Below are 230,686 nucleotides of genomic sequence, written 5' to 3'. Positions count from 1 at the left end.
AAAATGGGTGACCGAGCAGGGGCGCCTCTTACGCGGCGCCGGCTCAAAATAGACGAAAATCGCTGACGGGAGACTTGCAGCCAAAGCAATTTTCTCCCGCGAACCGGTGGTCATTCTCATGCACCACGTGGTGCCAAACTAGAGGCTTCCTACAACCGCTTCGTTCATAACTATTGCGCCGCAATCTTTGTTGGCTGCGTGCAATGGGACGGAAGCAATGCCTGAATTCGACTGGCGATCGCCAGATTCGTTTAAGAGCCTGGAGAATGCTGAGATCACTCACATCGCCTGGGAAGGCCTTCGTATGAACGTGGACTATCAACGCGACTACGAAGCGATGATTGCGAATAGCCCAGATGGCGAAGTGACCGAGGAATTCAGGAGGAGGTGGGGTATCTGCTTTCGCCCATGACCCGCAAAAGTCCTCCAAAGAGCAGGTCATCTTTTGGACACCTGAGGTTCTTGCGTCCGTTGTCCCCGTGACAACCGCGCCGCCAGTTTCTCACGAATCAGCATCTCAGCCACTGATCGACTTTGCTGCCGCCCGGGTGTGCCGCGCCCCCGACGGTTGGCACGCGGTGCTGCACATCGGCTCGGTGGAGCATCGCATCTGGTCAAAACAGCCGCTGACCGCAGGCACTTACTATGCGGCTGAGTTGCCGCTTGACCGCGATTTCGAAGCGCGCGCACACGCTGCTACGCGGCTATGGCGCGCGATGAATGGACGCGCGCCAGGACCTGCCTTCCACCGCTTGTCAAAACAGCGGCGCGAAAGATTATGCGCAGCCCTTCGCGCAGTCGCCGCGTATTTCGCCGGCGCGACCTATCGCAGCATCGCAGATGCTCTGTTCGGCGAAAAGCGCATCCCCGATCGTGCCTGGAAAACGCACGATTTGCGCAGCCGAACAATCCGCCTCGTACAAAGCGGCCTTGCGCTCGTGCGCGGAGGCTATCGCAAACTTCTGCGGCCCGGGCGCAGGGACGAGTAGCGCTGCCCTCCAGGGGGTGCCGAAAATCCGCCCCCCGATATTCGGCATCCTCCCCCGAGAACTTGCTTCTCCATGATGACCGCACACACGCCGATGCCGCCATCCGCAGTTCGCTGTCCTCTTGGAGTTCTCAAATGCCCGATCCGATGGCCGGTCTACCCCCGCGCTTCCTGCGTACATCGGAGGCCGCGCGTTATCTTGGCCTTTCCGGTCGCACGCTGGAGAAGCACCGCACATACGGCACCGGGCCGACGTATCGGAAGATTGGCGGGCGTGTCGTCTACGCCGTAGATGACCTGAAAGCATGGGCTGATCTCGGCGCCAAAACCTCGACCTCCGATCCCGGCAAAGGGACTGTGCTGCCCGCAAAGAAGCACCCGACGCTGCGCCCCTATGCGGGCCAGGAACGTCGCTGATCCCTGTTTGAGAGCGATGGCCATGCGACGCAAACACCGTTCCGAGCGCGACCAGCTTGAGCTCTTTCGCGCACTGCCCGGCGATCTCGCGCCCCGCGACGCGCAGGATCTGATGGCTTATCCATTCTTCTCGCTCGCGAAAACAAAGCGCATTGTGCCGATCGATTTTCGTACCGGTGCGATCGCAATTCGGGTCGAAGCGGTGCCGGAACACGGCATGGCGACCATTTGGGATGCGGACGTTTTGATCTGGGCCGCTTCCCAGATCGTCGAAGCCCGTGACGCCGGCTTGAAGACGTCGCGCCTGATGGCTGCAACGCCTTACGAGATTCTGACGTTCGCCGGCCGTGGCACCAGCTCGCGCGACTACGACCGCCTGAAGGCGGGGCTCGACAGGTTGCAATCGACGACCGTCTTGACGTCAATTCGCCAGATTGCGGAACGACGACGGCATCGTTTCTCCTGGATCAATGAATGGAAGGAGACGGCTGACGCAAACGGACGCCCGTTCGGGCTCGAACTGATCTTGCCCGATTGGTTCTATTCCGGCGTGATCGATGACGCGCTCGTGCTCACGATTGATCGCGCGTATTTCGATCTGATGGGCGGACTTGAGCGCTGGCTCTACCGGCTCGTGCGCAAGCATGGCGGCCGGCAGCAGGGCGGCTGGAGTTTCGATCTTGTGCATCTCCATGCCAAGTCGGGCAGTCTCTCGCCACTCAAGCATTTTGCATACGACGTGCGTCAGATTGTCCAGCGTCAGGCATTGCCTGGCTACCAACTCGTGCTCACGCGCGATCGCGACGGCGCCGAACGATTGAAGTTCGCGCCCGCGCTCATCAATCCATTCACCGAGAGACTTCGCAGGCGCGGTCTCCTTCCGAAATCGGGAGGCAACCTGTGAATCAGCTCGTGCTATCGGGGACCGCAACCCTCGTGTCATCAGGGACCCGACCCTCGTGCTATCGGGGACCGGAATCGGATCCAAGTCCTTGTCCTTTAGCGCTTTCCAGCCGCCGTAACTCTTCTAACCAGAAATCCTTCGGATTTCTTCTAACGGACCGCGCCTTCGGGCCTGACGAGGATAACCACCACGGTCCGCCTGTTCTGCCTCGCCACAGTGGGGCGAGGGCGCGCAGTCGCACTTCCGCTCCCGCTAGGCAACCAGAAACTTTCTGTACTCGGAGTGTACCGTGAACAATTTCACCGAAGTCGAACTCCTTTGGCTCGAGAAGCGCATTGAGAACCGCATCCGGTTCGGCCACTCCGTCGAGGAGAGAATCCTCGATCGCCGCCGACGCGTGCTGTCCTTTGCGCCCGGTAGCATCTTCGCGTTCGTACGCTGGACATCAAACGACTTCGGAACGGCAATCTCACGGATCGATATTCTGCGCGCGGTGGCACCGGGACAACGATGCTCCACGGTGCCCTATGTGAAGCCCGGCGGGGACATTCTCCTGCGCCTGTCCGGCTGGCCCAAGGTGGAACGGGTGCTTCAGTTGATCGACGCTGTCGAGGCGCTTGACATCGATCCCGCGGATGCTGCGCCCGACTACTGGCATCACGTTCATAACCGCATGTCGGTCAATGAAAACCCTCGCCCCTACACGAAAGCGAGACACCAGGCGTGGCTTCAACGGCAGAGGACCATGCGATGACAAGTCCGTGGAAGATCTTGATCACGACGTTCGCCAGCGCTGCTGCCCTTCTCGCTCCGATGGTTCTCGACCTGACCCCACTCTACGTCTGGAATGCATCTGAGAGCGTGCCGATCGGCCTGTATCGTTTGCAGCCTGTGGAAAAGCTGTTCGTGACCGAGCTTCTCGCGGTTCAGCCACCGGAGCCGCTTGCAACCTTCCTCGACGTGGGCGGCTATCTGCCGACCGGGATACCGATGCTCAAACGCGTGCTGGCGCTTCCGGGGCAGACCGTCTGCAGAACCGGGCTCGCGGTTACCGTCGACGCGATCGAAATGGGCGAGGCACGAGATCGCGATGGCCGCGGCCGTCCGCTTCCGAACTGGCAGGGTTGCCGCGTCGTTGGCGAGGGCGAACTCTTTGTCATGAACTGGCAATCCGCCGACTCGCTGGACGGAAGATACTTCGGCTTTCTGCCGGCATCCGCCGTCCTTGGGCGTGCGCTCCCCGTGTGGACCTGGGAGGACTGAGCGTGCGCGTGTTGGGAGTCCGATCTGCTATTCCGCTGTTCGGCCGAATGCTCCACCGTTCTCCCGTCCCGGCCAACGATCGCGGATCTGTCGCGCGCACGGCCAGTGCAGACTCTGCCCCGGAATTTGTTCGCAGGCGGCCGATAAGCCGGCGCCACGCGACGTTACCCCGGAGGAGCACGAACACGAGGGCATGCTGGCGTTCAGTCGAAACAAGCCTTCGCTCCGTCGTGCCGTTGTTCCTTGCGCTGACGATCAGTGATGCTGCGGCTTTCGCCGAGAAACGATCGGCAGAGCATACAGCGAGCTCTCAAACCAGCGAAGCGTTTGCGCCGATCATTGACGAGGCCTCGCGCCGCTTCGGCTTACCCATGTACTGGATACGCGCCGTCTTGGAAGTCGAGAGCGCTGGAGACGTGTGCGCCAAATCTCCGAACGGTGCCATGGGGCTGATGCAGATCATGCCGCCGACTTGGGCCGAGCTGCGCCTGCGATACCAGCTTGGCAACGATCCCTACGATCCCCACGACAACATCCTTGCCGGTGCGGCCTATCTCCGGCAACTGCAGGACCGATACGGTTCGCCGGGCTTCCTCGCGGCCTACAATGCGGGACCTGGTCGCTACGAAGAACATCTCGCTGGTCGAGCATTGCCAGCTGAAACCCGAGCTTATTTGCAGAAGCTTGCACCAACGATCGGCAGCGATATTTCCGTTCCTGGGGCGGTCGCCAGGTTGCAGCCGTCGGGAGCGACGCTATTCGCTGTGCGATTCGAAAGCCTCAAGAGCACCACGTCGGCGCAGCGCGGCCTCATGCTGGATCACACTCCGATCGCGGGCGTTGCACACGACATTTCAGCCATCGTACCCCAAGCAACCGGGCTTTTTTCCGCGAGCTTCGTTGCGGGAGGTCGGCGATGAGCGAATGCATAAGCGCGCATGCATTAGCGTGCCGTAGAGAGAAATGGGCGGAAGGGAGAGGACAGTCGAAAGACACGACAGCAGGACGGCTCTTCAAATCGGGCTTCGAGAAAGCGGCGCACGGGGATAGCCCCCTGCTGGCCGAATCCAGAGCCTGGTGCAACGAATTAGGTGGTCGTTGCCACAAAGGAGAGCTCCGATGACACTTTACGTTGGATTGGACGTCGGTCTTGAGGAAACCAATGTTTGCATCGTGGACAGCGCGGGTGCCACGGTTCGCGAGGTCAAGGTTAGCACGGAGCCGGAGGCGATCCGCTGCGCTCTTGAGGGCTCCGCGGATCGCCTCGATCGCGTAGGCGTTGAGGCGTCGTCGCTGGGCATCTGGTTGTACCGCGAACTGCAGCCGCTTGGGGTACCGATCATCGTTGTTGAGGCCCGCCATATGCGCGTTTCGCTCTCCACGATGCGTAACAAAACCGACCGCAATGATGCACGTGGCATCGCGCAGATGATGCGATTGGGCTGGTACCGCGCGGTCCATGTCAAGAATATCGACATGCAGAAGATGCGCTCGCTGCTGGCCAACAGGAAGCTCCTCAAGCGCAAATTGATCGATATCGAGAACCACGTTCGTGGCACGCTCAGGGCCTACGGCTTGCTGATGGGAGCCGTCGGCCGCGGGGGCTACGAAGCACGGGTCCGCGAGTTACTCGAGCACAGCGATCCGGTTTTTTCCATGATGATTGAAGCCATGCTGGACGTGCGGCGAGCAGTCTTCGAGGGCTACGAAAGATTGCATAAAGTGCTCCTGCAGGTGGTCCAGCATGATGCGGTTTGTCGTCGTTTGATGACCGTACCCGGCGTCGGTCCCGTTGCTGCGCTTTCGTTCAAGGTCGGTGTCGATGACCCTCGGCGGTTCGCGCGATCTCGAACGGTTGGAGCGCATTTTGGTCTGACGCCGAGGCGACACCAGTCGGGAACATCCATCGATTATGAAGGTCGCATCAGCAAGCACGGCGACGTCGCCGTTCGGGAGGCGTTGTGCGAGGCTGCCGCAAGCCTGCTGCTGCGGGTCAGGAAATGGTCCGCATTGCGTGCATGGGGCCTGCGGATAGCCAAACGGTCGAGCATGTTGTGCGCGATCGTCGCGGTCGCGCGCAAGCTCGCCGGTATCCTGCATCGGATGTGGGTCAACGAGACCGACTTCCATGTCGGATTCGGCGCCAAGGTGACGCAGCGACTGCGATTGAAGTCGGCGCAGTAATTGCTGCGGGCATTACGAGGGATTGGCGCTGGTGCTGCATCCAGCATGTTGAAGAGGAGCAAAGATTAGAGATCCGCGCGCGCGGTGAGCGTCCCCTGGCGGGGCCGCGAAACGGGGAATGTCCGCTATCTCTTGCCTGCCACCGCCCTTCGGGGATGAGAGCGCCGGACTGCTTGGACAGCCCTGTTTACGAACCTGATGAAGAGCATGCGACAGCCCGGTGCTGAACGCGAAGGAACGCATGGACCCCGCCTGGAGAGTGCAAGTCGTGACCGTGCTGATGGCGAACGCTGCTCGCAATCGAAGCAGCGAGAAAGGAGCGCTGCTTGTTTGGAGAAATCGCAAAAAAGCGTAGGAGAGAGTTGACTTTGCACGCCCGATTAGGAAGGCGAGATAAAAGGGGCTCGCCGGTCGAACCGCAAGCCATTGGCATGGCTTGGGTTCTGGCGTGCCGGTCGGTCGGGGCGCGTGCCGCGCCGTATATTTTGAACAGCGCAATCAAGGAAATATTCGGCACTGTAGCTTCCTTGGCGCCTTTCGAGGTCCGGCAATGACCCTGCGCGACAGCGATCTGCGCATTCGGCCCGGGCGCATCCGAAGCACCCGCGCGCCCAAGCCGAAGAGCTTCATCAACCAGGTGCTACGTGCCGCGAAGAAAGCCGGACATACGTCGGGTCAGGTTGGGCTTGGCAGGCGTTCCGCGGCCTATGGGCGCTCGACGTTTGGCCGCGGCCGGCTGTCCTTTAGCCGCAACCGGTTGTTCAGCCCGACACGGCGCGTTGTGGTGAAGGCGCGCATCGTGCGCCACAAGGGACGTTCGCTCCGCTCGGCGCCGCTGACGGCTCATCTTTCATACCTCAAGCGCGACGGCGTAACCCGGAACGGCGAGCGGGCCGAGATGTTCGATGCTGGCAGCGATCGAGCTGACGGCGCGGCCTTCGCAGAACGATGCCAGGGCGACCGCCATCATTTTCGATTCATTGTCTCGCCCGAGGATGCCGCCGACATGACTGACCTCAGGGCCTTCACCCGTGATCTGGCCAAGCAGATGGAGATCGATCTTGGAACGCGGCTCGAATGGGTGGCCGTCGATCACTGGAACACGGACAACCCTCACGTCCATCTTCTCGTTCGGGGTGTCGATGAGACAGGCGCAGACCTCGTGATCTCCCGCGACTACATCAGCCGCGGCCTGCGCTCACGCGCCGAGGAGTTGGTCGCCATCGAACTCGGTCCAAGACCGGAGCATGAAATCCGCAACTCGCTGGAGAGGGAAGTCACGGCAGAGCGATGGACGCGGCTCGATCGGGAGATTCGGCTGTCAGCCGACGAAACCGGCTATATCGACCTTCGCCCAGAGAATCCCGGCAGCTCCGATCCCGAAATCCGGCGCCTGGTGGTCGGCCGCCTTCAGCACCTGGAGAAGATGGGCCTTGCTGCGTCAGCTGCCCCAGGGGAGTGGATGGTCGGGCTCGAGGCTGAACGTAGTCTCCGCGATCTCGGCATGCGCGGGGACATCATCAAAACTATGCATCGCGCCTTCAGCGAGCGTGGGGAAGCGCGTGGCGTGTCCGACTACGTCATCGAAGCTGGACAGCCAAGCTCCCAGATTATCGGGCGCTTGCTCGATCGAGGATTGCATGACGAGCTCACCGGCGAGGCCTACGCCCTGATCGACGGAACAGACGGGCGCGCGCACCACGTCCGGTTCCGAGGAATCGAAGCTTTCGAACATGCGCCATCCGTCGGTGGTATCGTCGAGGTCCGGCGCTTCGGTCCGGCCGATGATCCGCGCCCCACATTGGTGCTTGCCACCCGTTCTGATCTCGATCTTGGTGAGCAGGTCACCGCGAAAGGCGCCACCTGGCTCGACCACCGGCTGGTTGAATCCAACCCCATGCCTCTCGCCATGGGCGGCTTCGGTCGTGAGATGCACGACGCCCTCGAAGCTCGCACCGAGCATCTGGTTCGGGAAGGTCTGGCGCGGCGGCAGGGCCAGCGCATCACCTTCCAGCGTGATCTCCTGAACACGTTGCGTCGACGCGAGCTGGACGAGGTGACAGCAAGAATCTCGGCGGCGACCGGCCTGCCTCACGTGAGGGGCGCCTCCGGCGAGCACGTGGCGGGCATGTATCGTCAGCGGTTGACGCTCGCCTCGGGGCGTTTCGCCATGATCGACGACGGGCTCGGATTTCAGCTGGTGCCCTGGTCGCGCGAGCTCGAGAAAAGGTTGGGCCAGCACGTTGCGGGCACCACGAAGGAGGGCGGCGGGATCGAATGGAGCTTCGGCCGGAAGCGCGACCTCAGCCTGTAGCTATCGTTGTCAATTATTGGAAAGGTGTTCGGGATGTCCGGAACCAAAATCCTGTGGGGACAGGTGATTGTCGTCGGCCTGATCGTCTTGCTCGCCATCTGGGGAGCGACCGAGTGGACGGCTTGGCGGCTCGCCTATCAGCCGGAGCTAGGGCGGCCGTGGTTCGCGTTGTCGGGCTTCAAGATCTATTACCCGCCCGTCTTCTTCTGGTGGTGGTTCGTCTACGACGCCTATGCCCCTCAGGTCTTTGTCGAGGGTGCATTCATCGTGGCCGCAGGGACCTTCGTTTCGATCGCGGTCGCGATCGGCATGTCGGTGTGGCGGGCGCGCGAGGCCAAGAATGTCCAGACCTACGGCTCGGCGCGGTGGGCCGATCCGCGGGAGGTGCAGGCGGCCGGACTTTTGGGTGGGGACGGGGTCGTGCTTGGCAGATTGGCGGAGGATTACCTCCGCCACAACGGGCCGGAGCATGTGCTCTGCTTTGCGCCGACCCGGTCCGGCAAGGGCGTTGGCCTTGTTGTTCCTTCCCTTCTCACGTGGCCAGACTCGGCCATCGTGCACGACATCAAGGGCGAGAACTGGCAGCTCACGGCCGGCTTTCGGTCCCGATATGGCCGGGTGTTGCTGTTCGATCCGACCAATCCAAAATCGTCTGCCTACAACCCACTTCTCGAAGTACGCCGCGGCGAATGGGAGGTTCGGGACGTCCAGAATGTTGCGGACGTGCTGGTCGACCCGGAAGGGTCGCTCGACAAGCGGAATCACTGGGAGAAGACCAGCCACTCGCTGCTCGTCGGTGCCATCCTGCACGTCCTCTATGCAGAACCCGACAAGACGCTTGCCGGGGTTGCGGCCTTTTTGTCAGACCCGAAGCGCCCAATCGAGGTCACGTTGAAAGCGATGATGACAAGCTCGCACCTTGGCGAGCAGGGTCCACATCCGGTTGTCGCCTCAACCGCGCGAGAACTGCTGAACAAGTCCGAAAACGAACGTTCTGGCGTGCTCTCGACCGCGATGTCGTTTCTTGGACTCTATCGGGACCCGGTGGTGGCGCAGGTCACGAGCCGATGCGATTGGCGGATCGCGGACTTGATTGCCGATGCTCGTCCGACGACGCTCTACCTTGTCGTGCCTCCGTCCGACATCTCCCGGACAAAGCCGCTCATACGTCTCGTGCTCAATCAGATTGGCCGTCGCATCACCGAAGATCTGCAAGCCAAGAACCGCCGCCACCGCGTCCTGATGATGCTGGACGAGTTCCCGGCACTGGGGCGTCTCGATTTTTTCGAGTCGGCGCTCGCGTTCATGGCCGGATACGGGATCAAGGCCTTCCTGATTTCGCAGTCGTTGAACCAGATCGAGAAGGCCTACGGCCCCAACAATGCGATTTTGGACAATTGCCATGTCCGCGTGAGCTTCGCAACAAACGACGAGCGGACCGCAAGACGCGTTTCGGACGCACTTGGGACTGCGACCGAGATGCGAGCCATGAAGAATTATGCCGGCCATCGGCTGAACCCGTGGCTTGGCCATCTGATGGTCTCGCGGCAGGAGACCGCACGCGCCTTGCTCACGCCCGGCGAGGTGATGCAGCTTCCTCCCACCGACGAAATCGTAATGGTGGCCGGGACGGCGCCGATCCGAGCCAGGAAGGTGCGCTACTACGAAGATAGGCGCTTTACCGAGCGCATTCTCTCACCGCCAGAGCCGGCCAGGCTGGGGCGGTCTTCCCGGGAAGATAGTTGGTCCAGCCTCAAGCTCCCCGCGCGAAATGGCGCAACTGTCCAGACCGAAGAGTCCGAAACCGATACCGCCAACAGCGGTCTGCGCCGGGAGCCCGAGCTTCCTGACCACGTCGCTATCGTCAAAGAGACAACCGATGTGACGCCGACAGAAGAGTTTGCCGTCCTGGACGACGACGATGAGGCCGTGCGTCAAGCCCGGCTTCTTCGCCAGCAGATGCGGGGCGTGGCCCGCCAGGCGGCGCTTGACCCGAACGATGGCATTGATCTCTGAGGTCCCATGCGCAACCGCATGAACGTGTATTTCCCGCCGGAGCTTCTAAAGCAGATCTCTGACCTTGCCGATCGCAAGAATCTCTCGCGATCGGCCATCGTCGAGGCGGCCGTCGTCTCGTTTCTGTCACCCGATGGAGTGGATCGCAAAGAGGCGGCGTTCGCCCGCCGTCTCGACCGGTTGTCCCGGCAAGTGCAGCGACTTGAGCGGGATGTCGGGCTGACAGCCGAGACCTTGGCTCTGTTTGTTCGGTTTTGGCTTACGATCACGCCTCCCTTGCCGAACGACGCCCAGGCTGCCGCTCAGATCAAGGGACGTGAGCGCTTTGAAGGCTTCGTCGAGACATTGGGCCGGCGCCTGCAAAAGGGCCAAAGCTTCTTGCGGGAGATTCCGGACGATATCGTTCATGGAGCGCCCGAGGATTCCACCAACTGAGATTGCGCCCGCGTTGTTGGCTGCTCCGGCCTTTCTATTTCTACGCCAGACTACGACGGAGATCATCCCCTTGTTGCAGGAAGGTCGTTGGTGGTTTTTCTAATCATCCCCATCCGAGGGCGCTGTTTTAGCCCTCGATCGATGGGGGCAGGCAGTGGCGATCCATTCTCTTCAGTCGGAGGCGATCTCGCGTGGCGCGCGGATGCTCCGCAGCGCGCTGGGGCCCGCCATCGCGCGCTATCTCGAAGACGATGCGATCGTCGAGGTGATGCTGAACCCTGACGGCCGGTTGTGGATCGACCGGCTATCCAGCGGACTGACTGACACGGGTGAACAACTCTCCGCCGCCGATGGCGAGCGCATCATTCGCCTGGTGGCGCATCATGTGGGGGCCGAGGTCCATGCCGCCGCGCCCCGTGTTTCTGCTGAACTCCCCGAGACCGGAGAGCGGTTCGAAGGCCTGTTGCCTCCCGTCGTCGCGGCACCAGCGTTCGCCATTCGCAAGCCCGCCGTCGCGGTCTTCACGCTCGACGACTATGCCAAGGCCGGCATCATGACATCCGATCACGCCACGGCACTGCGCCAGGCCGTCGCTTCGCGCAAAAACATCCTTGTCGCTGGCGGCACATCAACGGGCAAGACCACGCTCACAAATGCATTGCTTGCCGAGGTCGCGAAGACCAGTGACCGGGTCGTGCTGATCGAGGACACCCGCGAGCTGCAATGCAAAGCACCGAATCTGGTCGCGTTGCGCACTAAGGATGGCGTGGTCTCGCTCTCGGATCTCGTGCGCTCCTCGCTTCGACTGCGTCCAGACCGCATTCCCATTGGCGAGGTGCGAGGCGCTGAAGCGCTCGATCTGCTCAAGGCCTGGGGAACCGGTCATCCCGGCGGTGTCGGCACCATCCATGCGGGCACTGCGCTCGGCGCCTTACGCCGGCTGGAGCAGCTCATCCAGGAAGCCGTGATGACCGTGCCGCGCGCCCTGATCGCCGAAACCATCAACGTCGTTGCGGTCCTGTCCGGGCGCGGTGCCGAGCGCCGGCTTGCCGAACTCGCGCGCGTCAATGGCCTCGGAGCCGCCGGGGATTACAGCCTTTCACCAGCAGGAGAGTTCACATGAGCAATCGAAACATGAGCAATCGAAACCGAGTTCCGCATTGGAGCGTTTCCATCGCCGCACTGGGTGCGGTCCTGTTCATGAGTCCGCCCGCCTGGGCCGCGGGCTCCAACATGCCTTGGGAGCAGCCGCTCAATCAGATCCTGCAGTCGGTTGAAGGACCGGTCGCCAAAATCATCGCCGTCATCATCATCGTCGTCACGGGCCTGACGCTTGCCTTTGGCGATTCCTCGGGCGGCTTCCGCAGGCTGATCCAGATCGTGTTCGGGCTTTCGATTGCGTTTGCAGCCTCGAGCTTCTTCCTGTCGTTCTTTTCGTTCGGCGGCGGCGTGTTGGTGTGATGGACGAGCCCGTCGCAGGATTTATCGCGCCGGTCCATCGGGCGCTGACGGAGCCGATCCTGATGGGCGGAGCCCCCCGGTCGGTCGCCATCGTTAACGGGACGCTCGCCGCGGCCCTTGGGCTCGGATTGCGCTTGTGGATCGCCGGTCTCCTGCTCTGGGCCATCGGGCACGCGGCGGCTGCATGGGCTGCCAAGCGAGACCCGGCCTTCGTCGAAGTGGTGCGCCGTCACCTGCGCGTCCCAGCCCATCTCAACATTTAGAGTTCTCGCATGATAAATCTCGCGGAATACCGCCGATCGAGCACGCGGCTTGCCGATTTCCTGCCTTGGGTGGCCCTGGTCGACGCGGGCATCGTCCTGAACAAGGACGGCTCATTCCAGCGAACGGCCAGATTCCGCGGACCGGACCTCGACAGTGCCGTTCCGGCCGAACTCGTGGCGGTGGCCGGTCGTCTCAACAACGCTTTGCGTCGCCTCGGATCCGGCTGGGCCGTCTTCGTGGAGGCGCAGCGGCATTCCGCCGGAGCGTATCCGCCCAACACATTTCCGGACGTCGCATCCGCGCTGGTTGATGCCGAGCGCCGGGCGCAGTTCGAGGAAGAGGGCGCCCATTACGACTCGAGCTATTATCTGACTTTCGTTTACCTGCCGCCGGCGGAAGATGCGGCCAAGGCGGAGCGGCTTCTTTATGAAGGCAGCAGCCGCACGCCAAGTGCTGACGCGCGCGAGGTGCTCAGCGGCTTTGTCGACCGAACCGACCGCGTGCTGCAGCTTGTCGAGGGCTTCATGCCCGAATGCGCCTGGCTCGACGACGAGGAGACGCTGACTTACCTGCATTCGACGATCTCGATCAAACGGCATCGGGTTCGTGTGCCCGAGATCCCCATGTATCTCGACGCGCTGCTCGCTGACCAACCCTTGACCGGTGGTCTCGAGCCGATGTTGGGCACAGCGTACCTGCGCGTTCTGACCGTCGTCGGATTTCCGACAGCGACAACGCCCGGAATTCTCGACGACCTCAATCGTCTCGCCTTCCCGTACCGCTGGTCGACCCGGGCGATCATGCTCGACAAAACGGATGCCACAAAGCTCCTGACGAAAATCCGGCGCCAGTGGTTCGCCAAGCGGAAGTCAATCGCCGCGATCCTGAAGGAGGTGATGACCAACGAGGCCTCCACGCTTCTCGATACCGACGCTCACAACAAGGCGATGGATGCGGACGCGGCGCTTCAGGAGCTTGGTTCGGACCAGATCGGAGAGGCCTTCGTGACGGCGAGCGTTACCGTTTGGGGCCGGGATGCGCGCTCGGCCGACGAGAGATTGCGACTGGTCGAGAAGGTTATTCAGGGACGCGACTTCACCTGCATGATCGAGACGGTGAATGCAGTCGAAGCGTGGCTCGGCAGCCTGCCTGGACATGTGTATGCCAACATCCGGCAACCGCCCCTCTCGACCCTCAACCTTGCTCACATGATTCCGCTGTCGGCCGTGTGGTCCGGAGAGGCGCGTGATCATCATTTCAACGCTCCGCCCCTGTTCTTTGGCAAGACGGAAGGGTCAACTCCCTTCCGTTTCGCGCTTCACGTCGGCGACGTCGGACACACGCTTGTGGTTGGCCCGACCGGTGCCGGCAAGTCGGTCCTGCTGGCGCTGATGGCGCTCCAGTTCCGCCGCTATCCCCGGTCTCAGGTCTTCGCCTTTGATTTTGGAGGCTCAATCCGGGCGGCAGCCCTCGCTATGGGCGGGGATTGGCACGATCTTGGCGGCGCGCTGTCGCAAGATGCGTCCGAGCCGGTCGCGTTGCAGCCATTGGCCTGGATCGACGACACGGCGGAACGCGCCTGGGCCACGGACTGGGTTGCCTCGATCCTTGCCCGCGAGAAGATCGAGATCACGCCGGAGGCAAAGGATCATTTATGGTCCGCGCTGACCTCCCTTGCGTCAGCGCGCCTCCCGGAGCGGACCCTGACAGGGCTGTCCGTTCTGCTCCAGTCGACAACCCTGAAACGCGCTTTGCAACCCTATTGCCTCGGTGGGCCCTATGGGCGGCTGCTCGATGCAGAATTCGAGCGAATTGGCGCGGGGGCGGTCCAGGCGTTCGAGACCGAAGGACTGATTGGAACGGACGCGGCGCCCGCGGTGCTGGCCTATCTGTTCCACCGCATTGGCGACCGCCTCGATGGCAGGCCGACGCTCATGATCGTCGACGAAGGCTGGCTTGCGCTTGATGACGCGGATTTTGCCGGCCAGCTCCGCGAATGGTTGAAGACGCTGCGCAAGAAGAACGCGTCTGTGGTGTTCGCCACACAGTCTTTGTCGGACATCGATGGATCTGACATCGCTCCTGCCATCATAGAGAGCTGCGCGACTCGATTGCTTCTGCCGAACGAGCGTGCGATCGAGCCTCAGATCACCGCGATCTATCGCCGTTTTGGGCTCAACGATCGCCAGATCGAGCTCTTGAGCCGCGCGACGCCGAAACGGGACTACTACTGCCAATCCCGGCGCGGCAACCGCATGTTCGAGCTCGGGCTCGGTGAAGTCGCACTCGCCTTTGCGGCTGCATCATCCAAGACAGACCAGGCCGCAATCGACCGATTGGTCACGGAGCACGGCCGCGAGGCCTTTGTGCCTGCTTGGCTCCAGCACCGCGGAGCCGGTTGGGCCGTGGATCTCATTCCCAATCTTAGCAATCTGGAGAAGTCGCAATGAGCCGTCGTCGTCTCGGTCTGGCGATCAGCATCGTTGCTGCCTCGCTTCTGGCAACCGCGCCTAGCAGGGCGCAATGGCTCGTCTTTGATCCCAACAACTACGTCCAGAATGTCCTGACCGCAGCACGAGAGCTGCAGCAGATCAACAATCAGATCACCTCGTTGCAGAACGAGGCGCAAATGTTGATCAACCAGGCGAAGAACCTGGCAAGCCTGCCATATTCCTCGCTGCAGCAGCTCCAGACCTCAATTCAACGCACCCAGCAGCTTCTCAGCCAGGCCCAGCGCATCGGCTATGACGTGCAGCAGATCGATCGGGCCTTTGCCACCAGCTACGGACCGGCAACCGCCAGCCAATCCGATTCCGCGTTGATCGCAGGTGCGCAATCGCGCTGGCAGGACTCGGTCGCGGCGTTTCAGGACGCACTTCGTGTGCAAGCCGGCGTTGTCGGAAATCTCGACACAAACCGCATTCAGACCTCAGCACTGGTGAGCTCAAGCCAGGGTGCAAGCGGGGCCCTCCAGGCCACGCAAGCCGGGAACCAGATCCTCGCACTCCAGGCGCAGCAGCTTGCCGACTTGACGGCTGCCGTGGCGGCGCAGGGGAGGGCTCAATCTCTGGATTCAGCCCGACGCGCCGCTGCTCAGGACCAAGCTCGCGAGCAGCTTCGGCGCTTTCTGACGAGCGGTCAGGGTTATCAATCCTCCAACGTGCAGATGTTTCATTGATGAACGATCAAAAGGCATTCCAAGCATTGTCGCTCGCCATCACGGTGGTTGGCGGAGCGGCACTCATCGTCGCATGCACGATCCAGCTACGCGGTCCGGACAAAGTCATGGGTCCGAAGCCATCGAGCGCAACAGCCACCAGCCCAATGGAATCCGATCTCACCCGCTGCCGCACCGTGACGTCAGAGCATTCTGAGGCATATCAGGATTGCCAAAGGATCTGGGCCGAGAACCGGCGCCGATTCTTCGGCCAAGGGGTGAGCTCGACCGGTCCCGCTGTCAACGATCGAGCCAGCTCGCCGTTGCTGTCAGCGCCGAAAGATCAGAGCCGAATGCCTCAAGGCGATCCCTCCGTCGCGTCACCCGAGGGAGGTAGTCAATGACGGGCACAGGAATTATCGATCAGTTCCTCGAGACCTTCACCCGCTACATCGACAATGGCTTTGGGCTTCTTGGCGGCGAGGTGGGTTATCTTGCGACAACGCTGGCTGCGATCGATATCACCCTGGCCGCCCTGTTCTGGAGCTGGGGCACGGATGAGGACATCGTCGCGCGGCTCGTCAAGAAAACCCTGTTCGTCGGTGTATTCGCCTACCTGATCGGCAATTGGAATAATCTCGCCCGTATCGTCTTCGAAAGCTTCGCCGGTCTCGGATTGAAGGCCTCAGGTACGGGCCTTTCGGCAGGCGATTTCGTTCACCCTGGAAAAATTGCTCAAGTCGGGCTCGATGCCGGCCGGCCGATCCTGGATTCGATCTCAAACCTGATGGGCTACATCAGCTTTTTTGAGAACTTTGTCCAGATCGTGGTCCTGCTGTTCGCCTGGGCCGTCGTCCTGCTCGCCTTCTTCATTCTGGCGATCCAGCTCTTCGTCACACTGATCGAGTTCAAGCTGACGACGCTGGCAGGGTTCGTGCTGCTTCCGTTCGGCCTGTTCGGCAAGACGGCGTTTGCGGCCGAACGCGTCCTTGGCAATGTCGTGTCGTCCGGCATCAAGGTGCTGGTGCTGGCCGTGATCGTCGGTATCGGCTCGACCTTGTTTTCCCAGTTCACCGCCGGCTTCAACGGCGGCCAGCCGACGATCGAAGATGCCATGACTCTGGTCTTGGCCGCGTTGTCGCTTCTGGGCCTTGGAATCTTTGGACCCGGAATCGCGAACGGACTGGTATCCGGTGGTCCCCAACTCGGTGCGGGCAGCGCGGTCGGTACGGGACTTGCGGCCGGCGGGATGGCTGCAGCAGGAGCCGGTCTGGCTGCCGGCGGCGTCGGCCTCGCCGGCGGAGCGATCGCAGGTGCGGCGCGGGGCGGCAGCGCGATCGCAAGCGGCGCGGCGGCCGCGTACCGGAGCGGCGGCATAGGCGGTGTTGCCGAGGCTGCTGCTTCAGCTTCTGTCAGTCCTCTCCGCAGAGCCTCCGCGGCGATCCATAGCGGCAGCCGGTCCACCAGCACGACCTCTGCCAGCTCGGGCGAAGGCCCGCCGGATTGGGCGCAGCGCATGAAGCGCGCGCAGACAATCAGCCATGGAGTTTCGGCGGCAACTCATGCCGTTCGGTCGGGAGACCATGGTGGAAGTGGCAGTTCGATCGATCTGTCTGACGGAGGGCGCTAGATGTCAAAGTGCCCGTTTGCTGAGAAGCCGCGCGAATACGCCCACAGGACTGACCAGCCAAATTCAAGCGCGCGCCCTGGTCGGCGCACCTGGCATGGTCCGGCTTGGCAAGCTCTGGTGCTGGTTTCTCAAGCACTCTCGTTGAGCCTTACGCCCGCGCTTCTCTGGCAGGCCATGCATGACCAGACAGCGTCCGTGAGAGCGCAACTGCACGAGAGGCAACAAGTGTTCGAGATGTCGGCGATGCAAGATCGGCCGGACGCTTTCCTTACGCTGCCTCTCGTGCATTTGCTGCCTGACCTCCGGGGTTTGAGCTCAAGCGTTCGCAGACGGCAATGCAGGGCCTGCCGTGTCTCGCGTTGCCTTTGCGTGTTCAGACACCTCGTGCGCGTCGAGCAAGCGACGTGATTGCGACCCTCCGCACGCGCCGCCTGGCGATCGAGCAAAATGTAAATCTCAATTCCGTTTCTTGGGGAAATGACTGATGTTCAAGAGGTCTTCGGTTCACTACGGGCGAACGCCCGCGCCGGTGACGCCCTACCAGAAGGCGGCGCAAGCGTGGGACGAGCGCATCGGCTCGGCACGTGTGCAGGCCAGAAATTGGCGGCTGATGGCATTCAGCTGTCTGACGCTCTCGTGCGGCCTCGCAGGAGGGCTGGTCTGGCAATCAACGCAAGGAACAATCACACCGTGGGTCGTCGAAGTCGATCGTCTCGGCCAGGCGCAAAGAATAGCTCCCGCGACCTCCGATTTCGAACCCAGCGATGCTCAGATTGCCTATCACTTGGCTCGCTTTATCGAGGACGTCCGCGGTCTGCCGGCAGACGGCATTGTCCTGCGCCAGAACTGGCTCAGGGCGTACGACTTCACCACCGACCGCGGGGCCGCCGCCCTGAACGAATACGCCAGGAGCAATGATCCATTCTCAAGGCTCGGAAAGACGCAAGTCTCAGTCGAAGTCTCGAGCGTGATCCGCGCCTCAACGGAAAGCTTCCGCGTCGCCTGGGTTGAGCGCGGCTACGAGAACGGATCGCTTGGTTCAACGGAGCGCTGGACCGCCATTCTGACGATCGTCATTCAGGCCCCTCGCGATGCCGATCGGTTGCGCAAGAATCCTCTCGGCATCTACGTCAATGCAATCAGCTGGTCGAAGGAGCTCGGGCAATGAAGCCGCAATCCTCTCAAGTCCCGACTGGCGTCTCTCCAGGATTATCCGGCAGGGCGGCCGTTTCAGTGCTCGCGGTCCTCGCGTGCATGCTTGGCGCCTGCTCGACCTATATTCCGCCCCAAATCACCTATGACTCCGACGTGCCGCCACTGCCGCCGCTACCGGCCGATGTCGATGATCGGAGCCGTCCACTTCACGTCCCGCCCGCCTGGAAACCGGCGCTCGGCGGCAAATCGGGGGCAAAGGAGGAGGCCGAGCCGGTGGACAGGGTCGAAGCGGCCAATAGCGCCGCTCGCGTCCAGCCACGCAAACGCGGGTATTTCAACGCCGCGCAGATCTACAGCTTCAGTCCCGGTGCCCTGTATCAGGTCTACGCAGCGCCGGGTCAAATCACGGATATCGCGCTGGAGGAGGGCGAACAGCTGGTCGGGTCCGGCCCGATCGCGGCCGGTGACACGGTGCGTTGGGTCGTCGGGGATACCGAAAACGGAAGCGGGGACACCCGCCGCGTCCATGTCCTGGTGAAGCCGACGCGCGCGTCGATCGAGACGAACCTCGTCATCAACACGGATCGGCGCACCTATCTGATCGAGCTTCGCTCGCGCGAAAAGCCCTTCATGCCGTTGGTTGCGTGGTACTACCCGCAAGATCGGCAGGGGAAAAGACCATCGGCACCTTTGACACCTGCTTTGCCGGACATCACGCAGCGCAGGTTCCGTTACCGAATCGAAGGTGACAACGCTCCCTGGCGTCCCATTGCGGCCTACGATGATGGTCGCAAGGTCTACATCGAATTCCCGCAAGGCATCGTACAGGGCGAAATGCCGCCCCTGTTTGCCCTCGGTCCTGACGGCAAGACCGAGATCGTCAACTATCGGGCCTATGGCAATCTGCTGATTGTCGATCGGCTGTTCGCAGCCGCCGAACTCCGCCTGGGCGGAGAGCACCAGCAGAAGGTCAGAATTATCCGGACCGACGGGAGCTCGACATGACCGACCGTCAGGATGAAGAACAACCGGCCGGCACGCAGCGGCCGTCTCAGGAGCAGACAGAGCCGTTTCGGCTCCGGCCAGAATACCCGCGCGTGACTCGCCTTTCGCGCAAGGTCCTGTTGACCGGAAGCTCCCTCGCAGTACTCCTTGTTGCTGGTGCGACCTTCTGGGCGCTGCAGAAAAATCAGGCACGCGGTCCCAGGCCAGAAGAGCTCTACAGCACTGATCATCACAACGTTGCGGAGAGTATCACTGCGCTTCCGCAGGATTACACGATGGTGCCACGCCAGGTGCCGCAGTTGGGCCCGCCGCTTCCAGGCGATCTTGGCCGCCCGATCCTCGCTGCTCAGGGGCAGCCGGCTGGTACCGCGGCAGGTTCGGCCGATCAGGAGCGGCAGCGGGAGAACCAGGAGGCAGAGGCGGCGCGCATCAGCCGTCTCTTTGCTTCCACGAATACGCGAGAGGCCTCAAATTCGATAGGCGTCGGGCAAGCAGTTGATCGCGCGAACATGGCTGCACCGACGCTCAACAACGAGGAGGGATCTGCGCAGAATGCGCAGGACCGGAAGCTTGCGTTCGTGAATGCTGCCGTGGACAGGCGTACCACGAGTCCGGATCGAATCACGAAAGCTGCTTCACCTTATGTGGTGCAGGCAGGAACGGTCATTCCCGGAGCTCTGATCACGGGCATCCGCTCCGACCTGCCGGGACAGATCACGGCACAGGTCACCGCGCACGTGTATGACACGCCGACGGGTCGGTTTCTGCTGATCCCGCAGGGAGCGCGTCTCATAGGGGTCTATGACAGCCAGATCAGCTTCGGCCAGTCACGTGTGTTGCTTGTCTGGACGCGGCTGATCATGCCCAACGGGCGTTCCATTGTCCTCGAGCGTCAGCCCGGTGCGGATCCATCGGGGTTTGCTGGGCTTGAAGACGAGGTCGACAACCACTGGGGCGAACTATTCAAGGCAGCCGCACTTTCGACCTTCCTGGCCGTCGGCACAGAACTGGGAGCTGGCTCCGATACAAACAGCAACGATAGTGCGATCATTCAGGCGTTGCGACATGGCGCATCGGATTCGCTCAACCAAACTGGACAGCAAGTGGTTCGGCGCAGTCTCAACATCCAGCCCACACTCACTGTCCGACCCGGGTTTCCGATCCGCGTCAACATCAATCGTGACCTCGTTCTGGAGCCATATAAAGGGTGATTGCACATGCCAAAACTCAAAATCGGAGCGATACCAGATGAAAAACCCGTCAAGATCAATCTTGATCTGCCGGCGTCCGTGCATCGAGAGCTTGTTGCCTATGCCGAGGCCCTTTCGCGTGAATCGAGCCAATCAGTAGAGCCGGCCAAGCTGATTGCGCCGATGCTGGCACGGTTTATGGCCACCGATCGCGGTTTCAGAAAGCTTAGGCGTTCAAGTCACCCCTCTGCCGTTGAAGGCGGTGAAGGATAACGTTCGGCCAAGAGATCCAGGAAGCGCGTAAGCGCCGGGTTCTCATTGTCCTTACGCCAGTACGCGTTAAAGCCCATACGGCTTGGTCCAGAACCGTCCTGGATTTCCCGATAGACCACGCCGGTGAAGTTGGCTCCCACGTCAGCTTCAAGGACCAGACTTATTCCAAGCCCCAGGCTGACGAGGCTCTTGATGACGCCTCGGCTGACATCATGCCGCTCGATCTTTGGACGCCTCTCATTGGCAACCAGCTTTGAAACCAGCAGCTCCTTTAAATCGCTTCCCGGATCACGTTGGCTTAGAATAACTGTCTCGTTGTGAAGGTCGGTCCAGTGGATAACGTTGCGGGAGAGCAGAGGATGATCCTTTGGAAGCACAATGAGAATGCGTTCGCTCCAAACCGGCAGACTCTTCTGACCGGATAGCGTACGTCCTCCAGGCACGACGGCGACATCGGTCGTGCCACTGCGAACAGAATCCATCAGACGTGTGCGCGACTGTTCGGCTGTGGTGAGTGCGACCATGGGAGTTCGCTTCCTGAACTCCGCGAGGGTGGCACGTAGATTGCCTGCAGATATTGAGGTGCAGAAGCCCACGGAAAGGTGGCCTGCCTCGCCGCGGCCGCTGGAGCGGCCCGTTGCGACCAGTGTGTCGACCTGCTCAAGGATCATTCGCGACATTTGCAGGATCGTTCGTCCTGCGGGCGTTGGCGCGACTCCGCCGGTCGAACGGTCAAAGAGAGCCACTCCGACCAGGTGCTCAAACTGACTGATCGAGCGACTGAGCACCGAATGCTGCACAGCCAGGCATTCGGCCGCCTGTCGAAAGCTTCCGCAGTCCGCCGCAGCGACCGCCGATCGCAAATGACGAAGACTGATATTTGTTGATTGAACAGGGTGAGACATGTCTCTTGAGATCGCGATCGCTAACGGTTGGGAGGTTGAGCGGCTGAAAATGCGGCACCTCTACGCAGCTTTCAGCGCCGGCTCCCAGAGCACAGGTGAGCGAAGTGTTCCGGTGTCGCGGACCCGGGATAGTGCGGCCGCCGAAATCTCGAGATAGCCAGCGACTGCTTGGGTGTTTCCCAATGTCCTTGCCTGGCCTGCCCGCCGCAGGGGCCACCCGGCGCGTCGCAAGATGCGCTCCATCCGCGCGTCGGTCACCGTTATAATTTCTGTGAGCCGCCTCGAAAGGCCGAATTCGATCATGCCAGCGAAGAGCTCGTACGTCGCGCTGGTCAGCCCCCGCATCGTTGCGCGCGTTCCAGCGTCAACATCCAGCGCAAAACGGCTGCTTTCCCAGACCGAAGGAGCCGCTTTAAAGGGCTGTCCATCGAGCAGCAGAGGGAAGGTATCGCGCAACATCGTCGGTCCAGTAGATGGAAGCAGTCGTACGCAGCCCTGAACGCTATAGTTGCTCGATCGTTGAATCAGGTAGACGGGACCGAGTGCATCGAATTCATCGATTTCCATGTCCCCGCTGGTCTGAACGTCCCATGCGAGTCGTTCCTTGAAAACCCGATATCTAAGTCGGTGCATCTCACAAAGGTCTTCAGCAAAGGCTCCATAGAACTCCTGTGTGATGATCTGCATCATTGATTGTGCCTCCAAAGCCGCAGGGCGGGTATTGAAGGGGAATTGCTGGGGATGTGCAGCCTCCTCAGTTAAGGAGGGTGTGATACCGAAATCCGACGCACGCATCCGGCGCCCCCGGAATAGCAGGACCGTGCCGCGCAAGCATATTTGGTCGGTCGTCGCCCGTAGCGTCGCCGAACATCCTCAGAGCACTATCGACGAGTTTTTCCTGTCGGCCGATATGGAGTGGCTAGAACTCGGGAACGAGACCTAGAGTTTGAAGGTACATTCTATCGAGGATGACACACACCATGTCAGAAATCTCATGGCGGCAGGACGGGGTCGATCCTGGCTGGTTTATCGCTGAGGGCATCGGATCAATCCGAAGCACGGCCAGCTACGGACGTCCAGGAGGCTGGTGGTTCCTTCCTGCCTGGTTGCCTGACACCGAAGCGAACGACATCGGACCATCATGACAAAAGCTGCAGCATTAAAGGAAGCCGAACGTCTGGCTGCCGCCCAGGATCAAATCGCCGGGAATTAATCGCGGTTTGGCAGCTCGGGGGTGATGCCGGAACATCGTTTACCCTCGTTAGCTCATCGCTCTGAGGGCGCCAATTCCAAGGTCGAAGTGCTAGATGCGCTTGGCGGGATGACCCGGCAGACGGGCCAGTATGTCTGCGAGCGGGGCCTGGGGATCGATGTCGTTGAGCTTGGCGGAAGCGATGACGGTGTAGATGGCCGCGGCGCGCCGGCCGGCCGCACCTAGGTCTTTCGGCCAGCGGCAACAAAACGCGCGACTGCTTGGATGGTCGATCGAACGCCCAGCTTGGCCTTGGCGTTGTCCAGGTGAAATGCGACCGTATGGTGAGAGATGCCCATGATGCGGCCAATCTCCCAGGAAGACTTGCCCTGAGCGGCCCAATTTAGACATTGGATTTCTCGCCGAGAAAGCGTGACACCATCAATCTGATCGCGGGCACGCAGCTTACGTTGTGCATGTGCATGGAAAGTCGTTGCTAAAAATGGAAGTATACGAGCATGCCGGCGTACGGAACGTCCGAAGGACGCACCTCGCTCGCTGGCAGCAAATGTGACCGCGGCAACAGCGACGCCGCTCTCGTGAATCGGAACGGTGAAGCCGCAGCGAATGCCAAATCGGGCGGCCTCTTCGAAAAGCTGGCGGGCAGGCTCCGAATGTACTTCTGGCCCGAGACCAAGACCCCACTCAAAGGCCTTGTCCCGGCGAAGTGATTGGATAATCACGGGGTCGAACCGATGATACTGTTGCTGGACGTAATGCGAAGTCCAACTTGATGGATAGGTCGAAATCAGAAGCGGCTGCGCGCCTGGTCTGGAAGGTAAAGCGAGGTAGGCGAAACAACACAGATCGAGCGCGGCAGCAGTTTCGGCCATCCCCAGCCTAAGGTCGTCGACGTCAGTACTTTCGATGAGTTGATCGATGAAAGCTTGGAAAACGTAACGCATTGTCCTTCTCGCTGCAGGCACTCGAAAAATCACACGTTTGACTTTCGCCTCAATCGGTAAACTCAGATATCGGGCTCTTACGCCTTATCACTTCATGCCGCGCGGACAACGCCTGGATGCAACCCGGATAATGCGCGATTGCGGTGAAATCTGAGCGCTTGCCTCCAATGGTGAGATCAAGTCGTACAAGGTCAAGTCGTGCTTGATATCTTGTGATTGTTTTGATGCGGCGTCCCATAGCCGCGCGATCGCAGTGGCAAACAGTTTCCGCTCGACACGAGAATTCGGTCCGGTAATTCGCCACTTACGGCTGCTCATCGACGAATGCCATGTCGGTCTCGTGCGCTTCTTTGAAATCCTGCGTGATTGCACAGAGAATCGCGGAATTTCAGCGCGAGTTGGCTCCAATTTCGCAAGTTTGCCCCGCGATTCCCACTAGAAGGGGGCCGTCCAAGAGGAGATTCCAAATGAAGGTCGGTGTTCCCAAGGAGATCAAGACGCACGAATACCGCGTGGGCCTGACTCCTGGGGCTGTCCGCGAATATGTGGCCGCAGGCCACAGCGTGCTGATCGAGACCACGGCTGGCGCTGGCATCGGCGCAACAGACGACCAGTACCGCAAGGCTGGCGCGACGATTCTGGGGTCCGCTCACGATGTATTCGCATCGAGCGAGATGATCGTAAAGGTCAAGGAGCCCCAGCCTTCGGAATGGACCCAGCTGCGAGAGAACCAGATCCTCTTCACATATCTGCATCTGGCGCCGGACCCGGAGCAGGCTAAGGGCCTCATAAAGTCCGGATGTACCGCCATTGCCTACGAGACCGTGACTGGTCCGGCTGGCGGGCTTCCGCTGCTTGCGCCAATGAGCGAGGTTGCGGGCAGGCTTGCGATCGAAGCGGCCGGCGCGGCGCTGAGGCGCTCCTCAGGTGGGCGGGGGCTATTGATCGGCGGCGTGCCCGGCGTGCAGCCGGCCCGTATCGTTGTGATCGGAGGCGGGGTTGTTGGTGCGCATGCCGCACGGATGGCGGCGGGACTGGGTGCCGAGGTCACGATCCTCGATCGTTCGATTCCCCGGCTTCGCGAACTGGACGAACTATTCGAGGGGCGCGTTCGCACCAGGTTCTCGACCATAGAAGCCGTTGAGGAGGAAGTATTTGCAGCGGACGTTGTCATTGGGGCGGTGCTCGTTCCCGGCGCCAGCGCGCCGAAGCTGGTCAGCCGCGGCATGTTGGGTTCGATGCGCAAGGGTTCCGTCATCGTGGACGTAGCTATCGATCAGGGCGGATGCTTCGAGACCTCGCGTCCGACGACGCATGCGGATCCAACCTACGAGATGGACGGCGTCATTCACTACTGCGTCGCCAATATGCCCGGAGCTGTCCCGCTCACCTCAAGCCAGGCATTAAACAATGCCACGCTGCCCTTTGGTTTGGCTCTTGCCAACAAGGGATTTGCAGCCGTGCTCGAGAATCCGCATCTGCGCGCAGGCCTCAATGTCTATCGGGGCCGGCTAACTTATAAGGCGGTGGCCGAGAGTCTCGGCCTACCGTTCTCACCGATCGAACAGGCCGCGGCCTGATCCCCAGAGGCTCCTTAGGGGGCGTTTTCCTCCCTGACTTGGGCCACTCCTTCCTCCGGAGTGGCCCTTTTTTTGGAAGAGAGCCAGCGCAACTCCGCGCAAGACAGCGTGACTTGCCCTCAGGCTGCGATTTCGCACGACCATCATCGCTGATGGGGGCGCCGGGCGTCGGCATCGGGCCAGAAGCGGTGGACCCGTTCGCGCGCGAGCGTCGTTGCTTGCGACGAGATCGAACCGCTGCCGAGCCAGTCACAGCGATCCGGTAGGTGGCTCGATCTTGGCCCAGGAAGCCTCCGTCAGGCGCAAGAAGTTCATAAGCAGCACGTCCCCTTGTTCCGTGAGTATCGATTCCGGATGAAACTGCACGCCAAATGTCGGTTGGAAACGATGTGCGAGCGCCATGACCTCGCCTTCGTCCGAACGCGCTGTCACCGTAAGATGCGGGGCGCGAGCCTCATCGAGCTCAACAACAAGAGAATGGTAGCGCCCGACGCGAAGTGGGGATGGGAGCTCCTTGAACAGCCCTCGACCATCATGCGTTACATACGAGGACCGACCGTGCATAGGGCGACGTGCAAGCGCCACGCCTCCGCCGAAAGCGCTTCCGATACACTGATGTCCGAGGCAAATGCCGAGAAGTGGTACGCGACCTGAAAGCCCGCGAACGACGGCCGTGGATATTCCGGCCTCAAGTGGAGTGCAGGGACCCGGTGAGATGACCACTGCGCGCGGCTTCAAGCCAACAAGGTCCCTGACGCTGATCTCGTCGTTCCGGACCACCTCCGTTGCCTCACCAAGGTTGCGGAAATAGCGGGCAATGTTGAAGACGAAGGAATCGTAGTTGTCGATGATGACAATCAAACTGCACCGGATCGTTCAGCACGAAACGCATCGAAGATGCGCTTCGCCTTGGCCAGCGTCTCCTCGTATTCGGCCTCTGGGTCCGACATCGCCGTTATCCCGCTGCCTGCATGAAAGACAGCCACATCGCCGTCGATCGTTACAGTGCGAATCGCAATGTTTGTGTCCATGTGCCTATTAAAGCCAATGAAGCCGATCGCCCCGCAATAGAGCTCGCGTGCTACACGCTCGATTTCCGATATGATTTCCATCGAGCGCACCTTTGGCGCTCCGGTAATGGAGCCGCCGGGAAAGCAAGCGCGAAGTAAGGTAACGGCGTCCTGGTCTCCTGCAAGTTCACCCGTAACGACCGACACGAGGTGGTGCACCGAGGCATAGGATTCGAGGTCGCACAGCGCTGGAACTTCGATCGAACGCGCAGTGCAGACACGTGACAGATCGTTGCGTAGGAGGTCGACGATCATGACGTTCTCGGCGCGGTCCTTTTCAGACGCAACGAGGATTTCAGCTCGGCGTTGGTCTTCCTTCCAATCAGCGGAACGCGCGATCGTCCCCTTGATGGGGCGTGTTTCGACCCGGCCTCCACCAAGCTTCAGGAAACGCTCCGGCGAGCTCGATGCGACGGTCAGCTTGCCATAGCGCAGGAGCGCCCCAAACGGTGCGGGGTTCGATGATCGTAGCTGGCTGTAGAAGGTGAGGGGGTCGAAGGAAGTCGGCACCCTGGCGCTGAAGCGCTGCGCAATGTTGGCTTGGAAGACGTCTCCGGCCAGAATCAAGCCGACGACGCGCTTGACCGCCGCAACATAGTCCTCGCGGCTGAAGTTCGAATGCCAGGCGCCCACGCAGCCGGAGGATGTATCCCGCGGCGTCTCTGGGTTGGCAAGCAGTGCTGCAAATTCGTCGGCTCGACGGCGTGCACGCTCTACGTGACGTACAGGATCCTGCTCCGGCCATCCTGTGGAAATGATCCAGCATTTGTTGTGCCGGTGATCGTAGCTCACGACTACGTCATAGAAATGCAGGAGCGATTGGGGCAATCCCTGCCCGGGAATTGCGGGCGTCGGCAAGTGCTCTAACGTCCTGTTTAAATCGTAAGCAAGGAAGCCGGCTGCGCCTCCCTGGAACGGGGGGAGATCGGAGCGATGCTCTTGCGAATAGTTGGCGAGAAGGGCGCGAAGAGCTTCCCAAGGGTCGCCTTCAAGAGGCTCTCCGTTCCAACTCGCCTGTCCGTCCGCGACCATAAAGGTACTGAACGGATCGCAGCTCAAATATGAATAGCGGCCGAGCAATTCATGCCTGGCCGCGCTATCGAGAAACGTAAGCTGCGGTCGATGAGCCAGACGTCGCATCGCCATGACGGGCTCGATCCACGGCAGCTCGCGGACGTGCATTGGGCTGTCAGTCACTGATGACTTGCGAGCTGTGAGATGTGCTCAGATTGTGATCCCGAGCCCACTGAGAGCGCTGGTCTGGGACCCGGGGACCGTTGAGGCCGATTGTCAGCTTAGCCCCCGCCAGTCGGCTCGAGGCGCCGAGCAACTTGACCTGTTGCTGCCGTCGAGGCCAAGCGCGCATCCGTTGATACGGTGTAATCGGCCGCAAACCGCAGCTCGCGGAGCGGTCGCACCCGGCTAATCGATTCCTGGTATAGGTCGTGAGCTCTGTAGGCTGCGAGTTCCCTCTCGTTGTCGAACTCACCGTAGACCACTACGTCGATATCGTTGCCGAACTGGTCGGTCTTGCGATTGCGACCAACCTCGAGCAGGCGTGCATGTGGGATTGTGGTGAGAACTGACAGGCCTTCGATCATTTCGTCGATCTGGGCCTTATCCTTGGCGGTAAACAAAACGATGTGACGAATCATGATGGGCCTGGGGTGATAGGGGAAGTAGGCGCATAACTATCTTGGCCTTGAGCGCGCTGCAACATTACCCCAGCGGGTCGCAATCGCCGCAACGGCCTTGCTGCTGGAGCTTCTGCCCGCGGTCAAGCGGGGCGCCATTTGAGGAACGTGGCTGCGGTCCAGGCCCAGTGCAAGCTAGATCCCGCGACGTGAGCCGCCGGCACTCGGGCGGTCATCGTTGCCTCGGTGTCAGGGTGAAACCGCCCTCAAACCCAGCCACATGCCATCGGTCTTGCAGCTCTTCTTGTTGGGATCTGAATAGACGAAGGTGCCGCGTGAATTCGTCGTTCGTCCATGCGCGTAGCGGTGGTGAACAGCACAACCCGGCTCTCCTGTGGCGCAGTAGGTGCAACCCACATCGGCTTTTTGAGGCGGTTGACGGTCGCGGCACGTGAGCGCTCCAGCTTTGTCGAGACGGCGTCGCGATCGGGCGGGCCACGACCTGGGCGACACGCTCGAGACGTCGTCCTCGATAGGCCCGTCGCGCGCAGCCACTCTAGGGGCTGCAGAAGCACCTTTGGGCGACCGATTTACGATCGGGCTGAGCTGGCCGGATGTCAGCCGATCGTCCCTTTGCGGTGAGCCCGCTATGCCGGACCAATAGTCGATTTCTACGATGAACTTCTGCGCCAAATAGGGAAACGTCGCGTGAAGTATGCGCTGGCAGGAAGGAGATCGGCGATTTTCTTCTAGAACAAAGTGATAAACTTTGCGCTTATCGACGGTGCCCGATCGAAAGGTGTCCAGGTCAAGGTCAAAGCAACGAGTGCAGGCGGAAATGGATGCGGAAGCGCGAACGCGGATTGAGCTACGTCGCGCCCCGCCACGCGTCGCAAGCCTGAGCCCTCCAACGAGCAATGGGAGATGCAGGAATTGGAGACGGACATGTCCAAAGACCATCAAAAACTTCAGCGCAACACCGTCAAACGGTGCGCCATTTGCACCGGAAAGTTTGGCCTTATTCGTTACTACTCTTCGCGAACCGCCCTCTGCTCAAAGAGGTGCGTTGAGCACTTCAAGTCCCGTTGCGAAGCGGACAGCAATTGGTTGCGGCGATTACCTGCCGCCTGAGCGGTCATCGGCGGCTGAGATGGCGCCCGCCCCGGGGGACGCGCCTCCTACTGCGGTCCGGAGTGCCGCACGTTTACTGCGGGGCCGAAAACGTTGACGTCGAACAGCGCGCGACAATCTCGCGAACTGCGTACCGACCGCAGGGAAGGCGTGGATCTCCATCATGAAGTTCGTATTGGTCAATCATAGGGCCCCGCTCAACAGGGCGGTCTGCACCGCATGCGCGGAAGTTCTCGGCACCGGATACCTGCGGGACGTGTCGACGCAGAGGCCGTACTGTGGTTACGATTGCTACCTTCGCTACGAAGCCAGGAGCCTGTTGATGCCCTGGCTGAAAACGTCATGTGCCGAAGCGGATGCCTTGAAGCTTCACGCCTCGCTGCTCGAACTCATGACGTCGTTTGCCGCAGCATCCTGCTGGTATTCGATGTCACTTGCAGCCTTGCGGGTTGGGGAGCTCATGGCCGTAGAACTGTCCAACACTGTGCGCGAGGGAACATGGACGTTTGGCTCGCCCCCGTGGCGCGGCTACGGAGGTAGCCCCTGCCCACCGCAATGAGGACCGCTGAGCTTGATGCGTCGATACAGATACCAAGAAGCAGCTCCGTTATTGCAAGCTGGTTTCAGGAATACCCAAAATGGCGGAGCATAGCTTCTGGCGCTTCTCGCGAACGCTGCATCGCGCGATCAATGACCGGCATTTTGAGGACATCGAGGCCCTCCTCGACGAGGAGGTCGACTGGGCGCTCTATGGTCCGATCGACATGTTTCCATTTCTCGGCGCTCGGCATGGCAAGCACGCCGTGCTCGACGTCATCCGGGAGATCTCTGACAATGTCCAGATTCGCCGTTTCGACCGCGAGAGGACAACGCTCGACGTCGATGCCGCAGCCTCCATGCTGCGCTGTTCCCTGGCGGCGCGCAAATCCGACAAGTCCATCTCGCTGCGCGCGGCGCAATTCGCTCAGTTCAAGGCCGGCCGGCTCATCAGCATGCGTGTGCTCGTCGACACCTTTGATCTCGTCGAGCAGGCACTCGGCCGGCAAATTCATCTCCCGAAGATGACAAACTGAGATGAGCGGCGCCAGCGGGTCTCTCCCTGTCTTGGGGTCGACGATGGCGCGTGCGCGATGCTTACGCCGGACGCGATCGCGTCTTCAGGGTGATGATGGCGATCGGCGTCAACGTAGACAACTTCGTAAACGGACCGGAAGCCTTTTCCAGTCAGGAGGCGGGAAGGGCAAGGCGCTCAATGGTTTGAATGTGACGCGCGAGCAGGGTGCAGGCTTGATCGACGTTGCGGGCTCGCAGTGCCTGCAGAATCAGCCGGTGATCCTGATTGGACCGCGGTCGCCAGCCGGCACTTCGCGCCATTGCAAACACCAGCCGCGAATTTGCAAGCTGCAGTCCATCGAGACTAGCGAGCAGGCGCGGCATTGCGCAGGGTGCCACCAGCGCGTGGTGAAAGGCGCGGTTGGCCATTTCAAAATCCTCAATTGTCTCGGCATTATCTCCTTCAATGAGAGCGAGCTCGATCCGTGCCAAGTGAGCCGATGTAAGCTTTGGAGCCGCATTGCGCAATGCGACCACTTCGAGCGCGGCCCGCATCTCGGCGATCTCCTTCATCGACTTGGTGTCGAGAGGAGCAACCCGCACACCGCGACGGGGCCGAGCTACGACAAGGTGTTGGGCTTCCAGCTGCCGAAAGGCCTCGCGGACCGGAACGTGGCTGGAATGGAACTGCCGCGCGACATGATCCTGCCGGAGTGGAGCGTCTGGCTGCAGCGCGCCGCTGATAATGCGCTCACCGATCGAGTCAGCGATGCGGCCGGCAACCGTCGTGTTCTCGTCCATCGCCATAGATTATCTACCAGAAAAACGAATGCGCTCACTTAGGACATCCTCTAGCATTGGTCGAGGCACGTTATCATAGATAATCACTCGCATTATCTATGATTGATCGCAAAGGGGCGCGGCTCTTATGGTTGCTGCTGTGGACGTGAAGCGAAGCGACGAAGGCAACAGCGTGCAGCTTCGTAGAAACTGGAAGCGCGCCGAGGTGGAAGTACTCTATAGCCTGCCGTTTGCCGAGTTGATGTTTCAGGCGCAGAGCGTTCATCGGGCCAACTTCAATCCAAACCACGTCGAAACCGCAAGCCTGCTCAGCATCAAGACCGGCGGCTGTCCGGAGGACTGCGGCTACTGCTCGCAGAGCGCGCATTACGATACCGGGCTGAAAGCCACCCGCCTGATGAATCGCGCCGATGTGGTCGCGACCGCGCAGCGTGCCAAGAACGCCGGAGCGACCCGCTTCTGCATGGCCGCGGCCTGGCGCAGTCCAAAAGACCGCGATCTCGATCAGGTCTGCGGCATGGTCGGTGCGGTCAAGGGTCTCGGCATGAAGACCTGCGTCACGCTCGGTATGCTGACGCGGAAGCAGGCTGCGCGGCTCTCAGAGGCCGATCTCGACTTCTATAACCACAACGTCGATACCTCGGCGCAGTTCTACGGCAAGATCATCAGCACGCGCACCTTACAGGACCGGATCGACACGCTTGCACATGTGCGCGCGGCGGGCATCAAGGTCTGCTGCGGCGGCATTATCGGCATGGGTGAGCTCGTCGAGGATCGCCTCGCCATGCTCGTCCTGCTTGCCAACCTACCCTGTCATCCGGAAAGCGTTCCGATCAACCTGTGGAACGAGGTCAAGGGCGTGCCGGTGAATGACACCGCAGAGCGCCCCGATCCCATCGCGCTGGCGCGCCTGGTCGCGACGACCCGCATCATGATGCCCAAGAGCGTCGTGCGGTTGTCCGCTGGACGTCAATACATGAGCGATGAACTGCAGGCGATGTGCTTCCTAGCGGGCGCAAATTCGATCTTCATCGGCGACGTGCTGTTGACCACCAATAACCCGAAAGCCGACCGCGACACGAATTTGCTGGCCCGGCTCGGCATCACGTCCCGACTTACTGAACACAGCAGCGCGCATGCTGCGCGCCAATTCCATCGAAGGTGACCAATGCAGATTACGGTGATGAAGGGCAAAATCCACAGCGCCTCCGTGACTGAAGCCGATCTGCACTATGAAGGCTCGATTTCGATTGACCAGACCTTGCTGGACGCTGCGGGGCTCTTGATCAACGAACGCGTCGAAATCTACAACATCGACACCGGAGGGCGCTTTGCCACCTATGTGATCGAGGCGCCACGGGGGTCCGGCATAATTGGGCTGAATGGTGCGGCCGCGCGACTTGCGATGCCTGGAGATAAGGTCATCATTGTTGCATATGCCTCCTTCGATGAGGCGGAAGCAAAATCGTTCAAGCCGCGCGTCGTGCTGGTCGACCGAGAAAACCGCATCCGGTCAGGTTGAAAACCAAAAGATCGGTCTTGGAGCCATTGTCCTTGGCGGCCAATGGAAGGTCTGCGCGATGATCGTAACAGCGAAGAATGAACTCAATCCATATGACTAAAGTTGTCGACTATGCCGCGGCCTTGCATGCGCTGAAAGAAGACGATCAGTTGCGCAGCCTTAAGCCGCGCGCAGGCGTGGATTTCGTATCGAACGACTATCTCGCGCTCGCGTGCGCGCCGCGCATGAAAAAGGCTGTTTTGGCGGCGCTCGACGCTGACACACCGATCGGAGCGGGAGGGTCGCGGCTTCTGCGCGGCAATTGCGAGGAGCACGAAGTTCTTGAAGCAGAGGCGGCACAGTTCTTTGGAGCCGAGACGGCGCTCTTCTTCAGCGGCGGGTATGTCGCAAATTTTGCTGTTTTGACAACGTTGCCGCAGCGCGGCGATCTCCTCGTTCTGGATGCTCTCGTGCACGCGAGCGTCCACGAAGGCGCGCGGGCTGGCCGGGCCGACTTTCGCATAAGCGCCCATAACGAGCCTCAGTCGGTCGAAAACACAATCCGCGACTGGCGCGCCCAGGGCGGAATGGGCCGGGTCTGGATCGTGGTTGAAAGTCTCTACAGCATGGATGGCGACTTCGCGCCGCTCGAAGACCTCGTCGCTATCGCGGACCGGCACGACGGGTTCCTGATGGTCGATGAGGCCCATGCCACAGGCGTCTACGGGGAGCTGGGACGAGGACTCGCCGCCTCCTATGAGGGGCGAGGAAATCTGCTGGTCGTTCATACCTGCGGCAAGGCGCTGGGCGCTGCAGGCGCGCTCGTCACTGCCTCGACGGCCATGCGCGACTTCATGGTCAATCGCTGCCGCCCGTTTATCTTCGCCACAGCGCCCTCACCATTGATGGCCGTTGCCGTGCGGGAGGCCCTGTTAATCCTGCAGCAGGAACCCGAGCGGCAGCAGCGTCTGGCCAAGCTTGTCGCGTTCACGCATCGGGAGATCGGCGTGCGCGGCGGCCAAATTCCTTCGGCCTCGCAGATCGTGCCCTATATCGTTGGCGACAACGCGCGGGCGATGCAGCTCGCATCGAGACTGCAGGCTCGCGGGTTCGATATCCGCGGAATTCGGCCGCCGACCGTGCCCGCCGGCACGGCCCGTTTGCGAATCTCACTGACACTCAACGTCGTGGAGGATGACGTGCTTGCAATGCTCGATGCGCTGTTCGAGGAGACGAGAGGTGAAGCCCGATGAGCCAGCAGATCGTCGTGACAGGCACAGATACCGGGATCGGAAAGACGGTCTTTTCCGCGGGCCTCGCGAATCTCCTCGGCGCAAACTATTGGAAGCCGATTCAGGCCGGCCTCGAGGGAGAGACCGATACTGAGGTCGTTACGCGGCTGGGCAGTATCTCAGCCGATCGCATTGTGCCGGAGGTATACCGCCTTCGGACGCCGGCTTCTCCGCACTATTCCGCCGAAATCGACGGAGTTCGCATCGACGCGGATTCGCTCCATGTGCCGCAGACCGGCGAGCGACCGCTCGTGATCGAGGGTGCTGGCGGGCTCATGGTACCACTGAACGGCAGCACGTTTTATATTGACGTCTTCGAGCGTTGGCGGCTCCCCGTCGTGCTTTGCGCCAGCACGCGACTAGGGACGATCAATCACTCGCTGCTGTCGATAGAGGCGCTCCGAAAGCGCCAGATCCATATTCTTGGGATAGCATTCATTGGCGAAAGAAATGCAGAAACTCAGAGCGCAATTCGCGAGATGGGTCGGGTGCGTTGGTTGGGGCGACTGCCTTGGCTTTCGCCTCTCACACCAGAGACGCTGCAGGACGCGTTCAAGAGTTCATTCCGTGTCGAGGATTTCAAGCCATGATGCCAATCAACCTGACCTCAACCCAAGAAGTCGTCGATCTGGCATCGGGTCACGCAGTTCTGGATGGCAGCTTGGCTTCAAGAAAGCTGGTCTGAGTCTCGGCTCATGGTCATAGACTCTGCAAATGGTGAACCTCGTCGCGTCCCCTTCAAGCCACCGCTCGAAGCAAGATACATGTCGGTTGACGGCTGCTTCGCAGGCAACTGCCTCGTTCTGAACACGGGCGAGGATGGCGCTCTCCTTGAGAATATTCCGCCAACGCTGGATGAGTTCTTTTTGATCTTCACTTCAGCGGCAAGGCCGGTTTTCCGACGATGCAAGAGAGCATGGGTTCGGGGCAGCAAGATGAATGTCGATTATCAGCGCTAGCTTCGCAAGGCATATGTAGGAAGCAAGTAGAGGAGCAACAATGCGCCGCTGCCACGACGACCAGATCAATGCCTTCATTGCGGAAGCAATGAATGAGCACGATTTGCGAGAGCGATCGGGTGTGCGTTGGCGAGGGCGAGTGCCCGGGCTGTCTCCTCTCATTGCAAACGCACCAAGGCCCGCGTTCGAGGCCTCATTCCGTGCTGATGATTTCAAGCCATGACGCCAAAGAAGAGGTCGGCGATCTGGCATCCGTTCACGCAACACGCGCTTCAGGGCGAGATGACAAAGGTTCTGCGTGGCGACGGTACTTATCTCTACACCGCGGATGATCGCAGTATCATCGATGCTATCTCATCCTGGTGGGTCGTGACCCACGGTCATTGCCAACCGTACATTGTCAGTGCGATTCAGGAACAGGCGGGCAAGCTCAACCAGATCATCTTTGCCGGCTATACCCACGATCCGGCTGAGGAGGTTGCGGCGCTACTCTTGAAGCTCGCACCCCGTGGGCTCGACCATGTCTTCTTCTCCGACAGCGGCTCCACGAGCGTGGAAGTCGCCTTGAAAATGGCGATCGGCTATTGGAACAATATCGGCGAGCCGCGGACACGCATTGTCGTGATGCAACATTCCTATCACGGCGATACAATTGGGGCGATGTCGGTGGGAGCCCGGGGCGTGTTCAATGACGCATACGGGCCCTTGCTGTTCGATGTTACCGCAATTCCGTTCCCTGCGGTGGGCCGTGAGCAGGCGACCCTCGATGCGCTCGAGTCCGCATGCCGAAACGAAAGTCCCGCAGCCTTTATTGTGGAGCCGTTGATTTTAGGGGCAGGCGGGATGCTGATGTACCCCGCTTGGGTGCTAAGGGAAATGAAGCGGATCTGCGAGGCCTCTGACGTCCTGTTCGTTGCCGACGAGGTCATGACGGGCTGGGGCCGTACCGGAACACTATTCGCCTGCGAGCAGGCCAATGTCACGCCCGATATCGCCTGCTATTCGAAAGGCCTCACCGGAGGGGCGCTCCCACTGGCAGTGACGCTCTGCCGCGCGGATATATTCGATGCGCATTACTCAAAAGATCGTACGCGTACGTTCTTTCATTCGAGTTCATATACAGCGAATCCGGTGGCCTGCGCCGCCGCAAAAGCGAATCTGGATCTGTGGCAAGATCAGGAATCTCGCCGGCGCGTCGCGTCCGTCGCCACGATGCAAGAGCATGCAATCGAGCCATTCCGCGCGGACCCGCGCTTTGCAAACGTCCGTCGGACCGGCACCATCACAGCGCTCGATCTGAAAACGAGCGATCCGGGGTATCTAGCAAACATCGGTCCGAAGCTTCAGGCCTTCTTCGAAGGCCGAAATCTCCTGCTGCGACCACTTGGCAACACGATCTACGTGATGCCGCCTTATTGCGTCACGGCGGTCGATCTTGATCAGATCTACGCCGGTATCAGGGATGCTGCCGATGCGCTGGCCTGAAGGTGCGGCTCGAGCGCGAGCTAACGGAACCCAGCTGCTGCCGCAAGATGAATATGCTGGCCGAACCTGAACCTGCCGGTGGCTTTGGCAAAGCATCCGGGGCGCTGTCGCAGATATGCCCGATGCCGGGCCCGGCGCAAACTCGCCAAATGTGGGAAGAGCGGTACCGCGCTGTCGCGGTGGTGGCCGGCGCGATGCAAAGTCGCTCCGCAGAAATGTGGTGGTTGGAAAGCCTCCGCTTCTGATGATTGCGCAATCATTAGACGTTTCTATCTGCCCGCCGCTGGCTTTGGAAACGTGCCTCTCTGTTTCGCCTCCACCATTGACAGTCTTCTCTCACCTTCCGTAGGAAGCCTCGAGTCCGGGGATGCGGGCAGTGGAGCGATCGGGATATTAGATGAGCCACATTCCAGAGCAGCCTGTTGAACGTGTCACGATTCCAGTTCTGCAGCGATGCAAGGAGGAGGGGCGCCGTATCGTCATGACCACCGCTTACGACGCGGTTACGGCGCGCATCGCCGATCCCATCGTCGATGTCATCCTCATCGGGGACAGTGTTGGCAACGTCTGCCTCGGATTTGACAACACGCTGCCGGTCAGTATGGCCATGATGAACCATCACCTGGATGCTGTTGCGCGCACGAGAGCTCGTGCCTTGCTTGTTGCCGATATGCCCTTTCTCAGTTTTCACCTCAGCATTGAGGAGACGATACGCAACGCCGGGGGCTTTCTGCAGCGAGGCGCGGCAGCGGTTAAGCTCGAAGGCGGAGCGAAGCGCATCGAAATGGTCCATGCCCTGGTCGATTGCGAAATTCCTGTGATGGGGCATCTGGGCCTCACTCCGCAGAGCGTCAATGTCATGGGTGGTTTCAAGGTGCAGGGCCGGAAGGCCGACGACGCTCTGCGCCTGCTCGACGACGCCCACCGTCTGCAAGAGGCCGGATGCTTCGCTCTGGTCCTGGAGGGCGTCCCGGCGGAGCTCGCCGCGCGCGCGACGGAATTCCTGACGATACCGACCATTGGAATTGGCGCGGGTCCCAGTTGCTCGGGCCAGGTGCTCGTATTCCATGATGTGCTCGGATTGACTGAAGGTCATCGGCCTAAATTCGTTCGCGCCTATGCAGAGGGTTTTCAGCTGTTGCAGAAGGCGCTGTCGCGCTGGGCCGCAGATGTCCGCAGCGGTGCGTTCCCGGGATCGCAGGAGTCCTACGGGCTTCCCCAAGGTGTTGGCGAAACGATCGCAAACTGGGCTCCCACCTAACCTGAGGTACAGCAAAGCAATGCAGACACTCACGACAGTCGCCGAACTTCGTCGCGCTCTTTCAAACGCCCGCAGGGCCGGTAAACGCGTCGGATTCGTGCCGACCATGGGCTATCTGCACGACGGCCATCTGGCGCTGGTCGAGGCAAGCCGGGCGCAATCTGACGTCACCGTTCTCAGCATCTTCGTGAATCCCACTCAATTCGGACCGAACGAGGATCTCAGCACCTATCCACGTGACTTCACGCGCGATGAGAGGCTATGCCGCGATGCCAATGTTGCCATCGTCTTTGCGCCGGCTGCCAGCGAAGTCTATCCGGCTCAATTTGAGACCTTCGTCGAGCCGGGCGACCTGGCAAAACCACTCTGCGGAGCGTTCAGGCCGGGGCACTTTCGGGGTGTCGCGACGGTCGTCTGCAAACTGTTCAACATGGTGCAGCCGGACGTCGCGTTTTTCGGACAGAAAGATTTTCAGCAATGCGCGGTCGTGCGTCACATGGCACTTGATCTCGATCTTCCGATCGAGATCGTTACCGTGCCGACGGTCCGGGAAGCGGATGGGCTCGCGATGAGCAGTCGCAACCGCTATCTCAGCGAGGAAGAACGTCGGCGGGCCCGTGCCATCAGCCGCGGACTGTTCGCCGCGGCGGACAAGTGTCGCTCAGGAGAACGCGACGTCGAAAAGCTGCTTGCAATCGCAAAAGGGCATTTGAACGAGGTCGATCGGCTGCAATACCTTGAGCTTGTCGACCATGACACGCTCAAGGCCGCCGAAAGTCCGCTACGCCGCCCGGCGGCACTGTGCGCCGCCGCCTATGTAGGCTCGACGCGGCTGATCGACAATGTGATACTGGCGTGACCGACTTCCTAGCACCAGCAAAACAGGTGCGGTGAAATCCGTCGGTAAATTCGCGCGAACGCGGAATTTAAGCGCCGCGCCGAGATAAATGGCATTAATCAGCAGCCAGATGCCCTTACCATGCAGGGTAGGCGCAACCCCGTTATGCGAGTCGACGTTTGGCGGGCCGACAACAATGACTCGGTCAAATCCCTCTCAATTCCGGTGACGCGGCATAGGAGCAGGACATGGCAAGCCATTTCTACCGGTTCCGCATGGGCGCGTATGCCGAGACATTGTTTCAGCGCAGCAAGCGCGAGAAGCAGCAAATGATTTGGCTGCAGTACAACTTGATGCGGCTCGGGGGTGAAGTCGTGCGATCCGAGCGCTGGTCTATCGCGGCGGAGCAGCCAGTCCGGCTTGAACGCGGCGCGGCCCAAATCGCCCGGAGAGGTGAGACGAGCCTCGACGACCTCAAACAAATCGGCCGCGAAGCGTTTCCCGAAGTCGCCGACCATGTGGCGGCAGGCGTGAACGATAGCAAGTTGTCGTTCTCTGAACATCCTGGTGAGCTGTCCACTGGGCCAAACCCCTGCGTCTTCATGTTCTCCGACGCAAACCGATCATGCAGAGAGTTGTAACGCAACCGGCTGCGTCGCGCCTGTGCTCCTGGAAGAAAAGTGTGTGCCTATAAACGCGAATTCAGAATTCCGAAATCAATCTAAATTAGCAAGCCACTCATCGACGAGCAGAGCAGGCCAGCTCCAGTTTGCTCGATACTGAATAATCGCTCGTCGGATCAGGGGCAACCAGCACCCTACCGGGCGAATAAAACTTATCACGGGGTACAATGACCGGAGTAGCGAGCAGACTTATCGGGCAGTTGAGGAGTTGGCGGGGCTTCCGCATTGGATTGCGCGGCCAAATGGCACTGCTCCGGATTTCGGGAGTTGTTGTCACAGGTGCACTCTGCGCCGCCGCCCTGAACTACGCGAGCCTGGTCCAGAGCGAGGCGAACGACAGCAGCAAGTTCAAAGCTCATGTCGCATCGTTGTCACAAAGCTTCCTGGAGTCGCGACAAATCACGAGCGACTTCCTGCGCAAGCCCAGCGAAATGTCGATCACGAAGTATGCGAAGAGCCATGAGGAGCAGTTCGCAGACCTGAGCCGGGTCGAAGCATTTGTGTCGGCTCTGCCCGACGACGACCCACGGAAGGAAGCGACCGCGTTGCGATCTGTGATCAGTCTCTACGCGACGCGCTTTCAAAACGTCGTCTCAGCGCAGCGCAACCTCGGCTTCAATGAAGATGATGGATTTCAGGGCAAGCTGCGCAAGGCCGTGCACGCTATCGAGGAACGTCTAGCCGCCGAGCTGAACCAGCCACGACTCACGATCTTGATGCTGACGATGCGTCGGCACGAGAAAGACTTCATTCTCCGTGGCGAAGACAAATATGGCGATCAACTGGCCGACCGGGAGGCGGAGTTCGAGACCGCGCTTGCTCAGGCGAGCCTGCCCGCGGAGATGAAATCCCAGCTCCTCGAACTGATCCGCGCATATAGGTCGAGCTTTTTGTCCTTTATGGTGACACAGCAGGCGCTGAGCGATCAGGCCGACGATCTCGGACAAATTTACGACCGCATCAGCCCGGCGCTTGAAAAAATCATGGCCGCCGCTGACATGCGCTCGCGGGCTGCCGAAATGCAAGCAGAACAAATTCAGCGGAAGCTGATTTGGCTGATCGGATTTGCAACGTTGCTCGTTGGCCTGCTCGCGTTGCTGTTCGGCCGGCGCGTCGCAAAGACGGTCGCTTCGATGACGGCGGCCATGCGCCAGCTCGGCGACGGTCGGTTCGACGTCGTTCTGCCAGGTCTTGGCCGTAAGGATGAACTTGGCGAGATGGCCGAAGCGGTCGAACTGTTCAAGCTGAAAGCGCGCGAGAGGGCGCAAGCCGAAATCGATGCAAAGGCCGAACAGGATCGTACCGCCGCCGAGCAGCGGAAGGCCGATATCGCTCGGCTCGCCGGCGAATTCGAAACCGCTGTGGGTAAGGTTATCGATACGGTCTCGTCTGCCTCCTCAAACCTTGAAGCCTCCGCCCGCAGCCTTACCTGCACGGCTGATCACAGCCGGCAGCTCTCGGTCGAGGTCGCGAGCTCATCGGAGCAAGCGTCTGGCAATGTTCAGCTTGTCGCGACAGCGACGGACAAAATGGCGGCAACGATCGCCAACATCGGCCGGCAGGTCGAAGAGGCCGCCGATATCGCGCGCGAAGCGGTTCGCTGGGCCGAACTCAGCGACCAGCGCATGGTCGGTCTGGCGGCTGCGGCGGAGCGGATCGGCAGCGTGGTCCAGCTGATCGCCACGATTGCGCGGCAGACCAATTTGCTCGCGCTGAACGCGACAATTGAAGCGGCGCGCGCCGGCGATCTCGGCAAAGGTTTCGCGGTTGTCGCTGATGAAGTGAAGTCTCTCGCAACACAAACGGCGCACGCAACCGTCGAGATCACGGAGCACATTCACGGCATTCAGACGGCGACGACTGACTCGGTCAGCGCGATTGCCGACATCGGCGTCATTATCGGCCGCATCTCGGAGATCGCCGTGACGGTGGTCAACTCCATTGCAGAACAGGGGGCAACGAGCAAGAACATCGCGTCCAATCTGCAGGAAGCGGCGGCCAGAACCAGCCAGGTGGCGGCGAGCGCCATTGAAGTGACCAACGGCGCAAAGGAGACAGGAGGGGCGTCGATGCAGGTGCTGATGTCTGCCGAACTGTTGTCTGGGGAAAGCGCGCGGCTGAGGCGCGAGCTCGGCAGCTTCATCGGGAGGGTCCAGGCGGCTTAAGCCGGCACCTCAACGTCACGAGCCGCCGGAGCCGGAACATCGATGCGTTTTCGAAGATTGCTCCAGTTTGCCTTAAGGCGAGGGTGCGGGCGAAAGCGTCTTCACGTGCGCGATCAAAGCCCTCGCACGTCCTGTCCTTCGAGCAACCGCCTGCACGTGAGATGACCCTAGCTCCTCTCATCGCCGTCCATGCTCCACGTTTGATCGCTCCTGCTCCAGAGCTTCCATACCGTTTCGATGCAGCCAAAGAAGCGCCCTTGCGAGCTGACGAAGATCGTTTCGGCTCGTACCAACGGGCAGTCGTCGTGCACGACGGAGAGCATCCGCAACTTGCTTCTCCAATCGCGATAATTCCCGCTCTGTCATCGTCACTTAACCAATCTACACTCAGTCATACAGTACGTTGCTGAGTTGGCCCAAAGGCACTCGTGCCCGGACTCGGAAAGACAGCAGCCGCAGATCTCAAGCATGCTGGCAACGCAATCTGCGCCCCGCGCCATTTCGCTCGCTAGGGCACGTTGACGGGTGGCATGGGCGCGGTCGGTCCCGGCACGAAACCATCCTGGTGTCGGCCATGGACCGCCAGCGCAATTGCAAAGGTCACAAGGAGAATGATGAGTCCACGCATGGCAAAAAGCTTACTCCGGTAGCAGTATCGGATTTATGAAACACCTCGCACTCCGGAGCGTTTGAGAATCGGCGTGCAAAGACGGCGACCTCTAAATCAGACGAGCATGTTGGGCCGCAGAGACAGCCCGGATTAGGCTCGTCCTTCTAGATCCTCAACGCCCTGTTCGTTGCAAAACGGCGCGCGGTCAACTGAGCGCGCTGGAAAAAGTCATGTCTTGCTGACAACAGCAGGAATAGTGCACGTGATTCGAATAATCATTTATGCGTTCGTCGATCAAACCGCGAAGGCAGCAATGGGGCTCATGGTCTTCGCCGCAACTGAAAGCGATGTATGCCCAATCACGACTTCGTCTCGGGTAGCCTCCTGGCACTGACCGCGGCCGGCGTTGCGCTGCTCTGCTCGAGCCTCCTTGCCTTGGTCTTGATCTAAAGCCAGTGCGCCCGCTTTGGTTTCGTGCCTTTGCGCATGCGGCGGCGCGATCGGACGTCTTTCGATGCGAATCTGTCGATGAACCTCGGCAGGTCAGCTGCGAATGGCCAAGGTTATAACGAGACAACAAGTTCGTTGAATGTATCCGGCGGAGGGAAAATGATCAGATCAATATTCGCTGCGTGTTTGTTGACGCGGTCCGTTGGCCGCGGCGCAATCCCCATCGGTCCGCGATAATCGCCAGTCGCATAGGGCAGACGGCGTCCTCAATTAGGACACTCGCAATTCAGAGTGGGACAGAGCCATTTGCCTAGCTGAGCATTTTCCAACGCTTTGATGCAACGACCAGAAGAGGGGGCTTTCCCCGGGCTGCTTCGGGCAGTTGAGCCCTCAGGAAACAACGACGCCGCTCGCTTGAAATGAGTGCGAGCGGCGTCTCCAGCCCCGGGTGGACGATGCAAAATCCCGGTAGCCGCTAAGCTAGCATAACCTGTGCCAAAATACACGTTCCAAGGCGGGACACGCGCGGCGGCTGATGAGAACGCAGTATAACAATCCGCGACCATAACCCGCGCTGCGCCCCCAGTTGTCCTCGCGTGACAGGGAACGTTTGGAGCGGCATGGGCCTGATGCGGAAGTGCTATCGTGCTCTCAGTGCACTGGCGAGGCTTGCAACACCGTGCCGGATCTCTCTTGCTTCAAGTGCAGCGTAGCCGAAAACAAACCCAGCTCGCCGTTTCGCGCTTCCCCGCCCATTCTCGTACAGTCCGGAAACAGGATAAATGCCGACGCCTCTGTGCCGGGCGTTTCGTGCGATTGCGTCCTCCTGCGCCGCATCGAGTTTCTTGAACCAGGCCACCACATGGAGCCCGGCCTCGGAACCCTGCACTTCGATAGCGTCACCAAAATGTTCAGCGAATGCTTCAAGCAAGGCTGAGCGGCGCTGCGCGTTCTTTCGCCGCAGCTTTCTCACGTGCCGCTCGTAGGCGCCCGAGTGTAGGAAGTTAGCCAGCGCCGCTTGCTCAAGCGTCGGCGAGTGCCGATCGGTAAGGCGCTTGGCCGTGCGGAAAGCGTGGATGAGCTCTGGCGGAACTACGACATACCCCAGACGCAGCAAGGGCGAGAGCGTCTTTGAGAGCGTTCCGAGATAGATAACGTGAGCCGCCTCAGCGAAGACATGCAAGGGCTGAATGGGAGCAATATCGTATCGGTACTCGCCGTCGTAGTCGTCCTCGATGACATAAGCTCCCTCCTTGTCGGCCCACTCCAGCAGTTGAGCACGACGCTGTGCTGAGAGAACGTGACCCAACGGAAATTGATGCGAAGGCGTCACGTAGCAAAGCCGAGCCTTTTCGACATCTTTAAGGGCCTGTGTCTGCAAGCCTTCTTCATCGACCGGGACGAATTGAGGCGTAGCCCCCGCACTCTCAAAAACATGCCGGGCGGCCCAATAGCACGGCGTCTCGATCACGAAGCGATCGCCGGGATCGAGCAATATCCGCGAGCACAGATCGAGACCCTGCTGTGATCCGTTGACGATAATGATCTGGTCGACGCCGCAGCGCAGGCTGCGCGCACGCCACAGATAAGCCTGCAGCGCTGTTCGCAACTCCATTGATCCCTGCGGGTCCTGATAGCGCAGACTGCGCGCACCCGACGTCGTCAGGACTTTCGTCAGAGCGCGCCGCCAGGCCAGGTTCGGGAAATCGGCAGTTGCAACATCGCCGTAGCGAAAGTCGATCCGCAGGGGCTCGGTCGCGATCGGCGGGCCGGACAATTCGAAGAGTCGTCGCCCGAACGCCGACAGACAAGCGGTTCTTGGCGCCTGCTTGCCGCTTGCCTGCGACAGGCTCCCTGATCGAAGCGCAGGCGCAACGCAGGCCCGGCGACCCTGCCGCGTCTCGATGAAGCCTTCCGCGAGAAGCTGCTCGTAGGCCGCCGTAATCGTGGTTCGAGAGGCTCCAAATTCGGCCGCGAGGGCGCGGGTCGAAGGAAGCTGGTCGCGCGGTCTGTAGACGCCATCCTCGATCTGTGCCTTCAATGCTTCATAAATTTGCCGCGCACCATTTGGCTTACGGCACCGCTTTCCTGTCTCGGACTGGCCCACCAATATCGCTCCAAACTGGCCCTTCAAAGCGGCCCGTGTGCGGCCTAGATCATCAGGCATCAAGATCCGATCGACGTGTTCGGATGCGGAGGAGCTCTAGCAATGTATGTGCCGCCAGCCTTTCGCGTCGAGGACATCGCCGAGATTCATCGGACCATGCGTGAGGCCCGCTCGGCGACCCTTATCACTGCAACCGAAGAGGGGCTGATCGGAACGCTAGTTCCGATGCTTCTCGACGAGACGGAGGGTCCGAATGGCACGCTTTACGCGCACGTGGCAAGGTCTAATTCACAGTGGAAGCTGCAGCCTTCCTGCGCGGCGATGGCCATCTTTGCGGGGCCAGAAGCCTATGTCACTCCGTCCTGGTACGTGACGAAGCAGGAGACGCACAAAGTCGTGCCGACGTGGAACTACGTTGCGGTACATGCCTACGGCGCGATCGAGTTTTTCGACGATGCGGACCGGCTACTCGATCTCGTGAGACGACTGACGGACCTGCACGAGCAATCGCAAAAGGACCGCTGGGCAGTCGCGGACGCTCCGGCCGATTTCATCCAAGCGCAACTCAAGGCGATCGTCGGCCTACGCATGCCGATCACAAGGTGCGACGCCAAGCGGAAGATGAATCAAAACCGCAACGCAGCCGATCGCGCCGGCGTCATCGATGGATTATCGAGGAGCGATCGCCCTGAAGACCATATTGTAGCCGCTCTGATACCCAGAGGATGACGCTGGACCCTGCCGGGATGAGGTGAATGATGGTCGATTTTCAGGCGTTCCTGCTGTTCTTGGGAGCTGCGCTCCTGGTGGCGGTCACACCAGGACCCGGGATTTTCTACGTTGCGGCACGAACGTTCGCAGGCGGCCGTCCGCATGGTCTGGCATCGAGCTTTGGTACCGGTGTTGGCGGTCTTGTGCATGTTATTGCCGGGGCGATCGGGATCTCTGGGCTCGTGATGGCGAGTGCGGAAGCCTTCACTATGCTCAAGTTCGCCGGAGCCTTCTATCTGATCTGGCTTGGCTTCAAGACATGGAACGAAGCCGATATCGTCGACCCGACCGGGGTGAAGATAGTCGGTGTCGGACGGGCATTTCGGCAAGGCATTATTGTCGAGGCGCTGAATCCGAAGACGGCGACATTTTTTCTCGCCTTCATCCCGCAATTTATCGACCCAGCCGCCGAGGTCGCCCGGCAGTTCGTCATTCTTGGGACCATTTCGGTTGCGTTCAACACTGCTGCCGATGTGGTCGTGACCCATTGGGCCGCCAAGGCAAGAGCAGGCCTGGCCAAGCGACCATCGACCTTCGCCAAAATGCGACAGGTATCTGGTGCCGCTATGTGCACGCTGGGAGCTTCACTCCTTATTGCGCGGCGGGCTGGTTGATCACTGGGCATCCATTCTGCCAGCTACGGCCTGTCTCCGACGTTGCAGCGTAGTCTTTCGGCTTCCTGCTCTGGAAAGACGACCCCATCTATCAAGACCACAGCGTGCATACGTCGTTCGCCTCGGGTCGTGCTAGTCTGACGAGAGTGGATGTGCGGCATGTGGGTGATCGGTTCGCTCCGTCGCCGTAACGGCCGGTCGCCAACCTTCACATCCCGAACAGCTCGGACATGAGTCATGAATCAACTGAACGGCAAGCCGCGTTAGAGTTTTTGGATTTGTTTCGCCGCCCGCGGCTAGATTTAAAATCTTTTCGGCAAGGCATGCTTTTAAGGAAGACGTCCGCGCCGGTTCCGGCATCATTTGGACAGCATCGTCCAGGACACGTCTCAACACGGCACGCAAGTGAGCATCTGAATTCGCAGCTGTCATGGGGCTAATCCAACGGATAAAATCTGTGCGCGTTGGCTTCGGCTATCAGCCAGTGTTCCTGATAAGATCCGTCGAAGCCCACCGTTCGATAGTCCCGTGTCGTCTAGTGACTGGCGCAGTCGGCTTGGTCGCCGTCGCACCCGACACATACAGGAAACATGTTTAGCGGAGGTGACACTGAAGCTTGGAATGCGATTTCTTTGCTGGGTTTGCGTTGTCCAGAACGAAGTCGAGAGTTGTGTAACGACCGACCGAATCCCAGCAGATCGTTCGGCCTGCAGCTCCGTTCAAGAGCACGTGGTCGACGTGATCAATAATTCTCCCTGCGGCGACATTTTTCTGCGTAAATTATCCGAACGGGCCGAGTAACGTCGAATGCAAGCAGCTCGTTTGGGTAAGGGCGACATCACGCGGACGCTTATTCGGCAGCAGAGTCGTTTCCCAAGAACTGCTCAGAACCTTGTCGCGCTGGAGCAGCAAAGGCCAGGGCGTACCTATCCCACGTGGCGTGATGCGGCGAGCCGGGCTGGCGGGCCGCCCGTTTTTCGACAACGCCGTCTGAACCGGATACACGAGCCTGTGTGGGGAAAGGTAATGCCGGAGACGAGCTCTAACACACCACAATGGCATCCTTCACAAGAGTGACGTAGTCAGCTGTTCGTCGATGCCCCGACTGACGCAGGAACGCGTGACATTACCCACAGAAGCCAAACCAAGCGCGCCGCGTTCGACCGAGCCTTTCATGATGGAGAACGTCCGGCCAGTCTAGACCGATCCAAGCTCGCCGATCCAAGCTCGCTGCGATGTAAGGCCCGCAAAGCTGGACGTCGCCGGATGGTGCAGGAGTTTGGCATCATGTGACGGCGTGGTATTTGGTCCGATCAGCCAGATAGGGTGGAGGTGAGAAATGTCAGTAAACAGCTCTGACAGCCGCGCCGGCTAGTTCTCCGTCCGGTTGGCCGCCACGATAATCCCTCGTGTGGCCAGGCAGTTTAGCACCGTATCGGCCAAGCGCTCCGGCTGCTGGTTCAGGGTTGTCAAATGGATCTCCGGCGCGCTCGGCGCCTCGTACGGCGCATCGATGCCGGTAAAATTCTTGATCGCGCCTGATTCCGCCTTGGCGTAAAGCCCCTTCGGATCGCGCCGCACGCATTCGCCGATCGGCGTGTCAACAAAGACCTCGATGAATTCGCCGTCGCCCACGAGATCGCGGACCATGTCTCGCTCGGCCTTGTAGGGCGAGATGAACGAGCAGATCACGAGCAAGCCGCTATCGACCATCAGTTTGGCCACCTCGCCGGTGCGGCGGATGTTTTCAACCCGATCGGATTCGGTGAAGCCGAGATCTCGATTGAGACCGTGCCTGAGATTGTCGCCGTCCAAGAGCATGGTGTGATACGACATCGCAAACAGCTTCTGGTCGACGAGGTTGGCGATGGTCGATTTGCCGGCGCCGGAAAACCCGGTAAACCAGATGATGCAGGGTCTTTGGTGCTTGAGAGCGGCGCGCTCCTTCTTGCCTAGTGAGAGCGGCTGCCGGGCTATGTTGGCGGCACGCCGCAAGGGGAAGGCAATCATGCCTGCGCCGACGGTCCTGTTGGTGTCACGGTCGATCACGATGAAGGAACCGGTGCGCCGATTCGCTTCGTAGGCATCGAAGACTGCCGGCAGTGCGGTTGCAATATTGCAGAAGCCGATTTCATTGAGGCTCAAAGTGCGGGCTGCCACGTGCGCGCCGGTGTTGACGTCGATCCGGTATTTCATCGCGGTGATGCTGCCGGACGCAATCGATTGCGTGCCGATCCGGAAGGCATAGGACCGGCCCGGGACCATGGACTCCTGGTCCATCCAGATCAGGTGGGCGGCAAACTGATCAGCGACCTCCGGTCGCTCCGTCGGCTTAGCGAAGATATCTCCGCGGCCGATGTCAATCTCGTCAGTCAGCGTAATGGTCACCGCATCGCCGGCTGCGGCGCGCACAAGGTCGCCATCGTACGTCACAATCTGCTTGACGCGCGAATTGCGTCCCGATGCCGGAATAACGATTTCGTCGCCGACGGCAATGCTTCCGGAGACCACCGTTCCAGCGTAGCCGCGGAAATCCAAGTGCGGCCGATTCACCCATTGGACCGGGAAACGGAAGGGCAAGCCGGCCGTCTCGGACTGGATGTCGATATTTTCGAGATAGTCCAACAGGCAAGGGCCATGATACCAATCGGTATTGCGGGACAGGCTGATGATGTTGTCGCCGTATCGTGCGGAGATCGGGACAGCCGCGATCGACGTGAAGCCGAGGTTCGAAGCGAAATCGACATAATCGTCCAGGATGCGATCGAACACTTCCTTGCGGTAATCGACCAGATCCATCTTGTTCAGGGCCACGATCACGTGCCGGATGCCCAAGAGCGAGCAAATGTAGGAGTGGCGCTTGGTCTGCACCAGGACGCCTTTGCGCGCATCGATCAAGATGACCGCGAGCTGGGCGTTGGAGGCGCCGGTCGCCATGTTACGCGTATACTGTTCATGACCGGGCGTATCGGCCACCATGAACGATCGGCGCGGCGTGGCGAAGAAGCGATAGGCGACATCGATGGTGATACCCTGTTCGCGTTCGGCCTCAAGTCCATCGACCAGCAGGGCAAAGTCGATAGCATCTCCGGTTGTGCCGTGCTTGACGCTGTCGCGCGCAAGTGCCTGCAGCTGATCCTCATAGATCGCCTTGCTGTCGTGCAGAAACCGGCCGATTAGCGTCGACTTTCCATCGTCCACCGAGCCGCAGGTGATGAAGCGCAGCTGATCCTTGGTGTTGGTGAAGGTGAGCTCTCGCAGCGCATCAGTATCCATTCAGAAGTAGCCTTCCCGCTTCTTTTTCTCCATCGATGCCACTTCGTCGGTATCGATCAGCCGTCCCTGGCGCTCGGAGAGTGTCGCAACCTGCATTTCCGCGACGATGTCCTTGATGGTGGCGGCGTCAGACTCGATGGCGCCGCTCAGCGGATAGCAACCAAGCGTGCGGAAACGAATCATCTTAAGCTCGGGCGTCTCATTCGGAACCAAGGGCATGCGCTCGTCATCCACCATGATCAGCGTGCTATTGCGATGGACCACCAACCGCTTTTTCGCGAAGTAAAGCGGAACGACCGGAATGTGTTCCAGCATAATGTATTCCCAGACGTCGAGCTCCGTCCAATTCGAAATGGCAAACACGCGCATTGTCTCGCCTTTCCGGCTGCGAGTGTTGAAGAGATTCCACAGCTCCGGCCGCTGGTTGCGCGGGTCCCAGACATGTCCGTGCGAACGGAAGGAGAAGATGCGCTCCTTCGCCCGGCTTTTTTCCTCATCGCGCCGGGCGCCCCCGAACGCCGCGTCAAAGCCGTAATGGTCGAGCGCCTGCTTTAGCGCGTCTGTCTTCATCACCTGTGTGTGCAGCGTCGATCCGGAATCTATCGGATTGATGCCGCGCTCGATCCCCTCCTGGTTCACATGAACGATCAGGTTGATGCCGAGACGCTCGGCCGTCTCGTCGCGAAAGCTGATCATCTCGCGAAACTTCCAGGTCGTGTCGACATGCAACAGCGGAAACGGGACCTTCGCCGGATAGAAAGCCTTCTGCGCCAAGTGTAGCATAACGCTCGAATCCTTGCCGATCGAATAGAGCATTACGGGCTTGCTGAATTCGGCAACGACTTCGCGCATGATCTCGATGGACTCGGCCTCCAACCGCCGCAGATGCCGCGGCAGCGTGCGCGTCTGTGGTTTAGTGATATTTTGTGCGTTCATTCTGAACATCTGCGGTTCTCCGCGCGGCAAGTCGCCGTTTCGATAATCTAACTTGCCATAGCTCATGGGGCCGCTCTCAGGGTCCGTAACGTTGAACAGCAATCACGCCGATTATCCGCGCGAGCTTTCGAAACTCATTCAGATCAAGTGTCTTGTTTACGTGTAGCTTTCGTTTCCGTGCCATGCCGAACGATCGAGAACGGAAAAGTAGAAACGGTTGCACCAGGAACGAAGCATCTGACCCGGGGCTCGAAGTCATTGGTTATGAGATGAGGAGATCAAGATCAACACCTGAAGCGGTTGTCTCGATTTAAATTCTGGATGTGCTCCATCCACACAATCGATTTTACCAGTTGTACGAAATGGCGGATAACAAACGCTCAGTTGAAATAGACCATCAGGCCGGTTTGCCTCGTATTCATGTGAGCGCCGTCTCGGAGAGCGGTCGTCGTTCTTGACGCGCCTGTCATCGCGCAGCTTTTCGACGAACGTCATCCGGCGAACGGCATTCATTTGACGTTTTGCAAAAGGCTTCGTGAAGAAATACTGACGCCGCTGTCGACTTGCCTACGCGCAAATGTTGGGCCCAATTGCTTGAAGCGCAATTTCTATAGAGCGGTCAGCCGCGACAGCACGCTGTGTTCGTCATGGACATCAGCCTGCTCGTGGCCAAGGTTAACGGCGAATGCCCTCGCCGTAAATGAACCGCCGGCAGCCCTCCTTCTGCTGACGGAAGCTGGTGCGATGTCTTGTAGCATCGCTCCTCCCAGACTGAACTTCGCCCGGCCCCAAAAGGGTCGGGTTCTTTTTTTGCGACCGGATCCATTCGGCGTTTGCGCACCACGGCTCGCAAGCGAGCTCAACGTGTTTCAGCGTACCCTTGGGACGCGTCTGTCCATTCTGCCCGAGCCTGCCCGTTGACACGGGTCGAGTCCGGCGGCCCAGGATGCTGTTGGTACTGCTCAAATCGGTCCAGCAGATGATGTCTTGCAAAGCCAAAAGCTGATCGCCCGGAAGGACCACCAAATCAACTCGCTCAAGCGCGAGGTGTCCCGGCATGAGTGACGTTTCACGTCGTGTCGTGCTGTAGAACCGTCAATCGGACCGTCCGAGGATGGCGGCCACTGGCCGTCCTCAAAATCACCCGAACCGGCTGTCGCGCGGTCATGTTCGTCAGCGATAAGCATCATTGACAAAGAGAGCCAGCGCACTAGCCTGCCTCCGCACTCGCGCTTTGATCAGGCTTCGTGGTCCGATGTACCGCGCGGAGTAAGCCTCCTTGTGGAGGACCTCTCATAATCGCTGGGCGGGCAAGCAATGGTGCGCCGCCGATGAAGAGAGTCAAAGTAACACCGTCTACGGCTGGAATCGTATAACGGTCCGCCTTTGCATCCAGGCTGTGGATATATTCGATCATAACAATCGATTTTACCGATCGACCTGAACGCTGATAGTCAAGCGCCGGCTGAAATGGAATTGAGGCACCGCAGGTCGTCAAGATCGATTGTCGATCGGTGAGGCAGTCGGGCAGCCCGACGCAATCTGCGGGCCGGCAGGTCTCAGTCTTTAAATTCGCGTGCCAGAAGGGTGCATGAGGCAGTCATGACTATGAGCGTGGACGGGTCTGGAGAAGGGACTAATAGAGCGCCTGAAATGAGCGTATCGAGTGACGGCGTTTTGGGCGCTGCCACTTCGACTATTCGCATTTCACCTGCACAGGCGCGTCAAGCGTTTTTCGTAGTCCCAGTGAGGACACGTCAACAGCCGAGCTTAGCTGAACATCACTCTGTAGAGCGCATCGCGCAGTTTCATCGCTGCAGTTCGGGTGTCCAGCGCATCAAGCAGAAGATTGGGCAGCAAATTGAAGAGATTAGGAGGTTGATCGACGATGGCAAGAACGAGCGTGAACCGACGCAATTGCTGAATGAACTCACAATCGAGCTGATATCCGCAGGGCTCGGGCCGGAACGAGAGGAGCTGTCCGACAAGACAGTCATAGGTGGTGGGACAGGGGGATTCTTACAGGACCACTGCAGCGTATGCGATCCAGAACAGCTGTCGGCTCTGGGACGTATCTTTGACGATGCAGTTGCGGCTTTACCGGAAGAGATGCGAACTCCTTTTTATCGAACAGAGGTCGCCAAACTCATTCTAGGACGAGCTGTAATAAATCAGCTTGAGCCGGGGGCACTCATCAGAATTGTAATAGCCGTTGCCTCTGCCGTTTGATCGTTTCATCACCTATTGCGTCGCCCGGGATGTCGTTGGGTTAGGCTCGGTATCTTTGCTTACAACATGAAATACCTACTGATAGGTCCCCACAAGATGTCGTGGGCGGCGCGTCGGGGACGTGAGTCCTGCACGAGTGTGGACGACATAGAGAGCTAGGTGTGATGGGCAGGTACTCGCGGGGAGAGTTGATCGTGCTCGTTGCGAGTATCGTCGATCGTCGCCGGAATGATTGTCACAACCGATGTTCAAGGAAGCCCCTGCTTTTCTGGTCCGTCTCATGGCGCGACGGATGCCGCGCCATTCAACTCAAGAGAGTAGCCGATACCGCGCGCGTTCCTGATCCGTAGCGTCGCAACGGACTTCCTCAAATGTCCACGCAAGCGATAGATTGCGACCTCAAGCGCATTGGTCGAGACCTCGTTGTCGAATGAATAGATGCTATCCTCCAGTGACGCGCGCGGCACCGTGCGGCCTGCATGACTGAGCAGATGCTCCAGAATGCACAGTTCACGGCGTGCGATCCTTAGCGGCCGGCCATCAACCCAAGCTTGTCGGCCGATTGGATCGAACTCGACATTCCCTAGTCCGATAAGTGGGGCCGTCATTTGCTTTGATCGCCGCAACATGGCTCGCATCCGGGCGATGAGTTCATCAGTGGACACGGGCTTGGACATGAAATCGTCCGCACCACCGTTGAAACTTGCAATCCGGCGATCGAGATCGTTGAGATCGCTTATCACCATCGCGGGCATCGAATTTCCGTTCCGCCTCAATTGCCTCAGCCAATCCAAGCCGTCTCCATCGGGTAGAGCCAACTCGAGAAGAAGAATGTCGTACCGCGCGCAACCAACAGCGGCAGCCGCTTCGTCCAGAGTGTGTGTCACGTCGACGGCGAACCCGCAGTTCAAGAGAGCTCCTTGGACGGAACGCGCAAAGTCGGCTTGATGATCAACCAAGAGTGTTCGCATTTCATCTTCTTTCGTCAACCTGCGACGAATTCAGGTCGGTCACCCATCCGACAAGAGCCGCGCCAACAGAGCAATCTTTGATCTCCAACTGACCGTCCTGGTCCTGGCGCAAGTGGGTCGGCGGCGGTTCTCCCGCGTTCCCACCGGCCATGTTGACAACCTGCAACCGCGAGGAGCGTGACGAGGTTGCGGTGCAACCTTAAGGATTCGAGACATTCGCAAGTCTGCTACCTGTCAGGATGTTCTGACGCCACCGAGCGTCTCGCAGTCCGTGTCGGAAAACCTACAATCTGACGCTACGTGCGATTCAAGCCCATTCGTGGACACCTTTCGAGATTATCCAGACATACGCAGGACTTAGGCAGCGAGAACGAAATGTTGACGGGCGCAAGGCGTCGAGCGTCGGCGCAATGGGCTTGGATGGCCGGGATAGCGCCCCCTGCGTCGATTGTCAGGATAACGGGCGTCCAGCTCGAGGCTGCGCTCAGCGAGAGCAAGTCGAGAGACTAAAGGTATCTCGGTTAGGGCGGCCTTTCCCAAGGGGTGGAGCGTGCTGCCGTTCGGGATCAAGCCCCGTGCCCCGAGGATCAAGGTTGGGACACACTACTCGACCCCATACACCTGCAAGATCCAAAGATATGCAAAACAAATGGAGCGTCAGCGTTGGCACGAGCCTTGAAGGGGAGAAGCCGTCCCGCATCGCATTCCCAGGAAGTCATCACTATGGTCTACAAGATAGTCGCGTCCCAGTGCACCGCCTGTGGCGCATGTGAGTTTGAATGCCCCAACGCGGCAGTCAGCCTCAAGCGCGACTTATATGTGATCGATCCGAAGACGTGCACGGAATGTGAGGGGCATTTTGACGCGCCACAATGCGCCGCTGTCTGCCCGGTTCCCAACACGTGTGTCCCGGCTTAGCGGAGCGGCGATGAGCATGGCCAGCTCGAGCAGCACGCTCGAGACACGATCGAACGCTGCAGCCTTGCCTGTCGGTGATCCACGGAGCATGCCGAGCTGGTGCAGAAGTACCTGGGCTCGGTCATGCCGACGTCCGACAATTTCTACGCGACGCTGAACTCGGCGGTGTTCTCCGACGCCTCGTTCGTCTACGTGCCGCCATGCGTGCGCTGCCCAATGGAGCTGTCGACCTATTTCCGCATCAACGAGCGCAACACCGGCAAGTTCGAGCGCACGCTGATCATCGCCGACAAGGGCTCCTACGTCTCCTATCTCGAAGAGTGCACTGCGTCGCAGCGTGACGAGAACCAGCTGCATGCCGCTGTGATCGAGCGCGTCGCGCACGACGATGCCGAGACCAAATATTCGACCGTGCAGAACTGGTATCCCGGTAATTCGGAAGGCAAGGGCGGTATCTACAATTCCGTCACCAAGCGTGACGACTGCCGTGGCAACACTCCAAGATTCCTGGACCCAGGTCGAGACCGGTTCGGCCATTACTTCGAAATATTCGATCTGCACTCGCCGCGGCGATAACTCTCGCGGCGAGTTAGATTCGATCGCCCGCCCGTATATCGCGGCGAAGAACCTTCGAGCACGAGACGACGGCCTCGAGGATCTCCGAGGAGGTGCCGTTCTATTGCATCCAGGGCGGCCTGAACCAGGAGGAGGCCTTGGGCCTCGTCGTCAACGGCTTCGTCAAGGACGTGCTCCAGCAAGCTCCAGATGGAATAGTCTTTCGAGACGCGCCTGAAGGCGCTCCACAGGACGACATGTTCGATCTTGGCGCGACAATGGAGCTTTCGGGCTATCGGCTCTCTGGCACAGCCCGCTTCAAAGCATGCGCTGGCGGCCGGTTAGAGCCCCGGCTGGCAATGACCGGCCCGCGCCAAGCCCCCTCACGGCTACCGCTTCGTCTTGGAATCTCCGCGGTGCAATGGCACGCGCGCTGATCGTTGTTTTCTATCCAACAGGTGCAAGCGTGTCTGTCTATCGAGCAGCTTCCGATGTCGGGTTTGCAACACAGTCCGGCCAGGCCTGCCAAATACGCTATGTACTTCCAACTCCATTGGTTTTTTTCGCTTGCCCGCAGCTGGCACGGTCGTTGCTAAATTCCTGGCTGAGCGCCGTCTCGCTAACTCTCAAAGGATATCAGCATGAGCTTCGCCACGACCCAAAGCATCGAGGAGATCAAGGCCCGCAACAAGGAACTCATCCAGGAGGTGTTGACGGTCTATCCTGACAAGACGGCGAAACGGCGCGCCAAGCACCTGAACGTTCATGAGGCCGGGAAGGCGGATTGCGGAGTTAAGTCGAATCTCAAATCCATTCCCGGCGTGATGACGATCCGCGGCTGCGCCTATGCGGGCTCCAAGGGCGTGGTCTGGGGGCCGATCAAGGACATGATCCATATCAGCCATGGCCCGGTGGGGTGTGGCCAGTACTCCTGGGGGTCGCGGCGCAACTACTACGCCGGCACGACCGGTATCGATACGTTCGTGACCTTGCAGTTCACGTCCGACTTCCAGGAAAAGGATATCGTGTTCGGGGGCGACAAGAAACTCGTCAAACTCATTGACGAGCTGCAGGAGCTGTTCCCGCTCAACAACGGCATCACCATCCAGTCGGAATGCCCGATCGGCCTGATCGGCGACGACATCGAGGCGGTATCTAAAGCCAAGTCGAAGGAATATGGCGGCAAGACGATCGTGCCGGTCCGCTGCGAGGGCTTCCGTGGCGTCTCGCAGTCGCTCGGGCACCATATCGCCAACGATGCCGTGCGCGATTGGGTCTTTGACAGGCTCACGCCGGAGAAGTCCGACTTCGAGTCGACGCCCTACGACGTTGCGATCATCGGAGACTACAATATCGGCGGTGATGCCTGGTCGTCCCGAATCCTGCTGGAGGAAATGGGGCTGCGCGTCATCGCCCAGTGGTCCGGAGACGGGTCGCTGGCCGAGCTCGAGGCCACACCCAAGGCGAAGCTCAACATCCTGCATTGCTACCGCTCGATGAACTACATCTCCCGTCACATGGAGGAGAAGTTCGGGATTCCGTGGTGCGAATACAACTTCTTCGGTCCCTCAAAAATCGCGGAATCACTGCGCAAGATAGCGGGCTACTTCGACGACGGGATCAAGGAAGGGGCCGAGCGGGTGATTGCAAAATATCAGCCGCTTGTTGATGCGGTGGTCGCAAAATATCGCCCCCGCCTGGAAGGCAAGACCGTGATGCTGTTCGTCGGCGGATTGCGTCCACGCCATGTGATCGGTGCCTACGAGGACCTCGGCATGGAAGTCATCGGCACCGGCTATGAGTTCGGCCACAACGATGACTATCAGCGAACCGCCCAGCATTACGTCAAGGACGGCACGCTCATCTACGATGATGTCAATGGCTATGAGTTCGAGCGCTTCGTTGAGAAGATGCAGCCTGACCTGGTCGGCTCCGGCATCAAGGAAAAATACGTGTTCCAGAAGATGGGTGTGCCATTCCGGCAGATGCACTCCTGGGACTATTCCGGTCCATACCACGGATATGACGGGTTTCCGATCTTCGCGCGTGACATGGACATGGCTATCAACTCGCCGGTCTGGAGGAAGACCAAGGCGCCCTGGAAGGCTGTCGCAGAACCGAGGCTCCTGGCTGCGGAATAATCGGCCTCTCCGCCTCTCTTCAGAGACGTCGAGCCGACATTGACCACGATTTTCAAGAGGATTCCTACGAAATGGCGCAGAATGCAGAACACGTGCTCGATCATGTCGAGCTGTTCCGCGGTCCGGAATACCAGCAGATGCTGGCCAACAAGAGGAAGATGTTCGAGAATGCTCGCGATCCCGCGGAGGTCGAACGCATCAGGGAATGGTCGAAGACGCCCGAATACCGCGAAAAGAACTTTGCGCGGGAAGCGCTGACGATAAACCCTGCCAAGGCTTGCCAGCCGCTCGGTGCGGTCTTCGCCTCCGTTGGATTCGAGGGCACGCTGCCCTTCGTGCACGGTTCCCAGGGCTGCGTCGCCTATTACCGCAGCCATCTGTCGCGGCACTTCAAGGAGCCGAGTTCCTGCGTCTCCTCGTCGATGACGGAAGACGCGGCAGTCTTCGGCGGCCTGAACAACATGGCCGATGGGCTCGCCAACAGCTATAACATGTACAAGCCCAAGATGATCGCGGTCTCCACGACCTGTATGGCGGAGGTGATCGGGGATGACCTCAACGCCTTTATCAAGACCTCGAAGGAGAGAGGGTCTGTCCCAGCGCATTTCGATGTGCCGTTCGCGCACACGCCGGCCTTCGTCGGCAGCCACATTACCGGCTATGACAATGCGTTGAAGGGTATCCTAGAGCATTTCTGGGACGGTAAAGCCGGAACGGCGGCCAAGCTCGAGCGCACCCCCAACGAGAAGATCAACTTTATCGGCGGCTTTGACGGCTACACTGTTGGCAATACCCGTGAAATCAAGCGCATCTTCGACCTGATGGACGTCCAGTACACCATCCTCGCCGATAATTCCGATGTGTTCGATACCCCGACCGACGGCGAGTTCAGGATGTATGACGGCGGCACCACCTTGGAAGACGCCGCAAACGCTGTTCACGCCAAGGCGACGATATCCGCGCAGCAATGGTGCACGGAAAAGACGCTTGCGTTGATCGCCGGCCATGGCCAGGAGGTCCTTGCTTTCAACCATCCGGTCGGCGTCTCCGCGACCGACGAGCTGCTCATGGCGTTATCGCGCATCAGCGGCAAGGAAATCCCCGAAGCGCTGGCGCGAGAGCGCGGCCGCCTGGTCGACGCGATGGCTGACTCCAGCGCGCATATCCATGGCAAGAAATTTGCGATCTACGGCGACCCAGACCTATGTTATGGGCTGACTGACTTCCTGCTCGAATTGGGCGCCGAACCGGTCCATGTGCTGTCCACGAATGGCAACAAGGTCTGGCACGATAAAATGCGGGCCTTGTTTGCGAGCTCGCCGTTCGGCCAGAACTGCAAAGCCTATCCAGGGCGAGACCTCTGGCACATGCGCTCGCTGCTCTTCACGGAGCCGGTCGACTTCCTGATCGGCAACACGCATGGCAAATATCTGGAGCGCGATACCGGCACCCCGCTGATCCGCATCGGTTTCCCCATTTTTGATCGGCATCACCATCACCGCTCTCCGGTGTGGGGCTATCAAGGCGGCATGAACGTTCTGGTGAAGATCCTCGACAAGATCTTTGACGAGATCGACAGGAAGACCAGCGTGGCAGGTACCGACTATAGCTTTGACATCATTCGTTGATGACGAAAGACGCTTAAGTCATCGCCGGCAAACATCGGCGGTGGCTTAAGCGCGGGACGGCTGATCCCACATAATCGCGATTGAGAGGAGAAACCGATGAGTTCGCTTTCGGCCAGAATCCTGGATGTTTTCAACGAGCCGGGCTGCGCCAAAAACGCCGACAAGTCGGAGGCTGACCGCAAAAAGGGCTGCACCAAGCAACCTAAGCCGGGCAGTGCGGCGGGCGGGTGCGCCTTCGACGGCGCCAAGATCGCGCTGCAGCCCTTCACCGATGTGGCCCACCTGGTGCATGGCCCGATCGCCTGTGAGGGCAATTCCTGGGACAACCGCGGTGCAGCGTCATCCGGTGCAAGCATCTGGCGCACCGGTTTCACGACTGACATGAACGAAACCGACATCGTGTTCGGCGGCGAGAAGCGTCTTTACAGGGCGATCAGGGAGATCTTGGCGAAATACAATCCGGCGGCGATCTTTGTCTATCAGACCTGCATTCCGGCCATGATTGGCGACGACATCAATGCCGTCTGCAAGGCGGCTTCTCAGAAATTCGGCAAGCCCGTGATTCCGGTCAATTCGCCCGGCTTCGTGGGTTCGAAAAACCTCGGCAACAAGCTGGCCGGGCAAGCGTTGCTGGATCATGTCATCGGCACCGAAGAGCCAGACCGCACCACGCCCTGCGACATCAACCTGATCGGCGAATACAACCTGTCGGGCGAATTGTGGCAAGTCAAGCCGCTGTTTGACGAGCTCGGAATCCACATCCTCTCCTGCATTTCCGGAGACGGGAAATATCGTGAAGTGGCCTCATCGCATCGGGCGCGCGCCGCCATGCTGGTGTGTTCGAAATCGATGATCAATGTGGCGCGCAAAATGCAAGAGCGCTACGGCATCCCGTTCTTCGAAGGCTCGTTCTACGGCATCCAGGACTCCAGCGATGCACTGCGCAACGTTGCACGCATTTTGGTCGAGCGCGGGGCCCCGGCAGATCTGATCGGCCGTACCGAGGCGGTCATAGCGCGGGAGGAGGCGCGCGCGTGGGCGGAAATCGGATCCTACAGGCCCCGCCTGGCCGGGAAGAGGGCACTCCTCATCACAGGGGGCGTGAAATCCTGGTCCGTGCTGGCCGCCTTGCAGGAGGCCGGCCTTGAGCTGGTCGGCACCAGCGTCAAAAAATCCACGGACAAAGACAAGGAGCGCATCAAGCAGCGGATGGGGCAGGAGGCCCATATGATCGACGACATGGCGCCTCGCGACATGTACAAGATGCTGAAGGGCGCAAAAGCGGACATCATGCTCTCCGGCGGCAAGTCGCAATTCGTCGCGCTGAAGGCGGCGATGCCCTGGCTCGACGTCAACCAGGAGCGCTCTCATGCCTATATGGGCTATTTGGGGATCGTGAAGCTGGTCGAGGAGATCGACAAGGCGCTGTACAACCCGATGTGGGAGCAGCTGCGCCGGCCGGCCCCATGGGACGATACCGCCAGGAATGGCCACCCGATCCCCATGGCCCTTGCGCGGACGGACGGGCAGGGCGCCGAGACCCCTGCGCTTTTGGAGACGAGTCGCCGCGCGACAAAGGTTTGCTTCTGTAAGAGCGTGGATCGCGGCACGATCGAGGATGCGATCCGCTTGCACGGTCTGACCAGCGTCGAAGCTCTCAGAGAGCACACCGACGCATACGGCGGTTGCTGCAGAAGTCGGATCGAGGACATCCTGAGGTTGATGTCGGTCTCCCAGCCGCCTGCCATGCGGCAGGCCGCGGAATAGGACGGCGCCAATGGCTATTGTCAGCACGCCATGCAAGGCCTGCACGGTCAACCCGCTGAAGATGAGCCAGCCCATCGGCGGCGCATTCGCGTTCATGGGCCTGCGCGGAGCGATGCCGGTTCTCCACGGCTCGCAAGGCTGCACATCCTTTGGCCTCACGTTGTTCGTCCGGCATTTCAAGGAGGCGGTCCCGCTGCAGACCACCGCGATGAGCGAGGTGACAACCGTGCTCGGCGGCTATGAAAATATCGAGCAAGCCATCCTCAACATCCACAATCGATCCAAGCCGGAGATCATCGGGATCTGCTCGACCGGGGTAACGGAAACGAACGGCGACGACATCGACGGCTACATCAAGCTGATCCGCAAGAAGCATCCGCAACTCGCCACATTTCCTTTGGTCCATGTCTCAACGCCTGATTTCAAGGATGCGTTTCAGGACGGCTGGGAAAAGACAGTGGCGCGCATGGTCGAGGTGCTCGTAAGGGCGCCGACGATCGAGGCAGAGCGCGATCCCGCGCGGGTGAATGTCCTTCCCGGATGTCACCTGACGCCCGCCGACCTCGATGAGGTCAGGACGATTCTGGAGGATTTCGGTCTAAAGCCAAGCTTCCTGCCTGACCTTGCGGGATCGCTGGACGGGCATATCCCTAAGGAGTTTACGTCAACGACCATCGGCGGAATCGGCATTGAGGAAATTGCCAGCATGGGCCAGTCCGGCTGGACCATTGCCATCGGTGCGCAGATGCGGCGGGCGGCAGAAGCCATGCAGACCAGGGCCGGGGTGCCGTTTCGCCTGTTTGAGCGATTGTGCGGCCTCATCCCCAACGATGAATTCATCGCTTTCCTGACCGAGATCAGCGGCCGCCCAGTACCAACCAAATACCGGCGCCAGCGCGGTCAACTCGCCGATGCGATGCTGGACGCCCATTTCCATATCGGCGGCCGTAAGCTCGCGATCGGTGCAGAGCCTGACCTCCTGTTCGACCTGTCCAGCATGCTGCACGACATGGGCGCGCAGGTCACGGCGGCCGTCACGACCACCCAGTCGTCGGTGCTGGAGCGGATAAGAACCAAGGAGGTGCTGATCGGCGATCTCGAGGATCTGGAAGAGCGAGCTCGGAGACAGAACTGCGATCTGCTGATCACGCATTCGCACGGCCGCCAAGCGGCGGCACGGCTGAAGATTCCGTTTCATCGCGCGGGATTTCCGATGTTTGACCGGGTTGGCGCAGGACACCAGCTGTCCGTTGGCTATCGCGGCACGCGCGATCTGATCTTCCATATCGCCAACCTCCTCATCGCTGACCGCGAGGAAAATCATCAGCCTCAGCCCGATAGCTGGCGGACCTCGATGCCGCCTCTCAGGTCCGGCCGCAGCTTCGTCGACGCAACAGAGAGTTCGGTTGCATGAAAGTCGCATTCGCTACCCAGGATTTGAGGCGCGTCGATGCCCATTTCGGCTGGGCCAAATACATTGTCATCTATGACGTCGGGCCGGACGGGCACGTCTTTCTGAAGGCGGTGCAGTTCGACGGCGATCTCAGGGAAGACGGCAACGAGGATAAGCTCGCGCCTAAGATCGAGGCGATCAGGGATTGCGCCATCCTCTACGTCGTTGCCATCGGCGGCTCCGGTGCGGCGCGGGTGGTGGCGAACAAAATACACCCCATCAAGGTGGGCAAGCCCGAGAACATCCTGGCGCTGCTCGAAAAGCTCCAACGGATGCTGAAGGGCACGCCGCCCCCCTGGATCCGGAAGGCCCTGGCGAAGGCCAAGGAGCGCACGTTCGATTTCGAGGAATGAGGATCACATGACTGAGGCCGCCGAAGTGGGGCAACCCGATACTGCTCTTGATGCCCCGTTCGTCAAGCAGCTGATCAAGATCTGGCGCGCTGAGGACAGCCATGGGGCTTGGGAGGGCAAAAGCGATCTCAACTTGCTCGAACCCTATGTCTTGGACAAGGAGAAACGGCACGCGCTGCCGATCGTAGGCGATCCAGATCCAGACACGGTGTGGCGCCTGGAGCTGTTCTTCAACGCGGTCGCGCTCTCGATCGAGAAGGCGACCGGCGTGATGATCCAGCCGATGCTGAAGATGCATCATGAAGGCTTTGGCCGCATGGTGCTGATCGCAGGCCGCCTGATCGTCGTCAATAAGCAGCTGCGCGATGTGCATCGCTTCGGGTTCGAAAATCTTGCGAAGCTCGCCGCCGAGGGCGAAAAGTATGTCGCAGACGGGATCGGCATGATCCGGAAATTTCCGGACGCGGCGAATTATTGAGGGCGGGACATGAGCGAACTTGAAACGCTGAAGGCAGACATCAAGAAGCTGTCGGCCAAGGCGACGCAGGCCAAGATGGATCTGCACGACCTGTCAGAGGAGCTGCCGCTCAACTGGACCTCGATCATGGCGGTGGCGCAAAGAACACATGATGCGTTTGCCGAACTCGAGAAAAAGCGCGAGGATCTCAAGGCGCAGGAAAGGGCGTAAGGGTATCAAGCATGTCATTTGCAACACGCGACGGCCGCGATTGGATGCCCGATTATCTCGTAGCGATCGATCCCGGCAAATGCATCGGATGCGGACGCTGCTTCAAGGTCTGTGGTCGCCATGTCATTACATTAAAGGGGATCAACGAGGAGGGCGATCTTGTCGACCTTGGCAGCGACGAGGACGATGAGATCGAGAAAAAGATCATGGTGATGAATGATGAGGGCGCCTGCATCGGTTGCGGCGCCTGCGCCCGGGTCTGTCCGGCCAACTGCCAGACTCACGTGCCCGCCGCGGCAGAAGGGGCTTGACGGCCGCCTCCGTCGGCTGTGCAGCAAGGAGACTTGGTGCGAAGGTGCGGTTGAGAGAATTCCGGCGACCGCAGCTTCACGCTGCGTGTTCGGTGGCGCAACTTGGCGCCGGCCTCGGACAATAGCTGGGCCGCGTCGACGAGCATGTGAACACAGGAACATGCCCGTCTCCTCTGACGGAGACCTGATGCCCGGTCCGTAAAGGTGCGCTCACTCCAGGTTGGAGTGATCAACGGGCGGGCGAAAGGACCGGCGAGGACTTACCTCAACGAAGCGCTTGCTAAGCGAATGGGACAATGGAGATCTCCGCGCGCGGCGTGAACGGCATTGCCGCCGTGGTCCTCGTCTCGCCTCATAGAGTAGCGGATCCCCCCGATGTTCGGACCGAACCTCGCGGTGCCCGGGCAACGGCAGAGTTCTTGCGCCGTCGCGCTTAGAACTCGGCGGCTGCTTCCGGCGTGGTACTCGCGGCAGAATCCAGCAACGGATTTAGAAGAATACTGATGTCGACACCAAGACGTTCAGGGCATGTCCGGTTTGGCGTGTGTATGTAATGGTTGTCGGATGATTAATGTATAGCAGGCCCAGGGTTGCATAAACGCCTGGCGCCAGCCGCGCAGTGTATCTTCCCCAGATCGCCGTACTATCGCGATGGACGAGATCGCCTTTAGCCAGGGCCGCATCGACTGCAAAGTGGCTCCAAGCGATATTGGCGGCAGCAATGGCAATCTGATCACCTGGCCGGCTGCTGAATAGTCCTTTCGCATAAAGACGAAGCTCGAGATAGCGGCTGACCTTATTGACGTCAGACGGAGCGTACATGGCGGAGAACCCACCATAGATCCCCCGAGCTGGCGAACCTTGGGCATCAGATTGCCAGAACTGCCGGTCCGCGGCCATGTAGTAGGCGCTGTTCGCGTTGGCTCTCGGTTGGAGCGGATATGCCAAGTGCAGATAGCGGCTGTCATTGAAACCGATTCCAGCCCGCAACCAGGTCTCGGGCGATCCCGGAGCCGCCTTGTTCTTAAATCCAGTTTCATCAAGCAATAGAATGCCGGCGTTGGCCGTGCGCCAGTCCAAGCCGGTGGGATTTTCGGTCATCTGCGCCAATTGACCATCCGGACTGACCGAGCGCTGGATCGAAAACTTGGTGTAGAGGCGATCATCAAAATTGTACTTCACGTTGAGAGCCGGCGTCGGTGCGGAATCGTTGCTCATTCCGGCTTGGGATAAGATGATCGGCGTAGGGCCAAACGGATTCATTCCCAAGAACTCGTCATGATTTCTGAGGTAACCCATTTTGAGTTCGAACTTCCTGTCGAAAAACGTCTGGTAATAGGCAATTGTATTGATCCCTACTCTATCGGGCCCGGCGGGCTTCCAGGTCCAATGTTGTTGCTCGGCTCCCACGGTCATCTGACCATCGGGAATTCCAAATCGGGTGAGATCGTAGGTCACGATCATGAAATTGACCGTACCGAATGTCGGACTCTCGCCAACATACCGCTGATTGAAGATGGTGCTTTTAGATGCATTTGGCAGGCGATTGTCTATCAAGCTGTTTTGTGTCCAGCCTACATAGCCGATCCCGATGTCTGCCAGCGCAGATCTAACCCCGCCCTTGTCCTGATCGATCGTATCCGAAGGACCAGGTATATTGAGCCAAATGCCTTTTTCACGCAGGTTATCGAACTTCGCGAACGGGTCGATCTTCTTTGGGGTCCTGGCCTCAGCAACTTTGTCTGGACGATCGTGCCTTGAGTCAGGGATATTGGTCGGTTGTGCCGGCGCCGGGCTGCCATCGAGATGCCTTGTTCGCTTGAGCTGACGGCTTCGGGTGGCCGCGCCCCTCTGATTTTGAAGGTGTTTTCCAGGAGCCTCATCCGGCATCTCGTTCCTGGTGTCTGATGCATTCTCAACTCCAGCCAACGCCGAACTGCAGAGACTCGCCGCAAAGGATACGGCGATGGCAAGCCCGGTTTGCGTCAGAGTAGATCGAGCGCTGAAGACCGGAGCCGCAGTCGAGCGAGTTCGAACCGACATAGCCACGCCCGCATGCGACGTGAGTTTCCCCTCCTCGTTGCTAGCCTTGATAGATTGTGCGCCGACCAGATCGGCCCGGAGCTTACTCGCAACGTCCGGAAGCTGCTGCGCCGGTAAGCCCGTCATGGACGTCCATGAGCAAGGGGAGATCGCGGTCGGAGGAGATATCATCGCTCAAGGCGCCGGAACTGGACATTGTTCAATACCGACAGCGGACCACGCTCGTGGATGCTGTAAGAGCAAACGAGCGGAAGAGGCTGCGTCGGCGGGATCTTTTGACGTCTCTGGGGAGCCTTAAGCGACCTACGCGGTCGGCTCCTTGGCGGCCTTTATGCGCGTCGAGCTCAATCGACCATCGGTGCTGACGGGCACCTCGCCAGCGACGGTGGCACGGCGAACGACACGACGCTGGTCGCCGTAATCCCTGACCGCATAATGTTGCGTGGCGCGGTTGTCCCAGATCGCCACATCGCCCACCTTCCAACTCCACCGCACGGTGTTTTCGGGCGCGGTGATATGGGATTGGAAAAGGGTGAATAGCCTCTGGCCGTCATATTTCGGGATGCCAACCAAGCGTTGCACCACGTCGCCGAGCACCAGCGCGCGTTCTCCGGTTTCGGGATGGACACGCACGACGGGATGCTCGGTCTCATAGACCGTCCTGGTGAACACCTCGTCGAGATGCTTTTTGTCGGCCTCGCTGTTGGCCATGACGGAGAAGTCGAACGCATTGCTGTGAACCGCCCAGAGTTCGTCGGCAAGCCGTTGCAGCGGCGCGGAGAGGTCCAGATAGGCGGTCGCGGTGTTTGACCAGATCGTATCGCCGCCAAATTGTGGGATCACAACGCCTCGCAGGACCGCGATTTTAGGATAAGCCTCGAAGAAGGTCCCGTCGCTGTGCCAGAGGTCGGCTCGGCGAGGGGGGCGCGCGGAATCAAGCTCGATCATCGATACCGTTCCCTCGATGACAGCGAGTATCGGATACGCCATAAGCGTTCCGAAGCGAAGGGCAACGCGCTCCTGCTCTGCGTTGTCGAGATGGCCCTGATCGCGAAAGAAGAGAACCTTGTGCTCGAGCAGCAGGCTGTTGATCGCGGTAATCGTCTCCGCCGGCAAATCGCCCGACAGCTTGATGTTCCTGATTTCAGCGCCGATCCGCGCCGCGCGCTTTGCGATATCGGCTTGCGGAATGATACTGTCGATCGAGGATATCTTGGTCATGCTGTCATTCTCCTGAAAACGCATCTGTTCGAAAAACCAGCCTTTTGGGCTGGGACGCGAATGAGTAAGTCGCAGAATCGGACGGCACATGCAGCGTTATCAAGTGCCGCTGCGAATGGACCCGTTGCTGCGCGTTTCACGCGAAAACAACGAGATCACGTTTGACCTGCACGACGTCTCATTTTCCGGTCGTTTGACATGCCCGATCAGCTCGAACAATTGCGAAGATTGGTAGTTGACCGAAACGCAGGCCTATCCACGTTCTTGCGAGATCGACGACGGAATGCTGCCGTCAGGTTCCTGGTATCCCCATGGCGCAGGACTCAGCAGACGAGCGGTAGAAGAGCTGAGGATCTCATTGTATCGCGTGGCCGCTGGATGTGCCATTGGCGCAAGCGACGATGCAGCGCGCCATTCGTAGCGACTATGGGTCTTCATTGCGCACGTGTGGCGCGAGTGACCCGCACAAGCATTGCCGACACCAGGTTGCCTCTCGATCGTGTGCTATTCGTGAGCGAGAAGGTCAAATGCAAGCGGCGGTGAGCCGAATCTTGGAGCCGCCGCAAAGGAGCGGCCGATCCAGCCCTTGACGGTCCGAATGTCCTTCTGGCCCTTGCGTTGGATGATGTTCAACACTAGCCAAAGTTACGTCGGTTCGGAACGTAACGGGCGACTTGCGACGGCGCCGGCTGTTGGCACGCCGCAACCGGCCGCTTGGGTGTGCGAATTCGAATTGGGAGGTCATTCTTTTCGGCGACGTGGCCATACCGCCGCTCGCGAACGACGCCGGCTACAGTTGAGAACGAAAAGGCCCGCACGGCGGAGCCCCGTGCGGGCCTTCCTGGAATCGGTCAATCTGGTTACCTCCGCCAGTCTAGACCGATCCAAGCTCGCTGCCATGTTAGTCCCGCAAAGCTGGAAGTTGCAGGACGGCTTAGGAGTTCGGCATCCTCCTATGCTCGAATCCGAGAGGATAGCTCAGGACGGGCGGCGATTTAGCTGGCCGCCTGACGATGCGCTTTAGAGTATGAGATGGAGAGGATGAATTGGCTCCCATGACAGGCATAGATCGGCGAGACGCCTGAGAAGGGACCACGCCAGCAACGCAAATGGGGTGCGCTGGCGACCGTCGCTGTTCGCGTCTTGGCTGAATAGTCCAGTGACCGTGTCTCGTTCGTGATGGAAAGTCGAATTCAACGCGCCGTGAACTTCGAAGTCGCGCGGCGTTGCGGTCGCACCTTCGCATCGAGTGATGAGGAGGAGCGCCTCGATCTCCAGCGGCTTGGTGGCGTCGTGCTTGGCTGCAGTCATGAGAATGGTCCCTCTAGCTAAGACAAATGCCTGCCATTTCGGTGGCGCGATATGCGATGCAAATTGCTTGCCGAATGGAATGTGCCGCTTGACCGGGAAATCCAAAAAGGCGCGCAAGGTATCGCAACGCCTCGCAAGCCCTCCGTCAGGAATCCGACATCGTACCCTGATGCAATCGATGCGAGAATGAGAAGCGCACGCATTGTGACATGCGAGGAGAATTTGCACGGTCGCCTCTTGTCTGAGAGGGTTGAGGACTTTCAGGCTGTAACCCTCAGAAGAGGTGTTTCGATGGCGCAGGTCAGTTCTGTCCGTCGACGCATGATCGAGCACATGACTGTCCGCAAACTTGCCGCCGACGAGGCGGCGCCAATCAGGATGCCCAAGGTTCGTCTCGACGCCAGGACGTGCTCAGAGCTCGTAACAAGCGCGTTACGTGCACCCGCAGCAACGCATTGCGCACCGGTCAACTACCAACCTTAGCAATTGATGGATACGGCGGACACATGGCAATCGTATGGTCATGACGCTGCGCATGTCATGCGCCTGGGAAATCGTAATGCAATTGAGATCTGTGCGCGCGAACGAACCTGATGGACATGTTGACTGGCCGTCTGCAACGACGAGGTTTACTCCAAGCGGGATCTCTTCATCACGGAAAGCCATGATGGATGGTCGGTTGCGATCGCCGAGCAGGCGCGCGACGCCCTGCTTTCCGATGACTGCGATCCCTCGAAGGAAAGGTCTTCCCGCGAGCATGACGCTATGCATGAGAAAAGGCCGAAGCCGTATGGTGGAAGAGGCGGGGTGTTCCCGGTCGTCTGGGAATACCGGGCTTCCAGGTCCAACCAACTGCTGCTGTCGGCGTCTAGCGCTTCGCTCGGCGAAGGGTCGCCAGCCGAGGACAGGTGATCCGTCGCGCCTTTGCGACGCTGCGGATAATTCAGATAGAGCAGGCTTGCGCGGTGAGATTGGCCAGATTGCGCTATGACCGCTCCAGCTGATAAACCTCCTACCGCGATGCGGGTCGTGTTGCCCTTCGTGTTCCGGCACTGGCTGAAGCAGCCGGGGTGTACCCTTGTCGTGGGCGGCGGACTACTAGGTGCGACCCTCGCCGATCTTTTCATGCCGGTGTTCTCGGGGCACCTGATCGATGGGCTGACGCGCGGCCCGTCCGATCCCGACGCGCGCCATGCGACATTGGTCGCATTCGGCGCCATCGTTGCGCTGGGCGCAGCGTCGATGGTGCTGCGATTGATCGGCCTGCAGGCGATCGTGACGTTCACGCTGAAGATCATGTCTGACGTGGCGCAGGATGCGTTCACCCGCGTGCAGCGCTTCTCGACCGATTGGCACGCCAACTCCTTTGCGGGCTCCACGGTGCGCAAGATCACCCGCGGCATGTGGGCGCTCGACCTGTTGAACAATACCATCCTGACGGCGCTGGCGCCTTCAGCGCTGGTGCTGATCGGATCGACAATCCTGCTCGGCGTGCATTGGGCCTCGCTCGGCCTCGTGATCGCGCTCGGCACGCTCGCCTATGTCACGATGACGGTGCTGTTCTCGATGCGCTACATCGCGCCGGCCGCGCGCATCTCCAATGCTTGGGACACCAAGGTCGGAGGCACGCTGGCAGATGCGCTGACTTGCAACGCGGTGGTGAAGTCGTTCGGCGCGGAAGCGCGTGAGGATGCGCGGCTCGCCCGCGTCATCAACCGCTGGCGCGTGCGCGTGCGGCGGGCCTGGCTACGCCACAATTGCACTGCCCTGTTGCAACTCTCGCTGCTGTTGTGCCTGCGCGGCTCGGTGATCGGCGGCTCGGTCCTGCTGTGGATGGCGGGGAACGCCTCGCCCGGCGACGTCACCTATGTGCTGACCAGCTACTACGTCATCCACGGATATTTGCGTGACGTGGGCATGCACATCAACAACCTCCAGCGCTCGGTCAACGACATGGAGGAGCTGGTGGCGGTCCACGACGAGCCGATCGGCATCGCCGATGCTGCAGGCGCGCGACCCATCGCGATCGAGGGCGGCGAGATCGTGTTCGACGACGTCACGTTCCACTATGGCGGCCATATCGCGCCGCTCTATGACAGGCTGTCGGTGACGATCCGCGCCGGCGAGCGGGTCGGTCTCGTCGGCCGCTCCGGCGCTGGCAAGACGACCTTCGTCAAGCTGGTGCAGCGGCTCTACGAAGTCTCCGATGGTCGCGTTCTGATCGACGGCCAGGACATCGCGCTGGCCACGCAGCAATCGCTGCGCAGCCAGATCGCCATCGTGCAGCAGGACCCGATCCTGTTTCACCGCTCGCTCGCCGAGAACATCGCCTATGGCCAGCCTGGCGCCAGCCTCGAGGCGATCGAGCAGGCGGCGCGGCTCGCAAACGCGCACGAATTCATCCTGCGGCTGCCGAGGGGCTACGGCACGCTGGTTGGCGAGCGGGGCGTCAAGCTCTCGGGCGGCGAGCGGCAGCGCGTGGCGCTGGCGCGAGCCTTCCTGGCGGACGCACCGGTGCTGATCTTGGACGAGGCGACCTCGAGCCTAGATTCGGAATCGGAGGCGCTAATCCAGCAGGCGATGGAGCGGCTGATGAAGGGCCGCACCTCGATCGTGATCGCACACCGCCTGTCGACGGTGCGCAGCCTCGATCGCATCCTGGTGTTTGATCGCGGCGATATCGTCGAGCAGGGCACGCATGTTGCCCTGACCAAGCGGCCCGGCGGCATCTATCGTGGGCTGTTCGAGAGGCAGGCCACCGAGTTCGGCCATATTTCGGCGGCAGGCTAGCCGTCGGCATCATTGCATTTGAGATCTCGGTCGTTTGAGACGAGATCGCTGGGTTCGCTCAGCGGAACCACAAACGCCGTGCTGCTATGCTGTCGGATCGTCTGTTCAAACTGAGCTTCGCGTACCTGCGCATCTCACCAGAGGGACAGCTTTTGCGCTGGTTGTGAGCGCTAGAGCAGATTCTGATCAGGCGCGATCATAACCGGCTGCGGCGAAGAAGTTTAGACACTGTTGGGCGGTGAAGGCGGCAACGGCTGCGGCGATAGCGTGGAACAAGGTCTCGATTGATCTGGCCGCCGCCTTTCGAAGGGCTGCTTTGAGCTTGGCGAAGGCCATTTCGATCGGATTGAGGTCGGGGGAATAAGGCGGCAGATAGAGGAGCCGGGCACCAGCCGCCTCGATTGCGATGCCGACCTCGGCCCGCTTGTGTGATGCGAGATTGTCCATCACCACGATGTCGCCCGGCTTTAGCGTCGGTACGAGAACTTGGTTCAAGTAAGCCTCGAACGCCAAACCATTCATGGGACCGTCGAGGACCATTGGCGCAGTCATGCCGGTCGTCCTGAGCGCGCCGACGAAGGTCGTCGTCTTCCAATGGCCGTGTGGGATCGCTGCGACACAGCGCTGGCCGTAGGGTGAACGGCCATAAAGCCGCGCCATCTTGGTCGAGGCTCCCGTCTCGTCGATGAACACCAGCCGGTGGATGTCGATCTCAGGCTGAGATGCCTTCCATGCCGCGCGTTCAGCGGCCACTTCGGGCCGATCCTGCTCGCTGGCGTGCGATGTTTTTTTGAAGGTGATGTTGCGGCGATCGAAGAACCGCCAGACCACGCTCGGCACGAAACGCTCGCCGTGGACTTTGAAGAGATGGTCGGCGATCTCGGCCAGCGTCATGTCAGGCGAGGCCCCGACCAGGGAGAGGATCTCTGCAGCATGACGCTCGATCCGGGCCGAACGCCGGTCTCCGCCTTGTGCTCCCGCCTCACAGCTGCCGGTGCTTCGCCACTCGCTGACCAGTTCGATCGCTGTTGACGGCGCCACGCCGAACCGGCCGGCAGCGCCCCGACAGCTCATGCCCTCATCTTCCACGGCCCGAATAATGCGAAGGCGAAGGTCTGGCGAAAGGGGTTTAGCCATGGGGGCTGGCCTCCATCACCAGCCCTCAGGGAAGAATCACGATTTGCCCCAGAAGGGAATCCCTCCGATTCCGCCGGATCGAAAAATGCTCTAGTCCATCTGGCTGAGTTGCTGGGGATGTCCGGATCGGCGGTTTGATGATGAAGGCTCGCCGCCGGGGTGGGAAGCCCGCGGGCATAGCGAAAGTGTTGTCGATGGATCTTCGCGAACGGGTGCTTGTCTGAATTGGGAGCGGTGTTTCAGGTCGGCACGCGGCGGAGCGATTTGGCGTCAGCGCGGCGCGTGTAAGTCACCGGCGAACGCGTAAGCGGGAGCAAGGCGAAGTCGAGCCGCCAGAGCGCAGGGCGATGATCGCTAGTCTCGCCGGATTGATGACACAGCCGAATTTCAAGGCAGCCCACTTGCATCAGGCAACCCTTCCCGCCGACCCTTCCCGGTGGTTGCCTTCCACCAACGTCATCCGCATTGGATTAGTAGGGTGAGCGGTCGAGATATGCGTCGAATGCGGCAGCGACAGTGCGGAGCAAGAAGCGGTACTCCTGCCTCACGCGGATGAAGCCCCTTTCGATATCCACGACCCCGTCCTCGGCGAGCATTTGCAAGCGTTCAGCTGAACCGAGCAGGGGGATAGGATCAAATCCAACGGCCGCACAGATTGCCGGAACATCAGCCTCCAGGTCGCACATCAGCCGCTCGATGATCGCGGCCCGGACGCGGTCTTCCTTGCAGAGAGGATAGCCCTTTGACGTCGCCAGACGGCCAGCGCGGATGTGCCGCGTGTAGGAAGCCGTTGCAACCTCGTTCAGGACATAGCCGTGGCCGACACGGCCGATGGCCGAGGCGCCGAGGCCGATAACGGTTTGACACGTATCAGCCGAGTACCCCAACGAGTTGCGTCGCAAGCGACCGGTTTTCTGCGCCAGCGCGAGTTCGTCGTCCGGCAAGGCGAAATGGTCCAGCCCGATTTGGCGGTAGCCGGCAGCAACTAGCGTGTCGGCCACTGCCGCAGCCTGCTCGGCACGGGCAATCGTGTCCGGCAGCAGGGCCTCCTCTATCAGGCGCTGATTTTTCTTGTAGGAGGGAACATGCGCGTAACCGAACACTGCAAGGCGGTCGGGGCGCATCGCCACCACCGTCTCCGCGGTCCGGACGCAGGACTGCACTGTCTGATTTGGCAGACCATAAATAAGGTCGAAGTTGATGTGGGTTATTCCATTCCCGCGAAGATTTTCGACGGCACCAGCCGTCTCTGCTTCACTCTGAACCCGGTTGATGGCCCTTTGAACGACGGGGTCGAAGCTCTGCACACCCAGGCTTGCGCGGTTGACGCCGGCGGCTCCAAGCGTTTCAGCCATTTCGATCGTGAAGGTGCGCGGGTCGATCTCGACAGCGACCGTAGCCCCATCCCTGAAGGTGAAGCGGCGGCGCAGGACTTCGATCAGGGCCAGGAACTCGGATGGCGGGATGAGGGTCGGGGTTCCGCCGCCGAAATGCACGTCGCTCACGGGCAGCGCAGGCGGCGCTTGCGCCGCGACCAGACGGGTTTCATCATGCAGGACCGCCAGATAATTGAGGATCGGCGCATCCCGGCCAGTCCTGGTCCTCGGAAAGCCGCAATACCAGCAGATCGACCGGCAAAACGGAACGTTGATGTAGAGCGACACGGCGTCGTCGGTCGGCAGGCGCCGCAACCATTCCTCACAATCCTTGGGGCCGACCGCCGCGGAGAACTCCGGTACCGTTGGATAGATGGTGTACCAAGGCAGGCGGGCATCGTAATGCCTTCTGAGGATTGAGGTCTGCAATGTTACTGTCCCATGTTAGCTCAGCCTGCCCGCTGCGGGGGCGACATTGTCCAAAAGGCAAAGTGACGCGTTCCAGGCGACTGTTGCGGCGGCGCGTCACGCGTGTCCCGACATCTCCGGTTCAACGACCAGGCCAAACCGTTGCGCCGCACCTCGAAGGACCGCACTTAACGTCGCGTTGGCGATTGCCCGGCCGCGGTCGTCGATACCAGTCCATTGCGCCAGCACACCGCGCGGGTCGATCTCGAGCAGCTTGACGCCGCAAGGAACCTCGGTCCCGTCACGGATGATGCCGCGCAATACGCCATCGCGCGGCGCCATGACGGGCACGCCGGAAAGATGGCCGAGCACGAGATCCTTCTCGACATGCGTTCCAATTGCGACTGAAGTTCGCCAGGTACCAACAAAGCTGGAATAAACAAAACGTTCGGCGCCGAGATCACCGAGCCGGCTCGCAATTCCGTCAGCCGCATCCGTCCAGCCGTCTCGCTGGACCAGGCCGATCCTGCCGGGCCGGGTTTCGATCGCGACATCGCAATTTGACCTCGTGGAGAAGCCTGGGCCCAGACCTATGGTCAGTCCCGCGAGCCGCCGCAGGTCGGGCCTGATCTGGCGCTTCTGCAGACGCGCGTCGATCAGCACATCAATGCGGCGGATCGGAAGGAGATCGACAAGGCCGAGACGGGAGAGGATGACCCGTCTTCGCCTGCTGTCGTCCCCGCGGATCGCCCTGAGCACCTGCATGGCGTCGTCGAGGCGTTCACCCACAATATCTTCGACCTGTGCCGTCCCGGCGAACAGCGCGTCATGGAACGCCATCCTGCGCCGGATCACAGGCGGATCTGGATCGTGCGATAGCAGGACGCAAGTCCCGCCGCGCGATAGCTGAACGGCGATTGCGGACGCAATCTCATTGGTGCCGAGGATGATCGCGAACAGTCGACCCTGGTGATCAGTTCCTAAAGACATTCAGACCTCGAAGAGAAGTGTCCTCGCTTCTGCAAACGCTGCCGACAAAGCAGTTGCGCTGGATGATTGCGTTGACCGCCTGAGCAAGAGCCGCGCCAATTGACAGATGCCTTCGCTCTCTTGCTGCCAACGATCGTAGGACCGTTCAGCGTGAGTTCTGTCCCAAAGCAACGAACGGCTTGTTGCAGAGTCGCGAACCTGTTTGGAAACCCACATCGCGCAGAAAGCCAGAAGCATCCACGTCGGTTCTTGCTCCGAAAGCGCTCAGTGCGCTAGGCGCATGGGTTTCATCTCGTGATCGTTGACGAGGACCACAGCCGCGGGACCTCGGTCGTCCTTGTGGTGTAATGGGGGAAGCTGTTTGTTGCACCACAAGGGTGGGGTCGCCGTCAATTTGAATTCCAACGCAAGAAGTTCCTGGTCGCAACGGCATCTGCCGGATCGAATCGCCGCGGATCGGCTTCGGGCGTCGCGCGGCCGCCGCGTTGATCGCGTCGTAACGCAAGCGGCTCGCGCTCATCACTCCGATGGAAATGGACGGCGACATCTGCTGACAGCGCGACTTGTCGAGGAGGCCGCTTTGACGAGACCCAAGGTCAGCGTTCAGACCGGTCGGTTCTGATTGCGGTTCTTCACGGGCCCCATCCGCTTCAGCCCGTCTTCGTAAGGGATCTCCTCATAGGAGGCATCGAGAGCCACGGCTGCGTCGAGGAGATAGTCCAGCTTGCCGCCCGCATCGAACTTCTTGAAGTCGATCTTATCGAGGCCAGCCAGGTCCATCATCTCTTTCCAGACGGTCGATTCATCGCACGGGAGGATGTGAAAGGTGATGTCGCCGACCTTGGTCCGGTATTTCGCCAACAGATCTATATTGTTGCAGAAGATGAAGTAGCGCCCATCGGGCCTCAGCGCGCCGTCCAGAACGCTGCCGACTTCGGTGAGATAGGCCAATGAATGCAGATAGCCGGCCAGCACCGGGATTGTGCTTTCGCCCTCCTGCACGACCGTCAGCACCTGCTCGATTGAATAGTCCGGCGGCCGCTTCTCGTCGGCGAGCTGGGCCTGGAACTTCAACGCGATATCGCCACGAAAACCGAATCGGCCCGGCTTGGTCGTATTCCCCTTGAGAACGGCGTTGAGAAGTCGCCCCTCCTTGTCCAGTCGGCCGAGCGCGGTGCTCTCGATTGCAGTCATGAAAATTGTCCTCGATCCAAGCTCATCACCGGTCCTCGACCGGCGCAACACGGACTGCAAATTGCTTGCCGAGCCCCGCACTGCGTTTCATCTGCGTAAACACCTGAAAGAAACGAAACGAGCGCGATTCGATCCCGAAAACGGCATCGTCAGGAAGACGACACGGGTCGCAAAGCCAACAGGCGGGAACTGAAAAACTGAAGCCCTATCAGGCGCGTGTGCGCTGGCATGCGAATTGCCAACTTACAGTCAGCCGAGCCACGCGGGTGAAAGGGTGAACCATGATCAACTTGACAGATAACGCACTGAATGCAGTCAGGGGCGTGATTTCAACATCGGGAGCAAGCGGTTTGCGCATTACGGTCGAGTCCGGCGGCTGTGCCGGGTTCAAATACATCATGGGCTTGGCCAATGAGACGACGTCCGACGATACCGTGATCGAGCGCGACGGGGTCAAGTTGTTCGTCGACAACGACAGCCACAAATATCTCGCCGGCACCACCATCGATTTCGTGCTGGCGCAGGAGGGCTCCGGCTTCACCTTCGACAACCCGAACGCCAACGCGAACTGCTCGTGCGGCAAATCTTTCAGCTGATGACAGGGTCCCAAGCATGCTGGCCGAATCCAAGCAACTGAAGCAAACGACGGCCGCCGAGGTGGACCGGGAGCAAGTGATTCGCGCTGTGATCGAGGAGATCCGCCCCAATCTGAAACGCGACGGTGGTGACTGTCAGCTGGTTGCGATCGACGGCACCAAGATCATGGTGAAGCTGACCGGGGCCTGTGTGCTCTGCAAGTTGTCAAGCGCGACCCTGGAGGGCATTCAGACGCGGCTGATCGAAAAGCTCGGCGAATTCGTTCGCCTGATCCCGGTTGCCGGCGCGCCCACGGCGCCATATTGAGCAAAGTTTCAGTGGCGGTTTATCTCGACAACAATGCGACGACCCGCACGGACCCGTCGGTCGTGCAAGCCATGTTGCCGTTTTTCGCCGAGCACTTCGGCAATGCCTCCTCAGCCCATGCCTTTGGCAAGCAGGTCGCGGGCGCCATGCGGCAGGCCCGCCGCAGCGTCCAGGCGCTAGTAGGGGCTGCCCATGATGATGAGATCGTCTTTACTTCTGGCGCGACGGAGTCCAACAACGCCGCCATTGTCTCGGCGCTTGCGACACAGGAGGGCCGGGACGAGATCGTCACCACCTCGGTCGAGCATCAGGCGATCCTGGCGCTGGTCGAACAGTTAGCCAGAAGCGGTGTCAAGGTTCATCTGATCGCGGTGGACTCGCGCGGCCGGCTCGATCTTGAGGCGTTTCGCTCGGCGCTTGGACCACGTACGGCGATTGCATCGGTGATGTGGGCCAACAACGAGACTGGCACCATCTTCCCGGTGGAACGTCTGGCCGGATGGACGCGCGCCTCCGGCGCGCTGTTTCATAGCGATGCCGTGCAGGCCGTCGGCAGGGTACCTATCGACCTGAAGGTCAGCGACATCGACATGCTGTCGATGTCGGGGCACAAGCTGCACGGACCCAAGGGGATCGGCGCGCTTTATTTGCGCAAAGGCACGACATTCCGGCCGCTGATCTGGGGCGGAAGACAAGAACGCCGGCGCCGCGGCGGAACCGAGAACATCCCAGGCATCGTCGGCCTCGGAAAAGCGGCAGAGCTTGCTGCAGAGCGGCTCGACCGAGCGCACGCTCGTGTTGTTGCGCTGCGCGATCGTCTGGAGCAGTCGATCTTACAGAGCGGTCACTGCGCGGTTCTTGGCGACCACTGTAACCGGCTGTCGAACACAACTAATATCGCCTTCGAGGGTCTCGAAGGCGAAGCGATCGTCCATCACCTCAATCGCGCCGGCATTGCCGCGTCACTCGGGTCGGCCTGTAGCTCAGGCGCGATGGAGCCATCGCATGTACTTCGCGCCATGCATGTGCCGGCGAGCAGCCTGCGCGGCGCGGTTCGCTTTTCGCTGTCCCATGAAACCACCGCTGAAGAGATCAACCGGGTCGTGTGTGTGCTGTCCGACATCCTGGCTCGTCTGCGTGGCATGTCCCGAGAGCTCGCCAATCCCGGTAGCAATCCGTAATTTCTGGAGTTGATCTCATGAAAATCATGATCCGCCGCTCTCCCGATGCGGGCTTGTCGATATACGTGCCGAAGAAAGATATTGAAGAGCGGATCGTCGAATCCGAGCACGAGACGCTGTGGGGCGGTTGGATCAGATTAACGAATGGATGGGTGCTCTATTTGCCCGAACTGGCGAGCGATACGCCGCTGCCGATCACGATCAATGCCAAAAGGCTTGGCAGGGACGGCGATGAACGATGAACGTAATGCGCAAATCAACTTCCTCAAGGGGACGGACGCTGAGGCTCGGCTCGCCGATGTTGCGGCCAGACTGCGTGCCGGCAGCATTGTTCCCTATCTCGGTCCCGGCCTTGCCGAGTTGTCCAAGCCTGACGTGCCACTGACACCTGATGCGCTGGCGATCTTCTTCGGCACCAAGGTCGCGCTGCCGCGCCGGGCCCGCGGCAATGCCTGGGCTGCAGCACAGCATATCGAGAGCAACAAGCATCGATCCACGGTGACGGGATTGATGGCCCAGGCGTTTTCCGCACCGGTCGAGCCGACGGCCCTGCATCGTCATCTCGCTGCCCTACGCTTACCGATGATCGTCGATAGTTGGTATGACAGCGCAATGCGCGCAGCACTTGGCAAGCGCGACGGATGGGGTGAAGTCCAGGGCATCACCCGCGCTGGGGTCGGCGAGGTCCGCTGGTATCGTTTCTATGATGCCGATGGCAAAGAGGTCGATTCCCTCGCCGCCGGCGCCTGGACCACGGTTCTCTACAAGCCGCATGGCGGCGTGCTGCCGGCAAGAAACTTCCTGATCTCTGACGCTGACTATGTCGAGGTTCTGACCGAGATCGATATCCAGACGCCGATTCCGGAGATCGTGAGGGAGCGGCGGATTGGACGGAGCTTTCTTTTCATCGGCTGTCGGTTCGACGATCAGCTGCTGCGCATTTATGCGCGGCAGATCACGAAGCGCTCGGCAGACGTTCATTATGCCATTGTCGAGCCGGATGCGCTCTCGCGAAACGAGCTGAGATTCCTGCTCGACCAGGGCTTGACCCCGCTTGCGATTGCGATCCCGCGCGCCGTGGAGATCTTGCTGGCCAATTAGAGACGCTGGCAAAGCGAAGCCCACACGCTCGGTCCAGCCGCGGCGGCCGTCCGATCACGGTGAAAGGTGCCGGTGCCGCTGAGGAGGAGCGTCGATGGACAGGTGCCGTGATCGCTCCCGGGATCCCAACGTCTGTCGCATTTCGAACACGCCGTATGCTCGCTGTCGGCTGCGCAACAGCGCAGATCGCTCTGACTAACTGATTGGCGGAGATCAGAAAATCCGTCGCCTGCCGCGATGGCATGTGAGTTGCTAACCCACCTTCAAAGGCTCGCTCAGGAGTGGCTCCGGGAAGCCTGTTTGGCTTGGAGAAAGAACTGGACATGGACGCAGTGGAGCGCGGCAACAGCGCTGGAAATGCACGAAATGGCGGCGAGACCATGCTGGCCGCCAAGCCCAAGAGCTGCGGCAACTCGGTCGGCGGTGGCAAAGCGAGCTGCGGGGCACACGGGGGCCAAGGCGATCTGCCGCCGGCGATCTGGGAAAAGGTGAAAAAGCATCCCTGCTACAGCGTAGAGGCGCATCACCACTACGCGCGCATGCACGTTGCGGTCGCGCCGGCTTGCAACATGCAGTGCAACTACTGCAATCGCAAATATGACTGTGCCAATGAATCGCGCCCGGGCGTGACGAGCGAGAAGCTCACGCCCAAGCAGGCGGCCAAAAAGGTGCTCGCGGTCGCCTCCAGCATTCCGCAGATGACCGTGCTTGGCATTGCCGGTCCCGGCGATCCCCTGGCCAATCCAGACAAGACCTTCAGGACTTTCGAGCTCGTGGCCAAAGCCGCGCCCGACATCAAACTGTGTCTATCGACCAACGGGCTCGCCTTGCCCGATCACGTCGACACCATCGCCCGATTGAACATCGAGCACGTCACCATCACGATCAATATGATCGATCCCAAGATCGGCGCCAAGATCTATCCGTGGATCTTCTATAATCACAAACGTTACAGCGGGATTGAGGCGGCGAAAATCCTGACCAGGCGTCAGCTCAAAGGCCTCGAAATGCTCTCCGCGCGAGGCATTCTTTGCAAGGTCAATTCAGTGATGATCCCGGGCATCAACGAGCGGCACCTGGTTGAGGTCAACAAAGCCGTGAAGTCGCGCGGCGCGTTCCTGCACAACATTACGCCGCTGATCGCAGCCCCCGAGCACGGCACCGTGTTCGGCCTCAAGGGCCAGCGCGTGCCGAGGACAAGCGAATTGAAGGCGCTGCAGGACGCATGCGAAGGCGAAATGAACATGATGCGCCATTGCCGCCAATGCCGCGCCGACGCGGTCGGACTGCTCGGCGAGGATCGAAGCGCGGAGTTTACGAAGGAGAAGATTGTGACCATGACCGTCAACTACGACCTCGAGGCGCGCAAGGCCTACCAGGCCAGGATCGAGGACGAACGCCGCGCCAGAATAGTGCCCAGGCAGGAGGAAGCGGGAGAGCATGCAGGCGGGACAAGCGACATCAAAGTCCTGGTCGCGGTCGCAACCAAGGGCGCTGGGCTCATCAATGAGCATTTTGGGCACGCCAAGGAGTTCCAGGTGTATGAAGTTTCGAGATCCGGCGCCAAATTCGTCGGTCACCGCCGCGTCGATCACTACTGCCAGGGCGGTTATGGCGCGCGAGATGACCTTGCGGCCATCATCCGCTCCATCAATGACTGCCATGCCGTGTTCGTCGCCAGGATCGGTGGTCGGCCGACGAGCGAACTCCACAGGGCCGGCATCGAGCCGGTCGATCAATACGCGCACGAGTTCATCGAGGCGTCCGCGATCGCATGGTTCAGCTCTTATCTAGAGAAGGTGAAAAGCGGCGAGATCCAGCATGTCGAACGGGGTGACGGAGCGATCCGGCAGGACCCGATGATTTCGGTGGCGTGAAGAGGACATCGGATGCCGCTCAAGATCATTTCTTCGCAATGCACGGGCTGCTCCGCTTGCGAGACCGAATGTCCCAACGTGGCAATCTTCGAGAAGGGCGGAACGTTTGTGATTGACCCGAAGAAATGTACCGAATGCATCGGTCACTTCGAGGAGCCGCAATGCGTCGCGGTCTGCCCGGTCGACAAGACCTGCGTCATCGACACCTCATTGCCGCGCTATCAGCCGCCGGCCTGAACGAGCGTAAGCTTCATGGAGTTCACGTTGACGGTAGCTGAAGAGAAATCGCCCGCTTCATCCCGGCAATCGCGGCCACGGCGGCCAGAGCGCTCGCAGAATGCGGCCCGGTCAAGCTTACGACGGAGTGATGCATGAGCAACATCGTCCGCGACAGTGACGTCATAGAGCTGGATGGACCGCCGGTCTTCAACCTTGGTGAAAAGGTGAAGGCCAACCGCACCGTCCGCAATGACGGGACCTATGCCGGCAAGGAGATCGGGGACGTTCTGGCCAAGAAAGACGAGGTCGGTTACGTCGTTTCCATCGGGACGTTCCTGCAGCAATTCTACGTCTACGGTGTCGAGTTTCTTCAAACCAGCAACCGCGTCGGAATGAAATGCAAGGAACTTGAGTCGGTGGACGCGGACACCGATTTCGGCAGTCGGCCATTGCGGGAAGGGCCCCCATCGTGATCGAGACCCTTCATTCGACATTCGAATGGCGCCCGCTCAAATCCGCCGGCGGCCCCATAAACGGCGCCTTGTTTCACGCCTGGGCGCCCTTGACGGTCCTTTGGTAGGCACTGCGCCGCATCGGCGAGATCGTACGCTTGAGAGCGCACACGCAAGTGAACATTGGGACCTAACTTCTAGAGTTTTTGCCGGGCGGCCGGTCGGCTGTTCTGAAGCGCAAAGAACGCGGCTTTAAGGGGGCTTTCACAATGAATGCTGCGGTCATGAAAAGGGCGGTCGTCGGCTTGAAGGCTCACCCGAACGAGGTCGATCGCAAGCGGATCGAATGCGCATTAGGCTCCCGCAGACGCTATCGTTATGTCTCACCCAGCGTGAAGCCGGTTAAGGGGGGCTATCTCATCGAGAGCCCCTCCTGCTCACGCGACATCGACAAGGATGGCGGCGTGATCGATGTCGCGTTGATCCATCATGACGCCGTGTGCGGACTGTGGAAGCTGTTCTGGAAAGACCATGCGCGAGGAATTTGGCAATTCCACAGCGTCCATCAGCGGCTGAGCGCAGCGACAGATGAGCTAAATGCCGATCTCGACCGGGTGTTCTGGCGATAACGCTACTGTTTACGCACACAAGCGATAAAGGCGGTCATGGCACTGGACGAAAATGAACTGATCGAACTTGAACAAGTGATCACGGCGGCAGAAGGCCGCGGGAGCCCCTTTACCAAGCTGCGGCGGCGTTTTCCCCATCTCGCCCTGGTGCGATGCGATGCGTCTGACGTCACCGAGCCGCCTTTTCGCAGCTTTCCGCAACTCGACCTGCACTTGATCGAAGGGTCCGATCACTGCGTCCAGATCACAGCCGATCCGGCGCTGGCGTTTGGCATTATCCTGGCGGCAAGGAGCCCTTCGCGGTGACTGGGGTCGCATTCGCAGACCTTCTTGGTCCTTTCGCGGTGCGGTCATAGCGCATCACCGTTGCCGCCGTGACGAGTTCCCGGACGTGGAAAAGACCGCCGATGGCGGGATGCGCTGCCGCTTTCGCACCGATGAGGATCGAATTCCTGGTAACGATGACGGGCGCGTCCATCAAAAGGGGCATGCGCGCAGTTCTCTACGAGGAGCCCCTGGAACGAGATCGGGGCAGCCGGTCCGGGAGCGGCCATGTGGGTCAGCCATTAATGTCTCGATCGCGATCTCCCCCTCGATGTCGTGAAGAAGCCGCACGCGAACGCCCGAGTCAGGCTCTCGATGACCGATCAGTGCCCGCTCATGCGTCGCTCTCGTGAGGATCGTAGTCAGCACCAGGTGGAATTCGAGCCAATCGACATCCCTGCGCGCGGACATCGGAAACGTCTCGGTTTCGATGTCGTGCTGCAGCGCGACCGGTAAGACCAACCGGTCATCACATCTTCATCAAGCGCGAACACCTGTCTTTGGTGTACGAGGCCGCTCGAACTTCGTTGCTGATCGGAACATCGCTTCTGAAAATCGTGCCGAGAGGCTCGGCTGCAGTCGCATTTCAAACCATCCGGCAGGGGAATTCCTTCTGGCGCACGAATACGCCGCAATCGGACCTATGTTTCCTAAAAAATTGTGAGCGCTGTCAGATTGCACACAGCCGCGCAGCTGCTGTCAGGTTCGAAACATCCAGCGCGATCGGCGAGCTGGCATATTTTGCAGTGCATCATCAGAAGCTTAAACAGCGGGGCCGGCGTTGGCACGGCCGTTGCTACTAGGATGCAGCAACACTGAGTAAGGGCTGAGTGCACGCCGACGCGCAAGACGAGCGATGCTCTCCTACCCTTGGACCCGTGTGCCCCGTTTCTGAAAGAGAAACAAGCTCGCGTGCAAACAGCACGCAATCTTTGGCAAATCGGTTGATGGAGAGAGCAACATGGCTTCACTGAGACAAATCGCGTTCTATGGCAAGGGTGGTATCGGAAAGTCGACCACGTCCCAGAACACGCTGGCGGCGCTGGCGGAGATGGGTCACAAGATCCTGATCGTGGGCTGCGATCCGAAGGCGGACTCGACTCGCCTTATTCTGCACGCCAAGGCGCAGGATACGATCCTGAGCCTGGCCGCCAGTGCCGGCAGCGTCGAGGACCTCGAACTCGAGGACGTGATGAAGATCGGCTACAAGGACATCCGCTGCGTCGAGTCGGGTGGTCCGGAGCCCGGCGTCGGCTGCGCAGGCCGCGGCGTCATCACCTCGATCAACTTCCTGGAGGAGAACGGCGCCTATGAGGACCGCGACTACGTCTCCTATGACGTGCTCGGCGACGTCGTCTGCGGCGGCTTTGCGATGCCGATCCGCGAGAACAAGGCGCAGGAAATCTACATCGTGATGTCCGGCGAGATGATGGCCATGTATGCCGCCAACAACATCTCAAAGGGCATTCTGAAATATGCGAGCTCCGGCGGCGTACGGCTGGGTGGCCTCGTCTGCAACGAGCGGCAGACCGACAAGGAGCTGGAGCTCGCCGAAGCTCTCGCCAAGAAGCTCGGCACTGAGCTGATCTATTTCGTGCCGCGCGACAACATCGTGCAGCATGCGGAGCTGCGGCGCATGACCGTGTTGGAATACGCGCCGGACTCCAAGCAGGCCGATCACTATCGCAACCTCGCGGCAAAGGTCCACAACAATGGCGGCAAAGGCATCATCCCGACTCCGATCACCATGGACGAGCTCGAGGACATGCTGATGGAGCACGGCATCATGAAGGCCGTTGATGAGTCCATCGTTGGGAAAAGCGCTGCCGAACTTGCGGCATCGTAAAAGGGCGCAACGCCGCAGCCCGGCCCTCCCAATACCCAAAAAGGAGGGCCGGCAGTTGGGCGAAAGGGTGTCTCCCGAGTGCCGACGCGGTGATGCAGACTTTGACCAATGTGGAAAGAGTAGCGAACGCCCATGTTCGAAGAGCAGTTCTATCCTGTTATGGTTGTCGAGACGAACGATGGGAGCGTCCAGACAGGTGCAGGAATTGCCAGCTATCGCCTCCTCACCGGGAGGCACCCCGCAGATGCCGACATCAGCAATGACAACGGTTTCGACCGCCACGTGCTGGCGTCCATTCTGGCGGCCGGCGCGATGGATGGTGGTCTTTTGTCCGAGAAGGTCGGCCTGTCCAGTGATGAGCTGGCGGCGTTGCTCAAGCAACGCTTTCCGTCGGTTCGGATCAAAGAGGAGGAGTTGCCGCGGGATTTCGAGCAGAACGACAACGACGAGGTCATAATGGTGCGTGATCTCTTGCGCGCGCGACGATCGACGGAAGGGGACACCGGCCATTGGCTGGCCGCGATGATCGCGCGCCGCGTCATGGAGCCGAATCATCTGTGGGCAGATCTCGGATTGCGCAATCGTGATGAACTGTCCCGTCTCCTCAGCCGCCATTTCGGGCCGCTCGCCGGGCGCAACGTCAACAACATGCGCTGGAAGCGCTTCTTTTATCGCACGCTATGCGAGGACGAGGGCCTTATCTTGTGCACGACGCCGGTGTGCACAGAGTGCAAGGACTTCAATCACTGCTTTGGCGATGAAAGCGGTGAGAGCCGTATGGCCGAGCGTCGGCGTCACGTTCTGTTGGCGCCGGCCGCTCCGGTCGCGGGCGGCAGCTGACCCGTATTCCCGCCGCCCGATAGATGGTTCTTTGGCGCAACTGCCGGCCGACGGCCGCGCAGTTGGTCGAGGACGTGCAGGTGATGCGGCCAAATCTGGCGCAGCGGATTACGGGCGAACCAGCGGGACGCTCTTCTGCTCAAGGGCAGCTTGCGCCCAAGCCGCAAGCCTTGGGGTCTGAAGGGACCTGTGCCTTGCCGGCGCTGACAGGGGAGGTCGCTGCGGCTTGTGTTGGGGCGAGATTGCTCAACTCCAGGTCCCGGTGCCGGGAGGCCGGCGTCCATAAGATTGTGGATCAGTCGTGCAAGCGGTCCTGTTGCGTTTGGATGAAGCCTGATGTCTCACAACCGATTTCGACACCAACCACCCCGCATCCGGCACGTTGTTTACGGCGACGGCGTCCTTGTCACTATGACCGAAGCCAATCTCCTGACGCGATGTGCCTAGGTTTAGCGAACCGATGAACCCTGACGCGTCGGCCTGACAGTCGATCCTCGCCGTAACCCGAGCTGATCCAGGACGCACAATGGTGAGAGCTAAACTGGCGCGTCCGTTTTGCGACACTGTCGTCCTGGCGACATCCGACGGCGGGCGAGAAATGATGGATCTTCAATAGTTTGGATCCTGCGGGCGTGGCATGCGGTTTGCCAAAGCAGTCCGTGCCAAGCACAATCAGGAGGCTTCGTTGATCGACGCCAAAGCCATCGCTGCCAAGCCATCATGGCCCGAGTTGGTCAGGAACCAGCGGACCGTGCTCAATGACACCACGCTGCGCGATGGCGAGCAGGCGCCTGGTGTTGCGTTCACCGCAGCGGAAAAGGTGGCCATCGCGCATGCGCTGGCGCGGGCCGGCATCACGGAAATTGAGGCCGGAACCCCCGCCATGGGCCCTGACGAGATCGCGGCCATCCGCGCCATTGTCGAGGAGGGGCTGCCGCTCACTCCTATTGCGTGGTGCCGCATGCGTGAGGCCGATGTTGACGCGGCCATCGAGGCCAAGGTGTCGATGGTCAATGTTTCTATCCCTGCTTCAGACGTACAGATCGCGGCCAAACTTGGCGGGAATCGCGACCAGGCTTTGCAGCAGGTGAAGCGGGTGGTGGGTTACGCCCGCGAGCGAGGGCTTGATGTCGCCGTCGGAGGCGAGGACTCCTCCCGCGCCGATGTCGACTTTCTCATCAGTCTCATCGCAACCGCGAAAGCTGCGGGCGCGCGGCGGTTTCGGATCGCCGATACGCTCAGCGTGCTCGACCCGGATTCGGCCTATGCGCTGATCGCGCGCTTGCGCGCGACAACCGATCTCGAGCTCGAATTTCACGGCCATGACGACCTTGGGCTCGCGACCGCCAACACGCTCGCTGCCATCAGGGGCGGCGCGAGCCACGCGTCCGTCACGGTCATCGGCCTTGGCGAACGGGCCGGCAATGCGCCACTCGAGGAAGTTGCGGTCGCACTCAAACAGCTCTACGGGCGTGACACCGGCATCGTGCTGCCGGAGCTCATAGACGTCGCCGCGCTGGTCGCGGCCGCGGCCACACGTGCGATTCCTCTCAACAAGGCAATCGTCGGGGAGCACGTGTTCACGCACGAATCCGGCATTCATGTCGATGGGCTGTTGAAGGACGAACGCACCTATCAAGCGCTCGATCCGCATTTGCTTGGTCGCTCCAACCGGATCGTGATTGGCAAGCATTCCGGGCTCTCGGCCATCACCAGGCTGCTCGGGGAATTGCAACTCGCCGCCACCACTGAGCAGAGCAGACATATCCTGTCACGGGTGCGAAAATACGCCATCGAGCACAAGCGGCTGGTCGCGCGCGAGACGGTGGCAGCGATCTGGCGCGATGTTTGCCAATGCTATTCCGATCGCACGTGAGTGAACTCTCGGGTTTCACTTGGCCCGCCACCAAATCAACCGGAGCGCGGCCGAAGCTCTCGGAGATCGCGTTGAAGTCCGAGGACATAAGCTGTCTGGCCATCTCTCCAGCAGGGCCGCGTGAAACGGCCGTTTCCACGAACCAACCAGGCGCTGCCGGATCTCGACCGAGACGGACGCGCCAATCCAGGGACTATGACGATGAGCAATATACCCCGGAGGGCTAGCATCCTCGACCGGCTCAACAAGGCCTCCTCGGCTGAGGAGATCTTTGCGCTGCTTGGCGTCGACTACGATCCCAGGATCGTCAATGTCGCGCGCCTGCATATCCTAAAACGCATGGGGCAACATCTCGCCAAGGAGGAATTCGCCGGTTCAGCGGAAGCGGAGGTCGCTGCGCGCTGCAAGGCGATGCTGGAGCAGGCCTATGCAGATTTCGTGGCGTCTTCGCCGATCGACCAGCGGCTCTTCAAGGTCCTGAAAGATGCGGTCGCGGAGCCCAAGAAGCCGGCCGCTTTCGTGCCGCTAAGTACGTTGAAATAGCCTTCTCTTGAATGCCGTCCGCCTCAGAGCAAATAGCTGCGGCGCGCCTCGGCGTGTGCCTCTTCGTCCAGTCGAGTCTGTGGACGGACGCGGGAGACGGCCCTGTCGCGTTTCCGACGTATGTCGCGGCCCTGTTGTCCCCGATGCCAAGAACCAAGTTGGCAACTGCGCCCAATTCATTCCTTTGGTCCATGACCTCGCGGTGTTCTCAGTTGGTATGACACTTGCTGCTCTGCACCTAAGTCCGCTCAACAACGAATCGAGCTTGTCCGGGAGAAGCGCATGCATAGCGTCGTCTGCATCAAACAGGTCCCCGACCTAGCGAAAATCCGCGCGCGGTTCCTGTTAAACACGATTGTGCAGCGGGGTGTGCCGACAAACCGCCGCGAAGCCGTAGCCGCAGAGGCGTCCCCCAGTTCAGTGACGAGCCCGCCGGCGAGATCACCGTGCACGCTATGGGACCGTATTCACCTGAGCCCTGACTGCGGAAGGTGCTCACTTTGGGTGCCGAAGCTGCGGTGCTGTTTACCGAATGCTCCTTTGTCGATGGCTCGACGCTACCCACGACGTACGCGCGCACGACTGCGATCTCGAAGACCGGGGAGCTATCTGGTGGGACCGCAGTCGTCTTCATTGGCAAGTCGGCCATTGACGGCGACATGGCCCAGGTCGGCCCCTGGATCGCAACGTAGTTCTGTTTATTGCAGCTCAACCACCTCGCCAGAACCGTCGGTCTCGATCTCCGCGTCCGCAGCTTCTGATGCGGAACGCCGAGAATACCGTCCTCCGCAAAGAAGGCCTTGGGTGTGAACCGCGAGCAACCGGCGAACGCGCCCATCAGGGCCACGTTCAACCGACAGTCAAAGCCAGAGCCCAATCGTATCGCGCAGGCGCGTGGATCGGAAGGAGAATGCAAAACCATGAGCAACGTCATCAAGGCTCCCACATCAGCCGCAGCGGGCCGCGCAGCAACGAAGAAGCAGTTGCCGGACCGGTTCAAAGCCTACAAACATGTCTGGGTGTTCGTCGAGCAGGAGCGCGGGCAGGTCCATCCCGTCTCATGGGAGCTTATGGGGGCGGGCCGCAAACTTGCCGACAGGCTGAAGGTCAAGCTTGCGGCTGTTGTCGTCGGCCCTGAGGGCGAGGCCACACGCAACGCCGCGCTCGAAGCCTTCTGCTACGGCGCCGACTTGACTTATCTCGTGGCCGACAATGTGCTCGGAGATTATCGTAACGAGTCCTACACCAAAGCGTTGTCCGATCTCGTGGAGATCTACAAGCCAGAGATTCTGCTGTTAGGGGCAACAACGCTCGGCCGCGATCTTGCCGGCTCCGTCGCCACTACCGTCCTGACAGGGCTCACCGCCGATTGCACCGACCTTGACGTTGACGCGGATGGATCGCTTGCAGCCACCCGTCCGACCTTTGGCGGGTCGCTGCTCTGCACGATCTATACGCTGAATTACCGGCCACAGATGGCAACCGTCCGCCCGCGCGTGATGCCGATGCCGGAGCGTGTCGCGCGCGATCCCGGCCGCATCATCCTGCATCCGCTCGGCCTGGTGGAAGACGATATCGTGACCAAAGTGCTGTCGTTCATCCCCGACCGCGATTCGGCCAAATCCAATCTTGCGTACGCCGACGTCGTGGTCGCCGGTGGGCTTGGGCTCGGTTCTCAGGAAAACTTTCAGCTTGTGCGCCAGCTCGCCGGCGTGCTCGGTGCCGAGTACGGTTGTTCCCGGCCCCTCGTGCAAAAGGGATGGGTCACCTATGACCGACAGATCGGCCAGACGGGCAAGACGATCAGGCCAAAGCTCTATATCGCCGCAGGCGTTTCCGGCGCGATCCAGCATCGGGTTGGGGTGGAGGGCGCCGATCTGATCGTCGCCATCAATACTGACAAGAACGCGCCGATCTTCGACTTTGCCCACATCGCCATCGTCAGTGACGCCATGCATCTGTTGCCGGCGCTGACGGACGCGTTTCGTGCGCGGCTCTCGCCACATTCGCGCGACCGGATTGCGAGCTAAAGGAGGCTATCATGATCGAGGAAAGGTTCGATGCAATTGTTGTCGGCGCCGGCATGGCGGGCAACGCGGCCGCACTGACTATGGCCAAGAAGGGCATGAAGGTGCTGCAGCTCGAGCGCGGCGAATATGCCGGATCGAAGAACGTTCAGGGCGCAATACTCTATGCCGACATGCTGGAAAAGCTGATCCCGGAGTTCCGGGAGGACGCACCGCTTGAGCGACATCTGGTCGAACAACGGTTCTGGATCATGGATGATCGCTCTCATGTCGGGCTGCATTACCGCTCAGAGGATTTCAATGAGGAGCGGGCTAACCGGTACACGATTATCCGGGCCCAGTTCGATCGATGGTTCTCCTCAAAAGTGCGCGAGGCAGGCGCGACCGTGCTGTGCGAGACCACCGTCACCGATCTTGCGCAGGATGCCTATGGCCGAGTCATCGGTGTTCGCACAGATCGCCAGGACGGTGAGATCCACGCAGATGTCGTGGTGCTGGCCGAGGGCGTGAACGGCCTGCTCGGCACGCGTGCGCGCCTGCGGGAGCGACCGAAACCTAACAAGGTGGCCCTCGCGGTGAAGGAAATGCACTTTTTGCCGCGCGAGACTATCGAAGCGCGCTTCAATCTGAACGGCGACGAAGGCGTTGTGATCGAAGCTGCGGGCACCATTTCCGGCGGCATGACGGGAATGGGCTTCATCTACGCCAATAATGAATGCATTTCGCTCGGTATCGGGTGTCTTGTCGCAGACTTTCAGCGCACCGGAAAGACGCCCTACGAGCTGCTCGATCGTTTCAAGCGCCACCCGTCGGTCGCGCCCCTGATCGAGGGGTCGGAGGTCAAGGAATATTCCGCGCACCTCATTCCTGAGGGCGGCTACAAGGCCATTCCGCAGCTCTATGGAGACGGTTGGGTCGTTGTCGGGGATGCGGCGCAGCTCAACAACGCCATTCATCGCGAGGGATCCAATCTTGCGATGACGTCTGGCCGGATCGCGGCCGAAGCGATCTTCCAGGTGAAGTCACGCCGGCTTGGCATGACCGCGGAAAATCTCGCGCTCTACAAGCGGATGCTGGATCGCTCCTTCGTCTTGAAGGACATGAAGAAGTACAAGGACATGCCGAGGCTGATGCATACCAACTCGCAAAACTTCTTTCTGACCTACCCCCAACTCATCTCCAAGGCGATGCAGACTTACCTTCGGGTTGACGGTACGCCAAAGTCGGAGAAACAGAAGTCGACGCTGAAATCCTTCGTCAATGCGCGATCCTGGATAGGGTTGTTCGGCGATGCATTCCGCTTCGCCCGCGCTTGGCGCTAATTGTTCGAAAAGCGAACCCGAAACCAACGAGGCTGACTATGAAGGCCGAGCGATCAGTGCGTGTCGAAGACAAATTGTTTTGCAACCGCTATCTTGTGGACGCCGGACGGCCCCACATCAAGGTGCGCGCACATACCAAGCCCTCGCCGCAGCTCCTTGCGCTTTTGAAAGCCTGCCCCGCGCGCTGCTATGACCTCAATGACAAGGGCCAAGTCGAGGTCACCGTCGACGGCTGCATGGAGTGCGGTACCTGCCGCGTCATCGGCGAGCCGACCGGCGACATCGAATGGGGCTATCCGCGTGGCGGATATGGGGTGTTATTCAAATTCGGGTGAGGGGTCTACGGTTGCCTCCGCGTTATCGGTAAGGCGGAGAAGATCTCACGGCGGAGTCATTTCGCCACACCTTGCGTGCGCGCCAGACGCCGAAATTCGACTGACGCTCAAATATTCGGATGCAAGGGCACACTCGGCGAACTCAGCTCGTGAATATGGGCGCCCACCCCGAGCCTGCCCCGGGAGGGTGAGGCGAAGGGGGCGGGGAGGGTGGATTACTCCGCCGCTTGCGGCGTGCCACGCCCTGCCGCCTCGATCGCAACCGCGACTGACTGCACGATCGCGGCAAAGCGCACGGCCGTTTGAATTGTGTCCGAGCTGATGCCGGATTGCCGCAGCGTCTTCTCGTGGGCGTCCATGCAGGCGCCGCACCCATTAATCGCGCTCACTGCCAGTGCCCACAGCTCAAAATCGGCTCTGTCCACGCGGGGATTGCCAAGCCAATTCATGCGCAGCCGAGCGGGCATCGTCTTGTATTCCGGGTTGGAGACGAGATAAACGAAGCGGTAGTAGACGTTGTTCATCGCCATGACGGATGCTGCGGATTTCGCCGCTTCGACCGCCGCCGGCGTCATCACCACGCCCGCGGCGGATTCCATTGCGGCCGTCACGACCGGATTGCGGGCCGCGATTCGCGCTCGACAGCAACAGGCCGAATTTGCTCTGCGGTGACAATGTTTCATCCGCCATCATGGACGCCAGGTTGAGCCTGACGTCCTTAGCGAAATCCGGAACCCGGTCTTTCAACTGGTCGATCATCATATCACCTCAAGCGACTTTCAGTGTCTCGCCGCCGATCTCGCGGTTGCAGGGGCAGAGCTCGTCAGTTTGCAGGGCGTCCAAGACGCGCAACGTGTCCTTCGGGCTGCGACCGACATTGGGATTGGTGGCATAAACATGCTGGATTGTATTCTCAGGATCGACAATGAAGGTCGTCCGATGGGCAACGCCATCGGCCGAGCGGCCGCCAAGACCGTCGACGAGCGCGCCGTCAGTGTCGGCAAACTGCCAAATCGGCAGATGGTGCAGGTCCTTGTGCTCGCGCCGCCAGGCAAGCTTGCAGAACTCGTTGTCAGTCGAGCCGCCCAGCACGACCGCATCGCGGTCGGCGAAGTCCTTGGACAGGCGGGCGAACTCCGCGATCTCGGTCGGGCAGACAAAGGTGAAATCCTTAGGGTAAAAGAAGATGATTTTCCATTTCCCAGGAAAGCTCCTTTCGGTCAGCGTCTCGAAGGCGCTCTGTCCCTTCTCTTCGTGCAAGTGAAAGCCGGGCTTTACCCCGGTGATTTCGAACGACGGCAACTTACTTCCAATTCCAAGCATTTTATCCCCACTCGTGTGCTTAGGGCGACCCCGGTGAACTGCATGGGCGAAGCAAGCGATGTGCCATGGGATCTTCGGCTTAGCTGTCGCTACTACAACATTTCCCTTCGTGGCTATCACGGGTTCAAGCCATGCAGTGACATCAAAGACTGTGGCTCCTGAATTCTAATTGTCTTGGACCAGGAGATCCGGAGAACGAAGATCTATCGCAAGCTCGGTCGACAGCACGCGACCAACAGGACAGGTGCGCGGCCCCGATCCGTGAGCAGGCCCGCGCCGATGTCTACGGCGAGAAACTGAATGAGGCTGCAAGCAAGGTCCTGAGCTTGTCCACAGCAAGGACTAGGGCTGGAGTTGCAGCCCCGGGGCAGGGAGTTGTGACCGCAAATAGTCCTCGGCGCGATCGAGGTCTCTTGGACGCCGGGCATCTGGGGTTTTCGCTGCAATCCCGCGCTCAAGTTGCGCGGTTGCCATCGTCGTCTGCTTGGCCTGCAAACCACTACCAAGCGATTTTTCGATGAGCTTTTCCTCCGGAGTGTGTGGGCGGAACCCTGAGCATACCGGAGGGGATGATTCTGTTCCTGTGGGATATGAAGTTCTAACGACTACGCTCAGGCCAATAGGCATACCCTTTGCTATTGACGATGAGCGATACACGTCGAGTCCACTGGGATGAGGGTGCATTGTATCTCATTCATCATTCTCGCTGGGCAATGCACTTGGCCTGGACCGGAATGAGCCTGCCCATACCCCAGCCAAACAGGATGCCGCGTAGTGAGCGCTATCAGCATAGGAATCAAGAGACCAGATGATCAAGGCCAGGAAGGAAAGAGTCGGCGAACTAATTCGGTCACTCGAATCGGTCCAGGTGCGGAATCAGGCTCTCGGCAAAGAAGAGAGTACGCTCGAAGGCAACTTGTCTTCCTTGACCGAGTCCGGGGCTGGTAAGAGAACGCAGCGCATTCCCGGCGCGAAGCTAGCGACGACATCCAGAGCGCCATCGATCACATGAGGTCCCTGTCGGTGATGACAGCCATGTCGGAACCTAAAGGCAGCACCCAAGCCGTCCCCATCATTACAGCCCTGTCAGGCTCACGCCCAGGCGCTCCTCATGGAACGCTGGTGAGCAGCCGCGGCTAGATCGGCACGCTCCGGCGCCCCGCGCGGCTGGCGATTGACGCTACGGGCAACGGGCGCTTGATCGGCCGCCAGGTTGTTGCCCGTGCGATGCACACTGCCAGAGAACGACAGTGAACGACGTATTGACCTACCTGTCGACAGCGGTTCCCTTTGAGACGCGACAAGTTCTTCAGCGGGAGAAGCGATCGACGACAGCCCAGTTGATGTGGGAAAATCACTCTTTATGGCCGCGCGATAGTCCGCGAGTTCCACGGCAATCGAACGGCAGCGGCACGCGCAGTACTAGGCCGATCGAGCTGAGATCACACTGGTTATCATTTGGCTATCAACGATGTGGCCGACCCGCTACTCACCGTGTTCGGAGCCGCAACAAAGACCTGGCCGCAAGGGAGTAGAGCCTTCCGCTGCGAGACGGCTGACAACGCTCGACGGATACCGGCGCTCGCGCGGCGATTGTGGAGCACCGTTGGGGAAGCGAGGTTAGACGCGGGAGCCGCTATGACGCCAACGACTAGGCGTTCCTGTTCTCGTCGCCGTACTCACCGGCGTACCTTTAGGCGGAGCGACCTCGTGATGAGCCGCCAGAATCCCGCAAGTCCACCGGCTAACCTTTTCTTGAGAACGGTCCAGATCTTGCGAACCCGTGAATGGCCGCGCTCGTCAGTGTCTTCCAGAACCTCGGGTGACGTCGACGACCTGAAGCGATCTCGCCGAAACGAAAATATATATGAGTCGTGAGACCTCGCATTTCCGGTTCGACGATGAAGTCTCCGGATTAAGGTGCGTGCGTGACCAGTCTGATATGTTCGCGACTCTTGATCCGCAGGCGCGGCAGGAGCCGATGGGATCCGACAGCGCTGTGCCCGCAATGCGTATTAGGCGTGCGACGGCGCCCATACGAGGCTCAGTGCGTCGATAATAGCCGTGGCGGTGTTCGGAGTCTCGAAGCAACTACAATGCTGGCCTCAATCCGGGTGGGCCTTTATTGCAGAGCGGCCTCGCCCCCACACAGAATACGGGTTGGCCGCCTGTCCTCCGGTCTGGTTGTCGGGGGCGCGACCAGTGGAAATCACAAGTCTGGCTCAAAGCTTGCAATAGGCGAGACGAAGCAGGAGACATGGTTGGGGCGCTCGGCGCTAAGCTCCGCCGGTCACGGCGGCGGCCGTCTGCGCTCATAGAAGCTCGAGTCTGAGCATTGTTGGAGATTGTGAAAGTGGCGATAGGCTTTGTGAAGTGGTTTAATCCTGAAAAGGGGTACGGATTCATCAGGCCTGAGGACGGCAGTGCTGACGTCTTCGTTCATATATCGGCGGTTGAAAAAGCGGGGTATAAAACGTTAGCTGAGGGCTCGCGCGTGAACTACGAGCTCGCCCCTGGCCGCTCTGGTAAGATGTCGGCTGAAAACCTTAGTGTTGGCTGAAGCCAGACCTCTGCCGTTGTTAGGCCAGCTGATCGAAAGGAGAGCCTGGTGTGCCACCGTTTCAGTTCAACTGACGTGTACGTCAGGCCGCTTGGACCATCTGAAACTGCTCGATGATCCATTCTCCTTCATGAAATTCCCGGAGCCTCAGCTCGTCCTGACATTCGCGTTGACCGCTTGACCAACGCGGCAAAAAGCCGCCTTCGATGGTATGCGGCATGCGCCGGTGTCGAGCGCACCCGGAAAGTGATCGTGATGCGCGCTTCGGCATGCCTTTGAAGCAGCATCCAGCTTCCATCGCGTTGGTCGAAGTGCAGCTTGAACAAGCAGCGTTGAGTGCTGATCCGTAAGCAGGTTAGCTTGACCGCTCCAGATAAGGCGACCGGAGAGGTCCGCCGACGGTCGCAGGTAAAGCTTCGGGATTATAGATAAGACTCGAACGAGTGTGCTCTTGAAGACGGGGAACGCCATTGCATCGTCTCCTCTTGGAGATTGGGCCGATCAGAGCGACACCCGATCGATCGCGCGAGGGTCTGAGCTAAGTCCGTAGGCAATCGAGATCATGTTCCAGACGGCCGAGAATTTCCTCGACGGAATTGGGGGCGGTGCACGCGAGGTTGGCCATCAAGATCTTGATTCCCTTACTGGCTAATTTTAAGCAGCGACGCTTGCCTGTCCGGCATCTCCTGCTGACATGGGGAACTCTGGGGCTTGCGATGGCGCTTCAGACGCCGAGACCAGCGAGACGTGTTTGAGCTGGGCGAATACGTCCATTCCGTCCTTGAGCCGTAGCGCATCAAACGCGTAACGCGTGATGCGCGCCAAAATGCTCGTACCTGAGCCACCGGTGCCAAGCGCAAGAACCAGAGTGATCTCGGACGCGCCGAGCGGAAAATAAGCTTTAATCCGCGCCGGAAAGACATTCAGGATGGTGCTTGAGCGCGGCGCTTCGCGCGAGACGCTGACGTCGCTCGCTGCGATGCGCAGCCGCTGGTGCACGCCGGGTGCAAGCGGCGCTGCCGGCACCAAAAGGCGTGCACCTTTGAGACGGAGGATGAGTAGCCCGTAGCGCCCGTCATAGCCGCCGACCACGGCATCAAGGCTGACGGCGGCTTCGTGACCCGCCGCAAGGGGCAGCGCCGGATCACTCTGCAAGATATGCAATGGCCCGGTCGCGGTGATCGTGCCACGCTCCATCATCACGAGGTGATCGGCGAGATGTTCGATTTCGGCCATGTCATGGCTGATGTAGATCGTCGGCACGGCGAGCTTTTCATTCAGGCGCTTAAGACATGGCAAAATCTCACGCTTAGCGCAGCCATTCAACGTGGCAAGCGGTTCGTCCATCAGAAGAACTCTTGGCTGGGATAATAGCGCGCGACCGATGGCGACGCTCTGCCGCTCGCGGGCGGAGAGATGCGCTGGCGAGCGGTCGAGCAGGGACACTATGCCGAGCAATTGGGTCACCTCATCAAAGGCAATGGGCTTTGGTTTGCGTTTGGGCAGGGCATAAAGCAAGTTGCGCCTGACCGACAAATGCGGAAAGAGGCTCGGCTCCTTAAAGACATAGCCAATCGGACGAAGATGGGGCGCGCGGAACGTCGTTTCGTCCTGCCACACCTCGCCATCGATGACGCAAAAACCGGTCGACAACCGCTCGAGCCCTGCGATGCAGCGCGCCACAGTGGTCTTGCCGCAACCTGGTGGCCCAAAAATTCCGGTCACGCCTTTGGCCGGTACGCTGAAACGCGTATTCAGCGGGAAGCGAGCGCGCTTCTCGCTGAACGCGACTTCGATCCGGCCCGGTGTGGCTGTCCTCACGTGCTCCTCCGGCCGAGGTATTTATCGATTAAGGTCAAGATCAGGATGACGGCAAAGGCAAACACCAACATGCCACCGGAAACCCAGCTTGCCTCGTGCCAGCGCGATGCTTTGATATAGTCGAAGAGAAAGGCGGACAGTACTTTGGTACGGCCAGGAATGCTCCCGCCAATCATCAGCACGACTCCGAATGCGGCGATCGTATGCGCAAAGCCAAGCACGGCGGCGGTAAAAAAAGCCGGTCGTGCCAAAGGTACTGCGACCGTAAGGAAGGCATATGACGGAGAGGCGCGCAGAGTGGCAGCAACTTCCATCGGTCGGTCGCCCATGGTAGTGAAGGCGTTGCGGATAGGCTGCACGACAACAGGCAGCGCGCTCAAAACCGATCCGATAACGAGCCCTGCGAAGGTGAAGGCAAGCGTGCGCTCGCCCCAGAGAGAGGCAAGCAGGCCGCCCGGGCCGGTCGGGCCGAGCAAGGCCAGCAGATAGAAGCCGAGCACCGGTTGCGGCAGCATTGGTGGCAGTATGATGATCGTCGCCACTGCCTCGCTCCACATGCTCTTCGAACGCGCTAGCCACCACGCGAGCGGCGTACCAAGTATCAAAAGGATCACGGTCGTGATGCTCGCGAGCTCGATTGTTAGTCTGACCGACACCCAGATCTCTGAAACGTTCTCCATGCGTCAATTCCAGGCTTGCCACGCACAGCCACGCCGCGCGATCCCTCCGTGGGGTTCCGGTCCCGTGAGAAAATCGACCAAGGTGCGTTTACCCGTTGAGCCAGCCTCCAACGCGTGCTGCCGGAGGGGATCAAAAGTCTCCTGCGGCACTAGCCGCCGCGATGCGGTCCCGCAATGCGTGAGCCTCGGCAGCGTGACGAAATCTAGCTCAGCCTTGGCGGTTTTGGCGAATTGATAGGCCTGCGCAATGCTCGCCCATTTGAACAGCTTCTGCTGCATCGTTTCACGGATGCCGAGCGTGGTCATTGCGCGCGCCGCGGCTAAGCCACAAGGAGGCGAGAGTCTAATGAAGGTCGGCAATCTTGCGAAAAATGGCATCTCGAACGTCTCTGGACTATTTGCGGATTTAGCACTCGATCTCCACAGCACGACCCTGCATGTGGCATGGATGAAGTCGCGTTCGAGCGCGAGGCCGTTCTCGCCAAGTTTGCTCGGGCGAAAGCGGTCGGCCGAACAAAACAGCTGACATGACACGGATTGTTGTTCTGTCCGAAAGGCGCTCCCCTCGCGCCAAAGCTCAAGATTGTGTCGTGCCGGTCTTCTGCCTGACCAGCGCTGCAATCCCTTTGCCTGGCATGAGGAAGTTCGTGGCGCCGGCCACAGTGATGCTCGTCGCTTGCGGAGTACCACGCATAATCAGCGTCAGAACTGAATTGATCAGGATCATACGGCCAATCATCATCGGAAACTCCTGACATGGGACGGCTACGACCACTTCGTCTGCCGCGACTCCTCCTCATCCAGCAAGCCGCGTGCCGCCTGCGGAGTATGGCCGCGCACTGCTTGACGAGGCTGAATCAATTACTCGGATGAGCTTGGCCACTGGAATGGATGAGCACTCTTGTCGGATTTCCGACATCGGCGGCTTTAACTAAACATCGATGGCAGACAAGATGGAGGCTGAAGATGATAAAGCCCCCTCTGTTGTTATTGTGTGAACGTCTGCTTGAAGGTGATGTGCCTTAAGAGATCCTTATGACCAAGGCGCTTGGCATCGCCGCATGGTGACGAGCGCCCAGTTTGTCATTCGGCCCTTTAATTGCGGTTTGTTGTCAAGCTTCCATTTCTGAACTCGCCAACGGCAAGGTGGCAGCGCTCGCGCCGTCGGAGCTGGTCAGGGTTGCGGAGACGGCGCGAGCGCGGCTGATACATGATTTGTCAGCCAGGCATGGGATCGCCCGGGCCGGTTGACGTCTTCGCTGGGGTCATGGTCCTTTCCGAGGTCGCGCAGCGCCTCATGATGATGTTCGGGTTGGGCGCCTCAACGTCTGCAGCGGAGTACGGTCAAGCCGCCGCCAGCCGAATGAACGAGGTCGCCACAACACCGTCCCAGCGGGACATCGCCAGCCCGGCGGACCGGACCAGGAGCTTTACAAAATCGGATCAGGCCTCTTTCGCCTGCCCCCAATCGAACGATGTGCCGTCGACCCAGATACAGTGAAGAACGATGGCGATTTTGCGCGCGATGGCGACCTTTGCCTTTCGCATGCCAATCCGCTTGGCGAGCTTCATGCCCCATGCCTTGAGAGAGGACCATTTCTTCGTCCGATAGAGCAGGACCGTCGCGGCCTCGTACAGGTAAGTTCGAAGAAGGCGGTCGCCCCATCGTGATATCTTGCCATTAATGTCAGTTTCGCCGGACTGGTTGCGTCGAGGCGTAAGACCCAGATAGGCTCCGACGCTGGATGCCGATCGGAAGCGCGATGGGTCGTCGATCGTATGGCGGAAGGTCAAGGCGGTCACCACGCCGACACCTGGGACTGTCATCAGACGGCGCGTCGTCTCGTCCGACTTCGCCAACTGGCGGACTTCGTCGTCGAACTTGCTTTGCTGCTTGCAGATCTGCTCATGGATCGACAGAAGCGGCGTGATCACCCCGAGGAGCTGATGATCTTCGCCCAATAGCTCGCGGACCCGATTGCGAAACTGCAGTCCGATCGCGCGTGGGAACAGCAAGCCGTATTCTTTGATTAGACTGCGGATCTGGTTCTCGATATCTCGACGAATGGCCACGAGCCGAGATCTTGCGACGAGTACCGCCCGTATCTTCTGACTCTCCTCGCTCTTGACTTTGACTTCTCGATACCAGCCGACCCGTACCAGTTCCGCCAAACCTCGAGCATCATTCTGATCGCTCTTGTTCATGCGTACGGACAAAGCCGCGTGGGCATGACGCGCGTCGATGCAGACCACCGGAAGATCAAGCCTACGAAGTTCATGCCATAGCCAACTCGCCATCGCCCCGGTCTCAAATCCGATGCGCTCCGCCTGTGGCGCCCGCTTACGAAGCAGTGCCGTCAATGCTCCCGGGTCGGACTTGGCCTTTCCCTCGAACAAGACCTGACCCACTTCGTTGACCACGCATACTGACGTTTCTTTTTGCGAGACGTCCAGCCCAACATTGCTTCATAGTCCCCTCCGATTCGCGAGATTGCGGAGGCTTGAAGATAGCGGACCTTTCGAGCCGCGGGCGCCGACCGCAATTACGTCATCGTCTGCAATATTGGCTCTGACTCATTTCTGATGAAGTTCGCCGGCGTCTGTGGTTCTTCAAACGGAGAATCGGCGCCATGCAGACGGGCTTTCGAATTTCATCGCTTGTACCAAGTGGTTTTGTGTTTGATGGCGTAAGTGATTCAGCGGATTCGGGTATTCTGGCTGTTCGGTCGGAGGCTGCGGAGGCACCAGTGCCCTTTGTGCGCGACAGCATCGCGCCGAATCCATAGCCGTTACATCCGGCATGTGACCGATTTGCCATCAAGGGGCAGAAAGGTGCGCCTCCGATTGTTCACGCGGCGCTTCACATGTGAGGTGCCGCATTGCCGCCGGCGGATCTTCGCGGAGCGGTTCGGAGAGGACATCGTCCCGCTTCGACGGCGCCGGACGGCACGGCTTGAATACATTGTCCATCACCTGGGGTTGGCCGCTCGGCGGCCGGCGGCAAGCTTAGCCACGCGGCTCATGCTGCCCGTCAGCAACGATACCTTCCTGCGGGTGGTCCGCCGTCGGACGGCGATGCCGACAGATCCATTGCTTGTTGTGGGCAGCGACGACTGGGCGTCGCGCAGAAACTATTGGTACCGGGGCTATCGTGTGCGATTTGGAGCGTCGGCGGATCGTTACCCTACTGCCCGACCGGGAAACTGCGACCGTTCAGGCGTGGCTATCGAGGCACCCAGGGATCAACATTGTGTCGCGAGATCGCGGTGGTGGATACGGTGAGGCACCAGCCAAGGCGCTACCAAACGCCATCCAAGTCGCCGACCGCTGGCATCTGATGGAGAATGCGAGCGCGGCCTTCCTTGATGCGGTGCGCCACTCCATGAGCACAATCCGAACCGCAATCGAAGCGACGACGATCAATCCGGATCTGCTGACCTGTGCGAAAACGTCGCGCCATCAGGGCTATCTGCGGCGCCAGGCAGTCATGCCGCAATTTCGGCTCACGTCAGCGATGGTGTGCCGCTCAAGGAGATCGTCCGCCCCAAAGGGACATAGTCGCAATCTGGTTCGCCAAATTAGCCGCGGTGGCGGTGCGGATATGTTCCGCACCCGTCAAAGCACTCTGGATGGGCACCTCCCGTTCCTGGACGCGCAGTGGTAAGGCGGCTGTCGCAACGGCGCCGAACTCTGGCGCCGTTTGCAAGGGCAAGGCTTCAAGGGATCGCCGCGTGTGGTGGCGAATGGGCGACGCGACTGCGGCGCGCCGAGACTATCAGCCGTCAACAATTGCAGAAGGCCCCCGCCGCCAGGACGATAGCGCAGCTGATGACGACGAAGCGCGACCACCTGACCAAGGCCGCGACCGTCACGGTCGCCGTTATTGAACAGAACGTTCCTATGCTGGCCGATGCCAAAGCTCTCGTCGGCCGCTTCCACGCGATGATTCGAAAGAAGGCCGAGATTGAGCTCGAACCTTGGATAGATGACTCCAAGCGGAGCCTCATTGCCTCGTTCGCGAATGGCACTGCCAACGATAAGGGCGCTGCACGCAGCTTTCACGCAACCGTGGTCCAACGGCCAAGTGGAAGCTCAGATCACCAAGCTCAAGCTCGGCAGATCTACCGGCGCGCTAAGCTCGATCTCCTTCAGGCTAGCCTGATTGGCGCGCCATAAAAATAAACACAATCATCAAATATGCGTCAGAGCCCAATATTGCCGCCTGAGCCGGGGGATCGGCGTCCAAAAAGTTGCAAACGATGTCGTAATTTCGATCGGCGCTCGTGGCAGGCAAGCTCCGTTATCGTCGAGCCCTCGCAATCAAATGAGTCGAAGGAGCTCCCATGAAGCAGTACGTCGGGCTGGACGTCTCACAGAGAGAAACCGCTGTGTGCGTTGTCAACGAGACTGGTCAAGTAATCTTCGAAGCAAAAGCCAAGTCTAATCCTGGTGCCTTGACGGACCTGCTTCGCAAACATGCGCCTCATGCCGAGCGTATCGGCTTCGAGACCCGTGCGATGGCGAGTTGGCTATGGCATGAACTCCGCAGGGTTGAGCTTCCGGTGGTCTGCATCGACGATCGGCATGCGCACGAAGCTTTGTCGGTCTGAATGAAAAAGAGCGATCAGAATGATGCGCGAGGCCTTGCCGAACTGGTGCGGGTTGGATGGTATCGAGAGGTCAAAGTCAAAAGTGAGTAAAGCCAGAAGATCCGAGCGATCCTTGTCGCCAGATCTCGGCTAGTGTCCATGCGCCGAGACATCGAGAACCAGGTTCGCAGCTTGATCAAGGAATGTGGATTACTATTGCCTCGCGCGATCGGCCAACAGTTCCGCAACCAGGTCAGCGAACTCTTGGGCGTTGATCATTTGCTTCTCAGCGTGATATCGCCGCTGCTCTCGATCCATGAGAACGTTTGTCAACAACGAGGTAAGTTCGACAACGAGGTCCGCCGATTGGCACGGCTGGACGAGACGACGCGTCGCCTGATGACGTTCCCGGGGGTCGGCGTCGCGACGGCCCTAACGTTCCGCCACACGATCGATGACCCCTCGCGCTTTCGATCGGCTTCGACGGTCGGCGCCTACCTCGGCCTTACGTCGAGGTGCAGCCAATCCGGCGAAACCGACACCCACGGAAAGATATCTCGATGGGGCGACCGGCTTCTCCGAATTTACTTGTTCGAGGCCGCCACTGTCCTTCTTTATCGAACCAAAAAGTGGTCTTCCCTAAAGGCCTGGGGCATGAAGCTCGCCAAGTGGATCGGCATGAAGAAGGCAAAGGTCGCCATCGCCCGAAAGATCGCCGTGAGTCTCCACTGCATCTGGGTCGATGGCACATCGTTCGACTGGGGCCAGCCGAAGCCAATCTGATATTTGCTCGCAAGTTCCTGGTCCGGTCCGCCGGTCTGGCGATGTCCCGCTGGGACGGTGGTCGTGGTGACCTCGGTCAATCGGCTGGTGGCGGTTCGCCCGCACTCCGGTGCAAACGTTGAGGCGCCCGATCCGGACATCATCATGAGCGCTCGCGACCTCGGAAAGGACCATGACCCCAGCTACGACATCCACCCAACCCCGCTCAAGCCGCCAACGACATCGATTGCCAATCCCGCTAGGCAATCGTCTCGCCATCCGCGATCGCTCCGTCTCCGCAAACCTGACCAGCTCCGACGGAGCAATCGCTACCACCTTGTCACTGGAAAGAGAGAAAGAATGGTAGCTTGACAACAAACCGCAATTAAAGGGCCGATTGACAGGTGGGAATGGCCATGCGCGACGCGTGCGAGGCGGCGGCGTGCCAACGGTGCATCAAAGCGTGTTTCTAAGTCCGAAAATGATAGGCAGCTACGCTGAGATGGTGGCGCATTACGGCACGTCGAGGCTGCCGGTGCTACCGCGTCACCCGCGGGGCGAAGCGCAGGTCGAGCAGGGGGCTGATCATCGAGCGCTGGCTTCTCGGCTCCCTGCGCTACCGCGTCCGCTACAGCCTCGCCGACATTTACAGCAGCGCTCGGCCGCCTGCTCTGGACGCCGAACGAGGAGCGGCCGACCAGGCGGGTGACGCGCCGGCACCTGGCTCAGGAGATCGCCGGCCGGCGCTCAGGGCCTTGCCCAGTGCACTCTTACGTCTTCGCTGGTTGGCGCGTCCGATGGGGCAGCATCGATCATCAGGTCGATGTCGAGGCCGCTATTACAGCGTCCCGCATCGCTTCGTGACGCTGGGCGGATACCATGGTCTGGTCTCACCGCATTCGGCCGACGCAATCTTCGTCTACGAGAACTGCATCCCCTCAAAACTCTCAAGTACACCACGGCGGCCCCAGTAAACCGCGTCGACCAATCCAAGGTGACGCGCACAGCTCCTTCACACAGTTCCGCCACACAATTGCGGATAACCTCCGGTGAAGCAGGTCCTGAGCAGGTCAACTGAATATCCGGGGGCATACCTGCCGACGCACCGATCACCGCGGCAAGCCGCTCACGCTTCGCATTGGACAGCCGCGCACCAGAGATCGCGGCTGAACATTTCCGCCAGGTCGCATGCTGCAAGCTAAACGCTATCGAACTTATCCAATTGGCCTTCGGCAGATACGGCACTATCCCCAACGGCTGGCGAATTGAGACTCGACGTATCCAGGTCATGCAGCGGCTCCAGCTCAAGCATTTCGTCTCATCGAGGCATAATCGTTCCGATGTTAGAAGCGCGAGCTTTTCGGATCGCCAATTCCGCTAACGCCAAATCTGCAATCACGAAACCTCGGAAGCCAAACAAGGCCCTGATTGGCGCACGAGGCCGCGAGGAACTGGCAGCAAGATGCACCAGGTCATCCTGATATCTTACGGCTTCGACGGGTCGTTCTGATGCGTCCACCGGCGATTTGGACTGCTGCAAACTGTCTGTGACAAGTCTGTCGAAAGCATTGAGCGTTTCTGGCCGCCAACTCCTGCCCCCATCCACAGCCGCGGCGAATGAGGAAGGCGGCAGCGATCGAGCGTTCAGAAACGATTTCAGTTCGGGCGACCGCGGAACGGTGGAGACTACGATCTCGCTTTTACTCAACAGCGCATCAGAATCGTTCATTATGCTCGGATCGAGCGTTTTTTCCGCGGCGGCAATCGCAACTCTCTCAGCGGAGCGGACGCTCCGACTCAAAAGATAGATTCTGCGTAGCGACGGAAACAGATCGACGAAGGCGTCGAGATGGCTAACCGCCTGCAAGCCGCACCCTACGAAGCCAATGGTTGCGGGCGCCTCAGGCGCAAGATAAGCAGCTGCCGCCGCTGACATCGCCGCAGTCCTTATCAAGGTGATGGAATTCCCATCGAGAACTGCCAACGGTACCCCCGTTTTGTAATCGCTCACACAGACCAAGCCGTTAACTCTCGACCTGTCTTGATTTCCTTCGAGTGGAACGACCGCGACCATTTTCATTGTCGCGATAGCTTTGGCTTGGGATGCCGAACTCAACGATAGGAACCACGAGTCCGGACCGATGTTGATGCCTGATTTTGGCAAGCCGATGTTACGGCCAGCCGCATTGTCACGAAAGGCGTCAAGAACTGCGTCGCGCGCCTCTCGTGGCGAAATCTGCAAGGCTTGGACATCGGCATTCGATAGGTAAAGCAGCTCGGGGGACATCGCTGGTCCTTTCATAATTGAAACTATCTGGTGCCATCTCGGGCAAAACAGTCCGCAATCGTCGACTCAAATCCAGAGCGCCGCCATTGCCACGAGACGTCCCATTGAGGCTGCGGTGCAGCGCAACTCAGCCTGCAGCATCCTAGCAGCAACGATCGTGCCAGCGTTGTCCTCGCTCGCTAAGTTGCTGACGCTCCGAACGAGTCGCGCCTGCATCCGCTGCAGGTCCGTGTTTGAACGCGACAAGCTTTGAGCCATTGTCAGGAACTGGACAACGGCTACGAGCCTCGAACGGGCTTGTTTGACCCATGCGCTTCTTCAAACGCACTCATTCGCGGAATTACCCCTACTGTAACTTAAGCGGTGGTTTTGGCCGAGCACCCTTCCATTTCGTTGGCACATATGCGCCCACGATTGCTGTTACGGCTGATGAGAACCGCCATTTGGTACGGGTAGAGGGCTGAAACAACGAGCCGTGCCATCCCAGCTGCGCCGGAATAACCCGGGTGTTTGGTAACCCGCGGGACAATCTCGCTGTTCGATCATTCGTAACAGAAACTCAACGAAGCGCATACGTTACCCAGTGACGTTGTACTCGACCTGGGATGCGAATAGTGGAATAGAACCTTCATCTGCGCTGGCGGCTGCCGGAGAGCGGATCTGTGCCATACGCGAAAGCTACTGATAGGAGCCAGCTTTGACACGTGGACGATCATTTGCTGCGGCTCTAGTGAATGCGGCGGCCGCCGCGAGCGAGTTGCGCCGTACAACGGTCAGTGCGAGCGCGCAAGAGCATGGCCCGTGCTCGGGGATTCAGCAGTAGTACAGAACGCCAAAATGCGCCGGTGTGCACGGGATCGTTCGGTTCATCCCGAACCAGAAGCAGGGCTCCTGCTCGGGACCGCCTCTGCGGTTGCCTCGGCATCCCCTTGCGAAAGGCTCGTTTTGTCCCATTCAACTCAAGCCGCTAAGATTGTGAAACATCGACATGGCCGATCCCTTCGCGGCAGGTATGTCACGAGGGCTTTCTCAGAGATTGCCCGCTCCCAAAAGCGCGAATCATCGCCGTGCTGCGTCGATCTGGAACCAAAAACGGTTTAAGCTCGCCGCCATTCCTTGATCGGGAGCTACCTGTTTTTACAGGGCCAAAGCTCGTTGACAGCCAGCGGAAAGCGGCATCTTTGAAGCGGCGTGAAACTGCGTCGAATTTACATGCAGGAGGCCGGCATTATGAACAATGGACGTGAAGACGTCGGCGTGGGTCTTGATAGATTCATTATCGAGACCAAGGGCGAGTTCTCCGGCTGGCGTACCTGGCCGCGAGATATGCTTGATTTCCGCTGTGGACCGTTCTACTTCCGTGGCGAGGTAGACGGACGCGTGCGATGTGCATTCAGAGTTAAAAGAGAACACCTGAACGGGATGGACAGCGCGGACAGCGGGTGTCTTATGAAGCTTGCTGAATTCTCGTTGTTCGCATTCGCATCAACAGATCTTGGCGCCGCGCCCGCGAGCACAGTCTCGTTCTATGCCGAATTCATCGAGCAGGCGCGGCAGGGTGACTTGGTCGAAGCTGAGGCTTATATCGCTGGAAGCGGTCGCTCATTGACCTTCCTGAAGGGCGTTTTGCGCTGCAATGGCCGGCCGTTGATAAGCTATTCAGGATTGATCAAGCGAATGCCAAGCTCGGAATCATCAGCTCAATAGCCGTCCATAAAAAAGACCCCGAGCGGTTGACCGAGACTCAAGAGCCGAGGTCTCGAAAGTTGCAAATTCATCTTAGATTCCCTCGAATCGGCGGTGGTGCTTCCGTGATCGCAGCGGAAGGGAGCGATGCGACCGAACAAACCAGGGACGAGGGGGAAGACGATCTATTCCGCGCCGGCCTGGATCAAGTCATCAAATTTAAAGCACGGGCTGGTGCAGCTCGGTGCTTCCAGCTCCCATCTTCAACACAGCTCCGCGTGCAGATACGCGCACCAGCTATGAGGCACACGGAAATAGGGGCCATAGACCCACCGCTCGCAGACGCCCGCGTCGGACAAGCCGTTAGACGTGGTTGAGCAACCTTACCAGTTCGGCGTCAAAGTCTTCGTCGCAACCACGCTCAGCCACGCCAGGGCGGCCAGTTCGTCACCTGTGTAAAGTCGCTGCCCGGCGATCCCTATGATGGCCATACGCTGGCGCGTGTGATCCCGGACATCGAGGCACTCGTCGGCAACATCATCGCGCGCCTCGCCGACACGGGCCACGCGGCCACAATGCGCAGACTACAAGTCCAGGGTCTTGATCTCCGGCCAGAAGCGAGGGGTGACGCCTCATTTGGGAATAGTCCGGTTAGCCGCGTAGCCAGCCAGGGAGCACGTTTCAAATGCTCGGTGTCGAGCCGGTCGGTTTTAGCCCGCCGGTGCTCGCGGGGGACGGCGACGCTCGTTGCGTGGATAACGAAGGCCTCGACGCCACGCGCCCGCAGCCAGCGCGGCAGCCAAAAACCATCGTGCCCGGCCTCAAAGGCGACCGCTACGCCCGTGATTGCGTGCCCGAACTCTGCCGCCTCGTCGCGTCACCCGTGCGGCAACCGGAGCAGCGCGTCTCGTCGGCGCCAAGCTTTTTCAACGGGTGACGATCCAGGCCGGGGACGATTCCAACGACAAGCCAATTCGAGAGGTTTATCTCAATGACCGCGATCAGCGTGCTATTCTGCTCCAGGGTGGTGGAAGGCCGGCCGAGATCGTTTTGCCTTTTGCATGGGGTGCTCCATTGCTCATGACCAGCCTCAAGGGTCTCATGCACTTGGCGGTCACCCCCATAGTACCTTCCGCCGTCTCATTCGCTGGCTAGCGCTTTTGTTGTGGCGGATCCTTGTCACCCTCTTCCCGACCCTTTGATCGAACCAGTCTGAGATCAGGGTTCTTCACAGTCGACGATGCACACATACCCACGCCGAGCGGGTCCTATGTGAGAATGCAGCACGTCGCGTCATCCAGAGAGGTTCGGCCTCGAACGAAGCCACAGGCATGTTAGATTAGAGACGCCGGTGTTGGAAAACTAGCAAAGAGCGACACGACTCTACACTCGGATCTAGTGGGCGGGCCTTCTTTCTTCAGACGAGGCAATGCATCATATGTAGGGAGTGGCACGTTGGTTGCTGCAATGACAATGAGCACTGCCAAGCCGCAGGTTCGTTCCTGGAGTGTGGAGTCCCGTTCTCAGATTGATCGTAATAAATGCGCTCACGATGCTTGGCATGAACGCCGAAACCGCAACTCCTGGTCAATGCAATCTTCACCACATGAAAGGAGGGATCATGAAAACGAAGCTCGCACAAGCTCTTGCGGTTAGCCCCGCAGTGTCCACCGTTCTCGTAGGCAGGAATCGCAGTGGCAACTGGGTTGCGCGCGAGCAGAGCGGCGCTTTCGGCGGCCTATTCGTTAACCGAGCGCAGGCGCTTAAATATGCTCGGTCGCAGAATGGTTATTATCTGGAGGCCATCATTGAGGTCGCGCATATCGAGCTCAATATTCCTGCTCATCCACAGTGAGCCTGTCGGGCTCGGGAGGTCCAATACGTCGGCGCGAGCGATGTTGGGAGGGTGGCAAACGTTTGCTCCACGAGAGCAGATCGTCACGACCACGATCATGTCCCCGTCGAACCGAGCACTTGTCCTCAGCAGCGATGAGAAAAGCCAGATCCAGGCGCTCGATCGCGAGCAGCCAGTCTTGTTGATGGTCCCTGGAGTGGCGGAACCTCGCACGCACAGCTTTGTGCGGCATGGTACGACCACGCTGTTTGCAGCACTTGATGTTGCGTCTGGGTCGTTATCCGCAAATACTAGCGAGCGCCATCGGGCAGTCGAGTTCTTGAAATACCTCGAAAGGATCAATGGTCGGGTCCCTGAAGGACTTGATGTTCATATCGTCATGGACAACTACGCGACCCAGAAGGCCCCCAAAATCAAGGCGTAGCTCGCTCGACGCCCGCACTATCATGCCTCCTCGACGCCGACTTCCGCGTCATGGATCATAAGGTCGAGCGTTGGTTCGCTGAACTCACCAGAAGGCAGATCCAGCGAGGTGTCCACACTTCCGTCAGGCAGCTCCAAGCCGATGTCCGTGCCTTCACCGACCTGCACAATAAAAATCCGAAGCACTTCAAATGGACCAAGTCCGCAGACCGGATTTTCGGCGCCCATCCCCGCAAGAAGGCGATCTCGCCGGCCAGCGTCGGCAGCGTAAAGACGACGTGGAAGTACGGCACCGGCAACAGTTCGGCCTGTCGATGCGCGGGCCATTCGGCGCGCGCCAGCCGCTGGCATTTTAGGCAATGGCGGTTGCGGCAGGGGTTGTAGGTGATGCGCGTCGTGCCGCAATCATCGCACTGCTCGACGTGACCGCCGAGCACCGCGGTCCGGCACGCCGTGATGGCGCCCATGACGCGTCGCTCGACGCGGCCGAGATGCCCGGTGCGGGCCTGCCGAAACGCTTCGCCGTGCGGCGGAAGACATCCGCCACCTCCAGAACCGGAGCCATGGTGTCCGTTCAGCCGGGCGGCACGACCTCGAGACGGAGCGGACTTGGCGTGGTGCTGATGGTCTTGGTGGCGACCTGGGTGTAGCGCGCGGTGCTGGCCAGGCTGGCGTGGCCGAGCAGCACCTGGATGATGTGCACATCGGCCGCGTTCTCCAGCAGATGCGTCGCGAAGCTGTATCGCAGCGTGTGGACCGTCACCTGTTTGCTCAGGCCGGCCGCCGAGCGGGCCGAACGGCAGGCGGCGTGCAATACGGTCGGATCGAGCGGCCGGTCCCTCGTCACGGCTGGGAAACAGCCAGCGCTGCGGCCGGGCCAGCCGCCGATAGCCGCGCAGAATCCTCAGGATCTGCGGAGAGAGCATGACGTAACGGTCCTTGCCGCCCTTGCCCTGCTCGACCCGGATCACCATCCGCTGGCTATCTATATCGGCGATCTTCAGCAGAACCACCTCGGAGACACGCAGTCCGGCGGCATAGACCGTCGTCAGCGCGGTGCGGCTCTTGAGGCTTGGAATGGCCTCCAGGAAGCGCACGACTTCGTCGGCGCCGAGCACCACCGGCAGCTTGCGCGGCTCGCGGGCATAGGCGATGCGCTCCGGAATGGCGTCATGGCCGAGCGTCACACCGTAGAAAAAGCGCAGCGCACACACGATCTGGTTCAGCGCCGGCCCGGATATCCCGGTCGCCACCAAGTGGACCTGGAAGGCGCGGATATCCTCCAGTTCGAGACAATCAGGGGATCGGCCGAAATACCGGCTCAACTTCGATACCGCGGCAAGGTCGGATCGTTGCGTCGCCGGCGACAGATTGCGGACCGTCATGTCCTCGATCATGCGGCGGCGAAGAGGGCTGATCGCCGCCATCGGAAAACTCCTGTCTGAAGGGTTGGGCTTCAAAAACTCGCGATCCTCTCAGACAGGAGGCTGCTATTGCGATTCCTCCTCAATTGCCGCGCCAGCGACTTCGTTCAATTCAAAATCGGCTCAACTTAACCCCATCCCGCTTTAGCGGTAGTATCGCGAGAATCGATCTGAAAGGCTGTTTCCTATGGCGCTCGATCATCACGACGCCGACATGACGATTGTATGGTCGAGCGCCGTCACATCAAGACGGCGAGGGTGCCATAATCGGCGCTCGTCGGTACTGTCTTGTTCAGATCATGCACTACACCGGCGGCGACGTGCACGCATGTTGTGGTGAACTCGTCGCCGATGGGTTCGTAGTCTATGAATGTTATCCGTCTTTCTTGCTGCTTGATGAAAAGCAGAGGATCAGGTGACTAGGTGACTGCACGGCACCCCTGTTTCAGAGTTTCGGTCAATGACTGCTCAAATATCTCAAGGCCACGATTCATCGTCTCGTGTTCGATCGTGAGTGCAGGCATGAATTTTACGACCTGATCAACGGATCCGCATCGTTCGAGAACCAGCCCCTTCTCGAAGGCTTTGTGCGTCGTAGTCTCTGCGAGTTCTGCCATTTGACAGTCAAACCCTAACGCCATACCCCGGCCTCGAACCTCAAAACTGCTTCCATGCTCTGAGGCAATCGACTCCAGTCGGCGTCGTAGAAGTTCCCCCAGACGGTGAACTCCTTGCGAGAAGGCGTGGCAGCGCCAATAGATGTTTATAGCCGCGGTCGCAGATACAAGTGCTAGGTTGTTCCCTCGGAACGTTCCCGTGTGTTCTCCTGGCTGCCAAGCGTCGAATTCCTCTTTGATCAGCAACATTGATAGTGGCAGGCCGTATCCACTTAGCGATTTCGACAGGACGACAATGTCGGGCGACAACGAAGCAAACTCGAAGCTGAAGAATTCGCCAGTGCGGCCGCATCCCATCTGGATATCATCGACTATGAAAAGGGCGCCAACACATTTTGCTATGGCCTGAATTGATTGCAGCCACTCTTTGCGAGCGACGTTTATGCCACCCTCCCCCTGAACGGTTTCAACGAGAATAGCAGCTGGACGATCGATGCCGCTGCTCTCGTCCGACAACACCTTTCGTAGGTAGTCAGACGTATCAGCGTTTGGCCCAAAGTAGCCATCATAGGGAATGAAAGTTACACCAGACAAGGAAACACCACTGGCATTGCGATAGTAGCGATTTCCGCTCGCTGCGATTGCTCCTAAACTTAGGCCATGATATCCATTGGTGAATGAAATGATATTTTGACGTCCTGTGACTTTGCGGGAAAGCTTTAGAGCGGCTTCAATTGCATTAGCGCCAGTTGGTCCCGTGAATTGGAATCGGTATTGCAGATTCCGTTCCCGAAGAATCACGGAGGAGAACGTCTCCAAGAACTCGAGTTTTGTAGGAGTAGCCATGTCAAGCCCGTGGACGATGGCATCGGAGGCTAGATGTTCGGTGATAGCAGTTCTAATCCGATGATTATTGTGGCCGTAGTTAAGCGCTCCAGCACCGGATAAGAAGTCAATAATCGTTTGACCGTCGTCCGTCAGCATAGTCGACCCGCTAGCTCGGCTGAAGATAGCAGGAAACGAACGTGAGTATAAACGGACGTTTGACTCGAGCGCATCGAGGATCTGCATTTTGCATGACCCGCCAATTACTTCATCCATGACCGCCCCCTCTGGAAGCACGTGCTTTGCTGAACAGTCGGCCCTTTCTCGAATTCGACGAGGTCTCGATAAGACGGAACACGACGCCCACGCGTTTTCGTCCCCGCTTATGTTGCACGACGCCGTTTCCTAGAATGGCCTCACTCACCCTCCTTACCTGAGAGGCGCGAATAACGAACCTGCCAATGCTGGCAGTTTATCGTGACCAGAGGATCGTATATCCTTGCTAGGTTGGGCGTGGTGCCGACTTCAAAGTTTTGATGCTGAGCCGTTGCCGAACCCAGGTGACGAAAGGTTCAAGCGGCAGCGGCTTGCGTGGTGCGCGAGGCTGCAACGTGGCCCCGTGCGCCGCTGCTAAGGACCGAGCGAGTGGGTCGATCAGCGAACTTTCCTCTGGCTTCGGAAAAAACGATACGTCGCGTAGCGCTCGTTCAGTGGCCTGCGCTCAGAGCGCCAGCCAGGCGGCGTCATATCTTGGCCCGCAAAAGCGATAGAATGGGGCTCCATCGTATTGAAGATCCGCCATGCTAAATTAGAACCGCACCGGCGACGAGATAAGCTGCGCCCGATCGGCAGATACGTGAGGTCTGGCGCCCACACTTTGGTTGGGCCGGTCGATCGTCATGCTGCGCAACAGATTGTGAGCCGGCGGTGCCGGCCGCGATGCCCATCTTGCGCATCAACCGCTGTACGCGCTTCCGATTGACCTGAAGCCCTTTGACTTTCAGCATCGCGCGGCCAGGCGGTGAACGGCTCGTCGATGGGCCGCGCATCACGGCAAGGTCGTTGTCGTTGGCGGGCCGGTCGACTCCAGAACGCGCGATGCCAAGGAATACGCATTGTCGGCGGATCGATAGCGCCTGGTCGGCGCGATCGAGCATCGTCGAAGGTCCGGCGTACTCATCTCCGGAGCTGCGCGCTAAAAAATCGCACTGGACCTTCAGTTGGCCGAATTGGCGTACAGGTTGTCGGTCTCGCGTTCGCGCGTTTCCTCGCTCTCCCGCCCGACACCCGCACGAAAGGCTCGCGCCGCCTGTTCCAGCACTTGCTTCTTCGAGGCATAGATCTGGTTCGAGTGAACCTCATACGCTGGGCCAGATCGGCCACCCGCTCAGGAGCCGTCATCGCCGCTATCGGCTCAATACACTTCCGATCGCCACGGCATCATCGGTCCAGTGCAGTGATCGTGAACCGGTAAGGGCAGTCCCGCATGTCCGATCACGCCTGCAAGACCATCAATGTACGCCGAAAACCGCGACGCTACGACTTCTGATCTTATCAGACCCTTCTCAGCCTTCCTATGTTGAAAAATGAGTCGTCTCAAATATGTGAATCCTGTCGACAAAGGAGGCGACACTGTGACTCAGTAAGGCTAGGTCATACGAAACCGTAGCCGGCCAGTTGCGTGATCCGGTTATCAAGCATTGTCCGCCACGCGCGCTCGCGATAATTGCGGAAGTCTGGTGAACGCGCAAATGGCAGATTCCCATTCCTCCGTGTCGAGCGCGTATTGCTCAACGAATTATCGCCTCGGTGACTGTCACGCGTCAGGCGACTGTGACCGGTAGCAGAATGCCGCTCCGCCCGACGTTCATCACGGCATCGAAGCTTGCCCGAGAGTTAAAACCTGCCAGGCGACCGCCGAATACATAACAATCGATTCCATACACCATTTTCTTGATCGATCGGGTTGGCAAGTGCAGAGCTGTCAGCTGTCCGGGCCTGATGTACTCCTGAACAACGTGGGGCTTCGCGCCGGCTCGTTCGATCTGTTTTTCCCATACGTCTGAGGATGTGAGATGTCCAATCAGGACATGCTCGCCTCGCGTGGCGTTCGAAGGCTTCAAGACAAGATAAGCCTTGTTTTCACGGATGTAATCGATGAGTTCAATTCGACGCTTTTGGGGGTCGGTTGTTACACCCGCTCTGACAAGGCGAGTCCATGGAATATGGCGCAAAATAAACTGCATCTGCTCGGCGTCAAAGCTCGAACTGAACCGATCATCAGTGAGTACAGCCAGAATTGCCTTGTCGGACAGTATCCACTGGGAGATCCATGGGTTTATCGAAACCACATCTTGAGCCGCACATGACTCTAGGTAGTCCCTACATTCTACAGCATCTATCATGTCTCTGACGTCGAGTTTATTGTAAACAAGTTCGATGCGTTGCCCATCCGGCCCGACCAGTCCATGAGGCGTTCGCTTCATTGCACTAATGTCTAGCAACGCTGATTTGACGCCTACGTCGCTCAGAGCTTTCACGATCCAATCCACTTCATTTGTGAAGCGACCACGAAAGTTAGCTACCGCGGCAGTTCTGAGCTCCGATCCAGTCGCAGCCTGATAAGCCGATCTCAGCTCCTGTACAAAGCACTGCGGATCTTTGACGAAAGGCTGCTTGCTTAAGTCAAGTGACAGGCCCTTGGTCAACGGGTTCGAGATGCGCCCCCACACGTTTGCGATAAGGCCGGTCTGTATTACACCTCCAGGTCCTTCGGTATTTGTTTCGATGATTTTGTAACTTCCATCGCTGCCGAGCAAGCCATCAAGTCGACATATCCTTACAATCGGACGATGCTTTGGCAGACGAGTGATCCAATGCCGCAGATGTTTATAGGCTGGAAATAGGTCTTGCACGTCTTCATTCGAGCAATACAGTTCAGCAGCAACATCGAGGAGCTTGATCATACCCTCAGCGGTGGCGACGAGGTGATTTGACAGCCTAGAATCGATAGCAAGGGGCCGGATGCATATGGGACAAGCTTCCCCCTCAAAGTGTATGCCCGCCTCTGCAATCGCGCCAGACAGCTCGTCTTGAGCCTTCCAGATCGAGGTTGAACCGCAAGTCGCGAGCTTGCAGAGTCGGCGCTCAATTTGTGCATCAGCCTCGCTGATTGCGGGCAGTAGCGCAGTTGCTGTTCCAGATTCCACCTGAGTTGACATGGGAGCTTCCATCTAGTGACATTGGATTTTGCGCGAGCCTATCGTTTTCTGCGCAGTGCGCGAATTTGGCTTTATGTCCGAGTCCATTTATTGCCGGTGTGTTCCGGATTACCACGTAGTTCGCGCGGGCGTCCGCCAAGCGCGCCATTAGCTGTAGTTCATGATCCTTCAAAGATCAGAAGTATTCCGCCCGGTGAGGGCGTTACTGGTGGTCTCCTGCCCGCGCGGTCTACCTAGCCCTAGCTAATGGGCAACCGCACACTAAACCAGGCGCATAGATGCTCGCACCTACCAGTTCTGAGCCTACGATCTGCAGCGGGTTAACACTGCCGTCATCTGCGGTGACATGGTGGCCCGAAATCTGCTGCGCCGGCAGGCGTAGAACTTGACGTGCGCCTTCAACGCAGTAGATGAACCGATCAAGGAGTAAGTTTGAGGCGTGACTTGCCTTTGCGCTGCGTAATAGATGATGCTGTATATTTTCCGGCTAGGGTGGAGCGCGCCGATGAAGAGTGTGGGAATCCGCATCATATCGGTCACCCCTCGCGATTTTTATTATTGGACGATTATCAGGTGCGCGCCGTCCAGATACGACGTTGATGTACACTGCGTGGTTAAAGTATGGGTTGGCAACGAGTGCAGGCGTCAACCTTTAGTAGCAAAGAGCCGCTATGGAGAAATCTATGGAAAAACATTCAAAGGAGGGCGGGGCTTGTCCGGCCCAGCAAGGGGATGGCTATGATCTGGCCGGCTCGATCGCAACAAGCGTTGCAGACGGCTTCACGATGGTAGCAGTCGGCGATCTCATCGTCTCGCGGCCACTGACGAAGTACCAGGGCTCTGACTTCGACGCGGTGGTCAAGATCCTTCGTGATGCCGATGTCACGTTCGGCAACCTGGAAACTAACATCTTCGATGCTCGCTCGTTCAAGGGAAGTCCCCAGGCGGAGTACGGCGGAGCCTACCACGTCAGCCTCCCAACGACCGGGCCTGATTTGAAGGCGATGGGTTTCAACGTGATGAGTTACGCCAACAACCATTCGCTTGACTGGGGTCTGGAAGGCATGCGCGAGACGTGCCGAGTGCTCGATCAGAACGGTGTCATCCACGCAGGCGTGGGTGAGAATCTCGCACAAGCTGGCGCCGCTCGCTTTCTTGAGACCGCCCGCGGTCGCGTGGGGCTGTTGTCATTTGCTGCATCGTTCACGCCCATGTCTCGTGCGGGAGATCCCGCCGGTGAGGCGCCAGGCAGAGCAGGTGTCAATCCCCTTAGGCTGGCGCGGAGCGTCTTGGTTCCCCCCGAGATGCTGGATGAGCTAAGACGAGTACGTGACGTATTGCCCGGCTACAAGGCTGGTCGTGGTGATCCAAACCGCGTCGTCATTGCCGGAGTGACATTCAAGACAGGAAACGTGGCCGCTTACAGTTATGAACCCGAGTCGCGCGACGTAGATAATATTTTACGAAACCTTCGCAGGGGCAAGCAGTTCTCGGATTTCTGCATCGTCACCAACCACGGTCACGAGCCGGGAAACTGGAGCCAGGAGCCGCCGGATTACGAAAGAGAATTCGCGCATAGACTCATCGATGCCGGTGCCGACGCATATATCGTGCATGGACCGCATCAATTGCGAGGCATCGAGATCTACAAGGGCCGCCCGATCTTTTATAGTCTCGGGAATTTCATCTTTGACGACCTCCGAACCCCCGTAGGTGCTGAGATGTTTGCCGCTTACGAGAGGGACCCACGAGTCGATACCGATGCCGAGGTGACGGCCGGCGAGATGAGTAGGGGGTATGAAACGAATCCGGCATTTTCAGATCCAGTTTTTTATGAGAGCCTTGTGACCGTCAGCCGATTTGAACAGAACCGGCTCTCTGAATTGCGGCTCTATCCGGTCGAGCTTGGTCACTCGAAAAGACTTGCCGATCGAGGCGTCCCGCGTCTCGCCCAACCGCCGCAGGGAAGAGCCATTCTCGAGCGTATGCAGAAGCTCTCCAAGCCATTTGACACCGAGATCGCCATCGCAGATGGCGTGGGAGTTATCAGACTGCGGCCAACCTCGCTGCCATGACGTGAGGTCGCGTACTCGAATTAACCGAGCATTTAAATAAAGCTGCCGCGATTTGCCGGATTGAGCTGCAATTGGCCGAAAGTCGGGTAATCTCGCGTCGGCCTTCAAGGGGCAGCTGCTTGGAAGTCTGCCCCATAGCAACACCTCCGGTTGCAAGCGTTGCACTTCGTCTGTGAACTCAGGTAGTCCAAAGAAATCGCGTAGCGATCTGACTAAGCGCTGGTCTAATGTTCAGACCAGGTCGCGTCGTCACTACGCCGGCTCTGTTGCTGCAGCCATCACCTAAGCCGAGGTATAAGCGCCTGAAATAAGCTTATAGCAGCTACATGCTTGTGCTCGAGGCACTGACGTGCATCGATCTGCAAGACGCCGCGCGACTTGCGAATAAACCTTTGCTCTTCGAAATGGATCAACGTGTCCGTTACGCCAGCGCGGCGCAATCCCAATCAAGATAGGTAACCGAAGTCGCTCGACCGCAAGGGCCGTGGACGCTCGTACATTGCTGGAGCCATTTGCGCCGGCGCTCCATCAAATTGGCCCGTAACAGCAAATCACTGATCGCTGAGGCCCCATTCGGCACATCGCACAGCTTTACACCATCGAAGCCATGGTACGCGGCTCATCGCCGGACATCCGGCTGGCCGCGCGCAGGCAGCACTCGCTGCTCATCGTCGCCGCGTTAAAGCCTTAGTTCGAGAAACAGCTGTCGATGATCTCCAGCGGTTCGATGCTTGCCGAGGACATCCGCTACGCGCTCAATCACCGGTAGGGGCCGACCCGCTTCCTCGACGATGGGCGTCTCGAGCTCGATACGAACCCGGTCGAGAACGCCATCCGGCCAGTCTGCCTGACCAGAAAAAATGCTCTCTTCGCCCGACATGAGGTCGGGGCTGCAAATTGGGCCTTGGTTGCGTCGCTCGTCGCCACCTGCAAGCTCAACGACGTCAACCCGGCCGCCCTACATCGCCGAAACACTCGAGGCCATTATCGACGCCATCCCCATAGCAGAATCGAAGACCTCATGCCGTGGCGATTCCGCAAAGCGTCAAGCCTGTGTCTATACGGTGGCGGCTAACTTCCAATTGCCCACAATTTTCGGTTGATTGAGACGACGCGTCCGAGGAGAAAACTTGAATCGGCAGAATCTGTTGTGATTCGTTGTCGAGCACCTGATTCGAAATTTGATGGTGCTCGGTGGATTTGGTACTGAAGTATCCTGCGAAAGCGCGTGCTCAACGATTGACGACCGGGTGCCGAGACGTGGGTTGATCGGGAAGTTGCGGGATGCGAGTTTAAGGATGAGCGGCTCGGCCGCCGATTTTGCAAAATTGCTCGGGCAGATCGGGAGCGACATGGGTCAGAGCATCCCGCTGGTTTGTCAGGACTGGGCGAACACGAAGGCCGCGTATCGCTTCTTCTCCAACGAACGGGTCAACGAGGCGGATAATCTTGGCGGCCACTTTGAGGCGACGCACGGGCGCGCGACGACAACGGAGGGACCGATCCTTGTCCTCCATGACACGACGGAATTCAGCTTCAAGCGCGAGAAGCCGGATCTGATTGGCTTTACAGGTAAGACGGCAGGCCGCACGCAGTGTGGCATCCTGATGCATTCGAGCCTCGCCGTGACGACCGAGGGGCTTCCGCTCGGACTGGCGGCAATCAAGTTCTGGACACGCAAGAAGTTCAAGAGGACAACGGCGCTGAAGCGAAAGATCAATCCGACACGGGTTCCGATCGAGCAGAAGGAGAGCATTCGCTGGCTGGAGAATTTACGGCAATCGACAGACCCTCTCGCTGCCCCCGGACGATGCGTTCATATTGGTGATCGCGAGAGCGACATCTATGAGTTGTTTTGCCTGGCCGACGAGGCTGGAACGCACTTTCTGGAACCTGTGTTGATCGGCTTGCCGGGGACGGCAATCATACAATTGCCGACGAAATGGACGAGGTTGTGGTCAAAGGCTTACACCGGATCAAGGTCAAGGACGACAAAGGCGATCCGGATGAAGCGCTCCTCAAAATTCGTTTCCGCAAGCTTCGAGTTCTGCCGCCGATCGGCAAGCAGAAGAAATATCCCGCACTCACTCTGACCGTAATCCACGCTCAAGAGCGGGGAAGGCCGAAGCGACGAAAGAGGATCGAGTGGAAGCTCCTCATCGATCTCCCGGTCCAATCGCGAAAGGACGCCATCGAGAAGATCGAATGGTACGCGTTGAGGTGGAAGATCGAAGTCTTCCATAAGATCCTCAAATCGGGCTGCAAGGCGGAGGATTCGAAATTGCGAACCGCTGAGCGTCTGGTCAATCTGATCGCGGTCTTCTGCATTGTGAGCTGGCGCGTCTTCTGGATGACGATGCTCAATCGTTCCTCGCCGAATGCGTTACCGCAAACAGCGCTGACAGATCCCGAAATCAGACTTCTTGATCATTTGGTGAAAGGCCGGAGCGGCGATCGCTCTCGACGAAGCACACTCTCGCACTATGTCATCAAGATCGCGCGGCTCGGAGGATACTTGGCTCGAGCCAACGATCCGCCACCAAGAAATACCGTGATCTGGCGCGGACTATCGCAACTGACCGACATCGAACTGGGAGCCGCTATCGAGGCAAAAATTTATGGGTAATTAAAGGGCGGCTAAGCGCTTACAGAAATCCGTCACATCGCTATCAAGCTCGCTCAACGGCGCATCTCGATCGACCGCGTTCTCGCATGGTCGCTCTGCAGGGCGAGCTCACCAAGCCGGCGCTCGCCGCGCTCCGCGCTCACCTCAGATGAAAATGCCACTGTAATGCTAGAAAGGCGGCTTCCAACGCCGCTCGAGTTCGCCAGTGACAAACCGGTTGTCAGGATCGGCGCGATTGAACTGGCGTTGGGCAAGAGTTGCTTGGTAGCCAAGCCGCTCAATCTCCTGTGCCTCAGACTTCTCGCCGGGCTCTCGGATTCGAGATGGGCCTTGCGCGCCTTGGACATGGCATCGGTCTCGCCAACGCCGCCACCGCTTCCAGGAACCCCGCTGCAACCTGTGCGTCGATCGGTGCAGCACGCAGGTTTTGACATTCCGGCGTGCCATGCCGAATTTTGAGATGATTGCAGACTTACAGACCACCGCCCTTGTAACGCACAGCCATCTTGTGTCCGCATTCGCCGCAATAGGTGATACCGTGGAACAGGGTTGCCCCATCACCCGGCCCGAGCAGCAGACTTGCCCTTGAACAAGGGGCCATCGAGCTTGGGGCATTCTAACCGATCTGTTAGTTCTTCGTGGACGACTGCTCTCGCCTTGCGCCTCGTTTCCAATCAACAGGAAGGACTTCGTTCGCGGCGCGGTCGGGCACGTCAATCTTCCAACGCACCGATCCGAAAGGGCGCTGCAGCATGCGGCGGACACGGATCGGCTCCGGTCCAATGTGGAAAGTCGCCGCTTGCCGGTCCAGGGCGCGCTCCGGCTGGGTCGAGCGGTTGCGTTGGCGCAAATAATCGAGCCAAGTCGGGCAGTGATAACGCTCGGTCCACAGTTCGGGATTGGCAATATCGCGCGCGATCGACCAGCCATAAGCCCCGTTGCGCTGGCGCGCCAACTGCACGTCCTGCATGACGGTATGAAATGCACGCGCGTTCTCCTGCGCTACGCGATATTCGACCTCTACCACCAGGGGGCCGCTGCGCGCCGTCAGCGCGAGCCGGACTTCGGGATCATCGAGCATCTCGGCCTCTTCACCGCGCGCGCCGATCCGTGGCATGCGTAGCCAAAGTCCGATGAGCGGTGAGGCCAGCATTAGGGTTGCTGAGACGAGAAGCGCCGCCTCAACCCCGGCGGCATCAGTCAGATGGCCCCAGCCCCAGCTGCCGATAGCAATCCCGCCCGAACTTGCTGCCTGATAGGCCGCGAGCGAGCGTCCCGCAACCCAGCGTGGCGTCGATAGCTGCACACCGATGTTGAAAAGCGCCCACGCCATCATCCATGCGGCCCCCGCGAGAACCAGCGCGGCGGCCGTCAACACTGGCTCGCGGCTCAGCCCCACGGCTACGATCGCGCCGCCCATCGATAGTGCGCAGGCGCGGATCGCGGCCTCTGCGCTCATGCGCTTGCGTATCTCTGATATGTTAAGCGCACCAATCACTGCACCGAGACCAAAGGCTCCTAGCATGATCCCATAGGTCTGGGCCCCCCCATGCAGGAGGTCGCGCGTCACCAATGGCATCAGCGCAATGATCGCCCCGCCGATGAGGCCGGTCACCATGGAGCGGATCAACACGATCTTGATTGCTGGCGAATTGGTGATGTAGCGCACGCCCGACACGATGGCTCGGCTGAGCCTTTCAGGCGGCAGACGTGACGGTTCCGCAGCCCGCTTCCAGAGAAACAGCGCGACGATCAGCGGCAGATATGATAGCGCGTTCGCTGCAAATCCGGCCGCCGGGCCAGCGCTTGCCACGACCACGCCGCCAATGGCCGGACCCACGCTCCGCGCGACGTTGTAGCTGATGCCGTTCAGCGCGACTGCCGCTGGCAGCGTTTCCTCGGGCACCTGCTCGCTGACCGAGGATTGCCACGCCGGTCCCATCAGCGCTACCCCGCTACCGGCCACAAAGCAGAGCGCCAGCAAGAGATTGGGCGTGACGAGGTTAAGCCAGGTGAGCGTCATTAGCACGGTCGCACCGGCGAAGGCGATGCCGAGTGACACCAGCGACACCATGCGACGGTCATGCATGTCCGCAATGGCGCCCGCGGGCATCGAAATCAGCATTACCGGCAGCATAAGCGCGGTCTGGACCAGCGCGACTTTGTCGGCTGAAGATGTCATCTGAGTCATCGCCCAGGCCGCGCCGACCCCCTGGATCAGGCTGCCGAGATTCGAGAGTAGGCTCGCGAGCCAGATGCGCCGGAAGGTGGTGTGCCGCAGAGGCGCGGTAATGCCGTCGACGCTGAACGCTTGAGGCTTGGGCACCTCGGTTATCATCTCCGCTCCAAATTGTCCTGAGGCTCGGATCTGGACCAGATCAGTAATTGCCCTCGAACGCTGACGGCTGATAAAGCGAGAGCTCTCATAGGCGCGTCCAGCGTTCGCCGTTCATACGCGAAAGCGTCATGAGGCCCGTTGCCTCCTGACGCATCCCTCGTAACGGGCCCTCTCCACCACCAGCGCGAGATTTCGCCTCTCCGTCTTCGGTAAAAGCTCAAGCACCCCACGCGTCGCTTCGTCGGTTTCGTCGACATAGGGGCGCTACGGTACGGATGGGAAGAGATCGGGCCCCGGTTCTGGGCAGGGATTACGGCGCTCATTTCTGGCAGTTCTGTTTTGCCGCGGTCTCGATGGTGCCGCTCGCGTAACCGACGAACACAAGGACGCCTGAGATTCCGAACTCTGCAAAAACCGTCCCCGGCTCAAGTGCTGGCTGCGGTAAAGTTAGACGAGCGACTGTGCGGGTTTTTTGCTTTCTATGCGACGGGGCGATGAAAAATGGCGCAATTGCCTGGATCTGAGGGGCAAGACACCGATATCGATGTTGGTCAATCCTCGGGCGGAATGTCGATTGGAACCGCAAAACCAGCCTTTACGCGATCCATTATAACCATCGTTTTAAAGCCCTTAATGTCCGAGTTTTCATAAAAGAATCGTCGGGTAAACTGCTCATAGTCTTCCATCGTGCATGCCGAAATGTATAGGACAAAATCAGCGTCGCCAGTAACGTAAAATCCATTGACGACCTCGGCTGACGATTTGATCGCCTTCTTGAACTTGTCGATTATATCGGAACGCTCTCTCTCTAGAGTAACAAGCACTAGCATTTGAATAGGTCGGCCCACCGCCTTCGCAGAAACGATCGAAACATCGGCCTCGATGATACCTTCCGAGCGGAGCCTTTTCAGTCGTCGTTGACACGCCGTAGCAGAGAGTCCGGCCATTTCGCCAATTACCTCTGAAGTCAAACGGTTGTTCTTTTGCACGATTTCGAGAATGCGGGCGTCTATTCGATCGTATTTCATATCGGCTCCAGCCATCAGGTGAACTTCATCGCAACATGCCTCTATCGCGCAGAAAAGATTCGAGCGAGCGGGGAAATGCGACGCAAATATCTTTGCGGCTACCAGTATCGTGATGCTCTCGCAATTTCAACATCTGGTCGAATGGGGCGTTCTATGGGCTTTCAAACTATTCGGCGGGACGGTTCGCAATTCTTCGGTCTTGCTATCGGGCACCTGCAGAACTTGCTTCGTCGCGATTTTGTTGCGGGGAGCGCGCTCATCGATGGTCGCTGGATTGCGGGCGAGCAAAGAGACGTTGTGGTCGATCCGGCCACTGGGGAAGAGATCGCGAATGTTGCTCGTTGCGATGCTGGGCACATGAACATGGCAATCGCGGCAGCTGAACGAGCCTTTGTCGAATGGCGAAAGCTCTTACCAGCGAAGCGCTGTGCGATACTTAGATCTTGGGCATCATTGATGCTCGATCATTCGGAAGAGCTTGCTATTCTGGTCACGAGCGAGCAGGGCAAGCCACTCCCCGAGGCCCGCGACGAAATTGCGTACGGTGCGGGATTTCTCGAATGGTTTGCTGCAGAGGGGGAGCGCGCATACGGGGAGACAATTCCTAGCCACAAACCAGGAAGTCTGCTGCATGTCCGAATGCAGCCGGTCGGTGTCGCGGCAGCGATCACGCCATGGAATTTTCCTGTCGCCATGATTGCGCGAAAGGCTGCGGCCGCCCTTGCGGCCGGCTGTCCGATCATTGTCAAGCCTGCCCCCGAAACCCCGCTCTGTGCCCTTGCTCTAGCTCGGTTGGGCGAAGAGGCTGGTATCCCGCGCGGCGTGTTTCAGGTGCTCGTGGGCGATCCGATCGAACTTTCAGCCCCTCTATTGCGCGACACTAGAGTGCGCGCTCTTTCGTTCACGGGTTCTACGCAAATTGGCCGATTGCTTCTGAGGGAGACAGCCGCGACGGTAAAGAAAGTGTCGCTTGAGTTGGGAGGACATGCTCCCTTTTTGATTTTTGAGGATGTCGACCTTGCCAAGGCTGTCAAAGGTGCGGTGGCCGCGAAATTTGCTACTTCGGGTCAGGACTGTCTGGCGGCCAACCGCATCTTCGTACAAAGGAGCATCTATAGTGCCTTCGTCGATGCGTTTGGTGCGGCGATAGCGCAGCTCAAAGTCGGTCACGGTCTGGAGCCTGCGACAAACATCGGGCCGATGACTAAGTTATCGGTGGCCAACAAGTGTAGGATGCATATTGATGACGCGATCGCAAAGGGGGCGCGAGTTATTTGCCAAGATCGAGGTGCTGGCCTAAGTCAGAACTTTGTTCTTCCTGCGCTGCTTAGTGACGTCACGGAAGATATGTTAGTTGCTCGTGAGGAAACATTTGGGCCGGTGGCTGCTGTGCTGCCCTTCGATTCCGAAGAAGAAGTTGTCGCCAGAGCCAATGCCAGCGAGATGGGACTTGCTGCATATGTCTACACGGACAGCTTACGACGAGCGCTCCGAGTCTCGGAGCAACTCGAGTACGGCATGGTTGGGGTCAATACCGCTTCATTTACAGGCCCCCCTATTCCGTTCGGGGGTTGGAAGCAATCTGGGCTCGGTCGCGAAGGGTCCAAGCGCGGCCTCGAGGAATATATGGAATTGAAATACGTCTGCATTGGCGATTTGGTAGTTTAGGAGATCTATATGACTGACGTCAAAACGATCGGCAAGAAAGACCGCGCCACTGTTCTGCATCCCTTCACTCAGCTCAAGGAGTTCGCCACAGGTAAAATTGGGGATCCCACGATCATCGTCGGCGGCAAGGGTATCCGCATTGAAGACGCGCAGGGACATAGTTACATCGACGGCTTTGCCGGGCTCTATTGTGTAAACATTGGCTATGGTCGCACCGAAGTGGCTGAGGCCATCGCGCGGCAGGCTTACAAATTGGCATACTACCATACGTATGCTGCCCACACGAGTGAAGAGCTGGCGATTCTCTCTGATCGCCTCGTGCGAATGGCGCCCGGCAGGCCAAGCAAGGTATTTTTTGGGATGTCCGGCTCAGACGCGAACGAGACACAAGCCAAGCTCGTCTGGTATTATAACAATCTACGTGGTCACCCGAAGAAGAAGAAGATCATCTCGCGAGACCGCGGCTATCACGGCTGCTCAATAATTTCCGGTTCGATGACAGGGATGTCTTTCTATCACGAACACATGGATCTGCCCTTTCCCGGCATTTTGCACACGGGCGCACCACATTATTATTGGGGTGCTGAGGTTGGCGAGACTGAGGAGTCGTTTTCCAGCCGGCGTGCGGCCGAACTTGAGGCGCTGATCGTGCGAGAGGGGCCGGAGACAATCGGAGCGTTTATTGCAGAGCCGGTGCTAGGCACGGGCGGGATCACACCACCTCCGACCGGCTATTGGCGTGAGATCCAGGCGGTACTCCGGCGGTACGACGTGCTTCTGATCGTAGACGAGGTGATTTGCGGTTTCGGTCGAACCGGCGCTGACTTCGGTAGCACCCTATACGGGATTGAGCCGGATCTGGTCACCGTTGCTAAAGGTTTGACGTCCGGCTATGTGCCGATGTCAGGAGCCATTGTCGGCGAGAAAGTTTATGCTGTAATGGAGGAAGCGGCGGATCGAGTCGGCGCATTCTCGCATGGATATACCTATTCCGGGCATCCGATTGCGGCTGCCGCGGCCAACGCAGTCCTCGATATCGTTGAGAAGGAGCGATTAAGCGATCGTGCGCGGATCGTGGGCTCGTATTTTCACAAGCTGCTCAAAGAGCGCTTTGCGCAGCTGGAAATCGTTGGAGAAGTACGAGGCGTGGGTTTGCTCGGTGCCATTGAGTTCGTTGCCGATCGGCAGACGAAACGCCGATTTGATCCGCAGCTTAAGGTAGGAGCTCGCGTGTCGAAAGCTGCTCGTGATCGAGGGCTGATCGTGCGAGCAATGCCGCACGGCGACATCCTTGGCTTTGCTCCCCCCCTTGTTGTATCTGAAAATGAGATCGACGAGATCGTTGATCTGGCCTATCGAGCGACTAGACAAGTAATGGACGACCTCGCGATAGAGTCAGCAATTGCTTGAGTGTGAGTCTAGCGCGCCGCTCGGTAGACCCGAACTTCTTCGATCTGGAGGTGTTGCCTTTCGAACCGGGGCGCCTGCACCTCGCATCTGTGCCTCTCTGAAGCATACCGTGCTATACTTGAGGCCATCCAGACCGCAATCTCATTTGAGCCCTTGTCCCACAGCAGCGAGAACGAGGTGCGATGCTCGAGTCTAGCCGGTTTCAAAGGTTGTTTCGAGGTCGGGCCCGCGCGCCGCGTAACCGGACTCGACAAACTGCCGCCGGCCGAACTAGCGCGGTTGACTGTCTAGTCGCCCGATTCGGTCAGATTTGAAGAATATCAGTGCTGAGTTTGACGCAGCTCTAGACGTTGTGAAGTGACAGTCGGCCTTGGTGTGATTGGCATTTCGCTCCTGCTCCCAGGCAGCAAGTTCGTCGATGAGGGCTTGCTTGTCGGGGATGCGGCGATCCAGGCACTAAGACGCCCGGCACCAGAAGGGCGAATGGCGCAACGTCGAAGACATCATTGCTCCAGATTTGCTCACGACCCGTTCTAACGGGTGAATCCACCCCTCTTCAAGTCAGATTTTAAGGAGCCGCTGCGAGGCGACTGCTATGTCCGACCGTTCCATGATCTTCACCTTGTCTTGCCCGGATCGAAAGGCATCGTATCCGCAGTCTTCAATCTGTTGTTCGAAGCTGGTTGCAGCATCCTCGATGCTCAGCAGTTCGATGACAGCGAAACTGGTCGCTTCTCTATGCGTGCGTCTTCAATGTATCGCTCCGGCGAACGACGCCTTGTGCAGTTTGACGGAGGGTGAAGACATAGGCGTATGACTGAGAAATCAAAGAATTCGCTTTTGCGCTGCCGGCCTGCAACTTCAGCTTCGCCGGGACGATTGTGGGCTAGACCGAATCTGCAACCGCCAGTTCGAAAGGAGAGTCGCGAGGTAGAGTTCAATTTTGTGTTGCGAAGACAGAAATGTGCAGCAGCTCGGTCACTAGGAACTGCTGCTTGCAAAAGACGACAGTCTGATCGGGCAATGCCTCAACTCTTCCGAGCGATCCAAGGGCCAAACAGAATCAGGCGGGGCCCGGCAAGCACATCAACTCTCCGCCGGAGGTTCAATCGGAACGGCGAAGCCTGTTTTGACGCGGTCGATTATGACCATTGTCTTGAAGCTTTTAATTTCCAGATTCTCATAAAAAAATCGCCGGGTGAATTGCTCATACTCCTCCATGCTACGCGCAGTAATGTAGAGGACGAAGTCAGCGTCGCCGGTGATATAAAACCCATTGACGACTTCAGCCGAGGACCTGATAGCCTTCTTGAACCTGTCGATTATATCTGAACGCTCCCGCTCCAGACTAACTAGCACAAGCATTTGGATGGGGTTCCCTACAGCCTTCGGCGAAACGATCGAGACGTCGGCCTCGATGATGCCTTCCGAACGGAGCCTCTTCAGTCGCCGTTGACAGGCGGTGGCCGAGAGGCCGACCATCTCGCCAAGGACGTCCGAAGTAAGACGATTGTTCTTCTGGACGATCTCGAGGATGCGAGCGTCTATTCGATCATATTGCATAATCGGCGCTAGCCTTGAGGTGAATTTCGCCGCAAAAAGCCTAAGTGATGCAGAAAATAATCCAATCGGCCGGAAAGTGCGACGCAAATAAGCTTTCGATAGCATTATACGAAGGCAATTTTCAACGGACAGCGTGGTTTCCAAAGGGTGGTTTCCAGTCCAATCAGGCACTTACCATCTGAAGAAGCATGGGAGGTTGCGGTGCAGCGTGGCAATCGCCAGCGACAAAATCACCGCGGGAAAGGCATCGAGACAGCCCGCCGTTGCTGGTGAAGGCGTAACAACCTCAACGACGCCTAGGCATTCGGAACAACGTACCCACACCTCACCTCTAGCTAGCCGACGGGAAGGGGCTTGCGACGGAGGGCGAGGGACTTCGCGCCTCGGCCTGGGGTTCGACTCGACCCGGCTGCTCCGTGACGTAACTCAAGCCAGCAGTGGTCGGTTAATAGAGGCGGCTGCATACCGGCTCCCGTATGACCAACTGACACGGAAGCTCGAAGGCCGCAGGGATCGTGTCCCGATATAACTGGCGGTGGAACACCGCGTTCGCCGGCACGGGCCGGATCGTTGGCGATTGCCGGGAAGCTGACGGTAGGATCATGCTCAACGGGGCGATGGATTCAAGTGTCATGTAGTAGGTGCGCTGGACGGCCCAACGAGGATCACCGCGACCGACACGATGCGGCCATTCTAGCGCACCTTCAGCTAGTGGCATCGATCTTACAAATACGGCCAAGCCCTCGATCGTCCGGTCCGGAACGCCTTCACGCGGTCGTCGATGCCCATCGCCTGCACCAGATCGTCCACCGAGCGGATCGAGACGCCCTGCACGTCGACCTCCTGCACACGGCCGTGAGCGGCCTTCTCGGCCATTCGGCGCGGCTCCCAAGGCGGAAAGTACGAGCCTTTGCGTACCCTGGGGATGCGCAGAGCGATTGACGTCAAGTCTTGGTTGATAGTCGCCCAAGGTATCTTCTCGTCTTCCCGGACTGGCTTGGTCGCGTTCGATATTCCCATAACGATGCGAGAGCTAATTCTTGCTGGTTCACGGGACGCGGGCTGAGCTCCGAGAGATGGGGATATCAATCTTGTCGGCGTCCTCCGATCTGGAAATTTTGGGTAAGAGTATCAAAATTTGCAAAATTTCTACGCCATTTGGCGTCATCTTCGTCAATTTGCAGAAAAACAAACTGCTCTCTCGATTACAATGGCTTACTCAAGTAGGGAGATTACAAACCCCATGACCGTTCGCGCCGGCCGAGAGTTTCTGGCCACTCCTGGGCCTACCACCATGCCCGACGAAGTCCTACGCGCCATGCATAGGCCCGCTCTCGACATTTATTCAGAGCAGATGGTCAACTTGACCGACGGTCTGTTGTGCGACTTGTCAAAACTCTTCGCGACTAAGAGCAGGCCCTATATCTATATTGCGAACGGCCATGGCGCCTGGGAAGCAGTGCTGTCGAACGTGCTGTCGCGCGGCGACAAGGTGCTGGTGCTGGAAAGCGGGCTATTCGCGCGCGCATGGGGCAATGCCGCGAGCGCCATGGGCGCCGAAGTCGAGGTGCTCAAGGGCGATTCGCGGCGCGCGGTACAGCCCGAGGAAGTCGAGACGCGACTGCGCGCCGACACGCCCCATACCATCAAGGCCATCCTAGTCGCACAGGTCGACACTGCCTCCGGCGTGGTCAACGACATCGAGGCAATCGGGAAAGCGGTTCGTGCAGCCGGCCACCCCGCACTATACATGGTGGACACCGTGGCCTCGCTCGGCTGCATGCCGTTCGAGATGGACAGGTGGGGTGTTGATGTCGCCATGTCCGGCTCGCAGAAGGGCATGATGACGCCGCCAGGCCTCAGCTTCGTCGCCGCCAACGAGCGCGCTCGAGCCGCGCACAGAAGCGCCGGCATGCGCACGCCCTATTGGGATTGGACCGAGCGCGACGGTGCCGAGCACTACCACCGCTATGCCGGCACTGCCCCAGTGCATCTATTGTTCGCGCTGCGCCAGGCCATCGATACGCTTTTCGAGGAGGGCCTTACGAACGCGTTCCGTCGACATCAACTGCTCGCGGAAGCTGTGCGACGAGCGGTTACGACCTGGGGTGAGGGTGGCGTCCTGGGCTTAAACATCGCGGAGCCCTGTCAGCGCTCTAATACAGTTACCGCCGTGCTGGTGGGTAGCGGGTATGACCCGGCAAAGCTCCAGCAGTACTGCAACGAAAAATGCGGGTTAGTGCTCGGCATCGGCATCGGCGACCTGCAGGGCCTTTCATTCCGCATTGCTCATATGGGGCACGTCAACGCACCGATGATTTTAGGCACCCTTGGCGTGATCGAAGTGGCGCTCAATGCGCTGCGGATTCCGCACGGCAAAGGGGGCACCGAAGCCGCGATCACGTATCTCGGCGGAGCAGTCAGCGCCTAATCTTATGACTTTGGCCTCGTTTCGCCCAGGTGACCTTTCTAGGTTCAGCCGAAGCCGAGGCGATGGCCGGCCTTCAAAGGGACGATCGGGGTTTGACCGAACGGGACGCTCGTCGAACGTGTAGCGTCAGCCGACAAACTGTCCTTCCGGTGGTCACCTCTATGCAAATGGCGAGAGAACAATTTGGCAACTTTTACCGCATTGTGGTATTCGGCAATCGAGTTCCCAGATGCACCAAGAAGTCCTCGAATGAGGCCAGCAAGTTCGCCGAAAATATTTGCGGTGAGCCAAAGTAGTCGATTTCCCTCTCGCCACGGTATCACCGTCGCATCTAGATGGCGTGGCCGAAGCGCGCGTGATGAGGAAACCTAGCTCTAGCTTATGGGTAGAGGCAACAACGGCTTTTCGTTGGATACAGAGTGCGACGCCATGATCGAGCCACGCCATGCATCGCGAGCCCGAGCTCTCTAACGCGGAATGGAAAACGCAACAGCGGATCCGCTGCGCGCTGCAAAAGTTCGGCCTCGACGGCGCCAAGATCTTCCATAAGACCGGTCTGTATGTCGACATAGAAGGCCAAAGTCTCCGGACCGAAGCGCTCGATTGGGGTGCGCAGTGACATCCATACGCGCCATCCAGGAAGCCGTGAGGATCTGCCCTATTGCTCCAGGTCAACGGCGTCATGCATGCTTGCGGTCACCACATGCATGGCTCGATCGCGTTGGGAACCGCACTCGTTCCGTCGGTACGCGTCTCCTTTCACCTGGAGGCCGAGCCGGTTGATGAACGCACGGTACAACAGGACTGCTGAATGGCTTCGACGCTACCATCGGGAGCGATGCGACAACCGCCTCTGCTGTCTTCGTCAATGAGGTGCAGAAGGTGGTCTCGCGCGAGATGCCGGCCGATGACGGCGCCGCCGTCACGATCGGCACCATCCATGGCGACGCGGCGGCCAATATCATCTACCGGTCGGTTGTATGAGGAAACGATCGACCCGCGGCTCCGAGCCCTCGGGCAGTGCTGCCCGAACACGTGCGCGATGCGGCTAAAGGTATCGCCGCGATGCACCCTAGCAAAGTCGCCTTTCTCCTCCGCACAGCGAGCCTCTCAACGAACATGAGAGCTGCCAGACAGCGGCAAACCAGTCCTTTGCTGTCCTGGAGGGAAGTGGTCGGAGCGTTCTTATCCGACCGGTTCGGTAGCACGAAGCACAATCGGCGGCCCGGCCCTGCAACTAGGTCGCGCGCTCATATCGCCTTTCGTGTCTTATCCAGAGGCCAAGGTTTGCGTTAGTTCCTCGCCAGTCATCCGCAGAATCTCAGCAACCAAATGCCAAAAATCAAGGAACTTCAGCTCGGTGGTCCAGTAATGTCGGTTTGTGGCGCACTGATTGGTCGTCTAACCGATATCGCCGCCGCAGGAGCGCTGCGGCGATGCCACGTGGAGCGTTGCCTGGCATCCGCCGCGGCCGAAAAACGACATCTCTTCTCGCCTCAGTTCGTCAACGTGGTGACGTGAATTGGTGTGGCTCGGCCAAGTCGTGAGAGGAGGCCGTTTGAGGCTGATTGCAACGCTACGTTCAATGTATGATCCTGCCAGGACTCGCGTCGGAGCTCGCGCGATCGGCGGCGAGATTATCCGCGCTGCCTGCTCATCGGCTGGACATGACAGCTCCAAGGCTTGTTTTCGCAGGCCCGCGGCAAAGTGCTTTATTTTTCAGACCCCAGTAGCAGGACGCGCTGATCTTCTTGCGGAAAGTCAGAGACTATGAATGACTACTCGCGGATAGAGGGCGCGCGTTTCCGGGATGCAGCGCAGAACGGCTCAGCCGCATTCTAGAGCACGACATTCAAACAGCTGGTCAAGAGCGCTGAAGTCAAATTCCGAGTGGCCGAAAAGGCAAGGGGTTCGCAACGCCTAAAGGCGAGTGACCTCGTGCTCAACTGCGCTTGAGGAGGAAACACAGCCAAATGTAGCCGTTCGTACCGACCTGTTGCCCGTTAGGAAACCGCGGGAAATCGAGGTTCGGTTCGTCATCAGGATCAAGAATCAAACGGCTGCAAGTTTTGCCTTCGCTGGCGCAGCAGCCTTGATCGTTTCACAAGCTTAGATCTCCTTTCGTGCCGCTAGAAGCAGAGGTCGACCTTCGCAAAGAAAAAGCATGATCTTCCTCCCAATCGCGCCGGAACGCGCAGAATTTCAGCAACGAACGCATCAATATCAGAGAACTTCGGCTCAAGGGCCTAGTAATATCCCTGTGATGGAAGTTTACGGCCCAAGTATTTGATGGTCTCAAGCGCGTCCTGATCGGTCCCTGCTGGCGGGCTAGGCCGGCCCATTTGTGGAAGCGTAAAACATAGCGATAACAAATCTCTCGGAGGAAGCAGAACGATGAATTCCAAAACGTTCCCTCGTTACGGGGCAGGATCGGGATGGAATGCCCTGCTGCCGCGGCGAGCGCCCCACGAACAACTCCCAAAGGAGAGGAGGTATGACGCGATTGTCGTCGGGGCGGGGTACACGGGGCTAGCCGTCGCTCGTCGTTTCGCGGAGCTGATGCCCGCACAGCAAATACTTGTTATCGAAGCGTCGGAGATCGGAGAAGGTTCATCGGCGCGCAACTCGGGCTTCTTGTCGCCATCGATCATTGAACCGCGTCCAAACGCATACGGTTCGGCAGAAGATGATGCACTTCGTAAGATGCGGATCGTGCTCGCCGGACTTGACTGGCTGCGGACGGTGGTAAAGGAGCACAAGATCAATTGCGATTGGGACGAAAAATCTCCGCGCATAACTGCGGCCGCCACTCTCCGAGGAGAGCGGGTGCTTCGGAGCTACCGAGTATCGTTGGAGAAACGGAATCTGAAAGCGATAGAACATGAGGCCGAAGGCCTCAAGGGCCTTATTGGTACAGGCTATTATCGATATGGCTGCGAAACGCTAACGCGCGCTTTTATACAGCCGGCGGCGCTCATCCGAGGTCTCGCTGACACGCTTCCCTCCAATGTCACTGTGCTTGAACGTGCGGCGGTGGAGGCGGTGGACGGAGCGGGGCCTTTCAAGGTCCGGACGCGCCGAGGTGATTTTGTCGCAGACAAAGTGTTCATCGCGAACAATGCACATGCGAGGGCGTTGGGCTTTCTGACCGACCGAATGATCATTGTCTATACCTATGGAGCGCTAACCCGCGAATTGGACAATCATGAACTTAACCGCTTAGGCAGCTTGCCGGCCTGGGGAGTGCTTCCTGCGAGTCGAATGGGAACCACTATGAGAAAGGTTCAGCGGCGCTTTCTCATACGCAGCAGCTATTCATATGAGAAAGAGAAAAACCTCGATACGGTACGCACTGTTTTGACTGGGTTGTTTCAACGCCGATACCCAGCAATGCGCTCTTATGACTTGGAGCACGTGTGGGGCGGAGTCACGGCTATCACCGTTAACGGAGGAATGTACTTCGGCGAGCTGAGGCCGGGGCTTTACGCGTCGGTGGCGTGTCAAGGAGCTGGGGTCTTGAGAGGGAGCATTCACGGAAAGCTTCTGGCGGAGATGGCCTGCGGCTGCCAATCCCCGCTTCTGACAGATCGACTAAAGCTAAGCGGCCCCGACTGGATTCCGCCCGAGCCATTTCGTGGAATCGGCGCCCTGGCCAAGATGGGTCTGGAGCATTGGCGTGCCGGGCGCGAGTGCTAAACCTGACAGTTGCTGTTCTTTGAGCGCGTGTTTCCATCAATGGTGATCATAGGAAGCTCTTGGATAGCAAGCTCCCAGAACGGCTGGCCGTTTACGAAAGTCTCAATCCAATGTTCCTTAACACTCAGAACCACCTGGCCCTGGGTGTAGGGATGCGTCGGCCGCGCGAACAGATCAAATGCGGTGGCTTGCTCGACAATTCTGCCGCCGTCGCCGCTCTCGCTTTTCTGTCCCAGTATCTGTCGTCGGCTATTTTCTGAACGATTTTTAGCTAGCCAAGAGGGTGACCGCTCTGTCAATTCAAGCCTGCGCGCACCCATTGTCGGTTGCAGCTTCGCGCCTCGATGCCCGTTCGCGACAGACATTTGTCGCGAGCAGACGCCCACCATGCGCGATGTCGGGCCGGGTCACGCCGCGGCTTGCTGGCACTCCGAAGAGGTAATGAACGCATGAGCGGTCCTCTGCTGAAAGTGGAGAATCTGACCAAGCACTACCGCCTCGGTATGGGAGTCCTGAAGAAGACCGGCCCGGTTGTGCGCGCAGTGGAAGACGTATCTTTCTCCGTCGATGCCAGCGAAACACTCGGCATCGTCGGCGAATCCGGCTGCGGCAAGTCCACCGTCGCTCGCCTCTTGATGCGGATCGTAGAGCCGACGGGCGGGCGCGTGATGCTCGACGGGACCGATATTACGGGTCTTGGGACGCACGCGCTTCGCGCGTGGCGCCGTCGGATGCAGATGGTGTTTCAGGATCCTTACTCGTCGCTCAATCCGCGTCTCACGGTCGAACAGATCATCACCGAACCTGTCGAGAATTTTGAGCGCTTCAGCCGGAATCAGCGCCACGCGCTTGCCGCGGACCTCCTGCGAAAAGTCGGAATGTCACCCGAAATGATGCGCAGGGTTCCATCCGAGCTGTCGGGCGGCCAGCGGCAGCGGCTCGGCATCGCGCGAGCGCTCTCCCTGCAGCCATCGCTCATCATCGCCGACGAGGCAGTCTCAGCACTTGATGTCTCCGTGCGTGCCCAGATCTTGAATCTGCTTCTGGACCTGCAGCAGCAGATAGGCATTGCCTACGTCTTCATCTCGCATGACCTTAGCGTGGTCGAGCATATCGCCCATCGCGTTGCAGTCATGTATTTGGGGCGGATCGTGGAGCTTGCCCCGTGCGAGGCGCTGTTTAGCAAGCCGACCCACCCCTATACCGAAGCGCTGATCGCGGCAGCTCCGGTGCCGGATCCCACGCGGGTTCGGCTCAAGGTGCCCGTGGAGGGCGAGGTGCCAAGCCCGATCAATCCGCCGAGCGGATGCGCGTTCCACCCGCGCTGCCCGCTTGCGGTAGAGCATTGCCGCATCAAAGTGCCACCCTTGGTGCCAATGGCTGACGGGCGTCTCGTCGCCTGTCATGTGCGCGCTCCCGCCATCGACATTCCGGTCCAGCCAGCTACCGAAACCAACTCCTCGACAATTCCTCGGCCGGAGCCGCGGGCCCTTTCACCCGATCAGCACCATGTATAACGGAGAAATCTATGGAAAAACATTCAAAGGAGGGCGGGGCTTGTCCGGCCCAGCAAGGGGATGGCTATGATCTGGCCGGCTCGATCGCAACAAGCGTTGCAGACGGCTTCACGATGGTAGCAGTCGGCGATCTCATCGTCTCGCGGCCACTGACGAAGTACCAGGGCTCTGACTTCGACGCGGTGGTCAAGATCCTTCGTGATGCCGATGTCACGTTCGGCAACCTGGAAACTAACATCTTCGATGCTCGCTCGTTCAAGGGAAGTCCCCAGGCGGAGTACGGCGGAGCCTACCACGTCAGCCTCCCAACGACCGGGCCTGATTTGAAGGCGATGGGTTTCAACGTGATGAGTTACGCCAACAACCATTCGCTTGACTGGGGTCTGGAAGGCATGCGCGAGACGTGCCGAGTGCTCGATCAGAACGGTGTCATCCACGCAGGCGTGGGTGAGAATCTCGCACAAGCTGGCGCCGCTCGCTTTCTTGAGACCGCCCGCGGTCGCGTGGGGCTGTTGTCATTTGCTGCATCGTTCACGCCCATGTCTCGTGCGGGAGATCCCGCCGGTGAGGCGCCAGGCAGAGCAGGTGTCAATCCCCTTAGGCTGGCGCGGAGCGTCTTGGTTCCCCCCGAGATGCTGGATGAGCTAAGACGAGTACGTGACGTATTGCCCGGCTACAAGGCTGGTCGTGGTGATCCAAACCGCGTCGTCATTGCCGGAGTGACATTCAAGACAGGAAACGTGGCCGCTTACAGTTATGAACCCGAGTCGCGCGACGTAGATAATATTTTACGAAACCTTCGCAGGGGCAAGCAGTTCTCGGATTTCTGCATCGTCACCAACCACGGTCACGAGCCGGGAAACTGGAGCCAGGAGCCGCCGGATTACGAAAGAGAATTCGCGCATAGACTCATCGATGCCGGTGCCGACGCATATATCGTGCATGGACCGCATCAATTGCGAGGCATCGAGATCTACAAGGGCCGCCCGATCTTTTATAGTCTCGGGAATTTCATCTTTGACGACCTCCGAACCCCCGTAGGTGCTGAGATGTTTGCCGCTTACGAGAGGGACCCACGAGTCGATACCGATGCCGAGGTGACGGCCGGCGAGATGAGTAGGGGGTATGAAACGAATCCGGCATTTTCAGATCCAGTTTTTTATGAGAGCCTTGTGACCGTCAGCCGATTTGAACAGAACCGGCTCTCTGAATTGCGGCTCTATCCGGTCGAGCTTGGTCACTCGAAAAGACTTGCCGATCGAGGCGTCCCGCGTCTCGCCCAACCGCCGCAGGGAAGAGCCATTCTCGAGCGTATGCAGAAGCTCTCCAAGCCATTTGACACCGAGATCGCCATCGCAGATGGCGTGGGAGTTATCAGACTGCGGCCAACCTCGCTGCCATGATCCGACATGCAATTAATCCAGCGGTTTGAATAATAGGCTAGATCTCCATCGTGCTCGGACGCCAAAGTTTCACTGAGCGATGGTTGCTCAAGTGGATAGGGGCACTGTTGCACTGTCGTTCTCGCTCAGGCGGCGGCGCCAGGAGCGGGCGTATGGCGTCAATCGGCGCCTTTAATTGCGGTTGTCGTCAAGCTTTCCTTTTGAACTCACCAACGACACGACGATAGCGCTCGTGCCGTCGGAGCTGGTTAGGGTTACGGAGACGGTGCGAGCGCGTCAGGCGCTGGATCGGCCCATGATTGAGCTGTTGAATGCCATCGCCGGGGTCATGATCCTTGTGCGGACGGTTAGGTCCGTGATGAGCTTCCACTCAATAGGTTTACGGCCTTTTGGCGTACGGCGCTCGGTCGCATGGATTATTGTCAGGTCGAGGGCTGGATAATGTTTCTGTTAGCGCGATATCTTGCGATTGATGTCCGTTTCGCCAGATTGGTTGCGCCGAGGTGTAAGACCGAGATAGGCACCCACAATCGGATGCCGATCGGAAGCGCGACGGGTCATCGAGTATGGCGGAACGTTAACGCTGTCACCACGCCGACACCAGGAACGGTCATATCAGCGACGTGTTATCTCATCTGACCTCCCAAGCTGTCGCACTTCATCGTCGAACTTGCCTTGCTGCTTGCAGATATTTTGATGAACGGACAGGATCGGCTCGATAACTCCGAGGAGCTGGTGACCTTCGCCCAACAGTTCCCGGGCCAAGTTACGGAACTGCAGGCCCATAGCGCGCGGAAACAGCAACCTGTATTCTTTGATCAGGCTGCGGACGTGGTTCTCGATATCACGACGGACGGCTACGAGACGGGATCTCGCGACGAGTAGTGCGCGGATCTTCAGACTTTCCTCGCTCTTGGCTTTGACTTCTCGATGCTAGCCGACCCGCACCCGTTCGGCTAGGCCTCGCGCGCCATTCTGATCGCTCTTGTTTATGCGCACCGATAAAGCTGCGTAAGCATACCAAGGATCGATGCAGACCACTGGAAGGTCGACCCTGCGGAGCACATGCCATAGCCAGCTCGCCATCGCTCCGGTCTCAAAGCCGATGTGCGCCGCATGCGGTGCTCGCGTGCGAAGCAGCGCAGTGAGCGCTCCCGGATCGGACTTGGCCTTTCCCTCGAACAAGACCTCATCCACTTCATTGAGCGCGCACTCAGAAGCCTCCTTTTGCGAGACGTCCAGCCCAACGTATTGCTTCGTATCCCCTCCGACTCAGATGAGTGCGTGAGGGCGCGATGATAACCGATGTTTCTTTCGTGCCACGAACGCCGACTGCAATTACGTCATCGTGTTCATGCAGGCCGAATGACACTTTCCGACTAAATCCAAGATCGCGCGTCGAATGATCGCTGGCGCGATCGCCGCGAAAGGACCGTTCTCGTTCGTGGCGGACAGCGTTATGGTACCGGTGAGATCGAAACCGTGCCGCGCAAGGCTGGCAAAGGCCGTATCCTCGGTGTTGCTTCCTGTGTTACACCTCTGGGGCAAGCAGCAGCCTGTCGCCGATCCCGCTTCTGCCATGGGTTGGGCCGATCTCGAACTGGTCGATCTCGACACCAGCGGATACAACGAGGACCTTGCCGGGGAATGGACGCGGGGCCTTCTGGTCCGCCGCAACATTACCGACTGCGCCCTGGCCCTTTTTCTCCACATGTAGCCAAGGGGCTCGTCCATCCACAAGCTGGTGTCAGTGGAAGGCCATTACGGGGGCCATCGAGGGCAGCTTCGAAACCGCTAAGAATGGGCTCGGCCTTGATCACAACGAAACTCGGTCCTGGCATGGCTGGCATCGCCATGTCTCATTCGTCATGCTTGCCTTTTCGATGATGGCCGCCATCCGCGATCAGGCCAACGCTGAGCCAGCACTCAAAAAAGCGACGCCGGCGCACCGTTTCTGATCCGCTGGTCGATCCAGGAAATCCGTCGCATCGCTATCAAGCTCGCTCAACCGCCCAGCTCGATCGTCCGCGTTCTCGCATAGTCGCTCTGGCGACGAGCTCACCAAGCCGACGCTCGCCGCGCTTATCTCAGACGAAAAATGCTAGAGCAGATTCTGATCAGGCGCGATCATAACCGGCTGCGGCGAAGAAGTTTAGACACTGTTGGGCGGTGAAGGCGGCAACGGCTGCGGCGATAGCGTGGAACAAGGTCTCGATTGATCTGGCCGCCGCCTTTCGAAGGGCTGCTTTGAGCTTGGCGAAGGCCATTTCGATCGGATTGAGGTCGGGGGAATAAGGCGGCAGATAGAGGAGCCGGGCACCAGCCGCCTCGATTGCGATGCCGACCTCGGCCCGCTTGTGTGATGCGAGATTGTCCATCACCACGATGTCGCCCGGCTTTAGCGTCGGTACGAGAACTTGGTTCAAGTAAGCCTCGAACGCCAAACCATTCATGGGACCGTCGAGGACCATTGGCGCAGTCATGCCGGTCGTCCTGAGCGCGCCGACGAAGGTCGTCGTCTTCCAATGGCCGTGTGGGATCGCTGCGACACAGCGCTGGCCGTAGGGTGAACGGCCATAAAGCCGCGCCATCTTGGTCGAGGCTCCCGTCTCGTCGATGAACACCAGCCGGTGGATGTCGATCTCAGGCTGAGATGCCTTCCATGCCGCGCGTTCAGCGGCCACTTCGGGCCGATCCTGCTCGCTGGCGTGCGATGTTTTTTTGAAGGTGATGTTGCGGCGATCGAAGAACCGCCAGACCACGCTCGGCACGAAACGCTCGCCGTGGACTTTGAAGAGATGGTCGGCGATCTCGGCCAGCGTCATGTCAGGCGAGGCCCCGACCAGGGAGAGGATCTCTGCAGCATGACGCTCGATCCGGGCCGAACGCCGGTCTCCGCCTTGTGCTCCCGCCTCACAGCTGCCGGTGCTTCGCCACTCGCTGACCAGTTCGATCGCTGTTGACGGCGCCACGCCGAACCGGCCGGCAGCGCCCCGACAGCTCATGCCCTCATCTTCCACGGCCCGAATAATGCGAAGGCGAAGGTCTGGCGAAAGGGGTTTAGCCATGGGGGCTGGCCTCCATCACCAGCCCTCAGGGAAGAATCACGATTTGCCCCAGAAGGGAATCCCTCCGATTCCGCCGGATCGAAAAATGCTCTAGTGTAATGCTAGCATAGGCCGAAGCCGCGATGATTGCCTGCGACGGCACATTGCACACAAGCTGGACAGCCGCTAGCGCAAGGACTCGAAAGGAAACCCTAGTGTTGTCCCGGATGTGCGATGTCGGTCACGATGCGATGATTGTTCCAGCCTCGCGGTTTTGCTGCGCTACAACGCGCTAGAAGGATGTAATACTGAAGCATCGCCCCCGAAATCGCACGAGAAGACCTGGAAGCCGTGGTAATATCAGGCATGACTACAAGCGACATTCATGGCGAGAGCGCAGTATTACTGGCAACGCGAATCCATTCTGCCGAGCCACGACATAAAGAAGCCAGGAACAGAGTTCAATGTGTCAGCCAGTTCTGCCGAACGGCGACGCTTGTGCTGGTGTAAGGCCGGCAAGTAGGAGTTCGGAGCCCCGCGCGTCACGAAGGCTCGATATCCAATTGCCAGTTTTCTCATGCCGCCGGACGATTGATACGGTGGGCAAAGACGTAAATTGGCAACGGTTAGCAACCTGCGCGCCGCACGAGCTTTGCGCGCAATGGTAAGACGAAAACATGTCCAGGAGGAATGACATGACGGATCCGATGATTGATAAGCTTGCGGCGGCGGTGAGCGCCAAGGTGATGTGGCGCCACCTCGAGGAATTTGCCAAGCGAGTAAAGCTCTCGGGTACGCCGGAGGAACTCGACAGCTTCCGTTACTTGCAGGCTTGCCTCGATAGCTATAGCCTGAAGACCGAGCTCTACTCGCACGAGGCTTACATTAGTCTTCCAGGGAAAGCGCGGATCGAGATCGGCAATCTGACTCCGGATTGCATTACCCATTCTTTCTCGCAATCCTCGCCGCAAGGCGGCCTGACTAGCAATCTTGTGTATGTGGGCGCTGGTGCTGAAAATGATTTCGCGGCTCGCGATGTGCGAGGCAAGATCGTGCTCATCGAGAACATCGCCACCCCTGCAACGAGCCTACGCGCCACCGAGGCCGGCGCGGTCGGGCAGATCCACATCAGCCCGCATCAGCATCTGCACGAAATGTGCATCTCGCCCGTATGGGGCAACCCGACCCCCGCAACGCTCGCCAAATTGCCGAAGACCGTTGTGCTCAGCGTTCGGCAGGAAGATGGCGAAGCGCTCAGGCGCCGTCTCGAGGCCGGTGAAGACGTGGAGGCCACGCTCTATGCCAAGGTCGATACGGGCTGGCGCAAAACGCCGCTCCTCGTCGCCGATCTCTCCCGCGACAGTGCGGCAAAAGATGAGCCTTTCGTCATGTTCTCGGGTCATCACGATACTTGGCATTTGGGGGTGATGGACAATGGAGGCGCGAACGCCACCATGCTCGAGGTCGCGCGGCTTCTTGCGCCGGAGCGGGAGAGGCTCCGGCGTGGCCTGCGGCTGTGCTTCTGGTCGGGGCATTCGCATGGCCGTTATTCGGGGTCGGCATGGTACGCTGATGCGCATTGGGAGGATCTTGCTAACCGCTGCGTAGTGCACGTCAATGTCGATTCGACTGGCGCCAAGGGCAACACAGTGATGACCGATGCGCGCGCCTCGTCAGAGCTCTACGAGCTCGCTGCGGAGGCCGTGCTGCGCCAGGGCGGCCAGAAGCTCGATCGCCATCGCGTAGGCCGTGGGAGCGACCACTCCTTCTGGGGGATCGGCATACCCGCGATGTTCGAGGGGTTAGGTTTGCAGCCGCTCGGTTCTGACAAGGTCATGAGCGCATTCGTCGGTCGAGCGACGAACCGCAAGGCCGCCGGTCTCGGGTGGTGGTGGCACACGCCCGAGGACACGCTCGATAAGATGGATCCCGACCTTCTGGTTAAGGAGACTCGCGTCTATGTGCACACGCTGTGGCGGCTCCTGACCGAGCGAGTCCTGCCGCTAGACTACGTGGGTCATGCCGAGGCGCTTGGCCGCGAGCTCGAGGACCTAGCGGGGAAGCTTACTGGGCGGTTCGACCTCGCTCCGTTGGACTGCCGCCTCAGGGTCTTCCACGAGAGGGCGGCCGCACTCAAGCAAGGCGCCGCCAGCGCAACTTCGGACGCCGAAGTGGCCCGGATCAACGCGTCGCTCATGGCTGCCGCGCATGCCATGGTGCCGATGGATTACACGACCGGCGATCGCTTCGAGCCGGATCCCGCCCTCGGCCAATCTGCCTATCCGGTACTCGACCCGCTGCGGCACCTTGCCACAACGTCTGAGGGCAGCGACGCGGCGAAGTTCGCGGAGGTAGCGGCGCGGCGCGCGGCAAACCGCCTTGCTTGCGCGCTCGACGAAGCGAATGCGCAAATGCTTGGCTGCTAGTCTCGTCAGGTGCCCTGCTCGAGAGGCTCCCGTGCGCCGCTTGTGGGGCAGGCTCGCTGCTTGGCGGCACGCATTAGGAGTGACCTTCCTAATTTTCGGCTCAAAGTCGGGAAGGTCAAACCTATGACAAGCTGTTAGCTTCTGTCGCCAGCTGTCCGCAGCGTGGCAATGCGCTTGGTAGACGCGCTGAGTAGCCGGTTCTATGGCCAAAGGAATGCCAATCGGCGCCGATACGGCTATAGACGAGTCCGAGCTGCGCAAGAAAACCAAGAAAACATTGCTCCAGTTTGGTGCGACACAATTATCCCGCATGCTCCACTTGCGCTTGTAGCGGCATCCGTCGCAGACCGATCTCGTCAGCGAGACTTGTCTGATGCTGTAGGCGGAAGTGGTGCCGAGCTGCTGAGCCGCAATGAACCCTTGAACGCTCATCGGGCACTGCCCTGATGGGGCACTTGGCGAGATCGCTCAGCACCGGGGAATCTTGGTCCGCATTCCGTGCTCCCGCTGCCTCTTGTCCGATGGTCGCACTAAACGCCAGGATGTAAAACCGCGCAGAGGGTCAGTGCCGAGAAATCTCCTACCGATCACCAATACCGCGGAGGCGCTGCGTCGCTCATTGCGCAAAATTTTCAAACACCACGGCAGCTTCCATAGCCGCGACGCGGCACTAAAACCGCTTTAATTAGTCGTCCGTTAAGAAGCCGGATTGAGCGCTGAGCAGACGCTGATGGCTGCTGTGAGTGCGGTCAGGATGAGGCACCAAAGGACCCTCAGCCAGGCGAGGCTGCGGCGGAAATTGTGACCGACGGCGGAGAAGACGACGTTGGCGGCATCGCCGGCGCGGCCCTTGAGATAGCAGTGGCCGAGGTGACCTTCGGCCTTCATGTGTCCGATGATGGGCTCGATGGCGGAGCGGCGCCGTAGCTCGCGCAGGATGACACCGAAGACGCCGCGCTTCTGGCCGGAGATGAAGACACGACGGGGATTTTTGTGCGTCGTGGCCGCGGTATCCCATGTCGACATAAGCCCGCTCGATCGCACAGTCGTGGTCTCGGTGCGATCAATGACGTCCCGCAAGCTGTGACCATCGTACAGGTTATCGGGCATCGCCTTGGCGTGCAGCACGAACAGGCCACCAGGAGCACGGCGGTTGTTGGTGACGATGGAAGCCTTGACGCCGAACTCGAAAAGGCGCGGCTGCCTTGCCCTTGCTGATACGCTCCACCTCCGGGGCATGGAAGGAAAGCTTCCAGCCACGCTGCTGCTGCTGCGAGCGGATCTGCGAGGCCCGGCTGAGCGGGAGGGCGAACGCGTTCTCGAGCGCAGCCTGACCTTCGATCTTGCGGCGGATATCGCGGATGATCCGGACCAGCCGGCTGCGCAGGATGCGTAACTGCCGCTGATGCCGCTTGAATTGCTTGGCATGGGCGTAGCGCCCCGCCATCATTGCCGCGGTCTTGGCAATGCGAAGATAGGACTGCCGCAGCTTGACCCCGTGCTTGCTCGCCAGGCGGTTGAGCCCCTTGATTGCCGCGTGCAGCAGCTTGGCATCGGTTGGGAAGGTGATGGCCATCGGCTGCACGGTGGTATCGACCGTGATCCGCTTGAGGTCTTGGCTGCGTAACGCGCCGGCCTCGTGCGCCACCCGCAAGCTCTCGGCCAGCAACAGCTCCAATTTGTCGCCGAGCCGCTCGCGCCAGTGGCTCAGGTCCGAGCGTTCGTGCGGGAATGCGTGCTGGAAGAACTCTTCGCCGGTGAGGAACTGGAAATACGGATCGTGGACCCAGCGCTCGCACCCCCCACATCGGACAGCCCGCAAATGTGCTTGAGCAACAGCAGCCCGATCATGAAGCGGGTCGCGATGCCGGGCCGACGGTTCTCGCTATAGAGCGGCGCGATTTCACCGTCGATCCAATCCCAATCAACTTTTTCCGGCGAGTTGAACCAGCTCGTGCTTCATATTGATGATCTGGTCCAGCCTGGCCCGGAACAGATCGTCCGATCCCGTCGTCCTGTGTTCTTCGGTCGCATCGCCACCTCCGATGCGACGACGGAATCATAACTGGCGATTCGACGGAATCCTGAAAATGAAATTGCAGGGTTCCGATGCTCGAAGCATCAAACCCCTGCAATCGTAAAACAGTCCACAAGGACAAATGCGATTCTAGCTCAATCGCTTAGCCGCTCTTCGCGGACGACTAAGCTAGTTCGATCCATGTCCGAACGCCATCGTTACGAACCGTTGTTCCGAACCTTTCAGAGAGCCGGGTCAGCTCGTCGACAACAACTGCCGCGATCTCACCGCGAGCCAGAGAGGGGCGTCCACGCCTGATTTCGGGTCCTCCAAATCCTTGCTCAATCGGGTGGATTTCGATTCCGAACAGCGTACCATCTTGGTATCTGAGAATGGGGACAAAGGAACGCCAGTACTCAGCGTTACGAGCGAATCCGCCGCTCGACCCGCCGATCACTTGGTAGGGCGGGAGTTCGGGATCGGCAGACAGTACATCGTATGTATGGGACGATAAACGGCCCATCAGTTCTGCCTGCGAGATGAAGTTGCCAAGACTATAGAAGATTGGCTTGCCGCGATAGATCTCTACTCCCCGTATTCGATGGGGGCCGTGGCCGACGACCGCGTCTGCCCCCGCATCGATAGCCGTATGCGAAAGTTCAATGAGGAACGCTGGAATCTCGGTTGTCGACTCACTTCCCTCATGGGAGTGCACGCTAAAGATCGCAATGTCGGAGCGCGCTTTCGCCTCACTGATCCACAACCGGATGCGATCAAGATCCGTTGCGTTGCAGTTTGTCTCGATGCGCGGCTCGCCATCTGCGAAAAACGTTGTGCCGAACAATATGTAGTCGTCACGTCCGGCTGGCGGAATGAAGCCCATCTCGCGCCAGTGTTCGATCCGTGCCGTCAGACCGAGAGCATCGTGTATTTTGACCAGTTCAGCTAGCTGCTCCTTTGTGACCGCCGCGCGACTTGCGTACCGAACAGGATTTAGTCCCGGCCGGCCTATCATCGATTGCGACGGCCTCGTTGCCTCGTCGCCGGAGGTGAAAGTTGTCGTACAAGCGACTACCGACACACTGCCGGTGGGCTTATCGACGTAGACCGGCATGCTCGCCTCAGACAGATCCATGCCGACACCAGCACACGAGATCCGCCGCTCCCGGAGACCTCTGATGGTGTCGAGCATGCCCTCAATGCCTAGGTTTAGGGCATGGTTGTTAGCGAACGAGACAACGTCGATGCCGAGTGCTACCAACTCGTCTAGGACCAATGGCGGGGCAACCAGCGTTGGCGTGCCAGCGCCGGACGCTTGGTAGGTACGCAGATCACTGGCGACGACCTCGAGATTGGTGAACGTGACGTCTGCGGTGCGCATAAGTTGCTGGAGTCGCCTCGCCCTCGCATCCGTACCAATGATGCTGCCTCGCATGAGGAGGCTGTCACCGGAAAGGGCAACGGTGAAGGTCATTGCGCGCTGCTCCTCAGGTTAGTTGTTTGCCTTCCAAGTTTCGCCGTCCTAGTGGCTCTGCCGAAAGATTCAGAGCGGTGGCTGCAAGGCGATTCTGTTGGTTCGATCGGCATGGTCAGGCCACGCGTAGCGATTCGAAGGGCTGACCAGCCTGCATTTTAGCGGGCAGAGGATAGGCGGTCTTCGAATGGGAAAGCCCCATGGAAACGAGCATTTCGGAATGCTTGAGAGCGGCCCTGCCGGCGTTAATCGCTGGAGCCCCAACGGCTGCGGAAACCCTCTCGGTAATGTCCAGAAACGACATGGTCATGCAACCGAAAAGCAGCGCGTCTGCGCGGTCCTTCTTGACACATAGCTCTGCTGTCTCGATTAGCCGTGCCGTTGTCCGCTCGGGGTCTTTCATGAGGTCCAGCACCGCGATACCGACTGCGCGTACAGAGGCGAGTTTCTCGCGGACGCCGGCCTTGTGGGCGAGGAGCTCCTGGCCAGCGATGCTGCTGTCGAAATTCGTTAAAACGGAGAACTTGTGACCGAGGCTCGCCGCGAGCAACTGGGAAGTCTCGCAAGGCCCGATGACAGGTATCGTGGCAAGTTCACGCGCGGCCTCAAGCCCTGGGTCTCCAAAGCAGCCGATGATCACGGCGTCGAAACCTTCGCGCTCGCACTTCATGATCTCATTGATCGTGGCCGGAACACCGAGCGCATGCTCATAGGCGGACTCGATTGAACTCGGACCCTCAGGCACGTCGACGACTGACACTTCCGTCCCGGGAAAGGTCCAGGAATTGAGCAGCGCTTCGCGCCGACGCATCTCGTTCACGCCTAATGGGCTCTTCGACATTGGTACAGGAACAACATAAGCGATGCGCATCGAAAAATGCCCTTCGTTGTTTTTGCAGGAGAAACGTTGTTTCTATTATCTGCAAAACACGAACCTGGCAAGTCACTGGCTGCGAGGAGAGGAGGCTCGATGAACCGGACACGTTGCTATAAGACCGCAAAGGCCGTGTCAGATTGGCCGGGCGCTGCAGCGGTTCGGAATTGAACACATTTCCGCATATTCACCGGAAATACGAATGAATGATTGTTCCGAAACTTTCAGACTGCCGGGTCAGTTCATTAACAACAGCTGCTGCTAGAACAACAGCTGCTGCTAGGCGTCCCCAGGGCCCCCCGCAGCGCCCTTCGCGGGGTTGGATGAGGGGACGTAGTTTCCGGTGATTAATCTCGAATTATCCGGCGCTGGAACGCCGGACAGCATGTAATAACCGGAAATGCCAATATTGTTGGAAGAGTAGTCCCCGGCACGGTAGGGGCGGTCACCTGTTTCCCAACTATGTCCCGAATGGCGTCCTCAATGAAAGGCACTGCTTCAGACGTGCAGACAACGCCGATGACTCCTCTGCCCAGCGACGGCCGGGACTATCGCAATTGACTTTCTCGTCAAGGTCAATGGCGAAGCGGTCCGCGAACTTGGCCGACCGGGCATAGCGGCCGGTCGAGTGGCCAGGCCACCACGCAATGCGGACACTACGTTTCAATATGTCACGATGTGCCCATAGTACGCGGGCTACTTCGAGGAGGGCGGCGTCCCCCACTCATTGTCTCCCACCCCGACGTCCCACGAATCGAGATGACCATGCAGTAACACGAACTTTTTTGCTCGGAGGCGCGTATCTCGGTCACTGCTAGCTTTGAGGCGAACCACCCCTCTTCCATCTCCGCATAAATTGTGATCTGGACACGTCGCTTCGCCAGCTCGATGACCGCTTGGCCGTCCGGCCTGTTCACCGCCATCACCGGCACGTTCGGATTGCGTGGCAGGTCGTCGAGGCAGGTACTCTCCAAATCGTGGTGCAGATGCCCCAGTGGATGTCGATGCCCGGATTGATCGCGATGATACCGACCGCCCTCAATTTCTCGGATTGCGCGGCGTCATCTGGGTCGGCGAATCCTTCCGAGAGGACGATCTTCCCCTCGATTCGGGCTGACGACTCCACCTTCAGGCCGGGTTGCCCGCCGGAACGTAGACGACTTCGCCTGTGAAGCCGTTGCGGGCGTCTACGCTGTACGCCTGGGGCTTAGCGCGCAAGAACTTGCCGTTGACCTCGACCCGCCCTTTTCCGGGAAGAGAGAAGAGACAGGTAAAGTTAGGGTTCATACATGATCACCGGCGCGCCGAATGAACTCAGCCGCGCCGCCACGTCATCCATCGCGCGGTTCACGTCGCTTGGGTGCTCGCGCCAGAAGGTGGAAAACGTCTCGATGAGCGCCCAAGTTCCGTCAATTGAGACCCTCGTCGACGATCTCTCTCAAGGACGACAGGGCACTAATTTGCGAGTCCACGTCAGTGTTCATTTGTCAAGCTCCTCTCCGCAGATGAAAGCGGGAGAGCAGCCTCCTCCCGGCATGTCTTTCTCCTGTTTTGACAGAAGAAACAGCGTTTCATTTTAAGTAGTAGATTGCGCTGCAAACTGTAATGCGCGTTTTTGTTCCGCCCACGGGGCGAATCGCGCGCAAACTCAGGACCGCGATAAGGCGCAGCCCCTTGGGTTGGCAAGCTTCAGTTGGCATGATGCAGCCGACTCGACGGGCTAAGTCGATTGCGCGCGCTAGAGTGCTCCAGTGCAGAACACCCAGGCTCGAAGCTTGGCTCTTGGAGGCCAGGAAGATTTCTTTGAAGCCCTGCTCGATGCTCCAATTGGCCGGTCCAGCAGATTCGATCAGCCTCCGCCCAGCAAGCGAGACATGCGACCGGCATAATCAATCACCAGGCCGCGGTAGTGAGCTTCTGTCTCGGGCGTCAACCGGTTGATCGTTCCCGCCAAGCTGATCGCAGCAACAACGACCGCGCCGTGACCCCAAACCGGTGCCGCCACCGAGAAGCCGAGCGGGTCAACATCTCCACACGATAGGTAGAAACCACTGGCACGCACCTTCTCAAGGCGCTGGCGCAACGCGAGCGGTTCGATCAGCGTCTGGGGCGTGAGCATGTGCAACTTAGACGCGAGCACTGCGTTCTGAACGTCCTCCGGAGCATAGGCAAGCAGCACGGTGCTGGCGCCACCTACATACAGTGCTGTGCGAACCCCGAGATGGGCAAACATCCGCACCTGATGGGCAGACGGTCGGGTAGCCACACAGACCCCGCTCAGTTCCGCACGTACGAACAGATTGACGTCCTCGCGGCTGAGCCTCGCCAGATCGTCCATGTGATCTCGCGTCGCGCTAACGATCAGGTTAGTCTGGTCGACCTGGCTGGCCAAATGCAAAAGTCGAAACCCGAGCTCATTTGTGCGCTTTTCGGCGTCGCGAATGACATAATCACGCAGCTGAAGCGTGTGTAACAGCCGGAATGCCAGCGCCTTCGAAACTCCCATGCGATCCGCAATCTCTGTGACGCCAAGGCCTGGATTGTCGCCAAGGAGTTCTAGCAAGTTAAGTGCTCGATCCACCGCCTCGATTAGGTAGCGGTCCCGCTTCGATGCCGAATTCTGCAACTTCCTTGTGCGTTTGCCCCTCTGCTGCATGCGGACGTATCCCTCAGTTCGACTGCAATCTCATGCCACTCCTATTCCATCAAGGATTGGCGTTAGCCAGAAGAGCGACGTTTTGTTGTGTCTCACGCGCTGACCGGACGAGAAACGTCTATGCGGATTCGGCCGTCCGAGACTACCAAAAGTACGGCACACATGTCGCGGGGGCAGGCGGTGCTCCGTCAAATGTTCCTTCACTAAAATATGGCCGTTGAGGTCATCGACGTCAGTGCTGACCCAGCGCAGAATCCGCCTATGACAGAGTTCAATTGTGTTGCGAAGGACATGCACAGGCTGGAAACGAGCAGGGTGTGAGGAGGTCATTAGAGGGGCCTGATCCAGAGAAGGCCGAATCCAGGCTGGCCGCTGTCCGCGAACTCGTGCGCATGCCCGTTATTGATCCTGCGAGTTGTCGATGCTGTTGGCTCACATTGGCATTCTTGCCTATTGGATAGTGCTACAGTAGCCGCGGGTCACCCGACTTGTGCACAGCCGTGAGGGGATTCGATAGAGTCTTGAACGTCGGTTGCTCCGCAGTGATCGGGTGCCGAGGCGCGTTGCAACTTATTATCTTGACGTTGCCTCACGTCTTTCCCGTTCCCGCTATCAACACGGCGGCGGCCGAGCATCGCATTAGCAGGAAGGCCTTCCGCTGCGCCGCGAAAATTCGGAGTTCGGCGGAATAGGAGGCGCAACAATTGAGTGAGCCTGAGCCGTGGGTAAATGTGCGGAGCAGGGCTCGCTCCTGGGAAAAGAGTAGCCTACCTGAGTCGGGCAGGTGCCAGACGCCTCGCTATCGAGCGCGTTTGCGGCGCAAAGTGGGGTTGAACAGGAGCGAACGGGAGACATACCTGCGCAGGTTTGTCTGAAGGTAAACACGCGACGCGCGAGACCATGGTCAGATCGAGACTGGTCAAGACGCCGGGTGGACGAACCTCGCCCTTTGCAGAAATCCGGCGGAATTGGCCCAAGTAGAAGATGTATACCTCGCACTCGAGCGTGCCAATGCGATAAAACTGCAAGGAACGTCTATATGGTCCTAGGAAAGCCGCATGAACTGCAATGTTCCTGCAGCAGCACGCTCGTATGGTTGCGAGCTATCGGCATTGTCCAGCAACCGCGCGGCCAGCTCAAGAGGGGAAATGGACCATGACAATCTCTCGACGCCACCTCATTAAGGCGAGTCTAGCTGCCGGAACGGCCTTCTCGACTCCTTCGCTCCTGTGCGCGCAGACAGCTCCAACGGCTGCTCGGATAGTCCACATGGCCATGGGTGTTGATCTCCGCATTTTCGATCCGGTCTTCAGTGCGGCGAGCATCACTGGCAGTCACGCCCTGGCGATTTACGACGTGTTGTTCGCGACCGACTCCAAGTTTAGGCCACGGCCGCAGATGGTAGGGAAGTGGGGCGTTTCCGACGACAAGAAGACTTACACATTTGAGCTCCGCGACGGTCTTGGCTGGCACGATGGCACCGCTGTGACGGCGGCCGACTGTGTGGCCTCGATCCGTAGGGGGGCTCAGGTCGCTCCCGGCGGTCAGTTGATCATGGAACGGACGAGGGATATCTCGAAGAGGGATGACAAAACCTTCACGATCGCGCTCAAGGAGCCGCTGGGCCTTTTGGTTGACCTGTTGGCGCAACTCGAGACGCCATGCTTGTTCATCATGCGAGAGAAAGACGCCAACCGCCCTGCGACCGAGCAGGTCACCGCGAATATCGGATCGGGGCCGTTCAAGTTCAATCAGGCGCTTGCCAAGCCCGGCGCGAGCTTCACCTACGATCGGAATGAAAAATACGTTCCGCGCAACGAGCCGCCCGATGGACTGGCCGGTGGGAAAATCGTCAAGCTGGATCGGGTCATCTGGAACAATATCGCTGATCCGCAGACCGCTTTCTCGGCCTTGCAGGCCGGGGAGATTGATTTCCTTCAGTCCCCGCCTATGGATCTCCTTTCTCAGATTGACGGCGATCCTAACCTCGAACTCCAGATTTTGGACAAGACTGGCAGAGACGTATACGTGCGGATAAACTTTCTGCAGCCGCCATTCGATAACGTGAAGGCGCGCCAGGCGATGCTTCACCTGATCGACCAGGAGGCGTTCGTGCGCGTGCTATCACCCGATCCAAAATACCGCCGACCCCTCACTTCGATATTTGGTAACGATACGCCCTATTCGAACGACGAAAATACCGGATGGAATAAGAAGGGCGGCGACCTGGAAAGGGCTAGGCACCTCTTTAGCGAAGCCGGGTATGCCGGCGAGAAAGTCGTCATTCTCGACCCAACGAACGGAGGCCCGTTCCAGGATGCCTCGCAGCTTTTGGCGGCCGAGCTGCGAAAGGTTGGGGTGAATGCCGAGCTTGCACCGATGGACTGGGGCGGGCTGCTCACGCGCCGCGCGAATAACGGCCCGGGTGAGAGCGGCGGTTGGAACATCTTTATCTCGGCTGTTCCGACTATAGTCATGGCGATCCGATCGGCACCGTTTTCTTCCTCGCGAATGGGGGCGGGGCTTGGTACGGTAGGCCAAAGAGCGGCGAGTTTGAGGCGCTTCGGGCCAAATGGGCGAATGTGGAAGCGCTCGAAGAGCGCAAGGCGCTGGCTCGTAAGATGCAAAAAGTATAGTGGGATTTCGTCGGCGCTGCTCTGTTGGGGCAGATTGTATACCCAAGCGCGCGCAGCAAGGCACTCTCCGGTCTCATCGATGTGCCAACGCTAGTCCCGATGTGGAACATGCAGAAAGCCTGAGGACAGAATGGCTCCTTACATTGTTCGCCGGATGGTCTCGACTATTGTTGTGATCGCGATGGTCGGGATTTTCGTGTTTCTGCTTCTCAGGCTCGCGCCTGGGGACCCGGCGAGCATTATCGCAGGGGACTCGGCCACCCCGCAGATGATCGCCGCCATCCGCGAAAAGCTCGGATTCAATGATCCGCTGCCACTTCAATTTGTGCATTGGGCGCTCGCTATGCTCGGCGGCGATTTCGGGATCTCAATTTTTTCCGGGCGTCCGGTCCTCGAGCTCATCTTGCAGCGGCTCGAGCCGACCATTTCTCTTTCGCTCGCGACGATGATCGTTTCGTCGACAGTCGGCGTCTCTTTCGGCGTCTTTGCCGCCTGGCGAACCGGCGGCTTCGCTGATCGCGTCCTCTCCGCCTTCGCCGCTCTCGGTTTTTCTGTCCCAGTGTTTGTCGTCGGCTATTTTCTGATCTACTTTTTCGCTATCAGGATGCAATTGCTGCCGGTCCAGGGATACCAACCTTTTGCCCAGGGCCTCGAGCCCTGGTTCGTGCGACTGATCCTGCCGACCATCGCGTTGAGTTTTCCCTATATTGCTTTGATCGCCCGGATCACGCGGGCGAGCATGCTCGAGGTTCTATCGGAAGACTATATGCGGACGGCTGCTGCCAAAGGTGCCTCGCCATATTCCATGCTTTTCCACCACGCTCTGAAGAATGCGGGTGTCCCGATCCTCACGATAATCGCCTTGTGTTTTGCCTACCTGCTATCCGGTGTTGTCATCACGGAAACGGTGTTCAACATACCCGGTGTCGGTCGTTTGACAGTAGATGCGATCAACAACCGCGACTATCCGATCATCCAAGCCGTGCTGATGCTGGCTTCGGGCGTGTACGTGCTCATCAATCTCGCGGTCGATCTCGCTTACACGCTGATCGATCCCCGCATCCGGTACTGATATGACCCTCCTTTCCGCATCAGTTGAAGCCGTGCCGATGGGGCGGCTCCAACTATCTCAACTCCCTCGGCTGGCAAGGCGGCATCCTCTTGTCGTGGTAGGTGGCGGCCTGTTGGCGCTGTTCGTTGTTCTGGCGCTCACGGCGCCACTCTACGCCGGCGCGCCACTGAACATAGATCCGTTCAAACGCCTGCAGCCGCCCTCCGCCGCGATGTGGTTCGGGAGCGATAATCTAGGCCGCGACGTGTTTGCGCGAACGGTCTTTGGCGCTCGGATCTCCCTGATGGTGGGATTATTTTCGGCGGCGAGCGCCATTGTTGGCGGGCTTCTGATCGGTGTCGTCGCGGGCTACAGCCGTGGTTTCGATAATGTCGCGATGCGAGTCATGGATGGCCTGATGGCGATCCCGACGATTCTGCTGGCCATAGCCCTTGTCTCTCTAACCGGCCCCGGAGTCGGTATTCTCATCGTAGCAATCACAATCACCCATACACCAAGCACCGCGCGGCTAGTTCGTTCGGTGGTTCTGAGTGTTAGGGAACGTCCGTTTGTAGAGGCTGCGCTCTGTGGCGGCGCGCGCCTGCCGAAGGTGCTGTGGCGGCATATCCTGCCGAGCACCATTCCGGCCCTTATGGTTCAGAGTGCCAATCTCTGCGCTAGTGCGATTCTGACAGAGGCTGGGTTGAGCTTTCTGGGCGTAGGGGTGCCGCCGGACATTCCCAGCTGGGGCAATATGATCTCAAGTTCTCGTTTGTATCTCGCTCTTGCCCCATGGTCGGTCTTCGCGCCCGGAATCTGCCTTGCCGTCACGGTCCTTGCCGTCAACCTGCTTGGGGATGGTTTGCGCGACTTGTTTGACCCCCGCTCGAGGCGGAGACGCTGACATGCTTATGCAAAACACCGCGGCGAGTGACGTGCTTCTTGACGTTCGGGAGCTTGAGACACATTTTTTCGGGGAGGAAAGCGTCACGCGCGCTGTAGACGGCATCAGCTTCCAGGTGGAGCGTGGCGAAACGCTCGGAGTTGTCGGTGAATCCGGATGCGGCAAGAGCGTCACCGCTCTGTCAATTCTGCGCCTTTTGCCGAAACTGGGCGGCAAGACCGTCGGAGGACAGATCCGTTTTCACGGACAGGACCTTCTAAAGCTCTCCGAAGCGGAAATGCGAAGGATCCGCGGCGACCGAATCGCCATGATCTTCCAGGAGCCGATGACAAGCCTGAACCCGGTTCACACCGTCGGCCGCCAGATCGCTGAAGCGGTGCAGATCCACACCGGAGCCAGCCGGTCAGACGCAATAGCAAAGTCGCAAGAGATGCTCCGTCTGGTCAGCATCGCGGATCCCGAGCGTCGCGTTAACAACTATCCCCACGAAATGTCGGGCGGCATGCGCCAGCGTGCCATGATAGCCATGGCGCTTGCCTGCTCACCGGAACTGTTGATAGCTGATGAGCCGACAACTGCGCTTGACGTGACCATTCAGGCGCAGATCCTGCGCTTGATCATCGATCTGAAAGAGCGCATGGGAACGGCCGTGATGTTCATCACGCATGATCTGGGCGTTGTTGCCGAGACGTGCCAACGCGTGATTGTCATGTATGCCGGCAGAATTGTCGAGCAAGCTACCGTATTCGATCTGTTCGCGCGCCCGACGCATCCCTACACCCAGGGCCTGATGCGCTCTGCGCCTGATCCGCGTCACGGTCGTCGGCGCCGCCTTCCGGAAATTCCCGGGATTGTGCCAAGCCTGCGCGCACCCATTGTCGGTTGCAGCTTCGCGCCTCGATGCCCGTTCGCGACAGACATTTGTCGCGAGCAGACGCCCACCATGCGCGATGTCGGGCCGGGTCACGCCGCGGCTTGCTGGCACTCCGAAGAGGTAATGAACGCATGAGCGGTCCTCTGCTGAAAGTGGAGAATCTGACCAAGCACTACCGCCTCGGTATGGGAGTCCTGAAGAAGACCGGCCCGGTTGTGCGCGCAGTGGAAGACGTATCTTTCTCCGTCGATGCCAGCGAAACACTCGGCATCGTCGGCGAATCCGGCTGCGGCAAGTCCACCGTCGCTCGCCTCTTGATGCGGATCGTAGAGCCGACGGGCGGGCGCGTGATGCTCGACGGGACCGATATTACGGGTCTTGGGACGCACGCGCTTCGCGCGTGGCGCCGTCGGATGCAGATGGTGTTTCAGGATCCTTACTCGTCGCTCAATCCGCGTCTCACGGTCGAACAGATCATCACCGAACCTGTCGAGAATTTTGAGCGCTTCAGCCGGAATCAGCGCCACGCGCTTGCCGCGGACCTCCTGCGAAAAGTCGGAATGTCACCCGAAATGATGCGCAGGGTTCCATCCGAGCTGTCGGGCGGCCAGCGGCAGCGGCTCGGCATCGCGCGAGCGCTCTCCCTGCAGCCATCGCTCATCATCGCCGACGAGGCAGTCTCAGCACTTGATGTCTCCGTGCGTGCCCAGATCTTGAATCTGCTTCTGGACCTGCAGCAGCAGATAGGCATTGCCTACGTCTTCATCTCGCATGACCTTAGCGTGGTCGAGCATATCGCCCATCGCGTTGCAGTCATGTATTTGGGGCGGATCGTGGAGCTTGCCCCGTGCGAGGCGCTGTTTAGCAAGCCGACCCACCCCTATACCGAAGCGCTGATCGCGGCAGCTCCGGTGCCGGATCCCACGCGGGTTCGGCTCAAGGTGCCCGTGGAGGGCGAGGTGCCAAGCCCGATCAATCCGCCGAGCGGATGCGCGTTCCACCCGCGCTGCCCGCTTGCGGTAGAGCATTGCCGCATCAAAGTGCCACCCTTGGTGCCAATGGCTGACGGGCGTCTCGTCGCCTGTCATGTGCGCGCTCCCGCCATCGACATTCCGGTCCAGCCAGCTACCGAAACCAACTCCTCGACAATTCCTCGGCCGGAGCCGCGGGCCCTATCTTATTAGCAATTCTTGGTCGCGAAGCGGTAACGGATCAGCCGCCGCTGGGCGGCTGACTGAGGGCTCCAGCTTGGTGGCTCCGGCGCGATCATCGCCGGCACAACGTACCGGCTACGCTAAGCGGTCATGCGCGTCAAAATCTGGGCCGAGCGCGGCGTTGCTATTCCTTGCGTGCGATGGTCAGAGCTTCGCCGGTCCCAAAATGGACTGTGGGGTGCGCCGAGCGCTGATCTTGCGCCTCACCAATCAAACAGAGACTGCCACCCGGCCTCTTTCTTCGGCATCGATCCGCTCGCCGTCAACAAACCTGCATCCAACAGCCCTCCTTCAGGCGGAAGATGCACAACACTAGCGCTCATCTCGCGCCATCTCCGTCAGTCCCAGCACTCTCCTGCGGAACTCGGGAGACCCTAATGACGCAGTCGGCAACCCCAAGAACAACGTCGCTGGAAACAGATCCTCTGATCCAAGCCGAGGAATTCGACGACACTTCCAGAGCGGGCGGCGACGCGATTAGCAGTCATCTTGTCGTATCGGTATTCACCCAGATTGTCGCACTATAGGCCGAGATCGATCAGTTGGGGCGCAGCTCTCTCTATATGCGCAAGCTAGGACAACGGAGGGCTTGGCATTGGCTGCGGTGAGCTTAGCAGCTCCGGTGACCTAGCCCCGAGATCCACTGCCGCAGCTTCCGCTTCAATGCAGCCATCTTCAGCGAGAACCGACTAGTCTGACTGCGTCATGGGTTTTCGTCGTCCGTTTGGTGCGGCGACAGCACCGCAGCAGGGGCATCGCGGCAGGGTTTTGATGAGCGCCGGATCAAGCGCGTACGCACGGTCGCGATCGAGTTCGGGATGTGGCGCTCAGGCCGCAAGGGGAGATCCTCTTGGTCGATAATTGTCGGATAAGTGAGGTGCCTTGAACGGTGCGGCGGAACGAGGTCTGAGGGGGAATCGTCGCCCGCTCGGCGATCAGGAAGCCGTAAGCCGCGATGCAGAGCGTGGCGTGATGATGGAAGCCGCGCCAGCCGCGGCCCTCGTAGTGATCAAGCCCGACCTCTCGCTTGAGCTCCTGATAGTCGCGCTCGATGCCCCTGCGCAGCTTAGCAAGTTCAACGAGCTGCTGGCAGCTGACGTTCTCTGGCAGCGTGGAGAGCCATTATTGGTCGGCTCTGCTTCGCCCTTGGCCACTCGATCAGCAACCACTCGGGCGACAGCAATTCCGGCAAAAGTTGGCAGTGCCCGACCCGCACACGCACCCGCGCAAAGCGCGACGATAGCCTTTCGGCCGAGCCTTCCCGCCAGTTCACCGTGCGCCCAGTGTGCTTGGGCAGACCAAGCGCCAGCTTTTTGGCCGAGATCAGATCGGATTCGTCGCGACGTCCCGTGTTGTTCAGCGGCATGCCTTTCCGCTTCGGTCCGGTGCCGGGTGGCCATACCAGTAGTTTCGGCTGAATGCCGGCCATGTAGGTCAGTCCCAACGCCGTCATGCCAGTGCGCAGCCGTGCGACCCCACGGGGCAGGTCGGCGTTGCACGCCCACTGTATCTGCTCGAGCGCGATCTCAGGTTTGGTCCTGAACTTGACTTCCTTCGGCACGCCCGCCTTCTTCCGTCGTGCACCGTTCTTGGTCCAGTCCTGCGGCAGGTACAGCCGATAGGCGACCGGAAGGCTCGCAGCGTGATTGGCGATCGACAGCGAGACCGCCACCTGGCCCACAATATTGGTGATGCACGCCGACCGAATGCTGGCCTTGCTTGGGGAACGACGTGTCGTCGATGATCCAGGCCTCGATCGGCCCGTCCTTCTCGATTGCCGGCAGCACCATCTCGCGCACCTTGGCCAGCACCTCGTCATCCGACTAGTCTGCGATCCCGATAAAATGCAGCGACTGGTGTTGCGCCGCCGTTCGCGACGGTGCGGTTCTTGCCGCTATCGGCTCCACGCTCTTGCGCTCACCAGGCAGCATCAAACCGGTGCAATAATCGCGCAACGGTCTCTTCCGGACCGCTTGGCCGATCACGCTCGCAAGTCCCTCTACATACGCTGCAAACCGCGTTTCGCTATCTCTGTCCTGATCGAGACTCATCTGGCCCTCCACGTGCCAAAATTCTGAATCTCTCCAATTACTTCATTCCCAGCCCTCCGTGGACGCGACCGAATGAATCAGTAAGACTAGTCCGTACTGCTCGCAGCTAAAGTTCGCGCGTTGCCGCGAACAAAGTGTCCAGCCAAACGAATGAAGAAATAAGCATGTCACGACGCCCCGGGGTCAGAGATAGTCCACGGCTCTAACCGATGCAGCTCCAAGCCCTCCATCCAGTAAGCGCGGCTATCGGCCTCCCTGAGATCGCGCGCCGACCAGACCGCAAACTTCACACCGCCGGACGTAGCGAGTCTTGTCCGCGCCCCTTTGTTTGGATTTCTGCATATTTTGCTAATAGTCGCTGAATTCCTGCGTAGTTTTGGCCATTGTGTATTAGGTTTGCGCCGTCCTTCTGACTAGAAGAGATCGTCTAGTCAGCAGGCTCTTAGTGAAGCAGCTGCGCAGATATGTTGGAAGGAGCAGGGCATGCGTGCAGCTTGGTATGAGCGTCGGGGCCCCGCTCGCGAGGTGCTGGGCGTCGGCGAGATGGCAAGGCCGTGCCCCGGACCCGGCGAGGTGCTCGTCAGGATCATGAGCTCTGGAGTCAATCCGTCCGACGTAAAGCAACGCTCGGGCTGGCTTAATCCATCTGCCCCCCTCGAGCGCCCCGTCGTGCCTCATAGCGACGGCGCGGGCGTCGTGGAGGAGGTCGGCTCGGGCGTCGATCCGGCGTGGATCGGCCGCCGCGTCTGGCTATGGAATGTGCCCGGCGGCCCAGCCTATGACACGCAGAAAAGGCCGAAGGCGGGCACCGCTGCCGAGTTTGCTTCGGTCCCACTCAAACATGCCCCGCCGCTGCCGGATGTGGTGAGCTTCGGTGTCGGCGCCTGCCTCGGCGGCCCCGCCTGCACGGCGCATTACGCCGTATTCGCGGATGGCGACGTGAGGGGCCGGACCGTGCTAGTCTAGGGAGGCGCGGGGCGCCGTCGGCGAACTCGCGGTGCAATTCGCCGCGGCCTCAGGTGCGCGCGTCATCGCCACTGTATCGTCACCGGAGAAGGCACACGTCGCGCGAGCCGCGGGCGCTGCTCATATCATCGACCGGCGGCGCGAGGACGTGGTGGACGCCGTGCTCGCTCTCGCAAGCGAGGGAGTGGAGCGCATCATCGAGGTCGATTTCGGCGCCAATGCCGAAATCGATGCGAAGCTGATTGCAGTTAACGGCGTGATCGCGAGCTATTCCTCGACGTCTCGCCGCGAGCCCATCCTACCCTATTATCCGCTGCAATTCCGCGGCGCGACCTTGCGCTTCATTCAAGGCCACCTCTTGCCGGACGAGGCCCGCTCCCGCGCCATCGCCGATATCGGACGGATGCTGAGCGACGGCACGCTGAGGCCGACGATCGCCGCGACCTTCCACCTCGAAGATATCGCGAAGGCGCATGAGTTCCTGGAGAGCGGAAGCGCCATCGGTAATATCGTCCTTCGCCTTTGAGCGGCCGTGAGTGCGGCGCAGAAAGAACGCCAATTGACGCGCGGAAAAGTGAATGCCCTACGTCCGAGTTGGGGCCGCGAGCCGATGCCAGCAGCCGGTTAGATCACCTTGCCGACTCGCGGCCCAGCTGCCACCAGAGCGGCCGACGTCTGAAACCTCGAGGTCTGACGCCGGAATTCAACGCTCATTTAATGACTCGATCGGCGCGGGCAAGTAGGTAAGTAGAACATCCCGACCAACAACTTAGCGTCGTCAAATTGACAACAAGCTCGAACCTCGCCGGAAGCTGAACAAGAAGCTCGCCTAGCTTCTTGCCCCGGAGGATGCCGCCCGCGTATTCCGCAGCGAGCAAAAATCCATCTTGCTGATCGCTTCCGTAAGAGAGCAGACCACCGCTTTCCGGGAAAAAACGCCATGGATATACGGCGGGCAATCAGTGCTTAGCGGCCAATTGAAATGATCTCGGCGCGATGCACATTCAGGAAGCCGTCCGGAGCCACGATCAACTGCGCTTGGCGTGTTGGCCTGCGCCGCTATTGCCGTTTCGAGTTAAGGCACGAAGAGGCGCGGAGATCGCCTCCGCCCAGCCATGATTGCGAAGGTCGCTGCCTGCCGAAGATCGCCGCTCAAGTCTCAATGACTTCCACTCCAAATTGTGCGCTTCGGTCCAAAGTTCTGTGGTCGGGCATCGACACGTGTGCCGTCGCTGGCGTTCCAATCCGGATTTACAACCCGCCAAAGAAGCTCCTCTCCGCCGACCACCACATGGACACATCGGAGCCCGAATAGACGAGCCGGAAGTGATGAGGCCGATGAGCCAGAGGGGCTCCGGCGATGCTGATGCGAGTTCGCCCATCGGTGGACCTCCATCAGAAATACGGCGCATATCTATTCCGGCAGAAACACGCCGGACCTTTGGACTTGCGATGTCGATACCTAGCAGATCATCGTTCATTGATCGTGCGGGCTGCCCCGCGCAGCCAAGTATCAGCCTTGCACAGCGTGGCTTTAGTCTCGGCAGTAGTATTCGCCCATCAAGAAAAATCGGTCAGCTGCCACGATCGCCGTACTCCGTAGACAACGAACATTCGCAACCTCTTTGCCTCAAACCATCAGCCCCAACGCTTCGTTGACCGCCCAAATCCAGCGAGGTTAAAAATCGCGCAAACGCGCACATCTTGCAAATGCTTCCGCCGATAACGACTAATGCGGCGTTCCTGCCGAACCAAGGTCCTCTGAACGCTTAAACGCGGTCACCTGTTGAAATTGCCGAGAGAATATTGGTGTTGCAAAGGTTTTTAAGTTCCATTTTCCTATTACTCGGAGATTTCTATGCACCATAGAGGCTCTTGCGACGAAATTCACCGAAATGCTGGACGATATGCAATCAATCGAATAGACGCGCGCATCAAAAGAACAACCGTTTGACTTCCGGGTAGTGGATTGGCGCGGGGGCGCTCATTGCCGCGGCGTGTCAACGGCGGCTGAAAAAACTTCGCTCGGAAGGCAGCTCGAGGCGATGTTCGATCGTTTCGGCGAATGCGGTGGGAAGACCTATTCGAAAGGGTTGTGCTGGTTACCCGGCCAGAGAGCCCGTGCACTATTCTTTCTGGCACGGTTGCGTAGTTAGCTGGTATCTCGATCCAAAGTTCAGTCGCCGTGTTGAGATGGCCAAGGACGGGCGTAGCGATTTTGTCCGCGACTTGTCCGTTTGGATTTCTGCGTACTTTGCCAAAAATTGCTGAATTTCTTCGCGATTTGGTCGGTTGCCTCGCAGGTCTGCGCCGTCTTTCCGATTAGAAGAGATGTCGGGCCAGGAGATTGCAAATGAAGGTTGGTGTTCCCAAAGAAATCAAGACGCATGAATATCGCGTCGGCCTGACGCCTGGAGCGGTCCGCGAATATGTAGCGGCCGGCCACAGGGTGGCAGTGGAGACCAATGCCGGGGCGGGTATTGGTGCTACGGACGACAATTACCGCAAAGCGGGCGCAGTCATCTTGGACACCGCTCGGGACGTGTTTGCCTCGAGCGACATGATCGTAAAGGTCAAGGAGCCTCAGCCGTCGGAATGGGCGCAGCTGCGAGAGAGCCAGATCCTGTTCACATATCTGCACCTGGCGCCGGACCCGGAGCAAGCGAAGGGCCTCATAGAATCCGGCTGCGCCGCCATTGCCTATGAAACCGTCACCGACGCGCAGGCCGGGCTGCCGCTTCTCGCGCCGATGAGCGAGGTCGCTGGCCGGCTTGCAATAGAGGCCGCTGGTGCGGCTCTGAAACGGTATGCCGGCGGTCGGGGGCTGTTAATCGGTGGCGTGCCTGGCGTTCAGCCCGCGCGTATCGCGGTGATCGGTGGTGGAGTTGTCGGCACGCAGGCGGCACGGATGGCGATGGGCTTGGGCGCGGAGGTCACGATCCTTGATCGTTCCATTCCCTGCCTTCGCGAACTGGATGAGCTGTTCGGCGGGCGCGTACGTACCAGATTTTCCACAATAGATGCTCTTGAGGAGGAAGTGTTCGCGGCGGACGTCGTCGTTGGCGCGGTGCTCGTTCCGGGCGCCAGCGCGCCGAAGCTTGTCAGCCGCGACATGTTGAGCTCGATGCGCAAAGGGTCCGTGATCGTAGATGTCGCGATTGATCAGGGCGGCTGCTTCGAGACGTCGCGTCCGACGACGCACGCTGATCCGACCTACGAGGTGGACGGAGTTATTCATTACTGCGTCGCTAATATGCCCGGAGCTGTCCCGCTGACCTCGAGTCAGGCACTCAATAACGCCACGCTGCCATTTGGTTTGGCTCTCGCCAACAAGGGATTTGCAGCAGTACTCGAAAATCCACATCTGCGCGCAGGTCTCAATGTCTATCGAGGTCGACTGACTTACAAGGCGGTGGCCGAGAGTCTCGGTCTGCCGTTTTCGCCAATCGAACAGGCTGCGGCCTGATCTCAGAGGTCCCTTAGGGGACGTTTCCTCCCTGACTTGGGCGACTCCTTCCGAGTGGCCCCTCTTCAGCGGAGCTCTGTCACTGCGTTTGATGGTTGAAGCGAATTGGCTGATGCGCTCGGCGCGCGCCTGGAGCATTACACCGACGCGCAAGAGCCGAATCTTATCGACGAGAAAGTAGGATTGTCGCGCATGAGTCCGGATACTGGCGAGAGCGCTGCCGGCGCAGAATTGTCCCGGGTGTTCAAGTATATCGATGCGAACAAAGAGCAATTCGTTTGCCGGCTGCTCGATTACCTAAAACACCCCAGCATAAGCGCGCACAACATCGGTATCGCTGAGGTTGCGGAACTCCTCGTGTCCATGCTGAGCCGGTTAGGGCTCGAAGCAAGGACGATCCCGACATCCGGTCATCCGATGGTATTGGGGCGGTGGGAGCGCACCCCTGGAGCGCCGACTGTTTTGCTCTATGGCCACTACGACGTTCAACCCCCGGACCCTTTGGAGGCGTGGATCAGTCCGCCATTCGAGCCTGCGATCCGCGATCAGCGCATCTATGCTCGCGGCGCCGGAGATAGCAAGGGCCAGCACTTCGCTCAGATCTTGGCTGTGGAGTCGTATTTGGCGGTACATGGCCGCTTGCCATGCAATGTGCTCATCTTACTGGAAGGAGAAGAGGAGGTCGGAAGTCCGCACATTGCGGAATTCGTTCGTGCTCACCGCGACTTGCTTAAGGCCGACTTGGTCGTAACGGCGGATGGTCCGCTCCACGAATCTGGTCGTCCGATTGTGACCCACGGCGTTCGTGGAGAGGCGTGCTTCGAATTGCGTGCGCGTGGCGCCAATCGCGATGTTCATTCCGGCGTTTTCGGCGGTGTCGTCCCGAACCCGATCTGGACGCTCGTCCACCTTTTGGCGACGATGAAGAATGCAGCTGGTGAGATTACTATTGATGGTTTTCATGAGCACGTCTTGCCGCCAACCGATTTTGAGCGTGCCATCGGGGAACGGCTGGCTTTGGATCCTGGTGAAATTAAGCGATCGCTTGACCTTGTGAAGCTAGATGCTCCCGTCGATCGGCCGCTGGCTGAAAGGACCATGTTTCATCCAACATTAACCATCAATGGATTCCACGGTGGCTATGGCGGCCCGGGAGCGAAAACGGTGCTGCCGCACGAGGCGTTCGTCAAATGTGATGCCCGTCTTGTAGAACGACAAACTCCTGATGACGTCCTTGCGACGATTGAGGCTCACGTTAAGAAGCATGCTCCGGACGTCGAGTTCGTGCGCCTCAGCGGCATGTTGCCGTCGAAAACGCCACTCGATTCGCCATTTTCGGCTGTCATTCAGCGCGCGGTCCGCACCGGGCAAGGCCTCGAGCCGCTCGTCTATCCTGTGGCCGGCGGTAGCCTTCCGGATTACGTCTTCACGAAGATTCTTGGCACGCCCTCTTTCGTCGTGCCGTATGCCAATGCCGACGAGGCGAATCACGCGCCCAACGAGAACATCAAGATCGACTGTTTTCTCAAGGGAATCCAGACCGGAGCTGCCCTCTTGGACGAGCTGGGCAGATTGTGTAGGCCGACACCCGGCTCCTTGAAGCCGACACTCTAAACCCAAATCTAATGTAGTTGTTTCTCGATGCTAGCCTCGGATCAGCTCCAATCGTCGCAAATCATCTCCGATCTATCGAGATCGGACCTGGCTTTAGACGGGCCGCAAGCCCGCAGGGCTGCCCCTTACTTGCTTGAGACCGGAAATCAAGATGCCCCTGCTGCAGGTTGAGTTGGACGACAAGTACCGGCTTGAGGCCAGGAAGATCTATCTCTCCGGTGTGCAGGCGCTGGTGCGGTTGCCGATGCTCCAACGTGACCGCGACCGCGCAACTGGCCTCAACAGCGCAGGGTTCATCTCCGGCTATCGCGGCTCGCCGCTTGGCATGTACGATCACGCGCTTTGGCGTGCCAAATCGTTTCTGCAAGCGCAAGACATTGCCTTTGTGCCTGGCCTGAACGAGGATCTCGCAGCGACTGCGGTATGGGGCAGCCAGCAGGTCGGGCTGTTTCCGGGCGCCAAGGTCGACGGTGTGTTCGGCATCTGGTACGGCAAGGGGCCCGGCGTTGACCGGTCAATGGACGCACTTAAGCACGCCAACTCTGCCGGCACTTCGCGCAACGGCGGCGTAATTGCGCTTGCCGGCGACGATCACGGGTGCCAGTCTTCGACCCTTGCCCACCAGAGCGAGCAGGTGTTCGCGGCAGCGCTGATCCCGGTCATCAATCCAGCGACGTTGCAGGATTATCTCGATCTTGGTCTCTATGCGTTCGCCCTGTCGCGCTATTCCGGTTGTTGGGTCGGCTTCAAGGCGATTGGCGAAACAGTGGAAAGCTCGGCGTCGCTGTACAGCGATCCGTCGCGCGTGCAGATCACGCTACCGAGCGATTTCGAGATGCCGCCGGGCGGCTTGAACATCCGTTGGCCTGATCCGCCATTGGAACAGGAAAAGCGGCTGTTCGGCCCGAAGATGGCGGCCGTCGGCGCTTTCGTGCGCGCTAACAAGCTCGATCGTATCGTGCTCGATGCGAAGCCCGCCCGTCTCGGCATCATCACGACAGGCAAGGCATATCTCGACCTGCGGCAGGCGCTTGCTGATCTCGGTATCAGCGATCGCGATGCGCAGGCGCTAGGTTTACGCATCTACAAGGTAGCGCTGACCTGGCCGCTTGAAGAGGAAGGCGCCAAGCGCTTTGCCGAAGGGCTGCAGGACGTGCTGGTTGTGGAGGAAAAGCGCAGCTTCATCGAAGACCAGTTGAAACGCATTCTCTACAACGTGGACGCCTCCAAGCGCCCGAGCATTATCGGTAAGCGCGATGAGACGGGTGCGCCGCTACTGCCGAGCGAAGGCGAACTGACGCCGACCATTGTCGCCTCCGCGCTCGTTGCGCGGCTGCGGCGGCTCGGCCATAATAGCCAAGTGCTGGAGCAACGGCTCGCACGGCTCGAGGAATTTGAACGTCCTGTCGCGGCGCAGGCGCCGGTTTCGCTGCAGCGCACGCCCTATTTCTGCTCCGGCTGTCCGCACAACACATCGACAAAGGTGCCCGAAGGCAGCCGCGCCATGGCCGGGATCGGATGTCACGGGATGGCGGTCTACGTAACCGCCCGGCGCACCGCAACGATCACGCATATGGGCGGCGAAGGTGCAAACTGGATCGGGCAGGCGCCCTTCACCAGCGAGCAGCACATCTTCCAGAACCTCGGCGATGGCACCTACACCCATTCGGGCCTGCTGGCGCTGCGTGCCGCCGCGGCTTCGGGTGTCAATATCACTTACAAAATCCTCTATAATGACGCGGTCGCGATGACCGGCGGGCAGCCGGCGGAGGGTAGCTTCACCGTCTCGCAGATCGCGCATCAGGTCTGGGCCGAAGGCGTCAAGCGCCTCGCCATCGTCTCCGACGACCCTGGCAAATATCCGTCCTCCGGCTATTTCCCACCGGGCGCCACAGTCCATCATCGCCACGAGATGGATCAGCTGCAGCGCGAGCTGCGCGAAATCAAGGGCTTAACCGTCCTTATCTACGATCAGACCTGCGCCGCAGAGAAACGTCGCCGCCGCAAGCGCGGGCTCTATCCGGATCCGGCCAAGCGAGTCTTCATTAATGATCTGGTCTGCGAAGGTTGCGGCGACTGTTCGCAGACCTCGAATTGCGTCTCAGTGCAGCCGCTTGATACTGAATTTGGCCGCAAGCGGCAGATCGACCAGTCGAACTGCAACAAGGATTATTCCTGCGTCGAGGGTTTCTGCCCAAGCTTTGTGACCGTCCACGGCGGCAAGCTGAGGAACATCGAGACCTCCGGATTTGATGCCGGCAAGTTGTTTGCCGATCTCCCGCTGCCGTCTGCGCCGGTCCTGCAAGGGCCGTACAACATCCTGGTCACAGGGATCGGAGGAACCGGCGTCATAACGATTGGCGCGCTGCTCGGCATGGCTGCCCATCTCGATGGAAAAGCATGCTCAACACTGGATTTCACGGGACTGGCGCAAAAAAACGGCGCGGTGATGAGCCATGTGAGAATCGCACCGCATCCCGAAGACATTGCGACCGTGCGCATCACCTCCGGGGGCGCCAACGTTATCCTCGGCTGCGACATCGTGGTCTCCGCAAGCCTCACCGCGCTAAGCCGCATCGAGCGCGGCGTGACGAAGGCCATTGTCAATGCCGACCTGCAGCCGACTGCCAGCTTCGTGCAGAACCCCGACATCGATTTCGAAACGGGTGCGATGCACACGGCGCTCCGCAACGCCCTCGGCGAACGCAATCTCGACCTCATCGACGCGGCGGGGATCGCCGCGAGCCTAATGGGCGACAGCATCGCGGCCAATGCTTTTCTTCTCGGCTACGCCTTCCAAAAGGGTACGATCCCGCTGTCGTTGGAAGCGATCCTGCGCGCAATAGAAATCAATGGCGCGGCGATCGACACAAATAAGCAGGCCTTCAACTGGGGTCGGCTTGCCGCGTACGATTTGGCGCGCCTCCGCAGCGTGATCACCCTCCGCGCCCCAGACTCCCCACCGTCCCGCACGCTCGACGAGCTAATCGCTCACCGTGCGCAATTTCTGACTGACTATCAGGATAAGGCCTACTCGGAGCGCTACCTGGCGATGGTTGCTAACGTGCGGACGGCAGAGGCGGCCGCCTCCGCCGACTCCGCGGCCCTTACCGAGGCGTTTGCAAAATACCTCTTCAAGCTTATGGCCTACAAGGACGAGTACGAGGTTGCGCGGCTCTATGTTGAGGGTAGCTTCGCCCGCAAGCTGTCGGAGAAGTTCGAGGGCAAATTCAGCCTCAAATTCCATCTCGCGCCGCCGATTTTCGCTCGCCGCGACAAGGCGACCGGCCAATTGATAAAGGGGGAATATGGCGGCGGGATGCTGTATGCTTTTCGCTTGCTGGCGTCACTGAAATTCCTGCGCGGCACGGCTTTCGATCCGTTCGGTCACACTTCGGAGCGCAGGGCTGAACGCCAGCTGATCGAAGATTATCTTGCGATGATTCAGAGGCGGATCGCAGGGCTAAAGCTCGAACGGATTCCGCTCCTCGTAAAGTTGGCACAGGTGCCAGAGATGATCCGCGGCTACGGCCACATCAAGGAGGCGAACATCGCCAAGGCTCGTGCAGAGCAGGCCCGACTCGAACAGGAGCTTGAAAACTACCACTTCACGGCTGCTGCGGAGTAGGAGTTTCAGCAGGTGACGAGGTGCGTGTGGGTAAGATCTTGGACTAGTCGCATATTAGACGACAGTCACTTGGTCACCATCGACGGCATTCTTATGCGAAGTACAGGCTGCGTCTTGAAATGGAGCGGACCTAGCGGCCCGGCTTGATCATTGCAAAGTCCATACCCTCTCTCAGCCGTATTCGGAGACGGGACAGCCGCTGAATCACGTGGACCATTTCGTCCTTCCAAATCGGCGCAGAGCGAGTTGTGGAATATGCGAAATGCCAGCCGTGCCAAATCGGCGTGCTGAAAGTGCCGGCGCATCGTATCCAGTGAAACATGCTCCCGGATGAGGCGGTGACGCTTTTTGATCCACCGCTTTGTCGGTGATGCGTTCGGGTGGAGCTATGAAGAACGTGACATTTCGGCAAGTGCTGCACGCTTTTTGGCGACGCGAGGCACTGCTTGCAAGCCAAGACATACGTCCCACCCGGGCACAAGGATCATGCATCTCGAGTTGCCATCGTTGAAGGCGCAAAGCCTAGATGATGGAGCTGATCTTAAGAGGGGAGGGCGGCATGTGCCTCCCTGGATAGGTTCACGATTCACCGGATAAAGGCCTTCGAGCGAAGGATTTAATCGTCAAGAGGGCTCTCGTTGCACTGATCAAGATCGAGGTATTGCTACATTCTAGGTTCGATATTTCGTGTCGATCACTCAGGGGGCGATCCATTGGAACTTGCTCAGAGCGGACTGCAATATAATCGGTCGCGGGCCTGCGGTCAGAGCGCGTGCTTAATCGGCTCTCACCTGGCGCCGCATCGCTCATAAATGCAGGAGAAGATTATGGAAGAGACAGCCGCGCCACAAGATGGGGCCGGACCACAGCAGACTTACGAGCGCTTCCTGGCCGACGGGCGCTTCATGATTCAGCGTGCACGGCGCACGGGCGAATATGTCTTCTACCCGAAGGTCATATCCCCTTCTGGAGAAACCGATCTTGAATGGGTTGAAGCCTCGGGGGGCGGGACCGTCTATGCAATCACGGTCGCTCGCAAGCGCGAGGGCGCCCACAACGTGGCGCTCATCGATCTGGATGAGGGGCCGCGGATGATGTCGACCATTGCCGGCCTGGAACGGCTTCCGATCGGCGCCCGCGTCCGGGCGCGCGTTGAAGCGGGAGAGATCGCGCGCGTGGTCTTCGATCCGGAGGAAAAGTAACTATGACCCATCCTATTCGTGGGAAGACCGCCATTGTCGGGATGGGCACCGCCGGCATCGGAGCAGCCCCTGGATTTTCGGCTATGGAACTTCTGGGTCTTTCCGTGCGCGCAGCGCTCGACGATGCCGGTATGCGACTGTCGGACATCGATGCGGTGTTCGCGGCCACCAACATCCATCCTTGCGCCTCGATGAGCGTGACTGAATATCTGGGCCTGAGGCCTAGATATTTTGATGGCACGAATGTCGGCGGCTCCAGTTTTGAGTTGCACCTATTGCAAGCCTCGCTCGCGTTGGAAGCAGGGCTCTGCGATGCCGCGTTGATCTGCTACGGCTCGAATCAGCTTACCGCCGGCGGTCGCCTCGCGTTCATGCCGGATCCGCAATGGCACGAAAGTGCGTATGATACGCGTGGGCCGATCACAGGCTACGCACTCGCCGCCAGCCGCCACATGCACTTATTCGGTACCACCCGCGAAATGCTCGCCGATGTCGCTGTCTCGGCCAGGCAATGGGCAAATCTCAACCCAGAAGCGTTCGCGCGAGGTCCGCTGACGCGAGATGAGGTTCTCTCCAAACGCATGGTCAGCGACCCTCTCACTACAGCCGATTGCTGCCTAGTAACCGATGGCGCTGCCGCGTGCATTCTAGTGCGAGCCGACCGGACCAAGGCGTGTCCAAAGGCGGCGGTCTATTTCCTAGGCGCCGCCGCTGCCAACTGGCATCGTTCGATCCAATCCATGCCCGATATCACAGTAACGGCCGCCAGCGAAAGCGGACCGCGCGCCTTTGCGATGGCTGGGGTCACTCGATCCGACGTCGATCTTGTGATGCTCTATGACGCGTTCACGATCAACACAATCCTCTTTCTAGAAGACCTCGGTTTCTGCCCCAAAGGCGAGGGCGGGCGGTTTGTCCAGGACGGCCGGATCGCGCCGGGTGGCCAGCTTGCCGTCAACACCAATGGCGGCGGCTTGTCCTGCGTCCATCCCGGCATGTACGGCATGTTCCTGATCGCGGAGAGCGTTGCTCAGATCCGCCGGGAGGCGGGCGAGCGGCAGCTCAAAACGGCTGACATCGCGCTTCTGCATGGCAATGGTGGCACCTTGTCTAGTCAGGTTACCGCCTTTCTCGGTTCGGAGGCGGCGCTTTGAAGAAGACCTTGGACGGCCTCGTGGTGCAAAGCCCCGAGAGGGGGAGAGAGAAGAGATTCGCACCCACGCGAGCTTCTGGCCATGCCTCCTGTCTCATCGCAATAACAGGATATAGGGAAGGCGACATACCATGCAGAGGACCGAGATCGAGTTTGTTGAATTTGCAGGCCAACACCTTGATGACGCACTGAAGCTTACAGTTCAGGCTGGATGGTCCCAACGCAGAGACGACTGGGCAATGCTTCTGGGCCTGGGCTCAGGCCATGTTGCCCTTCTGGGCGACCAGGTCATCGGCTTGATGTGCATGACTATCTTTGGCGAGGTCGCTACCGTTGGTCTATTGATCGTCCACGAAAACGTGCGCGGGCGGGGCCTCGGCAATCGCCTCATGAAACTCGCCCTTGAAAAAGCGGATGGACGCGAATGTCGGCTTATCGCTACATCCGACGGCATGCCGCTGTACCGCAAGCTCGGGTTCACAGAGACCGAAACGATACGTGTGCATCGGGGCGTAGTTGCGGCCGTGAATGCGCCCCCGGATGACGTCGAATGGGCAGCCCAGGATGATTTGGGAGAGATCTTCGAAATCGATTGGGCTGCTACGGGATTTGATCGCCGTGCTCTTATATCCAAACTTTGGGAAAGGGGGCGCTTCGCCGTAATGCGTAGCTCCAGGAAGGTCGTGGGCTATTCAGCAGTGCTTTCGTACGGGCATGGCGAAGTGGTCGGACCGGTCGTCGCGGGCAGCGCTGACGAAGCCAAGCGCCTGTTGTCTTTCCTGTTCTCTCACTGTACCGGAGCATCGCTTCGCTTCGATTTCCGCCAGCAGTCGGATCTCGCAGATTGGCTGAACTCGATCGGGCTTGCACAGGGCGGCAGTCTCACGGCGATGCGCCATGGCAAGGTCCGGTGTATTCCCGACGGGCCCTTTCAGAGCTTTGCGCTTGCCACCAATCAGTATGGATTCCCGTAGTCGCACTTAATTGCGCGGCTCTCATCCATCTCGTCGCATGCCACCGCGGCCACGAGAGCCAGAGGTTCTATCGGAAATGTCCATAGGCGGACCGAGTTAGTAAACAGGAGAACAATATGAACCCGCCGGCGACCTCTTTAATGCTCGGTGATCTCGCCGTCGTTGGTATCGAAAAAACACTTCTCCGTGCGTTCGGCTATTGGTCAGAGGCGGCACATCGCGTCTTTTCGGTGGGCGTCACCCGCTTTCGGCTGTCAGAGGGGCGTGCTAACCGGGAGCGGGCGCACCCTCAGCGCTGGGGCGCCATCCCTGAATATGGAGGGATCCCATTTTCCGTTTGTAACGAACGACGCGACGAACGGGACCTCGCGCCGTTGCAGCCTGATGGCCCCTAAGACATGCGGGCCCGCGGCTTTCGAACCATACGCCTATGGAAGGCGAGGAGGCGGCGTCAAATATGCCGTTGTGACGACTGTTGGGTGGTGGTGCGGGCGCTGGTCGCCGCTTCGAGTCATTCTGAAGGAGCTGACGAAAGATGGATCTGAGTTTCACCGAAGACGAACTCGCCTTCCGCGACGAAGTCAGAGCGTTTTTTCGGATAGCACTTCCGGCCAATATCCGCAACAAGCTCGTCGCCGGCAGGCATCCGAGCAAGGACGACATGGTGAGCTGGACGCGCATACTCGCCGAAAAGGGGTGGGGCGTACCACATTGGCCGGTCGAGCACGGCGGCACGGGGTGGAGTCCGGTCAAGCAGTACATCTTCACCGAAGAGATGAGCCAGACGCCGGCGCCCGCGCCGCTTGCCTTCGGCGTCAATATGGTCGGGCCGGTTATCTACACCTTCGGAAACGAAGAGCAGAAGAAGCGCTTCCTGCCGCGCATCGTGATGCTGCAGGACTGGTGGTGCCAGGGCTTTTCAGAGCCGGGCGCCGGCTCGGATCTTGCTTCGCTCAAGACCCGCGCGGTGCACGCGGGCGACCACTACGTCGTCAATGGTCAGAAAACCTGGACGACGCTCGCCCAGTACGCCAATTGGATATTCTGTCTCGTGCGCACGAATCCAGAGGCCAAGAAACAGCAGGGCATCTCTTTACTGCTAATCGACCTGAAGTCGCCGGGTATCACGGTTCGGCCGATCCAAACTATCGACGGGGGGCACGATATCAATGAGGTTTTCTTTGATGACGTGAAGGTACCGGTTGGAAACCGTGTCGGAGATGAGAACCGCGGATGGGACTATGCTAAGTTTCTCCTGAGCAACGAGCGCGTTAGTCTCGCTGATGTCGGCGCCTCCAAGGAGCGCATCCGCCGAATCAAAAATCTCGCGGCGTGTCAGAAGGTCGGCGACGAGCGCCTGATTGACCGAGCCGACTTCCGCGAGAAGGTCGCCGCGCTTGAAGTCCAATTGAAAGCGCTCGAAATAACGCAACTTCGCGTGCTTGCGAACGAATCGAAACGCCGGAAGGGCACGCTGGACCCGGCGAGTTCAATCCTCAAGATCAAGGGCTCGGAGATTCAGCAGGCGACATCGGAGCTTCTGATGGACGTCGTGGGGCCTTACGCGCTGCCCTACCACTCGGAGGAGGAATTGGAGAGTAGGAATGAACCGCCGATTGGTCCGGACTGGGCAGCGCCGATCGCTCCCTCCTATTTCAACCTTAGAAAGGTATCCATCTACGGCGGCTCCACCGAAATCCAGAAGAACATCATCGCCAAAGCCATCCTCGGCTTTTGAGTTTGCAATTATCGCGGCTTCGGAAGGAGCCGCAGTTTTTTTTCGTAAGAGATCTAGGTTTGGAAGACCGAACCTGTGGTTCCAGGAAAGTGCTGGCATATGGACTTTGATCTCACCGAAGAGCAGCGGCTCCTCAAGGACAGCGTCGAGCGGTTCACGGCCGAGCAATATGGGTTCGAGGACCGTCGCCGATATCAAGGCGAAGAACGTGGCTATAGCGAGGAAATGTGGGCGCGCTATGCCGAGCTCGGGTTTCTGGGGTTGCCTTTCAGCGAGGAATACGGCGGCTTCGGCGGGGGCGCGGTCGAAACGATGATCGTTATGGAAGCCTTTGGCAAAGCGCTGGTACTGGAGCCCTATTTCGCCACGGTCGTGCTCGGCGGCGGCATCCTTCGCCACGGAGCGAGCAATGCGCAGAAGGCCAAGTTCATCCCAGCAATTGCGGAAGGCCGTATGAAGATCGCTTTTGCCTATGCCGAACCGCAGTCGCGCTATGACTTCTTCGACGTCGAGACCAACGCAAGAAGAGACGGCGACAGTTGGGTGCTCAACGGCACCAAAGGCCTTGTCTTGCATGGCCACGCTGCGGACATCATAATCGTGTCGGCGCGGACGGCGGGAGGCTCGCGCGACCGGGGCGGAATCGGCCTCTTTCTAGTCGATGGGAACGCGCCGGGTCTGTCGCGCCGCGGCTATCCAACCCAGGATGGGTTAAGAGCGGCTGAGATTTCGCTCGTGAACGTGCACGTGGACGCAACCGATGTCATCGGCGATCCCGGGAGCGGCCCGGTGATCGCGAGAGTTGCGGACGAGGCTGTCGCGGCACTCTGTGCGGAAGCCGTCGGCTGTTTCGGTGAGATGCATGCGACCACGCTCGATTATCTGAAAACGCGCAAACAGTTCGGCACGACCATAGGCTCGTTCCAAGTGCTACAGCATCGTTCGGCCGACATGTTCGTTGAGTTGGAGCAGTCGCGGTCCATGGCGATGTACGCTGCCATGATGACGACCGAACCAGACGTGACAAAGCGCGAGCGAGCGATCTCGGCGGCGAAGGCCCAAATCGGCTGCTCGGCGAAGGCGATCGGCCGCGAGTCGATCCAGCTTCATGGCGGGCTCGGCATGACGATGGAGTATCGCATCGGCCACTATTTCAAGCATGTCACAATGATCGACACGCTATTCGGCGATGCGGACTATCACCTGCGCCGGCTCGCTGTCCTCGATGGGCTAATCCGTGAGGAGTAGCAACGCTGCCGGCAATCGCGGTCATTATTTCGAGCCCAGGTCGCTCTACGCTCAGGCGGTGAGCGGGCGCCACCATTTTAGATTTGGAGCATGCTAGTGCAACCGAAGGCAACACATCAGGCACGCGAATGCCTTCAAGTCAGCTTTCTCATAAAGGAGCAGGGTCGCAGCTAGCAAGCGAAACTCCGGCGCTACCGACCACCCGATCGTTGATGCGCTTTCTGGAAGCGCTCTGATTATGTCAAGTTCACCAAGGCGGAAACGACAGATGTCCCTCGTACATCTCGGCCAACTAGTCGACCGTGAAATGCCGCAAACGCTTGAGCAGGATTCGATTTTCCGGTGAGCATGGCATTTCAGATTGCAAGCTTTTGGGACTTGGAGCCCCGAAAGCTTGCAATCTCGATTTGCGTTTCCCTCGAATCGGAAGTCGTGATTCCGTCGTTGCATCGTAAGCGGTATGAGCTCCCCGTCTGCAGTGATCAGCGGGCGCGTGCGTATCGGATCGGCATCCAGTACTGGCGCACGGCCTCGACGGCCGCCGAAATATCGGCGTAGGCGTTACGCAGAAAGTCCTTGGTCTCGCGGCCTCTTCGTGGTGGTGCGAGCAGCGGACGGCTCGCTCCTCGTGACAGTGCAGCAGGATGGGCGGAAGCAGGCCATGATAGAGGTTGCAGGCGTCCAGCAACGGTGCCCACGCTGATATCCTGAGCTGCATCGCTGCGTGGAAACCTTGGCACGCGGGACGCGGATCGACGTCGACATTGGATTTGCGCCGGTGTATCGGCGCGACGCGATCGGGCGCTGTCGAGAGGGTGTTGCTGATGCCGTTGTGGCGCAGCGCGAGGGCGGAGATCGCAGCGAACTCCGGAGTGCCGCCGTCATTGAAGGCGTCCGCATCGATAGCGAGCAGATCCAGTCGAGCGGGCTTATCCGACAGGGGTCCAGCCGCGATCGCGGTGGTATAGCCGTGGTGATGTCCTCGATCTCGCCGGTCGCGATCTTGCCGACCGTGATGGCGGCGCCGATCACGTCACCTAAGCACTTTTCGCCTTTCGGTCCTCTTCGCATTTGTTCCGCCCTGTAGGATGCTTAACCGCTAAGCATAGTTATCGCGGGGAGAGCTTATGCATGCGAATTCCACCTATTCTCGATGGATCAGCCGGCCTTCTGCGCACGCTCTGCGTTATGAATCGATCCCACAAGCTACTCTCACTCGCTAGATAATTCTCAAGCGTTCCGCAGCACCGACACGACGGAATTGACGTCTGGTTGCGCTTTCGATATCCAATACGGTCTCGATTGCCTCGTTCGCGCGCGCTTTCGATAGTCCGCTCACGCCACGAAGTTTTTCGATAACGTGTTCGTCGCCGTATGCTGTCTTTCGTCAGGGATCGCCTAGCGTAAGTCCGCGTCCGCTTCAAGGCGTGTGCTGTCACGCATCACGATCGTGGCGCGTGCGGGCATATTGCGCAGCTGCTCGCGCATAATGTGGCTTTCGTTGTACGGTCCCAGGATTCGACGCACACTTTTTCTCTCAACTCCCTAACATTTTGGTTATCTCCCGTCGCCTTGTCTAGCCATGCTGGGCCCAGAGGAATTGCTAAGCAGCCCCATCGCCGCAGCGTGCGGACAGCTGTGTTGCCGAGAAACCCATGTGCGCGGTGTAGGATTGGCAAACCGGGAGGCAGATACCAACACGCTTGTACCGTAATGACGCGTTCGATCTGCTGAGGCTCGATCTTCCCCTTGGTCGCGGCCTTAACGAGCGCGGTGAGTGCCTGATGCATCCATCGGCAAGTAGGCCATGGCTTGTAAGTGATGTCCGCGAGCATCCAGCGCGAGCCGAAGTCGTCGACCAGCGCATCCGGGTCGAAAGGATTTGTACCGCACGTTTTGATTAAACCGCGGTCGCCGTCAAAAATAGCAGAAAGGCCGGTCGCGCCGAGCGCGGCTGACCGGGCCGCGAACACGCCGGTAAGTGCTGCCCAACCGGCTTCCTGGTATTTGGAGTCCGGCAAATCTAATGACTTGCTGCCTAGCCACATGCTCGGCAGCGGAGTATTTGAACCAGCTATGCCAAGCGTTTGCCGAGTCAACCTGGGATTCCAGTTGGATTGCCACGGCTGCTGCCGCCAAAACTGCCGACACGGAGAAATGCGGACCGCCCCTGCGGTACCCGTGCGCCCCGAGTGCACTTGCGGCTCGCCCGCCCAGCTCATATCCCGTGATCACGGCCTGCGGGAACTGCAGACCTGTCGCCTGGCGTGCCTCCACTAGTGCCAGAGCCGCAACGACAGGGCCCGCGCCCAAGTGGTGGCCAACTGGGGAAGGTTTTGTCTAGGTCCATACAGTTCGCAAGACGGCCATTGGCATAAAAAGCTCCCGAAAGACTCGCACGCTGTCTGCGCCCCACGATGGCCGCGATGTTGCCGTCGCCTAGGAACTTCCGCCAGCCCGCACGCGATCGGCTCTATGCGCGTACGCGCGGCCGATAGCATGCACCAGATTGAGTCGAGCAGGAGACGGCGTGCATTGGCCCGCACATCAGCCAAGTTGAGCGTCGAGGCAAAACTAGCAAGAGCGCCAATCAGATCGGTGCAGCAGGATGAAGAAATGCTCTGCCGCATACCGCGGCACCATCCAACTGACATCGGCAGCCAGTTTCCCTGGAGAGGCCACCTCCCACGAGCCTCATAAAGGCAGCCGCACTATTGAGTTCTCAGGCCTTTTGCATATTCCACATCGGAATAAGCGATGGCATGCCGATCAGACCGGAGAGCGTCTTTCGGTGCAAGACTGGATATACAACCTGTCCTACCGGTACGGCGCCGACGAAATCCCACCATGCCTCCTGCATCCTGCGAGCTAGCGCTTTGCGCTCTTCGAGCGTACCGGCATCCGTCCATTTGGCTCGAAGCGATTCATATTTGTCGTCTTTTGGCCAACCGTAATATGCGTTGTCGCCACTCGCGACCATGGCTACGTTGCTCATCGGATCGCCGTCTGCGTAAGAGGAATTGGTCGAGAAGAAGATGGTCCAGCCGCCATTTTCAATCGGGTCCTTGTTCGCCCGGCGCTTACTAAGTTCACTCGTGTTCATGGGCGCAAGCTCGGCATTGACGCCGATCTTGCGCAGCTCAGCCGCCAAAAGCTGCGAGCCGTCGCTAAACACCGGTATGTTCGTGGCCTGGAGAATAAGGACCTTCTCGCCGGCATATCCCGCTTCCTTGAAGAGTTGCTTGGCTTTTTCGGGATCGCCGCCCTTCTTGTACCATCCCGTATTCTCGCTGTTTGAATATGGCGATTCGTTACCAAATATTGACGTGAGGGTGTGTCCGTACTTTGGATCGGGCGACAGAACGCGCAAGAACGATTCCTGATCGATCAGGTGAAGCAGCGCTTGGCGCGCCTTCACGTTATCAAAAGGCGGCTGCAGAAAGTTAACACGGAGGTAAAAATCATACCCCCCCTTATTAAGCACTTGGAGTTCAAGATTGGGATCGCTTTTGATCTCAGAGAGAAGATCCATAGGCGTCGATTCAATAAAATCAACCTCGCGAGATTGCAATGCTGCGAATGCAGTCTGCGGATCGGTAATATTCTCCCATATGACACGCTCAACCTTGACGATCTTCCCACCGGCCAATCCGTCAGGCGGCTCCCTACGGGGGACATATTTTTCATTGCGATCGTAGGTGAAGCTCGCACCCGGCTTAGCAAGGGCCTCATTGAACCTGAACGGGCCTGATCCGATGTTCGCGGTTACCTGCTCGGTTGCTGGGCGACCTGCGTCCCTTTCGCGCATAATAAACAAGCATGGCGTCGCAATTCGCGCCAGCATATCGATCAGAAGTGGTAGCGGCTCCTTGAGCGCAATGATGAACGTCTTGTCGTCCTTCTTGGAGATATCGCTCGCTCGCTCCATGATCAGCCGGCCGGAGGAAGCAACTTGGGCCCAGCGGCGGATCGAGGCCACACAGTCCGCCGCTGTCACAGGAGCGCCGTCATGCCAGCCAAGACCGTCCCGGAGCTCGAACGTGTAGGTTTTCTTGTCGTCGGAAACGCCCCATTTTCCTACCATTTGCGGCTGCGGCATGAATTTGGAATCCGGGGCAAACAGCGTGTCGTAGATCGCTAGAGCGTGGTCGGCAGTAATATAAGCCGACGAATAAACCGGATCGAAGATATCAAGATTAGCATACATGACCATCCGGACCGTCTGGGCCGGATTTGGTAGTGTCTGCCCGCGTAGTACTGAAGGGATTGTGAACGCCGTTCCGGCGGCTAGCCCTGCTTTGATGAGATCGCGTCGAGAAACGGTCATTCGTCAGTTCCCTTTTTACCCACTTGCAATGCGCGCCTATTTTTGCGGATCTGAAGGATCGTCTGCGGCATGGCTTCATTATGCACCATGACCGCAATCTTCTTATGAGCTGCTTCGGCAAATGGGCGCTGAAAACCGCCAGCCTAGTTCATGGGCATCAACTTCCTTTCGTTCAATCATGAGGCTACTAGAGTTCTTTTCAGCTTTGCGGCGATCTGTGCACCCAAAGATGCAGAAAGGCGCGCACTTATCATTAACTATGCAGGATTTCTGCATTCCGCTCGAAGGCGCGAGTTGCTGCAGTAGATCGAACCTAGGCGCGGAGAGGCTGTCGATCTCCGCCAAGACTAACGCATTCCGGTGCACCCGTGAGCGGGGCTGCCGTGCTTCGCTGCCGGTTCTCGAACGCATTGAAGAAGACGCGTTCATATTTGTCGCTACGCCATAGCCAGTTGATGCAGATGTTGTCCATCCAGTGGCCGCGTCCGTTCATGGAGATGCGGATGCCGGCATCCTAGGTGGTGGCGAAGGCAACGCTCGTGAACTGCGTTTTTTATCGGTGTTGAAGATGTCGTGCCTGCGGTGGCGGACGATCGCTTGTTGTTCAAGAGTGACGGCAAAGAACTCAGCATCAATCGCAATATCGACCTGTCGCGTGATGATCTGGTCGGAGGCGAGCTAATGGCTCGTCACAGTGATTTTGACGGTTTGATACCGGGCCAGCTAGAACGGCGGCAAGCGTGCCGCTTGCAAACTCAACGGGTTCAGATTTTGCTGGCGGCCGACATCGGCAGCCGCGATGACGAGATCGGCCGGACCGTCGGGGTAAGCGCCTCGACGGCATATCGGACCCAGCGCCGTATCGTGGAAGGCAATCTCGATCGGGCCTTTTGCCATGCGCAAACCGCCCGCCGGCTGGAGGCGCTGGATGCTGGCGCTGCTGGCCGACGTGATGGCCAAGCTAACCCGATCATGACAGCCTGTCAGGCGAGACCGAGCGCCGGCGGCTGCCGATAATGACCCTAAGCCGTGGCGCAGGGACATGTGTAAACGTCCTTCCGTTCCCACCTTTTCGCGGCACATGGGATAGGAGAGTTTCACGATCTTTTTGAAGGGATTGGGGCTTTGTCCGTATGCGTCGCTTAAGTCGGACGTGACGGCGCGCCGGCTGAAAGTGATCACGGAGACGAGACGCCGTCGTTGGTTCTCCAGGACGACAAGGCCCGGATCGTAGAGCGTTGGTACCCGGCGGGGTCGTTTCCGAGATTGCCCGGCAATGGTGCGCGAGCACATGAAGGCCGATCCCGTCTCGGGCGCCGTTTATGTGTTCCGTGCCAAGCGGGCGGACCGGATCAAGCTGATCTTCTGGGACAAGCGGCTCGATGATGGTGTCTTTCGCTGGCCGAAGATCGACGATGGCGTGATGCGTTTGTCGGCGGCGGAATTGTCGGCGCTGCTCGAAGGGCTTGATTGGCGGCGTGTCCACGAGGCACGGGAGACGGTCGTCCCGACGCAAGCCGGTTAATTGTGGGCCGCGCTGCGGCGAAGTGAATCAGGGGATCGAGCACGTAGCCAAGTGAATGCGAGTATGCTCTGATTTGACTGTGAGCGACAACCTTCCTGATGATCCCGAGACGCTGAAGGCGATGCTGCTTGCCGAGCGGCACGAGAGCGAGCGGCTGCGTCAGATCATCAAAGGGCTGCAGCATCATCGCTTTGGCCGGAAGGCGGAATCGCTACCCGAGGAGCAGATGCTGCTCGGTCTCGAGGACGTCCAACAGGTTGCGGCCTGTACGGAAGCCAGCCAAGACGAGACAGCTCCGGAAGGCCGGGCCGAACGGGCACGCAAGCGCCGCAACAATCGCGGAGCACTACCGACGCATCTGCCGCGGATCGAGGTCGTCGTCGACCTCGATGCCAAGACCTGCCCTGCTGCCAGGGCGACCTGCACCAGATCGGCGAGGACAAGAGCGAGCGGCTGGACATGGTGCCGGCGCAGTTCCGCGTTGCCGTCACCCGGCGTCCCAAATACGCCTGCCGAGCCTGCGAAGATGGCGTTCCTGCAGGCCGAGGCGCCGCCTCGTGCGGCAGCAGTGAAGCCGGCCGTTGGCTCATGCCTTCGAGGTATGGCTGCGCGCCAAGCTGGCTCTCATCAGCCAGAAGATCAAGCTCGCCGAAGCCATCCGCTACGCCTCTCGCGCTTGCAAGGCTTAACGCGCTTCATCGATGACGGCCGCATCGAACTCGACAACAATAGGGTCGAACGATCAATCCGCGGCATCAAGCTCAGTCGTAAGAACGCGCTGTTTGCCGGATCCGACGGTGGTGCCGAGCACTGGGCGGTCGTCGCCTCCCTGGTCGAGACTTGCAAGCTCAACGACGTCGATCTGCTCGCCTATCTCACCGACGTCCTGACGAAGATCGTCAACGGTCATCCCAACCGCGACATCGACCAGCTATTGCCTGGGCCCACTGCACTCAATCCCTCAAGGCCGTGGCCTGAGAACGACGCTTACGCTCGATCGCACAGCCGCTAAGCGTCTCGTTGCGGTCAAGGACGTCTCGCAAGGTGTGGCCGTCGTAGGTATGGGGCAGCGCCTGGCATGCACGAACAGGTCAACGGGAGCCCGGCGGTTGTTGGTGACAATAGAGGCTTGACGCCGAACTCGTGAGGTACGCTGGCGTTGCCCTTGCCTATGTACTCCATTTCCGAGGCGTGGAAGGAATAATGCTTCCAACCGCGTCGGCGTGCTGGTGCGAGCGGATCTGGATGGCTCAGCTCAGCGGGAGGGCGAACACGTTCGTGAGCACAGCCCGTCCTTCGATCTCGCGGCGGATGCCGCGGATGATCCGGCCCAGCCGGCCTCGCACGACGCGCCAACTGCCGAGCCGCTGGAATGCTTGATATGGGCGTAGCGGGAGGCCATCATCGCTGCGGTCTTGGCAACGCGGAGATAGCACTGCCGCAGCTTGACCACGCGCTTCCGCGCCAGGCGGTTAGCGCCTTAGATCGCCGCGTGCAGCAAGCTTGGCATCGGTCGGGAAGCGGCTGCACAGTGCTATCGACCGTGCCCCGCTTGAGGTCCTAGTTGCGCAACACGCCGGCCCCGTACGCCACCCGCAAGGTGTCGGCCAGCAACAGCTCCAGCTTGTCACCGAGCCACTTGGCCGTTTGCACCAGAGCGCTCGTGCGGGAACGCGTGCTGAAAGAACTATAGCGCGACAATCTGGGTGGGAAGCGCGCGACAATCAGGATGGCGAGTCGGTGTCGCAGCGAGGTGATGATTGCCGCGATGATTGTCGCGCGCAAGAGTTTTGTTGGCTCTGATTGTCGCGGAGCATCAATCAGCGAGTGTTTTTGGTGTCGCGTGCGAAGGTGGCCGTCCTGGTCCGCGCTTTCGCTCGAGCGCGGTGCGCCTGCGATAGCTCTCGACGTTCATTTCGATGATGGTGGCGTGGTGAACGAGGCGATCGATGGCGGCGAGGGTCATAGCGGGGTCCGGGAAGACCCTGTTCCATTCGCCAAAGGGCTGATTGGCGGTGATCAGCATCGAGCGCCGCTCGTAGCGTGCGCTGATCAACTCGAACAGCACGCTGGTCTCGGCCTGGTCCTTGGTGACGTAGGCAAGATCATCGAGGATGAGAAGATCGAAGCGATCGAGGCGGTTGATGGCGGCCTCGAGGTTGAGCTCGCGGCGAGCCACCTGGAGCTTCTGCACGAGATCAGTCGTCCGGGTGAAGAGGACGCGCCATCCGTTCTCGATGAGGGCCAAGCCGATGGCTGCCGCCAAGTGACTCTTTCCGCCGCCGGGCGGACCAAACAGCAGCAAATTGGCGCCCTTGCCGAGCCAACCATCGCCGGCGGCCAGCGCGGTGACTTGCGCCTTGGAGATCATCGGCACGGCCTCGAAGTCGAAGGTGTCGAAGGTCTTCCCGGCGGGCAGCCGCGCCTCGACAAGGTGGCGCTCGACGCGACGGCGGCCGCGTTCGGCGATCTCATGCTCGGCAATGATGGCGAGGAAGGCGGGCGGCCGGCCAACCTTCCTTGTCGGACTGCTCGGCAAATTGCTGCCACAGCACCTTGATGGCGGGTAGCCGCAGCTCGTTGAGCAACAGATTGAGGCGTGCGGTGTCGACGGTGGTGGCCGTGTTCATGTGGCGTCTCCGATCTGGCTGGCGCCGATAAGGCACTCGTAGCTGGCGAGCGGAGCAAGCTGCACCATAACCTGCGGCACGCTGGCAGGATCCGGCGCGAAGTGGGCGCGCAGCCGTCCGAGGTCGGGCAGTTGGCCGGCGTCCAGGTCGGCGGCGAGCTGACCGGCGAGTTCGGCCTCGCAGCCGCGCTCGTGCGCCAGCGCAAGCAGATCGACCATGAGCCGGCAGGCTTTCCTGTCCGGCAGCCGTTCGCGCAAGCGATCGAAGGTCCGGCGATAGGCATCGCGCGGGAACAGCCGATCCCGGTAGACGAGATTGAGCAGCGCCATTGGCTTGCGCCGCAAGGAATGGATCACGTGCCGATAATCGACGACCTGGTCGTGCTTGCCGTTGGGATGCGGTCGCCCACGCGGCAGGGTGACGAGATGGGTGCCGCCGACGAACAAGTCGAGACGATCGTCGTAAAGGCGCACCCGCAGCTGGTGACCGATCAGGCGTGACGGCACGGTGTAGAACACCTTGCGCAAGGTGAAGCCGCCGCTTGACGTCACGCGGACAATCACCTCCTCGTAGTCTGAGGTACGGCGATCTGGCAACGCCTGCAGGGTGGCGCGCTCGTGGTCGATCCGCTTGGCGTTGCGGGCATTGCGGCGGCTAACGATCTCGTCGATGAAGCCGCGATAGGCGGTGAGATCATCGAAGTCGGCAGTGCCGCGCAACAGCAGCGCATCGGCGATCGTCCGTTTGAGATGGCCATGGGAGCTCTCGATCGCCCCGTTCTCGTGGGCGATGCCGCGATTGTTACGGGAAGGCCGCATGCCGTAATGGGCGCAGAGGTCCTCGTACCGCCGGGTCAGATCGTCTCTCGTATCGCGATCGAGATTGCAGAAGGCGGCCAACAGACTGTCGGTCCGATGCTCCCGCGGTGCGCCACCGAGCGACCACAGGGCATTCTGCAGCCCTTCGGCCAAAGCGACGAAGCTCTCGCCACCGAGCACGACATGGGCGTGCTCAAATCCGCAATAGGCCAACCGGAAGTGATAGAGGCGATGATCGAGCGGCATGCCCGCGACGGTGACCCCAAGCTCGCCCATGTCGGTAAAGTCCGACAGGCCGACCTGGCCCACTTCGTGGGTCTGGCGGAAGATGACCTCCTGCTCCTCAACGTGGATCGCCCGCCAGGCGCGGATCCGGCGCTCCAGCGTGCGGCGGATTCCAGCTCCGAGCTCAGGATGGCGCCGTAACATCTCCTCAAAGATCGCAACAGCCCGCACGCCGGGGGCGGCCTTGAGCATTGCCACCACTTCTGTCTCAAACACACTGGCCAACGGGTCCGGTCGGCGCCGGCCGCGGGCTCCCTTCTTCTGCGATGGAGCGCGAGGATCCTTCTCGATCCGATAAGCGGTCGAGGTGCTGAACGAGGCCTTGGCGGCAGCCACGGGCGGGGTATCGATCTGACGGTACTTCATGTAGAGCCTCATCTGGTGATCTGTGACGTGTTGGCCTGGCAAACGAGTGATTCCTCTTGGCGGAAGAACCACTTGCATAACCGGCCAGCCGCGATCACCCGACGGCGCGGTCCCCTATGGATCGCGCCGTCGTTGGGCTCGTAACTCCGGTCGGGCTACGCCCTCCCTGCGTCACGAGCCCAACGACGCTCTCTCATCCTGATTGACGCTCCGCTTCCATCCTGATTGCCGCGCGGCAAAGAACTCTTCGCCGGTGAAGTACTGTAAATACGGGTCGTGGATCCAGCGCTCGCACACCCCCTCATCGGACAGGCCGCAAATGTGCTTGAGCAGCAGCAGCCCGATCATGAAGTGGGTCGCAATGCCCGGCCGACGGTTCTCGCTATAGAGCGGCGCGATCTCGCCGTCGATTTAGTCCCACTCGACATTGCCGACGAGCTGAACCTGCTCATGCTTCATATTGATGATCTGGTCCAGCCTGGCCCCAAACAGATCGCCGGATCTCATCGTCCTCAGGCCTTTTTGCGAGGCTGACATCGCAATGTCAACGCCCCAGCTGTCCATTTCGAAAGGTATGCAGCCGAGCGAAGCGACCGCGTCGACTATGTGGAGCGCGCCGGGTGAAACGAGCGCCTGTTGGTCGCCCGTCCATACACAACAATTCGAACAGAGAAACATCACAAGGGTATACATTCCAAGCTCGAATGAGGAAAAGGCCTCCGATGGGCATATCGGAGGCCTTCCTTGGAGGTCAAATTTCGATCTGTGAAGTTAGCTCTTTCTCCTTCCGTTGGTTTGGTAGAGAAATCAGAAGTTTCGCTGAGCACGAAGCAGCAGTTGAAGACTGCCTTGATCCTTGAGCTCGTAAGCAGCAGGCGGCTTTGCGATTCCGGATTGCAATGGGAGCGTCACCGTGCTTCCGCTCGCATATTTCTGGTCAAGCATCATGTACGCGAGTTCACCGGTGAAGGTCAGATTTTTGACCGGGGTCCAGGAGGTTTTCGTACCAACAACCGCGTAGTTAAAGTCGGGGTTGCAGCCTGCAGCGCCGCTCGAGAGAGAAAGGCCGGTAACGAACGCACCGCAGATATAGCCTTTGGCCGTGTTGTTATACCGGACAGCAGCCCAAGCACCAAAAATTGACGTGTTCCAGTAGGGGTCCCAATTGTGGGTGTAGCCGCCATTGAAGCCGTACGTAGTGGTCAGCTCCTGGCCGGAGCCAGTGACGAACACTGAATCGGAAACTCCGGCGATCCCAAGACTCTGATAGGCTCCAGGCACGTTTGTTCCACCATACATTGCGAACGAGGCGGACATAAAATCCTGGAAGTTGTAGCGACTTGCACCATTGGTATACACGCCCGTCAGATTGATCGTATCGCCGGCGCCAGTCGGGAGGTTCTTGATTGACACCGCCAGTTGTCCAGCCCAGCCCCATTTATCTCCCGGATAGCTGGTGACCTCGGAGGCACCATAGTAGGCAGCGTGATTGTCATGGGCCACGACCGATGCTTGGAAGAAACCCCATGCCTGGTCAACAATAAGGGCTGCGACTAAATCCGGAGCGCGTGAGCCGCCGATATCATTGGCCCCGTACGCGCCAAGCGCGAAACCCGCGGCCGTCGCACCGCTCACATTCCAGATGTTGGATTGAGAGTAAGGCACCTGATCCTGCGCCGAGAACGAAGCCGAGATGCCCTGACCAAACTGGGCCGTATACGTGATCTGGTTCACGGGGTCCCAGCCGCCACTGCCCGGCAACTCAAAGTTGTTTGCCGGATACTCCGCCCAAGGCGTCCTGAATGCGGACCCCGCCTTTCCGAAGGTGAACCCCGCGAACTGAATGAAGGCGTAGTAGACCCCGAGCGAGCCGCCCGCGACGGCAGAGCCGACCGAGGAGGTATAAGCGGTCGATCCATTCACGGCCGTTGTTCCAGCGCCGCTATAGGAGCCAGAGGTCCAAGTGAAGACGCCTTCGAAGAAGGTGCGGACTAAGCCATACTCTGTCGCGGTGCGGGTATCAATCTGCAGATCTTCACGCGTGCGGCTCGTATAATAATTGGTGAGTCGGTTCCTGGCGGCGGCCACACCGGTGCTAGCCGCATCAAAGTCTGAGCTCGTGCCCAGCATGGCATCAGCACGTACATACCCGCCCAATTTGATGCAGGTGTCAGTCCCAGGGATATAATAGAAACCGGCTCCGTAAAGCGAGCAGATCTTCACGTACTCAACGGCTTTCGCCTTTACGGGAAGATCAGCCGCTTGCGCTCCTGCGCTCGCGAAGAACGCTGCAGACCCCAGCGTAAGACTTCTCGTCAGTTTCATGGATACAACTCCAAGTTGGATCGCCGTTGCCGGCCTCAAAGATCCGTCGCGCCCCTCGCGAGTTGAGGTGAGCAGTTGCGGAACGACTTCGAGGCACCCCCTCGCCGTCGAGCGAAACACTAGTTGTAAAAATCAATTGCTGTAAATAACTAAAAGCACGACGGAGTAGTTTCTAAGTAACCGTGCCTATCTGGCAACACTGCGCTGAGCCCCAGAATTTTGCATGCTATTCGCGCCAACTATGATAAAAAAGACCCCCGGGGGGCATCCCGGAGGTCTCGTTTGGAGGCTTGAACATGATCATCCGAGCAGAACGTAGACGATCCATCACTCAATATAGCACGATAGCACGATTTTGATTTCAGAAAACAATTACTTTCTTACATGACTATTATGTCTTGGGCAGCGAAGACTAAGAGGCGCAAGCCAGCTAAGTGAGTGGCTCAACTCCGAGTCGCGGCGGCAAGAGTTGTCATTTGGCGGAAAGACAGACATGACCGAAAACGAACCTATCGATAAGGCGGTCACAGACTTCATCTGGAACATTGTGGAGATCCGTTCCCAACTGGAAGAAATCCACAAAACCTGGGCGGAACTGTTGGGAATAACTGAGCCGCAGTGGTTGATCCTAATGGCCATCGACCAACTGGATGAAGGTCGAGGCGTTTCGGGAATAGCGGTCGCCAATAAGCTGCGAATTCATCCCGCCTTTGTCACCAACCAAACGAAGAAGCTAGAGCTAGTAGAATTCCTAGCTCGTGAAGTCTCGCCGGACGATGCAAGATTCGTTCAGATGTCCCTGACTGAAAAAGCGCGGGCCGAAATCAGGAAGCTGTCGTTGAGGAGGCAAGCCCTTAACTCAGCTTTGTTTGATGGGCTTGATGAGGCTTCTCTTGACTACATCAACAAACGACTTGCCTTGATCTACAAAAATTGCCGACTTGCGTCTCAAAAGTTGAACATAGGAGTTTTGTAAGGTGTATCTGATCGCGAGCTTTGCAATGGCCTACTGAGGGTAATCGCACTGCACGTGATCAAGTACTGACGCATTTGTCGTGCCCCATGTAAGGTACGGGAGCGAACGGCCGACCAGCCTATGCTCCAGCCAATCGAAGATGCAATCGTCGGACGTGACGAAGTTCTCGATCTCCCCGCCGGGAGTCCGGCTCATCCGCGGCAGGGCCACCACCAGATCCATGTTTGCCGCCGCGCAATCAGCTTGCAGACTAGTCGCTTCCGACACGCTGACGATCCCGCGCCCGCCAGCGACCACGAGTACAGGGCAACTCAGTTGTCGAAGCAATTGCGAACGACGGGCCGATATCAAGGCCTCATCCGCCACATCCACCTCCCCCGACATCCAACGGACAGTCGCCGTAGTCCGCACCCAATTCCACAGACCTCCATCGCAAACCGCCGCAGCAACGCGAGGATCAGAGGCCGCGAATCCAGTGGCTAAAACCGCCGATCCTCCTTCTCCATAGACTCCGATTCGACTAGCATCAACGTCGGAGCGAGCCGATAAGTAGTCCAAGCAGTGAGAAAAGATCGCTTGAGATTCTCCAGCCGAACTTTTGGCGATGTCATCGTGACAGATAACAAGAGCCGACATGCTCCGCCCGATCAACACAGGCAAAACTCTCCCGAGCAGCGTAACTGCTGTTTCTTCCTCCATACTCAGGCAAATAATTGCGGGGACAGGCGACTTCAGGTCCCCGCCGGGCAAGTAATAGGCCGAAAGCGTGGCATCATCGTAGCCCTCAAGGATTACCTGCTCTATCTTCTGCGCAAGAGACGAATTCAGCCTCTGTATGGAGCGTTCGACTTTTGACGTAACTTCTGCACTTCGTGGATCGTTTGGATCGAGTAGCCGGCGAGCAATTTCAAAGGCGGTTAGCGCATTAAGCCGAGCTTCAGTCGCGCGCTCAGTCGCTCCGGTCTGAATATTTCGATCACCAAGAAGGCAGTGATCATCTCCAACCTTGATCCACCCAGCGATGCAATTTTGCCAGTCAATTGCATTCAAACCGCTCTCAAGAGACAGACTGTCTAAGAACGCCGCGGCGCTTAGCCTTGCGAAAGAACAAACGCCTCTTGCACGAAGCCGACCGGCGCGCTCCATCAGAATCCTCCTTGGCGCTGATCTTCATCCTTCGGTTAGGATACGTCAGCAAACTCCCCTCAGACGCAAAGAACGCGCCACGTCAAGTCCGGCCGAGAGGTCACTCCGTCTTCCCATCCGCCACGTGTCACATAAATATTACGAAGGGTTCGAAGTCGTAGTTCGCGAATGTAGGCCTTGCCAACTCTGAAAATCTGCGTTCCCGATCACAATTCGAAGCTTTTCATCCGAAGGAAGGGCCAGCCGGCGGTGCGACGCGGTTTTGCAGCTGTCGACGTTTTGCTCGGCCGCTTTCACAGCGTGCTCTGCTTCCGGCAGGCGATCGAGGAGGTGTGGCCGAAGACGCGCGGCCAGCGTGCTGGATGCACAAGACCGCAAACGTCCTGAACAGTTGCGCGGAAGAGCCAGCAGCCGAAGGCCAAGCGGGCGCGGCAGGTGATCTGGACGGCGGAAATCAAGATAGACGCGCTCGCCGCGTTTTGACGCCTTCGTCCAGACCTGGGGCGTTAAGTACGACAAGGCAGTCGAGTGTTTGACCAAGCATCGTGCAGTTGCTGGCGGAGTTTCTATGGCTTCCCTGCCAAACATCGGAAGCACCTGGGCACGACGAAATTGATCGAAAGCTCGTTCGCGACGGTGCGCCGTCGTACAGAGCGCTCGAAGCGATATCTGTCGAACAAGACTGCGCTCGCCATGATCTTCAAGCTCGCCGAAGCCGCCGAGAAAAGCTGGCGTAGCCTCGATGGTCGTAACTAGTTGCCGAAAGTCACCCTCGGTGTAAAGTTCGCCTACGGAAATTGAAGTCGTCAGATCGCAAACTCAAGCCGCGGCGGCCTGATTCCTTCCGTCACCAAGAATCGGCGATAGCTTTCGGCGACCTCAGGCATGCTATTGTTTATGTCTGCAGTTGCGATAACTTCCTCGAAGGCGCAGAGCGCCAGCGCGATCGTGTAGCAGATGGGTTTCCGACGCTGGAAAACGGGTTGCACCTGTCTAGTCGCTGCGGACGGTATGCAACTAAGTTGACGAAGGAAGCTAATGATGGAGATCGATTGGTGAACGCGCCAGGCCGCTTCGATGTCGCGCCTGTCCTGGAGGATTTTCCCTACCGGGTGACGGACAACGTGCGCTTCGCCGACCTCGACCCCAACAATCACGTCAACAACGTTGTTTACGCGACTTATTTCGAGACGGGCAGGGTCACGCTGACAAACGATCCCACTAATGGACTGATGCCCGAAGGCTTTGCCTGGGTGATGGTGCAGCTCGACATCCATTTTAGAGCCGAACTCCGCTGGCCGGGTACGGTCGAATTGGGGCTGGGCGTTGCGAAACTCGGCCGTACCTCTGTGATCTTTGACCAAGTGGTATTTTCCAAAGGCATTTGCGCTGCCTCAGCGCGTGCGGTTTGCGTATTGCTCGACGAAACGACACGCGAGCCTACGCCCCTGACGGAGGATATCATACGAAATCTTGAGGGGTGGCTGCGCCGCGGCGCTACCGGCGCGATAAACGCTAGTCGAGGCTAATTACGCGCCGCTTGGGGACACGCTTCGGATTGGGAGCGAATGCTGCTACGGCAGCTGTGGCAATCGGCGATACAGATTCAAGCCCTGCGTGCAGATACTAAGGCATCAACTGCGTAGCAGCAAAATGTTGTTCTCTATTTAAGGCTGCATTTTGTACGGCACGTACACACGATTTGCTCGGCAGCGCTCAAGACGTCTCATAGCCCGAAATTCGCGGAACCCAACCGACAGCACGCTGCGGCTGCAGCGCGGTGGGCCCTGAGCGTGCGGAAGATGATCGTTAGCGGCGATCGGATCGGTGCCGCTAAAGCAATCCAGAGCGGTCTGGTCGAAGAGATCATCGAAGGACCGGGGACGGGCTGCGAAGCCTTTGTGAGCAAGGTGCTCCGATGAGCGGCCGCTGCGCTAGCTGGCGACGGTGATACCAAGGTTACGGCGGCCAAGGCAGACCGGTCAATCTTCACCAATGCAGTCGCCGCGATGACCGAGCAGGCTCGAGGCACCGATCGCAGCTGCAGATGCGGTCGGCTACCCCATCGACCTGGCGTTCGAAGAGGGCTTGAAGAAGGAGCGCGAGAGTTTTCTCAAACTCGTCGCCAACAGAGGGGCGCAGGTCGCCAAGATTGCGAGCGCCGGAACGAAGCCGCGTCCCGTCGATCGCGTCCCAATTGTCGGCGCCGGCGCCATTGCAATCACCCTCGACGAACCTAAACAAGGACGGCTGATCGTCTCGAAATTGACCGACTACACGTTGAGCGTCTATGCGGCGCAGAGCTATTTGTCGCGCGAAGGCGAAATCGAAAGTCAATCTGATCTGGCGGGACGGCTGTTCGTCACGCATGTCGAGGACTTCGTGTACAGCCGGGCGCTGGACTATGCCTCGGCTCTTGGCCGCCTAATGGTACGCATCCGGCGGGCACCGTCTTGTCTGACACGCCGTAATTCGCCAAGCGTGTGACCTTAAGTCTAGCATTAAGGTCATCAGGCGATGCGAGTCGAGGTTTTGGGCGGGCTGGAGCGTCGGCGGCGCTGGTCGCAGGATGACAAGGCACGGATTGTCGAGGAGACGTTGGCGCCGGGCGCAAAGGTGACTGCGGTTGCGCGTCGCAACGGAGTAGCGGCCAGCCTGGTGTTTACCTGGCGTCGACAGGCGCGGACATCCGAGCAGGTCGTACCATCTTTTGCGCCGGTGCAGATCGCCGCCACGGAAGCGGAGGAAACTCCGAAGCTTTTACCTACGGGTGATAGCCGAGGGCGGTCTGTGGTGGCTGCGCGTATTGGATTGATCGAGATCGACCTTGGCAACCGGCGACGCATCCGAGTGGACGCGCACGTCGATCCAGAAGCGCTGGCGCGGGTCCTCGAGGTGCTTGAGCGCCGATGATTTCCATTCCGGGTAATGTGCGGGTGTGGCTTGCGACCGGCCACACCGATATGCGCCGCGGCTTTCCAAGCCTTGCGCGGTTGGTCCAGGAGAGTTTTAGGCGTGATCCGCACGCTGGTGATCTCTACGTTTTTAGGGGGCGCCGCGGCGACCTGATCAAGATCATCTGGCATGATGGCCAAGGCGCGTGTCTGTTCACGAAGCGGCTGGAGCGCGGCCGCTTTTTGTGGCCATCGCTGGCGGACGGCGTTGTGACGATCAGCGTTGCACAGCTATCCTATCTTCTCTCCGGATTGATTTGCGGATGCCGCAGGCAACCTGGCGTCCACAGGCTTCCGGTTAAATCGAGCGGGATTTTTTGCGACGAATATGGTTGATTCGTCTTCGTGACGACGCCCGCCGATCCGCTTCCCGCCGACCTTGCCGCTGCGCATGCGATGATCATTGCGCAGCGCGAACAGCTGACGCTAGCGAAGAGCGAAGTGACCGTCGGCCGGCTGGAAATCGAGCGGCTGAAGCTGATGCTGGCCAAGGCACGGCGCGAGCAGTTCGGGCAGTCTTCTGAACGCGGCAGGCTGCTGGTCGAGCAGCTTGAGCTGGCCATCGAGGATCTTGAAGAGACCCAGGCCGAGCAGGAAACCAGGGCCGAGATCGCGGCACCGGAAGCGGCCAAGCAGAAGCGTGCGCAAAATCCACGGCCACCCCGACGTCCTCTGCCGGACAATCTGCCAATCGAACGCGTCGTCGAACCCGCGCCTTGCGCCTGCGGCAAATGCGGCAGCGAGCGGCTGCACAAGCTCGGCGAGGTGGTGTCGAAGACCCTTGAATGCGAGCCGCGGCGCTGGAAGGTCATCGAGCACGTCCGCGAGAAGTTCTCCTGCCGGGATTGCGAGGCGATCACCGAGGCGCCGGCACCCTCACATCCGATCCCGCGTGGCTATGCCGGGCCGAACCTGCTGGCGATGGTGCTGGTCAACAAGTTCCTGCTGCATCAGCCGTTGAACCGGCAGAGCAAGACCTATGCCCGCGAAGGGATCGAGATCGATGTCTCGACACTGGCGGATCGGGTCGGCGCCTGCGTGGTGGCGCTCGACCCAATTATTGATGCGATCCGGACCCATGTCATGAGCGCGGAACGCATCCACACCGATGACACAACGGTGCCCGTACTCGCGAAACTGAAGACTGTCACCGGCCGGATCTGGACCTATGTTCGCGATGACCGGCCGTTTGGCAGCACAGATCCTCCGGCGGCCGCGTTCCATTACTCGCGCAGTCGGGCTGGCGAGCATCCACAAGGCCATCTTGCCGGCTATGTGGGCCTCATGCAGGCCGATGCCTTTGATGGATACAACCAGCTCTACAAGGCTCAAAGGAAGCCGGCTCCGATCCTTGAAGCGGCCTGCTGGAGCCATGGTCGGAGGAAATTTGTCGACCTGGTGAAACAGGGAGAGGCGCCGATCGCCAGCGAAGCTGTACGTCGTATCGACATGCTCTTCGAGATCGAGCGCAGCATTAACGGCAAAACGCCGGAACAGCGGCTTGCGGTACGTCGTGATAAGTCGAGGCCGATCGTCGCCGATCTCGAAATCTGGATGCGCCAGCAGCGAACCTTGCTCTCATCAAACAACGATACTGCAAAGGCGATCAACTACCTGCTCAACCGCTGGGCCGCGTTCACCCGCTTCCTGGACGATGGCCGCGTCTGCCTCTCGAACAACGCTGCCGAACGAGCGTTACGCGGTGTGGCTGTCGGGAGACGAAATTGGACCTTCGCCGGTTCAGATGCTGGCGGCAATCGTGCTGCCGCCATCTATACCCTGATCGAGACCTGCAAGATGAACGACGTTGATCCGCAAGCCTGGCTCGCTGATGTGCTGGCCAGGCTTCCAGATCACCCCGCCAACAGAGTCGCCGACCTGCTCCCGTGGAATTGGAAGGCGACCCGACAGTCTAAAGCGGCTGCCGCCTGAGCGCTACGGCAGACCGGCGCCCCTGCCAGGGGTGCTGGCCGGATGCGTACGCCTAATGTCGCGTCGCTACGAGTGCGGAAGCGTCGTTGCCCAGATGGAGGCCGTGCGAAGCGGCCACGGAGTCGGCATCTTGCACGATTATGCGGCCCGAAATTATCCCGAACTACAGCGTCTGCTCCCCGAAGTTCGGTTCGTGCGCAGCTACTGGCTGACTTCGCATTCCGACACGCACGAGACCCGTCGTGTTCAGGAGGTGCGCCGCTTCATCACGACTTCAGTCAAAGCTGCGAGGATCCACCTCGAGATGAATTGACCGATTTCGCCGCCGATCGAGTGAAAGATACTCACTAGTAATGCGGCGGAGTAATCACCCAAACCACTTTTGCGGGCACCTTTCCTGGATTTGCGCAGCGGTGTTGCGAGGTGCTGCTGAACGAAAAGCTATCCCCCTCCTCAAGCTGGAAGCGCTTTCCGTCAACCCATAGGTCCAATCGACCTGCAATCAGAATGCCCGCTTCATTGCCATCATGGCTGTACTCGCCGCTATCAGCGCCTGGTTCGATTGTGCTCAGAAGGAGCTCGAGAGGACCGGCGAGGTTCGGAGACAGAAGCTCTTCAGCGATGCCTAATCCGGTAAATGTCAGGCGTCGGCGATGCGCTTTACGAACGATGACGTCTCTTTCATCGGGGGTAGCCTGCAAGTTGCCATTGAAGAACCAATTCATATGGACGCCGAGAACGTCGCTCAGCTTCTTCAAAATTCCGATCGGCAGCTTGGATTGATTTCTCTCGATTTGACTTAAATAGCCGACCGAGATTCCGGCTGCCTGGGCAAGCTGGGTCAAGGTCAACTTCTTGATTTTGCGCAATTCGCGGATCTGTCCACCAACGGCAGCTTCAGGGTCCATGCTGGACCCCGATTTTGTTGCCGCCCATTCGTCAGCCGCGCGTATCGACCTAATAGCCATCGGCTCCTTCGACCTTCAAAACAAAGCTAGCACGAAAGCCCTCTCGATGATCGACGGAGTGCACCGAGACCACATCAGAAGCCAACGTCTCGCAACCTAGGCGCGCTGGGTCGCCCAAAGCGCCCGATTCCTTATAGAGGGCACAACTTTGAAAAAAAACCTCCGCTGTGAAAAAATACGTTCACAATCGTGAAAAATTCTGTCAGAATTTCACGATTAGATCGGAGATCGCGTGTGACGGAACTTCCCAAGTCGGCTCAAGTCGTCATCATTGGCGGCGGAATCATGGGTTGCAGTCTGGCCTACCATCTGACCCTTCGCGGTTGGACGGATGTTGTTCTGCTCGAACGAAAACAGCTTACGTCCGGAACCACTTGGCACGCAGCAGGCCTCGTCGGGCAGCTCGGTGCAACTCACAACCTCACACGATTAGCTCAATACACGACAGAGCTTTACTCCGAGCTCGAGCGCGAAACGGGTCAAAATACCGGATACCGACAGATTGGATCGCTCGCAATCGCGAACAACCATGAGCGTTTTGAAGAACTCCGGCGTGGAGCATCGATGGCCCGATGTTTCGGGCTGGAAGTCAACGTCATGTCGGCCAAGGAGGCGGGCGATCTTTGGCCTTTGATGGCGACCGAGGACCTCGTCGGCGCGGTGCATCTTCCGAAAGACGGGCAGACTAACCCGGTGGATACGACGCAAGCTCTAGCAAGGGGAGCGAGGGGTCGTGGGGCGAAGATATTTGAGAATACGGCCGTTACCGACATTCTCATCGAAAATGGCCGCGCCACGGGTGTGCGAACGAAGGACACTGAAATAACAGCTGAATTCGTCGTCAATTGTGCTGGCATGTGGGCGAGGGAGCTTGGTGCAAAAGCCGGCACGACTGTCCCTCTTCATGCTGCCGAGCACTTCTACATCGTGACTGAGCCGGTGCCTGAAATCAGAAAGCATCTTCCCGTACTGCGGGACGGCGATGCCTGTACTTACTTCAAGGAAGACGCCGGCAAGCTGCTGGTCGGCTGGTTCGAGCCGATCGCAAAGCCGTGGGGTATGCAGGGAATCCCCGAGAGCTTTGAGTTCGACACTCTACCGGATGACCTCGAGCATATTGAGCCATTGCTTGAAGGGGCAATTCGTCGTGTGCCGATACTGGCAAAGACCGGGATCCAGTTGTTTTTCAATGGTCCCGAAAGCTTCACTCCCGACGACCGCTACATGCTGGGCGAAACGCCGGAAGTGCGCAATCTATTCGTGGCCGCCGGCTTCAACTCCATCGGTATTCGGTCCGCGGGTGGAGCAGGTAAAGTCCTGGCCGACTGGATTGCCGACGGTCATCCGCCGATGGACCTTTGGGACGTTGATGTGCGGCGCATCATGCCGTTCCAGTCGAATCGGCGATACCTAAAGGACCGCACTGTCGAGGCTCTCGGCCTCTTGTACGCCATGCACTGGCCGTTCCGGCAGCCCGACACGGCAAGAGGAGTTCGCCGCTCGGCCCTCCACGATCGCTTGCTTGCGCAAGGAGCTTGTTTTGGAGAGGTCGCGGGCTGGGAACGGCCGAACTGGTTTGCGCCGAAGGGACGAGAGGCAAAGTACGAATATAGCTACGGTCGCCAGAACTGGTTCCAACACTCGGCCGCAGAACATCGGTCCGTACGGGAAGGTGTTGGTTTGTTCGATCAATCGTCATTCGCGAAGTTTGTCCTTGAAGGCGATGACGCCGAATCCATGCTGAACAGGATATGTTCGAACAACGTTTCGGTGCCTGTCGGCCGTATCGTCTACACGCAATGGCTCAACGAACGAGGCGGTATTGAAGCGGATCTTACCGTCACGCGAGAGGGCTTGAAGCGATTCCTCATCGTGACCGCGGCAGCGACGCAAGTCAGGGACTTTGCCTGGTTGCGCCGTCACATTCCCGAAGGCGCTCGAGCCATCGCGATCGATGTAAGCTCCACCTACGCTGTGCTGGGCGTCATGGGTCCGAAATCCAGGGATCTCCTGAGCAAGCTTACGGATGCGGACCTCTCCAACTCAGCATTTCCGTTTGCAACCTCGCAAATCATTGACGTCGGCTATGCCAAAGTCAGGGCAAGCCGCATTACTTATGTCGGCGAACTCGGATGGGAATTGTACATCCCTACTGAGTTTGTCCAGGGGGTCTATGATTGCCTCGTTGAAGAAGGCGCGGCATCCAATATGCGTCTGGCTGGCTATCATGCCATGAATTCTCTGCGAATGGAGAAGGGCTACCGTCATTGGGGCCACGACGTCACCGACGAGGACACTCCACTGGAATCAGGTCTCGGCTTTGCGGTGGCTTGGTCGAAGCCGCAAGGGTTCATCGGGCGAGATGCACTGTTGCGCCAGCGGGAGGCAGGCCCGAGGCGAAAAATGATCCACGTCGCGCTGAACGATCCGAGCGTGTTGATCTACCACAACGAGCCGATTTGGCAGGACGGGCGGCTTGTTGGCCGTATCACGTCCGGCATGTTCGGACACACGGTCGGCACCTGCTTGGGGTTGGGCTTCATCGACAACTCAAACGGCATTGTCGATGCGTCCTTTCTCCAGAACGGAAAGTTCGAAGTCGAGGTCGCCGGCGTGCGCATACCCGCACGCGCATCATTGCGTCCGTTCTATGATCCCAACAATAGTCGCGTAAAGGATGTCGGGGAGGATGCTCTCGTCTCGGCCGCGGCCTCGTAGCAGAGCAATATTGTCATGACCGAAACAAGCGTCGTATCCGAGCCCCGATCTGTTCATGCCGAAACGCAGACGTCAGTTGTCAATGCGTCTTCCAAAGATCGCGCCCTGCGTCCCGATTTCATTCTGACATTCTCCTGTCCGGACCGGATTGGGATTGTGCACGCCGTATCGGGCTTTCTCGCCACGCACGGGTGCAATATCCGTGACAGTGCTCAATTCTCGGACGGCAGCGTTGGAAGGCTCTTTATGCGCGTGTCGTTTGATGCGCCCGGCATCTTGCTGACCGATCTGCAGACGGAATTCTCGGAAATCGGGACTCCCTTCAGCATGACGTGGGAATTCCATGACTGCAAGTCGAAGCCTCGTCTCTTGATTATGGTCTCGAGGGCGGGACATTGCCTGAACGACCTGCTGTTTCGATACGCAACCGGCACCCTTGCGGTCGAAATTCCGTTGATCGTCTCCAATCACCGGGACTTCTATCGGCTCGCCGGATCCTATGACATTCCATTTCATCATATACCCATCACCGCTGATACGAAGCCCGCGCAGGAGGCAAAGCTCCTCGAATTGATTGGGCAGGAGCGAATCGACCTCATTGTCTTGGCGCGGTACATGCAGGTCTTGTCGGACAAGCTTTGTCAAAAGATGTCCGGAAGGATCATAAATATCCACCATTCCTTCCTGCCGAGCTTCAAAGGAGCCCGGCCGTATCATCAGGCTTACTCGCGAGGGGTCAAGTTGATCGGGGCTACGGCCCACTATGTCACAGCGGATTTGGATGAAGGCCCAATCATTGAGCAGGATGTGCTCCGTGTGGACCACGCACTGACGCCGGACGACCTTTCAGCAATCGGAAGAGACGTCGAGGCCGCCGTCTTGGCGCGGGCCGTCAAGCTGCATGCCGAAAATCGAATACTCATGAATGGCGATCGCACGGTGATCTTTCGATGAACATCCGGGACATAAAGGGCACTCAGTCAAGCGAGGCCACTCTCATCGATGGTGCTGCGGTTGCAGCAACGCTCCATTCTGAATTGCGAAGTGCAGTTGAGAACCTTGTGGAAAGGGGGCTTACGCCCGGATTGGCCGTCGTCCTTGTTGGCAGCGATCCGGCGAGTGCGGTCTACGTCCGCAACAAGATTCGCCGTTCTGTTGAAGCTGGTTTGCGTTCGTTTCATCATGAACTGCCGAGCACGACGAGCGAAACAGATCTGTTATCGTTGATCGATCGCCTGAATTCCGCTCACGATGTGGACGGCATCCTCGTCCAGTTGCCGCTACCCTCCCATATCGATGCCCAAAAGGTGACGTCGGCTATTGATCCGGCGAAGGACGTCGATGGTTTTCATCCGATGAATGTAGGCAAGCTCTCGCTCGGCGGGGGGGCGCTAGTTCCCTGTACTCCGCTCGGGTGTATGCTGCTGATTAAGGGAGTTCGCAGTCATCTCTCTGGGCTGAATGCCGTCATCGTTGGACGTTCCAACATCGTCGGTAAACCGCTTGCGCAACTCCTACTTCGAGAAAATTGCACAGTCACGGTCGCGCACTCCAGGACCGAGGATCTTCCTTCGGTGTGTCGCCGCGCGGATATCCTTGTGGCCGCCGTCGGGCAGCCCGAGCTCATTCGTGGTGACTGGATCAAGCCCGGCGCCATTGTCATCGACGTCGGAATCAATCGGGTCAAGCACGAGGGGCGTCAAAAATTGGTCGGTGACGTGGACTTTGCAAGCGCGCGTGCCGTGGCCGGCGCACTTACGCCGGTCCCGGGTGGGGTAGGCCCCATGACGATCGCTTGTCTTCTCAGAAATACAATTGAGGCCGCATGTCGTCGACACGGCGCCGCGTCGCCTATTGGTCCCTCGTGAGCGATCAATCGAACAGCGAACGGCTAGAGTTGTTCAAACATTGCGGTTTTCGGAGCTGCTGCGGGGGCTGTTGAAGCTCCGTTCCTGATCGAGCCATAGCGGATAACTGATGAACGCTTCCCACTTATCGCGCGGAAACACAGCGGTCGGCGAACCAAAACTCTTGGACGTGTCCGGAATCCGAGTTTCCTACATCGCTAACGTCGATGTTCCTCACGGCGTGTCGCTTGATGTCAGCACCGGCGAAGTGGTTTGCCTCTTAGGCCGCAATGGCGCCGGAAAGTACAACACTCATCAATGCACTCTGCGGGTTGCTTCCTGTCAACGCTGGGCAGCTAACGTTTTATGGTAAGTCTCTTCTCGGTATGAAGCCGAACGGTATTGTTGCCGCCGCCATAGCTGTTGTGCCGGAAGGCCGGCGGGTTTTCTCCAGTCTGACTGTTGCGGAAAATCTCGCGATGGGCGCCTATTCTCGTCGGACTGGCTTCGGGCCGTCCTGGCACTTCGATCGCGTCTACGACCTCTTCCCTCGCCTAGCGGAGCGTCGCGATCAACCTGCCGGAACGCTGTCCGGTGGCGAGCAGCAAATGGTCGCAATGGCGCGGGCCATGATGGCACAGCCGAAGCTGCTCCTCCTGGACGAGCCGTCCATGGGACTTGCGCCTTTGCTGATCGAACTGATCTTCGACACGATCAATCGGCTCGCCAAGGACGGTATGACCATCCTTCTTGTGGAGCAGAATGCAGCGGCGGCGCTCGATGTCGCCGATCGTGCATACGTTCTGGAGCGCGGTGCGATCGTCAGATCGGGGCTGGCAGCCTCGCTTGAGACCGATCCAGAGATCCAACGAAGCTATCTCGGCGTCTAACTGTTGCATTTGGAGGATTGGAAGATGGTACTCGTTCGTATTGGCATAATCGCAACTGTTCTTCTCTCATGTGCGTCTTCGGTCATGGCCAAGGACTTACCAGTCGGCTTTTTCGGACCATTGTCCGGCCCCGCGGCGGCCTACGAGTCTGAAAGCCTTGCGGGTGCCCAATTCGCGCTCGAAGAAATCAATGCCGGATATTTGGGTGCGGACAAAATAAAGCTCATACCAGCCGATGACACCGCAAGTCCCGGTGTGGCCGCGCAGGCCGTTCAGCGCATGATCGACGTTGACGACGTGGTGGCGGTGATCGGTGGTTCAACGAGTGCCGGCACAGCCGCGGCGATCGAGGTCACCAAAGAGGCGAAAGTGCCGCAACTCTCTCCACTTGCCGTGGACAGCGCCCTGACGTTGGCGAACAATCCCTGGTTCGCGCGAATAGCGCAATCGTCAACCACTTGGGCCGAGCGCACTGCAGAGTGGCTCAAAAAGGACAAGGGAGCAAAGAGCGCGATCTCCTGGTCCGAAACGATAACTTCGGAATTCCCTGGCTGAAACATTCGAGAAGAAAGCCAAGGAAATCGGACTCGAGCTCAAGGGAAGGATTGCTTACGAACCCACGTCCCGCGAGTTTAAGCCAACCTTGGGGACCGTGGCGTCGGCAAAGCCCGACTAATATCGTGCTCTGGGGTACTACACCGAAGCAGGTCTGATGGTGAAACAAATGGCAGAAATGCAGATCAAGTTTCCCTTCTAAGTTGGAAGCGCGATTGGCATAGACCAATATCGTGAAATAGCCGGGCCAGCGGCGGAGGCTGCTGTATTATCTGGCGGGCTCGATCGAAACGGACGCTGGACAAAAATTCGTTCGGAAGTGGGACGAACGCTATCATAGAACCCCAACTCAATATGAAGGCATGGGCTATGATGCGATGCATGTTCTCGCCGGCGCAATGAAGCGTGCGGCCGCAAAGGGCGGCATTTCCAAGCAGACAATCCGCGACGAAATCTTCAACACGAAGGCGTTTCAGGGCGCAACGGGCCCGATCGCAATACTGTCAAACGGTGACGCTCAACGGCCTTTGCCCATGGCAGAGCTCGTCAACGGGAAGGTCAAGCTCGACACCTTGCTCAAGTAGAGTCGCTCAAGGGGCGCGTTTCACCATGAATCTCTCGCTTCAGTTGCTAAGCGGACTGGCAGTCGGTTGCATCTACAGCCTTGTGGCCGTTGGATTCAGCATGGTCTACCGCGCAATGGGATTGGTGAATTTTGCCCAAGGCGACCTGATGATGGTTGGGGCCTTCATCGGCTATTCGATCATCATCAGTGCTCCTGCTCTTCCGTTTTGGCTCGTTGTCCCATTTGCCGCCGCGGTCACGGCCTGCTTGGGGTACATCATCGCGCAAACCGCACTCTGGCCCGCCATTCAGCGTGGCGCGAGTCAGACTTACCTCGTGCTCCTCACGCTGGGAATTGGCATCGTTCTCAGCAATGGCGCCAGGCTCATCTGGGAGGCAAACCCACTCGCCTATCCGATCCCTCTTACTCACGAGACGATCAGGGTCGGACAGTATCCCGTGCCGGCGGTCTATCCCCTCATCGGATTGACGATGGTGGTGTTGATCGTTGGGCTCCACATTCTCTTCACTCGGGCATGGCTCGGTCTGGCCCTCCGCGCGGCAGCTGACGATGCTCCAACTGCCTCTGTCATGGGCGTGAATCGCAGACTTGCATCTGCGGCGTCCTTCGCACTCGCTTCGGGCATTGGTGCTGCGGCCGGCGTTCTCTATGCGCCAATTACCTTCGTGTCTGCCGACATGGGAACGATCGGAATTAAAGCGTTCGCTGCGGCTGTGTTGGGCTCACTGGGCAGTATCCCGGGATCCGTGATCGGCGGCCTTGCCATTGGGATTGGCAAAACCCTGGGGGGCAACTCGTTTCATCGGAATACCAGGACAGCTTGGCCTTCCTGCTCATGATTGGCATCCTGCTCGTAAAGCCGACCGGACTGATGGGAAAGAGAGGCTAGGCACCTGCAAGAGGCTGTCTTTTTCAAAACGGCAAAGCAGCCGCTATCTCATCAAAATGATCTCGCGAGCACGACACGCCAGAATCGAAACGATTGGATTGTCTTTGCGGTTATCGTGAGCATTCTTTGGTCTGTGCCCTTGAGCCTCGGTGGCTTCTATCTTTACCTCGGCTTGGTCGTTGCGATTTACGCGATTTCTGCGCTCGGCTTACAAACCATGGTCGGGCTCGCAGGGCAACTTTCCCTGGGCCATGCGGCTTTCATGGGAATCGGGGCTTACACTTCCGTTCTTCTTCAAAAAAACCTTGGCACGCCGTTTTTCGTGGCCCTCATCGCCGCCTAGCGGCAGCTGCCGCCGGATTGTTGATGGCGCAGCTGATCAGGCTTTCTGGTGTCTATTTCAAGATTGCGACGTTCGGCTTTGGAATCGTTGTCCATCAGATTCTTTCCAACTGGACAGATCTGACAGGTGGTAGCGCCGGAGTCCGTGGAATCCCTATGATCAGCATGATTGGTTTTCAGGTCGAAACACGCACCGTCCTGTTCGTATGTGAAGCGCTAACGCTCATCCTCATTTATGCGTTGCTCGTTCGCCTTAGCCACGGAAAAATTGGCCGTACCTTCCGCGCGATCGGCCAGAACGAAACGGCGGCCCGAAGTGTCGGTATCCCCGTGGCACGATATCGAATGATCGTGATCACGCTCGGTTGCGCCATCGCCGGGATAGCAGGCGCATATCTGCCACATCTCCTGCGGTTTCTGAGTCCCGGGGAACTTCACCTGGTACGAGTCGCTCACATGTCTGATCATGATAACCGTGGGCGGCCTGGGATCGCTCCCTGGCGCCATCATTGGCGCGGCCGTCCTGATCGTTGCTCCAGAATATCTTCGGGACTTTGCGCAGTACAAGATGCTTGCGTTCGGTGTTTTGCTTGTTGCTTCGATGATCTTGCTGCCTGGAGGCATAGCCGGTGCCGGTGCGGCCTTGAGCCGCAGCAAGAGGATCCATGCAAGATGAGATCTTCTGAGATTATCCTGACGTTGCGCGAGGTGACGCGCCGCTTCGGCGGCCTTGTTGCTGTCAACAAACTATCCATGGACGTGAAGGAGGCAAGCATACATGGCCTCATTGGACCAAATGGTGCTGGAAAGAGCACTGCTTTCGATCTGATATCGGGCCTCACCACCGTAAGTGCCGGCGAGATTTGCTTCAGAGGCGAAGCGATCACACATATGACTCCCGAGGCCCGGGTGGCGTCCGGTATCTGCCGCACTTTTCAGACCCCAAAACTCTTTGACGAAATGACTGTATTGGATGTCGTCGCAACAGGGCGGCATCTCCACAACTCCGTCGGTCTATGGGGAAGCATGTTCTCGATCGGCAGAAAGCGGAGGGAAGAAGCGAAAACCGTTTCTGCGGCGAGAGAATTTCTGGACATCGTTGGCCTCCTGGCGAAAGCGGACGCGCCGGTAGCGGACTTGTCCTACGGTGACCGCCGTCTTGTCGAGATCGCTCGTGCGTTGGCGAGCCCAACCTTCTGCTGCTTGACGAAGTCACGTCGGGCTTAAACCCCGTCGAAACGGCTACCGTCGGCGACCTGTTGCGCAATCAGGTCCGGCAGGGATTGACGATTGTCTTGGTAGAGCACGACATGAAATTCGTCATGGGGTTGTGTGAACGGATAACCGTCATGAACTACGGATCGGTTATTGCAGACGGAAGTCCCGATCAGGTTGCTACTGATCCGAATGTAATTGCCGCTTATCTTGGAAGTCCAAAGGACGGACAGCGATCTCGCAGAGCCCTTAGATCCGAACAGCTGGTCTAACAACGTCTGGTTTCTTAGCGGCTTTCTCCTGGATGCAAACAGACGCGCCAGGCAAAAACAGGTTCCAGTCGTGAAAATTTCTGACAGAATTTCATATTGACAAAATTATGAGGGGAGATTTAGCTCTCTGCAGACAAGAATGGGGAGGATTTTTGATGACTGGCATTACGAAACGTCGTGTGCGCACTGCGCGATCATCCGTATTCCTCTTGACCGCGATTTGTTGCGTCTCGTCGGCAGCCTTCGCCGAAGATTTCAAGATCGCTTTGATCACGAGCACGACAGGCGCTTTCGAAGACTACGCCAAGCAAGCCCAGATAGGGCTACGGCTCGGGCTTGAGTATGCGACCAAAGGGACGATGAAGGTCAACGGCCGATCGATCGTGGTGATCCAGAAAGACGATCAGTTGAAGCCTGATCGGGCACGTGCGCTGATCGAAGAGTCCTTCCAGGACGACAAGGCTGATATCGCAGTTGGAAGCACTTCCTCTGCAACCACTCTGGCCATGATGCCAGTGGCCGAGGAGTTCAAAAAGCCTCTCGTCGTCGATGTCGCCGGCGCAGATAGCATTACAGGGAATAAGTGGAACAGGTATGTGATTCGTACGGGCCGAACCGTTGGTCAGGAAGCTGTGGCCTCGGCATCGCTCCTGGCCGAGAAAGGCGCTTCTATCGCAGTGCTCGCTCAGGACTACGTTTTCGGCCATGAGAGCGCGCAGACCTTCAAGTCGGTCGCCACAAGTGCAGGCGCAACCGTAGTGGATGAAGAGTTCTTGCCGCTAAATACCACCGATTTCACTGGCATCGCACAGCGCCTGTTTAACGCGCTTAAAGATCGCCCGGGCAAGAAGATCCTATGGGTGAACTGGGTTGGAGCCAGCCCAATCGCAAAGCTAAACGCCATGGATCCCGCTCGATACGGAATTGAACTCGCGACGACCGCGGCTCCTCTTTCGGGAATGGCCGCTTACAAAGGCGTTCCAAACCTGAAGGGCGTTACCCCCTATTATTGCGAGCTCATCAAAAACCCGCAAAATCAATGGCTCGTCGCTGAGCACAAGAAGCGCTTCAATTCTCCTCCAGACGTCGGGACGGCGTTTGCGTTTGATGCGGCGCTCGCCATCGTCAACGCTGTCAATAAGGCAGCTGGACCAGACTCTGAAAAGCTGGCCGCCGCCTTTGAAGGGATGTCGTTCGAGGGTTCTACGGGTGAACTGACGATCCGCAAGGACAATCACCAGGCCCTGCACGACTTCTACGCCGTGACCTACACGACCGTTCCAGGTGCCGAGCAGGTGCTGCCCAAGCTGATCAAAACCTTTGGTGGTGAGCAATTGGACTCCAAATTGAATTCTGTGGCTGCGCACAAATAGGTCGGCGGATCGATGCTCCCCAACGGATCTGTTCTCGCGACACCTGAGGTCGACGGCGGTTCGCCAATACTGAAGACCGTCGATCTCGGTGTATCCTTTGGAGGACATCGCGCGGTCAATGCTGTGAGTTCGTCTTTTTGCGGCGGAGCTCTAACAGCCATTGTTGGTCCGAACGGTGCGGGCAAAACCACTTACTTCAATCTGATCTCGGGTCAAATCGCATCTTCCCACGGCGAAGTATGGCTGGGGGCGCAAAATGTAACGGCCTTGTCCGCAGCCAAACGGGCAAAGAGAGGGCTAGGCCGTGCGTTTCAGCTCACAAATCTCTTCCCGCGCCTGACTGTCCTTGAAAATATTCGTCTGGTGGCGCAATCGATGCACGCTGGTCGCCACTGCCATGGTCTCAATTTCTGGAGCATTTGGAGCGATGCAAGCGATCTAATCGAAAGAGCGACCGATATTCTCAAAACCGTCTCGATGGCAAATCAACTCGGCGAGCTGGTTGCCACTCTTTCGCACGGCGACCAACGAAAGTTAGAAATTGCCATGCTCATCGCCATGGATCCGAAAGTGTACATGTTCGACGAACCAACAGCCGGCATGAGCGCCGACGAAGTTCCGGCGGTCTTGAACCTCATTCGCGATCTGAAAGAGCTCAGCCATAAGACGATACTGCTTGTCGAACACAAAATGGACGTCGTTCGCGATCTCGCCGATCGTATCATCGTGCTCCACAATGGCCAGCTCGTGGCCGACGGCAAGCCGGCCGACGTGATCCAGTCGGAAATCGTACAAGAAGCCTACTTGGGCACAAGCGCCGGCTCGAGACGAGGCGCGATGTGACGCAACTCCTCCTCAATCTTGAGAATGTTCACACGCATGTTGGCATATACCACATCCTGCAGGGGGTGGGCTTTCGCGCTCAACGTAATCGGATCACTCTTCTCCTTGGAAGAAATGGTGCCGGTAAAACGACGACGCTGCGGACGATTATGGGTCTATGGCCGGCCTCAAAAGGCCGCATAAGCTTTGCCGGCACCGACATTGTAGGTCGCTCGACCTCGGAGATCTCGCGGCTCGGTATTGCTTATGTCCCCGAGAACATGGGCATCTTTCCGGACCTGAGCGTGAAGGAAAACATGCTCCTCGCGGCGAGAAGCGCCGCGCGCGTGAGTGATATCGATCAGCAGCGTCTCGAGTGGATTTTTGAACTGTTTCCGGCCGTGCACCAATTTTGGAACAAGCCGGCAGGAAAACTGTCCGGCGGCCAAAAACAGATGGTGGCAATGGCGCGGGCAATCGTCGAACCTCGAGAACTGCTACTGATTGACGAGCCAAGCAAGGGATTGGCGCCGGCGATCGTCAACAACATGGCTGAAGCCATGCTCAAGCTGAAGCAGAGCGGAGCCAGTATATTGCTGGTCGAACAGAACCTGCAGCTTGCACGCGAGGTCGGTGATGACGTCGCGATCATTGATGCCGGAAAGATCGTCCACGCGGGCTCCGCGGATGAGTGCTTTGCGCGTGACGACATCCTCCAAACGCATTTGGGTCTCGCGCTATGTCCATAAGCCGTTCCGACCTAATGCCTTTGGCGCTGCTGCCAATTCTGATGGGCTGCGCATATCTGGCGATCGGAAATCCTGCTGCTTGGTTCACTCTGACGATTGCTGGAGTGGCCATGGGGATGATTATCTTTACGATTGCGTCCGGCATGACCATTGTTTTTGGTTTGATGGATGTATTGAATTTCGGCCAGGGCATTTTCATCACACTTGGGGCTTATCTCTCGGCGACCGTCTTCGCAGCACTCAGTGGCTACGTCGTATCTCCATACCTGAGCGAGAATCTGCTCGTGATCCTGGTGGCCATCGTAGCTTCCGTTGCTGGTGCCGGCGTGTCCGGCCTCCTGTTTGAACGATTGCTGGTCAAGCCGGTCTACGGCGATCATCTGATGCAAATTCTGGTGACGACCGGAGGTCTAATTGTCGGTGAAGAGATCATCAAGATTATCTGGGGCGTACAGCAGGTAAATGTGGCGCTGCCGCCGTTTCTGAGCGGCGCGATCGTGATCGCCGATGTCGCGATTGAACGTTACCGAGCCTTCGCATTCCTGGTTGGGGCTCTCGTCTTCTTAGGCCAGTATCTTGTGTTCACCCGCACCAAAACAGGGTTGTTGATCCGCGCAGGGGTTCACGACTGCGAAATGGTGGAGGCTCTCGGCTACGGCGTGCGACGCCTCTTCGTCGCGACATTTGTATCGGGGTGCGCGCTTGCTGGCCTCGGCGGAGTAATGTGGGGCCTCTACCAGCAGACGCTTGTCCCCCAGATCGGGAGCCAAATGAACGTATTGGTCTTCATCGTCATCATCATCGGCGGACTCGGATCCACCGGGGGCGCTCTTCTGGGGGCGATCTTGGTCGGGATCTGCGCGAATTACGCCAGCTTCATCGAGCCCAAGGTCGCCCTATTCTCAAACATTGCTTTGATGACGACGATACTCCTTTGGCGCCCCAATGGGCTTTATCCGGCGAGTGCGCGGTGATTACGTCGATGGATTGGACACGCCTGATATCTAGAGACCGGCCAGGGAGCCGGCTTCTGGCCATACTTCTGATCGCAATCGTTGTCGCTCTCCTCGTGGCTCCGTTTGCGTTAACCGGGGCAAAGGCGATCAGCATTTGCGTTAAAATCATGATCTTCGCGGTTCTTGTAGCAAGCTTCGATCTGCTGCTTGGCTATACCGGGATCGTAAGTTTCGCCCATACCGTGTTCTTCGGGATCGGGGCCTACGGCGTCGGTATCGCCATCGTCAGATTGGGGGCGAGTTGGACCTCCCTAGCCGTTGGCGCGATCGCGGCAATCGTGGTGTCCGCATCGCTTGCGCTTGTCATCGGCTTGTTCTCGCTACGAGTGCGAGCGATATTCTTCTCTATGATCACGCTCGCGCTGTCGGCGGCGGCCCAAACCCTTGCAACTCAGTTGTCCAATCTGACTGGCGGGGAAGACGGCATTATCTTCCGGTTGCCGCCGGCTTTGATGCCAAGCTCCCGCTTTTTGGATACGAAGATCTTCGAGCTTACGATCGACGGTAAGGTCGTCTGCTACTATCTCATGTTTGCGATGAGCGTGACATTCGTTCTCGCGCTGCTCCGTATCGTGAATTCACCGTTCGGACGTGTGCTGCTGGCTATCCGCGATAACGAATTCAGAGCGGAGGCGATCGGCTATCCGGTTTTTGTCTTTCGAACGCTGTCCAACGTCGTTGCTGCCGTGTTCGCCTGCCTGGCTGGTGTCATGTTGTCGCTTTGGCTTCGATACACCGGACCCGACGCTTCGCTCTCTTTCGAAATCATGCTCGATATCCTCATGATAGTCATCATCGGTGGGGTCGGGACGATCTACGGCAGTATCGTAGGGGCCGCTGCGTTTTTAGTGGCGCAAGGCTATCTGCAGGATCTACTGAAAGGCGCGAGCACAGCCTTAGGCTCATTGCCGGGAATCGGCCATGTGCTGTCTCCGGATCGCTGGATGTTGTGGCTCGGACTGCTTTTCATTCTGGCAGTCCATTACTTCCCAACCGGTATCGTTGGAGTTTTTCGTCGTCCCGCGCGGCAGCTAGATTCCAGCAGCAAGAGATACAGCAAGGAGCGCCTCAGCATTGTCTATCGTTGGATGGGACGCGCGCGATGATGCTTCCAGCGACAATCGTCTGCGGGTTTCTCGGTGCGGGCAAGACAACACTCATCAACTATCTCTTGCATAACCCTGGATCCGAACGTCTTGCCGTGCTGGTCAACGATTTTGGTGCGATCAATATTGATCAAGATCTCATCAAGGTCGAGACTGAAACTCAGATAGACCTGAGCAACGGTTGCGTTTGTTGTTCGATCCGAGACGACCTAGCGTCCGGTCTGGTGTCGGTCAGCCGTCTGTCGACCAAGTTCACACGCGTCCTGCTCGAGTGCAGCGGTGTATCTCATCCCGCCGGTGTATTGAGAGTTTTCGACAGCGCTCCCATCAGGGAGCTGTTCTATGTCGATGGCCTATTCTGCTTGGTCGATACATCCAACATACTCGATCTCGACTTCCAAAGCACGGAGCTTGCAATCGATCAAGCGGCCATGTCCGACCTGGTTTTGTTGAATAAGACCGATTTGGTGACTGAGGCGGTGCATCTCGAAGTTAGGCAAATGCTTCAAGCAGCTCAACGCAGCATGAAGCTGTTGGATGTCGTGAATGCGCAGGTCTCACCTGAAATTCTCTTTGGTCCGACAGAACAAGTCCGCCACAGAGCTCTAGAACCGGTGCAAAGTAAACACTCGGACCTTTACGAAAGCGCTTCCTTTTACTGGGATGCTCCAGTTGGTGCAGAAGCATTCAGGCGGTTTACCGAAGCTCTCCCGTCGCAAATTCTGCGCGGCAAGGGCTTGTTGAGTCTGACGATCACGGACGAACAGCGCCCGTCAAGAGCCATCTTTCAATTCGTAGGAAAGAGATCTTCCGTTGAACTGGAGAGAGCGGAAGGTCCTGAGAGAAGCCAGGTCGTATTGATCGCCCGGCGAGGAGAGCTCAACAGGAGCGCGATTGCCGCGGCTCTTGAGCTCTGCCCCGGTGCGCGTGCCGCCGTTCCAATCGCGCGGCGCCGGCGTCCAAGGCGTCCGAGCCTTTGCGAATAGAAGCCACAATCGAAGAAGGATATCCAAATGAAGACAGCTGACCGCATATTCTTTGGCGGTCCGATCCGGACCATGGACCCCGCGAATCCGATCGCCGAGGCCGTTGCCATTCGAGAAGGCAGGGTTCTGGCTGTCGGCTCCAAAGCGGACATCGAAAGGCTCGCAGTCGCGGATACGATCCGGAGCGATCTTGAGGGCAGGGCGATGTTGCCCGGGTTCGTCGAGGCGCACAGCCATCCAATGATGAGCGCGCTGGCTTGGGGTGATCCGGTCGTCGATATTCGAGCGGTTCATGAGCCGACGTTTTCCGCGGTGATTGCGAAGATGCGTCGCCGTCTTGCGAAGGCGAAGCCTGACGAAGTCATGTGGTTTCTTGGACTTGATCCGCAACTGCACGAGGGCATGGAAGAGCCGTCCCGCGAACTTCTCGACGACATAGCCCCCAACAATCCGATCGTTGTTCAGACAATCAACTTTCACGGAGTGTTCATAAACACGAAAGCCCTTGCCGTCTTTGGGATCGGGGCTGACTACCAACCGCCACTGGGGGGAAAGGTGTTCGACGCCGCAGATGGGCTTCCCTGGAAATTTGCCGAGACTTCGGCATGGCAACTGTGCAGCCGCTTCTACGATATCTGCGGGGAAGAGCGAAAGAAGCGTAGCTTCGAGGAGTGGGTGCAGAAGTTCGTACGCGCAGGTTATACCACCACGTCAGAGATCATGGTTGAACCTGGCGCAGCCCCAATGCTCTACGCTATGGTGAAATCGCGCCGAAACCCGCTCCGTATTGTGGGATACGAAGCAAAACATCTGGGCGGTGAGGTGACGATTGCCCGGAATTTTGGCGACGACGATTTCAGGATGATTGGCACCAAGCTCCACGCGGACGGCTCCGTCCTGTTGGGCAACGTATGGACCACAAGCCCCTACCTGAATAACAAGATGACACTCAAGGGAATGGGGTTGCCCGAGAACAGCACGGGGCATTCCAACATTTCAGAAGAGAAGTTGCACGAATTGGTCGGCAAATACGTGAGTGAGGGCTGGCAGATGTCAGTCCACGCCCATGGCGATCGGACCATCGACATGGTTCTCAACGTGTATGAGAGGGTCATCGAGAGGGTCGGCGCTGACAAGGTATCCGGGCCGCTTCGCATTGAGCACTGCGGGATTATGCGCGAGGATCAGATCGATCGTGCCGTTCGACTGAGCGTCGTTTGTTCTTATTTCTTGCCTTACGTCCACTACTGGGGCGAAGCTCTCCGAGACTATCTGCTTGGCGAAGAGCGCGCGGCTCGCTTTGCTCCGTCAGGCTCGGCGTCAAAAAAGGGCATGCGGGTCTCCTATCACTGCGATTCTCCAATGACATGGCCCGATGCGCTCGTTTGCCTGAATGTCGCTGTCAACCGCAGCACAATGAAGGGCGCAGTCCTTGGCCCTGAGCAACGCGTTTCCATGGAAGAAGCGCTGAAGGCGATCACGATCGACGCTGCATATCAACTGCAGATGGACGATAGAATCGGGAGCATCGCCACCGGCAAATTTGCAGATTTCGTCATTCTTGATCGAGATCCCGTCGTCTGTGAAACCGACCGAATTCTTCAGATTGTGATCGTCGGGACAGTCGTCGGCGGAGTCGATACCAGCGATTTCTTTCGAGCTTCGTCGCACATTCCTCCGACCCGCACTCACCTGTTGCCGGTCGCCCGCGACTCATCTGCGGCCGCTCCGGTACGAACAGGTTCTCGCATCGACAGCAACGAGAGTTAGCCTCGCTAGGCGAATTCAAGCACGAGCCACACACTTGCAGAAGTGACATGCATCCTTCAGCTTTTGACTACCCCGTCACGACTGCAGAAACGACGGTGGTTCGACTAGGCGGAAAGGCTGTGCCCGACGAATATAACTGGCTCGCGGAAACCAGCCCACGGGTGCAAGCGTGGGTAACGGAACAAAATCGACTGACCTCAAACTACCTTGCCGGGCTTCCGAGTCGCGAATTCGTTTCGGAGGCCATCGGCCGGTATGATGTCGCTCGGCCGGACCAACTGCCGAGGTTCGCTGGGGGCGCTTGGTTTTGGATCTCGAGTAATCTCGAAAGCGGCAGGCCGGCTGTCCGAACGGGGTCAATATTTCCCGCTTCGGGAGGTATCCTATATGACACGACTCATCTCGAGTCAGCCGTACCTACGATAACCTGGATCAGCCCAAGCTCGGATGGAAAAATACTCGCTCTCGGATTGTGCGAAGATGGGAGTGAAAATAATCGTATCATATTGATCGACGTATCGACAGGCCACGTTTTGCCGGATGGGCCTGATATTCCACTGATGGACAATTGGACAGGCGGCGTTCACTGGCTACCCGACAACCGGGGCTTCTATTTCACGGGCTTGCCAAATCGATCCGTGGATGGAGGATTCGAAGTGTTCCTTCACGATCTCAAGTCAAAGCACACCGATCGAGCCGATATTAGCTGGCCCCAAAAAACAGACTATCGAGGTGTATTCATTAGGCCCGGGACGACATGGGCAATTGCGGTGCAGGGACTATCGGACCCTGTTCCTGTTGCTGTGCTTGATCTGGCTGATCCGCATGCCCAATGGCGTTCCTTCGTTCGCGAGGCAGAGGGCGGGCTCCCAGGCCAGGTGTTCGGCGATCGATACATTGCTGTAACATTCGTTGGCGCCAATCGGGGGCGGATCGTTAGTATACCTTTGTCCGGTGATGGCTCAATGAACACCTGGTGCGAGATCGTTCCGGAATCCAATGTTGTTTTCAGGACGATCATCCCGGCAGCAGATCACTTCTACGTCACGTTGTTCGATGATACCTATTCTGGCGTTCATATCTACAGATTGAACGGCGAGTTTATTGATAGCGTTAGGCTGCCCGCTCTCGGCGCGATCACTGAGGGCATTTTTCCGATAATGAACCTGACGAGACCAACATTCGAGACAACGCCTCTGTTTGTGGTCTCAAGCCTAACGACTTCATGGGGCATATATAAGCATGACCCATTAAGTGGCGGTCTGGAAATAGTCGTTGCGCCTGCCACGACTATTCCCGACGCGATTGTGCAAGAAGGCAAGGCGCGGTCCAAGGACGGCACGCCTGTGCGGTATCACGTCGTAGGAAAGAAACGGACGGAAGCCGGGCCGCGTCCTGCACTGATCTTCGCATACGGAGCGAGCAATCGTCCGCTCATCCCTGAATTCCCGGGTGCTATGGCCGCCGTGGTTGAGGCCGGTTGTATTTTTGTCCACGCTCATATCAGAGGCGGCTCAGAATTTGGACTTGGCTGGTGGCTCGAGGGGAGAGCTCAAAACAAGCAGAACGGTTACGACGATTTATATGCTGTTGCCGAAGACCTGATCGAGAAGGGTTTTACCCAACCTGCGCAGCTAGCTGTAGCCGGAAAGTCAAACGGGGGTATGATGGCTGGTGTGGCGATGACGCAAAGACCCGATCTTTGGGCTGCAGCAGTTCCTCTCGTACCAGTTCTAGACCTCGTAGACTGGTTCACGCGACCCTACTTGCATGGAAACATCGAGTTTGGCGATCCAGATGATCCGCAGGACCGTGAGCGTATCCTCGCAACGTCGCCTTATCACGCTATCAGGCCTGGTGTCGCGTATCCAGCGCTTCTGGCAGTTGCTGGCGCGACCGACCCACGTTGTCCACCCTGTCACGTCTCAAAGTTTGTGGCTCGTCTCCAGTCCGCACAACCGAAGGGCAAGCCAGCCTTAATGCGGATCCATGACGACGAGGGCCACGGTGCCGCGGCCGCAGCTGAGGTGCGCGTGCGCCTCAACACAGAGTGGCTTACCTTCGTACTGTCCGAGATCACTAGATAAACACGTTCAAGGCAGGTACATGGCCCGATGTAATGCGATTCAGAGTTTTTCAGGAGGGTCTGAAGCGCAGCTTTTCGCGCGATAGCTCGCTTACAGACTTGCAGCCCATCAGCTTCATGCCGCGCTCCACCTCGGTGCTCAACAACGCGAGCGCCCGCTCGACTCCAGCTTCCCCGGTCGCGGCAAGGGCGTAAAGATGGTACCGCCCGATCCCAACCGCCTTTGCGCCCAACGCAAGAGCCTTGATGGTACGCATCCGGCGGGCACCGTCTTGTCTGACACGCCGTAATTCGCCAAGCGTGTGACCTTAAGTCTAGCATTAAGGTCATCAGGCGATGCGAGTCGAGGTTTTGGGCGGGCTGGAGCGTCGGCGGCGCTGGTCGCAGGATGACAAGGCACGGATTGTCGAGGAGACGTTGGCGCCGGGCGCAAAGGTGACTGCGGTTGCGCGTCGCAACGGAGTAGCGGCCAGCCTGGTGTTTACCTGGCGTCGACAGGCGCGGACATCCGAGCAGGTCGTACCATCTTTTGCGCCGGTGCAGATCGCCGCCACGGAAGCGGAGGAAACTCCGAAGCTTTTACCTACGGGTGATAGCCGAGGGCGGTCTGTGGTGGCTGCGCGTATTGGATTGATCGAGATCGACCTTGGCAACCGGCGACGCATCCGAGTGGACGCGCACGTCGATCCAGAAGCGCTGGCGCGGGTCCTCGAGGTGCTTGAGCGCCGATGATTTCCATTCCGGGTAATGTGCGGGTGTGGCTTGCGACCGGCCACACCGATATGCGCCGCGGCTTTCCAAGCCTTGCGCGGTTGGTCCAGGAGAGTTTTAGGCGTGATCCGCACGCTGGTGATCTCTACGTTTTTAGGGGGCGCCGCGGCGACCTGATCAAGATCATCTGGCATGATGGCCAAGGCGCGTGTCTGTTCACGAAGCGGCTGGAGCGCGGCCGCTTTTTGTGGCCATCGCTGGCGGACGGCGTTGTGACGATCAGCGTTGCACAGCTATCCTATCTTCTCTCCGGATTGATTTGCGGATGCCGCAGGCAACCTGGCGTCCACAGGCTTCCGGTTAAATCGAGCGGGATTTTTTGCGACGAATATGGTTGATTCGTCTTCGTGACGACGCCCGCCGATCCGCTTCCCGCCGACCTTGCCGCTGCGCATGCGATGATCATTGCGCAGCGCGAACAGCTGACGCTAGCGAAGAGCGAAGTGACCGTCGGCCGGCTGGAAATCGAGCGGCTGAAGCTGATGCTGGCCAAGGCACGGCGCGAGCAGTTCGGGCAGTCTTCTGAACGCGGCAGGCTGCTGGTCGAGCAGCTTGAGCTGGCCATCGAGGATCTTGAAGAGACCCAGGCCGAGCAGGAAACCAGGGCCGAGATCGCGGCACCGGAAGCGGCCAAGCAGAAGCGTGCGCAAAATCCACGGCCACCCCGACGTCCTCTGCCGGACAATCTGCCAATCGAACGCGTCGTCGAACCCGCGCCTTGCGCCTGCGGCAAATGCGGCAGCGAGCGGCTGCACAAGCTCGGCGAGGTGGTGTCGAAGACCCTTGAATGCGAGCCGCGGCGCTGGAAGGTCATCGAGCACGTCCGCGAGAAGTTCTCCTGCCGGGATTGCGAGGCGATCACCGAGGCGCCGGCACCCTCACATCCGATCCCGCGTGGCTATGCCGGGCCGAACCTGCTGGCGATGGTGCTGGTCAACAAGTTCCTGCTGCATCAGCCGTTGAACCGGCAGAGCAAGACCTATGCCCGCGAAGGGATCGAGATCGATGTCTCGACACTGGCGGATCGGGTCGGCGCCTGCGTGGTGGCGCTCGACCCAATTATTGATGCGATCCGGACCCATGTCATGAGCGCGGAACGCATCCACACCGATGACACAACGGTGCCCGTACTCGCGAAACTGAAGACTGTCACCGGCCGGATCTGGACCTATGTTCGCGATGACCGGCCGTTTGGCAGCACAGATCCTCCGGCGGCCGCGTTCCATTACTCGCGCAGTCGGGCTGGCGAGCATCCACAAGGCCATCTTGCCGGCTATGTGGGCCTCATGCAGGCCGATGCCTTTGATGGATACAACCAGCTCTACAAGGCTCAAAGGAAGCCAGCTCCGATCCTTGAAGCGGCCTGCTGGAGCCATGGTCGGAGGAAATTTGTCGACCTGGTGAAACAGGGAGAGGCGCCGATCGCCAGCGAAGCTGTACGTCGTATCGACATGCTCTTCGAGATCGAGCGCAGCATTAACGGCAAAACGCCGGAACAGCGGCTTGCGGTACGTCGTGATAAGTCGAGGCCGATCGTCGCCGATCTCGAAATCTGGATGCGCCAGCAGCGAACCTTGCTCTCATCAAACAACGATACTGCAAAGGCGATCAACTACCTGCTCAACCGCTGGGCCGCGTTCACCCGCTTCCTGGACGATGGCCGCGTCTGCCTCTCGAACAACGCTGCCGAACGAGCGTTACGCGGTGTGGCTGTCGGGAGACGAAATTGGACCTTCGCCGGTTCAGATGCTGGCGGCAATCGTGCTGCCGCCATCTATACCCTGATCGAGACCTGCAAGATGAACGACGTTGATCCGCAAGCCTGGCTCGCTGATGTGCTGGCCAGGCTTCCAGATCACCCCGCCAACAGAGTCGCCGACCTGCTCCCGTGGAATTGGAAGGCGACCCGACAGTCTAAAGCGGCTGCCGCCTGAGCGCCACGGCAGACCGGCGCCCCTGCCAGGGGTGCTGGCCGGATGCGTACCCTTGATGATGTGCGTTCCCCGCTGCATGCCGCCGTCCATCATCACATCGATCCGATCGCCGACAGCATCGACGATTTCGGCAAGCTGATCGAATGCGGCGCGCGATCCGTCGAGTTGGCGGCCGCCATGGTTCGACAGGACGATTCCTGCGCAGCCGATGTCGACCGCCTTCCTTGCGTCGTCCGGCGACATGATGCCTTTGAGACAAAACGGTCCGTTCCAGATCTGTACCATCTCGGCGACATCGTCCCAATTCATCGAGGGATCGAGCATCTCGGTGAAATAGCGACCGATCGACATGGCGCCGCCGCTCATGTCTAGATGCTCATCGAGTTGCGGCAGTCTAAATCGCTCGTGGGTGACATAGTTAATGCCCCACATCGGCTTGACGGCAAATTGTGTCATCCAGGCAAGCGTCAATTTGAAGGGGATGCTGAAGCCGGTACGAAGGTCGCGCTCGCGGTTTCCACCGGTGATGCTGCCCACCGTCAGCATCATGGTCTCGACTCCCGCCTCCTTGGCACGCTGCATCATGGCCCTGTTCAACCCACGATCCCGATGAAAATAGAATTGATAGACCTGCGGCGTGTCGTGCGTTTTGCGTAGCTCCTCAAGACTGACCGTTCCCAACGACGAGACGCCGAACAAAGTGCCGTGTTTTGCCGCCGCAGCAGCGACCGCGCGCTCTCCCCGATGATGGAAGAGGCGCTGCAGCGCTATCGGGGAGCAGTAGAATGGCACTGCAAGCTTCTGGCCCATCACAGTCACGGACAGGTCGACGTCCTGCGCACCGCGCCCCAATGATCTGCTCTTCCGTAAAACGATTACGCTTCATGCTCTGGTCGTCGTCTTGGGCCAGAGCGAACTCCAAACTGGATTAAGCCCGAGGGGCTAGGTCCCCGATGCAATTGCTATTCGATGTCGCCAACGCCGTAGACGGTGTCACCTGCAACCCATTTGAATGGGACAGACGCGGCTATCGCGCGCGCGATCGATGAACGCATGACCATGACGTGAAACGTAGGTCGCGACGATCCCGATCTGGCAGTTCGTAATCGTCCCCGCCGCACCAGTGTATTGCCGCGCCACTCCACAGGACGCTGTGCCCTGTTTGAGGAAGCCGGTCTCGTCGATGACCAGCACGGCATCGTCATCCCTCAAATGCTCGATGACATAGTCGCGCACGATATCATGCAGCGCATCAGCGTCCCAATCCCCACGCCCCAGAAATTGCCTGCTGCCGCCATGGGCCAGGATCGCCTGCCGCCTCCGCGCGCATCCAACCGGTCTTGCTCTGCTCATCTCCGAGCAGGCCTTGCAGGAGCAGGCCGGCATTCGCCACATCCTCTTGCGTGAGCAACGGACGTATCCATTTCTTGATGTCTCGAAGCGACGCCGCCCACAACGCAAGCGTCTCCTCAATCGACGCGGCTTGCCTCCATGATCTCCGAATCATGGTTATCCATGAATTCAGACACTTCCAAAGAAAGCAAGTGTAATGGTAGCTCTGGACGTTCCTAGATAAGTTTGATCAGGAGTGCCACGGATCGCAGAGTCCGCGCGCAATCGAAAGGTATCGCATGAGCACGTGTTTTCATCGTGGACTTGGCAGTCAGATCGTCTGCTTAGCCTCGCGGCGCTTCGTGAAGCTATTGGAAAAACTCCGACCAGCATCTATCGCACAAAAAGCCTGCTGTCGTTCGCCGAGGAGCCGGGCGACTCGCCCTATTCCAGCTGATTGAGAAGCGATGTTCTCTGGAGTTTCAACGTGGGTCTTCAGCTGTTCGTGTCAGTTCACTCGTCGCCATAGGACGCAAAGGAGTTTTCGACGCCATCAGCCTGCAAGTCCTCCTTGACGCCTGTGTCATTGAAGCAAGCTCGATTGCGAACAATTCATTGCAAGCAACTAAACGCTCGCAAGGCTTGTGATGGCTATGGTACCTAGGAGTCCATTACAGCCTGCCGAGCTTATGTACTGGCAAACACGGCATTGACTGCATCTGCGGTGTTCTTAATGATGATATCGGCTTCGTCCTTTGTTAAGCAGAGCGGTGGGGCGAGCCCGAGAATATCGCCCTGCGGCAAGGCCCGGCCGATTACACCACGCTCAAGCAGGGCGGCGGCGACCTGTTGACCAACTTTCTTGGATGGATCGAAGAATGCACGGTCATCCCTGTCTTCGACAAATTCGACCGCCGCCATCAGCCCGTCTCCGCGCACCTCACCGACGTTTCGGTGACCCTCGAGCACCTCGGTCAGCGCCGCGCGGAGATAGGAGCCAATCTCGCGAGCATTAGCGATCAAGCCCATCTCATCGATCAGTTGGAGATTTGCAATGCCGGCTGCAGCGCAGATCGGATGGGCGGAATACGTCCAGCCATGACCAATCATGCCGAGTTGATCGGAGCCTTTCACGAGAACCTGCCAAATCTTGTCAGAGACGATGACGCCCGATAACGGCGCGTAACCGGAGGTCAGGCCTTTTGAGATGGCGATCAAGTCTGGCCTAATGCCGTAATGGTCTGAGCCAAACATTGTCCCTAGACGGCCGAAGCCGGTGACGACTTCGTCCGCGATGAGTAGAATATCGTACTTATCTAACACCGACTGCACCTTCTTCCAGTAGCCGGTGGGCGGGGGAACGATGCCGCCAGCACCTAAGATCGGCTCCCCGATAAACGCCGCAACTGTATCGGGACCCTCGGCTATGATCATCTCTTCGAGCTTGTCGGCGCAGGCCTGAGCGAACTGCTCCTCGCTCATGGTCAAGTCGGTGCGGCGGAAATAGCAGGGCGTCTCAGTGTGCAGAATTGGCGCACGCGGCAGGTCGAAGGCGTTGTGGTACAGTTTAAGTCCTGTCAGCGACCCGGTCATCACGCTTGAGCCATGATAGCCGCGCCAGCGGGAGATGATCTTCTTTTTCTCCGGTCGACCAAGCACGTTATTGTAGTACCATGTCAGTTTGATACTTGTCTCGTTCGCGTCAGAGCCAGATAGGCCGAAATAGACGCGGCTCATGCCTCCCGGCGCACGGTCTATAATCATCTTAGATAGGGTAATGGGGGCTTCCGTGCCATGGCCGATATAGGCGTGATAGTAGGCGAGTTTCTTCGCTTGCTTTGCAATCGCCTCGGCTATCTTCTGGCGGCCGTATCCAACATGCACGCAAAAAAGGCCCGCAAAGGCGTCGAGACTGGTTCGGCCGGAGGTATCGGTGATGTAGACCCCCTCGCCACTGCCGATCACGCGCGTTGGGATTTCACCTCTCGCATGAGCGCCAGCATGTGTTGCGGGGTGGAAGAAGTGATCGCGGTCCCAAGGGCCGAGTTCGTTAGACCTGTCGCACATTCGCTGCTTATTCTCCTATGCTGCATGTCAGAGGGCACCGAGCTAAGGTATCTTAGCTGTTGGCGCGGCGTGAACCCACCAGGGTTAGTAGGTTTGCTCGATGTGCGCCCGACCGTTGGCCTACTGTCCTCGTCGCATTGTTTGTTCAGCAGTCAATCATCCCAGACAGCTGACGCTTCTCCGCCCCACGGGTCATGATAACCAGCGGAAGGTCTCCACCTGGCTAAGCATGGCTAGCGTGCGATACAGCCCGGTATGAACGGATCGGTGGAGGTAGAACAATGGCCAATGCCTTGCTTGATGCTAGACTGGAAGGTGATTCCTATCCTCGCCTCAAGGTGATCACAGGGGGACGTAGCCGCCGACGATGAACGTGCGAGGAAAGGCCCGGATCGTGGTGGAGACCTTTGGAAGCGGTGTGAGCATCTCCGAGGCAGCGCGGCGCAACGCGTTCCCCCACGGGCTGCTCACGTGAGCAAGGCACTGAGCTTTTGTGCCAATTCAAATTGGTGCCGAGAGCGCCGGACCAGCCGACGGGGATATTTCGCCGGACCGGGATCAACGCACCGCCTGCCAAAGCCTGTGGAGTAATCGAGAATGAGCTGAGTGGGGCATCCGGAGGCCGTGTCCCCAGCGATGGTGTAGCTCGGTAGAGCAAAGCCGTCCGTACGCGCGCCCTCAAATAGCGCCGTATCGCGCGGGCGGCTTTGCGGTGGTCACCGGCAGTTCTCCGGTAGGATCGGGTTGCGGCACGCCAACGCAACCGAGGAACTACCGATAACCGACAATATGATGAACCTCCGCACGCTCGTGGAGAAGACCCCCCGATGCCGATTTGCTGCGCGAGATGATCGGCTTTGCCGCCCAACGGCTGATGGAGTTGGAAGTCGAAGGCCAGACCGGGGCGGGCTACGGCGAGAAGAGCGGCGAGCGTCTGGCCCAGCGCAACGGCTACCGTGACCGAACCTGGGAGACCCGCGCCGGCACGTCGAACCGCGGATCCCCACGCTGCGCAAGGGCTCCTACTTCCCGGGCTTCCTGGAGCCGCGCCGCATGGCCGAGAAGGCGCTTACGGCCGTGGTGCAGGAAGCCTACGTGCAGGGCGTCTCGACCCGCCCCGTGGACGACCTGGTGCAGGGGATGGGAATGAGCGGCATCTCCAAGAGCCAGGTGAGCCGGCTGTGCGTTGAGATCTACGACAAGGTGAGGGCGTTCCTCGCCCGCCGATCGAGGGCGACTGGCCGTATCTCTGGATCGACGTCACTTACGTGAAGGTGCGCCAGCAGGGCCGCATTGTCTCGGTTGCGCTGATCGTTGCGGTCGGCGTCAATAGCGACGGCCGGCGCGAAGTTCTCGGCATGGACATCGGCCCCCTTCCAGGCCGAGACGTGCCGGACGGCGTTCCTGCGCAAGCTCGCCCGCCGCGCCATGCGTGGTGTCAAACTCGTCGTGGCCAAGGTGCTCAACGCCACCCTTGCCGCGTCCACTTCATGCGCAATGCGCTGGCGCATGCCGGCAAGAGCGGCCGGCGCTTCGTATCCGCCTTCATCGCCACTGCGTTCGCCCAGGACGATGTCGAGGCCGCAAAGGCGCAGTGGCGGAAGGTCGCCGATCAGCTCCGCCCCGAGCTGCCCAAGCTTGCCGGCTTCCTCGACGAAGCCGAGACCGACGTGCTGGCCTATATGACCTTCTCGCCGCAGCATCGTACCAAGCTGCACTTGACCAACCGATCGAGCGTCTCAACGACGAGATCAAACGGCGCACCGAGGTAGTCGAAAGGCGACAGCTTAGTTGCTACCATCACCCGCACAGTTCCGGACGAGAAGATTGCCGAACGCCTTCAGTGCACGGACAACGTCGCAATCAACACTGCGTCCGCCCCCGGGCACGGACTGTAGCGCGCTCGGCTCGAATTTCGGAGGCCCCTACACTACCTTACGGCCCGCTCGCTAGCGCGCATCGGCAGAAGTCGCAAGTAGTGCCGTGGTCTCTGCCACTGTAGGTGCACAGCGGATTGACAGTTTTCGGCACTGGTAGCGGGCGTGCCTGCCAGCGCGATGTGAACAATTGTTGCGGTTTCCCCCTTGCCGGCGGGCACTGTCGGAAATGACTACGCTTGGCGCCAGCGCCTCCTCCGGAATCCGGGCTTGTCGTCCTTAGGAAACCACGACGTCGCGCCGCCTCCGTGATCACGTCAGCCGACTAAGGTCTGACTTAAGCGATGGTCAAGCATAGACGCAGATCGATCGCCTAAGACATCCTGAATCTGCCGCATCGCAGATCGTAAAAGACGCGGTGGGAGCCGTGCGACGCTTACTGAGCCGCGGCGTGCAACAGGGTCCGAGGCCTCGACGAAATCGACGCTTTGAGACTTTCCGAAATCATCCAGTTTCGGTATTCCAGACTTCCTTGGATCGGCGAAGGCTACCGAATGATGGCGGTCGGTCTGCACATTTTTTGACAGCTCGGGTTGTGTCGCAATAGAGGTCGTCAGGCTGACCCGCGCAGCCGCAGACATTCCTAAGCACTTAAGTTCCGCCAGCGCAGGCGCGCGCCCACGGCAATATCGGCTATCAGAGTTGATGGGTTGCCAGGACAGGCGCAACGCCGTTTAGATTGATCCATCGCTGGCGGGGGATGATGAAGACAGCAGTGAGGCGGTAAAGCCGTAGGCAGCCAACTTCGCGCCGACTGTCGGGGAGCCAAAGAGAGTTCGCAGCATGACTTCGAATAACTACGTTCACGAGACAAGTGCTTGGCTCTTCGTTGGGTCATCGAATATAAATGGATTTGGTCTTTTTTCGAGGAGATCAATATCGAGCGGCGCTGTTGTAGGAAGACTCGGCGGAGCTGTGCTAGGGACGGCCAACAAGAGAACCATACAGATTGATCGTCATCGACATCTTTGTAGTGGTCACATTGACTTTGTTAATCATAGTTGTCGCCCCAACGCCTACGTCATGGTCGTCTCCGAAATTGTCGTTCTGAATGCTATCGAGGCGATCGCTGGCGAGAGCGATGAAATAACGATAGACTACAATTGCTCGGAGTACTCTCTCGCCGAGAGCTTCATGTGCCGATGCTGTCAGAACCCGAATTATATTGCTGGATACCGGAATCTGATACAGACCAACCAGAATGATTACTTGCGTCGCATAAACCAGTTTGCGCTGCCGCATCTCATCCAAATGGAAGAGGCAGCTAAGAGGACGTCGTCCAAGTAAGAATTCTCATTGAGGCCGACTACGAAGGAATTCAGTGCTGCTTGCCGCGATGGGACTCGTAGTAGACGCCTAATGGTCGGGGAGCACTGGCAGGAGGCGCGGTGCTATGAAGTGTATCTTGGATGCGATGCAGCCGATATCGATGTCTCAGAAGACGATCTTCGATCGATATTTTGCGGAATTCCCGCCTAGATGCTGCGAAATGACATTTGCGAACATTTTTTGCTGGGCCGACGTAAAACATCACCAGGTTTGTGTTTATCGAGATCATCTCCTAGTATCGTATCAACGTAAATCGGACAGCGAATTGCGGTTCTTTCCTCCGATAGGAGAGCATCCAGAAGAGATAATGCGTGAGCTTCTGCCTGGGCTTAGGACTTACCGATGGGTGCGTATCCCATCTCCCCTTTCTGACGATCTTTCGCAAAACGCGTGCGTCGTATTCGATCGCGACAATAGTGACTACTACTACAAGGTCGACGAGTTGATAACGTTGAAGGGCAAGAAGTTCGAAGGCAAAAGAAATCTCGTCAAGCGATTTGCTAATCTTAGTCCGACTGTGCGGACGCTGCAGGCTCGCGATGCAACTGAGTGCATTGAGCTTCAGGAGAGATGGCTAAGCGAGCAAGATGCTGGCCGAGAATCGGCAGAAGAGGAGACCGTCGCCGTTAAAGTCGCTCTCCAGCACCTTGATTTGCTGCCGCTAAAGGGAGTGGTGGTCGAGATAAGCGGGACGCTCGCGGGTTTCGCCATTGGCGAGCGGCTCAACTCGACCATGTTTGTGGAACACCACGAGAAAGCCGACCGAGAGTTCAAAGGCGCCTATGAGTACGTCCTTCACGCACTCGCAGGCGAAATAGGAGCCGAAGCAACGTTCCTTAATCGAGGGCAAGATCTCGGTAGTCCAGGTTTGCGCCAGGCGAAGCTCAGCTGGCGTCCAGCAGGAGTTGTGGAAAAGTTCACCCTTATGGTAGGTTCCTAAAACTCAAGCAACTCTTCCCCGGCGACCTTCTTCAGGATATCAGCAGTGGCCAGCGGCTCGACGGCGCCATCCGCCTTCATCAGGATGCCACGTCGATGCCCACGGCGAGCGCGGTGCGGATCGCCTCCGAGGCCTGCGCTAGACCAATAGAGACTGCCACGATTCGGTCGCCCTGCCGCCTTCCTTCAGGCGCGCAGCGCTTCCTCGATCGTCATCTCGTCGAGTGGATTCATCGACTCAAGATTCCGACGGCCACAGCAACGTGGCGCAACGGGCCATTCTGCCGGAGCCGACCTTGGAGGCGGAGTTCACTATTCGGGTCGGCCGAGGCGCTGACGTGGTGACGATTTATCGATGGCTGCGCCCGCGGGTCCGAAGCAGCTCGATATCAGGGGCGCGCCCTTGTCCGTTCCACTGAGCGTCTCCCTGCGATTCGGTCATTGACTGAAGGATGGTCTTTTCGGTCCTGCTAAAATTAAGTCGGCTTGTAGTGGGCGGGCAGTGGCGCATCTGTCTGAAACCAAGCGCGGTTAATGTGTAAAAGCCGCCAAGCTGTTTGGATCGCGACATTGCGCCCTCAAGGTCGTCAGCGATTCGGCGCGTCGCGGTGGCATAAATCCTGCTGCAACTCTTCTGGGAGAAAGCTAGGAGGATGCCATGCCAAGCGACCATCCGCTACCCATTGTCTTCAACCACGCGAGAATTTGCGTATCCTTCTACTGCAATCTTCATTGCGAGCACTGCTATGTTCCTGAAGAGTATCGGGATCAATACAAGCGGCTTTTGGAGCCAACACAACTATCTATCGAGGAGATGATTAATTTCGTCGACCTTCTCGTCGACAAATATTCGCTGAGAAAGGTCTCTTTGACGGGTGGCGAGCCGCTTCTGAAATTGGTGTTTCCGCGCACGGCAGCCCTGATGGCCCATGCGAACAAGCGAGGCCTTCAGGTGCAATTGAACACAGGAGGGCTCGGCCAGGTGCCAATTCCTGATGTGGTTTCGATCTTCGACGATCCCAAGAAGCTAGCGTTCCAGTTCAGCTTTGACGGTGCAAAGCGGGAAACCGTGGACCGCTTCCGGGGCAAGGCGGGTGTTTACGACTCCGCACTCCGGCAGATGGCTGAGGCGGTCAATTGCGGGGTCCTGGTGCAAGCCAGGATGACGGCCAACCGGCACAATATCAGTGAAGCGCTGGATGCCTACCGGCTCCTATCGTCCATCGGCGTTTACTCCTTCCGGACCAAGCCGATGTTCGCCTCAGGTGTTGCCCTTGGCAATGAGGATGCGCTGTTGGGCTCGGCCGATGAAATTCGAGAGCTGCAGGAAGCCCTGATGGGGATTGCTGCGGAGCCCAGCTCATCACGCCTCGAACTGCCGCCCCCGATTTTCGTCGACACGTCGCAGCCGCGGCCAAACGTCAGATATACCGAATGCGACTGTGGTGCGACCGCGGTCTACCTCTCTACGGACGGCGATTTGTATCCCTGCTCCTTCGTCGTCGGGGATCCCGATAGCCGCGAGTTCCTCCTCGGCAATATCCGATCGCCGGAATTCGACCTGGAGAAGGTTTGGCGTACCTCGCCGGCTCTCAAGAAATTTCGGGCGAACAGCGGCTGCGGCCAATGCCCGAGCCAGGTCGCTCTCCTGAAGAATATCGAGAACCGTGCGCTTGCCTGTGCATGACGAAACGATCGATGCCCGGAAGGCGTCTCCATATCAACGGTTCTCGGTACGCGAGGAGGCAGTATCCCACCTTGTCGGCGTCCGCGAGGTCGACCCAGTGTCCGTCCTCATCGTGTCCGAAGTTCTGATTGCGGCAAAAGCGAGAGAGTAACAGAAGGCATGCGAGGAGATATCATCCTTGTTGGGCTCGGTGCTTATGCCCGGGCGAAATATATTCCTCTGATCGAAGATGCCGTCGCCAGCGGTCGAGCAGCTGCGTTCCATGTCGTCGAGCTCGACAGCGTGCGAGGCGATGTGAATGCCTTTTTCCGGACCCGCTCCTGCAAGCCGGCGAGCCTCTCATGGGTACCCGATCTCCGGCGACGGGCGATCTGGTATTCCGGCCATGGGGAGGACGTCCTGACGGCTCTGGCGCGTCCAGGCACGAAAGTGATCGTCGCGACCGAACCCAAGGCTCATTTGGGCTACCTTCGCGCGGCTCTTGGACTTGGCCTTGATTGCCTGGTCGACAAGCCTGTCGTTCTGCCCATGGGGTCGAATGGATTCCCTGCAGCGGACCGTCTGGTTGGTGCGGTAGCCGAGCTCAAGGAGATCTGCGATCGGACTGGCGGCCGTTGCGTGGTCATGACGCCGCGCCGCTACAACGCAGTCTACGAATTGATTGGACGCTATGCGCGGCGCGCCTCCCGAAACCTTGGCACGCCGGTCACCTATATTGGTATCGAGCATCACGCGGGAGTGTGGAACACGGAGGAGGAGATCCTCTCCCGGGAGGACCATCCTTACCGCTACGGCTACGGAATGCTTTGCCATTCCGGTTATCACTACATCGATATTCTCTCCGATCTTCTGGCTCACAATGAGGACCACTTTGGGAGGCTGACGGTCGAGCTGGATGTCCATCGGGCGACCGCCGCTGACCAGGTCGGGCAGATTGGCCCAGACCCGGTGAGCAGGCTTCGCGGCGACGCGCCAGTCGCTCGACTGTTTCCCGCGCCACCGTTCTGGGGTGAGACGGATATTGTCTCGTCCGGAGCCGCAAGGCGTGCCGGAAGCCGCGAGACCGTCTGCCTGTTTCGGCTCGACCTTCTGCAGACCAGCGTGTCGCTTCGCAATTGGCGGCAACTGCCTGCCGATGTTTACAACAAGAACGGACGGTACGGGTCCGAGACCATCCGCTTGAATATCGGTCCCTTCGCAGCGATCGAGGCCAGGATCTTCAAGCGCGCACATTTGAGCACGGAAGCTCATTCGCAACTGAGAAGGGAGGCGCACATCACGCTTTGGCGGAATGCCGGTTTCCTCGGCGGCGCAGCCTTACGCGAACGGCTTTATCCCGCGCGGGACACGCTTGTCCGAAACGCTGATCTGGGCGCTGGCCGCAAAAGGCTGTTTGACGATTGGCTGGCGGGACGGAGCGACAAGAGTTCCCTCGATTCGCACACGCGGACGATATCGCTCTTTGCTCACTATTTGGCAGCGCTCACGACGGATGGAGCGAACAGAGATCAAGCGCCCCCATTACGCACTGTCAGCAAAGTGCCGGCATGAATGTCGTTGCTTCGGCTTCAGCGCGCCGTCGGCATTCTGGGCTCGCCGTGTTCGCCGGAAACGGTCCGACCTTGGCCATCGTTGATGGTGACCGGGAAGGGAAGGCGCTTGGCCGTGGGTACGGCATGCCAGATGTATTTTCCGACCAACTGCGAGACGAATGATGAATGGTGACCGTCACGACGTCCTATTTGACGGTAGCCATCCTCTGCCCAGCAACTACCGGGCGTACAGGCACTCGGTTCATACACGCCTGGTGAAGATCCTTCGGCAGAATCCGGGATGCCGCTTTCTCGAGATCGGCGTAGGGCCGATCTTCAGGCAGCAGCGGTTCAGGGCCATCGACGAGCTCGGCATCGACTATGTGGGCTTGGATTTCGAAGATGTTTGCGCCGAACGCGGGGCCGACCTGGCCGCGGCCGGCATCGCCGATCGAAACATCACCTTTCTGGGAAATCCGTCAGCAACATACTTGTTCAATCTGATCAGGTTGGCAAGAAATCGAGAGACTTTCGACATCATCTATCTCGATGGTAGCCATTCGATCCATGTTGATCTGGCGGCTGCCATCGCAGGAATACGGCTATTGAGGCCTAGTGCTCTGTTCCTTTTCGATCATGTGAGGTTTTTGCTTCGGAAGGAGACATTTAATCCAGACCACAACTCAATATGCGGACGCCAATGAGAACGGGCAGTTGACCGAGGATGAGGCCAGCGAACCTCACGTCACGATCATACTCCGAGACTATCTGATCCCTTTGTTCAGCTTTGAGGTGGAGCGGTCGTGGTCGGATCCTGATTGGATCGCACTCCGAGCGCCCAAATCTGCTCCGTGGATGCGGCTTTGACGGTTCTCCCACGATCGGGCTCCGCGATCGACGTCTGCACCGCCGTCACGAACGAAGCCGGCATGGTTCGCCATCTTGGCACGCCTGAAGTTGCCGTCGTGGTCATTCGAGGCCTTGAACTTGCAAACGTTCCTGGCTGCCGTGTCGTCGTTCTCTTGAAAATCGATGATCGAGCTATGATCAAGGAGCCAGCCGGCAAATTGGCCACCAGCCCGGCACGGCGCGCTTCGCGCTCCCGGCGCCGGCCGAGGGCTGAGGTCGCGCCGCGCTGCAGGCAAGTAGTGCCCCGATGGGCTCGGTCATGGCCTTTCGTTTCTGGTTCACGTGTCCAATTTTTACAAACCCCCGCCTGCGTGCGCTGCTCAATTGAACGAGGCCCCATGCAGCTTCGTGTCGACGGCGTTGATGTCCCGAGCCTGGGTCAGGATGGCATTTGCTGGTGAGTTTGCTGCTGTTATGGCTGACCACTATCTTCGACCTGCCACGCTCAATCGCCGGCCGCTCCAATTCCTGCGGCCATCCGCCTGCCGGAAAGCGAGGGGGGCAGGTGCGATTGCCTTTTCGATCGCCCGCGCAATCACAAATCATGGCGAAGATAGAATTCTCTGGAATCCTGCGTAATGGCGCAAAGATTGCTGGATTTCTGCGTGACTTGATCCTGCGTTGCGAGCTTGAAGCAAAAGGAACTGCTATCCGGATTAGATAATGTGTAAGGCGAGATGGCTAAGGGAGTTCGGTGTCACCAAAGAAGTCATGCTGCACGTATAAATGTCGTGTAGGCCTTACGGTTGGAGTCGACCGCAAGCCTATGACGGCGGCCGGCCACAGCGCACCAATCGAGACAAATGTCGGCGGTGGCATTGGCGGAAGGATGACATTTATACGCACGGAGTTGCGAGCGATCCTGAAGTTAGCTTGCAAGGTATTTGCATCGCGCGAAATGACCATAAGGCCTCAAGGAGCGGGCCTTCCGATGGCGTCACTGCAAGAGAACCGGACTGTCTTGACTTATCTGCATCCCATACGTGTTTTCCGCAACGAGACATACATTGCTGGCCAAATGACCAACAAGAGCATCTGCAGAGCCTGTATTTGCAGTGGCGCGCGAACACTTCGTGTGCGGATCCGGCCCTATCGGTGAGGTCATGGCGGCAGATCTTCATCGCGCGGACGCGCAGCCGGACATCACCGACAGCGTGCTTGAGCAGGAGCTGGAAGTCTCCACTCTCGCGCCGGCATTGAGGATATGGATATGTGTGTGAGCTACGGCCTTTTGATCGTTGTTCCGGCGGAGCTCTGCGGCGAGGGCGCTTCATGAGCATCGACTGCGAGGTGCATGCTTTCAGTCTTAAGAGCAGGCAGGCTGCGCCCATCATCGACGGCTCCATGGAAACGCTGGAAGGCGCCGCGCGCGAATCCAGAATCACTGGGCTGGTCCTGGTCCAGCCTGCCTTCCTGAACGGCGACCCGGCCGAGCTCTTCGCCCAGGCGAGCCAGGCCCGGATGACGGTGAGGCTCATTCCGCCCCTCGTTCAACCGCTGGCGCCTGAGGTGCTGGAGGAGTGGGCTCGATCAGGCGCCGTGGGTTTGGCGCTAACCCTCACCGATCCCGATCCCCTGGCCGAATCCCTTCAAGCCGCCCTCCAGCTGGGCTTCCATCTGGAGGTGTCGGGTGGCCTCGAAGGGCGTGAGCGCCTGGCAGAGCAGCTCCTGGCCGACGGCCATCGACTGGTCTTCCGCGGCTTCGGACTTGCGGATAACGTCCGCGATCCTGCTTGGGATCCACGCCTCGCACGGCTCCTCGCGCTCGCCCAGGGCGCCGAGGTGTGGGTGAAGCTGTCGGGGCTCGGACGCGTCCCAGATGGCTGGGCCCAGGCAGCTGCAGCCAGAATCCTGCAGGACCTCGGGCCGAAACAGCTGCTCTGGGGCTCGGAGTGGCCGCACGTGACGGCCGCCCACGCCTACGCGCCATCCTATGCGCAGACGCTTGAGTGGCTTGAGGAACTCGTCCCAGACGAGGACGGCCGAGGGCGGATCCTTGGCGACACACCTGCCGCCCTCTACCGACTTTCCGCGTCTTAAGACCTGCGTGCCGAAATGACCAAATGAGCATCGTCTACCGGAGCGCGGGCTGGCCGCGGAAAGAAATTTCGCTCAAGGAATTGGCAGATCGAAGCGGTCTATCAAAGCTTTCCGAGAACCCACACCGAGTGCACGGAAAGCCGGTAGAGCGGAAGAGGAAGCCGGCACTGCATAGGTTTGGCTATGGATGCAGACGTGCAGTCTACGGGGGGAGGTTATCTGTTGAGGGGCTGATGACATGTCTGATCGATTTCCAATCTTCGACGTTATCTTGGAACGGCGCAGACGAAGGTGGGTGTGGTCGGTCCGCACGACCGGAGGTACGCTGGTCATGACAGGTTCAAGGAGCAGCCGATCCGCTGCTCGCTATGAAGCCGACCGGGCGCTCTTCTTGATGCTGCTGAGCGCGCCCTATCATTCGCGGCTCTCGGAGCGAATGATCCAGGTTAATCAACAGGCTCGCGCGCGGCGCTCGCTTCCGCCCAAACTTTAGAGTCGCTTGAGACGTTGCGAAATCGCGCGCTGGTAAGCCGGTTCCAGCGGGTCCTGGACTTGGCGGCTGGAGGCCAAGTAACGGCGGTGATGAAGGTTCCCCTCAACCGCCCGAGATGGCTGCCGCTGTGGTTTCGAGGAAGAGCGGTCTCAATAGCGCGGGTTTGCTACTTGAGAGGAGCCGCGATTGCTCACGCGATGTCAGGCGGCTTCGAGGAGGGCAGCCTTTTTGCAAAGACGGACGAGCCACCGGCAAAAAGCCCGAGAGATTTCAGAATTGTCGCTGCGGTCGACGGCGTAGGCGCGAT

The 230,686-nt window shown here is 59.1% G+C and carries 183 protein-coding genes and 28 pseudogenes (2 of these 211 only partly in view); 152 read left to right on the top strand and 59 right to left on the bottom strand.

What is annotated here, in order from left to right:
- From ACP2YP_RS34840 to ACP2YP_RS34730, 23 genes are all read left to right on the top strand, one after another.
- Nucleotides 1-52 carry the end of a DUF2285 domain-containing protein gene (locus ACP2YP_RS34840; RefSeq protein ID WP_375865366.1) on the top strand. It extends 221 nt beyond the left edge of the window, so only the last 52 of its 273 coding nucleotides appear in the window; the start codon falls outside the window, past its left edge; it ends in the stop codon at nt 50-52.
- A 165-nt stretch (nt 53-217) separates the two neighbouring features.
- Nucleotides 218-412: a transcriptional regulator domain-containing protein gene (locus tag ACP2YP_RS34835; RefSeq protein WP_200471987.1), complete on the top strand. Its 195-nt coding sequence runs from the start codon at nt 218-220 to the stop codon at nt 410-412.
- A 67-nt stretch (nt 413-479) separates the two neighbouring features.
- Nucleotides 480-989, top strand: coding sequence for a DUF2285 domain-containing protein (locus tag ACP2YP_RS34830; RefSeq protein WP_426420838.1), 510 nt, complete (start codon nt 480-482; stop codon nt 987-989).
- 134 nt (nt 990-1,123) lie between these two features.
- On the top strand, nt 1,124-1,405 hold the full coding sequence (locus ACP2YP_RS34825; RefSeq protein WP_027534820.1) for a helix-turn-helix transcriptional regulator: 282 nt from the start codon (nt 1,124-1,126) through the stop codon (nt 1,403-1,405).
- A gap of 22 nt (nt 1,406-1,427) precedes the next feature.
- On the top strand, nt 1,428-2,309 hold the full coding sequence (locus tag ACP2YP_RS34820) for a replication initiator protein A (RefSeq protein ID WP_426420835.1): 882 nt from the start codon (nt 1,428-1,430) through the stop codon (nt 2,307-2,309).
- A gap of 289 nt (nt 2,310-2,598) precedes the next feature.
- Nucleotides 2,599-3,063: a DUF2840 domain-containing protein gene (locus tag ACP2YP_RS34815; RefSeq protein ID WP_426420833.1), complete on the top strand. Its 465-nt coding sequence runs from the start codon at nt 2,599-2,601 to the stop codon at nt 3,061-3,063.
- Nucleotides 3,060-3,572, top strand: a complete 513-nt coding sequence (locus ACP2YP_RS34810) for a S26 family signal peptidase (protein ID WP_426420831.1) — start codon at nt 3,060-3,062, stop codon at nt 3,570-3,572. The genes ACP2YP_RS34815 and ACP2YP_RS34810 overlap by 4 nt, the downstream gene beginning before the upstream one ends.
- Nucleotides 3,573-3,802: 230 nt before the next feature.
- The gene (locus ACP2YP_RS34805) at nt 3,803-4,492 is read left to right on the top strand and encodes a lytic transglycosylase domain-containing protein (protein ID WP_426420829.1); all 690 of its coding nucleotides are present in this window, start codon (nt 3,803-3,805) and stop codon (nt 4,490-4,492) included.
- Between the two features lie 199 nt (nt 4,493-4,691).
- A complete protein-coding gene (locus tag ACP2YP_RS34800; RefSeq protein ID WP_426420827.1) occupies nt 4,692-5,756 on the top strand; it encodes an IS110 family transposase in 1,065 nt (354 codons plus the stop codon).
- A gap of 550 nt (nt 5,757-6,306) precedes the next feature.
- Nucleotides 6,307-8,070 (top strand): relaxase/mobilization nuclease domain-containing protein, encoded by a 1,764-nt coding sequence (locus tag ACP2YP_RS34795; protein WP_426420825.1) that lies wholly within the window; start codon nt 6,307-6,309, stop codon nt 8,068-8,070.
- A 33-nt stretch (nt 8,071-8,103) separates the two neighbouring features.
- The gene (locus ACP2YP_RS34790; RefSeq protein WP_426420823.1) at nt 8,104-10,086 is read left to right on the top strand and encodes a conjugal transfer protein TraG; all 1,983 of its coding nucleotides are present in this window, start codon (nt 8,104-8,106) and stop codon (nt 10,084-10,086) included.
- A 6-nt stretch (nt 10,087-10,092) separates the two neighbouring features.
- Entirely contained in the window at nt 10,093-10,521 is a 429-nt protein-coding gene (locus ACP2YP_RS34785) for a CopG family transcriptional regulator (RefSeq protein ID WP_426420821.1), read from the top strand.
- A 202-nt stretch (nt 10,522-10,723) separates the two neighbouring features.
- Entirely contained in the window at nt 10,724-11,644 is a 921-nt protein-coding gene (gene trbB, locus ACP2YP_RS34780) for a P-type conjugative transfer ATPase TrbB (RefSeq protein ID WP_426426380.1), read from the top strand.
- Nucleotides 11,641-11,982, top strand: coding sequence for a TrbC/VirB2 family protein (locus tag ACP2YP_RS34775; protein WP_426420819.1), 342 nt, complete (start codon nt 11,641-11,643; stop codon nt 11,980-11,982). The genes trbB and ACP2YP_RS34775 overlap by 4 nt, the downstream gene beginning before the upstream one ends.
- On the top strand, nt 11,982-12,245 hold the full coding sequence (locus ACP2YP_RS34770) for a VirB3 family type IV secretion system protein (protein ID WP_375859681.1): 264 nt from the start codon (nt 11,982-11,984) through the stop codon (nt 12,243-12,245). The genes ACP2YP_RS34775 and ACP2YP_RS34770 overlap by 1 nt, the downstream gene beginning before the upstream one ends.
- Before the next feature lie 9 nt (nt 12,246-12,254).
- Nucleotides 12,255-14,696: a conjugal transfer protein TrbE gene (gene trbE / locus ACP2YP_RS34765; protein WP_426420817.1), complete on the top strand. Its 2,442-nt coding sequence runs from the start codon at nt 12,255-12,257 to the stop codon at nt 14,694-14,696.
- On the top strand, nt 14,693-15,424 hold the full coding sequence (gene trbJ, locus ACP2YP_RS34760; RefSeq protein ID WP_426420815.1) for a P-type conjugative transfer protein TrbJ: 732 nt from the start codon (nt 14,693-14,695) through the stop codon (nt 15,422-15,424). Before trbE ends, trbJ begins: the two co-directional genes overlap by 4 nt.
- Complete coding sequence (trbK-alt, locus tag ACP2YP_RS34755) at nt 15,424-15,807, top strand: putative entry exclusion protein TrbK-alt (protein WP_426420813.1); 384 nt, start codon at nt 15,424-15,426, stop codon at nt 15,805-15,807. Before trbJ ends, trbK-alt begins: the two co-directional genes overlap by 1 nt.
- Nucleotides 15,804-17,033, top strand: a complete 1,230-nt coding sequence (gene trbL / locus ACP2YP_RS34750; protein WP_426420811.1) for a P-type conjugative transfer protein TrbL — start codon at nt 15,804-15,806, stop codon at nt 17,031-17,033. The genes trbK-alt and trbL overlap by 4 nt, the downstream gene beginning before the upstream one ends.
- 484 nt (nt 17,034-17,517) lie before the next feature.
- Nucleotides 17,518-18,201 (top strand): conjugal transfer protein TrbF, encoded by a 684-nt coding sequence (gene trbF / locus ACP2YP_RS34745; RefSeq protein ID WP_426420809.1) that lies wholly within the window; start codon nt 17,518-17,520, stop codon nt 18,199-18,201.
- Nucleotides 18,202-18,287: 86 nt separating this feature from the next.
- A complete protein-coding gene (gene trbG / locus ACP2YP_RS34740) occupies nt 18,288-19,193 on the top strand; it encodes a P-type conjugative transfer protein TrbG (RefSeq protein WP_426426379.1) in 906 nt (301 codons plus the stop codon).
- Nucleotides 19,190-20,404 carry a TrbI/VirB10 family protein gene (locus ACP2YP_RS34735; protein ID WP_426420807.1) on the top strand — a complete coding sequence of 405 codons (1,215 nt, stop codon included), beginning with the start codon at nt 19,190-19,192 and terminating at the stop codon, nt 20,402-20,404. Before trbG ends, ACP2YP_RS34735 begins: the two co-directional genes overlap by 4 nt.
- A 6-nt stretch (nt 20,405-20,410) precedes the next feature.
- Nucleotides 20,411-20,656: a DUF2274 domain-containing protein gene (locus tag ACP2YP_RS34730; protein ID WP_426420805.1), complete on the top strand. Its 246-nt coding sequence runs from the start codon at nt 20,411-20,413 to the stop codon at nt 20,654-20,656.
- On the opposite strand, the gene ACP2YP_RS34725 is transcribed toward ACP2YP_RS34730, so the two are convergent.
- From ACP2YP_RS34725 to ACP2YP_RS34710, 4 genes and pseudogenes are all read right to left on the bottom strand, one after another.
- Entirely contained in the window at nt 20,623-21,561 is a 939-nt protein-coding gene (locus ACP2YP_RS34725; RefSeq protein ID WP_426420803.1) for a LysR family transcriptional regulator, read from the bottom strand. The genes ACP2YP_RS34730 and ACP2YP_RS34725 overlap by 34 nt on opposite strands.
- Before the next feature lie 60 nt (nt 21,562-21,621).
- Entirely contained in the window at nt 21,622-22,251 is a 630-nt protein-coding gene (locus tag ACP2YP_RS34720) for an acyl-homoserine-lactone synthase (protein ID WP_426420801.1), read from the bottom strand.
- A 596-nt stretch (nt 22,252-22,847) separates the two neighbouring features.
- A pseudogene (locus ACP2YP_RS34715) lies at nt 22,848-22,987 on the bottom strand (transposase domain-containing protein); the annotation flags it as partial.
- Between the two features lie 8 nt (nt 22,988-22,995).
- Nucleotides 22,996-23,718, bottom strand: coding sequence for a helix-turn-helix transcriptional regulator (locus tag ACP2YP_RS34710; RefSeq protein WP_426420799.1), 723 nt, complete (start codon nt 23,716-23,718; stop codon nt 22,996-22,998).
- A gap of 467 nt (nt 23,719-24,185) precedes the next feature.
- Between ACP2YP_RS34710 and ald (ACP2YP_RS34705) the strand changes: the two genes are divergently transcribed.
- The gene (gene ald, locus ACP2YP_RS34705) at nt 24,186-25,298 is read left to right on the top strand and encodes an alanine dehydrogenase (protein WP_426420797.1); all 1,113 of its coding nucleotides are present in this window, start codon (nt 24,186-24,188) and stop codon (nt 25,296-25,298) included.
- Between the two features lie 249 nt (nt 25,299-25,547).
- Here the strand turns inward: ald (ACP2YP_RS34705) and ACP2YP_RS34700 are convergent, their stop codons facing one another.
- The 3 genes from ACP2YP_RS34700 to ACP2YP_RS34690 all read right to left on the bottom strand — a co-directional run bounded on the left by ACP2YP_RS34700 (nt 25,548) and on the right by ACP2YP_RS34690 (nt 28,023).
- Nucleotides 25,548-26,159, bottom strand: coding sequence for an anthranilate synthase component II (locus ACP2YP_RS34700; RefSeq protein WP_426420795.1), 612 nt, complete (start codon nt 26,157-26,159; stop codon nt 25,548-25,550).
- On the bottom strand, nt 26,156-27,550 hold the full coding sequence (gene pabB, locus ACP2YP_RS34695; protein ID WP_426420793.1) for an aminodeoxychorismate synthase component I: 1,395 nt from the start codon (nt 27,548-27,550) through the stop codon (nt 26,156-26,158). The genes ACP2YP_RS34700 and pabB overlap by 4 nt, the downstream gene beginning before the upstream one ends.
- A gap of 113 nt (nt 27,551-27,663) precedes the next feature.
- Nucleotides 27,664-28,023 (bottom strand): Dabb family protein, encoded by a 360-nt coding sequence (locus tag ACP2YP_RS34690; protein ID WP_270163303.1) that lies wholly within the window; start codon nt 28,021-28,023, stop codon nt 27,664-27,666.
- Nucleotides 28,024-29,771: 1,748 nt separating this feature from the next.
- Here ACP2YP_RS34690 and ACP2YP_RS34685 point away from each other — a divergent pair.
- Entirely contained in the window at nt 29,772-30,206 is a 435-nt protein-coding gene (locus ACP2YP_RS34685; protein ID WP_426420791.1) for a nuclear transport factor 2 family protein, read from the top strand.
- Nucleotides 30,207-30,357: 151 nt separating this feature from the next.
- Here ACP2YP_RS34685 and ACP2YP_RS34680 read toward each other — a convergent pair whose 3' ends face one another.
- The gene (locus ACP2YP_RS34680) at nt 30,358-30,993 is read right to left on the bottom strand and encodes a GntR family transcriptional regulator (RefSeq protein ID WP_426420789.1); all 636 of its coding nucleotides are present in this window, start codon (nt 30,991-30,993) and stop codon (nt 30,358-30,360) included.
- A 121-nt stretch (nt 30,994-31,114) separates the two neighbouring features.
- Between ACP2YP_RS34680 and bioB the strand changes: the two genes are divergently transcribed.
- The 9 genes from bioB to ACP2YP_RS34635 all read left to right on the top strand — a co-directional run bounded on the left by bioB (nt 31,115) and on the right by ACP2YP_RS34635 (nt 41,171).
- Nucleotides 31,115-32,152, top strand: coding sequence for a biotin synthase BioB (gene bioB, locus ACP2YP_RS34675; protein ID WP_426420787.1), 1,038 nt, complete (start codon nt 31,115-31,117; stop codon nt 32,150-32,152).
- Nucleotides 32,153-32,155: 3 nt separating this feature from the next.
- Nucleotides 32,156-32,509 carry an aspartate 1-decarboxylase gene (gene panD / locus ACP2YP_RS34670; protein WP_426420785.1) on the top strand — a complete coding sequence of 118 codons (354 nt, stop codon included), beginning with the start codon at nt 32,156-32,158 and terminating at the stop codon, nt 32,507-32,509.
- A gap of 77 nt (nt 32,510-32,586) precedes the next feature.
- Complete coding sequence (locus tag ACP2YP_RS34665; protein WP_426420783.1) at nt 32,587-33,741, top strand: 8-amino-7-oxononanoate synthase; 1,155 nt, start codon at nt 32,587-32,589, stop codon at nt 33,739-33,741.
- On the top strand, nt 33,738-34,370 hold the full coding sequence (bioD, locus tag ACP2YP_RS34660; RefSeq protein ID WP_426420781.1) for a dethiobiotin synthase: 633 nt from the start codon (nt 33,738-33,740) through the stop codon (nt 34,368-34,370). The genes ACP2YP_RS34665 and bioD overlap by 4 nt, the downstream gene beginning before the upstream one ends.
- Nucleotides 34,371-34,958: 588 nt before the next feature.
- The gene (locus tag ACP2YP_RS34655; RefSeq protein WP_426420779.1) at nt 34,959-36,224 is read left to right on the top strand and encodes an adenosylmethionine--8-amino-7-oxononanoate transaminase; all 1,266 of its coding nucleotides are present in this window, start codon (nt 34,959-34,961) and stop codon (nt 36,222-36,224) included.
- Between the two features lie 397 nt (nt 36,225-36,621).
- Nucleotides 36,622-37,485 carry a 3-methyl-2-oxobutanoate hydroxymethyltransferase gene (gene panB, locus ACP2YP_RS34650; RefSeq protein ID WP_426420777.1) on the top strand — a complete coding sequence of 288 codons (864 nt, stop codon included), beginning with the start codon at nt 36,622-36,624 and terminating at the stop codon, nt 37,483-37,485.
- Nucleotides 37,486-37,504: 19 nt separating this feature from the next.
- Complete coding sequence (gene panC, locus ACP2YP_RS34645) at nt 37,505-38,344, top strand: pantoate--beta-alanine ligase (RefSeq protein WP_426426378.1); 840 nt, start codon at nt 37,505-37,507, stop codon at nt 38,342-38,344.
- Nucleotides 38,345-38,571: 227 nt separating this feature from the next.
- A complete protein-coding gene (locus ACP2YP_RS34640; protein ID WP_426420775.1) occupies nt 38,572-38,964 on the top strand; it encodes a hypothetical protein in 393 nt (130 codons plus the stop codon).
- Nucleotides 38,965-39,248: 284 nt separating this feature from the next.
- Nucleotides 39,249-41,171 (top strand): methyl-accepting chemotaxis protein, encoded by a 1,923-nt coding sequence (locus ACP2YP_RS34635; protein ID WP_426420773.1) that lies wholly within the window; start codon nt 39,249-39,251, stop codon nt 41,169-41,171.
- A 1,700-nt stretch (nt 41,172-42,871) separates the two neighbouring features.
- On the opposite strand, the gene ACP2YP_RS34630 is transcribed toward ACP2YP_RS34635, so the two are convergent.
- Nucleotides 42,872-44,338: a PLP-dependent aminotransferase family protein gene (locus ACP2YP_RS34630; protein ID WP_426420771.1), complete on the bottom strand. Its 1,467-nt coding sequence runs from the start codon at nt 44,336-44,338 to the stop codon at nt 42,872-42,874.
- Between the two features lie 102 nt (nt 44,339-44,440).
- Between ACP2YP_RS34630 and ACP2YP_RS34625 the strand changes: the two genes are divergently transcribed.
- Together ACP2YP_RS34625 and ACP2YP_RS34620 are read left to right on the top strand one after the other, a co-directional pair.
- A complete protein-coding gene (locus ACP2YP_RS34625) occupies nt 44,441-45,067 on the top strand; it encodes an FMN-binding negative transcriptional regulator (protein WP_426420769.1) in 627 nt (208 codons plus the stop codon).
- 29 nt (nt 45,068-45,096) lie between these two features.
- On the top strand, nt 45,097-45,723 hold the full coding sequence (locus ACP2YP_RS34620; protein WP_426426377.1) for a LysE family translocator: 627 nt from the start codon (nt 45,097-45,099) through the stop codon (nt 45,721-45,723).
- Nucleotides 45,724-47,094: 1,371 nt separating this feature from the next.
- Here ACP2YP_RS34620 and cysN read toward each other — a convergent pair.
- Complete coding sequence (gene cysN, locus ACP2YP_RS34615; RefSeq protein ID WP_426420767.1) at nt 47,095-48,999, bottom strand: sulfate adenylyltransferase subunit CysN; 1,905 nt, start codon at nt 48,997-48,999, stop codon at nt 47,095-47,097.
- Nucleotides 49,000-49,935: a sulfate adenylyltransferase subunit CysD gene (gene cysD, locus ACP2YP_RS34610; protein WP_426426376.1), complete on the bottom strand. Its 936-nt coding sequence runs from the start codon at nt 49,933-49,935 to the stop codon at nt 49,000-49,002.
- 1,602 nt (nt 49,936-51,537) lie between these two features.
- Between cysD and ACP2YP_RS34605 the strand changes: the two genes are divergently transcribed.
- Nucleotides 51,538-52,164 carry a hypothetical protein gene (locus ACP2YP_RS34605; RefSeq protein ID WP_426420765.1) on the top strand — a complete coding sequence of 209 codons (627 nt, stop codon included), beginning with the start codon at nt 51,538-51,540 and terminating at the stop codon, nt 52,162-52,164.
- A gap of 278 nt (nt 52,165-52,442) precedes the next feature.
- Here ACP2YP_RS34605 and ACP2YP_RS34600 read toward each other — a convergent pair whose 3' ends face one another.
- On the bottom strand, nt 52,443-53,135 hold the full coding sequence (locus tag ACP2YP_RS34600) for a response regulator (protein WP_426426375.1): 693 nt from the start codon (nt 53,133-53,135) through the stop codon (nt 52,443-52,445).
- 723 nt (nt 53,136-53,858) lie between these two features.
- On the opposite strand from ACP2YP_RS34600, the gene ACP2YP_RS34595 reads away from it, so the two are divergent.
- From ACP2YP_RS34595 to fdxB, 10 genes and pseudogenes are all read left to right on the top strand, one after another.
- On the top strand, nt 53,859-54,053 hold the full coding sequence (locus tag ACP2YP_RS34595; RefSeq protein ID WP_426420763.1) for a 4Fe-4S binding protein: 195 nt from the start codon (nt 53,859-53,861) through the stop codon (nt 54,051-54,053).
- Nucleotides 54,054-54,137: 84 nt separating this feature from the next.
- Nucleotides 54,138-54,817: pseudogene (locus ACP2YP_RS34590) on the top strand (SufD family Fe-S cluster assembly protein); the annotation flags it as partial.
- A gap of 432 nt (nt 54,818-55,249) precedes the next feature.
- On the top strand, nt 55,250-56,749 hold the full coding sequence (gene nifD / locus ACP2YP_RS34585) for a nitrogenase molybdenum-iron protein alpha chain (RefSeq protein WP_426420761.1): 1,500 nt from the start codon (nt 55,250-55,252) through the stop codon (nt 56,747-56,749).
- Between the two features lie 71 nt (nt 56,750-56,820).
- A complete protein-coding gene (gene nifK, locus ACP2YP_RS34580; RefSeq protein WP_426420759.1) occupies nt 56,821-58,377 on the top strand; it encodes a nitrogenase molybdenum-iron protein subunit beta in 1,557 nt (518 codons plus the stop codon).
- Between the two features lie 96 nt (nt 58,378-58,473).
- Nucleotides 58,474-60,144: a nitrogenase iron-molybdenum cofactor biosynthesis protein NifE gene (nifE, locus tag ACP2YP_RS34575; RefSeq protein ID WP_426420757.1), complete on the top strand. Its 1,671-nt coding sequence runs from the start codon at nt 58,474-58,476 to the stop codon at nt 60,142-60,144.
- Between the two features lie 10 nt (nt 60,145-60,154).
- Nucleotides 60,155-61,558 carry a nitrogenase iron-molybdenum cofactor biosynthesis protein NifN gene (gene nifN, locus ACP2YP_RS34570; RefSeq protein WP_426420755.1) on the top strand — a complete coding sequence of 468 codons (1,404 nt, stop codon included), beginning with the start codon at nt 60,155-60,157 and terminating at the stop codon, nt 61,556-61,558.
- On the top strand, nt 61,555-61,950 hold the full coding sequence (gene nifX, locus ACP2YP_RS34565; RefSeq protein ID WP_426420753.1) for a nitrogen fixation protein NifX: 396 nt from the start codon (nt 61,555-61,557) through the stop codon (nt 61,948-61,950). The genes nifN and nifX overlap by 4 nt, the downstream gene beginning before the upstream one ends.
- 7 nt (nt 61,951-61,957) lie before the next feature.
- Nucleotides 61,958-62,428, top strand: coding sequence for a NifX-associated nitrogen fixation protein (locus tag ACP2YP_RS34560; RefSeq protein WP_426420751.1), 471 nt, complete (start codon nt 61,958-61,960; stop codon nt 62,426-62,428).
- Between the two features lie 9 nt (nt 62,429-62,437).
- Nucleotides 62,438-62,638 (top strand): CCE_0567 family metalloprotein, encoded by a 201-nt coding sequence (locus ACP2YP_RS34555; protein ID WP_426420749.1) that lies wholly within the window; start codon nt 62,438-62,440, stop codon nt 62,636-62,638.
- 11 nt (nt 62,639-62,649) lie between these two features.
- Nucleotides 62,650-62,949, top strand: coding sequence for a ferredoxin III, nif-specific (gene fdxB, locus ACP2YP_RS34550; RefSeq protein ID WP_426420747.1), 300 nt, complete (start codon nt 62,650-62,652; stop codon nt 62,947-62,949).
- Between the two features lie 489 nt (nt 62,950-63,438).
- On the opposite strand, the gene ACP2YP_RS34545 is transcribed toward fdxB, so the two are convergent.
- The 3 genes from ACP2YP_RS34545 to ACP2YP_RS34535 all read right to left on the bottom strand — a co-directional run bounded on the left by ACP2YP_RS34545 (nt 63,439) and on the right by ACP2YP_RS34535 (nt 67,641).
- Nucleotides 63,439-65,118, bottom strand: a complete 1,680-nt coding sequence (locus ACP2YP_RS34545) for a carbohydrate porin (protein WP_426420745.1) — start codon at nt 65,116-65,118, stop codon at nt 63,439-63,441.
- Nucleotides 65,119-65,295: 177 nt separating this feature from the next.
- Entirely contained in the window at nt 65,296-66,213 is a 918-nt protein-coding gene (locus ACP2YP_RS34540) for a TauD/TfdA dioxygenase family protein (protein WP_426426374.1), read from the bottom strand.
- Between the two features lie 1,020 nt (nt 66,214-67,233).
- Entirely contained in the window at nt 67,234-67,641 is a 408-nt protein-coding gene (locus tag ACP2YP_RS34535; protein WP_426420743.1) for a hypothetical protein, read from the bottom strand.
- Nucleotides 67,642-68,511: 870 nt separating this feature from the next.
- On the opposite strand from ACP2YP_RS34535, the gene ACP2YP_RS34530 reads away from it, so the two are divergent.
- Entirely contained in the window at nt 68,512-70,314 is a 1,803-nt protein-coding gene (locus ACP2YP_RS34530; protein WP_426420741.1) for an ABC transporter ATP-binding protein, read from the top strand.
- Between the two features lie 186 nt (nt 70,315-70,500).
- On the opposite strand, the gene ACP2YP_RS34525 is transcribed toward ACP2YP_RS34530, so the two are convergent.
- Entirely contained in the window at nt 70,501-71,451 is a 951-nt protein-coding gene (locus ACP2YP_RS34525; RefSeq protein WP_426418919.1) for an IS630 family transposase, read from the bottom strand.
- A 224-nt stretch (nt 71,452-71,675) separates the two neighbouring features.
- Here ACP2YP_RS34525 and ACP2YP_RS34520 point away from each other — a divergent pair.
- Nucleotides 71,676-71,783, top strand: a pseudogene (locus ACP2YP_RS34520) (IS630 family transposase); the annotation flags it as partial.
- A gap of 138 nt (nt 71,784-71,921) precedes the next feature.
- Here the strand turns inward: ACP2YP_RS34520 and hemN are convergent.
- From hemN to ACP2YP_RS34505, 3 genes are all read right to left on the bottom strand, one after another.
- Nucleotides 71,922-73,256, bottom strand: a complete 1,335-nt coding sequence (hemN, locus tag ACP2YP_RS34515; protein ID WP_426420739.1) for an oxygen-independent coproporphyrinogen III oxidase — start codon at nt 73,254-73,256, stop codon at nt 71,922-71,924.
- A gap of 96 nt (nt 73,257-73,352) precedes the next feature.
- A complete protein-coding gene (locus ACP2YP_RS34510) occupies nt 73,353-74,225 on the bottom strand; it encodes a xanthine dehydrogenase (protein WP_426420737.1) in 873 nt (290 codons plus the stop codon).
- A gap of 603 nt (nt 74,226-74,828) precedes the next feature.
- Nucleotides 74,829-75,419, bottom strand: coding sequence for a hypothetical protein (locus ACP2YP_RS34505; RefSeq protein WP_426420735.1), 591 nt, complete (start codon nt 75,417-75,419; stop codon nt 74,829-74,831).
- On the opposite strand from ACP2YP_RS34505, the gene ACP2YP_RS34500 reads away from it, so the two are divergent.
- From ACP2YP_RS34500 to ACP2YP_RS34410, 19 genes are all read left to right on the top strand, one after another.
- A complete protein-coding gene (locus tag ACP2YP_RS34500; RefSeq protein ID WP_426420733.1) occupies nt 75,418-75,612 on the top strand; it encodes a hypothetical protein in 195 nt (64 codons plus the stop codon). The two genes, ACP2YP_RS34505 and ACP2YP_RS34500, sit on opposite strands and share 2 nt — an antisense overlap.
- 88 nt (nt 75,613-75,700) lie before the next feature.
- Entirely contained in the window at nt 75,701-76,015 is a 315-nt protein-coding gene (locus tag ACP2YP_RS34495) for a HesB/IscA family protein (protein ID WP_426420731.1), read from the top strand.
- A gap of 16 nt (nt 76,016-76,031) precedes the next feature.
- The gene (locus ACP2YP_RS34490) at nt 76,032-76,322 is read left to right on the top strand and encodes a NifU family protein (RefSeq protein ID WP_426420729.1); all 291 of its coding nucleotides are present in this window, start codon (nt 76,032-76,034) and stop codon (nt 76,320-76,322) included.
- Nucleotides 76,319-77,503, top strand: coding sequence for a cysteine desulfurase NifS (nifS, locus tag ACP2YP_RS34485; RefSeq protein ID WP_426420727.1), 1,185 nt, complete (start codon nt 76,319-76,321; stop codon nt 77,501-77,503). Before ACP2YP_RS34490 ends, nifS begins: the two co-directional genes overlap by 4 nt.
- Nucleotides 77,504-77,520: 17 nt before the next feature.
- Nucleotides 77,521-77,745, top strand: coding sequence for a putative nitrogen fixation protein NifT (nifT, locus tag ACP2YP_RS34480; protein WP_426420725.1), 225 nt, complete (start codon nt 77,521-77,523; stop codon nt 77,743-77,745).
- Nucleotides 77,735-78,604 carry an SIR2 family NAD-dependent protein deacylase gene (locus ACP2YP_RS34475; RefSeq protein ID WP_426420723.1) on the top strand — a complete coding sequence of 290 codons (870 nt, stop codon included), beginning with the start codon at nt 77,735-77,737 and terminating at the stop codon, nt 78,602-78,604. The genes nifT and ACP2YP_RS34475 overlap by 11 nt, the downstream gene beginning before the upstream one ends.
- A 380-nt stretch (nt 78,605-78,984) precedes the next feature.
- Nucleotides 78,985-80,481, top strand: coding sequence for a nitrogenase cofactor biosynthesis protein NifB (gene nifB, locus ACP2YP_RS34470; protein ID WP_426426373.1), 1,497 nt, complete (start codon nt 78,985-78,987; stop codon nt 80,479-80,481).
- 12 nt (nt 80,482-80,493) lie between these two features.
- Nucleotides 80,494-80,718 (top strand): 4Fe-4S binding protein, encoded by a 225-nt coding sequence (locus ACP2YP_RS34465; RefSeq protein WP_426420721.1) that lies wholly within the window; start codon nt 80,494-80,496, stop codon nt 80,716-80,718.
- Between the two features lie 134 nt (nt 80,719-80,852).
- Nucleotides 80,853-81,173 (top strand): nitrogen fixation protein NifZ, encoded by a 321-nt coding sequence (locus ACP2YP_RS34460; RefSeq protein ID WP_426420719.1) that lies wholly within the window; start codon nt 80,853-80,855, stop codon nt 81,171-81,173.
- A gap of 248 nt (nt 81,174-81,421) precedes the next feature.
- Entirely contained in the window at nt 81,422-81,781 is a 360-nt protein-coding gene (locus tag ACP2YP_RS34455) for a DUF3024 domain-containing protein (protein ID WP_426420717.1), read from the top strand.
- 36 nt (nt 81,782-81,817) lie between these two features.
- On the top strand, nt 81,818-82,087 hold the full coding sequence (locus tag ACP2YP_RS34450; RefSeq protein WP_426420715.1) for a hypothetical protein: 270 nt from the start codon (nt 81,818-81,820) through the stop codon (nt 82,085-82,087).
- Nucleotides 82,088-83,066: 979 nt separating this feature from the next.
- On the top strand, nt 83,067-83,951 hold the full coding sequence (gene nifH, locus ACP2YP_RS34445) for a nitrogenase iron protein (protein ID WP_426420713.1): 885 nt from the start codon (nt 83,067-83,069) through the stop codon (nt 83,949-83,951).
- A gap of 159 nt (nt 83,952-84,110) precedes the next feature.
- Nucleotides 84,111-84,791: a nitrogen fixation protein NifQ gene (locus ACP2YP_RS34440; RefSeq protein ID WP_426426372.1), complete on the top strand. Its 681-nt coding sequence runs from the start codon at nt 84,111-84,113 to the stop codon at nt 84,789-84,791.
- Between the two features lie 703 nt (nt 84,792-85,494).
- A complete protein-coding gene (gene nifV, locus ACP2YP_RS34435; protein ID WP_426426371.1) occupies nt 85,495-86,667 on the top strand; it encodes a homocitrate synthase in 1,173 nt (390 codons plus the stop codon).
- 201 nt (nt 86,668-86,868) lie between these two features.
- Nucleotides 86,869-87,210, top strand: a complete 342-nt coding sequence (gene nifW / locus ACP2YP_RS34430) for a nitrogenase stabilizing/protective protein NifW (RefSeq protein WP_426420711.1) — start codon at nt 86,869-86,871, stop codon at nt 87,208-87,210.
- A gap of 500 nt (nt 87,211-87,710) precedes the next feature.
- Nucleotides 87,711-87,902, top strand: a complete 192-nt coding sequence (locus ACP2YP_RS34425) for a hypothetical protein (protein WP_426420709.1) — start codon at nt 87,711-87,713, stop codon at nt 87,900-87,902.
- Nucleotides 87,903-88,130: 228 nt separating this feature from the next.
- Complete coding sequence (locus tag ACP2YP_RS34420; RefSeq protein ID WP_426420707.1) at nt 88,131-89,240, top strand: electron transfer flavoprotein subunit alpha/FixB family protein; 1,110 nt, start codon at nt 88,131-88,133, stop codon at nt 89,238-89,240.
- A gap of 11 nt (nt 89,241-89,251) precedes the next feature.
- A complete protein-coding gene (locus ACP2YP_RS34415) occupies nt 89,252-90,559 on the top strand; it encodes an FAD-dependent oxidoreductase (protein WP_426420705.1) in 1,308 nt (435 codons plus the stop codon).
- 38 nt (nt 90,560-90,597) lie between these two features.
- On the top strand, nt 90,598-90,894 hold the full coding sequence (locus tag ACP2YP_RS34410) for a ferredoxin family protein (protein WP_426420703.1): 297 nt from the start codon (nt 90,598-90,600) through the stop codon (nt 90,892-90,894).
- A 215-nt stretch (nt 90,895-91,109) separates the two neighbouring features.
- Here ACP2YP_RS34410 and ACP2YP_RS34405 read toward each other — a convergent pair.
- Nucleotides 91,110-91,656 (bottom strand): annotated as a pseudogene (locus tag ACP2YP_RS34405) (carboxymuconolactone decarboxylase family protein).
- 6 nt (nt 91,657-91,662) lie between these two features.
- A complete protein-coding gene (locus tag ACP2YP_RS34400) occupies nt 91,663-92,217 on the bottom strand; it encodes a peroxiredoxin (protein ID WP_426426370.1) in 555 nt (184 codons plus the stop codon).
- 2,353 nt (nt 92,218-94,570) lie between these two features.
- Between ACP2YP_RS34400 and ACP2YP_RS34395 the strand changes: the two genes are divergently transcribed.
- Nucleotides 94,571-94,777 (top strand): cold-shock protein, encoded by a 207-nt coding sequence (locus ACP2YP_RS34395; RefSeq protein WP_426426369.1) that lies wholly within the window; start codon nt 94,571-94,573, stop codon nt 94,775-94,777.
- 82 nt (nt 94,778-94,859) lie between these two features.
- Here the strand turns inward: ACP2YP_RS34395 and ACP2YP_RS34390 are convergent, their stop codons facing one another.
- From ACP2YP_RS34390 to ACP2YP_RS34375, 4 genes are all read right to left on the bottom strand, one after another.
- Nucleotides 94,860-94,997: a hypothetical protein gene (locus ACP2YP_RS34390; RefSeq protein ID WP_426420701.1), complete on the bottom strand. Its 138-nt coding sequence runs from the start codon at nt 94,995-94,997 to the stop codon at nt 94,860-94,862.
- A 434-nt stretch (nt 94,998-95,431) separates the two neighbouring features.
- Entirely contained in the window at nt 95,432-96,598 is a 1,167-nt protein-coding gene (gene modC, locus ACP2YP_RS34385) for a molybdenum ABC transporter ATP-binding protein (RefSeq protein WP_426420699.1), read from the bottom strand.
- The gene (modB, locus tag ACP2YP_RS34380) at nt 96,595-97,278 is read right to left on the bottom strand and encodes a molybdate ABC transporter permease subunit (protein WP_426420697.1); all 684 of its coding nucleotides are present in this window, start codon (nt 97,276-97,278) and stop codon (nt 96,595-96,597) included. The genes modC and modB overlap by 4 nt, the downstream gene beginning before the upstream one ends.
- Nucleotides 97,279-97,281: 3 nt before the next feature.
- Nucleotides 97,282-97,584, bottom strand: a complete 303-nt coding sequence (locus ACP2YP_RS34375) for a hypothetical protein (RefSeq protein WP_426420695.1) — start codon at nt 97,582-97,584, stop codon at nt 97,282-97,284.
- A gap of 40 nt (nt 97,585-97,624) precedes the next feature.
- Here ACP2YP_RS34375 and ACP2YP_RS34370 point away from each other — a divergent pair, with 40 nt between their 5' ends.
- On the top strand, nt 97,625-97,804 hold the full coding sequence (locus ACP2YP_RS34370; RefSeq protein WP_426420693.1) for a hypothetical protein: 180 nt from the start codon (nt 97,625-97,627) through the stop codon (nt 97,802-97,804).
- 51 nt (nt 97,805-97,855) lie between these two features.
- Here ACP2YP_RS34370 and ACP2YP_RS34365 read toward each other — a convergent pair whose 3' ends face one another.
- On the bottom strand, nt 97,856-98,020 hold the full coding sequence (locus ACP2YP_RS34365; protein WP_426420691.1) for a hypothetical protein: 165 nt from the start codon (nt 98,018-98,020) through the stop codon (nt 97,856-97,858).
- 701 nt (nt 98,021-98,721) lie between these two features.
- Complete coding sequence (locus ACP2YP_RS34360) at nt 98,722-99,732, bottom strand: IS110 family transposase (RefSeq protein ID WP_426426368.1); 1,011 nt, start codon at nt 99,730-99,732, stop codon at nt 98,722-98,724.
- Nucleotides 99,733-99,908: 176 nt separating this feature from the next.
- Between ACP2YP_RS34360 and ACP2YP_RS34355 the strand changes: the two are divergent.
- Together ACP2YP_RS34355 and ACP2YP_RS34350 are read left to right on the top strand one after the other, a co-directional pair.
- Nucleotides 99,909-101,454: pseudogene (locus ACP2YP_RS34355) on the top strand (ISL3 family transposase).
- Nucleotides 101,455-101,621: 167 nt separating this feature from the next.
- Nucleotides 101,622-102,650: pseudogene (locus ACP2YP_RS34350) on the top strand (IS110 family transposase).
- 1,297 nt (nt 102,651-103,947) lie between these two features.
- Here the strand turns inward: ACP2YP_RS34350 and ACP2YP_RS34345 are convergent.
- Nucleotides 103,948-104,916, bottom strand: a complete 969-nt coding sequence (locus ACP2YP_RS34345; protein ID WP_426420689.1) for a hypothetical protein — start codon at nt 104,914-104,916, stop codon at nt 103,948-103,950.
- A 1,191-nt stretch (nt 104,917-106,107) separates the two neighbouring features.
- On the opposite strand from ACP2YP_RS34345, the gene ACP2YP_RS34340 reads away from it, so the two are divergent.
- The 5 genes and pseudogenes from ACP2YP_RS34340 to ACP2YP_RS34320 all read left to right on the top strand — a co-directional run.
- Entirely contained in the window at nt 106,108-106,623 is a 516-nt protein-coding gene (locus ACP2YP_RS34340) for a PaaI family thioesterase (RefSeq protein ID WP_426420687.1), read from the top strand.
- A gap of 357 nt (nt 106,624-106,980) precedes the next feature.
- A pseudogene (locus ACP2YP_RS34335) lies at nt 106,981-107,232 on the top strand (IS5/IS1182 family transposase); the annotation flags it as partial.
- A gap of 55 nt (nt 107,233-107,287) precedes the next feature.
- Entirely contained in the window at nt 107,288-107,539 is a 252-nt protein-coding gene (locus tag ACP2YP_RS34330) for a hypothetical protein (protein ID WP_426420685.1), read from the top strand.
- 624 nt (nt 107,540-108,163) lie between these two features.
- Entirely contained in the window at nt 108,164-108,457 is a 294-nt protein-coding gene (locus ACP2YP_RS34325; protein WP_426420683.1) for a hypothetical protein, read from the top strand.
- Nucleotides 108,458-108,557: 100 nt separating this feature from the next.
- A pseudogene (locus tag ACP2YP_RS34320) lies at nt 108,558-109,114 on the top strand (IS630 family transposase); the annotation flags it as partial.
- A 2-nt stretch (nt 109,115-109,116) separates the two neighbouring features.
- On the opposite strand, the pseudogene ACP2YP_RS34315 reads toward ACP2YP_RS34320, so the two are convergent.
- The 5 genes and pseudogenes from ACP2YP_RS34315 to ACP2YP_RS34295 all read right to left on the bottom strand — a co-directional run.
- A pseudogene (locus ACP2YP_RS34315) lies at nt 109,117-109,445 on the bottom strand (transposase zinc-binding domain-containing protein); the annotation flags it as partial.
- Nucleotides 109,446-109,454: 9 nt separating this feature from the next.
- Nucleotides 109,455-110,307, bottom strand: a pseudogene (locus ACP2YP_RS34310) (tyrosine-type recombinase/integrase).
- A gap of 416 nt (nt 110,308-110,723) precedes the next feature.
- On the bottom strand, nt 110,724-112,022 hold the full coding sequence (ectB, locus tag ACP2YP_RS34305; RefSeq protein WP_426420681.1) for a diaminobutyrate--2-oxoglutarate transaminase: 1,299 nt from the start codon (nt 112,020-112,022) through the stop codon (nt 110,724-110,726).
- 527 nt (nt 112,023-112,549) lie between these two features.
- Nucleotides 112,550-112,903 (bottom strand): IS3 family transposase, encoded by a 354-nt coding sequence (locus ACP2YP_RS34300; RefSeq protein WP_426420679.1) that lies wholly within the window; start codon nt 112,901-112,903, stop codon nt 112,550-112,552.
- A 666-nt stretch (nt 112,904-113,569) separates the two neighbouring features.
- Nucleotides 113,570-114,967 (bottom strand): hypothetical protein, encoded by a 1,398-nt coding sequence (locus ACP2YP_RS34295; RefSeq protein WP_426420677.1) that lies wholly within the window; start codon nt 114,965-114,967, stop codon nt 113,570-113,572.
- 683 nt (nt 114,968-115,650) lie between these two features.
- Here ACP2YP_RS34295 and ACP2YP_RS34290 point away from each other — a divergent pair.
- From ACP2YP_RS34290 to ACP2YP_RS34280, 3 genes are all read left to right on the top strand, one after another.
- Entirely contained in the window at nt 115,651-117,042 is a 1,392-nt protein-coding gene (locus tag ACP2YP_RS34290; protein ID WP_426420661.1) for a CapA family protein, read from the top strand.
- Nucleotides 117,043-117,874: 832 nt separating this feature from the next.
- Nucleotides 117,875-118,117 carry a hypothetical protein gene (locus ACP2YP_RS34285; RefSeq protein ID WP_426426367.1) on the top strand — a complete coding sequence of 81 codons (243 nt, stop codon included), beginning with the start codon at nt 117,875-117,877 and terminating at the stop codon, nt 118,115-118,117.
- A gap of 867 nt (nt 118,118-118,984) precedes the next feature.
- Nucleotides 118,985-119,668 (top strand): IS4 family transposase, encoded by a 684-nt coding sequence (locus ACP2YP_RS34280; RefSeq protein WP_426420675.1) that lies wholly within the window; start codon nt 118,985-118,987, stop codon nt 119,666-119,668.
- A gap of 628 nt (nt 119,669-120,296) precedes the next feature.
- Here ACP2YP_RS34280 and ACP2YP_RS34275 read toward each other — a convergent pair.
- Nucleotides 120,297-122,006: an MFS transporter gene (locus tag ACP2YP_RS34275; protein WP_426420673.1), complete on the bottom strand. Its 1,710-nt coding sequence runs from the start codon at nt 122,004-122,006 to the stop codon at nt 120,297-120,299.
- 551 nt (nt 122,007-122,557) lie between these two features.
- The gene (locus tag ACP2YP_RS34270) at nt 122,558-123,034 is read right to left on the bottom strand and encodes an Lrp/AsnC family transcriptional regulator (protein ID WP_426426366.1); all 477 of its coding nucleotides are present in this window, start codon (nt 123,032-123,034) and stop codon (nt 122,558-122,560) included.
- A 153-nt stretch (nt 123,035-123,187) separates the two neighbouring features.
- Between ACP2YP_RS34270 and ACP2YP_RS34265 the strand changes: the two genes are divergently transcribed.
- Nucleotides 123,188-124,702: an NAD-dependent succinate-semialdehyde dehydrogenase gene (locus ACP2YP_RS34265; protein WP_426426365.1), complete on the top strand. Its 1,515-nt coding sequence runs from the start codon at nt 123,188-123,190 to the stop codon at nt 124,700-124,702.
- 9 nt (nt 124,703-124,711) lie between these two features.
- The gene (locus tag ACP2YP_RS34260; RefSeq protein ID WP_426420671.1) at nt 124,712-126,112 is read left to right on the top strand and encodes an aminotransferase; all 1,401 of its coding nucleotides are present in this window, start codon (nt 124,712-124,714) and stop codon (nt 126,110-126,112) included.
- A 1,086-nt stretch (nt 126,113-127,198) separates the two neighbouring features.
- On the opposite strand, the gene ACP2YP_RS34255 is transcribed toward ACP2YP_RS34260, so the two are convergent.
- Both ACP2YP_RS34255 and ACP2YP_RS34250 read right to left on the bottom strand, forming a co-directional pair.
- Nucleotides 127,199-127,675, bottom strand: a complete 477-nt coding sequence (locus ACP2YP_RS34255) for an Lrp/AsnC family transcriptional regulator (protein ID WP_426426364.1) — start codon at nt 127,673-127,675, stop codon at nt 127,199-127,201.
- Between the two features lie 696 nt (nt 127,676-128,371).
- Nucleotides 128,372-128,617 (bottom strand): annotated as a pseudogene (locus tag ACP2YP_RS34250) (transposase); the annotation flags it as partial.
- A gap of 301 nt (nt 128,618-128,918) precedes the next feature.
- Here ACP2YP_RS34250 and ACP2YP_RS34245 point away from each other — a divergent pair.
- The 3 genes from ACP2YP_RS34245 (at nt 128,919) to ACP2YP_RS34235 (ending at nt 133,802) form a co-directional block, all read left to right on the top strand.
- Nucleotides 128,919-130,106, top strand: a complete 1,188-nt coding sequence (locus tag ACP2YP_RS34245) for a pyridoxal-phosphate-dependent aminotransferase family protein (protein WP_426420669.1) — start codon at nt 128,919-128,921, stop codon at nt 130,104-130,106.
- Nucleotides 130,107-130,551: 445 nt separating this feature from the next.
- Nucleotides 130,552-130,725 carry a hypothetical protein gene (locus ACP2YP_RS34240; protein ID WP_426420667.1) on the top strand — a complete coding sequence of 58 codons (174 nt, stop codon included), beginning with the start codon at nt 130,552-130,554 and terminating at the stop codon, nt 130,723-130,725.
- A 1,775-nt stretch (nt 130,726-132,500) separates the two neighbouring features.
- A complete protein-coding gene (locus ACP2YP_RS34235; RefSeq protein WP_426420665.1) occupies nt 132,501-133,802 on the top strand; it encodes an NAD(P)/FAD-dependent oxidoreductase in 1,302 nt (433 codons plus the stop codon).
- Here ACP2YP_RS34235 and ACP2YP_RS34230 read toward each other — a convergent pair.
- Nucleotides 133,799-134,167: a hypothetical protein gene (locus ACP2YP_RS34230; RefSeq protein ID WP_426426479.1), complete on the bottom strand. Its 369-nt coding sequence runs from the start codon at nt 134,165-134,167 to the stop codon at nt 133,799-133,801. The genes ACP2YP_RS34235 and ACP2YP_RS34230 overlap by 4 nt on opposite strands.
- On the opposite strand from ACP2YP_RS34230, the pseudogene ACP2YP_RS34225 reads away from it, so the two are divergent.
- The 3 genes and pseudogenes from ACP2YP_RS34225 to ACP2YP_RS34215 all read left to right on the top strand — a co-directional run.
- A pseudogene (locus ACP2YP_RS34225) lies at nt 134,106-134,255 on the top strand (oligopeptide/dipeptide ABC transporter ATP-binding protein); the annotation flags it as partial. The gene ACP2YP_RS34230 and the pseudogene ACP2YP_RS34225 overlap by 62 nt on opposite strands.
- Nucleotides 134,252-135,319, top strand: a complete 1,068-nt coding sequence (locus ACP2YP_RS34220; protein WP_426420663.1) for an ABC transporter ATP-binding protein — start codon at nt 134,252-134,254, stop codon at nt 135,317-135,319. The pseudogene ACP2YP_RS34225 and the gene ACP2YP_RS34220, both read left to right, overlap by 4 nt.
- 11 nt (nt 135,320-135,330) lie before the next feature.
- The gene (locus ACP2YP_RS34215; protein WP_426420661.1) at nt 135,331-136,722 is read left to right on the top strand and encodes a CapA family protein; all 1,392 of its coding nucleotides are present in this window, start codon (nt 135,331-135,333) and stop codon (nt 136,720-136,722) included.
- Between the two features lie 453 nt (nt 136,723-137,175).
- Here the strand turns inward: ACP2YP_RS34215 and ACP2YP_RS34210 are convergent.
- A pseudogene (locus ACP2YP_RS34210) lies at nt 137,176-137,964 on the bottom strand (IS110 family transposase); the annotation flags it as partial.
- Between the two features lie 130 nt (nt 137,965-138,094).
- Between ACP2YP_RS34210 and ACP2YP_RS34205 the strand changes: the two are divergent.
- Nucleotides 138,095-138,680: pseudogene (locus ACP2YP_RS34205) on the top strand (IS701 family transposase); the annotation flags it as partial.
- A gap of 159 nt (nt 138,681-138,839) precedes the next feature.
- Here the strand turns inward: ACP2YP_RS34205 and ACP2YP_RS34200 are convergent.
- Nucleotides 138,840-139,790 carry an IS630 family transposase gene (locus ACP2YP_RS34200; RefSeq protein WP_426418919.1) on the bottom strand — a complete coding sequence of 317 codons (951 nt, stop codon included), beginning with the start codon at nt 139,788-139,790 and terminating at the stop codon, nt 138,840-138,842.
- Between the two features lie 674 nt (nt 139,791-140,464).
- Between ACP2YP_RS34200 and ACP2YP_RS34195 the strand changes: the two genes are divergently transcribed.
- Nucleotides 140,465-142,195, top strand: coding sequence for a M28 family peptidase (locus ACP2YP_RS34195; protein ID WP_426420659.1), 1,731 nt, complete (start codon nt 140,465-140,467; stop codon nt 142,193-142,195).
- Between the two features lie 696 nt (nt 142,196-142,891).
- Here ACP2YP_RS34195 and ACP2YP_RS34190 read toward each other — a convergent pair.
- The 3 genes and pseudogenes from ACP2YP_RS34190 to ACP2YP_RS34180 form a co-directional block, all read right to left on the bottom strand.
- Nucleotides 142,892-144,229: pseudogene (locus ACP2YP_RS34190) on the bottom strand (IS5 family transposase).
- 167 nt (nt 144,230-144,396) lie between these two features.
- The gene (locus tag ACP2YP_RS34185) at nt 144,397-145,686 is read right to left on the bottom strand and encodes a CapA family protein (protein ID WP_426420657.1); all 1,290 of its coding nucleotides are present in this window, start codon (nt 145,684-145,686) and stop codon (nt 144,397-144,399) included.
- Between the two features lie 115 nt (nt 145,687-145,801).
- Nucleotides 145,802-146,557: an aspartate/glutamate racemase family protein gene (locus ACP2YP_RS34180; protein ID WP_426420655.1), complete on the bottom strand. Its 756-nt coding sequence runs from the start codon at nt 146,555-146,557 to the stop codon at nt 145,802-145,804.
- 1,292 nt (nt 146,558-147,849) lie between these two features.
- On the opposite strand from ACP2YP_RS34180, the gene ACP2YP_RS34175 reads away from it, so the two are divergent.
- Entirely contained in the window at nt 147,850-148,140 is a 291-nt protein-coding gene (locus ACP2YP_RS34175) for a hypothetical protein (protein WP_426420653.1), read from the top strand.
- Between the two features lie 269 nt (nt 148,141-148,409).
- Here ACP2YP_RS34175 and ACP2YP_RS34170 read toward each other — a convergent pair whose 3' ends face one another.
- The gene (locus tag ACP2YP_RS34170) at nt 148,410-149,216 is read right to left on the bottom strand and encodes an IclR family transcriptional regulator (RefSeq protein WP_426420651.1); all 807 of its coding nucleotides are present in this window, start codon (nt 149,214-149,216) and stop codon (nt 148,410-148,412) included.
- A gap of 1,155 nt (nt 149,217-150,371) precedes the next feature.
- Here ACP2YP_RS34170 and ACP2YP_RS34165 point away from each other — a divergent pair.
- From ACP2YP_RS34165 to ACP2YP_RS34145, 5 genes and pseudogenes are all read left to right on the top strand, one after another.
- Nucleotides 150,372-151,975, top strand: a pseudogene (locus ACP2YP_RS34165) (ABC transporter substrate-binding protein).
- Between the two features lie 7 nt (nt 151,976-151,982).
- Nucleotides 151,983-152,924 carry an ABC transporter permease gene (locus ACP2YP_RS34160; protein WP_426420649.1) on the top strand — a complete coding sequence of 314 codons (942 nt, stop codon included), beginning with the start codon at nt 151,983-151,985 and terminating at the stop codon, nt 152,922-152,924.
- Nucleotide 152,925: 1 nt separating this feature from the next.
- Nucleotides 152,926-153,807 (top strand): ABC transporter permease, encoded by an 882-nt coding sequence (locus ACP2YP_RS34155; RefSeq protein ID WP_426420647.1) that lies wholly within the window; start codon nt 152,926-152,928, stop codon nt 153,805-153,807.
- Nucleotide 153,808: 1 nt separating this feature from the next.
- Nucleotides 153,809-154,816: an ABC transporter ATP-binding protein gene (locus ACP2YP_RS34150; protein WP_426420645.1), complete on the top strand. Its 1,008-nt coding sequence runs from the start codon at nt 153,809-153,811 to the stop codon at nt 154,814-154,816.
- Complete coding sequence (locus tag ACP2YP_RS34145; RefSeq protein ID WP_426420643.1) at nt 154,813-155,865, top strand: ABC transporter ATP-binding protein; 1,053 nt, start codon at nt 154,813-154,815, stop codon at nt 155,863-155,865. Before ACP2YP_RS34150 ends, ACP2YP_RS34145 begins: the two co-directional genes overlap by 4 nt.
- Before the next feature lie 813 nt (nt 155,866-156,678).
- Here the strand turns inward: ACP2YP_RS34145 and ACP2YP_RS34140 are convergent.
- Nucleotides 156,679-156,948: a hypothetical protein gene (locus tag ACP2YP_RS34140; protein WP_426426363.1), complete on the bottom strand. Its 270-nt coding sequence runs from the start codon at nt 156,946-156,948 to the stop codon at nt 156,679-156,681.
- 22 nt (nt 156,949-156,970) lie between these two features.
- Nucleotides 156,971-157,826, bottom strand: a pseudogene (locus ACP2YP_RS34135) (IS701 family transposase).
- Nucleotides 157,827-158,429: 603 nt separating this feature from the next.
- On the opposite strand from ACP2YP_RS34135, the gene ACP2YP_RS34130 reads away from it, so the two are divergent.
- The 12 genes from ACP2YP_RS34130 (at nt 158,430) to ACP2YP_RS34075 (ending at nt 175,022) form a co-directional block, all read left to right on the top strand.
- Nucleotides 158,430-158,912, top strand: a complete 483-nt coding sequence (locus ACP2YP_RS34130) for an alcohol dehydrogenase catalytic domain-containing protein (RefSeq protein WP_426420641.1) — start codon at nt 158,430-158,432, stop codon at nt 158,910-158,912.
- 31 nt (nt 158,913-158,943) lie between these two features.
- Complete coding sequence (locus ACP2YP_RS34125) at nt 158,944-159,438, top strand: zinc-binding dehydrogenase (RefSeq protein WP_426420639.1); 495 nt, start codon at nt 158,944-158,946, stop codon at nt 159,436-159,438.
- A gap of 1,827 nt (nt 159,439-161,265) precedes the next feature.
- A complete protein-coding gene (gene ald, locus ACP2YP_RS34120) occupies nt 161,266-162,378 on the top strand; it encodes an alanine dehydrogenase (protein WP_426420637.1) in 1,113 nt (370 codons plus the stop codon).
- Between the two features lie 192 nt (nt 162,379-162,570).
- Entirely contained in the window at nt 162,571-163,992 is a 1,422-nt protein-coding gene (locus ACP2YP_RS34115) for a M20/M25/M40 family metallo-hydrolase (RefSeq protein ID WP_426426362.1), read from the top strand.
- A 151-nt stretch (nt 163,993-164,143) separates the two neighbouring features.
- Complete coding sequence (locus tag ACP2YP_RS34110; RefSeq protein WP_426420635.1) at nt 164,144-167,620, top strand: indolepyruvate ferredoxin oxidoreductase family protein; 3,477 nt, start codon at nt 164,144-164,146, stop codon at nt 167,618-167,620.
- 827 nt (nt 167,621-168,447) lie between these two features.
- Nucleotides 168,448-168,822 (top strand): Zn-ribbon domain-containing OB-fold protein, encoded by a 375-nt coding sequence (locus ACP2YP_RS34105; protein WP_426420633.1) that lies wholly within the window; start codon nt 168,448-168,450, stop codon nt 168,820-168,822.
- Nucleotides 168,823-168,824: 2 nt separating this feature from the next.
- On the top strand, nt 168,825-169,976 hold the full coding sequence (locus ACP2YP_RS34100; RefSeq protein WP_426420631.1) for a thiolase: 1,152 nt from the start codon (nt 168,825-168,827) through the stop codon (nt 169,974-169,976).
- A 130-nt stretch (nt 169,977-170,106) separates the two neighbouring features.
- Nucleotides 170,107-170,949, top strand: coding sequence for a GNAT family N-acetyltransferase (locus ACP2YP_RS34095; RefSeq protein ID WP_426420629.1), 843 nt, complete (start codon nt 170,107-170,109; stop codon nt 170,947-170,949).
- A gap of 116 nt (nt 170,950-171,065) precedes the next feature.
- Nucleotides 171,066-171,344, top strand: coding sequence for a hypothetical protein (locus ACP2YP_RS34090; protein WP_426420627.1), 279 nt, complete (start codon nt 171,066-171,068; stop codon nt 171,342-171,344).
- A gap of 140 nt (nt 171,345-171,484) precedes the next feature.
- Nucleotides 171,485-172,687: a pimeloyl-CoA dehydrogenase large subunit gene (gene pimC, locus ACP2YP_RS34085; RefSeq protein ID WP_426420625.1), complete on the top strand. Its 1,203-nt coding sequence runs from the start codon at nt 171,485-171,487 to the stop codon at nt 172,685-172,687.
- A gap of 99 nt (nt 172,688-172,786) precedes the next feature.
- Nucleotides 172,787-173,935, top strand: coding sequence for an acyl-CoA dehydrogenase family protein (locus tag ACP2YP_RS34080; RefSeq protein ID WP_426420623.1), 1,149 nt, complete (start codon nt 172,787-172,789; stop codon nt 173,933-173,935).
- 778 nt (nt 173,936-174,713) lie between these two features.
- Nucleotides 174,714-175,022, top strand: coding sequence for a hypothetical protein (locus ACP2YP_RS34075; protein ID WP_426420621.1), 309 nt, complete (start codon nt 174,714-174,716; stop codon nt 175,020-175,022).
- 1,635 nt (nt 175,023-176,657) lie between these two features.
- On the opposite strand, the gene ACP2YP_RS34070 is transcribed toward ACP2YP_RS34075, so the two are convergent.
- Nucleotides 176,658-178,262, bottom strand: coding sequence for an ABC transporter substrate-binding protein (locus ACP2YP_RS34070; RefSeq protein WP_426420619.1), 1,605 nt, complete (start codon nt 178,260-178,262; stop codon nt 176,658-176,660).
- A gap of 597 nt (nt 178,263-178,859) precedes the next feature.
- Here ACP2YP_RS34070 and ACP2YP_RS34065 point away from each other — a divergent pair.
- The 5 genes and pseudogenes from ACP2YP_RS34065 to ACP2YP_RS34045 all read left to right on the top strand — a co-directional run bounded on the left by ACP2YP_RS34065 (nt 178,860) and on the right by ACP2YP_RS34045 (nt 180,799).
- Complete coding sequence (locus tag ACP2YP_RS34065; RefSeq protein WP_426420617.1) at nt 178,860-179,279, top strand: helix-turn-helix domain-containing protein; 420 nt, start codon at nt 178,860-178,862, stop codon at nt 179,277-179,279.
- Nucleotides 179,280-179,538: 259 nt separating this feature from the next.
- Complete coding sequence (gene tnpB / locus ACP2YP_RS34060) at nt 179,539-179,787, top strand: IS66 family insertion sequence element accessory protein TnpB (protein ID WP_426420615.1); 249 nt, start codon at nt 179,539-179,541, stop codon at nt 179,785-179,787.
- A 55-nt stretch (nt 179,788-179,842) separates the two neighbouring features.
- A pseudogene (locus ACP2YP_RS34055) lies at nt 179,843-180,103 on the top strand (transposase domain-containing protein); the annotation flags it as partial.
- 143 nt (nt 180,104-180,246) lie between these two features.
- Nucleotides 180,247-180,492 (top strand): IS66 family transposase zinc-finger binding domain-containing protein, encoded by a 246-nt coding sequence (locus ACP2YP_RS34050; protein ID WP_426426360.1) that lies wholly within the window; start codon nt 180,247-180,249, stop codon nt 180,490-180,492.
- Nucleotides 180,389-180,799, top strand: a complete 411-nt coding sequence (locus ACP2YP_RS34045; protein WP_426426359.1) for a transposase domain-containing protein — start codon at nt 180,389-180,391, stop codon at nt 180,797-180,799. The genes ACP2YP_RS34050 and ACP2YP_RS34045 overlap by 104 nt, the downstream gene beginning before the upstream one ends.
- Here ACP2YP_RS34045 and ACP2YP_RS34040 read toward each other — a convergent pair.
- The 5 genes and pseudogenes from ACP2YP_RS34040 to ACP2YP_RS34020 form a co-directional block, all read right to left on the bottom strand.
- Nucleotides 180,777-181,474: pseudogene (locus tag ACP2YP_RS34040) on the bottom strand (IS5/IS1182 family transposase); the annotation flags it as partial. The gene ACP2YP_RS34045 and the pseudogene ACP2YP_RS34040 sit on opposite strands and share 23 nt — an antisense overlap.
- Nucleotides 181,475-181,603: 129 nt before the next feature.
- Nucleotides 181,604-182,417: pseudogene (gene istB, locus ACP2YP_RS34035) on the bottom strand (IS21-like element helper ATPase IstB).
- Entirely contained in the window at nt 182,414-183,928 is a 1,515-nt protein-coding gene (istA, locus tag ACP2YP_RS34030) for an IS21 family transposase (RefSeq protein WP_426420613.1), read from the bottom strand. The pseudogene istB and the gene istA overlap by 4 nt, the downstream one beginning before the upstream one ends.
- A 195-nt stretch (nt 183,929-184,123) precedes the next feature.
- Nucleotides 184,124-184,393, bottom strand: a pseudogene (locus ACP2YP_RS34025) (transposase); the annotation flags it as partial.
- Nucleotides 184,394-184,693: 300 nt separating this feature from the next.
- A complete protein-coding gene (locus ACP2YP_RS34020) occupies nt 184,694-186,211 on the bottom strand; it encodes a porin (protein WP_426420611.1) in 1,518 nt (505 codons plus the stop codon).
- Nucleotides 186,212-186,704: 493 nt separating this feature from the next.
- Between ACP2YP_RS34020 and ACP2YP_RS34015 the strand changes: the two genes are divergently transcribed.
- Nucleotides 186,705-187,187, top strand: a complete 483-nt coding sequence (locus ACP2YP_RS34015) for a MarR family winged helix-turn-helix transcriptional regulator (protein WP_426420609.1) — start codon at nt 186,705-186,707, stop codon at nt 187,185-187,187.
- A gap of 30 nt (nt 187,188-187,217) precedes the next feature.
- On the opposite strand, the gene ACP2YP_RS34010 is transcribed toward ACP2YP_RS34015, so the two are convergent.
- Complete coding sequence (locus tag ACP2YP_RS34010; protein WP_426420607.1) at nt 187,218-188,333, bottom strand: alpha/beta hydrolase family protein; 1,116 nt, start codon at nt 188,331-188,333, stop codon at nt 187,218-187,220.
- Nucleotides 188,334-188,636: 303 nt separating this feature from the next.
- Here ACP2YP_RS34010 and ACP2YP_RS34005 point away from each other — a divergent pair.
- From ACP2YP_RS34005 to ACP2YP_RS33975, 7 genes and pseudogenes are all read left to right on the top strand, one after another.
- Nucleotides 188,637-189,086: pseudogene (locus tag ACP2YP_RS34005) on the top strand (transposase); the annotation flags it as partial.
- A 302-nt stretch (nt 189,087-189,388) separates the two neighbouring features.
- Nucleotides 189,389-189,862: an acyl-CoA thioesterase gene (locus ACP2YP_RS34000; protein WP_426426358.1), complete on the top strand. Its 474-nt coding sequence runs from the start codon at nt 189,389-189,391 to the stop codon at nt 189,860-189,862.
- Between the two features lie 203 nt (nt 189,863-190,065).
- A pseudogene (locus ACP2YP_RS33995) lies at nt 190,066-190,550 on the top strand (3-hydroxyacyl-CoA dehydrogenase); the annotation flags it as partial.
- A gap of 300 nt (nt 190,551-190,850) precedes the next feature.
- The gene (tnpA, locus tag ACP2YP_RS33990) at nt 190,851-191,246 is read left to right on the top strand and encodes an IS66-like element accessory protein TnpA (protein WP_426420575.1); all 396 of its coding nucleotides are present in this window, start codon (nt 190,851-190,853) and stop codon (nt 191,244-191,246) included.
- On the top strand, nt 191,243-191,623 hold the full coding sequence (gene tnpB / locus ACP2YP_RS33985) for an IS66 family insertion sequence element accessory protein TnpB (protein WP_426420573.1): 381 nt from the start codon (nt 191,243-191,245) through the stop codon (nt 191,621-191,623). Before tnpA (ACP2YP_RS33990) ends, tnpB (ACP2YP_RS33985) begins: the two co-directional genes overlap by 4 nt.
- 60 nt (nt 191,624-191,683) lie before the next feature.
- Nucleotides 191,684-193,219, top strand: a complete 1,536-nt coding sequence (gene tnpC, locus ACP2YP_RS33980; protein ID WP_426426354.1) for an IS66 family transposase — start codon at nt 191,684-191,686, stop codon at nt 193,217-193,219.
- Between the two features lie 52 nt (nt 193,220-193,271).
- Nucleotides 193,272-193,532: pseudogene (locus ACP2YP_RS33975) on the top strand (LysR substrate-binding domain-containing protein); the annotation flags it as partial.
- A 34-nt stretch (nt 193,533-193,566) separates the two neighbouring features.
- On the opposite strand, the gene ACP2YP_RS33970 reads toward ACP2YP_RS33975, so the two are convergent.
- Entirely contained in the window at nt 193,567-194,127 is a 561-nt protein-coding gene (locus ACP2YP_RS33970; RefSeq protein WP_426420605.1) for a helix-turn-helix domain-containing protein, read from the bottom strand.
- A 345-nt stretch (nt 194,128-194,472) separates the two neighbouring features.
- On the opposite strand from ACP2YP_RS33970, the gene ACP2YP_RS33965 reads away from it, so the two are divergent.
- From ACP2YP_RS33965 to ACP2YP_RS33880, 18 genes and pseudogenes are all read left to right on the top strand, one after another.
- A complete protein-coding gene (locus ACP2YP_RS33965; RefSeq protein WP_426426357.1) occupies nt 194,473-196,905 on the top strand; it encodes a GcvT family protein in 2,433 nt (810 codons plus the stop codon).
- A 15-nt stretch (nt 196,906-196,920) separates the two neighbouring features.
- Nucleotides 196,921-197,859, top strand: a complete 939-nt coding sequence (gene purU / locus ACP2YP_RS33960; RefSeq protein WP_426420603.1) for a formyltetrahydrofolate deformylase — start codon at nt 196,921-196,923, stop codon at nt 197,857-197,859.
- Nucleotides 197,856-198,773 carry a bifunctional methylenetetrahydrofolate dehydrogenase/methenyltetrahydrofolate cyclohydrolase FolD gene (gene folD, locus ACP2YP_RS33955; RefSeq protein WP_426420601.1) on the top strand — a complete coding sequence of 306 codons (918 nt, stop codon included), beginning with the start codon at nt 197,856-197,858 and terminating at the stop codon, nt 198,771-198,773. Before purU ends, folD begins: the two co-directional genes overlap by 4 nt.
- Before the next feature lie 269 nt (nt 198,774-199,042).
- A complete protein-coding gene (locus ACP2YP_RS33950) occupies nt 199,043-199,642 on the top strand; it encodes an ABC transporter ATP-binding protein (protein ID WP_426420599.1) in 600 nt (199 codons plus the stop codon).
- Nucleotides 199,643-199,666: 24 nt separating this feature from the next.
- Complete coding sequence (locus ACP2YP_RS33945; RefSeq protein WP_426420597.1) at nt 199,667-200,197, top strand: ABC transporter substrate-binding protein; 531 nt, start codon at nt 199,667-199,669, stop codon at nt 200,195-200,197.
- A 260-nt stretch (nt 200,198-200,457) separates the two neighbouring features.
- Nucleotides 200,458-200,781 (top strand): ABC transporter substrate-binding protein, encoded by a 324-nt coding sequence (locus ACP2YP_RS33940; protein ID WP_426426356.1) that lies wholly within the window; start codon nt 200,458-200,460, stop codon nt 200,779-200,781.
- Between the two features lie 25 nt (nt 200,782-200,806).
- A complete protein-coding gene (locus tag ACP2YP_RS33935) occupies nt 200,807-201,622 on the top strand; it encodes a branched-chain amino acid ABC transporter permease (protein WP_426420595.1) in 816 nt (271 codons plus the stop codon).
- A gap of 267 nt (nt 201,623-201,889) precedes the next feature.
- Nucleotides 201,890-202,356: pseudogene (locus ACP2YP_RS33930) on the top strand (branched-chain amino acid ABC transporter permease); the annotation flags it as partial.
- A 3-nt stretch (nt 202,357-202,359) separates the two neighbouring features.
- Nucleotides 202,360-203,241 carry an ABC transporter ATP-binding protein gene (locus tag ACP2YP_RS33925; protein WP_426426355.1) on the top strand — a complete coding sequence of 294 codons (882 nt, stop codon included), beginning with the start codon at nt 202,360-202,362 and terminating at the stop codon, nt 203,239-203,241.
- Between the two features lie 83 nt (nt 203,242-203,324).
- Nucleotides 203,325-203,501, top strand: coding sequence for a hypothetical protein (locus tag ACP2YP_RS33920; protein ID WP_426420593.1), 177 nt, complete (start codon nt 203,325-203,327; stop codon nt 203,499-203,501).
- Nucleotides 203,502-203,656: 155 nt separating this feature from the next.
- Nucleotides 203,657-204,874: a substrate-binding domain-containing protein gene (locus ACP2YP_RS33915; RefSeq protein WP_426420591.1), complete on the top strand. Its 1,218-nt coding sequence runs from the start codon at nt 203,657-203,659 to the stop codon at nt 204,872-204,874.
- 12 nt (nt 204,875-204,886) lie between these two features.
- On the top strand, nt 204,887-205,717 hold the full coding sequence (locus ACP2YP_RS33910) for an ABC transporter ATP-binding protein (protein ID WP_426420589.1): 831 nt from the start codon (nt 204,887-204,889) through the stop codon (nt 205,715-205,717).
- A complete protein-coding gene (locus tag ACP2YP_RS33905) occupies nt 205,714-206,445 on the top strand; it encodes an ABC transporter ATP-binding protein (RefSeq protein ID WP_426420587.1) in 732 nt (243 codons plus the stop codon). The genes ACP2YP_RS33910 and ACP2YP_RS33905 overlap by 4 nt, the downstream gene beginning before the upstream one ends.
- A gap of 14 nt (nt 206,446-206,459) precedes the next feature.
- On the top strand, nt 206,460-207,419 hold the full coding sequence (locus tag ACP2YP_RS33900; RefSeq protein ID WP_426420585.1) for a branched-chain amino acid ABC transporter permease: 960 nt from the start codon (nt 206,460-206,462) through the stop codon (nt 207,417-207,419).
- A gap of 149 nt (nt 207,420-207,568) precedes the next feature.
- Nucleotides 207,569-208,567, top strand: a complete 999-nt coding sequence (locus ACP2YP_RS33895) for a branched-chain amino acid ABC transporter permease (protein ID WP_426420583.1) — start codon at nt 207,569-207,571, stop codon at nt 208,565-208,567.
- Complete coding sequence (locus ACP2YP_RS33890; protein WP_426420581.1) at nt 208,564-209,553, top strand: CobW family GTP-binding protein; 990 nt, start codon at nt 208,564-208,566, stop codon at nt 209,551-209,553. The genes ACP2YP_RS33895 and ACP2YP_RS33890 overlap by 4 nt, the downstream gene beginning before the upstream one ends.
- Before the next feature lie 27 nt (nt 209,554-209,580).
- Nucleotides 209,581-211,323 carry an amidohydrolase gene (locus ACP2YP_RS33885; RefSeq protein WP_426420579.1) on the top strand — a complete coding sequence of 581 codons (1,743 nt, stop codon included), beginning with the start codon at nt 209,581-209,583 and terminating at the stop codon, nt 211,321-211,323.
- A gap of 47 nt (nt 211,324-211,370) precedes the next feature.
- Complete coding sequence (locus ACP2YP_RS33880; protein ID WP_426420577.1) at nt 211,371-213,410, top strand: prolyl oligopeptidase family serine peptidase; 2,040 nt, start codon at nt 211,371-211,373, stop codon at nt 213,408-213,410.
- Nucleotides 213,411-213,459: 49 nt separating this feature from the next.
- Here the strand turns inward: ACP2YP_RS33880 and ACP2YP_RS33875 are convergent.
- Nucleotides 213,460-213,657, bottom strand: a pseudogene (locus ACP2YP_RS33875) (alpha-hydroxy-acid oxidizing protein); the annotation flags it as partial.
- A gap of 88 nt (nt 213,658-213,745) precedes the next feature.
- Here ACP2YP_RS33875 and tnpA (ACP2YP_RS33870) point away from each other — a divergent pair.
- From tnpA (ACP2YP_RS33870) to tnpC (ACP2YP_RS33860), 3 genes are read left to right on the top strand one after another with little or no spacing between them, the layout of a single operon-like run.
- Nucleotides 213,746-214,141, top strand: a complete 396-nt coding sequence (tnpA, locus tag ACP2YP_RS33870; protein ID WP_426420575.1) for an IS66-like element accessory protein TnpA — start codon at nt 213,746-213,748, stop codon at nt 214,139-214,141.
- Nucleotides 214,138-214,518 carry an IS66 family insertion sequence element accessory protein TnpB gene (gene tnpB / locus ACP2YP_RS33865; RefSeq protein ID WP_426420573.1) on the top strand — a complete coding sequence of 127 codons (381 nt, stop codon included), beginning with the start codon at nt 214,138-214,140 and terminating at the stop codon, nt 214,516-214,518. Before tnpA (ACP2YP_RS33870) ends, tnpB (ACP2YP_RS33865) begins: the two co-directional genes overlap by 4 nt.
- A 60-nt stretch (nt 214,519-214,578) precedes the next feature.
- Nucleotides 214,579-216,114, top strand: a complete 1,536-nt coding sequence (gene tnpC / locus ACP2YP_RS33860; protein WP_426426354.1) for an IS66 family transposase — start codon at nt 214,579-214,581, stop codon at nt 216,112-216,114.
- A gap of 51 nt (nt 216,115-216,165) precedes the next feature.
- Here the strand turns inward: tnpC (ACP2YP_RS33860) and ACP2YP_RS33855 are convergent.
- Nucleotides 216,166-216,960 (bottom strand): annotated as a pseudogene (locus tag ACP2YP_RS33855) (alpha-hydroxy acid oxidase); the annotation flags it as partial.
- Between the two features lie 147 nt (nt 216,961-217,107).
- On the bottom strand, nt 217,108-217,467 hold the full coding sequence (locus tag ACP2YP_RS33850) for a transposase (protein ID WP_426420571.1): 360 nt from the start codon (nt 217,465-217,467) through the stop codon (nt 217,108-217,110).
- A gap of 235 nt (nt 217,468-217,702) precedes the next feature.
- On the opposite strand from ACP2YP_RS33850, the gene ACP2YP_RS33845 reads away from it, so the two are divergent.
- Entirely contained in the window at nt 217,703-217,903 is a 201-nt protein-coding gene (locus tag ACP2YP_RS33845; protein WP_426420569.1) for a GTP-binding protein, read from the top strand.
- Nucleotides 217,904-218,133: 230 nt separating this feature from the next.
- Here the strand turns inward: ACP2YP_RS33845 and ACP2YP_RS33840 are convergent, their stop codons facing one another.
- The gene (locus ACP2YP_RS33840) at nt 218,134-219,513 is read right to left on the bottom strand and encodes an aspartate aminotransferase family protein (RefSeq protein WP_426420568.1); all 1,380 of its coding nucleotides are present in this window, start codon (nt 219,511-219,513) and stop codon (nt 218,134-218,136) included.
- Between the two features lie 847 nt (nt 219,514-220,360).
- Between ACP2YP_RS33840 and ACP2YP_RS33835 the strand changes: the two are divergent.
- The 9 genes and pseudogenes from ACP2YP_RS33835 (at nt 220,361) to ACP2YP_RS33795 (ending at nt 229,886) form a co-directional block, all read left to right on the top strand.
- Nucleotides 220,361-220,785, top strand: a pseudogene (locus ACP2YP_RS33835) (transposase).
- The gene (locus ACP2YP_RS33830) at nt 220,782-221,285 is read left to right on the top strand and encodes a transposase (protein ID WP_426420566.1); all 504 of its coding nucleotides are present in this window, start codon (nt 220,782-220,784) and stop codon (nt 221,283-221,285) included. Before ACP2YP_RS33835 ends, ACP2YP_RS33830 begins: the two are co-directional and overlap by 4 nt.
- 948 nt (nt 221,286-222,233) lie before the next feature.
- The gene (locus tag ACP2YP_RS33825; protein WP_426420565.1) at nt 222,234-222,737 is read left to right on the top strand and encodes an SET domain-containing protein-lysine N-methyltransferase; all 504 of its coding nucleotides are present in this window, start codon (nt 222,234-222,236) and stop codon (nt 222,735-222,737) included.
- Between the two features lie 106 nt (nt 222,738-222,843).
- A complete protein-coding gene (locus ACP2YP_RS33820) occupies nt 222,844-223,719 on the top strand; it encodes a DUF2156 domain-containing protein (RefSeq protein ID WP_426420563.1) in 876 nt (291 codons plus the stop codon).
- 657 nt (nt 223,720-224,376) lie between these two features.
- A complete protein-coding gene (locus tag ACP2YP_RS33815; RefSeq protein WP_426420561.1) occupies nt 224,377-225,405 on the top strand; it encodes a radical SAM protein in 1,029 nt (342 codons plus the stop codon).
- 159 nt (nt 225,406-225,564) lie between these two features.
- The gene (locus tag ACP2YP_RS33810; protein WP_426420560.1) at nt 225,565-226,956 is read left to right on the top strand and encodes a hypothetical protein; all 1,392 of its coding nucleotides are present in this window, start codon (nt 225,565-225,567) and stop codon (nt 226,954-226,956) included.
- A 160-nt stretch (nt 226,957-227,116) separates the two neighbouring features.
- The gene (locus ACP2YP_RS33805) at nt 227,117-227,641 is read left to right on the top strand and encodes a hypothetical protein (RefSeq protein WP_426420558.1); all 525 of its coding nucleotides are present in this window, start codon (nt 227,117-227,119) and stop codon (nt 227,639-227,641) included.
- A gap of 602 nt (nt 227,642-228,243) precedes the next feature.
- Nucleotides 228,244-228,510, top strand: coding sequence for a hypothetical protein (locus ACP2YP_RS33800; RefSeq protein ID WP_426420556.1), 267 nt, complete (start codon nt 228,244-228,246; stop codon nt 228,508-228,510).
- A gap of 608 nt (nt 228,511-229,118) precedes the next feature.
- Complete coding sequence (locus tag ACP2YP_RS33795; RefSeq protein ID WP_426420554.1) at nt 229,119-229,886, top strand: amidohydrolase family protein; 768 nt, start codon at nt 229,119-229,121, stop codon at nt 229,884-229,886.
- A 693-nt stretch (nt 229,887-230,579) separates the two neighbouring features.
- Here the strand turns inward: ACP2YP_RS33795 and ACP2YP_RS33790 are convergent.
- Nucleotides 230,580-230,686: the 3' portion of a LysR family transcriptional regulator gene (locus ACP2YP_RS33790; protein ID WP_426420552.1), read on the bottom strand. It continues 802 nt past the right edge of the window; only the last 107 of its 909 coding nucleotides appear in the window; the start codon falls outside the window, past its right edge; it ends in the stop codon at nt 230,580-230,582.

Source organism: Bradyrhizobium genosp. A, from assembly GCF_049949275.1.
Taxonomy (GTDB): domain Bacteria; phylum Pseudomonadota; class Alphaproteobacteria; order Rhizobiales; family Xanthobacteraceae; genus Bradyrhizobium.
Note: the sequence above shows the minus strand (reverse complement) of the source record. Positions and strands in the feature narration are given on the sequence as shown.

Excerpts from the sequence above, each read along its gene's own strand:
- ACP2YP_RS34775 (WP_426420819.1), top strand. The coding sequence starts at position 11,641 with ATGAGCAATCGAAACATGAGCAATCGAAACCGAGTTCCGCATTGGAGC.
- ACP2YP_RS34495 (WP_426420731.1), top strand. The coding sequence starts at position 75,701 with ATGATCAACTTGACAGATAACGCACTGAATGCAGTCAGGGGCGTGATT.
- ald (WP_426420637.1), top strand. The coding sequence starts at position 161,266 with ATGAAGGTTGGTGTTCCCAAAGAAATCAAGACGCATGAATATCGCGTC.
- ACP2YP_RS34105 (WP_426420633.1), top strand. The coding sequence starts at position 168,448 with ATGGAAGAGACAGCCGCGCCACAAGATGGGGCCGGACCACAGCAGACT.
- ACP2YP_RS33850 (WP_426420571.1), bottom strand. The coding sequence starts at position 217,467 with ATGAGCAGAGCAAGACCGGTTGGATGCGCGCGGAGGCGGCAGGCGATC.
- ACP2YP_RS34620 (WP_426426377.1), top strand. The coding sequence starts at position 45,097 with ATGGTCGATTTTCAGGCGTTCCTGCTGTTCTTGGGAGCTGCGCTCCTG.
- ACP2YP_RS34155 (WP_426420647.1), top strand. The coding sequence starts at position 152,926 with ATGACCCTCCTTTCCGCATCAGTTGAAGCCGTGCCGATGGGGCGGCTC.
- nifK (WP_426420759.1), top strand. The coding sequence starts at position 56,821 with ATGGCGCAGAATGCAGAACACGTGCTCGATCATGTCGAGCTGTTCCGC.
- ACP2YP_RS34710 (WP_426420799.1), bottom strand. The coding sequence starts at position 23,718 with ATGCGTTACGTTTTCCAAGCTTTCATCGATCAACTCATCGAAAGTACT.
- tnpA (WP_426420575.1), top strand. The coding sequence starts at position 213,746 with ATGCGAGTCGAGGTTTTGGGCGGGCTGGAGCGTCGGCGGCGCTGGTCG.
- ACP2YP_RS34595 (WP_426420763.1), top strand. The coding sequence starts at position 53,859 with ATGGTCTACAAGATAGTCGCGTCCCAGTGCACCGCCTGTGGCGCATGT.
- ACP2YP_RS34455 (WP_426420717.1), top strand. The coding sequence starts at position 81,422 with ATGAATGCTGCGGTCATGAAAAGGGCGGTCGTCGGCTTGAAGGCTCAC.
- tnpB (WP_426420573.1), top strand. The coding sequence starts at position 214,138 with ATGATTTCCATTCCGGGTAATGTGCGGGTGTGGCTTGCGACCGGCCAC.
- nifN (WP_426420755.1), top strand. The coding sequence starts at position 60,155 with ATGGCTATTGTCAGCACGCCATGCAAGGCCTGCACGGTCAACCCGCTG.
- panB (WP_426420777.1), top strand. The coding sequence starts at position 36,622 with ATGAGCCACATTCCAGAGCAGCCTGTTGAACGTGTCACGATTCCAGTT.
- nifW (WP_426420711.1), top strand. The coding sequence starts at position 86,869 with ATGAGCAATATACCCCGGAGGGCTAGCATCCTCGACCGGCTCAACAAG.
- ACP2YP_RS34020 (WP_426420611.1), bottom strand. The coding sequence starts at position 186,211 with ATGAAACTGACGAGAAGTCTTACGCTGGGGTCTGCAGCGTTCTTCGCG.
- ACP2YP_RS34505 (WP_426420735.1), bottom strand. The coding sequence starts at position 75,419 with ATGACTGCAATCGAGAGCACCGCGCTCGGCCGACTGGACAAGGAGGGG.
- cysN (WP_426420767.1), bottom strand. The coding sequence starts at position 48,999 with ATGGATACTGATGCGCTGCGAGAGCTCACCTTCACCAACACCAAGGAT.
- trbE (WP_426420817.1), top strand. The coding sequence starts at position 12,255 with ATGATAAATCTCGCGGAATACCGCCGATCGAGCACGCGGCTTGCCGAT.
- ACP2YP_RS34015 (WP_426420609.1), top strand. The coding sequence starts at position 186,705 with ATGACCGAAAACGAACCTATCGATAAGGCGGTCACAGACTTCATCTGG.
- ACP2YP_RS34475 (WP_426420723.1), top strand. The coding sequence starts at position 77,735 with ATGAACGATGAACGTAATGCGCAAATCAACTTCCTCAAGGGGACGGAC.
- ACP2YP_RS34255 (WP_426426364.1), bottom strand. The coding sequence starts at position 127,675 with ATGCAATATGATCGAATAGACGCTCGCATCCTCGAGATCGTCCAGAAG.
- ACP2YP_RS33890 (WP_426420581.1), top strand. The coding sequence starts at position 208,564 with ATGATGCTTCCAGCGACAATCGTCTGCGGGTTTCTCGGTGCGGGCAAG.
- ACP2YP_RS34655 (WP_426420779.1), top strand. The coding sequence starts at position 34,959 with ATGACGCCAAAGAAGAGGTCGGCGATCTGGCATCCGTTCACGCAACAC.
- ACP2YP_RS33840 (WP_426420568.1), bottom strand. The coding sequence starts at position 219,513 with ATGTGCGACAGGTCTAACGAACTCGGCCCTTGGGACCGCGATCACTTC.
- ACP2YP_RS34050 (WP_426426360.1), top strand. The coding sequence starts at position 180,247 with ATGGTGCCGGCGCAGTTCCGCGTTGCCGTCACCCGGCGTCCCAAATAC.
- ACP2YP_RS34460 (WP_426420719.1), top strand. The coding sequence starts at position 80,853 with ATGAGCAACATCGTCCGCGACAGTGACGTCATAGAGCTGGATGGACCG.
- ACP2YP_RS34185 (WP_426420657.1), bottom strand. The coding sequence starts at position 145,686 with ATGACCTTCACCGTTGCCCTTTCCGGTGACAGCCTCCTCATGCGAGGC.
- ACP2YP_RS34325 (WP_426420683.1), top strand. The coding sequence starts at position 108,164 with ATGAACGCCGAAACCGCAACTCCTGGTCAATGCAATCTTCACCACATG.
- ACP2YP_RS34500 (WP_426420733.1), top strand. The coding sequence starts at position 75,418 with ATGAAAATTGTCCTCGATCCAAGCTCATCACCGGTCCTCGACCGGCGC.
- trbB (WP_426426380.1), top strand. The coding sequence starts at position 10,724 with ATGCTCCGCAGCGCGCTGGGGCCCGCCATCGCGCGCTATCTCGAAGAC.
- ACP2YP_RS34795 (WP_426420825.1), top strand. The coding sequence starts at position 6,307 with ATGACCCTGCGCGACAGCGATCTGCGCATTCGGCCCGGGCGCATCCGA.
- ACP2YP_RS34800 (WP_426420827.1), top strand. The coding sequence starts at position 4,692 with ATGACACTTTACGTTGGATTGGACGTCGGTCTTGAGGAAACCAATGTT.
- nifH (WP_426420713.1), top strand. The coding sequence starts at position 83,067 with ATGGCTTCACTGAGACAAATCGCGTTCTATGGCAAGGGTGGTATCGGA.
- ACP2YP_RS33885 (WP_426420579.1), top strand. The coding sequence starts at position 209,581 with ATGAAGACAGCTGACCGCATATTCTTTGGCGGTCCGATCCGGACCATG.
- ACP2YP_RS34295 (WP_426420677.1), bottom strand. The coding sequence starts at position 114,967 with ATGTCAACTCAGGTGGAATCTGGAACAGCAACTGCGCTACTGCCCGCA.
- pimC (WP_426420625.1), top strand. The coding sequence starts at position 171,485 with ATGGATCTGAGTTTCACCGAAGACGAACTCGCCTTCCGCGACGAAGTC.
- ACP2YP_RS34330 (WP_426420685.1), top strand. The coding sequence starts at position 107,288 with ATGCTCGGTGTCGAGCCGGTCGGTTTTAGCCCGCCGGTGCTCGCGGGG.
- ACP2YP_RS34410 (WP_426420703.1), top strand. The coding sequence starts at position 90,598 with ATGAAGGCCGAGCGATCAGTGCGTGTCGAAGACAAATTGTTTTGCAAC.
- ACP2YP_RS34400 (WP_426426370.1), bottom strand. The coding sequence starts at position 92,217 with ATGCTTGGAATTGGAAGTAAGTTGCCGTCGTTCGAAATCACCGGGGTA.
- panD (WP_426420785.1), top strand. The coding sequence starts at position 32,156 with ATGCAGATTACGGTGATGAAGGGCAAAATCCACAGCGCCTCCGTGACT.
- tnpC (WP_426426354.1), top strand. The coding sequence starts at position 191,684 with ATGATCATTGCGCAGCGCGAACAGCTGACGCTAGCGAAGAGCGAAGTG.
- ACP2YP_RS33970 (WP_426420605.1), bottom strand. The coding sequence starts at position 194,127 with ATGGACCCTGAAGCTGCCGTTGGTGGACAGATCCGCGAATTGCGCAAA.
- ACP2YP_RS34245 (WP_426420669.1), top strand. The coding sequence starts at position 128,919 with ATGACCGTTCGCGCCGGCCGAGAGTTTCTGGCCACTCCTGGGCCTACC.
- ACP2YP_RS34825 (WP_027534820.1), top strand. The coding sequence starts at position 1,124 with ATGCCCGATCCGATGGCCGGTCTACCCCCGCGCTTCCTGCGTACATCG.
- ACP2YP_RS34200 (WP_426418919.1), bottom strand. The coding sequence starts at position 139,790 with ATGGCTAAACCCCTTTCGCCAGACCTTCGCCTTCGCATTATTCGGGCC.
- ald (WP_426420797.1), top strand. The coding sequence starts at position 24,186 with ATGAAGGTCGGTGTTCCCAAGGAGATCAAGACGCACGAATACCGCGTG.
- fdxB (WP_426420747.1), top strand. The coding sequence starts at position 62,650 with ATGTCATTTGCAACACGCGACGGCCGCGATTGGATGCCCGATTATCTC.
- ACP2YP_RS33810 (WP_426420560.1), top strand. The coding sequence starts at position 225,565 with ATGCGAGGAGATATCATCCTTGTTGGGCTCGGTGCTTATGCCCGGGCG.
- trbF (WP_426420809.1), top strand. The coding sequence starts at position 17,518 with ATGTTCAAGAGGTCTTCGGTTCACTACGGGCGAACGCCCGCGCCGGTG.
- tnpC (WP_426426354.1), top strand. The coding sequence starts at position 214,579 with ATGATCATTGCGCAGCGCGAACAGCTGACGCTAGCGAAGAGCGAAGTG.
- ACP2YP_RS34525 (WP_426418919.1), bottom strand. The coding sequence starts at position 71,451 with ATGGCTAAACCCCTTTCGCCAGACCTTCGCCTTCGCATTATTCGGGCC.
- ACP2YP_RS34070 (WP_426420619.1), bottom strand. The coding sequence starts at position 178,262 with ATGACCGTTTCTCGACGCGATCTCATCAAAGCAGGGCTAGCCGCCGGA.
- ACP2YP_RS34490 (WP_426420729.1), top strand. The coding sequence starts at position 76,032 with ATGCTGGCCGAATCCAAGCAACTGAAGCAAACGACGGCCGCCGAGGTG.
- ACP2YP_RS33950 (WP_426420599.1), top strand. The coding sequence starts at position 199,043 with ATGGCGCCGGAAAGTACAACACTCATCAATGCACTCTGCGGGTTGCTT.
- ACP2YP_RS34275 (WP_426420673.1), bottom strand. The coding sequence starts at position 122,006 with ATGATAACCGAGGTGCCCAAGCCTCAAGCGTTCAGCGTCGACGGCATT.
- ACP2YP_RS34605 (WP_426420765.1), top strand. The coding sequence starts at position 51,538 with ATGACTATGAGCGTGGACGGGTCTGGAGAAGGGACTAATAGAGCGCCT.
- ACP2YP_RS34265 (WP_426426365.1), top strand. The coding sequence starts at position 123,188 with ATGGGCTTTCAAACTATTCGGCGGGACGGTTCGCAATTCTTCGGTCTT.
- ACP2YP_RS33805 (WP_426420558.1), top strand. The coding sequence starts at position 227,117 with ATGATGAATGGTGACCGTCACGACGTCCTATTTGACGGTAGCCATCCT.
- nifD (WP_426420761.1), top strand. The coding sequence starts at position 55,250 with ATGAGCTTCGCCACGACCCAAAGCATCGAGGAGATCAAGGCCCGCAAC.
- ACP2YP_RS33915 (WP_426420591.1), top strand. The coding sequence starts at position 203,657 with ATGACTGGCATTACGAAACGTCGTGTGCGCACTGCGCGATCATCCGTA.
- ACP2YP_RS34810 (WP_426420831.1), top strand. The coding sequence starts at position 3,060 with ATGACAAGTCCGTGGAAGATCTTGATCACGACGTTCGCCAGCGCTGCT.
- ACP2YP_RS34720 (WP_426420801.1), bottom strand. The coding sequence starts at position 22,251 with ATGATGCAGATCATCACACAGGAGTTCTATGGAGCCTTTGCTGAAGAC.
- ACP2YP_RS33925 (WP_426426355.1), top strand. The coding sequence starts at position 202,360 with ATGATCGTGATCACGCTCGGTTGCGCCATCGCCGGGATAGCAGGCGCA.
- ACP2YP_RS34110 (WP_426420635.1), top strand. The coding sequence starts at position 164,144 with ATGCCCCTGCTGCAGGTTGAGTTGGACGACAAGTACCGGCTTGAGGCC.
- ACP2YP_RS34545 (WP_426420745.1), bottom strand. The coding sequence starts at position 65,118 with ATGACGGGCTTACCGGCGCAGCAGCTTCCGGACGTTGCGAGTAAGCTC.
- ACP2YP_RS34640 (WP_426420775.1), top strand. The coding sequence starts at position 38,572 with ATGGCAAGCCATTTCTACCGGTTCCGCATGGGCGCGTATGCCGAGACA.
- ACP2YP_RS34725 (WP_426420803.1), bottom strand. The coding sequence starts at position 21,561 with ATGTCTCACCCTGTTCAATCAACAAATATCAGTCTTCGTCATTTGCGA.
- ACP2YP_RS34560 (WP_426420751.1), top strand. The coding sequence starts at position 61,958 with ATGACTGAGGCCGCCGAAGTGGGGCAACCCGATACTGCTCTTGATGCC.
- ACP2YP_RS34375 (WP_426420695.1), bottom strand. The coding sequence starts at position 97,584 with ATGACCACGCTCGGCATCCGTGAAACGATGCAGCAGAAGCTGTTCAAA.
- ACP2YP_RS33945 (WP_426420597.1), top strand. The coding sequence starts at position 199,667 with ATGGTACTCGTTCGTATTGGCATAATCGCAACTGTTCTTCTCTCATGT.
- ACP2YP_RS34175 (WP_426420653.1), top strand. The coding sequence starts at position 147,850 with ATGATCACCGGCGCGCCGAATGAACTCAGCCGCGCCGCCACGTCATCC.
- trbL (WP_426420811.1), top strand. The coding sequence starts at position 15,804 with ATGACGGGCACAGGAATTATCGATCAGTTCCTCGAGACCTTCACCCGC.
- tnpB (WP_426420573.1), top strand. The coding sequence starts at position 191,243 with ATGATTTCCATTCCGGGTAATGTGCGGGTGTGGCTTGCGACCGGCCAC.
- ACP2YP_RS34230 (WP_426426479.1), bottom strand. The coding sequence starts at position 134,167 with ATGTCTGTCGCGAACGGGCATCGAGGCGCGAAGCTGCAACCGACAATG.
- ACP2YP_RS34235 (WP_426420665.1), top strand. The coding sequence starts at position 132,501 with ATGAATTCCAAAACGTTCCCTCGTTACGGGGCAGGATCGGGATGGAAT.
- ACP2YP_RS34280 (WP_426420675.1), top strand. The coding sequence starts at position 118,985 with ATGGACGAGGTTGTGGTCAAAGGCTTACACCGGATCAAGGTCAAGGAC.
- ACP2YP_RS34450 (WP_426420715.1), top strand. The coding sequence starts at position 81,818 with ATGGCACTGGACGAAAATGAACTGATCGAACTTGAACAAGTGATCACG.
- ACP2YP_RS34300 (WP_426420679.1), bottom strand. The coding sequence starts at position 112,903 with ATGCTCGATCGCGCCGACCAGGCGCTATCGATCCGCCGACAATGCGTA.
- ACP2YP_RS34685 (WP_426420791.1), top strand. The coding sequence starts at position 29,772 with ATGGCGGAGCATAGCTTCTGGCGCTTCTCGCGAACGCTGCATCGCGCG.
- ACP2YP_RS34390 (WP_426420701.1), bottom strand. The coding sequence starts at position 94,997 with ATGCCGCATACCATCGAAGGCGGCTTTTTGCCGCGTTGGTCAAGCGGT.
- ACP2YP_RS33935 (WP_426420595.1), top strand. The coding sequence starts at position 200,807 with ATGAATCTCTCGCTTCAGTTGCTAAGCGGACTGGCAGTCGGTTGCATC.
- ACP2YP_RS34240 (WP_426420667.1), top strand. The coding sequence starts at position 130,552 with ATGCATCGCGAGCCCGAGCTCTCTAACGCGGAATGGAAAACGCAACAG.
- ACP2YP_RS34150 (WP_426420645.1), top strand. The coding sequence starts at position 153,809 with ATGCTTATGCAAAACACCGCGGCGAGTGACGTGCTTCTTGACGTTCGG.
- ACP2YP_RS34770 (WP_375859681.1), top strand. The coding sequence starts at position 11,982 with ATGGACGAGCCCGTCGCAGGATTTATCGCGCCGGTCCATCGGGCGCTG.
- trbG (WP_426426379.1), top strand. The coding sequence starts at position 18,288 with ATGCTTGGCGCCTGCTCGACCTATATTCCGCCCCAAATCACCTATGAC.
- tnpA (WP_426420575.1), top strand. The coding sequence starts at position 190,851 with ATGCGAGTCGAGGTTTTGGGCGGGCTGGAGCGTCGGCGGCGCTGGTCG.
- ACP2YP_RS34170 (WP_426420651.1), bottom strand. The coding sequence starts at position 149,216 with ATGCAGCAGAGGGGCAAACGCACAAGGAAGTTGCAGAATTCGGCATCG.
- ACP2YP_RS34010 (WP_426420607.1), bottom strand. The coding sequence starts at position 188,333 with ATGGAGCGCGCCGGTCGGCTTCGTGCAAGAGGCGTTTGTTCTTTCGCA.
- trbJ (WP_426420815.1), top strand. The coding sequence starts at position 14,693 with ATGAGCCGTCGTCGTCTCGGTCTGGCGATCAGCATCGTTGCTGCCTCG.
- ACP2YP_RS34690 (WP_270163303.1), bottom strand. The coding sequence starts at position 28,023 with ATGATTCGTCACATCGTTTTGTTTACCGCCAAGGATAAGGCCCAGATC.
- ACP2YP_RS34600 (WP_426426375.1), bottom strand. The coding sequence starts at position 53,135 with ATGCGAACACTCTTGGTTGATCATCAAGCCGACTTTGCGCGTTCCGTC.
- ACP2YP_RS34180 (WP_426420655.1), bottom strand. The coding sequence starts at position 146,557 with ATGCGCATCGCTTATGTTGTTCCTGTACCAATGTCGAAGAGCCCATTA.
- nifE (WP_426420757.1), top strand. The coding sequence starts at position 58,474 with ATGAGTTCGCTTTCGGCCAGAATCCTGGATGTTTTCAACGAGCCGGGC.
- nifB (WP_426426373.1), top strand. The coding sequence starts at position 78,985 with ATGCTGGCCGCCAAGCCCAAGAGCTGCGGCAACTCGGTCGGCGGTGGC.
- ACP2YP_RS34680 (WP_426420789.1), bottom strand. The coding sequence starts at position 30,993 with ATGGCGATGGACGAGAACACGACGGTTGCCGGCCGCATCGCTGACTCG.
- ACP2YP_RS34045 (WP_426426359.1), top strand. The coding sequence starts at position 180,389 with ATGGCTGCGCGCCAAGCTGGCTCTCATCAGCCAGAAGATCAAGCTCGC.
- ACP2YP_RS34665 (WP_426420783.1), top strand. The coding sequence starts at position 32,587 with ATGAACTCAATCCATATGACTAAAGTTGTCGACTATGCCGCGGCCTTG.
- ACP2YP_RS34790 (WP_426420823.1), top strand. The coding sequence starts at position 8,104 with ATGTCCGGAACCAAAATCCTGTGGGGACAGGTGATTGTCGTCGGCCTG.
- ACP2YP_RS34100 (WP_426420631.1), top strand. The coding sequence starts at position 168,825 with ATGACCCATCCTATTCGTGGGAAGACCGCCATTGTCGGGATGGGCACC.
- ACP2YP_RS33825 (WP_426420565.1), top strand. The coding sequence starts at position 222,234 with ATGACTTCGAATAACTACGTTCACGAGACAAGTGCTTGGCTCTTCGTT.
- ACP2YP_RS34270 (WP_426426366.1), bottom strand. The coding sequence starts at position 123,034 with ATGAAATACGATCGAATAGACGCCCGCATTCTCGAAATCGTGCAAAAG.
- bioD (WP_426420781.1), top strand. The coding sequence starts at position 33,738 with ATGAGCCAGCAGATCGTCGTGACAGGCACAGATACCGGGATCGGAAAG.
- ACP2YP_RS33965 (WP_426426357.1), top strand. The coding sequence starts at position 194,473 with ATGGGTTGCAGTCTGGCCTACCATCTGACCCTTCGCGGTTGGACGGAT.
- ACP2YP_RS34220 (WP_426420663.1), top strand. The coding sequence starts at position 134,252 with ATGAGCGGTCCTCTGCTGAAAGTGGAGAATCTGACCAAGCACTACCGC.
- ACP2YP_RS33820 (WP_426420563.1), top strand. The coding sequence starts at position 222,844 with ATGAAGTGTATCTTGGATGCGATGCAGCCGATATCGATGTCTCAGAAG.
- ACP2YP_RS34835 (WP_200471987.1), top strand. The coding sequence starts at position 218 with ATGCCTGAATTCGACTGGCGATCGCCAGATTCGTTTAAGAGCCTGGAG.
- ACP2YP_RS34195 (WP_426420659.1), top strand. The coding sequence starts at position 140,465 with ATGACGGATCCGATGATTGATAAGCTTGCGGCGGCGGTGAGCGCCAAG.
- ACP2YP_RS34415 (WP_426420705.1), top strand. The coding sequence starts at position 89,252 with ATGATCGAGGAAAGGTTCGATGCAATTGTTGTCGGCGCCGGCATGGCG.
- bioB (WP_426420787.1), top strand. The coding sequence starts at position 31,115 with ATGGTTGCTGCTGTGGACGTGAAGCGAAGCGACGAAGGCAACAGCGTG.
- ACP2YP_RS33880 (WP_426420577.1), top strand. The coding sequence starts at position 211,371 with ATGCATCCTTCAGCTTTTGACTACCCCGTCACGACTGCAGAAACGACG.
- ACP2YP_RS34785 (WP_426420821.1), top strand. The coding sequence starts at position 10,093 with ATGCGCAACCGCATGAACGTGTATTTCCCGCCGGAGCTTCTAAAGCAG.
- ACP2YP_RS34095 (WP_426420629.1), top strand. The coding sequence starts at position 170,107 with ATGCAGAGGACCGAGATCGAGTTTGTTGAATTTGCAGGCCAACACCTT.
- ACP2YP_RS33920 (WP_426420593.1), top strand. The coding sequence starts at position 203,325 with ATGAAATTCGTCATGGGGTTGTGTGAACGGATAACCGTCATGAACTAC.
- ectB (WP_426420681.1), bottom strand. The coding sequence starts at position 112,022 with ATGGATGAAGTAATTGGCGGGTCATGCAAAATGCAGATCCTCGATGCG.
- ACP2YP_RS34530 (WP_426420741.1), top strand. The coding sequence starts at position 68,512 with ATGACCGCTCCAGCTGATAAACCTCCTACCGCGATGCGGGTCGTGTTG.
- modB (WP_426420697.1), bottom strand. The coding sequence starts at position 97,278 with ATGGAGAACGTTTCAGAGATCTGGGTGTCGGTCAGACTAACAATCGAG.
- nifX (WP_426420753.1), top strand. The coding sequence starts at position 61,555 with ATGAAAGTCGCATTCGCTACCCAGGATTTGAGGCGCGTCGATGCCCAT.
- folD (WP_426420601.1), top strand. The coding sequence starts at position 197,856 with ATGAACATCCGGGACATAAAGGGCACTCAGTCAAGCGAGGCCACTCTC.
- ACP2YP_RS33795 (WP_426420554.1), top strand. The coding sequence starts at position 229,119 with ATGAGCATCGACTGCGAGGTGCATGCTTTCAGTCTTAAGAGCAGGCAG.
- ACP2YP_RS34635 (WP_426420773.1), top strand. The coding sequence starts at position 39,249 with ATGGCACTGCTCCGGATTTCGGGAGTTGTTGTCACAGGTGCACTCTGC.
- ACP2YP_RS33910 (WP_426420589.1), top strand. The coding sequence starts at position 204,887 with ATGCTCCCCAACGGATCTGTTCTCGCGACACCTGAGGTCGACGGCGGT.
- ACP2YP_RS34735 (WP_426420807.1), top strand. The coding sequence starts at position 19,190 with ATGACCGACCGTCAGGATGAAGAACAACCGGCCGGCACGCAGCGGCCG.
- ACP2YP_RS34420 (WP_426420707.1), top strand. The coding sequence starts at position 88,131 with ATGAGCAACGTCATCAAGGCTCCCACATCAGCCGCAGCGGGCCGCGCA.
- ACP2YP_RS34625 (WP_426420769.1), top strand. The coding sequence starts at position 44,441 with ATGTATGTGCCGCCAGCCTTTCGCGTCGAGGACATCGCCGAGATTCAT.
- ACP2YP_RS34160 (WP_426420649.1), top strand. The coding sequence starts at position 151,983 with ATGGCTCCTTACATTGTTCGCCGGATGGTCTCGACTATTGTTGTGATC.
- ACP2YP_RS34115 (WP_426426362.1), top strand. The coding sequence starts at position 162,571 with ATGAGTCCGGATACTGGCGAGAGCGCTGCCGGCGCAGAATTGTCCCGG.
- ACP2YP_RS34820 (WP_426420835.1), top strand. The coding sequence starts at position 1,428 with ATGCGACGCAAACACCGTTCCGAGCGCGACCAGCTTGAGCTCTTTCGC.
- ACP2YP_RS34370 (WP_426420693.1), top strand. The coding sequence starts at position 97,625 with ATGAAGGTCGGCAATCTTGCGAAAAATGGCATCTCGAACGTCTCTGGA.
- cysD (WP_426426376.1), bottom strand. The coding sequence starts at position 49,935 with ATGAACGCACAAAATATCACTAAACCACAGACGCGCACGCTGCCGCGG.
- pabB (WP_426420793.1), bottom strand. The coding sequence starts at position 27,550 with ATGCACGTCCGCGAGCTGCCGTGGATCGAGCCCGTCATGGCGATGCGA.
- ACP2YP_RS34555 (WP_426420749.1), top strand. The coding sequence starts at position 62,438 with ATGAGCGAACTTGAAACGCTGAAGGCAGACATCAAGAAGCTGTCGGCC.
- ACP2YP_RS34215 (WP_426420661.1), top strand. The coding sequence starts at position 135,331 with ATGGAAAAACATTCAAAGGAGGGCGGGGCTTGTCCGGCCCAGCAAGGG.
- ACP2YP_RS34130 (WP_426420641.1), top strand. The coding sequence starts at position 158,430 with ATGCGTGCAGCTTGGTATGAGCGTCGGGGCCCCGCTCGCGAGGTGCTG.
- ACP2YP_RS34080 (WP_426420623.1), top strand. The coding sequence starts at position 172,787 with ATGGACTTTGATCTCACCGAAGAGCAGCGGCTCCTCAAGGACAGCGTC.
- ACP2YP_RS33815 (WP_426420561.1), top strand. The coding sequence starts at position 224,377 with ATGCCAAGCGACCATCCGCTACCCATTGTCTTCAACCACGCGAGAATT.
- ACP2YP_RS34365 (WP_426420691.1), bottom strand. The coding sequence starts at position 98,020 with ATGATGATTGGCCGTATGATCCTGATCAATTCAGTTCTGACGCTGATT.
- ACP2YP_RS34440 (WP_426426372.1), top strand. The coding sequence starts at position 84,111 with ATGGTTGTCGAGACGAACGATGGGAGCGTCCAGACAGGTGCAGGAATT.
- ACP2YP_RS33900 (WP_426420585.1), top strand. The coding sequence starts at position 206,460 with ATGCCTTTGGCGCTGCTGCCAATTCTGATGGGCTGCGCATATCTGGCG.
- ACP2YP_RS34345 (WP_426420689.1), bottom strand. The coding sequence starts at position 104,916 with ATGTCCCCCGAGCTGCTTTACCTATCGAATGCCGATGTCCAAGCCTTG.
- ACP2YP_RS34145 (WP_426420643.1), top strand. The coding sequence starts at position 154,813 with ATGAGCGGTCCTCTGCTGAAAGTGGAGAATCTGACCAAGCACTACCGC.
- ACP2YP_RS34465 (WP_426420721.1), top strand. The coding sequence starts at position 80,494 with ATGCCGCTCAAGATCATTTCTTCGCAATGCACGGGCTGCTCCGCTTGC.
- tnpB (WP_426420615.1), top strand. The coding sequence starts at position 179,539 with ATGGTGCGCGAGCACATGAAGGCCGATCCCGTCTCGGGCGCCGTTTAT.
- ACP2YP_RS34510 (WP_426420737.1), bottom strand. The coding sequence starts at position 74,225 with ATGTCTTTAGGAACTGATCACCAGGGTCGACTGTTCGCGATCATCCTC.
- purU (WP_426420603.1), top strand. The coding sequence starts at position 196,921 with ATGACCGAAACAAGCGTCGTATCCGAGCCCCGATCTGTTCATGCCGAA.
- ACP2YP_RS33895 (WP_426420583.1), top strand. The coding sequence starts at position 207,569 with ATGATCTTCGCGGTTCTTGTAGCAAGCTTCGATCTGCTGCTTGGCTAT.
- ACP2YP_RS34540 (WP_426426374.1), bottom strand. The coding sequence starts at position 66,213 with ATGACCAAGATATCCTCGATCGACAGTATCATTCCGCAAGCCGATATC.
- nifT (WP_426420725.1), top strand. The coding sequence starts at position 77,521 with ATGAAAATCATGATCCGCCGCTCTCCCGATGCGGGCTTGTCGATATAC.
- ACP2YP_RS34260 (WP_426420671.1), top strand. The coding sequence starts at position 124,712 with ATGACTGACGTCAAAACGATCGGCAAGAAAGACCGCGCCACTGTTCTG.
- trbK-alt (WP_426420813.1), top strand. The coding sequence starts at position 15,424 with ATGAACGATCAAAAGGCATTCCAAGCATTGTCGCTCGCCATCACGGTG.
- ACP2YP_RS34730 (WP_426420805.1), top strand. The coding sequence starts at position 20,411 with ATGCCAAAACTCAAAATCGGAGCGATACCAGATGAAAAACCCGTCAAG.
- ACP2YP_RS34090 (WP_426420627.1), top strand. The coding sequence starts at position 171,066 with ATGAACCCGCCGGCGACCTCTTTAATGCTCGGTGATCTCGCCGTCGTT.
- panC (WP_426426378.1), top strand. The coding sequence starts at position 37,505 with ATGCAGACACTCACGACAGTCGCCGAACTTCGTCGCGCTCTTTCAAAC.
- ACP2YP_RS34290 (WP_426420661.1), top strand. The coding sequence starts at position 115,651 with ATGGAAAAACATTCAAAGGAGGGCGGGGCTTGTCCGGCCCAGCAAGGG.